Annotated in this window: 182 protein-coding genes, 3 tRNA genes and 4 pseudogenes (2 of these 189 cut by a window edge); 95 read left to right on the top strand and 94 right to left on the bottom strand. The window is 60.4% G+C overall.

What is annotated here, in order from left to right; genetic code table 11:
• Positions 1 to 481 carry the 3' portion of a glutathione S-transferase gene (locus E0D86_RS05160; protein ID WP_131648875.1) on the top strand. Its footprint begins 140 nt before the window's first position, so only the last 481 of its 621 coding nucleotides appear in the window; its start codon lies beyond the left edge, outside the window; it ends in the stop codon at positions 479 to 481.
• A gap of 6 nt (positions 482 to 487) precedes the next feature.
• Here the strand turns inward: E0D86_RS05160 and E0D86_RS21550 are convergent.
• The 5 genes and pseudogenes from E0D86_RS21550 to E0D86_RS05135 all read right to left on the bottom strand — a co-directional run.
• Positions 488 to 585, bottom strand: a pseudogene (locus E0D86_RS21550) (LysR family transcriptional regulator); the annotation flags it as partial.
• Positions 586 to 703: 118 nt separating this feature from the next.
• On the bottom strand, positions 704 to 1471 hold the full coding sequence (locus E0D86_RS05150; RefSeq protein WP_131648874.1) for an NAD-dependent deacylase: 768 nt from the start codon (positions 1469 to 1471) through the stop codon (positions 704 to 706).
• Positions 1472 to 1561: 90 nt separating this feature from the next.
• Entirely contained in the window at positions 1562 to 3058 is a 1497-nt protein-coding gene (locus tag E0D86_RS05145) for a methyl-accepting chemotaxis protein (protein WP_131648873.1), read from the bottom strand.
• 74 nt (positions 3059 to 3132) lie between these two features.
• On the bottom strand, positions 3133 to 4557 hold the full coding sequence (phrB, locus tag E0D86_RS05140; protein ID WP_131648872.1) for a deoxyribodipyrimidine photo-lyase: 1425 nt from the start codon (positions 4555 to 4557) through the stop codon (positions 3133 to 3135).
• Between the two features lie 10 nt (positions 4558 to 4567).
• A complete protein-coding gene (locus E0D86_RS05135) occupies positions 4568 to 5524 on the bottom strand; it encodes a DUF523 and DUF1722 domain-containing protein (RefSeq protein ID WP_131648871.1) in 957 nt (318 codons plus the stop codon).
• Positions 5525 to 5683: 159 nt separating this feature from the next.
• Between E0D86_RS05135 and E0D86_RS05130 the strand changes: the two genes are divergently transcribed.
• Positions 5684 to 5890 (top strand): hypothetical protein, encoded by a 207-nt coding sequence (locus tag E0D86_RS05130; RefSeq protein ID WP_131648870.1) that lies wholly within the window; start codon positions 5684 to 5686, stop codon positions 5888 to 5890.
• 58 nt (positions 5891 to 5948) lie between these two features.
• A complete protein-coding gene (gene hemH / locus E0D86_RS05125; RefSeq protein WP_131648869.1) occupies positions 5949 to 6974 on the top strand; it encodes a ferrochelatase in 1026 nt (341 codons plus the stop codon).
• A 9-nt stretch (positions 6975 to 6983) separates the two neighbouring features.
• Here the strand turns inward: hemH and E0D86_RS05120 are convergent, their stop codons facing one another.
• Positions 6984 to 7430, bottom strand: coding sequence for a PAS domain-containing protein (locus tag E0D86_RS05120; RefSeq protein WP_131648868.1), 447 nt, complete (start codon positions 7428 to 7430; stop codon positions 6984 to 6986).
• A 139-nt stretch (positions 7431 to 7569) separates the two neighbouring features.
• Here E0D86_RS05120 and E0D86_RS05115 point away from each other — a divergent pair, with 139 nt between their 5' ends.
• Both E0D86_RS05115 and pqqF read left to right on the top strand, forming a co-directional pair.
• Positions 7570 to 8514 (top strand): MerR family transcriptional regulator, encoded by a 945-nt coding sequence (locus E0D86_RS05115; RefSeq protein ID WP_371924033.1) that lies wholly within the window; start codon positions 7570 to 7572, stop codon positions 8512 to 8514.
• Between the two features lie 98 nt (positions 8515 to 8612).
• Positions 8613 to 11138: a pyrroloquinoline quinone biosynthesis protein PqqF gene (gene pqqF / locus E0D86_RS05110; protein WP_131648867.1), complete on the top strand. Its 2526-nt coding sequence runs from the start codon at positions 8613 to 8615 to the stop codon at positions 11136 to 11138.
• A 73-nt stretch (positions 11139 to 11211) separates the two neighbouring features.
• Here pqqF and E0D86_RS05105 read toward each other — a convergent pair whose 3' ends face one another.
• Both E0D86_RS05105 and E0D86_RS05100 read right to left on the bottom strand, forming a co-directional pair.
• Complete coding sequence (locus E0D86_RS05105; RefSeq protein WP_131648866.1) at positions 11212 to 11634, bottom strand: VOC family protein; 423 nt, start codon at positions 11632 to 11634, stop codon at positions 11212 to 11214.
• 63 nt (positions 11635 to 11697) lie between these two features.
• Positions 11698 to 12408, bottom strand: coding sequence for a 3'-5' exonuclease domain-containing protein 2 (locus tag E0D86_RS05100; RefSeq protein ID WP_131648865.1), 711 nt, complete (start codon positions 12406 to 12408; stop codon positions 11698 to 11700).
• A gap of 288 nt (positions 12409 to 12696) precedes the next feature.
• Here E0D86_RS05100 and E0D86_RS05095 point away from each other — a divergent pair, with 288 nt between their 5' ends.
• Positions 12697 to 14058 carry a polysaccharide lyase family 1 protein gene (locus E0D86_RS05095; protein WP_218568005.1) on the top strand — a complete coding sequence of 454 codons (1362 nt, stop codon included), beginning with the start codon at positions 12697 to 12699 and terminating at the stop codon, positions 14056 to 14058.
• Between the two features lie 118 nt (positions 14059 to 14176).
• Here the strand turns inward: E0D86_RS05095 and E0D86_RS05090 are convergent, their stop codons facing one another.
• Positions 14177 to 15376 carry an MFS transporter gene (locus tag E0D86_RS05090; protein WP_131648864.1) on the bottom strand — a complete coding sequence of 400 codons (1200 nt, stop codon included), beginning with the start codon at positions 15374 to 15376 and terminating at the stop codon, positions 14177 to 14179.
• Positions 15377 to 15711: 335 nt separating this feature from the next.
• On the opposite strand from E0D86_RS05090, the gene pqqA (E0D86_RS05085) reads away from it, so the two are divergent.
• The 6 genes from pqqA (E0D86_RS05085) to E0D86_RS05060 all read left to right on the top strand — a co-directional run bounded on the left by pqqA (E0D86_RS05085) (position 15712) and on the right by E0D86_RS05060 (position 21083).
• Positions 15712 to 15783: a pyrroloquinoline quinone precursor peptide PqqA gene (gene pqqA / locus E0D86_RS05085; RefSeq protein WP_110660746.1), complete on the top strand. Its 72-nt coding sequence runs from the start codon at positions 15712 to 15714 to the stop codon at positions 15781 to 15783.
• Between the two features lie 45 nt (positions 15784 to 15828).
• Entirely contained in the window at positions 15829 to 16740 is a 912-nt protein-coding gene (gene pqqB / locus E0D86_RS05080; RefSeq protein ID WP_131648863.1) for a pyrroloquinoline quinone biosynthesis protein PqqB, read from the top strand.
• A gap of 77 nt (positions 16741 to 16817) precedes the next feature.
• Positions 16818 to 17570, top strand: coding sequence for a pyrroloquinoline-quinone synthase PqqC (pqqC, locus tag E0D86_RS05075; protein ID WP_131648862.1), 753 nt, complete (start codon positions 16818 to 16820; stop codon positions 17568 to 17570).
• A 136-nt stretch (positions 17571 to 17706) separates the two neighbouring features.
• Complete coding sequence (gene pqqD, locus E0D86_RS05070) at positions 17707 to 17985, top strand: pyrroloquinoline quinone biosynthesis peptide chaperone PqqD (protein ID WP_131648861.1); 279 nt, start codon at positions 17707 to 17709, stop codon at positions 17983 to 17985.
• Entirely contained in the window at positions 17957 to 19111 is a 1155-nt protein-coding gene (gene pqqE, locus E0D86_RS05065) for a pyrroloquinoline quinone biosynthesis protein PqqE (protein ID WP_131648860.1), read from the top strand. Before pqqD (E0D86_RS05070) ends, pqqE (E0D86_RS05065) begins: the two co-directional genes overlap by 29 nt.
• Before the next feature lie 37 nt (positions 19112 to 19148).
• On the top strand, positions 19149 to 21083 hold the full coding sequence (locus tag E0D86_RS05060) for a S9 family peptidase (RefSeq protein ID WP_131648859.1): 1935 nt from the start codon (positions 19149 to 19151) through the stop codon (positions 21081 to 21083).
• A 12-nt stretch (positions 21084 to 21095) separates the two neighbouring features.
• Here the strand turns inward: E0D86_RS05060 and E0D86_RS05055 are convergent, their stop codons facing one another.
• Positions 21096 to 21422, bottom strand: coding sequence for a YnfA family protein (locus E0D86_RS05055; protein WP_131648858.1), 327 nt, complete (start codon positions 21420 to 21422; stop codon positions 21096 to 21098).
• A 153-nt stretch (positions 21423 to 21575) separates the two neighbouring features.
• A complete protein-coding gene (locus tag E0D86_RS05050; RefSeq protein WP_131648989.1) occupies positions 21576 to 22307 on the bottom strand; it encodes a hypothetical protein in 732 nt (243 codons plus the stop codon).
• 218 nt (positions 22308 to 22525) lie between these two features.
• Here E0D86_RS05050 and uvrY point away from each other — a divergent pair, with 218 nt between their 5' ends.
• The 8 genes from uvrY to E0D86_RS05010 all read left to right on the top strand — a co-directional run bounded on the left by uvrY (position 22526) and on the right by E0D86_RS05010 (position 27073).
• Positions 22526 to 23170, top strand: coding sequence for a UvrY/SirA/GacA family response regulator transcription factor (gene uvrY / locus E0D86_RS05045; RefSeq protein WP_131648857.1), 645 nt, complete (start codon positions 22526 to 22528; stop codon positions 23168 to 23170).
• Entirely contained in the window at positions 23170 to 24990 is a 1821-nt protein-coding gene (gene uvrC / locus E0D86_RS05040) for an excinuclease ABC subunit UvrC (RefSeq protein WP_371924032.1), read from the top strand. The genes uvrY and uvrC overlap by 1 nt, the downstream gene beginning before the upstream one ends.
• 34 nt (positions 24991 to 25024) lie before the next feature.
• The gene (gene pgsA / locus E0D86_RS05035; protein ID WP_131648855.1) at positions 25025 to 25582 is read left to right on the top strand and encodes a CDP-diacylglycerol--glycerol-3-phosphate 3-phosphatidyltransferase; all 558 of its coding nucleotides are present in this window, start codon (positions 25025 to 25027) and stop codon (positions 25580 to 25582) included.
• Positions 25583 to 25649: 67 nt separating this feature from the next.
• Positions 25650 to 25725, top strand: a tRNA-Gly gene (locus tag E0D86_RS05030).
• 44 nt (positions 25726 to 25769) lie between these two features.
• Positions 25770 to 25843 (top strand) — tRNA-Cys (locus E0D86_RS05025).
• A gap of 288 nt (positions 25844 to 26131) precedes the next feature.
• Positions 26132 to 26218, top strand: a tRNA-Leu gene (locus E0D86_RS05020).
• Between the two features lie 174 nt (positions 26219 to 26392).
• Entirely contained in the window at positions 26393 to 26665 is a 273-nt protein-coding gene (locus E0D86_RS05015; protein ID WP_131648854.1) for a hypothetical protein, read from the top strand.
• A gap of 144 nt (positions 26666 to 26809) precedes the next feature.
• Complete coding sequence (locus E0D86_RS05010; protein ID WP_131648853.1) at positions 26810 to 27073, top strand: hypothetical protein; 264 nt, start codon at positions 26810 to 26812, stop codon at positions 27071 to 27073.
• Between the two features lie 55 nt (positions 27074 to 27128).
• Here the strand turns inward: E0D86_RS05010 and E0D86_RS05005 are convergent, their stop codons facing one another.
• The gene (locus E0D86_RS05005) at positions 27129 to 27374 is read right to left on the bottom strand and encodes a hypothetical protein (protein WP_131648852.1); all 246 of its coding nucleotides are present in this window, start codon (positions 27372 to 27374) and stop codon (positions 27129 to 27131) included.
• Positions 27375 to 27539: 165 nt separating this feature from the next.
• On the opposite strand from E0D86_RS05005, the gene E0D86_RS05000 reads away from it, so the two are divergent.
• Complete coding sequence (locus E0D86_RS05000; protein WP_131648988.1) at positions 27540 to 28289, top strand: FadR/GntR family transcriptional regulator; 750 nt, start codon at positions 27540 to 27542, stop codon at positions 28287 to 28289.
• A 194-nt stretch (positions 28290 to 28483) separates the two neighbouring features.
• Here the strand turns inward: E0D86_RS05000 and murJ are convergent, their stop codons facing one another.
• Positions 28484 to 29950, bottom strand: coding sequence for a murein biosynthesis integral membrane protein MurJ (murJ, locus tag E0D86_RS04995; RefSeq protein ID WP_131648851.1), 1467 nt, complete (start codon positions 29948 to 29950; stop codon positions 28484 to 28486).
• Positions 29951 to 30223: 273 nt separating this feature from the next.
• On the opposite strand from murJ, the gene E0D86_RS04990 reads away from it, so the two are divergent.
• The 4 genes from E0D86_RS04990 to E0D86_RS04975 all read left to right on the top strand — a co-directional run bounded on the left by E0D86_RS04990 (position 30224) and on the right by E0D86_RS04975 (position 39306).
• A complete protein-coding gene (locus tag E0D86_RS04990) occupies positions 30224 to 31471 on the top strand; it encodes an MdtA/MuxA family multidrug efflux RND transporter periplasmic adaptor subunit (protein ID WP_131648850.1) in 1248 nt (415 codons plus the stop codon).
• A complete protein-coding gene (locus tag E0D86_RS04985; RefSeq protein WP_131648849.1) occupies positions 31468 to 34548 on the top strand; it encodes an MdtB/MuxB family multidrug efflux RND transporter permease subunit in 3081 nt (1026 codons plus the stop codon). Before E0D86_RS04990 ends, E0D86_RS04985 begins: the two co-directional genes overlap by 4 nt.
• Before the next feature lie 181 nt (positions 34549 to 34729).
• Positions 34730 to 37834, top strand: coding sequence for an efflux RND transporter permease subunit (locus E0D86_RS04980; RefSeq protein ID WP_131648848.1), 3105 nt, complete (start codon positions 34730 to 34732; stop codon positions 37832 to 37834).
• Positions 37831 to 39306, top strand: a complete 1476-nt coding sequence (locus E0D86_RS04975; RefSeq protein ID WP_131648847.1) for an efflux transporter outer membrane subunit — start codon at positions 37831 to 37833, stop codon at positions 39304 to 39306. The genes E0D86_RS04980 and E0D86_RS04975 overlap by 4 nt, the downstream gene beginning before the upstream one ends.
• A 146-nt stretch (positions 39307 to 39452) precedes the next feature.
• Here the strand turns inward: E0D86_RS04975 and E0D86_RS04970 are convergent, their stop codons facing one another.
• From E0D86_RS04970 to E0D86_RS04950, 5 genes and pseudogenes are all read right to left on the bottom strand, one after another.
• Positions 39453 to 40445, bottom strand: a complete 993-nt coding sequence (locus E0D86_RS04970) for a TRAP transporter substrate-binding protein (RefSeq protein WP_131648987.1) — start codon at positions 40443 to 40445, stop codon at positions 39453 to 39455.
• Positions 40446 to 40663: 218 nt separating this feature from the next.
• Complete coding sequence (locus E0D86_RS04965) at positions 40664 to 42067, bottom strand: efflux transporter outer membrane subunit (protein ID WP_131648846.1); 1404 nt, start codon at positions 42065 to 42067, stop codon at positions 40664 to 40666.
• Entirely contained in the window at positions 42064 to 45234 is a 3171-nt protein-coding gene (locus E0D86_RS04960; protein ID WP_131648845.1) for an efflux RND transporter permease subunit, read from the bottom strand. The genes E0D86_RS04965 and E0D86_RS04960 overlap by 4 nt, the downstream gene beginning before the upstream one ends.
• Positions 45235 to 45337: 103 nt before the next feature.
• Positions 45338 to 46564, bottom strand: coding sequence for an efflux RND transporter periplasmic adaptor subunit (locus E0D86_RS04955; RefSeq protein WP_131648844.1), 1227 nt, complete (start codon positions 46562 to 46564; stop codon positions 45338 to 45340).
• 257 nt (positions 46565 to 46821) lie between these two features.
• Positions 46822 to 47746: pseudogene (locus tag E0D86_RS04950) on the bottom strand (LysR family transcriptional regulator); the annotation flags it as partial.
• Between the two features lie 258 nt (positions 47747 to 48004).
• Between E0D86_RS04950 and E0D86_RS04945 the strand changes: the two are divergent.
• The 11 genes from E0D86_RS04945 (at position 48005) to glgB (ending at position 65995) form a co-directional block, all read left to right on the top strand.
• The gene (locus E0D86_RS04945; RefSeq protein WP_131648842.1) at positions 48005 to 49021 is read left to right on the top strand and encodes a zinc-dependent alcohol dehydrogenase family protein; all 1017 of its coding nucleotides are present in this window, start codon (positions 48005 to 48007) and stop codon (positions 49019 to 49021) included.
• A 102-nt stretch (positions 49022 to 49123) separates the two neighbouring features.
• On the top strand, positions 49124 to 49981 hold the full coding sequence (locus tag E0D86_RS04940) for an SDR family oxidoreductase (RefSeq protein ID WP_131648841.1): 858 nt from the start codon (positions 49124 to 49126) through the stop codon (positions 49979 to 49981).
• 25 nt (positions 49982 to 50006) lie between these two features.
• Complete coding sequence (locus tag E0D86_RS04935) at positions 50007 to 51002, top strand: Ku protein (RefSeq protein WP_131648840.1); 996 nt, start codon at positions 50007 to 50009, stop codon at positions 51000 to 51002.
• A 219-nt stretch (positions 51003 to 51221) separates the two neighbouring features.
• Positions 51222 to 52145 (top strand): non-homologous end-joining DNA ligase, encoded by a 924-nt coding sequence (gene ligD, locus E0D86_RS04930; protein ID WP_131648839.1) that lies wholly within the window; start codon positions 51222 to 51224, stop codon positions 52143 to 52145.
• A gap of 139 nt (positions 52146 to 52284) precedes the next feature.
• Positions 52285 to 55365 (top strand): formate dehydrogenase-N subunit alpha, encoded by a 3081-nt coding sequence (fdnG, locus tag E0D86_RS04920; RefSeq protein WP_218568004.1) that lies wholly within the window; start codon positions 52285 to 52287, stop codon positions 55363 to 55365.
• Complete coding sequence (fdxH, locus tag E0D86_RS04915) at positions 55365 to 56300, top strand: formate dehydrogenase subunit beta (RefSeq protein ID WP_131648836.1); 936 nt, start codon at positions 55365 to 55367, stop codon at positions 56298 to 56300. Before fdnG ends, fdxH begins: the two co-directional genes overlap by 1 nt.
• A complete protein-coding gene (locus E0D86_RS04910; RefSeq protein WP_131648835.1) occupies positions 56297 to 56986 on the top strand; it encodes a formate dehydrogenase subunit gamma in 690 nt (229 codons plus the stop codon). The genes fdxH and E0D86_RS04910 overlap by 4 nt, the downstream gene beginning before the upstream one ends.
• On the top strand, positions 56983 to 57924 hold the full coding sequence (gene fdhE / locus E0D86_RS04905; protein ID WP_371924031.1) for a formate dehydrogenase accessory protein FdhE: 942 nt from the start codon (positions 56983 to 56985) through the stop codon (positions 57922 to 57924). The genes E0D86_RS04910 and fdhE overlap by 4 nt, the downstream gene beginning before the upstream one ends.
• Before the next feature lie 380 nt (positions 57925 to 58304).
• A complete protein-coding gene (locus tag E0D86_RS04900; protein WP_131648834.1) occupies positions 58305 to 60317 on the top strand; it encodes an alpha-1,4-glucan--maltose-1-phosphate maltosyltransferase in 2013 nt (670 codons plus the stop codon).
• A gap of 141 nt (positions 60318 to 60458) precedes the next feature.
• A complete protein-coding gene (treS, locus tag E0D86_RS04895) occupies positions 60459 to 63782 on the top strand; it encodes a maltose alpha-D-glucosyltransferase (RefSeq protein ID WP_131648833.1) in 3324 nt (1107 codons plus the stop codon).
• The gene (glgB, locus tag E0D86_RS04890) at positions 63779 to 65995 is read left to right on the top strand and encodes a 1,4-alpha-glucan branching protein GlgB (RefSeq protein ID WP_131648832.1); all 2217 of its coding nucleotides are present in this window, start codon (positions 63779 to 63781) and stop codon (positions 65993 to 65995) included. Before treS ends, glgB begins: the two co-directional genes overlap by 4 nt.
• Positions 65996 to 66067: 72 nt before the next feature.
• Here the strand turns inward: glgB and E0D86_RS04885 are convergent, their stop codons facing one another.
• The 6 genes and pseudogenes from E0D86_RS04885 to E0D86_RS04860 all read right to left on the bottom strand — a co-directional run bounded on the left by E0D86_RS04885 (position 66068) and on the right by E0D86_RS04860 (position 72403).
• A complete protein-coding gene (locus E0D86_RS04885) occupies positions 66068 to 67096 on the bottom strand; it encodes a lysylphosphatidylglycerol synthase domain-containing protein (RefSeq protein ID WP_131648831.1) in 1029 nt (342 codons plus the stop codon).
• A pseudogene (clsB, locus tag E0D86_RS04880) lies at positions 67093 to 68327 on the bottom strand (cardiolipin synthase ClsB). Before clsB ends, E0D86_RS04885 begins: the two are co-directional and overlap by 4 nt.
• Positions 68324 to 69127 carry an endonuclease/exonuclease/phosphatase family protein gene (locus tag E0D86_RS04875; RefSeq protein ID WP_131648829.1) on the bottom strand — a complete coding sequence of 268 codons (804 nt, stop codon included), beginning with the start codon at positions 69125 to 69127 and terminating at the stop codon, positions 68324 to 68326. Before E0D86_RS04875 ends, clsB begins: the two are co-directional and overlap by 4 nt.
• Complete coding sequence (locus E0D86_RS04870) at positions 69124 to 70041, bottom strand: DUF72 domain-containing protein (protein WP_131648828.1); 918 nt, start codon at positions 70039 to 70041, stop codon at positions 69124 to 69126. Before E0D86_RS04870 ends, E0D86_RS04875 begins: the two co-directional genes overlap by 4 nt.
• A 15-nt stretch (positions 70042 to 70056) precedes the next feature.
• On the bottom strand, positions 70057 to 71322 hold the full coding sequence (locus tag E0D86_RS04865) for a zinc-dependent alcohol dehydrogenase (protein ID WP_131648827.1): 1266 nt from the start codon (positions 71320 to 71322) through the stop codon (positions 70057 to 70059).
• A gap of 169 nt (positions 71323 to 71491) precedes the next feature.
• Positions 71492 to 72403 carry a LysR family transcriptional regulator gene (locus tag E0D86_RS04860; RefSeq protein WP_131648826.1) on the bottom strand — a complete coding sequence of 304 codons (912 nt, stop codon included), beginning with the start codon at positions 72401 to 72403 and terminating at the stop codon, positions 71492 to 71494.
• 105 nt (positions 72404 to 72508) lie between these two features.
• Here E0D86_RS04860 and E0D86_RS04855 point away from each other — a divergent pair, with 105 nt between their 5' ends.
• From E0D86_RS04855 to E0D86_RS04840, 3 genes are all read left to right on the top strand, one after another.
• Entirely contained in the window at positions 72509 to 73342 is an 834-nt protein-coding gene (locus tag E0D86_RS04855; RefSeq protein WP_256681128.1) for a class III extradiol ring-cleavage dioxygenase, read from the top strand.
• Positions 73343 to 73476: 134 nt separating this feature from the next.
• Positions 73477 to 73767, top strand: a complete 291-nt coding sequence (locus tag E0D86_RS04845; RefSeq protein ID WP_131648825.1) for a DUF2218 domain-containing protein — start codon at positions 73477 to 73479, stop codon at positions 73765 to 73767.
• Positions 73768 to 73796: 29 nt separating this feature from the next.
• Positions 73797 to 74318 (top strand): cytochrome b, encoded by a 522-nt coding sequence (locus E0D86_RS04840; RefSeq protein ID WP_131648824.1) that lies wholly within the window; start codon positions 73797 to 73799, stop codon positions 74316 to 74318.
• A gap of 8 nt (positions 74319 to 74326) precedes the next feature.
• Here E0D86_RS04840 and E0D86_RS04835 read toward each other — a convergent pair whose 3' ends face one another.
• From E0D86_RS04835 to glgA, 7 genes are all read right to left on the bottom strand, one after another.
• A complete protein-coding gene (locus tag E0D86_RS04835) occupies positions 74327 to 75184 on the bottom strand; it encodes a M23 family metallopeptidase (RefSeq protein WP_131648823.1) in 858 nt (285 codons plus the stop codon).
• A 217-nt stretch (positions 75185 to 75401) separates the two neighbouring features.
• On the bottom strand, positions 75402 to 77552 hold the full coding sequence (glgX, locus tag E0D86_RS04830; RefSeq protein WP_131648822.1) for a glycogen debranching protein GlgX: 2151 nt from the start codon (positions 77550 to 77552) through the stop codon (positions 75402 to 75404).
• 102 nt (positions 77553 to 77654) lie between these two features.
• Positions 77655 to 78032: a DUF2934 domain-containing protein gene (locus E0D86_RS04825; protein WP_131648821.1), complete on the bottom strand. Its 378-nt coding sequence runs from the start codon at positions 78030 to 78032 to the stop codon at positions 77655 to 77657.
• Positions 78029 to 80842, bottom strand: a complete 2814-nt coding sequence (locus tag E0D86_RS04820) for a malto-oligosyltrehalose synthase (protein WP_131648820.1) — start codon at positions 80840 to 80842, stop codon at positions 78029 to 78031. The genes E0D86_RS04825 and E0D86_RS04820 overlap by 4 nt, the downstream gene beginning before the upstream one ends.
• Positions 80839 to 82917, bottom strand: coding sequence for a 4-alpha-glucanotransferase (malQ, locus tag E0D86_RS04815; RefSeq protein WP_131648819.1), 2079 nt, complete (start codon positions 82915 to 82917; stop codon positions 80839 to 80841). The genes E0D86_RS04820 and malQ overlap by 4 nt, the downstream gene beginning before the upstream one ends.
• Positions 82907 to 84682, bottom strand: coding sequence for a malto-oligosyltrehalose trehalohydrolase (gene treZ, locus E0D86_RS04810; RefSeq protein WP_131648818.1), 1776 nt, complete (start codon positions 84680 to 84682; stop codon positions 82907 to 82909). The genes malQ and treZ overlap by 11 nt, the downstream gene beginning before the upstream one ends.
• Before the next feature lie 12 nt (positions 84683 to 84694).
• The gene (gene glgA, locus E0D86_RS04805) at positions 84695 to 86245 is read right to left on the bottom strand and encodes a glycogen synthase GlgA (RefSeq protein WP_131648817.1); all 1551 of its coding nucleotides are present in this window, start codon (positions 86243 to 86245) and stop codon (positions 84695 to 84697) included.
• A gap of 300 nt (positions 86246 to 86545) precedes the next feature.
• Here glgA and E0D86_RS04800 point away from each other — a divergent pair, with 300 nt between their 5' ends.
• Positions 86546 to 87046, top strand: coding sequence for a CinA family protein (locus E0D86_RS04800; protein WP_131648816.1), 501 nt, complete (start codon positions 86546 to 86548; stop codon positions 87044 to 87046).
• Between the two features lie 75 nt (positions 87047 to 87121).
• Here the strand turns inward: E0D86_RS04800 and E0D86_RS04795 are convergent, their stop codons facing one another.
• Positions 87122 to 88234, bottom strand: a complete 1113-nt coding sequence (locus E0D86_RS04795; protein WP_131648984.1) for a mechanosensitive ion channel family protein — start codon at positions 88232 to 88234, stop codon at positions 87122 to 87124.
• Positions 88235 to 88415: 181 nt separating this feature from the next.
• Here E0D86_RS04795 and E0D86_RS04790 point away from each other — a divergent pair, with 181 nt between their 5' ends.
• Positions 88416 to 88946 (top strand): ferritin-like domain-containing protein, encoded by a 531-nt coding sequence (locus E0D86_RS04790; RefSeq protein WP_131648815.1) that lies wholly within the window; start codon positions 88416 to 88418, stop codon positions 88944 to 88946.
• A gap of 30 nt (positions 88947 to 88976) precedes the next feature.
• Here E0D86_RS04790 and E0D86_RS04785 read toward each other — a convergent pair whose 3' ends face one another.
• Entirely contained in the window at positions 88977 to 89258 is a 282-nt protein-coding gene (locus E0D86_RS04785) for a DUF1652 domain-containing protein (RefSeq protein WP_131648814.1), read from the bottom strand.
• A gap of 273 nt (positions 89259 to 89531) precedes the next feature.
• On the opposite strand from E0D86_RS04785, the gene E0D86_RS04780 reads away from it, so the two are divergent.
• Together E0D86_RS04780 and ligD (E0D86_RS04775) are read left to right on the top strand one after the other, a co-directional pair.
• On the top strand, positions 89532 to 89849 hold the full coding sequence (locus E0D86_RS04780; RefSeq protein WP_131648813.1) for a hypothetical protein: 318 nt from the start codon (positions 89532 to 89534) through the stop codon (positions 89847 to 89849).
• Between the two features lie 23 nt (positions 89850 to 89872).
• The gene (ligD, locus tag E0D86_RS04775) at positions 89873 to 92425 is read left to right on the top strand and encodes a DNA ligase D (RefSeq protein ID WP_131648812.1); all 2553 of its coding nucleotides are present in this window, start codon (positions 89873 to 89875) and stop codon (positions 92423 to 92425) included.
• A 27-nt stretch (positions 92426 to 92452) separates the two neighbouring features.
• On the opposite strand, the gene E0D86_RS04770 is transcribed toward ligD (E0D86_RS04775), so the two are convergent.
• From E0D86_RS04770 to E0D86_RS04745, 6 genes are all read right to left on the bottom strand, one after another.
• Positions 92453 to 92689 (bottom strand): DUF2790 domain-containing protein, encoded by a 237-nt coding sequence (locus E0D86_RS04770; RefSeq protein ID WP_131648811.1) that lies wholly within the window; start codon positions 92687 to 92689, stop codon positions 92453 to 92455.
• A 248-nt stretch (positions 92690 to 92937) separates the two neighbouring features.
• Complete coding sequence (locus E0D86_RS04765) at positions 92938 to 93873, bottom strand: LysR family transcriptional regulator (protein ID WP_131648810.1); 936 nt, start codon at positions 93871 to 93873, stop codon at positions 92938 to 92940.
• Positions 93874 to 94017: 144 nt separating this feature from the next.
• On the bottom strand, positions 94018 to 95469 hold the full coding sequence (locus tag E0D86_RS04760; RefSeq protein WP_131648809.1) for an efflux transporter outer membrane subunit: 1452 nt from the start codon (positions 95467 to 95469) through the stop codon (positions 94018 to 94020).
• Positions 95466 to 96368 carry an HlyD family secretion protein gene (locus E0D86_RS04755; protein WP_131648808.1) on the bottom strand — a complete coding sequence of 301 codons (903 nt, stop codon included), beginning with the start codon at positions 96366 to 96368 and terminating at the stop codon, positions 95466 to 95468. The genes E0D86_RS04760 and E0D86_RS04755 overlap by 4 nt, the downstream gene beginning before the upstream one ends.
• Positions 96365 to 96574: a DUF1656 domain-containing protein gene (locus E0D86_RS04750; RefSeq protein ID WP_131648807.1), complete on the bottom strand. Its 210-nt coding sequence runs from the start codon at positions 96572 to 96574 to the stop codon at positions 96365 to 96367. The genes E0D86_RS04755 and E0D86_RS04750 overlap by 4 nt, the downstream gene beginning before the upstream one ends.
• Complete coding sequence (locus E0D86_RS04745) at positions 96571 to 98625, bottom strand: FUSC family protein (protein WP_131648806.1); 2055 nt, start codon at positions 98623 to 98625, stop codon at positions 96571 to 96573. The genes E0D86_RS04750 and E0D86_RS04745 overlap by 4 nt, the downstream gene beginning before the upstream one ends.
• Positions 98626 to 98814: 189 nt before the next feature.
• On the opposite strand from E0D86_RS04745, the gene E0D86_RS04740 reads away from it, so the two are divergent.
• The 5 genes from E0D86_RS04740 to E0D86_RS04715 all read left to right on the top strand — a co-directional run bounded on the left by E0D86_RS04740 (position 98815) and on the right by E0D86_RS04715 (position 106114).
• Positions 98815 to 99699 (top strand): helix-turn-helix domain-containing protein, encoded by an 885-nt coding sequence (locus E0D86_RS04740; RefSeq protein ID WP_131648805.1) that lies wholly within the window; start codon positions 98815 to 98817, stop codon positions 99697 to 99699.
• A 230-nt stretch (positions 99700 to 99929) separates the two neighbouring features.
• Entirely contained in the window at positions 99930 to 101183 is a 1254-nt protein-coding gene (locus tag E0D86_RS04735; protein ID WP_131648804.1) for a site-specific integrase, read from the top strand.
• A 10-nt stretch (positions 101184 to 101193) separates the two neighbouring features.
• Positions 101194 to 102717, top strand: a complete 1524-nt coding sequence (locus tag E0D86_RS04730) for a tyrosine-type recombinase/integrase (protein WP_131648803.1) — start codon at positions 101194 to 101196, stop codon at positions 102715 to 102717.
• The gene (locus E0D86_RS04725; protein WP_131648802.1) at positions 102704 to 104818 is read left to right on the top strand and encodes a hypothetical protein; all 2115 of its coding nucleotides are present in this window, start codon (positions 102704 to 102706) and stop codon (positions 104816 to 104818) included. Before E0D86_RS04730 ends, E0D86_RS04725 begins: the two co-directional genes overlap by 14 nt.
• A gap of 1014 nt (positions 104819 to 105832) precedes the next feature.
• Entirely contained in the window at positions 105833 to 106114 is a 282-nt protein-coding gene (locus E0D86_RS04715) for a helix-turn-helix domain-containing protein (protein ID WP_131648801.1), read from the top strand.
• A gap of 270 nt (positions 106115 to 106384) precedes the next feature.
• On the opposite strand, the gene E0D86_RS04710 is transcribed toward E0D86_RS04715, so the two are convergent.
• From E0D86_RS04710 to E0D86_RS04700, 3 genes are all read right to left on the bottom strand, one after another.
• Positions 106385 to 106738 carry a 50S ribosome-binding protein YggL gene (locus tag E0D86_RS04710; RefSeq protein ID WP_165914201.1) on the bottom strand — a complete coding sequence of 118 codons (354 nt, stop codon included), beginning with the start codon at positions 106736 to 106738 and terminating at the stop codon, positions 106385 to 106387.
• A 374-nt stretch (positions 106739 to 107112) separates the two neighbouring features.
• On the bottom strand, positions 107113 to 108369 hold the full coding sequence (umuC, locus tag E0D86_RS04705; protein WP_131648799.1) for a translesion error-prone DNA polymerase V subunit UmuC: 1257 nt from the start codon (positions 108367 to 108369) through the stop codon (positions 107113 to 107115).
• Positions 108357 to 108782, bottom strand: coding sequence for a LexA family transcriptional regulator (locus tag E0D86_RS04700; RefSeq protein ID WP_131648798.1), 426 nt, complete (start codon positions 108780 to 108782; stop codon positions 108357 to 108359). Before E0D86_RS04700 ends, umuC begins: the two co-directional genes overlap by 13 nt.
• 88 nt (positions 108783 to 108870) lie before the next feature.
• Here E0D86_RS04700 and E0D86_RS04695 point away from each other — a divergent pair, with 88 nt between their 5' ends.
• Both E0D86_RS04695 and E0D86_RS04690 read left to right on the top strand, forming a co-directional pair.
• The gene (locus E0D86_RS04695) at positions 108871 to 109578 is read left to right on the top strand and encodes an SOS response-associated peptidase family protein (protein WP_131648797.1); all 708 of its coding nucleotides are present in this window, start codon (positions 108871 to 108873) and stop codon (positions 109576 to 109578) included.
• A gap of 107 nt (positions 109579 to 109685) precedes the next feature.
• Positions 109686 to 110651, top strand: coding sequence for an endonuclease (locus E0D86_RS04690; protein ID WP_131648796.1), 966 nt, complete (start codon positions 109686 to 109688; stop codon positions 110649 to 110651).
• 213 nt (positions 110652 to 110864) lie between these two features.
• Here the strand turns inward: E0D86_RS04690 and E0D86_RS21845 are convergent, their stop codons facing one another.
• Positions 110865 to 111110 (bottom strand): PaaI family thioesterase, encoded by a 246-nt coding sequence (locus E0D86_RS21845; protein WP_218568003.1) that lies wholly within the window; start codon positions 111108 to 111110, stop codon positions 110865 to 110867.
• A gap of 47 nt (positions 111111 to 111157) precedes the next feature.
• On the opposite strand from E0D86_RS21845, the gene E0D86_RS04680 reads away from it, so the two are divergent.
• Together E0D86_RS04680 and E0D86_RS04675 are read left to right on the top strand one after the other, a co-directional pair.
• Positions 111158 to 112888 (top strand): ATP-dependent endonuclease, encoded by a 1731-nt coding sequence (locus tag E0D86_RS04680; protein ID WP_131648981.1) that lies wholly within the window; start codon positions 111158 to 111160, stop codon positions 112886 to 112888.
• Positions 112872 to 114293 carry a UvrD-helicase domain-containing protein gene (locus E0D86_RS04675; protein ID WP_131648795.1) on the top strand — a complete coding sequence of 474 codons (1422 nt, stop codon included), beginning with the start codon at positions 112872 to 112874 and terminating at the stop codon, positions 114291 to 114293. The genes E0D86_RS04680 and E0D86_RS04675 overlap by 17 nt, the downstream gene beginning before the upstream one ends.
• Before the next feature lie 182 nt (positions 114294 to 114475).
• Here the strand turns inward: E0D86_RS04675 and E0D86_RS04670 are convergent, their stop codons facing one another.
• Positions 114476 to 118354: a hypothetical protein gene (locus E0D86_RS04670; protein WP_131648794.1), complete on the bottom strand. Its 3879-nt coding sequence runs from the start codon at positions 118352 to 118354 to the stop codon at positions 114476 to 114478.
• A gap of 539 nt (positions 118355 to 118893) precedes the next feature.
• Between E0D86_RS04670 and E0D86_RS04665 the strand changes: the two genes are divergently transcribed.
• The gene (locus E0D86_RS04665) at positions 118894 to 119700 is read left to right on the top strand and encodes a hypothetical protein (RefSeq protein ID WP_131648793.1); all 807 of its coding nucleotides are present in this window, start codon (positions 118894 to 118896) and stop codon (positions 119698 to 119700) included.
• Between the two features lie 50 nt (positions 119701 to 119750).
• Here the strand turns inward: E0D86_RS04665 and E0D86_RS04660 are convergent, their stop codons facing one another.
• The 6 genes from E0D86_RS04660 to E0D86_RS04645 form a co-directional block, all read right to left on the bottom strand.
• On the bottom strand, positions 119751 to 120710 hold the full coding sequence (locus tag E0D86_RS04660; protein ID WP_131648792.1) for a hypothetical protein: 960 nt from the start codon (positions 120708 to 120710) through the stop codon (positions 119751 to 119753).
• A 1-nt stretch (position 120711) separates the two neighbouring features.
• Entirely contained in the window at positions 120712 to 120879 is a 168-nt protein-coding gene (locus E0D86_RS21345; RefSeq protein WP_165914200.1) for a hypothetical protein, read from the bottom strand.
• 420 nt (positions 120880 to 121299) lie between these two features.
• Entirely contained in the window at positions 121300 to 121428 is a 129-nt protein-coding gene (locus E0D86_RS21545; protein WP_256681125.1) for a hypothetical protein, read from the bottom strand.
• Positions 121429 to 121498: 70 nt separating this feature from the next.
• A complete protein-coding gene (locus E0D86_RS04655) occupies positions 121499 to 122161 on the bottom strand; it encodes a transmembrane anchor protein (protein ID WP_131648791.1) in 663 nt (220 codons plus the stop codon).
• A 12-nt stretch (positions 122162 to 122173) separates the two neighbouring features.
• Positions 122174 to 122911, bottom strand: a complete 738-nt coding sequence (locus tag E0D86_RS04650; RefSeq protein ID WP_131648790.1) for a HupE/UreJ family protein — start codon at positions 122909 to 122911, stop codon at positions 122174 to 122176.
• A gap of 46 nt (positions 122912 to 122957) precedes the next feature.
• The gene (locus E0D86_RS04645) at positions 122958 to 123317 is read right to left on the bottom strand and encodes a hypothetical protein (RefSeq protein ID WP_131648789.1); all 360 of its coding nucleotides are present in this window, start codon (positions 123315 to 123317) and stop codon (positions 122958 to 122960) included.
• Between the two features lie 118 nt (positions 123318 to 123435).
• On the opposite strand from E0D86_RS04645, the gene mreA reads away from it, so the two are divergent.
• The 5 genes from mreA (at position 123436) to E0D86_RS04620 (ending at position 126263) form a co-directional block, all read left to right on the top strand.
• Positions 123436 to 123723, top strand: a complete 288-nt coding sequence (mreA, locus tag E0D86_RS04640) for a metal-sensing transcriptional repressor MreA (RefSeq protein WP_045733414.1) — start codon at positions 123436 to 123438, stop codon at positions 123721 to 123723.
• A 9-nt stretch (positions 123724 to 123732) separates the two neighbouring features.
• Positions 123733 to 124866, top strand: a complete 1134-nt coding sequence (locus tag E0D86_RS04635) for a nickel/cobalt efflux transporter (protein ID WP_131648788.1) — start codon at positions 123733 to 123735, stop codon at positions 124864 to 124866.
• Positions 124867 to 124869: 3 nt separating this feature from the next.
• The gene (locus E0D86_RS04630) at positions 124870 to 125310 is read left to right on the top strand and encodes a YqaA family protein (protein ID WP_131648787.1); all 441 of its coding nucleotides are present in this window, start codon (positions 124870 to 124872) and stop codon (positions 125308 to 125310) included.
• Positions 125307 to 126020: a TraX family protein gene (locus E0D86_RS04625; protein ID WP_256681123.1), complete on the top strand. Its 714-nt coding sequence runs from the start codon at positions 125307 to 125309 to the stop codon at positions 126018 to 126020. The genes E0D86_RS04630 and E0D86_RS04625 overlap by 4 nt, the downstream gene beginning before the upstream one ends.
• A 108-nt stretch (positions 126021 to 126128) precedes the next feature.
• Positions 126129 to 126263, top strand: coding sequence for a YHYH domain-containing protein (locus E0D86_RS04620; RefSeq protein ID WP_131648785.1), 135 nt, complete (start codon positions 126129 to 126131; stop codon positions 126261 to 126263).
• Positions 126264 to 126307: 44 nt separating this feature from the next.
• Here E0D86_RS04620 and E0D86_RS04615 read toward each other — a convergent pair whose 3' ends face one another.
• From E0D86_RS04615 to E0D86_RS04605, 3 genes are read right to left on the bottom strand one after another with little or no spacing between them, the layout of a single operon-like run.
• Positions 126308 to 126634 (bottom strand): rhodanese-like domain-containing protein, encoded by a 327-nt coding sequence (locus tag E0D86_RS04615; RefSeq protein ID WP_131648784.1) that lies wholly within the window; start codon positions 126632 to 126634, stop codon positions 126308 to 126310.
• A 10-nt stretch (positions 126635 to 126644) separates the two neighbouring features.
• The gene (gene chrA, locus E0D86_RS04610) at positions 126645 to 128009 is read right to left on the bottom strand and encodes a chromate efflux transporter (protein ID WP_131648783.1); all 1365 of its coding nucleotides are present in this window, start codon (positions 128007 to 128009) and stop codon (positions 126645 to 126647) included.
• Entirely contained in the window at positions 128002 to 128946 is a 945-nt protein-coding gene (locus tag E0D86_RS04605) for a chromate resistance protein ChrB domain-containing protein (protein ID WP_131648782.1), read from the bottom strand. Before E0D86_RS04605 ends, chrA begins: the two co-directional genes overlap by 8 nt.
• Positions 128947 to 129431: 485 nt before the next feature.
• On the opposite strand from E0D86_RS04605, the gene E0D86_RS04600 reads away from it, so the two are divergent.
• From E0D86_RS04600 to E0D86_RS04590, 3 genes are all read left to right on the top strand, one after another.
• Positions 129432 to 133295, top strand: coding sequence for a DUF4365 domain-containing protein (locus tag E0D86_RS04600; RefSeq protein ID WP_371924030.1), 3864 nt, complete (start codon positions 129432 to 129434; stop codon positions 133293 to 133295).
• Positions 133296 to 133538: 243 nt separating this feature from the next.
• Positions 133539 to 134435 (top strand): hypothetical protein, encoded by an 897-nt coding sequence (locus E0D86_RS04595; protein ID WP_131648780.1) that lies wholly within the window; start codon positions 133539 to 133541, stop codon positions 134433 to 134435.
• A 191-nt stretch (positions 134436 to 134626) separates the two neighbouring features.
• On the top strand, positions 134627 to 135937 hold the full coding sequence (locus E0D86_RS04590; protein WP_131648779.1) for a hypothetical protein: 1311 nt from the start codon (positions 134627 to 134629) through the stop codon (positions 135935 to 135937).
• 454 nt (positions 135938 to 136391) lie between these two features.
• Here the strand turns inward: E0D86_RS04590 and E0D86_RS21840 are convergent, their stop codons facing one another.
• Positions 136392 to 137015 (bottom strand): GntR family transcriptional regulator, encoded by a 624-nt coding sequence (locus E0D86_RS21840; protein ID WP_371924044.1) that lies wholly within the window; start codon positions 137013 to 137015, stop codon positions 136392 to 136394.
• Between the two features lie 238 nt (positions 137016 to 137253).
• On the opposite strand from E0D86_RS21840, the gene E0D86_RS04580 reads away from it, so the two are divergent.
• The gene (locus tag E0D86_RS04580) at positions 137254 to 139011 is read left to right on the top strand and encodes an IlvD/Edd family dehydratase (protein WP_131648777.1); all 1758 of its coding nucleotides are present in this window, start codon (positions 137254 to 137256) and stop codon (positions 139009 to 139011) included.
• A 75-nt stretch (positions 139012 to 139086) separates the two neighbouring features.
• Positions 139087 to 140439 (top strand): gluconate:H+ symporter, encoded by a 1353-nt coding sequence (locus E0D86_RS04575; RefSeq protein WP_131648776.1) that lies wholly within the window; start codon positions 139087 to 139089, stop codon positions 140437 to 140439.
• A 101-nt stretch (positions 140440 to 140540) separates the two neighbouring features.
• On the opposite strand, the gene E0D86_RS04570 is transcribed toward E0D86_RS04575, so the two are convergent.
• The 3 genes from E0D86_RS04570 to E0D86_RS04560 are packed head-to-tail and all read right to left on the bottom strand — an operon-like array spanning position 140541 to position 142356.
• Positions 140541 to 141587 carry a low specificity L-threonine aldolase gene (locus tag E0D86_RS04570; protein WP_131648775.1) on the bottom strand — a complete coding sequence of 349 codons (1047 nt, stop codon included), beginning with the start codon at positions 141585 to 141587 and terminating at the stop codon, positions 140541 to 140543.
• Positions 141588 to 141610: 23 nt separating this feature from the next.
• A complete protein-coding gene (locus E0D86_RS04565) occupies positions 141611 to 141985 on the bottom strand; it encodes a DUF202 domain-containing protein (RefSeq protein WP_131648774.1) in 375 nt (124 codons plus the stop codon).
• 2 nt (positions 141986 to 141987) lie between these two features.
• Entirely contained in the window at positions 141988 to 142356 is a 369-nt protein-coding gene (locus E0D86_RS04560) for a YidH family protein (RefSeq protein WP_131648773.1), read from the bottom strand.
• Positions 142357 to 142516: 160 nt separating this feature from the next.
• Here E0D86_RS04560 and E0D86_RS04555 point away from each other — a divergent pair, with 160 nt between their 5' ends.
• A complete protein-coding gene (locus E0D86_RS04555) occupies positions 142517 to 143005 on the top strand; it encodes a copper chaperone PCu(A)C (protein ID WP_131648772.1) in 489 nt (162 codons plus the stop codon).
• A 136-nt stretch (positions 143006 to 143141) separates the two neighbouring features.
• Here E0D86_RS04555 and gorA read toward each other — a convergent pair whose 3' ends face one another.
• On the bottom strand, positions 143142 to 144500 hold the full coding sequence (gorA, locus tag E0D86_RS04550; protein ID WP_131648771.1) for a glutathione-disulfide reductase: 1359 nt from the start codon (positions 144498 to 144500) through the stop codon (positions 143142 to 143144).
• A 72-nt stretch (positions 144501 to 144572) separates the two neighbouring features.
• On the opposite strand from gorA, the gene E0D86_RS04545 reads away from it, so the two are divergent.
• Positions 144573 to 144995, top strand: a complete 423-nt coding sequence (locus tag E0D86_RS04545; protein WP_131648770.1) for a VOC family protein — start codon at positions 144573 to 144575, stop codon at positions 144993 to 144995.
• 43 nt (positions 144996 to 145038) lie between these two features.
• Here E0D86_RS04545 and galU read toward each other — a convergent pair whose 3' ends face one another.
• Positions 145039 to 145878 carry a UTP--glucose-1-phosphate uridylyltransferase GalU gene (galU, locus tag E0D86_RS04540; protein ID WP_131648769.1) on the bottom strand — a complete coding sequence of 280 codons (840 nt, stop codon included), beginning with the start codon at positions 145876 to 145878 and terminating at the stop codon, positions 145039 to 145041.
• A 489-nt stretch (positions 145879 to 146367) separates the two neighbouring features.
• Here galU and hemN point away from each other — a divergent pair, with 489 nt between their 5' ends.
• The 4 genes from hemN to E0D86_RS04520 all read left to right on the top strand — a co-directional run bounded on the left by hemN (position 146368) and on the right by E0D86_RS04520 (position 153392).
• Entirely contained in the window at positions 146368 to 147756 is a 1389-nt protein-coding gene (gene hemN, locus E0D86_RS04535; RefSeq protein ID WP_131648768.1) for an oxygen-independent coproporphyrinogen III oxidase, read from the top strand.
• A 179-nt stretch (positions 147757 to 147935) separates the two neighbouring features.
• Positions 147936 to 149576, top strand: coding sequence for a VRR-NUC domain-containing protein (locus E0D86_RS04530; RefSeq protein ID WP_131648767.1), 1641 nt, complete (start codon positions 147936 to 147938; stop codon positions 149574 to 149576).
• On the top strand, positions 149573 to 151831 hold the full coding sequence (locus E0D86_RS04525) for an ATP-dependent DNA helicase (RefSeq protein ID WP_131648766.1): 2259 nt from the start codon (positions 149573 to 149575) through the stop codon (positions 151829 to 151831). Before E0D86_RS04530 ends, E0D86_RS04525 begins: the two co-directional genes overlap by 4 nt.
• A 292-nt stretch (positions 151832 to 152123) precedes the next feature.
• Positions 152124 to 153392, top strand: a complete 1269-nt coding sequence (locus E0D86_RS04520) for an OprD family porin (RefSeq protein WP_131648765.1) — start codon at positions 152124 to 152126, stop codon at positions 153390 to 153392.
• A gap of 273 nt (positions 153393 to 153665) precedes the next feature.
• Here the strand turns inward: E0D86_RS04520 and E0D86_RS04515 are convergent, their stop codons facing one another.
• From E0D86_RS04515 to kdgD, 6 genes are all read right to left on the bottom strand, one after another.
• Positions 153666 to 154577, bottom strand: coding sequence for an aldose 1-epimerase (locus tag E0D86_RS04515; RefSeq protein WP_131648764.1), 912 nt, complete (start codon positions 154575 to 154577; stop codon positions 153666 to 153668).
• 190 nt (positions 154578 to 154767) lie between these two features.
• Positions 154768 to 155697 carry a 2-hydroxyacid dehydrogenase gene (locus E0D86_RS04510; protein ID WP_131648763.1) on the bottom strand — a complete coding sequence of 310 codons (930 nt, stop codon included), beginning with the start codon at positions 155695 to 155697 and terminating at the stop codon, positions 154768 to 154770.
• A gap of 80 nt (positions 155698 to 155777) precedes the next feature.
• Complete coding sequence (garD, locus tag E0D86_RS04505; protein ID WP_131648980.1) at positions 155778 to 157331, bottom strand: galactarate dehydratase; 1554 nt, start codon at positions 157329 to 157331, stop codon at positions 155778 to 155780.
• A gap of 175 nt (positions 157332 to 157506) precedes the next feature.
• The gene (gene gudD / locus E0D86_RS04500; RefSeq protein WP_131648762.1) at positions 157507 to 158850 is read right to left on the bottom strand and encodes a glucarate dehydratase; all 1344 of its coding nucleotides are present in this window, start codon (positions 158848 to 158850) and stop codon (positions 157507 to 157509) included.
• Between the two features lie 121 nt (positions 158851 to 158971).
• A complete protein-coding gene (locus E0D86_RS04495) occupies positions 158972 to 160414 on the bottom strand; it encodes an aldehyde dehydrogenase family protein (RefSeq protein WP_131648761.1) in 1443 nt (480 codons plus the stop codon).
• Between the two features lie 96 nt (positions 160415 to 160510).
• Positions 160511 to 161422 (bottom strand): 5-dehydro-4-deoxyglucarate dehydratase, encoded by a 912-nt coding sequence (kdgD, locus tag E0D86_RS04490; protein ID WP_131648760.1) that lies wholly within the window; start codon positions 161420 to 161422, stop codon positions 160511 to 160513.
• Between the two features lie 555 nt (positions 161423 to 161977).
• On the opposite strand from kdgD, the gene E0D86_RS04485 reads away from it, so the two are divergent.
• The 10 genes from E0D86_RS04485 to E0D86_RS04440 all read left to right on the top strand — a co-directional run bounded on the left by E0D86_RS04485 (position 161978) and on the right by E0D86_RS04440 (position 172686).
• Positions 161978 to 163372 carry an enolase C-terminal domain-like protein gene (locus tag E0D86_RS04485; RefSeq protein WP_131648759.1) on the top strand — a complete coding sequence of 465 codons (1395 nt, stop codon included), beginning with the start codon at positions 161978 to 161980 and terminating at the stop codon, positions 163370 to 163372.
• Positions 163373 to 163435: 63 nt separating this feature from the next.
• Positions 163436 to 164404 (top strand): tripartite tricarboxylate transporter substrate binding protein, encoded by a 969-nt coding sequence (locus E0D86_RS04480; RefSeq protein WP_131648758.1) that lies wholly within the window; start codon positions 163436 to 163438, stop codon positions 164402 to 164404.
• A gap of 67 nt (positions 164405 to 164471) precedes the next feature.
• A complete protein-coding gene (locus E0D86_RS04475; protein ID WP_131648757.1) occupies positions 164472 to 164960 on the top strand; it encodes a tripartite tricarboxylate transporter TctB family protein in 489 nt (162 codons plus the stop codon).
• 9 nt (positions 164961 to 164969) lie between these two features.
• Positions 164970 to 166490, top strand: coding sequence for a tripartite tricarboxylate transporter permease (locus E0D86_RS04470; RefSeq protein ID WP_131648756.1), 1521 nt, complete (start codon positions 164970 to 164972; stop codon positions 166488 to 166490).
• A 462-nt stretch (positions 166491 to 166952) separates the two neighbouring features.
• Positions 166953 to 167777 (top strand): NAD(P)-dependent oxidoreductase, encoded by an 825-nt coding sequence (locus E0D86_RS04465; RefSeq protein ID WP_131648755.1) that lies wholly within the window; start codon positions 166953 to 166955, stop codon positions 167775 to 167777.
• A gap of 40 nt (positions 167778 to 167817) precedes the next feature.
• Positions 167818 to 168717 carry an SMP-30/gluconolactonase/LRE family protein gene (locus E0D86_RS04460; protein ID WP_131648754.1) on the top strand — a complete coding sequence of 300 codons (900 nt, stop codon included), beginning with the start codon at positions 167818 to 167820 and terminating at the stop codon, positions 168715 to 168717.
• Positions 168718 to 168805: 88 nt separating this feature from the next.
• On the top strand, positions 168806 to 169780 hold the full coding sequence (locus E0D86_RS04455; protein ID WP_131648753.1) for a TRAP transporter substrate-binding protein: 975 nt from the start codon (positions 168806 to 168808) through the stop codon (positions 169778 to 169780).
• 65 nt (positions 169781 to 169845) lie between these two features.
• Positions 169846 to 170373: a TRAP transporter small permease gene (locus tag E0D86_RS04450; RefSeq protein ID WP_131648752.1), complete on the top strand. Its 528-nt coding sequence runs from the start codon at positions 169846 to 169848 to the stop codon at positions 170371 to 170373.
• Entirely contained in the window at positions 170374 to 171654 is a 1281-nt protein-coding gene (locus tag E0D86_RS04445; protein WP_131648751.1) for a TRAP transporter large permease, read from the top strand.
• Between the two features lie 105 nt (positions 171655 to 171759).
• Positions 171760 to 172686, top strand: a complete 927-nt coding sequence (locus E0D86_RS04440; RefSeq protein WP_131648750.1) for a DMT family transporter — start codon at positions 171760 to 171762, stop codon at positions 172684 to 172686.
• A 70-nt stretch (positions 172687 to 172756) separates the two neighbouring features.
• Here the strand turns inward: E0D86_RS04440 and E0D86_RS04435 are convergent, their stop codons facing one another.
• The 6 genes from E0D86_RS04435 to E0D86_RS04410 all read right to left on the bottom strand — a co-directional run bounded on the left by E0D86_RS04435 (position 172757) and on the right by E0D86_RS04410 (position 182743).
• Positions 172757 to 173932, bottom strand: coding sequence for an NAD(P)-dependent oxidoreductase (locus E0D86_RS04435; protein ID WP_131648979.1), 1176 nt, complete (start codon positions 173930 to 173932; stop codon positions 172757 to 172759).
• Positions 173933 to 174215: 283 nt separating this feature from the next.
• The gene (gene tpx, locus E0D86_RS04430) at positions 174216 to 174716 is read right to left on the bottom strand and encodes a thiol peroxidase (protein WP_131648749.1); all 501 of its coding nucleotides are present in this window, start codon (positions 174714 to 174716) and stop codon (positions 174216 to 174218) included.
• Positions 174717 to 174767: 51 nt separating this feature from the next.
• A complete protein-coding gene (locus tag E0D86_RS04425; RefSeq protein WP_131648748.1) occupies positions 174768 to 176120 on the bottom strand; it encodes a sodium:alanine symporter family protein in 1353 nt (450 codons plus the stop codon).
• 422 nt (positions 176121 to 176542) lie between these two features.
• The gene (locus E0D86_RS04420; RefSeq protein WP_131648978.1) at positions 176543 to 180202 is read right to left on the bottom strand and encodes a translocation/assembly module TamB domain-containing protein; all 3660 of its coding nucleotides are present in this window, start codon (positions 180200 to 180202) and stop codon (positions 176543 to 176545) included.
• 29 nt (positions 180203 to 180231) lie between these two features.
• Positions 180232 to 181908, bottom strand: a complete 1677-nt coding sequence (locus tag E0D86_RS04415) for an autotransporter assembly complex family protein (RefSeq protein WP_256681137.1) — start codon at positions 181906 to 181908, stop codon at positions 180232 to 180234.
• A gap of 196 nt (positions 181909 to 182104) precedes the next feature.
• Positions 182105 to 182743, bottom strand: a complete 639-nt coding sequence (locus E0D86_RS04410; RefSeq protein ID WP_131648746.1) for an N-acetyltransferase — start codon at positions 182741 to 182743, stop codon at positions 182105 to 182107.
• A 146-nt stretch (positions 182744 to 182889) separates the two neighbouring features.
• Here E0D86_RS04410 and xthA point away from each other — a divergent pair, with 146 nt between their 5' ends.
• Positions 182890 to 183702 (top strand): exodeoxyribonuclease III, encoded by an 813-nt coding sequence (gene xthA, locus E0D86_RS04405; RefSeq protein WP_131648745.1) that lies wholly within the window; start codon positions 182890 to 182892, stop codon positions 183700 to 183702.
• Between the two features lie 138 nt (positions 183703 to 183840).
• Complete coding sequence (locus E0D86_RS04400) at positions 183841 to 185214, top strand: substrate-binding domain-containing protein (protein ID WP_131648744.1); 1374 nt, start codon at positions 183841 to 183843, stop codon at positions 185212 to 185214.
• 30 nt (positions 185215 to 185244) lie between these two features.
• Here the strand turns inward: E0D86_RS04400 and E0D86_RS04395 are convergent, their stop codons facing one another.
• The 7 genes from E0D86_RS04395 to pqqA (E0D86_RS04360) all read right to left on the bottom strand — a co-directional run bounded on the left by E0D86_RS04395 (position 185245) and on the right by pqqA (E0D86_RS04360) (position 192185).
• Complete coding sequence (locus E0D86_RS04395; RefSeq protein WP_131648743.1) at positions 185245 to 186939, bottom strand: NahK/ErcS family hybrid sensor histidine kinase/response regulator; 1695 nt, start codon at positions 186937 to 186939, stop codon at positions 185245 to 185247.
• The gene (gene ercA, locus E0D86_RS04390) at positions 186923 to 188086 is read right to left on the bottom strand and encodes an alcohol dehydrogenase-like regulatory protein ErcA (protein WP_014853082.1); all 1164 of its coding nucleotides are present in this window, start codon (positions 188084 to 188086) and stop codon (positions 186923 to 186925) included. Before ercA ends, E0D86_RS04395 begins: the two co-directional genes overlap by 17 nt.
• 687 nt (positions 188087 to 188773) lie before the next feature.
• Entirely contained in the window at positions 188774 to 189928 is a 1155-nt protein-coding gene (gene pqqE / locus E0D86_RS04380) for a pyrroloquinoline quinone biosynthesis protein PqqE (RefSeq protein ID WP_131648742.1), read from the bottom strand.
• Entirely contained in the window at positions 189900 to 190178 is a 279-nt protein-coding gene (gene pqqD / locus E0D86_RS04375; protein ID WP_014853085.1) for a pyrroloquinoline quinone biosynthesis peptide chaperone PqqD, read from the bottom strand. The genes pqqE (E0D86_RS04380) and pqqD (E0D86_RS04375) overlap by 29 nt, the downstream gene beginning before the upstream one ends.
• A gap of 104 nt (positions 190179 to 190282) precedes the next feature.
• The gene (gene pqqC, locus E0D86_RS04370; RefSeq protein ID WP_131648741.1) at positions 190283 to 191035 is read right to left on the bottom strand and encodes a pyrroloquinoline-quinone synthase PqqC; all 753 of its coding nucleotides are present in this window, start codon (positions 191033 to 191035) and stop codon (positions 190283 to 190285) included.
• Between the two features lie 118 nt (positions 191036 to 191153).
• Positions 191154 to 192065: a pyrroloquinoline quinone biosynthesis protein PqqB gene (gene pqqB, locus E0D86_RS04365; protein WP_131648740.1), complete on the bottom strand. Its 912-nt coding sequence runs from the start codon at positions 192063 to 192065 to the stop codon at positions 191154 to 191156.
• Between the two features lie 48 nt (positions 192066 to 192113).
• The gene (pqqA, locus tag E0D86_RS04360) at positions 192114 to 192185 is read right to left on the bottom strand and encodes a pyrroloquinoline quinone precursor peptide PqqA (RefSeq protein WP_115028541.1); all 72 of its coding nucleotides are present in this window, start codon (positions 192183 to 192185) and stop codon (positions 192114 to 192116) included.
• A 404-nt stretch (positions 192186 to 192589) separates the two neighbouring features.
• Between pqqA (E0D86_RS04360) and E0D86_RS04355 the strand changes: the two genes are divergently transcribed.
• Positions 192590 to 194542 (top strand): sigma-54-dependent Fis family transcriptional regulator, encoded by a 1953-nt coding sequence (locus E0D86_RS04355; protein ID WP_131648739.1) that lies wholly within the window; start codon positions 192590 to 192592, stop codon positions 194540 to 194542.
• A 248-nt stretch (positions 194543 to 194790) separates the two neighbouring features.
• Here the strand turns inward: E0D86_RS04355 and aldA are convergent, their stop codons facing one another.
• The 7 genes and pseudogenes from aldA to pedF form a co-directional block, all read right to left on the bottom strand.
• Positions 194791 to 196227 carry an aldehyde dehydrogenase gene (gene aldA, locus E0D86_RS04350; RefSeq protein ID WP_131648738.1) on the bottom strand — a complete coding sequence of 479 codons (1437 nt, stop codon included), beginning with the start codon at positions 196225 to 196227 and terminating at the stop codon, positions 194791 to 194793.
• A gap of 16 nt (positions 196228 to 196243) precedes the next feature.
• Complete coding sequence (locus tag E0D86_RS04345) at positions 196244 to 198430, bottom strand: PQQ-dependent dehydrogenase, methanol/ethanol family (RefSeq protein WP_131648736.1); 2187 nt, start codon at positions 198428 to 198430, stop codon at positions 196244 to 196246.
• Positions 198431 to 198852: 422 nt separating this feature from the next.
• Complete coding sequence (locus tag E0D86_RS04340; protein WP_131648734.1) at positions 198853 to 200373, bottom strand: aldehyde dehydrogenase family protein; 1521 nt, start codon at positions 200371 to 200373, stop codon at positions 198853 to 198855.
• Positions 200374 to 200659: 286 nt separating this feature from the next.
• A pseudogene (locus E0D86_RS04335) lies at positions 200660 to 201189 on the bottom strand (transposase).
• A 140-nt stretch (positions 201190 to 201329) separates the two neighbouring features.
• Positions 201330 to 202259, bottom strand: a complete 930-nt coding sequence (locus E0D86_RS04330; protein WP_131648732.1) for a quinoprotein relay system zinc metallohydrolase 1 — start codon at positions 202257 to 202259, stop codon at positions 201330 to 201332.
• A gap of 58 nt (positions 202260 to 202317) precedes the next feature.
• The gene (locus tag E0D86_RS04325) at positions 202318 to 203067 is read right to left on the bottom strand and encodes a quinoprotein dehydrogenase-associated SoxYZ-like carrier (RefSeq protein ID WP_131648730.1); all 750 of its coding nucleotides are present in this window, start codon (positions 203065 to 203067) and stop codon (positions 202318 to 202320) included.
• A gap of 163 nt (positions 203068 to 203230) precedes the next feature.
• Positions 203231 to 203668, bottom strand: coding sequence for a cytochrome c-550 PedF (gene pedF, locus E0D86_RS04320; RefSeq protein WP_131648727.1), 438 nt, complete (start codon positions 203666 to 203668; stop codon positions 203231 to 203233).
• A 354-nt stretch (positions 203669 to 204022) separates the two neighbouring features.
• Here pedF and exaA point away from each other — a divergent pair, with 354 nt between their 5' ends.
• Together exaA and E0D86_RS04310 are read left to right on the top strand one after the other, a co-directional pair.
• On the top strand, positions 204023 to 205894 hold the full coding sequence (exaA, locus tag E0D86_RS04315) for a quinoprotein ethanol dehydrogenase (RefSeq protein WP_131648725.1): 1872 nt from the start codon (positions 204023 to 204025) through the stop codon (positions 205892 to 205894).
• Between the two features lie 145 nt (positions 205895 to 206039).
• On the top strand, positions 206040 to 206684 hold the full coding sequence (locus E0D86_RS04310) for a pentapeptide repeat-containing protein (RefSeq protein ID WP_131648723.1): 645 nt from the start codon (positions 206040 to 206042) through the stop codon (positions 206682 to 206684).
• A 109-nt stretch (positions 206685 to 206793) separates the two neighbouring features.
• Here the strand turns inward: E0D86_RS04310 and E0D86_RS04305 are convergent, their stop codons facing one another.
• Positions 206794 to 207459 carry a response regulator transcription factor gene (locus E0D86_RS04305; RefSeq protein ID WP_131648722.1) on the bottom strand — a complete coding sequence of 222 codons (666 nt, stop codon included), beginning with the start codon at positions 207457 to 207459 and terminating at the stop codon, positions 206794 to 206796.
• Between the two features lie 391 nt (positions 207460 to 207850).
• Between E0D86_RS04305 and E0D86_RS04300 the strand changes: the two genes are divergently transcribed.
• Entirely contained in the window at positions 207851 to 208408 is a 558-nt protein-coding gene (locus E0D86_RS04300) for a PQQ-dependent catabolism-associated CXXCW motif protein (protein ID WP_131648720.1), read from the top strand.
• Positions 208409 to 208453: 45 nt separating this feature from the next.
• The gene (locus tag E0D86_RS04295) at positions 208454 to 209119 is read left to right on the top strand and encodes a response regulator transcription factor (RefSeq protein WP_131648718.1); all 666 of its coding nucleotides are present in this window, start codon (positions 208454 to 208456) and stop codon (positions 209117 to 209119) included.
• Between the two features lie 145 nt (positions 209120 to 209264).
• Here the strand turns inward: E0D86_RS04295 and nahK are convergent, their stop codons facing one another.
• From nahK to E0D86_RS04280, 3 genes are all read right to left on the bottom strand, one after another.
• Positions 209265 to 211904, bottom strand: a complete 2640-nt coding sequence (nahK, locus tag E0D86_RS04290; protein ID WP_165914198.1) for a hybrid sensor histidine kinase/response regulator NahK/ErcS' — start codon at positions 211902 to 211904, stop codon at positions 209265 to 209267.
• Complete coding sequence (gene nosP / locus E0D86_RS04285; protein ID WP_219853148.1) at positions 211834 to 212961, bottom strand: nitric oxide-sensing protein NosP; 1128 nt, start codon at positions 212959 to 212961, stop codon at positions 211834 to 211836. Before nosP ends, nahK begins: the two co-directional genes overlap by 71 nt.
• A 283-nt stretch (positions 212962 to 213244) precedes the next feature.
• The gene (locus tag E0D86_RS04280; protein WP_131648715.1) at positions 213245 to 214432 is read right to left on the bottom strand and encodes a porin; all 1188 of its coding nucleotides are present in this window, start codon (positions 214430 to 214432) and stop codon (positions 213245 to 213247) included.
• A gap of 341 nt (positions 214433 to 214773) precedes the next feature.
• Between E0D86_RS04280 and E0D86_RS04275 the strand changes: the two genes are divergently transcribed.
• The 8 genes from E0D86_RS04275 (at position 214774) to xylB (ending at position 224501) form a co-directional block, all read left to right on the top strand.
• Positions 214774 to 215733 carry a carbohydrate kinase gene (locus E0D86_RS04275; RefSeq protein ID WP_131648713.1) on the top strand — a complete coding sequence of 320 codons (960 nt, stop codon included), beginning with the start codon at positions 214774 to 214776 and terminating at the stop codon, positions 215731 to 215733.
• Positions 215734 to 215906: 173 nt separating this feature from the next.
• The gene (locus E0D86_RS04270; protein ID WP_131648711.1) at positions 215907 to 216812 is read left to right on the top strand and encodes an AraC family transcriptional regulator; all 906 of its coding nucleotides are present in this window, start codon (positions 215907 to 215909) and stop codon (positions 216810 to 216812) included.
• A gap of 296 nt (positions 216813 to 217108) precedes the next feature.
• The gene (locus tag E0D86_RS04265) at positions 217109 to 218416 is read left to right on the top strand and encodes a sugar ABC transporter substrate-binding protein (protein ID WP_131648710.1); all 1308 of its coding nucleotides are present in this window, start codon (positions 217109 to 217111) and stop codon (positions 218414 to 218416) included.
• 67 nt (positions 218417 to 218483) lie between these two features.
• Positions 218484 to 219428: a carbohydrate ABC transporter permease gene (locus tag E0D86_RS04260; protein ID WP_131648708.1), complete on the top strand. Its 945-nt coding sequence runs from the start codon at positions 218484 to 218486 to the stop codon at positions 219426 to 219428.
• Positions 219429 to 219438: 10 nt separating this feature from the next.
• The gene (locus tag E0D86_RS04255) at positions 219439 to 220272 is read left to right on the top strand and encodes a carbohydrate ABC transporter permease (RefSeq protein WP_131648706.1); all 834 of its coding nucleotides are present in this window, start codon (positions 219439 to 219441) and stop codon (positions 220270 to 220272) included.
• Positions 220273 to 220306: 34 nt separating this feature from the next.
• Positions 220307 to 221410 (top strand): ABC transporter ATP-binding protein, encoded by a 1104-nt coding sequence (locus E0D86_RS04250; RefSeq protein ID WP_131648704.1) that lies wholly within the window; start codon positions 220307 to 220309, stop codon positions 221408 to 221410.
• 110 nt (positions 221411 to 221520) lie between these two features.
• Positions 221521 to 222996 (top strand): mannitol dehydrogenase family protein, encoded by a 1476-nt coding sequence (locus E0D86_RS04245; RefSeq protein WP_131648703.1) that lies wholly within the window; start codon positions 221521 to 221523, stop codon positions 222994 to 222996.
• Positions 222997 to 223004: 8 nt separating this feature from the next.
• Positions 223005 to 224501 (top strand): xylulokinase, encoded by a 1497-nt coding sequence (gene xylB / locus E0D86_RS04240; RefSeq protein ID WP_131648701.1) that lies wholly within the window; start codon positions 223005 to 223007, stop codon positions 224499 to 224501.
• 176 nt (positions 224502 to 224677) lie between these two features.
• On the opposite strand, the gene E0D86_RS04235 is transcribed toward xylB, so the two are convergent.
• A complete protein-coding gene (locus E0D86_RS04235; RefSeq protein WP_131648700.1) occupies positions 224678 to 225904 on the bottom strand; it encodes an acyl-CoA dehydrogenase in 1227 nt (408 codons plus the stop codon).
• Positions 225905 to 226044: 140 nt separating this feature from the next.
• On the opposite strand from E0D86_RS04235, the gene E0D86_RS04230 reads away from it, so the two are divergent.
• Positions 226045 to 226959 carry a LysR family transcriptional regulator gene (locus E0D86_RS04230; protein WP_131648699.1) on the top strand — a complete coding sequence of 305 codons (915 nt, stop codon included), beginning with the start codon at positions 226045 to 226047 and terminating at the stop codon, positions 226957 to 226959.
• Between the two features lie 44 nt (positions 226960 to 227003).
• On the opposite strand, the gene E0D86_RS04225 is transcribed toward E0D86_RS04230, so the two are convergent.
• The 4 genes from E0D86_RS04225 to E0D86_RS04210 all read right to left on the bottom strand — a co-directional run.
• Positions 227004 to 228023, bottom strand: coding sequence for a LacI family DNA-binding transcriptional regulator (locus E0D86_RS04225; RefSeq protein WP_131648697.1), 1020 nt, complete (start codon positions 228021 to 228023; stop codon positions 227004 to 227006).
• Between the two features lie 67 nt (positions 228024 to 228090).
• A complete protein-coding gene (locus tag E0D86_RS04220; RefSeq protein ID WP_131648696.1) occupies positions 228091 to 229107 on the bottom strand; it encodes a TRAP transporter substrate-binding protein in 1017 nt (338 codons plus the stop codon).
• 97 nt (positions 229108 to 229204) lie between these two features.
• Positions 229205 to 230482 (bottom strand): TRAP transporter large permease, encoded by a 1278-nt coding sequence (locus tag E0D86_RS04215; RefSeq protein ID WP_131648695.1) that lies wholly within the window; start codon positions 230480 to 230482, stop codon positions 229205 to 229207.
• Positions 230483 to 230524: 42 nt separating this feature from the next.
• Positions 230525 to 230686: the end of a gluconokinase, GntK/IdnK-type gene (locus tag E0D86_RS04210; RefSeq protein ID WP_131648977.1), read on the bottom strand. Its footprint extends 927 nt past the window's final position; only the last 162 of its 1089 coding nucleotides appear in the window; the start codon falls outside the window, past its right edge — the gene reads right to left on this strand; its stop codon occupies positions 230525 to 230527.

The following is a 230686-nucleotide window of genomic DNA, read 5'->3' as shown; positions in this document are numbered from 1 at the left end:
GAATCCGAATCGCCTGGTGCCATGCCTCGAAGACGGCGAGCTGGTGCTATGGGAATCGAACACCATCGTTCGCTACCTCGCCGCACAGTATGGCGAGGGCACGCTCTGGAGCACCGATCCGCGCCAGCGCGCCGGGGCGGACAAATGGATGGACTGGGCGACCTCATCCCTGGCCACACCCTTCCGCCCGCTGTTCTGGAACATCGTGCGCACCGCCCCGGAGAAGCGCGACATGACCGCCGTGCAAGTAGCGCTGGAGGAGTGCGGCAAGCTGCTCGCCATCGCCGACCGAGCCTTGGCAGAGCAGCCATACCTGTCGGGCGATTCATTCGGCATGGGCGATATCCCCCTAGGTTGCTTCGCCTACGCCTGGTTCGAGATGCCCATCGAACGACCAGACCTGCCGCATCTGCTGCACTGGTATGAGCGGCTGCAACAGCGCCCGGCGTATCAAACCGCGGTGATCACGCCCTTGACCTGACAGGCCTTAGCGACTGACGGCCTCGCTGTTCAGCCAGTCGAAGAAGGCTTTGACCGGTGGGTGCCGGTCACGCCCGGCACGCAGAGCGCCATGTAGGTTGCGCCGGGCATGGTGGCTCCGGCGCGGTCGGACCAGCCTTTGCGACACCTTCACATTGCGGGTTCGTCGGGATGGCGTTCGCCGATTCCTAGGCGGCGCGGCAACGGCTGGCGCAGCCGGCTTTCAATCTCTGGAGCTTCCAAACGCCTGCTGAATGAGTTCAGGCAACTTGTCTCCAGCCGGGCCGGCCAATGCGTATTCACGTTCGCTGTGGCTGGCTCTGGCCTGGGGATTGACGTGGATGACAGTCGCACCGGCGCGCCAGGCCAGCCCGGGCATTTCTGCCCCCGGATAGACCAGGCCGGAGGTGCCGACCGATATCAGCACATCACAGCGCTCCGCCGCCGCGAATGCGGTGTTCATTCGATCGACCGGTAGGCTTTCGCCAAACCAGACCACGCCGGGGCGCAGCGGGCCGGCGCAGGCTGCGCAGCGCGGCGGCTGCACTCGACGGCCGCCTTCCGGTTCGTCGGGCATGCCGAGCGGTCCGTTCGGAGCTTCGCCGCATTCGAAACAGCGTGGCTGATGCAGGCTGCCATGCAGATGGATGACCTCATCGCTGCCGGCACGCTCATGCAGATCGTCGACGTTCTGAGTGATCAGCGTGAGGCGCGGTACATGCCGGCTCAGCTCGGCAATGGCCCGGTGCGCCGGGTTAGGCTGAGCTTGCAGAGCCTTCATGCGGCGCCATTCGTACCAGCCCCAGACCAGTTCCGGGTCCGCGCAGAAGGCCTCGGGTGTGGCCAGCGAGGCGGCGTCGAAGCGTTCCCAGAGCCCGGTTAGCGAATCGCGGAACGTTGGAATACCGCTTTCGGCCGAGACGCCCGCTCCGGTGAACACAACGATGTGCTGGGCGCTGCGCAAGGTTTCGATCAGCGGGGAGGGGGTCATCGGCACGGCTCCTATTGGTTACTGATGCAGAAATGCACAAGCGCCCATCAGACCATTTAAATATCGCCGATTCCAAACCCTGTGATCGCTTCAGTTCAGGGCAAAGCGGCCGCTGAGCGAGCCTAGCCGCGAGGCCAATGCGCTGAGATCGCTGCTGTCCTGATCGAGCCGATTCGCATCTGACGCATTCTGATCGGCGATCTGCTGGACGCTCTGCAAGTGACGGGCAACATCCGCCGATACGGTGGTTTGCTGATGAGTCGCTGCGGCAATCAGTTCGTTCATCTGGCTGATCGCATCGATTTCCTGCGCGACCGCTGCCAGCAGCAAGGTCGTCTGCTGGCTGTCTGCGACGCAGCGGCCGACACTGTTACGGCTTTGCTGCATGGATTCGGCGGCCTTGCGGCTGTCCTGTTGCAGGCGGCTGATGATTTCGTGGATTTCGCCGGTGGACTCGGCCGTCTTGCTCGCCAGGTTACGCACCTCTTCGGCGACCACAGCGAAACCTCGCCCTTGCTCGCCGGCCCGCGCCGCTTCGATCGCGGCGTTGAGCGCGAGCAGGTTGGTCTGATCGGCAATGCTTCGAATCACATCCAGCACGCGGCCGATCTGTTCGGACTGGACGGCCAGGTCCTGCATCGTTGCATCGGTGGCGTCGATGCGCCGGGCGAGTCCGGTGATTTCCTTCAGGCTGGTCGACACGGCGGCTCGCCCCTGTTCGGCCTTCATATTGGCCGAGTGTGCGGCCTGGGCAGCCCGGTCGGCGTGGCTCGCGACGTCATCGATGGCGGTCGACATCTGCTGCATGGCGTTGACCATGTAGGCGGTCTCTGCAAGCTGCCGATCGGCACCCTCGCGCATGTCGCGAGTAGCCTGGTGCAGGTGGCTGGCGGTGTCGTCCAGGCCCCGTGTATCACGGACCGTTGCGCCAACCAGCTCGGCGAGCTGATCGAGAAAGTGGTTGAAGCGCTGGGCGATCGGCCCGCTGGCAACGCTGCGTTGGCGCAGATCGATCTGCACGGGATCGCGCGTGATATCGGCAGCGGCACTTAGCAACGCTTCGCCTTCGCGCGCCTCGGCATTGGCGCGCACGGCCAGATAGATCAGGATTGCGCTCTCCAGCACCACATAGAACGCATGCAGCATCACCACGCCCCAGCTGCCGTCGGGCATCACGAATACGCCAGCCTGCTGCTGTTGCAGAGCAAAGAAGCTCAGGTGATGAATAGCGATGGTGGTGGCCGCCACGACGATTGGCAGCCAGTCTCGGTAGTACACCAGAAAGGCAAGCAGCGCGAAGATGCCGAAGTGCATTTCCAGCATGCCGTGGGCGAGGTTGATGTGCAGCGCGGCCATGACCATGAAGCCTGCACCGATCAGACAGCGCAGCAGACGCTCTCCGGCAATCAGGCCATGCAGCAGCGTCATGGCCAGTGCCGTACCGCCGCCGATAGCAATGGCCTGCGCCCAATTGCCATACAGCGTGGCCAGGCCGAGCGCGTAGGCGGTCAGAAACCACAGCACACCAAGCATGATGCGATCGGCTTTGCGGTAGTGATCCTTAAGCGTGAAGGTGTCGCTGGACATGCTATGTCTCCGAGACGAGTCGCGTGGTGTTTGCAGTACTGAAATAGCGCTTCGGCGTGACATTCGCGGATCAGTCATAAGCGCTTTGCCAAATGTCTGAAGGCAGACAGGGCGCGCTCACGGCTAGTCGCCAACTCGGTGATCGGGTGTGGGTAGCCGTTGAGATGAAGGCCCTGGCGGAAACTCGGGTCATGGATGTCGCGATCGTTCAAGTGCGCCAGCTCAGGCAACCACTGGCGGAGGAAACGGCCTTGCGGATCGAATTTCGCCGACTGGCTGAGCGGATTGAACAGGCGGAAGTAGGGCACCGAGTCGGTGCCGGTCGAAGCGCTCCATTGCCAGCCGCCGTTGTTCGCGGCGAGGTCGCCATCGATCAGGTGCCGCATGAACCAACGCTCGCCTTCGCGCCAGTCGATCAGCAGGTTCTTGCTCAGAAACATGGCGACCAGCATGCGCAGGCGGTTATGCATCCAGCCGGTCGCCAGCAGTTGCCGCATGGCCGCATCGATGATTGGAAAACCGGTGCGCCCCTGCTGCCAGGCAGCCAGCTCATCGGGCGCGTTGCGCCAGGGCAGGGCTTCGGTTTCAGGGCGAAAGGCGCGCCCCATCGATACTCGCGGATAGCCCACCAGCACATGTTTGTAGAATTCGCGCCAGAGCAGTTCGTTGATCCAGGTGACAGCGCCCGGATTACCGCTGTCGAGCTCGCCCCGGTTCGTTGCCAGAGCGGCGTGAAGACATTGCCGGGGCGAAATGACGCCGGCGGCCAGGTAGGGCGACAGCTGACTGGTGCCAGGCTCGGCGGGAAGGTCGCGGCGCTGCTGATAATCGGCCATGTCGTCTTCGACAAAGCAGGCCAGACGTGTACGTGCGAAGTCTTCGCCGGCGGGCCAGAACGAGCGCAGTTGCTCGGTAGGCGGCGCGAAGCCTTCTATCGTCATTGAGAGCGGATCGCGTGACACGGGCAGCCACGCTTGCGGCGCGGGTACCGGCAGGCAGCGCGGCAGCGAATGGCTCAGGCGTGAATAGCAGACCTTGCGGAACGGGCTGAAAACCTTGAAGCCCTGGCCGGCCAAGGATTGCACGCTGCCTGGTGCAAAAAGCAGCTGGTCCAGATGCCGTCGCAGCGACGCGCCCGTGTGGTGGAGTGCTGCGGCCACCGCCTCGTCACGTCGTTGCTCGTTCACGCCATATTCGTCATTGATATGCACGCTGCCGATTTCGTGCTCGCGGCAGAGATCAGCGACAAGCGCGGGCACGGCCTGCCAGTCATCGACGCAGCGGATCAGTAGCGGCACGTTCAGCTCGGCGAGACGTGCCGAGAGAGCGCCCAGGTTGCGCAGCCAAAAATCGACCTTGCAGGCCGCGTCGCCATGGGCGAGCCACTGCACGGGAGTGATCAGGTACAGCGCGATGGTCGGGCCAGCGTTCATCGCGGCGGACAGGGCGGTATTGTCGGTCACGCGCAGATCGCTGCGTAGCCAGATCAGCTGATTCATGTGCAAGTATTCAGATCCCGTTGCGCAAGCTGAGGTCTTCAGGATGCGGCTGCAGATAGGCCTGGCTGGCTACGTAGCGATCCGGATGCCGGCGGAAGTGGTGTTTAAGCAGCGTAAGTGGCACGACGAGGGGCACGATGCCTTCGCGATACTGGGTTATCAGGCGCTGCAGTTCCTGTTTGTCGTCGCCTTCGAGATGCTTCTTTAGATAACCACTCAGGTGCTGCAAAACGTTGCTGTGGTTGCCGCGCGAGGCGTTCTTTTTCAGCGCCGCCATCAGCTGGCTGAAGTAAGCCGGTGCGAATTCCTCCAGCGATATATTGCCGACGCCCCCGACCATCCGACCGAGCGCTTTGTATTGCAGCGGGTCGCTCGCCATGAGCTGGTACTTGTAGCGTGAATGGAAATTCACCAGGGCCTTACGTGTCAGGCCCGTACGCAGCAGGCGCTGCCATTCGGCATGGGCATATATTCGCGTCAGAAAGTTCTCGCGCAGCACCGGGTCATTGAGTCTGCCAGCCTCTTCGATCGGCAGATCTGGCCGCATCCGCATCAGGCCCTGGGCAAACAGGCCGGAGCCGCCGCCTTCGGCCGGATGGCCGCTGGCCTGGTACACCTTCACCCGCTCCATGCCGCAGGAGGGGGATTTCTGCATCAGGATATAGCCACTGACGTCATCCAGCTCGGTGGCGATCCGCTCGCCATAAGCAACTAGCGCATCAGTGACATCCAGCTCCGGATGCACCGTGCCGACCGCGCGCGGGTGCTCAGGGGCGCCAACCAGCCGGATTGGCTCGCGAGGCGTGCCCAGCCCGATGGCCACTTCGGGGCAAATCGACACGAACTGGAAGTGACGAGCCAGCGTTTCGCTGCATAGACGCGACTCCTTGTGCCCGCCATTGAAGCGCACCGGATCGCCAAGTAGACAAGCGCTGATACCGATCTTGATGACAGTTGACGTAGACATCGGGCTGGCCTCGATACGTACCTGTACAAGGCGTTTTGTTTGTACAGTATTTGCCGGCATCTTAAAGTCGGCCTTGTACAAGTCAACCTGATTTGTACAATTCAAGCCGCGCCGGGCATCGCTAGCCGTGACAGCCGTACCACGTAGAAAGGCGTTTCGATGCAACGTGTGCGTAACCAGAGCGAACGAATTGCTCTGATAGATTTTCTGTTGCAGCAGCCCCCTGCGTACGGCCCCTACAATGCCTGCTCGCCGCAACCGGTGCGCAACGCGCTATTGCCAGGGGACGAACGTGCCGACTTCCCGGCGTTGGGGTTTCTGGATGCGGCATTGGCGGACCTGCGCAAGCTGTGGTCGCCTGTGTGAAAATGGCGCGCCGCCCGGCAGGGCTGTGTAGTTGTTCAATCAGTAGTCAGGAATGTGCATGTCTGAGCAGGCGTTGTTATTGGTAAACCTGGGGTCACCGGCTTCCACCGATGTGGCGGACGTGCGTCGCTATCTCGACCAGTTCCTGATGGACCCTTACGTCGTCGATCTGCCATGGCCGGTTCGCCGCTTGCTGGTGTCGCTGATTCTGCTTAAACGCCCCGCGCAGTCCGCTCATGCCTACGCATCAATCTGGTGGCCGGAAGGATCACCGCTGGTGGTGCTCAGCCAACGGCTGGCCGATGCGGTGCGCCCTCACTGGACGGAGGGTCCGGTGGAGTTGGCGATGCGCTATGGCGAGCCCTCGATCGAGCGCGCTTTGGTCGGGCTGGCGAAGCGGGGCATCAAGCAGGTGACTTTTGCGCCGCTGTATCCGCAATTCGCCGATAGCACCACGACGACCGCCATCGAGGAAGCACGCCGGGTCATTCGAGACAATCGCCTGGATATCAGGCTGTCGATCCTGCAGCCCTTCTACGACCAGCCCGAATACCTCGATGCACTGGTCGACAGCGTGAAGCCATACCTGGCGCAAGAATACGATCATCTGCTGCTGAGCTTTCACGGCCTGCCCGAGCGTCATCTGCACAAGACCGATCCAACCGGTTCGCACTGCCTAAAAGGCGCCGATTGCTGCCAGCGGGCCGAGGGCGCCGTACTCGCAGGTTGCTATCGTGCTCAGTGCATGCAAAGCGGCGCTGCGTTTGCCGAGCGCGCCGGATTGCGTGCGGAGCAGTGGTCGGTGTCGTTCCAGTCGCGGCTCGGTCGCGCCAAATGGATTGAGCCTTATACCGAAGCGCAGCTGGAAGAATTAGCGGCCAAAGGCGTCAAGAAGCTGCTGGTGATGTGCCCGGCATTCGTTGCGGATTGCATCGAGACACTGGAAGAGATCGGTGATCGTGGCCGCGAGCAGTTCATCGCTGCGGGTGGGGAAGAGCTGCACCTGATTCCCTGCCTCAATACTCATGAAAGCTGGGTGCAGGCACTGATCGCCCTGTGCCGGCGCGCCCCGCAGGCACTGTGAAAGCCGCAGTCATTGCTTCAGTGTGGCGAGCTGTTCCTTGAGTCGCCGCACTTCGGCTTCCAGTTCGACTACGCGCTGCCTGGCCTCGACCTCACGGCTGACATCCTTCTGGATACCGATGAAATAGGTCAGTTGGTCAGCTTCGTTGAACACTGGAGTAATCGAAAGCTCGTTCCAGAACGCGCTGCCATCCTTGCGGTAATTGCGAAGCGTCTGGCGACACGGCTGGTGGCTTCTGATCGCTTTGCGAATCGCCGCGATCCCGGGCTGGTCGCGGTGGCCGGCCTGTAGAAAACGACAGTCCTGATAGAGAGTATCGTCCACATCGTAGCCGGTCAGCCGCTGAAAGGCGGGGTTAGCGTAGATGAGGATGTTGTCGTCGCCTTCCTGCTCGGCGACCACGATCCCGTCGTTGGAGGCTTCGATTACCAGTTGCAGCAGTTTGGCATTGATCATCGGGATGTCTCTTATCGGTGTTGCGACATTCTAGGGCAGGTTCGGACGGCTCGGCACGAGGCGCTTGGCGCCGGCTCGTGCGGTTCAGGCGTAACCCTAAGCTACAATGCGCCAATCCTTCTACATGAGCTGCCGCGTCATGACTCAACTTGACCGTGCTTGCACGATGCCTGCTTTAGATCCGCTCAAGCGGGACGAACTGTTCCCCATTGGGGAAGTCTCGCGCCTGACAGGCGTCAACGCGGTCACGCTGCGAGCATGGGAGCGCCGCTACGGCCTCATTCAGCCCACTCGCACCGAAAGCGGCCATCGCCTCTATTCCATGGCCGATATCGAAGCGATTCGCAGCATCCTGGCCTGGATTGACCGCGGCGTCGCGGTAAGCAAAGTGGGCAGTATCCTGTCTCGCGACGCTGCAAAGTCTGAGGGGCGGTGGCATGCGGACGCAGCCGAGTGGGGCGATTGGACGGCGCAGGTGCAGCGTGCCGTGGGCAGCTTCGATCACTCCTGGCTTGAACAGATCTACGGGCAGCTCATTTCTACTTATTCGCTGCTGATAGTCCTTCAGGATGTGATGCTGCCGTTGTGGCAGCGGTTGTCGCTGCGTCAGGGCGAATATGGCCAGACCAGCGAATGGCTGTTCCTCGATGCCTTCCTCCGTGCCCGCGTGCTGCAAAGCTTGCAGCTTGATCGCGATCAGGCGAAGAGTCGGGTACTGCTGGCTGCGGTCCCGGGGCAATGTTGTGAGCTGGAACTGCTGGTCACTGGCCTGTTGCTGTCCAGCGATACGGTTGCGGTCAATGTGCTGGCAGTCGGTCAGCCACTGAACGAGTTGCCACTGGTTTGCGAGAAAACTCGCCCGAGAGCGTTGGTGCTGTATTCCAACGTACCGCCGAACGCGGTGCTGCTGCGTCAACTGGCCAAACTCGCGTTGGGGCTCGATTGCCCATTGGCGTTGGCAGGCGAGGCGGCCGAGTTTTCAGAGCAGAGCTTGCGAGGCTCACCGATTGCGCGCCTCGGTAATTCGGGCGAACTTATGCAACGCCGTCTGCGGCAGTTTCTCGATGGACGTCTGGATACCTAACGTTTTGCTGAGCGGAGCATCGGTTCCGCTCCTGAATCATTGTGTCTAATTCCAGTTGGCGCGATGCTCAGTGACTTCAGCCGAAACACGATGCCGTCATGCACCAGTTTGCCGATCTAGCCCAACGCCCGCTGCAACTGACTCTGACCAACGGGTTGCGAGTGCGTCTGGTGCGGCTGCCGCACAGCGCGCAGGCCGCAGCCCTGGTACGGGTGCATGCCGGTTCCCATGACGCGCCCCGAACCTATCCGGGGCTCGCCCATTTTCTCGAACACCTGCTGTTTCTTGGCAGCCGGGATTACCCGGTGGCGCAGAGCCTGATGCCCTTCATCCAGGCCTGCGGCGGGCAACTGAACGCATCGACGCGAGAGCGACACACTGACTTTTTCTTCCAGCTTCCGGCTGGCCAGCTCGAGGAAGGCTTGCGCCGTCTGCTGGATATGCTGGCGTATCCGCTGCTCGATCCAGACGCTCAATTGCGTGAGCGCGAGGTGTTGCACGCCGAGTTCCTTGCCCGCGCTAAGGATCGGGAGACGCTATCCGATGCGGCGTTGGCCCGCGCAATCGACTCCACGCACCCAGCCAGCGGCTTTCATGCCGGCAACCGGGAAACCTTGCCGGTAGATGAACCAGATTTCCAGCAGGCGCTGCACGGCTACCATCAGCGCTTCTATCGGACAGGGCAGATGGAGCTGCTACTGGCCGGGCCGCAGAGTGAAGCTGTATTGCAGCGCCTTGCGGAACAGGCCGACATATCGCTGATCGCAGATGCTGCCGTGCGGCGATCCCCGCCCGTGTTGCACGCTCGCACTGAGGGATGGTCGAGGCTGCAACTGGAGCAAACCCAGCCGCGTTTGCTGCTCGCCTTCATTGTCGACGGTTTGGATGAGCACGCCTTGCCGGCGCTGGATTACCTCGCAACTTGGATCGCCTCCGAAGCGCCGAATGGTTTGCCGCAGCGCTTGCAGGCGGCGGGTCTGTGCCAGGCGCTGTCGCTACGGGTGCCATACTGGTTCGCAGGGCAGGGCGTGTTGGCCATCGAGGCATCGTTGACGAGCAAGGGCCTGGCGCAGCGAACCACTGTGGTCGATGCGCTGACGGATTGGCTGCGCTTCTTCGTTGAACCTTCCTGTTGGCAAGCGTGCTGGGATGAGTACCGACTGATAGCCGAACGCAGCCTGCACGGCGCCGAGCCTTTGAAGCTACTGCGCCATTGGGTGGAGCCGCTGGCCTGGGCCGCCGACTCCAATGAAGTCGGCATAGGTGATGCGCTGCGCACCCTGATAAAGCGAATGACGGACATTGGACCTGTGGTTCTCACCGTCGATACGGCTCCGTGCGGCTCGGTCACTAGCGATGGATTTCCGTTGCGCATGGCTAGCGAGCCGCCATTAACCGCCCTGCGCCGCGACTGGCACTGGCAGATTCCACAAGCCAATCCCTGGTTGAAGACCGCTGTGTCGGATGGCAAGGCTGCCAACCCCGTCGCCGCATTGCGCTGGCTGGGACAGACAGAGGAGAGCGGCAAGGCTGCATTGATGCTGCGTTGGCGCTTCGCTGAACTGCCGGTGTCTGCACTCTGGCATGGGCTGTCGCATGCGTTGCAAGGGTGCGTCTGGGCAGCACGGCAGGCGGGCGTGGAACTGCGCTTCGAGAACATGGGGCATAGCTGGACGCTGAGTCTGCGTGGTTTCGCTGAAGCCGTGCCACCCATTCTTGGCGACATTGCCTACTTGCTCGCCGAGCCTCCCGAGGCGTCGCTTGCCCAGTGCGCGCGGCTGGCAGAACAGCACCGTTCGCTGGGGCAGGATGAAATGCTGCTTCGTCAGTTACTCAACCGTCTGCCACGTCTGGTTGCGGGAATGCACCAGTCAGCCGAGCCGGCCAGATCAGTTAATCGCGAACAGCTTCACGCCGCCTGGAGAGATGCGCGCTGGGATGGGCTGGCGGTTGGTTTCTCGTCGCAGACCTCTACGGCGCTGCTGGCATCGGTCGGCGCGCTGCCTGGTCAACCTGCGCTGGGCAAGGATTGGCTTGAGGCGCCGCCTACGGAAAGTCACTGGCATCAGGTTGGAGACGGGGCGGTCACCAGCGACACGGCATTCATCCTGTTCTGTTCCCTCGCTGATCGCGGCCTTGAAGGCGAGGCGGCGTGGCGTGTGCTGGGGCGTTTGCTGGAGGGCGAATTCTTTCGTCGGATTCGCAGTGAGCTACAGCTGGGTTACGCGGTGCTCAGCCGGTTCTGCCAGTTTGCCGACCAGCCAGGCATGCTCTTCGCGGTGCAGTCGCCGACCGCTTCGGCGACTGAAATCCTCCGCCAAATCGAGGCGTTTCTGGATACCGTCGCGCTGCAGCTGGCAGAGCGCTCGACAGAAGATCTGACAGGGATCGCCCATGCGACAGCCGATCAGCAAGCCGATGCTTCTGCCGATCTCAATGGCCATGCCGAACGAGCCTGGCAGGCGGTACTGGCCGGGCATGAATGCGATCGGATCGGGCAAGTGATCAGAGCGATGCGCGAGCTGCGGCCAGCGGATCTTATGGCGGCCTTGCATGACCTGCGCGGTGGCGCTGGCCGGCTGATCGTAACCAATGCGCCTGCGCCGAGTGGTTGGGGCCGATAGGCAGCGCTGCCATTTTCAACACCGATGCACTTGCTCGGTTCTGAGAGACTCAGAACATCGCTGACCCGTGCGATCAGCCGCCCAGGCTAGGGTCCCTTTCGTTTTCGTACGGTTCATTCGGAAACTGAATCAGGCAAAAGCCGTTGCCGAATGGGTCGCTCAGCGTGACCAGCCTGCCCCAAGCGAACACGCGTATCGGTGTTTCCTGGCGTGCACCGGCCGCTACCGCGCGTGTGGCGGACGCTTCGATATCGTCAACGACGAAGTCGGGATGAATGGGCGTCCAGTGGCGGTCATAGGTACGAATGCCATCGCCGATTGCTGTGGCCGGTTCCGATCCGGCGTGCTCGATCAAGTAGATGCGGCAGCCAGCACCCAGCATTTCCGCTGCCGCCCCGTTGAACAGGGAGCGCGTATGGCGCAAGCCGAGGGCGTCCCGGTAGAAGGGGATCGCCTTGTCCAGATCTGCGACGTCGATGTTCAACAGAAGCTCCATTGTCGTTCGTCTCCGTCATGCTTTTGAACAGCTAAATCTGTACGTCCTGCGGGCTTGGCGTTCTCACGCAGACTGGCTTGCCGACCCGGTGACGATACGGTCCGCCGGCAGCTGCCCGGCGCCATCGCCTAAGGCTAGGTATACCTGTAGCGCGGCGTAGGCGTCGTTTGCGGCGTAATACTGTTGTGCATCGGTCAATGTTCGATTTGCCCAGTTGGACGTAGAGACGCTGCGAGATTTACTCACCCGAGCGCCCAGCACCGCTGCGACCGCGCCTCGCAATCCGACCTGGCCTTTCTTGCTCTGATAGCGCAGCGTCGTGCCAAGGTCGATGTAATGCCGCAACTCGATGCCCAGGCGACTGCGCAATCGGCTTCGATCCGAGCTCAGGCCAAAGCCGACCTTCAGTAATTGGTTCGACTCCAGCACGGCTTTAGCTGCCTCGACGCAACCGTCCACGCCGACCTGAAACAGGTAGGTGGTTTGCGGCGTGGCTAGCTGGATCACGTGAGGTCCGGTGGAAGCCTCGCCTATCTTGAAGGTGGGTTTGGATTCGGTATCGAAGCCGATCTGCGCGACGCTCAGGAGGTCATCGACGGCTTGGGAGAACTCCGCCGATGTCGAAGGCGTGACGATGCGGTCGAGCGTGAGTCCTTCGAAGCGGGGTAGGCCGTCGAGGTCGGCCAGCTGTGGGATGCGGATGATGATAGACCTCCATTTCAGAATGCCGCTGCGATCGAGGGTGAGCGGACGGCTTTCAGTATTAAAGCGCATGGCTTGTCAGCCGCGCAGGCATGACAGTTGTTTTTTCTAACTGGTGGGGCAGACGGCTTCCAGCGGAGCTGGCCCAATTCTTTGGATTTCGCTCACATCGAAACGTGACCTGCCCTCGTTCAGCTCCAGCGAAGCATTTCGTCGGAAAATACTAAGCCAAGGTATGACGTCATACATTTTATTGACGTTGCATCGGGCTTGCCTAGACTCCGACACGCCGTTTTCACATGAAAAGTCGGTGAAAAAGCAAATATCGAAGTATGACAACAGCAAAATAAGGATAAGAAAATGCGAAATGTTGCAGCAGTTATGACGATCTCGTTGGGCATCGGTCTTTCTTCAGCACCGGCCGGTGCGTCGGTGGTCGTCAATGCCGGCATTGGCGGAGGAAGAATTCCGCTGGAGCGGCAGACGCTGCCGATGCGCGATGGATTTGCCTCGATGGGCGGTGGGACCAGCGGTGGTGCTTACGCGGTGCCCGGCCGTGTCTACGATGTCACCACGCGCGCTCAATTGAAGTCGGCGTTCGATGAAGCGGGGGACGAACCCAAGATCGTTCGCGTTCACGGCGCGCTTCTTGGCAACTCGGATGATTCAGGCAATCCGCTGACGTGCGAAGACTATGCGCGGGGGACCGGATATACCCTGGACAGCTACCTGGCTGCATACGATCCAGCGGTCTGGGGATGGGATACGGAGCCCTCCGGTGGTCCGGAGAACGCGCGTCGCCAGTCCGCAGAGAATCAGAAAAACACCATGGTGATCGAGGTGCCGAGCAACACGACGATCATCGGAGCGAACCCCAAGGCGAGCTTGATAGGGTTGTCGTTGCGGATAGACGGCGAACGCAACGTGATCGTGCGTAACCTGAACCACAAAGCCGTCAGCGACTGCTTCCCGCAATGGGACCCGACCGATGGCTCGGACGGAAACTGGAACAGCGAATACGACATGGTTCAGATCATCAACGGCGCGTCCAACATCTGGATCAATCACAACTACTATACGGACGATCCGAACTTCGACGACCAAGCGCCGATGTATTTCGGCAGACCTTTTCAGCAGCATGATGGCTCGGTCGATATCACCTATGGGTCGGACCTTGTCACGGTGTCCTATAACCGCTTCGCGGATCGGGACAAGCTGATGCTGGTCGGTTCCACCGATTCTCCGACGGCGGGAGATCCGGGCAAGCTGCGGGTGACGATTCACCACAACGAGTTCATCAATATCGGTCAGCGCGCCCCGCGCCTCCGCTGGGGGCATGCGGACGTCTACAACAACCATTTCATTCGCAACGACGACGCACGTGTCCCCTTCGGTTACGCCTTCGGCGTTGGCTATGACTCACACATCTGGGCGGAAGCCAACGCCTTCACCTTTAGCCCCTCGGTGGACTCGACGCGAATCATCAAGCATTGGAAAGGGCAGGCGATCACGACCATTGGTAACGTCATCAACCGCCGCAAGGTCGATTTGCTCGCGGCTTATAACGCCAACGCCGCAGCCGAGCTGCAGCTAGTGAGCGATACCTCTTGGCGACCGACGCTACGCACCAGGGTCCATCCGGCGCAGGCTATCCCGGGTCTGCTCAAAAGGAAGGTCGGGCCGGTCTTGACGCTGGATAGGGGGCGCAAGCGGCACCGTTAATACATAGCGCCGGGCTCCAGCCTGAATGGCTTGGCAAACGGAGCGGCAAGCTGACAGGAACGCCACTACCGCGGTGGCGTTCTTGCACGACGGACCGGCAGTCTGAGGGCGCGGCGGTTCAGGCCGACCGCATCCGTGGATGCCGGAAAAACCAGATTGCCAGCGGCGAGGCGATCACGATCACGCATAGTCCCAGCAGCGTGATCGCTGCCGGCAGGCCGTGGTGGTCGGCAATCCAGCCTGCGGCAATCAAGGGCGCGATGCTGCCGACGTAGCCGCAAACCAGGTAGGTCGAAATCAGCCCTGAGCGCTCGGTTGGTGTGGCGATGCGGTTGACCATGCTGATGCCGGCCAGCAGGCACATGCCATGTCCTGCTGCCGCGGCGCAGACACCGACGATGAACACGATGGGCGATCCGAGCTTGAAGTTGAGCACGAGCATGGCGTTGCTGAGCACGACCGCCAGCAAGCCGAGAAATCCGCACCAACGCAGGCTCATCCTGGCGCACGCCAGCTGCATCATGGCCGAAGCCAGCAGGATGACGCCGATGGATGTACCGCTCACCACCGGCCCATGCCAAGGCAGCATCTTCTCCAGAAATAGCGGGGCCATCGACGCGTAGATACCGAACACACCGAAGGCGAAGAACGGGCAGGCACAGGTAAGCGTGAACGCCAGCGAATCGCTGCGGCCCGTCCAGGCCAGGCGCGGCATGAAGGTTCGCCAGCTCGGCGATGCGGTCGCCAATTCATCTGTATGCGGTTTCAGTTGCACGCGCATCAAGGCATACACCGCCAGCACACCCAACAATAGTGAGGGTACGTAGGTCACCATCAGCGGGTTCGGTAGCCACTGACCGGTGATGCCGCCCGTTATCGGACCCAGACCAAAGCCAAAGGCGAGCAGGAAGCTGGTGATCATCGATATCCGTTGCGAAGCCCCGTCGCGCGAGATCTGTACCAGTCCGACCGTGGCGCTGGTGACGATCAGACTGGACGACAGACCCACCGCGAAGCGACCCATGTTCAAGGTCGACAGATCCCACGCGAGCATCGTCAGCAGGGTGCCGCCCCAACCCAGCAGCAGGCCGGCCAGCATCACCTTGCGAAAGCCCAGCGTGTCCGACAGGCGCCCCATGAACAGCAGGCCGAACAGCGCGCCCACCATGTAAACCACGTAAATCAGCGAGACGTCACTGGTACGCAACTGCCAGGCCTGCTGGTACAGCGGATAAAGCGGCGAAATGAGCGCTGTGCCCATCACACCCACGCACATGGCGAAGCAGACCCAGGGGAAGGCCGACCAGTTTTCTTTCATCTACACGCCTGCATAACGAAAAGTGAGTGGAAACAATCTTGGTGGCGTTTCCATGAGCAGCCTAACGGTTTTTCGTCGGTGGAGCGATTGCCGAGGCGAACGTTTACGTGACTGCAATCGCAGCGATTCTTAGAGACAAGGCACCGAAGCTGTCTGATGACGCTGAGCTGGACCGGCACTTCCGCTAGAGGTGTTCCGCCGATGACGAGGCGACGCGCTGGGCACTACCCGGACGCTGCGTTGTCTCCTTCTGTGCCATTCTGCTTTTCAGTGGACTAGGGTGTTCAATAGGCTGTCGGGCCAATCCGCAGCCGTAACATAGAGGGGATCGAACCATGTGGACCAAACCTGCTTTCATCGACCTGCGTATCGGTTTCGAAGTGACCATGTACTTCGCCAACCGCTGATTATTCGCCCCGGCCCAGGCCGGGGCTTCGTTTTAAAGGACTGCAATGTTCATCCAGATTCTCGGTTCTGCTGCGGGCGGCGGCTTTCCTCAGTGGAACTGCAACTGCGTCAATTGCGCCGGGTTGCGTAACGGCACCTTGCGCACACAGGCGCGTACCCAGTCATCCATTGCCATCAGTGATGATGGCGAACATTGGATACTGTGCAACGCTTCGCCGGACATCCGTGCGCAGCTGGAGTCGTTTCCCGCCCTGCAGCCGGCACGTGCGCCGCGCGATACGGCAATCGGCGCGATCATCTTGCTCGACAGCCAGATCGACCACACCACCGGCTTGCTGACGCTGCGTGAAGGCTGCCCCCATGAAGTCTGGTGTACCGAGATGGTTCATCAGGACCTCACGACCGGTTTTCCGCTGTTCAAGATGCTCGAACACTGGAATGGTGGCCTGCGCTGGAACCCCATTGCACTGGGAAGCAGCTTCCGCACTCCGACCTGTCCAGATCTCGAAATTACGCCAATTCCGCTGCGCAGCGCCGCACCGCCATACTCGCCGCATCGCAACGACCCGCATCCGGGCGACAACATCGGCCTGCTGATCGAGGATCACAACACCGGCGGCAAGCTGTTCTACGCACCGGGGCTGGGCAAAGTCAGCCCCGAGCTGCTGGAACTGATGCGCGGCGCCGATTGCCTGTTAGTCGACGGCACGCTCTGGCGCGATGACGAAATGCGTGTGCGTGAAGTGGGGACCAAGCTCGGGTCCGAGATGGGCCATCTCCAGCAGAGCGGCCGCGGCGGCATGATCGAGGTGCTCGATGGGGTGCCGGCGGCTCGCAAGATCCTCATCCACATAAACAATACCAATCCCATCCTCGATGAGGACTCGGCCGAGCGTGCAACCCTCGACGAGCACGGCATCGAAGTAGCCTTCGATGGCATGAGCATCGAGCTGTAGTGCGCAGGGCGCACCCTATGAGAGCAACCCTTCCCGCGTTGTGCATTGCCGCAGCGGGAACAGCAAAGGAAGCCGCGATGACCCTGCCAGCCATGACCCGCGCTGAGTTCGAGCAGGCACTGCGCGCCAAGGGCGACTACTACCACATCCACCACCCGTTCCACCGCGCCATGTACGAAGGCCGCTCGACCCGTGAGCAGATTCAGGGTTGGGTGGCGAACCGCTTCTACTACCAGGTGTGCATACCGGTGAAGGATGCCGCGATCCTGGCCAACTGCTCGGATCGCGAGGCGCGGCGCGAATGGGTACAGCGCATCATCGATCATGATGGTGTGCCCGGCGAGGAGGGCGGCATCGAAGCCTGGCTGCGGTTGGCTGAAGCCGTGGGGCTTGATCGCGAACAGGTGCTGTCGCAGGAGCTGGTGCTACCGGGCGTGCGCTTTGCGGTGGATGCCTATGTCAACTTCGCGCGTCGTGCGGTCTGGCAGGAAGCGGCGAGCAGTTCGCTGACCGAACTCTTCGCGCCGACCATCCATCAGTCGCGCCTGGATGCTTGGCCACAGCATTACAGCTGGATCGATCCGTCCGGTTACGACTATTTCCGCAAGCGCCTGAAAGAAGCGCGCCGCGACGTCGAACACGGCCTACGCATCACGCTCGAGCACTACACCACTCGTGAGAGTCAGGAGCGCATGCTGAACATTCTTCAATTCAAACTCGACGTCTTGTGGAGCATGCTGGACGCCATGAGCATGGCCTACGAACTGGACCGCCCGCCGTACCACACCGTGACCCGCGAGCGCGTCTGGCACAAAGGCATTACGTTTTGACACTTCGGTAGTTCGGGCCGGCGGCGCTTCGCTTCGGTAGTAGGGTGGGCTTCAGCCCACCACGAAGCCCGCTCAAACGATTCGATTCACCAACCAGGCTAAGCCACCGCCTGTCCCACTGGCGAGACAACGGACCATGAGTGACATCCAACTGACCCAGATCCCTGCCTTGCGCCGCGGCTTCCGCTTCCAGTGGGAACCTGTGCAGAAATGCCACGTGCTGCTCTATCCCGAAGGCATGATCAAACTCAACGAGAGCGCCGCCGCGGTACTGGCTGAAGTTGACGGCGCGCGTACCGTCGGCGCCATCGTCGCCGATCTGCAGGTGCGCTATCCCGAGGCGGAAGGGATCGAAGAGGATATCGTCGCATTCTTGGAGGTAGCCGTTGAGCGGTTCTGGATCGAGCTTCGCTAAGCCGGGCTGCGAACCCGGTCCGCCGCTATGGCTGCTTGCCGAGCTGACTTATCGCTGCCCGTTGCAGTGCCCGTATTGCTCGAATCCGCTGGATTTTGCCCGCAGCCGTGACGAGCTGAGCACTGCCGAGTGGATCGAAGTATTCCGCCAGGCGCGCGAAATGGGCGCGGCACAGCTGGGATTCTCGGGAGGTGAACCGCTGGTTCGTCAGGATCTGGCTGAACTGATCAAGGCGGCGCGGGACCTTGGCTACTACACCAACTTGATCACGTCGGGCATCGGCCTGACCGAGGAGAAGATCGCCTCGTTCGCCGACGCTGGCCTCGACCACATCCAGATCAGTTTCCAGGCCGCCGACGAAGAGGTGAACAACCTGCTCGCCGGTTCCAAGAAAGCCTTCGCGCAGAAGCTCGCCATGGCGCGTGCGGTGAAAGCCCACGGCTATCCGATGGTGCTGAACTTCGTCACCCACCGGCACAACATTGACAACATCGAACGCATCATCCAGCTGTGCCTGGAGTTGGAAGCGGACTTCGTTGAACTCGCCACCTGTCAATTCTACGGCTGGGCCGAACTCAATCGCTCCGGGCTCCTCCCCAGCAAGGAGCAGCTGGTTCGTGCCGAGTGCATCACCAACCAGTGGCGCGACAAGTTGGCCGCCGAGAATCACCCCTGCAAGCTGATCTTCGTCACGCCTGATTACTACGAAGAGCGGCCGAAGGGCTGCATGAACGGCTGGGGCAACCTGTTTCTCGACATCACGCCCGACGGCACTGCGTTGCCATGCCACAGCGCGCGTCAGTTGCCGATCAGCTTTCCCTGCGTGCGCGAGCAGAGCATTGAGCAGATCTGGAAGCACTCGTTCGGCTTCAACAAGTTTCGCGGTTTCGACTGGATGCCTGAGCCTTGCCAATCCTGTGACGAGAAGGAAAAGGACTTCGGCGGCTGTCGCTGCCAGGCTTTCATGCTCACTGGCGATGCCGCCAATGCCGACCCGGTGTGCAGCAAATCCGCCCATCACGGCGTAATTCTCACCGCGCGCACCGAGGCCGAGCAGACGCCGCGCGGGCTGGATGAGCTGACCTTCCGCAACGAGAAGGCATCGCGGCTGATCCTCAAGGTTTGAGACCGTCACGTTACCGCCGACCGGAGCCAACCGAACGATGAACAAAATCCCATACGGCTTCTGGCCCAGTGACTGGACTGCCGAGAAAGCCGCCTCGGCGAGCCGAGATTTCGCCGAGATCAGGGCAGGGCACGGCGGGCTGTTCTGGATCGAGTATCAGCCAACGGATGCTCGCTGCACCCTTTGGTACTGGCGAGACGGGCGGACCGTCTGTGTGACGCCGCCAGACGTATCGCTTCGCAGCCGGGTCTATGAATATGGTGGCGGAGCCTTCTGCCTGACGGATCGAGGCGTCGCGTTCGTCAATGAGAAGGATCAGCAGATCCATCTGCAGACCATCGCGGACGACGCGCACGAGCCCCTTGCACTCACGCAGCGGCCCGATTGTCGCTACGGTGATCTGCAGTTCGATTCTCAGCATGCCGCCGTCGTGGCGGTCGAGGAGGACCACGCCGGCGAGCGCGTGGAGCATCGGCTGGTCAGTTTCTCGCTGAGTGCCGGCCAGCGCAGCGTTATCGCCGAAGGTGCAGACTTCTACTCGTCGCCAACGCTCGATGCCGAAGCCTGGCGCATGGCCTGGATCCAGTGGCAGCGCCCCGAGCAACCCTGGACCGCAACCTGCCTCTGGATGGCCGAGCGCGACACCGATGGCACATGGCAGACGCCGCAATGCCTGGCCGGACGCGAAGGTGATGAATCCCTGCAACAACCACGCTTTGCATCGGATGGCACGCTTTACTGCCTGAGCGACAAAGCAGGCTGGTGGCAGCCCTGGCGGGAGCAGGATGGCCGATTGGTCCCGGCGCTCACGTCTGCGAATGGCGAGTCCGGGCCTGATGCGGTTGGCCCGGCGCAGCTGGCATTCGACCATGCGCCCGCCCCGTGGCAGTTGGGCACAAATAGCTATTTGCCGCTTGCCGAAGGCGGCCTGCTACTGACGCGCATGGTCGACGGCTACGGCCTGCTGTTCGAGCGGGACGCCGGGGGCTGCGAGCGCCAACTGGCGATGGCATTCAGCCGGTGCCGGCAGTTGGCTGCCGATAATCGGAACTACTACTGCATCGCCGCAGCCGTCGATCGCGCGCCAGCGGTGCTGACCATAGACCGGCGAACCGGCCAGGCCGACATCATCGTGGGTGGCGAGCAGCCGCTATCGACCGACGCGTTGTCGCATCCGCTGTCGTTCAGTTTCGTCACCGGGCGTGACGAAACTGCTCACGCATTCTTCTATCCACCGCGCAATGCCAACTGCCGGAGCCTGGACGGCGAGCGCCCACCGCTGGTGATCTTCTTGCACGGCGGGCCGACGTCGGCCTGCTATCCGGTATTCGATCCGCGGATTCAATACTGGACCCAGCGAGGATTTGCCGTGGCCGATATCAACTACCGAGGCAGCAGCGGTTTCGGTCGCGCTTACCGGCAGCGGCTGCGCGGGCAATGGGGTGTTGTCGATGTGGAAGACGCACGCGCCGCCGTCAGTGCGCTGGCTGAGGATGGGCAGATCGATCCGGCCCGCACCTTCATTCGCGGTTCGAGCGCCGGCGGCTTTACCGCGCTCTGCGCGCTGGCATCCGATGCCGGCTTCAGTGGTGGCGCCAGTCTTTATGGTGTCAGCGACCCGTTAGCGTTGCGGCGCGTCACGCATAAGTTCGAGGCGGACTATCTGGACTGGCTGATCGGCGATCCGCAGCGTCATGCCGAGCGTTACCGTCAGCGCGCCCCGCTGCACAATGCGGCGCAGATCAAGGTGCCGGTGATCTTCTTTCAGGGCGGGCAGGACTCGGTGGTGCTTCCCGAACAGACCGAATCAATGGTGGCGGCGCTTCGTCAGAGAAACATCCCGGTCGAGTACCGTCTTTATCCGCAAGAACATCATGGTTTCCGGCAGGCAAGCAATCTGGCGGATGCGCTGGAGCGTGAGTGCCGTTTCTATCAGGGGCTGCTTGCTAAGCGTGCGGCGGAGCGGCCATAAGTCGGCTCTAGCTCAGGTCGCTCGCGGTGCGAACATGATGATTGCCATGCCGAGGAAGGCGACTGCACAGCCGAGCAAATCCCAATGAGTTGGCCGAACGCCATCCACCAGCCATAACCAGAGCAGCGCTACGCCCACATAAACGCCGCCGTACGCGGCATAAACCCGGCCCGCGGCGGTCGGGTGCAGTGTCAGCAGCCATGCAAAGAGTGCTAGCGACAACGCGGCGGGCAGCAGGAGCCAGGCGCTTTTGCCGTGCTTGAGCCAGAGATAAGGCAGGTAGCAACCGACGATCTCGGCAACAGCTGTGACGGCAAATAGTGCGAAGGTTTTAAGCATGAAAGTCTCTTGGTGACCCGTTGCGTTGATCGAAGTCCTGGGGGGAGTGCACCGCCCGAATCCGTGCTCAACAGTATCAACCAGCCTGTGCCTTACGTGAGCGGCGTGGTTGTGATGGCTGAATCGAATGTCGAGTAGTCGTGGTGTCACGGATCAGCTGACATTCTGAAATCCGAGCAACAACAGCGAATAACCGACCGAGCCGATGAGAAAGGCGCCGAAGCGGCTGTTGCGCTCTTCCGGCAGCTCCTCTTTGAGCACGTTCAATATGATCGAGCCACCAATAAATGCGGTCAGCGCCGAAACGGCCAGTTCTGAAACATCGGTCATGGCCCCGAAGCCCCACCCAGCCAGTGGCATCATCGCGAGTACCCAGCGGCCCCGGCGTTTGAACAGATCTTTGTGGTCGCTTTGCAGCGCGAAGTCATTGACCAGAAAGTGCATCCCCATCGCGACGCAGTAGAGCAGCAGCGAGTACGGTTTGTCATTCGCGCCATGCGTCAACAGGTAACCAATCAGCCCGTTATAGAGGGCGAAGGCAGCGATGTGCAGCCAGAACAACCCGGCATGGGACTCTTCATGTTCCTCCAGCTCGCTCCGGTGCTTCTTTATCAAGCGCTCCAAGCCATAAAAAGTGGCGAGGCCAAGCAATGACAGCAGATAGGCGTGATGCTCGAGGTAATTGAGTAGCCAGATATCGCTACCGTCTATCACTTCCTGACCTCGGGCCAGTTCCGGCAAGAGGTGAGCGAAGACATATGCCACCGAAACGCCACCGGCCAACGAAAGCCAACGGCTACGAGGCAGATGGCCAAGTGTGCGCAGGCGCCCTGCGAGCAGGTGGACGGCAGCCAGGAGGAGGGCTGCAATGAGACTTTCGAACAAAAAGAGGTACCGGTGACGAGAGCGATATTGACCATAGTTCGGACTGGTACGCCTGCCTATCCGTTCACACAGGGTTCCTGACACTAGGCCAAGGGCGTGATGTCATCTGGCCATTTTGCGATGTATGGTCTGGGTAAGGCGGTGAGTTTTTGTTAAAGTCCGCCGCTTATGAAGCGAGCAGTCAGCCAGCTTTGAATTTGCACTGAAGAGGTGTCTGCTTGATTAGGGTGCTGGTGGTCGATGACCACGATCTAGTACGCACAGGCATTTCCCGAATGCTCGCCGATATCGATGGCCTGCAGGTGATTGGGCAGGCTGAATCGGGCGAGGCGGCGATCAAAAAGTCGCGTGAACTCAAGCCGGATGTGGTCCTGATGGACGTCAAGATGCCGGGCATCGGCGGCCTTGAAGCCACCCGTAAGCTCCTGCGCAGCCATCCTGATATCAAGGTCATCGCTGTCACCATCTGCGAAGAAGATCCCTTCCCGACGCGACTGCTGCAGGCAGGTGCCGCCGGGTATCTAACCAAGGGCGCGGCGCTCGATGAGATGATTCAGGCGATCCGCATGGTATTTGCGGGTCAGCGCTACATCAGCCCGCAGATCGCCCAGCAGCTGGCGCTCAAGTCATTCCAGCCCAAGGTCAACGGATCACCTTTCGATCTTCTCTCCGAGCGAGAAATCCAGATCGCCCTGATGATCGCGAACTGCCAGAAGGTCCAGGCCATCTCTGACAAGCTGTGCCTGTCGCCGAAAACCGTCAACACCTATCGTTACCGTATCTACGAGAAGCTTTCGATTACTAGTGACGTCGAGCTGGCGCTGCTCGCTGTCCGTCACGGCATGGTCGACACCATCAATTGATGAGCGGCTTCGATTCCTCCGCATTTCTGGCTTCGTGCAGTGGGCGTCCCGGCGTCTACCGAATGTTCGATGCTGACGCCAAGCTGCTTTATGTAGGCAAGGCGAAGAATCTGAAGAAGCGCCTGGCGAGCTATTTCCGCAAGACTGGGCAGGCGCCGAAAACAGCCGCGCTGGTGGCCAAAATTGCCCAGATCGAAACCACGATCACGGCGAACGAAACCGAAGCGCTGTTGCTCGAACAGACTCTGATCAAACAGTGGCGCCCGCCGTACAACATCCTGCTGCGCGACGATAAGTCCTACCCCTATGTATTTCTTTCGAGCGGGGACTTCCCCCGTCTCAGCATCCACAGAGGTGCGAAGAAGGAGCCGGGACGTTATTTCGGCCCGTACCCCAGCGCCGGTGCGATTCGCGAAAGTCTGAGCTTGCTGCAGAAGGCGTTCTTTGTGCGTCAATGCGAAGACAGCTATTACCGCAACCGCACCCGACCCTGTCTGCAGTATCAGATCAAGCGCTGCAAGGCGCCCTGCGTGAATCTGGTCGACCCGGAAGAATATGCCGATGACGTCCGGCATTCCGTGATGTTTCTGGAGGGGCGCAGCAATGCGCTGGCCGAGGAACTGTCGAAAAACATGGAAAAAGCGGCGATGGCGCTTGATTTCGAGCGCGCCGCGGAAATCCGCGACCAGATCGGCATCCTGCGTCGCGTGCAGGATCAGCAGAGCATGGAAGGCGGTAGTGGCAACGTCGACATTGTTGCGGCGGTCGTAAGCCCAGGCGGTGCCTGCGTGCACCTGATCAGCGTACGTGGCGGACGAGTACTGGGCAGTAAGAATTTCTTTCCACAGGTCGCCATTGAAGAGAGCGTCAGTGAGGTCCTGCAGGCCTTTCTCGAGCAGTATTACCTTGGCTCCATGGAGCGCGATTTACCGTCGGAGCTGATCGTCAATACGGTCCATGAAGACTTCGATACGCTGATTAACGCGATTTCAGAGCTGCGTGATGTGGAGCTAACCATCAGCCACCGTGTTCGCGGCACGCGCGCACGCTGGCAACAGCTGGCGCTGACCAACGCCGAGCAGGCGCTGGGTGCGCGCTTGGCGAATCGTCAGCATCTGGCTGCACGGTTCCAGGCCCTGGCCGAGGCGTTGGATCTCGAGGAGCCGCCGACACGGCTGGAGTGCTTCGATATCAGCCACTCCAGCGGTGAAGCGACTGTCGCGTCCTGTGTAGTGTTCGGTCCGGAAGGGCCGCTGAAGTCCGATTACCGCCGTTACAACATCGAAGGCGTTACCGCGGGCGATGACTATGCGGCGATGCACCAGGCGCTCTCTCGCCGGTTCAAGAAGGCCGTCGAGGGGGAGGGCAAGCTGCCTGACATATTGCTGGTTGACGGTGGCAAAGGGCAGCTCAACATGGCCCGCGAGGTTCTGCAGGAGCTCGCCGTGCCGGAGCTGATCCTGCTAGGCGTAGCCAAGGGTGTTACCCGGAAGCCGGGTCTGGAAACGCTGTATCTCAACGACGCAGCCCATGAATTCACCTTGCCAGGCGACTCCCCGGCACTGCACTTGATTCAGCAGGTTCGCGACGAGGCCCACCGTTTCGCCATTACAGGCCACCGCGCACGGCGTGGAAAAGCACGAATGACTTCTACGCTTGAAGGTGTGGCAGGGATCGGGCCGAAGCGCCGCCGCGAACTGCTGAAGCACTTTGGAGGTCTTCAGGAACTCAGCCGCGCCAGTCTTGATGAAATCGCCAAGGCGCCCGGTATCAGTAAAAAGCTTGCCGAGTCGATTTATGCCGCTCTGCACAGTGAGTAGAATCACCTTCTAAATCCGCGGATCAGTGGTATCGATGAACATTCCAAATATTCTCACCGTGCTGCGTGTGCTGCTGATACCCATCATCATCCTGCTGTTCTATCTCCCATTTCAGTGGAGCTATCTGGCGTCGAGCGCAGTGTTTGCCATCGCAGCGGTAACCGATTGGCTGGATGGTTATCTCGCTCGCAAGCTCAAGCAGAGCACTCCCTTCGGTGCTTTCCTCGATCCGGTCGCAGACAAGCTGATGGTGGCGGTAGCCCTGGTGCTACTGGTCGAAGAGCATTCCAACCTCTGGCTGACCTTGCCGGCGGCCATCATCATCGGCCGGGAGATCGTGGTATCAGCCCTGCGAGAGTGGATGGCCGAGTTGGGTGCGCGAGCGCAGGTAGCCGTATCCAACCTGGGCAAGTGGAAAACTGCGGCTCAGATGGTTGCGCTCATCATCCTGCTGGCCAACCCGCCACTGGCGACCATCTGGGTCGGGCTTGGCTACGCATTGCTGATCGTGGCCGCCGCTCTGACGTTGTGGTCGATGGTCAATTACCTGATGGCCGCCTGGCCTCATCTCAGCCCTACGGAAAAGAAATAAAACTTTTTAATCAAAGGCTTGACGCGGCGTGCTGAAACTATAAAATGGCGCCCGTCATCAAGACGACGCGGGAATAGCTCAGTTGGTAGAGCACGACCTTGCCAAGGTCGGGGTCGCGAGTTCGAGTCTCGTTTCCCGCTCCAATTTGTTGACGATGGCGCCGCAGTATGCGGCGTCTTCGTTTTGAGGCCGGTTGGCAGAGTGGTTATGCAGCGGATTGCAAATCCGTGTACGCCGGTTCGATTCCGACATCGGCCTCCATTAATAAAGAAACCGTAAGCGCAAGCTTGCGGTTTTTTTATGTCTGCGATTCAGCGCGGACGCTAGGTAACTACTCGCCACCGATAGAACATTGCCTGCTCCACGAGGCTTCGACTAGAGCGACCACGACATACGGATGTCCGAGTCAGGATCAGCAAGGAATATCTGCGCTGAAGAGATACGCCAATCAGTGTCTGGAAACTGGTGTGGTCGAGCGCCGTTCGGGTTGCACCTGGGCGGGGGGCTGGTTATAGTCCTGCGCCGCGATCACGCATCGCGCTCCGTCCCGCCCGGATGGCGAAACTGGTAGACGCAAGGGACTTAAAATCCCTCATCCGAAAGGGTATGCGGGTTCGATTCCCGCTCCGGGCACCATGGACGTGGTTAGCACGATGTGCACGCTGATAGAAACCGGCCTTTGCAGCCGGTTTTTCCGTTTCTGCGGTCCGCTGAATGCTCGCGGGCTGCAGTGACCAACGGCACCTATCTGCTTGAACGCAGAAGCCCATCAATCCTCTTATCTGTACAGAACAACAGCAGAGGTGAGTGATGAGCGTCGATAGTCAAGATCAGCAACCGCTGAACGAACCCCGTACGAATGCCCAGGCCGAGGGCGACGATGGCTTGGTGATTCCTGGTTCTGCGCCACCGTTGAGTCCCGGGCGCACCGATGTGAATCCGGATGACCAGGCGGGCGTCGACGAGCTGCCAGGAAATGAACTGAAAACTCCGCGGGATAGGTCGGATGTCCCCATCGAACGCGAGACACCTGATATCGACGTTGACAATGCCGAGATGGATGACGCACCTGACCCACGCTAGCGTCAGTGCCCGGTGCAACGAAAGCCCGCAAGGATCGCTGTACTTTTGTCCCGAGCCGCGTCTGACAGTAGCAGCCAATGAGGCCCGCCGAGCCGCAGGTGCCGGGCGGCCAGTCTCGCTCAACCACATCGAGCCGAATTATCAATGAATAGCCTAAGCAGGCAATGCGCCGTTATCCTCGCTCCGGCGGTCTTGCTGATCGGCTGCAGCGCCATTGAAACCGTGTCCCCGGCAGACGGCACCGACGAATATGTGTTCACTTGCACCAAGGTTGCGGGACAACCGGGCTGCGCGACGCGTGCCCGCGAGGTCTGCCCGGAGGGCTACGAAACCCTGAGCAGAGAAGAAAACTTCGATCGCAAGGAACTGCGGGTTCGCTGCACCGGCGAGGGCGGCGAGGAGATCTGACAGCCGCACCGAGCAGCCGCCGATGTGGCAGATGCTCGGTGGTAAAGACGGAGGGCTATTCTGCTATGCCGAGCAAATCCTGGGCCTCTCCCAGCACCTCGAGCGATTGTTCATGCTCACCAGCCTTATGCAGCGCCTCTCCTTCGGCGCGCAGCTCTTTGACACGGGTCAGAGTAGCGGGGTCGCTTGGCGGATTTGTTTTCAGGTGCTCGTCGATCTTTGCCATGTCCATCGGGCAATGCATTGCCCAAAGGGGCATGCTGACGACGGCGGCTGCGATGGACAGAATGATGCGGCGCATGGTGTCGATCTCCTTAGAGGGGGCTTCATCAGTATAGGAGCCGCCTGGGGGCGGTGCGGTTTTCAGATATAAGGTTGGGACAGAGAATTAGGGTCGCCGCATAGTTATCGTACAACTACTGGGCTATGATACGGCTTACTTCGCTTCAAAGAGATCGATGTGTCCATGGAAAACCAGAGCATCCAGCCACGCGTTCGCCGAAAGCATCGCAGCCTTGCACAGGAGTTGGTGACCGAATTGTCCCAACAGATACGCGATGGCGTTATCAAGCGTGGAGACAAGCTGCCTACCGAATCTGCAATCATGCAGGCGCAGGGGGTGAGCAGGACGGTGGTGCGGGAAGCGATTTCACGATTGCAGGCGTCCGGACTGGTGGAAACTCGCCATGGCATAGGTACTTTCGTGCTCGACACGCCGAGTACGACTGGGCTGCGTATCGATCCGGCGACCATCGGCACGCTGCGTGACGTGCTTTCGATCTTGGAGCTGCGCATCAGTCTGGAGGTCGAGTCGGCAGGATTGGCGGCGACACGCCGAACACCGGAGCAGTTGGCGGCGATGCGGGCGTTTCTGGATTCGCTGCAGCAGAGTGCAGCGCTTTCCAGCGAAGCCGCCGTGTCGGACTTTCAGTTCCATCTGCAGATTGCCGAGGCGACCGGTAATCGTTATTTCACCGACATCATGAATCACCTGGGTACGGCGATCATCCCACGCAGTCGCCTCAACTCGGCACGCCTGGCTCACGATGACCAGCCGCACTATCAACAGCGCCTCGGTCGCGAGCATGAGCAGATCTACGACGCCATCGCGCGCCAGGATGCTGAATCCGCCCGCGCCGCGATGCGTCTGCACCTGACGAACAGTCGCGAGCGGTTGCGCCAGGCGCACGAGGAAGCTGAGACCGAGCCCAACTGAGAGATTTCGCCGCTGTCTCTGGGTAGCTCCGAACCGGTTCCTACAGGGGCTTCGTTCGAGCGGGCGGGCTCCAAAAATTAACTTCTGGCTTCGCCACTCACCAAAAGCGGGGTGTTGCTCATGAGCAACACCTGATCTTCCCGCTGAAGCTCATTCCTGCCTGGCTACTCCCTGCTGGCGCGAAGCCGATACCGTCAGGCCTTCTTCATCGACCAGTAGCTGGGCCTGAACAGGTCCCGTTCACCGAGCAACACCACGCCCGCCGCGAAGGCACACAGCATCAATGCGATGTACAGGCACAACTGGAGCAAACCGTGCGGCGTCGGTAGCCAGTGCAGTAGAGCCGCAACGGTAACGCCTGTGGTGATCCAACGTAGGAGTACGCTCGGAGCCAGGCCTGTCGGCGATGCACGATAAACATATAGCCCCATGAACAGCGCCTGCAGTGCCGCTCCGCTGGAAAAAGCGAACGCCAGGCCTTCAGCACCGTATGGGCCGTAGAGCAGCGCATCGAGGCTGATGGTGAGCGCAGAGCTGACAAGCGTGATCACCAGAAACAGCCGTGACTGATGCTGAGCAAGCAGGGTGCGGCCCCATAACAGCGCCAGTCCCATCGCCGGCAGGCCAAGTGAATAGAGAACCACCAGCGATGCAGTGGCATCTGTTTGCGCAGCGCCGAATTGGCCTCGCTCCAGTAGCACCGACACCACGGGCTGCGGAAATGAGCAGAGCACCACCGTGGCCGGGACCAGGAAGAGCAGAGTGGCCAACAACCCTTTGCGTATCACTGCGGCGTGGCCAATGTAATCACCGTCATTCCAGCTCGAGACGAAGCGGGGGAACAGCACCGATAGCACTGACAATGCGTAGAGCGTAAGCGGGATGGTGACGATGCGGAATGCAAAAGACAGCATGGTGATGCTGCCTTCGTCGAGATAGGAGGCGAACATCCGTTCGGCAAGAATGCAGCCTTGTTGTGCCCCAGCGGCTAGCAGGACCGGCGCGAAGGCCAGGCCGAAGCTACCGCGGTGCCCCTCCGTTTCAACGCTTTCACTTCCACGCAGATAGACAATCCGCCTGTGCTGCAGCCAGATCAGCGCAAGCTGCGGCAGCAGCATGCCGATGAAGATCACCATCCCGGTGGGCTGGAACAGCAGAATTCCGATGATCGCACCGGCGTTGAGCAACACCGTGCGCGTCATTGGCAGAATGAAGATCTCATCCATGTTGAGGAGTGCGCCCTGGCAATACAGAACGGCCTGAACGGCAATCAGCGCTGCACCTACACAGAACACAATCTGGCCGGTGGCTACCTGAGCATCGGACCAACCGGGCGCCAGAAGATTGAGGATCCAGTAGCTGCCTGCGATGGCGACGACACTTACCGCCGCCCCCATTCCCATCACGCGCCAATAGAGCCAGCGGCTGACGGTCTCGAACAGGGCTTGGGATTGACTGCGCAACTTCTGTAAGTACGGGATCATGGCGTCGCGAAGGGCGAGGCCGAGGAAGTTCTCGAAGAACATCGGCAGGATCAGCGCAACGAAAATCAGGTCGGCTTCCCAGCTCAGGCCGAAGGCCTTGGCGATGAACAGGTCGCGCAGAAAACCGAGAAGAAAGCTGGCGACAGTCAACGCCAAGATTACCAGTGATGCGTTCATTCCTTGATCCTGTGCAGGCCATTATCGGACGGCCTGATGAATAGCGGCATATCGCACCAGATGCGATGAATCGACAGAAGCCAGGTTCGCCAGCTGTCGAGTGAACGGTACATAGACTGGATGGCTTAAACATGGTTCCTGAGGCTGAAACGCACGCTTCGAAAGCCATGTTTGGCATCGACAAGCTCGGTTACGTAAAAATGCCGTAAATCCGCTTTCCCAGCGGGGCTCGACTGCTTATGGTTCACCCTCATTTCCAGGCGAACCCAGTTCATGTCCGAGGCAAACACTTCTCGCGCCGGCGCCTTGCAGCGCTGGCTGATCATTGGCGTCGTGGTCATCGCTATTGCGCTCCTGCTTTGGTGGCTATGGCCTAGCGCAGCGGAACAACCCCAACAGCAGCGAGCCGGTGGTCGTCCGGCATTCGGAGCGTTCGGCGGGCCAACGCCGGTGCGGGTTGCTCCGGTCGAGCAGGGGCGATTCGAGGTGTATTCCAAGGCGCTCGGCACTGTCACACCGTTGAACACGGTAAACGTACGCAGCCGTGTGGCAGGAGAACTCGTTGAGGTGCGCTTCGAGGAGGGCCAGCGCGTCAAGGCTGGCGATCTGCTCGCGATCATCGATCCGCGCCCCTACGAGGTGGCGTTACAGCAGGCGGAAGGCACTTTGCAGCAGAACCGCGCATTGCTGCAAAACGCGCAAGTCGATCTCAAGCGTTATCGGGGACTGTTTGCCGACGACAGCATCGCCAAGCAGACGCTCGATACCCAGCAGGCGCTGGTCAACCAGTACCAGGGAACACTTGCGGCCAACCAGGCAGCGGTCAATGAGGCCAAGCTGAACCTGCAATTCACTCAGATTCGCGCGCCGATCGATGGTCGCGTCGGCTTGCGACAGCTGGATCAGGGCAACCTCGTCGCGGCCAACGACACCACGCCGCTGGTCGTCATCACCCAGACCCAGCCGATGGCCATCAGCTTCACGTTGCCTGAAGGCGAGTTGCCGCCCGTCATCAGCCGTTTCCGTCGCGGTGACGAATTGTCGGTTCAGGCGTGGGACCGCAGCGAACGAGTCCTCTTCGGCGAAGGCGTGCTGGAGAGCGTCGATAACCTGATCGACACGACCACCGGCACCCTGAAGATGAAAGCCCGCTTCGACAACGAAGCCGAGCTGCTGATACCCAACCAGTTCGTCAATATCCGCTTGCGCGTGGAAACGTTGGAGAATGCCGTCCTGATCCCCTCCGCGGCGCTTCAGTTCGGCTCGCGCGGAAACTTCGCCTATGTGGTCGGCGACGATTCGAAGGTCGAGCTGCGTGTCCTCGAAGTAGGGCCGAGCAATGGTGAGCATACCGTCATCACCAAGGGCCTGAGCGTGGGTGAGCGCATCGTCATGGAGGGCACTGACCGCCTGCGTGATGGCAGCGAAGTGGAAGTGGTGGATCGCCAGAAGCTCGCTGAAGAAGCGGCCGAAAATCCCAAGGTCGACCCACAGAATGCCAAGGAGCGCCCGGCGCGATGAACATCTCGCGGCTGTTCATCCTGCGGCCGGTGGCGACCACGCTGACGATGATCGCGATTCTTTTGGCCGGCCTGATCGCCTATCGCATGCTGCCCGTATCGGCGCTGCCACAGGTGGACTATCCAACCATCCGGGTCATGACGCTGTATCCCGGTGCCAGTCCCGAGGTCATGACCAGCGCCGTAACCGCGCCGCTGGAGCGCCAGTTCGGTCAGATGCCGGGACTGACCCAGATGTCCTCGACCAGCTCGGGCGGGGCATCGGTGATCACGCTGCGTTTCTCCCTCGAAGTCGAGCTGGACGTGGCCGAGCAGGAAGTTCAGGCAGCTATCAATGCCGCAAGCAATCTGCTGCCCAACGATCTCCCGGCGCCGCCGGTATACAACAAAGTCAATCCGGCTGACACGCCGGTGATGACCTTGGCGGTGACGTCGGAAAGTCTGGCGCTACCGGAACTGCATGATCTGGTCGATACGCGCATGGCGCAAAAGCTGGCGCAGATCAGCGGCGTGGGCATGGTCAGCATCGCCGGCGGTCAGCGCCCTGCAGTACGCATTCGGGTCAACCCCGAAGCGCTCGCATCGTACGGATTGTCGCTCGCCGACGTTCGTTCGCTGGTGACCAGCTCCAACGTCAACCAGCCCAAAGGCAATTTCGACGGCCCAACCCGGGTATCGATGCTCGACGCCAACGATCAACTGAAAACGCCGGAGGAATACGCCGAACTCATTCTGGCGTACGAAGACGGCGCAACGCTGCGCTTGAAGGATGTCGCCGATATCATCGATGGCGCCGAGAACGAACGCCTCGCCGCGTGGGCCAACGAAACCCAGGCCGTGCTACTGAACATCCAGCGCCAACCCGGCGCTAACGTGATCGATGTGGTCGAACGTATCCAAGCGTTGCTACCTGAAGTCACCGCCAGCATGCCGGCCGGACTCGACGTGGTGGTGCTCACCGACCGTACGCAAACCATCCGTGCCGCCATCACCGACGTGCAGCATGAGCTGCTGATGGCTACGGTCCTCGTGGTCATGGTCACGTTCGTATTTCTCAAGCGACTGTCGGCGACGATCATTCCATCGATTGCCGTGCCGCTGTCGCTGGTGGGCACCTTTGCAATCATGCATCTCGCCGGCTTCTCCCTGAATAACCTGACGCTGATGGCGCTGACCATCGCCACCGGCTTCGTCGTGGACGATGCCATCGTCATGCTCGAAAACATTGCCCGCCATGTGGAGGAGGGCGAGACGCCGCTTCAGGCAGCGCTCAAAGGGGCCAAGCAGATCGGTTTTACCCTGATTTCGCTGACATTGTCCCTGATCGCCGTGCTCATTCCGCTGCTGTTCATGCAAGACGTGGTAGGACGCCTGTTCCGCGAGTTCGCGATCACCCTGGCGGTCGCCATCCTGATCTCGCTCGTGGTGTCCCTGACGTTGACGCCAATGATGTGCGCCAAGCTGCTCAAACCGGCCACCGTGGATGAAGCCAAGCCGGACTGGGTCGAGCGGCTCATCAGCGGCTACTCGCGCTGGCTGACCTGGGTGTTGGGACACCAGACACTGACCCTGCTGGTTGCCGTGTTGACCTTGGGATTGACAGTGGTGCTTTACCTGGCCGTACCGAAAGGCTTCTTTCCGGTGCAGGACACTGGTGTGATTCAGGGCATCAGCGAAGCGCCGCAATCGATTTCCTTCCGTGCCATGAGCGAACGCCAGCAATCGCTTGCGCGAGTGATTCTGGACGATCCGGCGGTGGAGAGCCTGTCGTCCTATATCGGCGTGGACGGTGACAACGTCACCCTCAATAGCGGTCGTTTGCTGATCAACCTCAAACCCCACGGTGAGCGGGACGTCACGGCCAGCCAGGTCATCGATCGGCTACGACCGAAACTGGCGAAGCTGCCGGGTATCGATTTGTACATGCAACCGGTGCAGGATCTGTCGATCGAAGATCGGGTCAGCCGTACGCAGTTCCAGTTCAGCCTCGAGTCGCCGGATGGTGAGCTGCTGCAGGAATGGACGCCGCGACTGGTCGCAGCACTCCGCGAGCGCCCGGAGCTGACCGATATCGCCAGTGATTTGCAGAGCAACGGTCTGCAGATTTATCTGGATATCGACCGCGATGCCGCAGCCCGTCTGGGAATCGAGGTTTCGGACATCACCGACGCACTGTATGACGCCTTCGGTCAGCGGCAGATTTCGACGATCTTCACTCAGGCCAGCCAATACCGCGTGGTATTGGAAGCCGAGTCGGGCAGCCGTCTTGGCGCACAGGCGCTGGAGGAGCTGTTCGTGCAGAGCGAGGGCGGCACGCCGGTGCGGCTGTCGAGCTTGGCGACGCGGGAACAGCGTAATGCGCCGCTGCTGATCAACCATATCGGTCAGTTCCCTGCAGTCACTTTGTCGTTCAACCTGGCCGATGGCGTCTCATTGGGCGAAGCGGTGGAGGTGATCGAAGGCGTCGAGGCCGAAATCGGCCTGCCCGCTGGCATTCAGAGCCGTTTCCAGGGCGCTGCCGAGGCTTTCCAGGCTTCGCTGTCGAGCACGCTGCTGCTGATTCTCGCCGCAGTGGTGACCATGTATATCGTGTTGGGCGTGCTCTATGAGAGCTATATCCACCCGATCACCATTCTCTCGACGTTACCGTCGGCAGCCGTCGGCGCCTTGCTCGCGCTGTTGTTGACTGGCAACGATCTGGGGCTGATCGCGATCATCGGCATCATCCTGCTGATTGGCATCGTCAAGAAGAACGCGATCATGATGATCGACTTCGCGCTGGAGGCCGAACGTCAGCAGGGCATGAGCCCGCAGGATGCAATCTACCGGGCCGCGCTGCTGCGTTTCCGTCCGATCCTGATGACCACACTGGCCGCATTGTTCGGCGCAGTACCACTGATGCTCGCCTCTGGTTCCGGTGCCGAGCTGCGTCAGCCGCTGGGCCTGGTGCTGGTTGGTGGTCTGCTGCTGAGCCAGTTGTTGACGCTGTTCACCACGCCGGTGATCTATCTATTCTTCGATCGGTTGGGTCAGCGGTTTGCTCGTAAGGATGCGGCTGGGCAGGAGGCTCGCGTATGAGCGCTGAGCTGGAAGTTGGAAGTTGGAAAGCAGAGCAATCGGTGCAGCGTGGAGGGCACCTAATATCGGCTGAACTGAGTAATCGTCCCGTTCTGCTAGCAGTAATAGGCATCCCCGCAAACAGAGCCTTCAACTTCCCGCTTCCCGCTTCCCGCTTCCTGCCTGCCACTGGCTTACAGCTATGAACTTGTCCGCCCCCTTCATCGCTCGCCCAGTTGCGACCATGCTTCTGAGCGTGGCGATTCTGCTTTTGGGCGGAGTCAGTTTTGGCTTGTTGCCGGTGTCGCCGCTGCCGAACATGGATTTCCCGGTCATTACCGTACAGGCCAGTTTGCCCGGTGCCAGCCCGGAGATCATGGCCTCCAGCGTGGCGACGCCGCTGGAGCGGTCGCTGGGCAGCATCGCCGGCGTCAACCAGATGAGCAGCCGCAGCAGCCAGGGCTCGACGCGGATCATCATCGAGTTCGATCTCGACCGCGACATCAACGGCGCCGCGCGTGAGGTTCAGGCGGCAATCAACGCCGCGCGCAATCTGCTACCCAGCGGTATGCGCAGCATGCCTACGTATCGGAAGGTCAACCCGTCGCAGGCGCCGATCATGGTGCTGTCGCTGACCTCCGATGTACTCGACAAAGGCCAGCTCTACGACATCGGTTCCACGGTGCTCGCGCAGAAGTTATCGCAGGTGCCCGGCGTGGGTGAGGTGCAGGTCGGTGGCAGTTCGCTGCCGGCGGTACGCGTCGAACTGCAACCGCAACAGCTCGAGCAGTACGGCGTGTCTCTCGACGAGGTTCGTCAGACCATTGCCTCGGCCAACGTACGCCGGCCCAAGGGCATGGTCGAAGACGATCACCGTCATTGGCAGGTACAAGCCAGCGACCAACTGCACGAGGCGGCTGATTACCTGCCGCTGATCATTCGCTACCAGGACGGCGCCGCGTTGCGCCTGAGCGACGTGGCCAAAGTCAGCGATGCGGTCGAGGATCGCTACAACGACGGCTTCTTCAACAACGAACGCGCCGTGCTGCTGATCATCAACCGCCAGGCTGGCGCCAACATCATCGAAACCATCGAAGGCATTCGCAATGAATTGCCGGCCCTGCAGGCAATCGTGCCTGGTAGCGTCAAGATGGCGGTGGCGATGGATCGTTCTCCAGTCATCCGCGCGACGCTGCATGAGGCCGAGCGCACATTGCTGATCGCGGTGGGGCTGGTCATCGTGCTGGTGTTCCTCTTTCTCGGTCGGCTGCGCACGGCGTTGATTCCGGCGCTGGCGGTGCCGGTATCGCTGGTTGGCACCTTCGCCGTGATGTACCTGTTCGGCTTCTCGCTCAATGTGCTGTCGTTGATGGCCTTGATTTTGGCCGCCGGGCTGGTGGTGGACGATGCCATCGTGGTGCTGGAAAACATCGCACGACACATCGATGACGGCGTCCCGCCAATGCGCGCCGCGTACATAGGGACGCGGGAGGTGGGCTTCACGCTGCTGTCGATGAACCTGTCGTTGGTGGTGGTGTTCGTTTCGATCCTGTTCATGGGCGGGATCGTGGAGCGGTTGTTTCGCGAGTTCTCCATCACCCTGGCGGCGGCCATCCTGGTCTCGCTGCTGGTCTCGCTGACGCTGACGCCGATGCTCTGTGCCCGTTGGTTGAAGCCCCACCAAGCGGCGCGGGAAGGGCGGCTGCACCGCTGGAGTCACGACGCCCACCAGTGGCTGCTGCGTCACTACGACCGCTCCCTCGCGTGGGCGCTGCGCCATCACCGGATCACGCTGTTTACGTTGCTGGCGACCATCGGCCTCAACGTTTTCCTCTATATCGAAGTACCCAAAACCTTCCTGCCCCAGCAAGACACAGGTCAGCTGACCGGCTTCATCCGCGGCGACGATGGGCTGTCGTTCCAGGTCATGCAGCCGAAAATGGAGATCTACCGCCAGGCGGTGCTGGCCGATCCTGCGGTGGAGAGCGTGGCCGGTTTCATCGGCGGACAAGGTGGCATCAACAACGCCTTCATGATCGTTCGCCTCAAGCCGCTGGCTGAACGCAAGATTTCCGCGCAGAAAGTCATCGAGCGCATTCGCGCCAATCAGCCGAAAGTCCCAGGCGGGCGCATGTTCCTCATGGCTGATCAGGATCTGCAGTTCGGCGGCGGGCGACAAAGCAGTTCGGCGTACTCCTACAGCTTGCTGGCCAGCGATCTGGCCGATTTGCGCGCCTGGGTGCCGCAGGTGACGCGCGCGCTGATGGCGTTGCCGGAGCTGACCAGCATCGATGCCAACGAAGGCGAGGGCGCGCAGCAGATCAGCCTGCAAGTGGACCGCGACGCGGCCAAGCGCTTGGGTATCGATATGAGCACGGTCACCACCTTGCTCAACAACGCATTCAGCCAGCGGCAAATATCCACTATTTACGAATCGCTCAACCAGTATCAGGTGGTGATGGAGATCGACCCGGCATACGCCCAGCATCCTGAGGTGCTGGAACAGATTCAAGTGATTACCAGCGATGGTCGGCGGGTGCCCCTGGCCGCTTTCGCAAGCTATGAGCGCAGCCTCGAAGAAGACCGCGTCAGCCATGAGGGGCAGTTCGCCGCGGAAAACATCGACTTCGATCTGGCGCCCGGTGTGAGTCTCGATCAGGCGACACGGGCGATCGAGCGTGCGGTTGCCGCCATCGGCATGCCCAGCGAGGTGCAGGGGCGTCTAGGCGGTACCGGGGATGTCTTCAAGGCTACGCAGGAAGGGCAGCCACTGATGATTCTCGGTGCCTTGCTGCTGGTGTACATCGTGCTCGGCATTCTCTACGAGAGTTACATCCATCCGTTGACGATTCTTTCCACGCTGCCTTCAGCGGGTGTCGGCGCGTTGCTCGCAATCATCCTGATGCGCGAACAGTTCAGCCTGATCTCTCTGCTCGGTCTGTTCCTTCTGATCGGCGTGGTCAAGAAGAACGCGATCCTGATGATCGATCTGGCGCTGCAATTCGAGCGCAACGACCACTTGTCTCCGCAAGAGTCGATTCGCCGTTCCTGCCTGTTGCGCTTTCGCCCAATTCTGATGACTACCATGGCCGCGATCCTCGGCGCCTTGCCGTTGCTCATGGGCGGTGCCGAAGGCGCCGAGATGCGCCAACCGCTGGGCCTGACCATCGTCGGCGGGTTGATCCTCAGCCAGATCCTCACGCTCTACACCACGCCGGTCGTCTATCTGTATCTCGACCGCGCGCGTCATCGCTTCAACCGCTGGCGTGGTGTGCGCACCGATGCCGCTCTGGAAAATCCGCTATGAATTCGTCGTATTTGAAATCCCCCTTGCGCCCGCTGGCCCTGATGGTCATGGCGTTTTCGCTCGGCGCTTGCACCTTGGGTCCTGACTACCAGCGGCCGGATCTGCCCGTTGCCACGGAGTTCAAGCAGGCCGAAGGATGGAAGACCGCCGCGCCGGCGGACGTCTTGCAGCGTGGAGACTGGTGGGCGCTCTACGGCGATGCCGAGCTGAATGCGTTGGTTGGTCGGCTGAACGTTTCCAACCAGAACCTGGCGGCAGCCGAAGCGCAGTACCGCCAAGCGCGTGCTTTGGTAAGGGGGGCGCGCTCGCAACTGTTTCCCATCGTGGGGGCCAGTGGCGGTGTGTCGCGCGGGGGGCAGGGTAGCTCTGGAAATAGCTCCTCGCAGTACATCGGTAGCAGTAGCGGTGTAAGCGAGAGCTACGAGATTGGCCTCGACGCCTCTTGGGAGCTCGACATCTGGGGGCGCCTGCGCCGCAATCTGGAGGCCAATCGCGCCAACATGCAAGCGAGTGCGGCGGACTTGGCGGCGGTCCGCCTGAGTCTGCAATCCGAACTGGTCCAGACCTATCTGCAATTGCGCGTAATGGACGAGCAGCAGCGGTTGCTGGACCAGACGGTCGAAGCGTTCGCCCGCTCGCTGCGCCTGACAGAAAACCAGTACGAAGCTGGCATCGTCCCCAAGTCCGACGTCAGTCAGGCGCTGACCCAGCTTAAAAGCACCCAGGCCCAGGCGATCGACCTGGGCTGGCAGCGGGCACAGATGGAGCATGCCATCGCGGTGCTCGTTGGCGTGCCGCCCTCGGAGCTGACCATTGCCGAGCGCCGCGACATCCCACAGTTGCCCGAGGTGCCACTGGCTTTGCCGTCGCAATTGCTGGAGCGCCGACCAGACATCGCCTCGGCCGAGCGCCAAGTCATCGCAGCCAATGCGCAGATAGGCGTGGCCGAAGCGGCCTGGTATCCAGACCTGACTCTGAGCGCCAGTGGCGGCTATCGCAACAGCAGCTTCAGCGATTTGATCAGCGTGCCCAACCGCTTCTGGTCGCTGGGCCCTCAGTTGGCGCTGACGCTGCTCGACTTCGGCGCTCGCCGTGCCGAACTGGAACAGGTGGAAGCCAGCTATGACCAGACCGTGGCCAACTATCGCCAGACGGTGCTCGATAGCTTCCGTGAAGTCGAGGACAACCTCGTGCAACTCCGCGTCCTGGCCGAGGAGGCGGTTGTACAGCGAGAAGCGCTGGAAGCGGCGCAGGAGTCGCTGCGCCTGATCGAAAACCAGTATCGCGCGGGCACTGTCGACTTCCTCAGCGTCGCGACGGTACAGACCACTGCATTGAACAACGAGCGGACCAACCTCTTGTTGCTGGGCGATCGGCTGACGGCCAGCGTACAGCTGATTGCGGCGCTTGGCGGTGGTTGGGACGAGGCTCAACTGGAGCAGGAACCGGTGTTCGAAGGGCCGGAGCGCTGAGTGTTTGGCGCCTGTGGTTACCGGTGATGGATGACGGGGGTTCGTCCAATACCTGACCCGCGATGCAGAGCGTTCGATTAAAAAAACGAAACCCCGCTATCGCGGGGTTTCGTCAGATCAGGCGAGCGCCTGGGTGAACTGGTAGATCAATCGCGCTGCTTGCGATTCACCGTCTGTGCCGCTTTGATGATGTCGGCACCGATCACCGGCTCGAACTCCTTCCATACCGGCCGCATGGCTTCACGCCAGGCTTCGCGCTCGGCAGCTGTGAGCTCGATGATTTGCGACGTGCCGGCCTGGCGGATGCGCTCGCGATGGGCCTGGTTGGCTTCTTCGGCCGCGCGGTTCACCGCGTAAGTCACCTCATCGATGATGCCTTCGAGTTCGGTGCGAATGCTGTGCGGGATGCCGTACCAGAAGCGCGTATTGCTCACTAGCATGTAGTCGAGCACGCCGTGGTTGCTCTCGGTGATGTACGGCTGCACGGTGTGCATGTTCTTGCTGTAGATATTCGACCAGGGATTTTCCGCGCCCTGGACGGTGCCGTTCTGCAACGACGCGAAGACATCGGCGAAGGCGATTTTTTTGGTGGGTGCCCCCACCTGGGCGAACTGTGATTCCAGAACCGCCGACGGCTGGATGCGGAAGGCCAGGCCGTTCGCATCGCTCGGCAAGCGCAGCGCCTTGGTAGCCGACAGCTGTTTCATGCCGTTGTGCCAGTAGGCCAGGCCGGTGATGTTTTCTTTCTCCATCGAGCGCAGCAGCTGACGCCCCTTGGCGCGTTTTTGGAAGCGATTGACGGCGTCCAGATCGTCGAACAGGAACGGCAGATCGAAGACCTGCACCTGCTTGGTGTACTGCTCGAACTTGGCCAGCGAGGGCGCGAGCAGTTGGACTTCGTTCTTGCTCAGGGCCTCCAGTTCGTCGGCATCGCCATACAGCGTGGAGTTGGGGTAGACCTCGACGGTTACCTGACCCGGCAGGCGCTCTTCGACCAGTCGTTTGAACAGCAGGGCGCCCTTGCCCTTGGGGGTTTCTTCGGCGACGACATGGGCGAACTTGATAACGATTGGCTCTGCTTCGACCACTGTCGCGGTCAGTGCCAGCATCAGTCCTGCGAGGGTGATGATCGGCTTGATCATTTGAAAGGCTCTTTATTTTTGGTTGGTTGGCATTACATCCGGGAGCCGAATGCGATTGAGCTTCAACGCGACGTTATGCCAAATAAGCCGAACCACCTAAAGCGCTTTCTCGCAAAATTCATAATTGAAAGAGCGGGAGCGGGAATGCATCACAATTTGCCCCCCCTGCGCCGCTGCTTTACCTTGCAAAGCAGCGGCGCAGAGCTATCCGCGTGTCAGCTGTTGGATAGCTGCCAACCGCCACCCAAGGCTTTGTAGAGCGCGACGACACCCCGGTAAAGCTCGACTTCAGCCTGTGCCTGGGCATCTTCGGCGGCGAGCCGTTCACGCTCGGCGTCCAACAGTACGAGGAAGTCCACCGTGCCCTCGCGGTAGCGAATTTCCGCTTGCTGCGCCGCCGCTCGGCTGGCGCTGGATTGACGCAGCAGTGACAACAACCTTTCCTGAGCACGGGCGTAGTCGCTGAAGGCGTTCTCCGACTCTTCCAGCGCCAGCAACACCTGCTGTTCATAGCTCGCCAGCGCGCCCTCGGCATCGGCCTCGGCACCGCGCAATCTGGCTCGCACGCTGCCCATGTCGAACGCCGCCCAGCTGATGCTCGGTGCGGCTCCCCAGGCCTGCGCGGCGCTGGAGCCAATCTGCGAACCGCGTCCGGCGATGAAACCGAGGAAGCCGGACAGGCTCACCCGCGGAAACAGATCCGCCGTCGCAACGCCAACATTGGCCGTGGCTGTGGCCAGTTGGCGCTCTGCGGCCCGGATGTCTGGACGGCGACGCAGCAGTTCGCCTGGGTCGCCAATCGGCAACGCTTTGGCAATCGCCGGCAGTTCACGTGGCGACAGGTCGATGCTGAGCTGATCGGCGCGCTGGCCGAGCAGGGTAGCGATGCGATTGCGCGCGCGGCTCTGGGCGGCCTGAAATTGTGGCAGGCTGGCCTCGGTGGCGGCCAAACGAGCATCGGCGCGCAGGACATCGAGTTCGCTTCCCATGCCGGCGTCGCGCAGCTGTTCAGTCAACTGATGCGAGTCGCGCTGATTGTCCAGATTCTCTCGAGCGATGCGTTCGCGCAGCTGGGCACCGCGCAGTTGGCCATAAGCGTCCACCAGCTCGGCGATCAGGCTCACTTGCAACTGATAGAGCTCGGCTTCGGCGGCTTCAGTCTGTGCTTCGCTGGCTTCGATACGCCGCTGGATACGCCAGAACAGATCCAGCTCCCAGGCCATGTCCAGGCCCAGGTCGTAGCGCTCGATGTTGCTGCGCTCCTCGCTGAAACCGGGTTGCTGCGCTTTGCCGTATTCTGCACTGGCGCCGGCTGTCACGGTAGGCAAGCGATCATTGGCGGCATCGTCACGGATCGAGCGCGCCGCACGTAGCCTGGAGAAGGCGATGCGCAGCTCTCGGTTTTCGGCCAAGGCCTGACCGACCAACGCGTCCAGCGTGGGGTCTTCAAACTGGCGCCACCAGGCGGATTCGAACCGTGAGCGGTCGAAGTCTTTTGCGGCGGAGCGATCAATCTCTGCCGGCGCCGTTTCTGGCGTACGGTAATCGGGCCCGACCGCACAGGCGCTGAGGGCCAATATTGCGGCTAGCAGGAGCGGGGTGGTGATAACAACCTTCATGCATGGATCTCCTTCAGTACAGCCTTTTTCTCCTCGCGCCGTTCGACGAAAGCGCGAATCACCAGATAGAACACCGGGGTCAGCAGTAGCCCGAAGAAGGTCACGCCGAGCATCCCGCTGAACACCGCGACGCCCATGGCGTGGCGCATCTCAGCACCGGCACCGCTGGACAACACCAGCGGGACCACGCCCATGATGAAGGCGAAGCTGGTCATCAGAATTGGCCGCAGCCGCAGTCGGCAGGCTTCGAGTACCGCAGCCAACCGATCCATGCCTTCTTCCTGCTTATCCTTGGCGAACTCGACGATGAGGATCGCGTTCTTGCACGCCAGGCCTACCAGCACGATCAAGCCGATCTGAGTGAACACGTTGTTATCACCGCCCGAGAGAATTACTCCGACGATGGCCGACAGCAGCGTCATCGGCACGATCAGGATCACGGCCAGCGGCAGGCTCCAGCTCTCGTATTGCGCCGCCAGCACCAGGAACGCCAGCAGCACGCAGAGCGGGAAGACGAACATCGCGGTGTTGCCGGCAAGAATTTGCTGATAGGTCAGCTCGGTCCATTCGTAGCTCATGCCGTTCGGCAGCTCGGCCTGGAGTAGACGCTCCATGGCGTCTTCGGCCTGGCCGGAGCTGTAGCCCGGCGCCGCCGCACCGTTTATTTCAGCAGTGAGGAAGCCGTTGTAGTGCATCACCCGATCCGGACCCGCGCTGTCGCTGACCTTCACGAAAGTCGACAGCGGCACCATCTCGCCACGGTCGTTGCGTACCTTCAGCTGGCCGATCTGGTCAGGCGTCAGGCGAAACTTCTGTTCAGCCTGAACATTGACCTGATAGGTGCGCCCGAAGCGGTTGAAGTCGTTCGCATACAGGGAGCCGAGGTAAACCTGCATGGTGTCGAAAATCTGGTCGATCGGCACGCCATGGGTCTTGGCTTTTTCACGGTCGATGTCGGCATCGATTTGCGGCACGTTGACCTGATAGCTGGTGAACAGCCCGGCCAGCTCCGGATATTCAGCGCTCTTGGCAAGGGCGTTCTGGACCTGCTTGTACAGTTCCTCGTAGCCAAGGTTGCCGCGATCCTGCACCTGAATGCGGAACCCCCCGATGGTGCCCAGCCCCTGGACCGGCGGCGGAGGGAAGATCGCGATAAAAGCGTCCTGAATCTGAGCGAACTGACCATTCAGATCGGCAGCGATAGCGTTGGCCGACAGCGATGGGTCTTTGCGCTCATCGAACGGTTTGAGCGGGGTAAAGACAATGCCGCTGTTGGGACTGTTGGTAAAGCCGTTGATCGACAATCCCGGGAACGCCACGGTGTTTTCCACGCCCGGATGCTCACTGGCGATTTGCGACATGCGCTTGATCACGTCCTCGGTACGGTCGAGCGTGGCGGCGTCCGGCAGCTGAGCAAAGGCCACTAGGTACTGCTTATCCTGCGGCGGCACGAAACCTGTCGGCGTGCTGGCAAAGCCCATGTAACCGAGGCCCACCAGGCCGACGTAAACCACCAGCGCAATGCCGCTGCCGCGCAGGATACGTTTCACCGCTCCCACGTAACCGTGGCTGGCACGTTCGAACACGCGATTGAACGGCGCAAACAGCCAGCCGCCGAAGAGCTTGTCCAGCAAGCGCGAGAAGCCGTCCTTAGGTGCGTCGTGGCTGCGCAGCAGTGCGGCCGCAAGTGCCGGCGACAGGGTTAGCGAGTTGAAGGCCGAGATCACCGTGGAGATAGCGATGGTCAACGCGAACTGCTGGTAGAACTGCCCGGTAAGGCCAGAGATGAATGCAGTCGGAATGAAGACCGCGCAGAGCACCAGGGCGGTGGCGATAATCGGACCGGTCACTTCCTTCATGGCCTGCTTGGTGGCTTCGACCGGCGACTTGCCGAGGCCGATATTACGTTCGACGTTTTCCACCACGACGATTGCGTCATCCACCACGATGCCGATGGCCAGCACCAGGCCGAACAGCGACAGCGCATTGAGCGAGAAGCCGAGCATGTGCATCACGGCGAAGGTACCGATCAGCGACACCGGTACCGCTGCCAGCGGAATGATCGAGGCGCGCCAGGTCTGCAGGAAGAGAATTACCACCAGAACCACCAGCACGATGGCTTCAAGCAGCGTGTGCACTACCGCCTCGATGGAGCCGCGAACGAAGATGGTCGGGTCGTAGACGATTTCGTAATCCACGCCCTCGGGGAAGTCCTGCTTCAGCTCGGCCATGCGAGCCCGGACCGAGTCGGAGATTTCGATGGCATTGGAGCCGGGACGCTGAAATACCGGGATGGCGACGGCGGGCTGGTTGTTCAGCAGCGACCGCAGGGCGTACTGACTGGACCCCAGTTCGATACGTGCAATATCCCTGAGGCGAGTGATCGAACCGTCTTCACCGGCGCGAACGATGATGTTCTCGAATTCTTCCTCGGTGACCAGTCGGCCCTGAGTGTTGATTGAAAGCTGGAAATCAGTCGCCCCCGGTGCTGGCGGCGCGCCAAGAGAGCCGGCTGCGACCTGACGGTTCTGCTCGCGGATCGCGTTGACCACGTCCGTAGCCGTGAGATTGCGAGAGGCGACCTTGTTTGGGTCAAGCCAGACGCGCAGCGAGTAATCGCCCATGCCGAATAGTTGCACATCACCGATTCCGTCCAGCCGCGCCAGCTCATCCTTGACGTTGAGCGCAGCGTAGTTGGACAGGTAGAGCATGTCGTAGCGATCATCCGGCGAGGTCAGGTGCACCACCATGGTCAGGTCCGGCGAGGCCTTGTCTACCGTCACACCGAGGCGCTGCACTTCGGTGGGCAGCGTCGGCATGGTGCGGGTCACACGGTTCTGCACCTGCACTTGGGCGTTGTCCAGATCAGTACCGAGGGCGAAGGTGATAGTCAGCGTGAGCTTGCCGTCGGCGGTCGCCTGAGACGACATGTAAAGCATGCCCTCAACGCCCGTAATGGCCTGCTCCAGCGGCGAGGCGACGGTTTCACCGATCACCTTGGGGTTGGCGCCGGGGAATTCGGCGCGCACCACCACGGTGGGCGGGACGACTTCCGGGTATTCGCTGATCGGCAGCTGGAACAGCGAGATGGCGCCGCCGATGAGGATCACCAGGGACAGCACCGCCGCGAAGATCGGCCGCTGAATGAAGAATTGAGAGAAATTCATGACGCACTCCGGGGGAGAGGGTGCGCATCACGCACCCTGACGGAATCGATTGTTCTTGATGTGCGCCGAGGCGCACTGCCGACTGGCTGCGGTGCTGCTTGGTTCAGCTGCTAGGGCGGCGCGCCACGCTGCGGTCGACCACCTCGGTCTTGAACGCCGCAGTGATGGCGCGGTTCTGCTCCTTCAGCGCAGTCAGCGTGTCGGCGTCGGCCATGGGCACGGTCTCCGGCGTCACCGGGCTACCTGGGCGGACACGCTGCAGGCCGTTTACGACGATGGTCTCGCCTTCGTTGAGACCGCTGCGGACGATGCGCAGCCCTTCGAGTTTCGGTCCGAGCTCGATGGAGCGGTAATTCACCTTGCCGTCCTCGAGCACCAGCACGAATTTCTTGCCCAGATCGGTTCCCACCGCGACGTCCTTGATCAACACCGCATCGTAGGTGGCGCTGCCAACCAGCTTCATCCGCGCATAAAGGCCGGGCGTGAAGCGCCCGTCACGGTTGTCGAACACGGCGCGCCCGCGAATGGTGCCGGTACGCGGATCGACCTGGTTGTCGATGAAGTCCATGCGGCCGAGGTGCGGGTGACCGTCTTCACTGGAAAGCCCGAGGTAGACCGGAGTCGCTTCGCCACGTGTGCCGTTGCGGGCCAGCTCGCGGTACTTCAGGTAGGTACGCTCATCCGCCTCGAAGTAAGCGTAGACCTCGTTGGTGGAAACCAGCGTAGTGAGCAGCGCCTCGCCAGCGCTCACCAGATTGCCTGCGGTGATCATGGCGCGACCCGCGCGGCCATCGATGGGTGCAGTGACGCGGGTAAAGCTGAGGTCCAGCTTGGCTGCGTCCAGTTGTGCCTGTATGGCCGCGACTGCGGATTTCGCTTCGCTGGCGGCGCTGACGCGAGCGTCGGCCAATTCAGCGGAAATCGCGTTATTGGCCCGTAGGCGCTCACCGCGCTGGGCTTCACTGGCGGTTCGTTGCTGCGTGGCGCGCGCCTGTTGCAGTTCGGCCTGCAGACGCTTGACCTGCGCCTCGAACGGGCGCGGGTCGATCTGGAACAGCAGATCGCCTTTCTTGACCAGTGCGCCTTCTTCGAACGCGACCTTGTCGATGAAGCCGGAAACCCGCGGGCGGATATCGACCGACTCCGGCGCTTCCAGACGCCCGGTGAGCTCGTCCCATTCGGTGACCTGTTGCTCGATGACTTCAGCGACGCTGACAGCCAGCGCCGGCATCGCCGCCTCGGTGGCTTCAGGCGCCTGCCCACATGCACTGACAAGCGCAGCTACAACTGCAACCAGTGGGTAACGCAGGGCGTTGAATGAACGTTCCATGCTTGACTCCGCAACTCGGTTTTTTATGTTGGGCGAAGTGTGCGGGGCAGGTTCTCGATGCAGAAATCGAACGAGGCGAATGTGAATATCATTCCCGATGATGTTGCAGACTGTTTCATCAATGGCGGGATGGGCGTTCTCGTGGGCTGAAGCCCACCCTACGGAAGGTTTCGCGCTCTTATAGTGATTGTAGGGTGGGCTTCAGCCCACCACAGCGGGCGAAGCGCCGCTGGCCCACACGACAGAAAACGCGGCGATCAGAGACTATCCGGATCGCCGACGAACATTTGAATCCGCGAGCGCAGCCAGCGTTCGGCGGGGTCGTTGTCCTGGGCGCCGCGCCAGGCCATGGAGAGTTCGAAGTCCTGGCTGGTCTCGAAGGGTAGCGGCTCGGCGCGAACGCCACCGTTGGCGGCCAGGGCAGCAGCGGCGTAATCCGGCACGGTCGCGACCAGATCGGTGCCGGCCAGCAGACTGGCCAGTCCATTGAACTGCGGCACGGCCAGCACCACCTTGCGCTTGCAGCCGTGCAGCGCCAGTTCTTCGTCGATGTAGCCGTTCAGGTCGCCGGCGAAGGACACCATCGCGTGCGGGCGCGAGCAGTAATCGTCCAGGCTCATGCGGCCTGGGATGCTGTCGGCGCGCAGCAACATGGGCTTCGGCCGTCTCAACACCTTGCGCTTGGCATTGGCCGGCAGCTCCACCGTGTAGCAGACGCCCACCGAGATTTCCCCGGATGCCAGCAGGCCCGGCATCAAAAGGTAATTGGCGCGCCGCACCACCAGCACCACCCCCGGAGCCTCGGCGCGTATGCGCCTGAGCAATTGAGGCAGCAAGGCGAACTCCACCTCGTCGGTCAAACCGATGCGGAACACCAGTTCACTGGTCGCCGGATCGAAAGTCGATGCGCGGCTGACCGCGGTGGAAATCGAGTCCAGCGCAGGCGAGAGCAGGCCGGCGATTTCCTGTGCGCGAGCAGTGGGCTCCATGCTGCGGCCCGTGCGCACGAACAGCGGATCGTCGAACAGCGTGCGCAGACGAGCCAAAGCGGCGCTGATCGCTGGCTGGCCGAGAAACAGCTTTTCAGCCGCCCGCGTCACGCTGCGCTCGTGCATCAGCGTTTCGAAGACGATCAGCAGATTCAGATCCAGGCGGCGGAGGTCGTTGCGATTCATGCCATTCATTCACGCGTGTGTGGCCACGCAAGATGCTGCGGGCTTCAGAGGGTGCGTCTGCATTCTAGACAGATCGGGGTGACGCCGGCATGTCCATTTCCGCTTTGCAATGACACAAACCTGCAGGTCGGGATGCGGCTTTACGTACAGCCGAACATCATTGGCGCGCATGGCGACTATCGAACGGAATGCGGGCATCGCGACTGGAGTTGTGCCGACAGTGCAGATAGAGTCGCTAATACAGTAGTAATCGAGGGGTCTTTCAATGTCCCGCATGATCCGTTTCCATCAGTTCGGTCCTGCCGAAGTGCTGCGTTATGAACAGCAGGACGTGCCACGGCCAGGTCCTGGTGAAGTGCTGATCGGCGTGAACGCGATCGGCATCAGCTGGAGCGATGTGCTTTGGCGGCAAGACCTTGCGCCACGCCATGCACAGTTGCCCGCCGGGCTCGGCTGCGAAGTCGCCGGTGAAGTGCTGGCGGTGGGCGATGAGGTGGATGGTTTTGTCGTCGGTGATCGGGTGGCGAGCTTTCTTGCTCATGACCTCAACCGGTATCCGTTGTACGGCGAGCAGGTGCTGCTGCCTCAGTTCTCTCTTGTTCACTATCCGGACATGCTCAGCCCGGTTGAGGCCTGCGTGCATTACATGCCGGCGTTGGTCGCGTACTTCGCATTGGTCGAACTGGCGCAACTCGAACCCGGACAGTATGTCCTGGTGACCGAAGCGAGCCATTGCACCGGACCGATCGCCGTGCAGCTGGCCAAGGCGTTGGGCGCTCGGGTGATAGCCACCTGCGAGACCGCCGAAGATCGGGACTTTCTCCGCACGCTGGGCGCCGAAACGGTGATCGTCACCGAAGAGGAAGACCTGGTTGGCCGCCTGCAGAAAATCACCGCTGGCGCGGGCGTCGAGGTGGTGCTCGACGCGTGTGGCGGTCCTCAGATGAAGCTGCTGGGCGATGTCATCGCACCACGCGGCAAGCTGATCCTCTACGGGCTCAACGGCGGCAACGAGACAGCCTTTCCTGCGTGTGCGGCGTTCAAGAAGAACTTCAAGTTCTTCCTTCACTGCCTGTGCGATTTCACCGGCCAGCCGGAAATGGGTATCGAACAGAATCGTGACGCGGTCCAGCGCGCGCTGTTGCATATCAACCAGCTCACCGCCGACCGGCTGATCACGCCCCAGGTCGACAAGGTATTCGCGTTCGATGAGGTGGTTGCCGCCCACCGGTACGTCGAGAGCGGTATTCCGCGCGGGCGGGTCGTGCTCGGCGTCGAATGATGGAGGCGCTGCGCAGGGGGCCTCTCATCGCTTCATAGAAACTTTCCACTCTCCGTCCAAGTCCTCCGAAGACAGGTAATTCACTCGACGGAGGAAAAGCACATGGGCGAAGAAAACCAGACCTTGCCACCTCAAGAGCAACCGGAGCCCGGCAAGGAAGGCTTGATGAACCCGCGCCCGGAGTTCAAGGGCGAAGACTACAAGGCAGCCGGCAAGCTGCAGGGCAAGGTGGCGATCATCACGGGTGGCGACAGCGGCATTGGTCGCTCGGTGGCCGTGCTGTTTGCCCGAGAAGGCGCCGATGTGGCAATTCTCTATCTCGACCAACACCAGGACGCGGACGAAACCCGCAAAGTGGTCGAAAGCCATGGCCGTCAATGCCTGACCTTTGCCGGCGACGTGGCCGATCGTGAGGTCTGCCGCAAGGTCATCGACGAGACGCGGGCCAAGTTCGGTAAGCTCGACATCCTAGTCAATAACGCCGCCGAACAGCATCCGCAGGAAGGCCTGGAAGACATCAGCGAAGAGCAGTGGGAGAAGACCTTCCGCACCAATATTTTCGGCATGTTCCAGATGACCAAGGCGGCGCTGCCGCACCTCAAGCAGGGTGCGTCCATCATCAATACCACCTCGGTAACGGCCTACAAGGGCAGCCCGCAGCTGCTCGATTACTCGGCCACCAAAGGCGCTATCACCGCGTTTACCCGCTCGCTGTCGATGAACCTGGCCGAGCGCGGCATTCGTGTGAACGGCGTAGCGCCAGGCCCGATCTGGACGCCGCTGATTCCGTCGACCTTCGATGCGGACAAGGTCGCGAAATTCGGCGCCAACGTGCCGATGAAGCGCCCTGGCCAGCCGGACGAAGTGGCGCCGGCCTATGTCTATCTCGCCAGCAGCGATTCGTCCTATGTCAGCGGCCAGGTGATGCACGTGAACGGCGGTACGGTGCTCAACGGCTGAGCACCAGTCGACAGGAGAAAAGCTTATGCCTCGCACGATCTGGAAGGGCGCCGTCAGTTTCGGCTTGGTTCATATTCCCGTCGCGCTGGTGCCGGCCACCACCCGCACGGGAATCGATTTTGATTGGCTGGACAAACGCAGCATGGACCGGGTCGGCTACAAACGCATCAACAAGACCACTGGCGAAGACATCGACAGCGAGAACATCGTCAAGGGCGTCGAGTACGAGAAGGGTCACTACGTCGTAATAAGCGACGATGAGATCAAGGCCGCGCACCCGAAGGCGACGCAGACGGTGGATATCGTCGCCTTCGTCGATGCCAAGGACATCTCGTTCCTCTATATCGACACGCCGTATTACCTGACGCCGGATCGCCGGGGCGAAAAGGTCTACGCACTTTTGCGCGAAACGCTGATCCAGACCGGCAAGGTCGGCATCGCCAACGTTGTGCTGCGCAACAAGCAGCACCTGGCCGTGGTAATGCCGCTGGGCAAGGCGCTGGTGATGAACACGCTGCGCTGGTCCGATGAGGTGCGCGGCGTGGAATACCTCGAAATGAAGGACGAAGCGCTCAACGCCGACCTCAACCCGCGCGAGCTGGACATGGCCAAGCGACTGGTCGAGGACATGAGCGACGAGTGGAACCCCGACCAGTACAAAGATACCTTCCAGGACCAGATCATGGACCTGGTGGAGACCAAGGCACGCGAAGGCAAGCTCGAAGCCGTGGGTGGACCGGAAGAGGCGGTCGATCGTCGCAGCGCCGATGTCATCGACCTCACCGAACTGCTCAAACGCAGCCTGGCTGGGAAACCTGGCAAAAAAACAGCGCAGGCCGAAGAAGTCGACGACGAAGACGACACCGAAGAGCAGGCGCCGCGCAAACGCACGGCGAGCAAAAGCGCCGCCAGCAAGCCCAAGGCACCGGCCAAGTCCACGGCGAGCAAATCCTCCGGCAGCAAGTCGTCCACCACAAGCAAGAGTGCCGCCAGTAAGTCCACCAGGAAGAAAGCCAGCTGATTCAGGCCGTGTGAAAACGTAGCGAGCGAAGGTTAGGCGGGGCCGCCCAGGCAAGAACTGGGCGGCCCCATAAAAACAGGCGAAGAAGCGGACTGGGCTCGCACTCGAGTTTACGAGTTGTAAATGAGCATTCCGACTGGGCTCGCATCCGAGCCTGTTTTTAACGCCGCATTACCGAGCGCAGTAATTTTCACATGGCCTGGATCCACGAGGAGCCTCATGTCAGCAACACCCGGCAAAAGCAAACGCCCCGATGTGGGCGGCATCGGTATCAGCAGTCCGCAACGCGTCATCGATGCGCAAAGCGGCGCCACCAAGTTGCAGCTGGCGGAATACTATCTGTCGGTGGGCAATTGGCTGACGCCGCATCTGGCCGGACGCCCTCTGTCCATCGTCCGCGCGCCGGACGGGGTGGATGGAGATAGTTTCTTCCAGCGCCATTGCGGCCGACTGAAAATGCCGCACATGCGCGTGCTGGACAAATCCCTCGACCCTGAACACGCCCACCTGATCCAGGCCGACAGCATCACGGCAGTGGTCGAGGCGGCGCAGATGGGCACCGTCGAGTTTCATACCTGGAACGCCCGCAGCGACCGTATCGATCGACCGGACCGAGTCGTCTTCGACCTCGATCCTGACCCGGCGCTACCGTGGTCGAGCATGGTCGAGGCGACCTGTATGACACTCGATCTGCTCGACGAGCTGGGTCTCAAGGCCTTTCTCAAAACCAGTGGTGGCCGCGGTATGCACATGGTGGTGCCGATCGATCGCCGTCAGGGTTGGGATTGCATCAACGAGTTCGCTCGTGGCGTGACGATGCGCCTGGCGCGAGAGGCGCCAGATAAATTCGCGGAGAAGATGGGGCCGAAGAATCGAATCGGCAAAATATTCGTCGACTATCTGCGAAATCAGCGCGGCGCCAGCACAGTCGCGGCTTACTCGGCTCGTGCGCGGCCCGGCTTGCCGGTGTCGGTGCCTATCGGTCGCGACGAGCTGGAGCAGATCGCCGGGGCGAACCAGTGGAACATCCTCAACCTGCATCAACGCTTGGCGGAGCAGTCTGGCGATCCTTGGTCTGATTACGCATCGACTCGCCAATCCATATCGGCATCGTTGCTAAAAGCACTCGCGCAAGACGGGTGACCTTTCTTTTGCCGAATCTCCAGCTAGCCTTTGAACTAGCGTAGCGAACATGCACCTAACCCATCAGCAGTCTGCAATAACCGCCGTAGAGCGGTTGCAGATGTGATGGGCAGAACATAACGAGTAACAGGAGATACCGATGACCGTGCGAGTATCCCGGCGACAGTTCCTGAAGTTTGGTGCGACCGCTGTAGGCGCATCGAGCATGGCCATGATGGGGTTTGCGCCTGATGAAGCCGTCGCGTCGATTCGTCACTTCAAACTGACCGGCGCCAAAATTTCTCGCAATATCTGCACCTACTGCTCGGTAGGTTGCGGCATGTTGCTCTACTCACGTGGAGACGGCGCCGCCAACGTGGTCGATCAGATCTACCACGTCGAAGGCGATCCGGACCATCCGGTCAGTCGTGGCTCGCTCTGTCCAAGAGGCGCAGGCGTACTCGACTTCATCAACAGCGAATCCCGGGTCAAATATCCGGAAGTGCGTGAGCCGTTCACCAACGAGTGGAAGCGCATCAGCTGGGATGAAGCCTTCACGCGCATCGCGCGACACATGAAGGACGACCGCGACAAGAATTTCGAAACCCATGACGAGCAGGGGCGGCTGGTCAACCGCTGGTTGACGACCTCCATGGTGGCGGCCTCGGCCTGTACCAACGAGACGGCGTACATCACGCAGAAGATCACCCGGGCGCTCGGCATTCTTCAACTCGACAACCAGGCGCGCGTTTGACACGGACCAACGGTGGCAGGTCTTGCCCCAACATTTGGTCGCGGTGCCATGACGAACCACTGGGTCGACATCGCCAATGCTGACGTCATTCTGTCCATGGGCGGCAACTCGGCCGAAGCGCATCCCGTGGGATTCCGCTGGGTCATGCATGCCAAGGAGCGCAGCAATGCGATCCTGATTTCCATCGATCCACGCTTCAACCGCACCACGGCGGTGGCGGACTATCACGCCTGGCTCCGTACCGGCACGGACATCGTGTTCCTGGGTGGTTTCATCAACTACCTGATCGCATCCGACCGTTACGCCCACGAATACGTGCGCGAATACACCGACGCCAGCTTGATCGTCGCCGAAGGTTTCGGTTTCGATGACGGGTTGTTCGTGGGTTACAACCCTGAAGATAAGACCTACAACCGCGAAACCTGGAATTTCGAGCTGGATGAGCGCGGCTTCGCTCGCTCCGATCCAAGCCTCGAACATCCACGTTGCGTGTTCCAGCTGATGCGCGAGCATTACAGCCGTTACACCATCGAACAGGTGGAAAACGTCTGCGGCATGCCCAAGGCCAAGGTGCAGGAGTTGTGGGATCTGATGGCGCAAACATCCGCGCCAGACAAGACCATGACCATCCTCTACGCGCTGGGCTGGACGCAGCACACCATCGGTTCGCAAATCATCCGTTGCGGTGCGATGGTGCAGCTGCTGCTCGGCAACATGGGTATGCCTGGTGGCGGTGTGAACGCTTTGCGTGGTCACTCCAACATTCAGGGCCTGACCGACATCGGGCTGCTTTCCAACCTGCTGCCCGGCTACCTCAACCTGCCATCGGCAAACCTGCAAACCTACGCCGACTACATGGAGACGCGCATCAAGCCGCCGCTGGTGGAAGGCGAGGTGTCGTACTGGAAATTCTACGAGCGCTTCTTCGTCAGCCTGATGAAAGACTGGTACGGCGACGCCGCCACGGCGGAAAACAACTGGTGCTACGACTGGTTGCCGAAACTCTCCGTGCCGATCTACGACGTGCTCTACGCCATCAACGACATGACGCTGGGCAAGATGACCGGTGCGTTCTGCCAAGGCTTCAACATCCTGGCGGCATTCCCGAACAAGGCCAAGGTCATGGATGGCCTGTCGAAGCTCAAGTACTTCGTGATCATGGACCCGCTCACGGTGGAGACCGGAGAGTTCTGGAAGAACTTCGGCGAATACCACGATGTCGATCCGTCGCAGATCGGTACTGAAGTATTCCGCCTGCCGACCACCTGCTTCGCGGAGGATGACGGCTCCATTACCAACAGTTCGCGCTGGCTGCAATGGCATGAGAAGAGTGCCCCAGGTCCAGGCGAGTCAATGACCGATACCGAAATTCTCGGTGAGGTCATGTTGCGGTTGAAGCACATGTATCAGGAGGAGGGCGGTGCGTTCCCGGACCCGATCCTGAACATGAGCTGGAACTACAAGGATCCGAAATTTCCGAAGCCCGCCGAATTGGCTCAGGAATACAACGGCAGGGCGCTGGTGGATCTCACCGACGAAGCGGGCAATGTAGTCCGCCGCAAAGGCGAGTTGCTGAAGGACTTCAGCGAGCTGCGTGATGACGGTTCGACGGCCTGCGGTTGCTGGATCTATTCCGGTGCTTGGACCGAAGAAGGCAACATGATGGCCCGGCGCGACAACTCCGACCCGTACAACACCGGCAATACGCTGGGGTGGGCCTGGGCTTGGCCAATGAACCGGCGAATCCTCTACAACCGCGCTTCAGCCCGGCCAGACGGCACACCATGGGCACCCAACAAAGCGTTCGTCTGGTGGAATGGCGAACGCTGGACCGGGGCGGATGTGCCTGACTTCCCGCTCACATCGCCGCCGTCCCAGGGCGTCGGCCCCTTCATCATCACCCAGTCTGGAGGCGGGCACTTTTTCGCTTGCGAATGGCTGAACGAAGGGCCATTCCCGGAGCACTACGAGCCGATGGAGAGCCCCATCGATCGCAACCCGATGAGTCCAAATAACCCGTTGGCGATGAACAATCCGATCGCTCGTGTCTTCGAGCAGGATCGAGATTCGTTTGGCTCCAACAAGGACTTCCCCTATGCGGCGACGACTTATCGTCTGACCGAGCATTTCCATTACTGGACAGTCCATGCGCGACTCAATGCCATCGCTCAGCCGGAGAAGTTCATCGAGATGGGTGCGGTGCTGGCTGAGGAACTGGGCATCGCTGCGGGCGACCGGGTGCGGGTGACGTCCAAACGGGGCTATATCACCGCCGTTGCGGTGGTGACCAAACGGTTGGTGCCGTTGCAGATCGACGGACGCACCGTGCATCAGATCGGCATCCCAATTCACTGGGGCTTCAAAGGTGTGGCGAAGAAGGCGCACCTGACCAACACCCTCACCCCATTCGTGGGTGACGGAAACACACAGACACCGGAGTTCAAGTCGTTTCTGGTGAACGTGGAGAAGATTGGAGGAGCCGTCTGATGGTTGGTGACCAGATCAATCTGCAAAACATCATCGCCCGCTCGGCGACCACCACGCCCTCCCCGCAGGTGCGGCACGGGGGCGTGGAAAAGGTCACCAAACTGATCGACGTGTCGGTCTGCATCGGCTGCAAGGCCTGTCAGGTCGCTTGTTCGGAATGGAATGACCTGCGCGACGACGTGGGAACGTGCGATGGCACCTACAACAACCCGCAAGACCTGACCGCCGAATCGTTCGAAGTCATGCGCTTCAGTGAATATGAGAACGAACAGGGCAATTTGGAGTGGCTGATCCGCAAGGACAACTGCATGCATTGCGCCGAGCCGGGCTGCCTAAAGGCCTGCCCATCGCCCGGCGCCATCGTGCAATACGCCAACGGCATCGTCGACTTCAATTCGGAACACTGCATCGGCTGCGGCTACTGCATTGCCGGGTGTCCGTTCGATATCCCGCGGATCTCGAAGAAGGACAACAAGGCATACAAGTGCACGCTGTGTTCCGACCGGGTATTCCATGGCCTCGAGCCGGCTTGCGTGAAGAGCTGCCCGACGTCGGCGATCATGTTCGGCACCAAGGAGGACATGCTCGATTACGGCGCTCATCGGGTTCAGCACCTCCAGGGGCGCGGCTACGAAAACGCCGGTATCTACGACCCATCCGGAGTTGGCGGCACCCACGTGGTCTATGTGCTGCAACACGCCGACAAGCCGGAAATCTACAGTGGCCTGCCGAAAGATCCGCATATCAGCCCGACCGTGGAGCTGTGGAAGGGCGTGACCAAGCCGATCATGTCCGTAGCGCTGGGTGTGTCAGTGCTGGCCGGCTTCTTCCATTACGTCATGAAAGGGCCGAAGGAAGAGCCGGAGGATGATCCGGACCCAGAGCTGGCGGCGGCTGATCGCGAACTTGATCGTCGTGGGGAGGACCGGCTATGAGCCATTCCAACGTCAAATACGGCATTCTGCGTTACGGTTGCTGGGCACGGGTCAACCACTGGCTTATCGCGATCAGCTTCGTATTGCTCACGCTGAGCGGCCTCGCGCTGTTCTATCCGGCCTTCTTCGGGCTCACTGCGCTGTTCGGTGGTCCGGAGCCGACGCGAATCGTGCATCCGTATATTGGCGTGTTCATGTCGCTGTTCTTCATCATCCAGGCGGTGCGCTTCTTCGGCGATAACCTGATACGCCGCCACGATGTGCAGTGGATGAAGCAGATCGGCGACGTGCTCAGCAACCGCGACGAGCGCTTGCCGCCGGTAGGCAAGAACAATGCCGGGCAGAAACTGGTGTACTGGATCTTCCTGGCCACCGTACCGGTGCTCTTGATCACAGGCATCGTGCTCTGGCGCCCTTGGATCGCTGATGACATGCCAATCTGGGCGCTGCGCTGGGCCGTGTTGATTCACGCGATCGCTGCATTCATCGCCATCATCACGCTAGTCATTCACGTCTACTCGGCCATCTGGGTCAAAGGCTCGGTGCGGGCCATGACGCAGGGCCGCGTCAGCCACGCCTGGGCGCGTCACCATCACGGGCTGTGGTACGAAGATGTCGTGCGCAACGAGAAATTCGATGCGCAAGCCGCGTCGCCCACCAGCGAAGTGCAGGATCGCCATAGATGAAAGGAGCTGAAGTGAATCATTCGTATGGAAGCGCGCCGTCCGGAATCATGGATGCGCCCCACGTGGTGCTGCCGGATGCCAAGGTGTTTAGCAAACGCGCGACGCGGCTGAGAGAACTGGTCATGCAGGTGCCGTCGCTGGATGAGTTCCTGGCGTTCATGGCCCGTCTGGTACAGGCCCAGCATCAGGTACTGACCGAGCACGAACCTGCCTGGCGACCGGCGCCGGATGCCTTCGATCAAGCGTTGAAGCATGACATGCCACCGTTGGGGTTCCAGGCATTGCGACGAGACGTGCGTTGGTACGCCGATTTGCTCGCCATTCTCGATGCGGTGGAGCTGCACGTGGGCGAACGCCAGCGGCCGTTGCTCGCCGCGCTGCGAGAGATGCCCGCTGAGCGACTCGATGAGCTGGCCGATGACGTGTTCGAAATGCGTCCCGGCAATGAGGCGACTCGCGCGCTATTGCCATTGGTCGCTGCGGCGCTGCAGGTCACCTGGGCACGCCTGGCCATCGGACTACCCAACGCGCCGGCGCGTCCCATCGGTGAGGCGAAGGCGCTTTGCCCGTGTTGCGGTGCCGCACCCGTGGCCAGCGTGGTGCACAACGAGCGTAATCGCAGTGGCGTGCGCTATTTGCATTGTTCGCTTTGCGCGACCGAATGGCATCTGGAACGTGTGAAATGCAGCGTGTGCGACACCGGCGGCAAGCTGCTCTATTTGACGCTCGATGAAGGGCAGGGCAAAGCATTTCTGCCGGTCCAGGCAGAAGCCTGCAACGAATGCCACAGCTACCTGAAAGTCATGCAGCGCGAGCTCCATGGGCGCGCAGACCCGGTTGCCGACGATCTGGCCAGCCTCGCGTTGGACATGCTGCTGGCCGAGCAGGACGAATACGCACGCAGTGGCTACAACCCGTTGCTGGTGATGGGGGCTTAGGCCTTTCCGCGATTGCGGGACTCGGTAGGAAACGACTCTTATCGGTGTCCCGCCACGAGTCTGCAACAGCCGTAAAGCGCCTCGAAGACTACCCAAGTAGGGCACAAACGCATCGGCAGTGTTCCGATGCGATTTCCTTCTGATTTCTCGACCTTTTCTTGCGCGCTCACCTCGCAACTCAACGTCCGTCAGACAGCCGTACGCAGCGGCTCTCAAGCGGGCTTTCGTGCTGAACTTTTACAGCCTCCTTTGGTTCGGAAGAACAGAGCCCGTGAAACCCGCAGCGGGGTTTCACGACGACAACCCCAACCTTGCCGACGCCGCTCGCGAAGCGGTTGGGTTGCTGTATCGCAATGATTTAGGCCCCAGGAGCCCGTTCGATGAACGACGCACAGCCCCACGCAACCATCCATCCCCGACTTGAACAAGCATTGCAGATGCCGCGTATAGCCATCGAGGCGACCGAGCCGGTGCTCGACGGTGGTCGATTCGCTGCCAAGGCCATCATCGGCCATCCGGTGACCGTGACCACCAAGGTATTCGCCGATGGCCATGATCAGCTGGCCGCCGCGATCTGCTGGCGGACCAACGATGAAAGCGGCTGGCGTCGCGCTCGTCTCAAGCTGCTCGGCAACGACAAGTGGGAAGGTCATTTCACCCCAACGCAGGTGGCAGGCCACGAGTTCATGATCGAGGCCTGGTGGGACGTCTATGAAACCTACCGCTACGAGCTATCGAAAAAACATGCGGCGGGTGTTCCGGTGCAGTTGGAGCTGGAAGAAGGCCGTCTATTGCTGGAGCGCGCCAGCGGGCGGGCCATGGGCGAAACCAAGGCAATCATTGATGATCTCTTGCACCGCCTGAGCATGGCGCATCTGGACGACGAGCGTGTTTCGGTCATGCTGGCCGACGAGACGGCTGCGGCAATGGCTGATGCCGACCCGCGTGAGCATTGCAGCCAGAGCCCGGTATTCCCGCTTGAAGTGGAGCGCCCTCTGGCTCAGTTCGCCAGCTGGTATGAACTCTTCCCGCGCTCGGAGACCGACGACCCTAACCGCCATGGCACCTTTCGCGACGTGCACAAGCGCCTGCCGTCGATCCGTGACATGGGCTTTGACGTGCTCTACTTCACGCCCATTCACCCCATCGGGCGCCAACATCGTAAGGGCCGAAACAACACTCTGAACGCCGGACCCAACGATCCGGGCAGCCCCTATGCCATCGGCAGCGAAGACGGTGGCCACGATGCGGTCCATCCGGAGCTCGGCACGCTTGGCGACTTCCGCGATCTGGTAGCGGCGGCGCGCGACCACGGACTTGAAATTGCGCTGGATTTCGCCATTCAGTGTTCCCAGGACCACCCCTGGCTAAAAGAACATCCGGGCTGGTTCTCCTGGCGCCCTGACGGGACCATCCGCTACGCGGAAAACCCGCCGAAGAAGTACCAGGACATCGTCAATGTCGACTTCTATGCCGAAGACGCCATGCCCGATCTTTGGATCGCCTTGCGCGACGTGGTCTGGCATTGGGTGGAGCAGGGCGTGAAGATCTTCCGCGTCGATAATCCGCACACCAAACCCCTGCCTTTCTGGGAATGGATGATCGCCGATATTCGCGAGCGCGACCCGGACGTGATGTTCCTGTCCGAGGCCTTCACCCGGCCGGCGATGATGGCGCGTCTGGGCAAGGTCGGCTTCAACCAGAGCTACACCTATTTCACCTGGCGCAACAACAAGGCGGAGCTGAGCGAATATTTCACCGAGCTCAACGAGCCGCCGTTGCGCGATTGCTACCGGCCGAACTTCTTCGTCAATACGCCGGATATCAACCCCTTCTTCCTGCATGACTCCGGTCGCGCCGGATTCCTCATCCGTGCGGCGCTGGCGACCATGGGGTCCGGTCTCTGGGGCATGTACTCGGGCTTCGAGCTGTGCGAATCCGCTGCGATTCCCGGCAAAGAGGAATATCTGGACTCGGAGAAGTACGAGATCCGTCCGCGCGACTACCACGCGCCGGGCAACATCATCGCCGAGATCGCTCAACTCAATCGCATTCGGCGCCAGAATCCGGCCCTGCAAACCCACCTCGGTTTCCAGGCCTACACGGCCTACAACGACAACATCTTCTATTTCGGCAAGCGCACGGCGGATCGCTCGAACTTCATTCTGGTCGCGGTGAGCCTTGATCCAAATAACGCCCAGGAAGCGCATTTCGAGTTGCCGCTCTGGGAACTCGGCTTGCCCGATCACGCTGAAACCCGCGGCGAAGACCTTATGAATGGGCATCGCTGGACTTGGTATGGCAAGACCCAATGGATGCGGATCGAGCCCTGGCATCTGCCATTCGGTATCTGGCGTCTGAGCGCTGGGGCCCCAGATCCAGACCTCAAGTGATTTATTAAGAACAAGGCTATAACCCTATTTATCAGTAGGTTAGAAGTAACAGTTGATCTGATTTGTTACGCCTACTGGTGACCTTTGCCGCCTCGGCTGGAATTCCGCGTCCAGTCTTGAGGCAGAAAAAAGGAACGAGACATGGCCAAATCACGCAAGCCAGCCGCCTTCATCACTGACCCGCTCTGGTACAAGGACGCAGTGGTTTATCAAGTCCACTTGAAATCCTTCTTCGACTCGAACAACGACGGGGTAGGTGACTTTCAGGGTTTGATCGAGAAGCTCGATTACATCGCCGACCTGGGTGTGAACACCGTTTGGCTGTTGCCGTTCTATCCCTCGCCGCGGCGTGACGATGGTTACGACATTGCCGAATACCGTGGTGTGCATGCGGACTACGGCACTATGGCCGATGCCAGACGCTTCATCGCCGCAGCGCATAAGCGCGGGTTGCGGGTGATCACCGAACTGGTCATCAACCACACTTCGGACCAGCACCCTTGGTTCCAGCGTGCGCGCAAGGCGAAAAAGGGTTCTGCAGCACGCGACTTCTATGTTTGGTCGGACACGGACGATAAATACGACGGCACGCGGATCATCTTTCTCGATACCGAAGTATCGAACTGGACCTGGGACCCGGTCGCCCAGCAGTACTTCTGGCATCGCTTCTATTCGCACCAACCGGATCTCAATTTCGACAACCCGCAGGTCATGAAGGCCGTGCTCAGCGTCATGCGCTACTGGCTCGACCTTGGCATCGACGGATTGCGGCTCGACGCTATCCCGTACCTGGTGGAGCGCGACGGCACCAACAACGAGAACCTGCCCGAAACCCATGTGGTGCTAAAACAGATACGCGCCGAGATCGACGCCAATTACCCCGACCGCATGCTCCTGGCCGAGGCCAACCAGTGGCCGGAGGATACCCAGCTGTATTTCGGCGGCGAAGACGGTGGCCCGGGCGACGAATGCCATATGGCCTTTCACTTTCCGCTGATGCCGCGCATGTACATGGCCTTGGCGCAGGAAGACCGCTTCCCGATCACCGACATCCTGCGCCAGACGCCCGACATTCCGGAGAACTGCCAATGGGCAATTTTCCTGCGCAATCATGACGAGCTCACGCTGGAAATGGTGACCGACAAGGAGCGCGACTACCTCTGGAACTACTACGCCTCGGACAAGCGCGCTCGGATCAACCTTGGCATTCGCCGCCGGCTGGCACCGCTGCTGGAACGTGACCGTCGCCGCATCGAGCTACTCAACAGCCTGCTGCTATCGATGCCTGGCACCCCGGTGATCTATTACGGCGACGAAATCGGCATGGGCGATAACATCTTTCTCGGTGACCGCGACGGTGTGCGTACGCCGATGCAATGGTCGGTGGATCGCAACGGCGGCTTCTCCCGAGCCGATCCGCCGAGTCTGGTGCTGCCACCAATCATGGACCCGCTGTACGGCTACCAGGCGATCAACGTCGAGGCACAACAGCGCGACCCGCATTCGCTGCTCAACTGGACGCGGCGGCTGCTCTCGATCCGCAAGCAATTCAAAGCCTTCGGGCGGGGCACGCTGAAAATGCTCGCACCGAGCAATCGACGGATTTTGGCGTATTTGCGCGAATACACCGGACCCAACGGTGATACGGAAGTCATCTTTTGCGTCGCCAACGTATCGCGCTCGGCTCAGGCCGCAGAACTGGAACTGTCGCATTACGCCGGCATGGTGCCGGTGGAAATGGTCGGCGGCAGTGCCTTCCCGCCGATCGGCCAATTGCCGTATCTGCTGACGTTGCCACCTTACGGCTTCTACTGGTTCCAGCTGGCAACCAGCCACCAGATGCCCAGTTGGCACCAGGAACCGGTGGAAACCATGCCCGACTTCCAAACCCTCGTGCTCAAGCGCCTGGATACGCTCACCGCAGCGAATAAGCGCATTCTCGAAACCGAGTCGCTACCGGCTTACCTGCCGAAACGGCGCTGGTTCGCCAGCAAGGATGCAGCGATCGACTCGATCAAGATCTGCTACAGCGTGCCGTTCGGCGATCCACAGCGACCGGTACTGCTTAGCGAGATCGCAGTGGCGACGACCGGGCGAACCGACCTCTATCAGCTGCCGCTGGGCTTCCTCGACGAAGGCGACTTCGACATCGCGCTGCCGCAGCAACTGGCCATGGCACGGGTGCGACGTGGCCCGCAGGTGGGTCTGCTGACCGATGCCTTTGCGCTCAAACAGTTCGTCCTCGGCGTGATTCAAGGATTGCGCGACGAGCAAGTACTGCCTTGCGGAGAAGGCGAGATTCGCTTCGAGCCGATCGGCAATCTTGCCGACGTGGAGTTGCCGGCCGACGCCGAGGTGCGTTACCTCACGGCTGAACAATCCAATAGCTCGGCCATCATCGGCAGCAGCATGATGATCAAGGTGCTGCGCCGGGTTTCTGCGGGCGTGCACCCGGAACTGGAAATGGGCCGTTTCCTGACCGAGCAGGGCTTCCAGCACATTTCGGCGATGCTCGGCCAGGTTACGCGCGTCAACAAGCGGGGCGAGCCGCATGCGCTGATGGTTGTGCAGCGCTTCCTCGACAATCAGGGCGACGCCTGGGAATGGACGTTGAACACCCTGGACCGCGCCGTCCGCGATCAGATTGCCGGCGGTGTGTCCGAGCACGAGAACCAGTTCAGTGCCCTCGCTGAAGTCGAGGCATTCAATCGCCTGCTTGGGCAGCGCCTGGGCGAGATGCACATGACGCTGGCGGCGCAGACCAGTGATCAGGCCTTCGCCAGCGAGCCGACCCGTCCGGCTGATAGCAAAGAATGGATCAAGACCATATCCGCACAGGTGGAACGCGCGCTGGAACTGCTGCAAGCCCGTCGCGGCGATCTCGACCGCAAGGCCGCGTCGCTGGTGGATCAGCTGCTCGGGCAACGTGAACAATTGCTGGCCGAAGTCAAACGGCTTGCCGAACGATCCGTTGGCGGTCTGCGCACGCGTGTGCACGGTGACCTCCACCTTGGCCAGGTGTTGGTGGTTCAGGGCGATGCGTTCTTCATCGACTTCGAAGGTGAGCCGGCGCGCTCGCTGGAAGAGCGCAGAGGCAAGCTGAGCCCGTTCAAGGATGTCGCCGGCGTGCTGCGTTCGTTCGAATACGCAACTGCCATGACCCTGCGTAACGCGCAGATCAGCGACAGCTCTGAAGAGGCGAATCTAGCCCGCCGCACTATTTCCGACACCTACCAGCAGAGCGCCCACGATGTGTTTCTCGAGGCCTACCGCGAGGCGACCGCGCAGATGCCGCACGCCTGGAAGGATGCCGCCGGCGCTAACGCTGCGCTGGCGCTGTTCAGCCTGGAAAAAACCGCCTATGAAGTGGCCTATGAGGCAGAGAACCGCCCGGCCTGGCTATCCGTTCCGCTTCAGGGACTGGCGAAGCTGGCACAACAGATTTCCGATGGAGATTCCCGATGAATGATCGTCCGGCCGTGACCATGCCCGGTGAAACACTGCTGCCAAGCGATGCCGACGTCGACGCGCTGGTGCGCGCCGAACATGGCAACCCATTTTCGATACTTGGCCCGCACCCTGACGGCGATGGGCTTGTGGTGCGCGCCTATCTGCCCAACGCGCTGGGCGTCGAAGTGCTCGAACGCTCCAGCGGTCGCCTGCTGGCAGCGATGGAACAGGGCCAGGTGCCCGGCTTCTTCTTCACCCGGCTGACCCACCAGCAGCCTTATCTGCTGAACATTCGCTGGGCGGGGGGAGAGCAGATCACTGAAGACCCTTACAGCTTCGGGCCGCAACTCGGCGAGATGGACATGTATTTGTTCTCCGAAGGCAACCATCGCGAGATCGGCCGCGTATTCGGCGCTCAGCCAATGGAAGTCGATGGGGTCCAGGGCGTGCGTTTCGCCGTGTGGGCACCCAATGCGCGGCGCGTGTCAGTAGTGGGTAGTTTCAATGACTGGGACGGGCGTCGGCATCCCATGCGTTTGCGCATTCCTTCCGGCGTGTGGGAAATCTTCATCCCGCGCTTGCAGCCTGGTGATAAGTATAAATACGAGATTCTGGGGCAGAACGGTGTTCTGCCGCTGAAGGCCGATCCGATTGCGCTGGCGACCGAGCTGCCACCCGGCACCGCTTCGGTGATTTCGCATCCGCTGGACTATGAGTGGAAGGACGAGGCCTGGCTGCAGCATCGCGCGGCGCGCCAGTCTTATACCGCGCCGATGACCATCTATGAGCTGCATGCCGGCTCCTGGCGCAAGGAGGGCGGCGATAACGGGCGGCTCTACGATTGGCACGAACTGGCCGAACGGCTGATCCCGTATGTCGTCGATTTGGGTTTCACCCATATCGAGCTGATGCCGATCATGGAACACCCCTTCGGCGGCTCCTGGGGTTATCAGCTGCTGTCGCAGTTCGCGCCCAGCGCCCGCTACGGCAACGCGCATGACTTCGCCGCCTTCGTCGATGCCTGCCACAACGCCGGCATCGGCGTGATCCTCGACTGGGTACCGGCGCATTTCCCGACCGACGCGCACGGGCTGGGCGAATTCGATGGCACGGCGTTGTACGAATATGCGCACCCCTTCGAAGGCTTCCATCAGGACTGGGATACCTACATCTACAACCTGGGCCGCACCGAAGTGCACGGCTTCATGCTTGCTTCAGCGTTGCACTGGTTGCGTGAATTCCACGTCGACGCACTGCGTGTCGATGCGGTCGCCTCGATGCTCTATCGCGATTATTCGCGCAAGGAAGGCGAGTGGATCCCCAACCGTCACGGCGGTCGAGAGAACCTCGAAGCGATCGACTTCCTGCGTCACCTCAACGACGTGGTAGCCACCGAAACGCCCGGCGCGTTGGTTATCGCCGAAGAGTCCACGGCCTTTCCCGGCGTCAGCAAGCCGACCTCCGAGGGCGGGCTGGGTTTTGCCTACAAATGGAACATGGGTTGGATGCACGACACGCTCAAGTACGTTCAAGAAGACCCGGTCAACCGTCAGTACCACCACGACAAGCTCACCTTCGGCATGGTTTACGCCTATTCGGAGCACTTCGTGCTGCCGATCTCCCACGATGAAGTGGTGCACGGCAAGGGTTCGCTGATCGACAAAATGCCCGGTGATCGCTGGCAGAAGTTCGCCAATTTACGAGCCTACCTGTCCTTCATGTGGACGCATCCAGGGAAGAAGCTCTTGTTCATGGGCAGCGAGTTCGGCCAGTGGCGCGAATGGAGCCACGACCGCGAACTGGACTGGCATCTGCTCGAGGAAACCGATCACCGCGGTGCGCAGAACTTGGTACGGGATATCAACCGTCTGTACGCACATGAGCCTGCCTTGCATGAGCTGGACAGTGATCCGCAGGGTTTCCAGTGGCTGATCGGTGACGACCGCTCCAACAGTGTGTTCGCCTGGCTGCGCAAGAGTTCGACGGGGTATCCCCTGTTGGTTGTGGGCAATTTCACGCCGGTAGTACGTGAGGGCTATCGGGTAGGCGTTCCCGGGGAGGGACGCTGGGAAGAAATCTTCAACAGCGATGCCGGATGCTACGGCGGCTCCAACGTAGGCAACGGCGGCGGCCTGCTGGCCGAACAGGTGCCTTCGCATGGGCAGGACGTATCGCTGATGCTCACGCTTCCGCCGCTTGGGGTGGTGATCTTGAGGCCGCAGGAATAAGGCGTATCCAAAGCGGATCCCAAGCACGACAAAGCCGGAGCGTCGCTCCGGCTTTGTCGTATCCGGCTTCCGCTACCGGCTGACGGCTTTTTCTGCGTTGGGCTCTTCCGGCGATTCTTCGTTGGGTTGCGCCTCGTTGCCGGAGCGCAGCTTCTTCGCCCGCGCTTCCAGCACGACGTAGAGAATAGTGGCGAAGAACAGCGGTACCAAGAAATACACGACGCGATAACCGATCAGTCCAGCCACGATTGCACCTTTACTGAGTTCGCCACCCAGCATGGCCACGAACACCGCTTCGATCACACCCAGCCCTGCCGGAATATGAGCAACTACACCAGCGATGCTGCTGATCATGAGGATGCCCAAAACCTCGGGGTAGGGTGCTTTCTGCGACAGCATGAAATAGACCACCAGCGCCATCAGCGACCAGTTGGCGGCGCCCAGCAGCATCTGCACGACGGCCAGCCGCAGCGAGGGCAGATGGATTTCATGCTTGCGTATGGTCCAGTGACGGCGCTTGGAGAAACCACAGGCCCATAGATACACCGCCGCTGCCACCAGCAGACCAACGCCGAGCACACGCAATGCGGTGTGGCCTATTTCCCAGGAATCCGGTGGGGTGATCCAGCCCATGGCGAAGATCAGACCGGCCAGCCAGATGTAGCCAAGCCAGTTGGTCAGCACGCTCATGGTGAACACACGGGTGATTTGGGACGCGCGCAATCCAAGCCGGGAATATAGGCGATAGCGCAACGCGATGCCTCCGACCCAGGCGCTCAGGTTCAGGTTGAACGCGTAGCACACGAAGGTCACCGGGATAATTTGCCGAACCGGCAGGTTGTGCTGCGCATACCGCTTGCCGAGCACGTCGAAGAAGCAATAGACGACGTAACTGGCGAAGGCCGCAGCGCCGGCCATCCACAGCGTCTTGGCGCTGTAGTTGCGCAAGGTGGTGTAGACCTCGTTCCAGTCGACGTTGCGGGCAAGGCCGATCAGCAAGCCGGCAACCAGAATGAAGAAGATGTAGGTCAGGATCTTCTTGATCTGCGGCCAGCGACGTCGCCAGCCACTGCGTGGCTCAGCGTGGTTGGACTCGGTCATTGCTGATCTCGCTGCAAGGGGGCTGAACGGGCTCCAGCGGCTCGGCATCGAGAAGCTGCAGCTTGGGTCGGTGTGCGGGGAACAGGCCCACCATTTGTGGGAAATGACGCAGGAAATGGAAGATGAAGAAGGCCAGCGGCGCACGCCACCAGTAACCACGAACCATGCGCTCCAGCGGAATACGCCGGCAGTCGTCCTGGAGTAGCTGGTCAAGCTTCTCGTGCAGCTGCCGGTTGAAATTGTGATCGCGAATGATCAGGTTCGCCTCGAGGTTCAACGAGAGGCTGAGCGGGTCGAGGTTGCTCGAACCCACCGTGGACCACTCGTAGTCCGCCAATGCGACCTTACCGTGCAGCGGCCGACGGCAGTACTCATGGATCTCCACGCCGTCGCTCATCAGGTAGTTGTAGAGAATGCGCGCGCCGAACTTGGCGATCGGCATGTCCGGCTGGCCCTGAAGGATCAGCCGCACCCGCACACCGCGGCGGGCTGCGTTACGGATTTCGCGCAACACCCGATAACCGGGGAAGAAGTAGGCATTGGCGATCACCAGCCGCGAGCGTGCATCACGTATCGCTTGCAGGTAATGCTGCTCGATATCGGTGCGGTGTTCGTTGTTGTCACGGGTCACGAACAGCGCACGCGCCTCGCCCCGGCTGACACCGACGTACCCATTGCTTTGCGTGCGCACCCGACGCTGCCACCAACGCCGGTTCGCCTGCTCTGGCGCGATGGTGCTGAGGGCGAAACGATGGATGTCGTGAATGATCGGACCTTCGACCCGCAGAGCGTAGTCCTGCTTGGCGCCTGGCCCGTAGTCGCCGAGGTGATCGGCGGAAAAGTTGATTCCGCCGATGAAGGCGAGGTCGCCATCCACCACGACGATTTTGCGGTGCATGCGACGGAATACGTTGAGGCGCCAGCCCATCAGTCGTTTGCCGGGATCGAACACATGAATGCGCACCCCGGCGTGGGTCATCGCCGCGGCAAAATCACCGTCCAAGTCCGCCGAGCCATAGCCATCGACAGTAACGTCGACGCTGACACCGCGCTCGGCGGCGGCGATCAGCACTTTCTGCAGCTCCTGACCGACCTTGTCCTTGAAGAAGATGAAGGTTTCCAGCAGGACTTCTTTTTTTGCGGCCGCGATGGCCTCGAACACGGCGGGAAAGAATTCCTCGCCGTTTTCCAGCAACTGAAGGCGGTTACCGTCTCTCCAGTGAAAATTCATAGATGTATCTCCACCGCCAAGGGCAGATGATCGGACAAGTGCGTCCAGGGTTTGTTACCAAGTATTTGCGGTTTATGGCTGGTGGCATTACGCACGTAAATGCGATCCAGACGCAGCATGGGCCAGCGGGCCGGGAAGGTTTTGGCGACCTTGCCCTGGGAAACCGCGAACACTTCGTGCATACCGGCGCAGCGATCCAGCACCTGAGCGCCTTTGAGCCGCCAATCATTGAAGTCTCCGGCCACGACCACGGGCGCATCGTCGGGCAAGGAGTCGAGCAGGTCGCACAGCAGGCGAAGTTGCTGCTGGCGATGGGACTCACGCAAGCCTAGATGCACGCAAATCGCGTGGAACTGGTCATGCCCCGGCACCTGTAGCACGCTGTGTAACAAGCCACGGCGCTCCGGTCCGGCGATGGAGATGTCGAGATTCTCGTACTTGGTGATGGGGAATTTCGACAGCAGCGCATTGCCGTGATCGCCGTCGGGGTAGACGGCGTTGCGGCCATAGGCGAAATCGGTCCAGATGCTGTCAGCGAGAAACTCGTACTGCGACATTTTTGGCCAGTCATGAAAGCGCAGGGCATGCTTCTCATGAGTGCCCAACACTTCCTGCAGGAACACGATATCGGCGGAAACGGCCCTGACCGCTTCGCGCAGCTCCGGGAGGATGAATCGCCGATTCAGGGCGGTGAAGCCTTTGTGGGTGTTGACGGTCAGCAGGCGGACGGAACTGACCGCCGTGGACATGTGCGCGTCCAGGTCACTGCTGTCGAGTGGATGATTCTTGTCCAGGTTCACACCAGTACTCCTTCCAGATGGCCCGGAGTGGTTTCCAGGTCTTCCTCCAGCCCGAGCCGGCGCAACAACTGTCTCGCGTCGTATGGCGCCCGGACCTTCACGTCGTTATCGAAATAGCAATAAACCGCTCGCGCCTTGCGTGGCCGGGGTTTGGTGGCGGAGATGAGTTGCGCGTCGTCGGGTTGCCGTCCCTCGCTCCAGCGCGTGATGCGTCGGCACCAGTTATCCAGCGCCTCGTCGCTGTAACCGCTGGTGTAAAGCTCCTCGGCGCCGTGCAGGCGGATATAGACGAAATCGCTGGTCAGATCCTCGCGATAAGGCCATTTGCCGGCGGTATCCGCCACCACTAGCGCGACCTTGTACTTGCGCAGCAGCGCAACGAACGCGGGGTCGACAAAGCTTTCGTTGCGGATCTCCACGGCGTGTCGCAACTGGCGCTTTCGATCGATCTGCAGATAACTGCGACCTTCCATGCGCGCCTCGCAGCCCTTGGCCATTTCCAGCGCCGCTTCGGTGTCGTGAGGTAGCAGTTTGAGAAAGGTCTCGAACAGCTCGGGGTCGAACTTGAACGACGGCGGAAACTGCCAAAGCATCGGTCCGAGCTTGTCCTTGAGTGCCAGTACGCCGGAGGCGAGGAAGTTGGCGATGGGCTTTTCCACGTCGCGCAACCGCAGAATGTGCGTGATGTAACGCGGCGCCTTGACGCTGAAGACGAAGCCCTTCGGGGTTTCGTCATACCAGCCGGCATACAGCTCTGGCCGTTGCAACGAATAGAAAGACCCGTTGATCTCGATACTGCTTACGGCACGTGACGCGAACTTCAATTCGTTCTTCTGGGTGAGGCCCTTGGGATAGAAATCTCCGCGCCAAGGTGCGTAGCGCCAGCCTGAAATTCCGATATGGATGGCTGCCATCGCCTGCTCCTTTGATTATCGCGGGTTCTGCATGCTGGTCGGATCGCTGGCCGGGAAGGTATCGGCAACCGCCTTGTCGATCACTGTTTCTTCCGACCCGGCGCCGGAGGGGTTGCTGCGCTGTGGCTGCAACTCAACCTTGATCCAGCCGCGCTCGCGCCGATCGAAGGCCTCGAACGCAGCGATGACGTCGGTCATCGGCTTTATTTGAGTCAGTATCTTCGCCGGGTCGATGCGCCGCGCCTGGATCATTTCGATCAGCCGAGGAATGTATTTGCGATGGTGGCAGTTGCCCATGTTCATGGTGATGTTCTTGTTCATCGCCATGCCGATGGGAAAGGTCATGGCATCTGGAGGATAGACACCGATGATCGACAGCGTGCCGGCCTTCGCCAGGCTCTGGACCGCCCATTCCAGCGCTTGCGAAGGAGCGTCGCCCGGCTGCCATTGGCCGCCTTGATCCGCCTTCGCGCCGTCGGCCGGCTTGCCCCCGCAACAGCCATGTTCGGCATCGATGCCCACGGCATCAATGACTCGATCCACACCGATGCCCGACGTGAGGCGCTTGAGTGTCTCGACCGGCTCTTCCCGGTTGAAATCGATGATTTCCGCGCCCTGATGCTGGGCCATGCGTAGCCGATCCTCGAACTGGTCGATGGCAAATACCCGACCGGCGCCCAGCAGCTTGGCGCTGGCGATAGCGAACTGACCGACCGGGCCGCAGCCGAACACCGCGACCGTATCGCCGGGTTTGATCTCGGCCATTTCGGCACCGAAATAACCGGTCGGGAAGATGTCGGAGAGCAGGATCGCCTGGTCATCGCTGACCTCGGGTGGCAGCTTGACCAGACCGATGTTGGCAAACGGGATGCGCGCCTTTTCCGCCTGCAACCCGTGGAACGGGCCGGTAGCGGATGGGCCGCCATAGAAAGCCGTGCCGGCCTCCTTGCCGTTGGGGTTGGCCACGTCGCATTGAGCGAAATAACCCGAGCGGCAGTAGGAGCAATTACCGCAGGAGATGGTCGACGGGATCACCACCCGGTCGCCGATCTGCAGGTTGCGCACGTCCGCACCGAGCTCTTCGACGATGCCCACGGCTTCGTGCCCCAGGATGGTGCCGGGCTTCATGCCGCTGAACGTGCCCCGCACGAAGTGCAGATCGGTTCCGCAGATGGCCGAGGCGGTAATGCGCACAATGGCGTCGGTTGGGGCTTCGATGCGCGGGTCGGCTACGTCTTCGAGACGGATGTCGCCCACACCGTGATAAACAACAGCTTTCATAGCGTCTCCGGGGCGGCGGCGCGATGCCGCAGAGGTGAATCCGGCCTTGCGCGCGGTCCGCGCCAAGGTCAGGTGATGCGGAGCCAACCAGGCCCCTCGCATCTATTCCGACTGGCGTCGCCAGCGGCAGTTCACCTTTTGTCGTCTGCGCCCGGTAGGAGATTTGGCGCTATAGCGCCCAAGGCTGAGCGCCAGAGAAGGCTTCGACGAGATAGTCGATCATCACCCGGACCTTGGCCGGCGGGCGCCGATCGGGCGGGTAAAGGATGTAAATGCCGTCGATGATCAGCGCTGGATGATCCAATTCCAGTACGACCAGTTCGCCACGGCGCACCGCATCTGCGGCGATGAATTGCGGGCCGTAGAGCAGCCCTTGCCCACGCACGGCCGCTGCGAGCAACGCCTCGCCATTGTTGGCCAGCAGGTCGCCATCGACCTTGGCCCGTATGTCGCCGTTGCGTCCGAATACCCATTCATGCGCGCTAGTGGATGTCGACAGGCTGTAGGTCAGGCAATTGTGTTGCGCCAGATCGGCGACTCGGCGCGGCACGCCACGGGCGTCCAGATAAGCGGGCGCAGCGCACAACACCAGCGGGACGTCACCGAGCTTTCTGGCCTGAAGCGAACTGTCGCCGAGCCGGCCGATGCGTACCGCCATGTCCCAGCCGCCATCGATGAGATCGACCTGGCTATCGGACAGCCCCAGTTCCACCTTCACCGCCGGATGCCGGTGGCTGAACTCGAACAGTAGCGGGGCGATGTAATGAGTGCCGAACACCAGCGGCACGTTGAGCCGCAGCAGTCCGGTCGCCTCGACGCGTTGCGACGCGATGCCGGCCTCGGTTTCGTCAATGTCGAGCAGAATTCGCTGGCAGGCGTCGAGGTAGCGATTACCGGCTTCGGTGAGCGTCAGCCGCCGCGTGCTGCGGTGAAACAGCTTGACCCCCAGGCGTGCCTCCAGCGCATCGACATGCTTGGTCGCCATGGCCGGTGACATGCCCAGATGACGTGCCGCGGCGGACAGGCTGCCGGCACTGGTCGTACGCACGAATACGCGCATGCCGGTGATACGGTCGAGCATATTGGCTCCTACTCCTGGTAATAAGTGCTAGCCGTTTATGACAGGTTCTAAGATTACTGATGGTAATCCATACTGCTCGCACATTCATTCAAGAGGGCATGTCCCATGCAGACGTCCAGCGTTTTAGCGAACGGCAAGCGCATGCCGACCCTGTTCGTACCGCACGGCGCGGGGCCGTGTTTCTTCATGGACTGGAATCCGTCCCACGCCTGGGACGCCACGGCAAAATTTCTCAAGAGCGTCGCCGCGAGTCTGCCGGCGAAGCCGAAGGCGATCGTGGTGATTTCGGGGCATTGGCTGGAAGACGATTTCCGTGTTACCGGCGCCGCACATCCGGGCTTGATCTACGACTACAACGGCTTTCCGGCGCACACCTATGAATTGCGCTATCCGGCGCCGGGCGATCCCGCCCTGGCTGCACGAATCGTCGAGATGCTGGGCGCAGCGGGAATGGCCGCGAGCCGGGACGACGAGCGCGGCTACGATCACGGCGTGTTCATTCCGCTGAAGCTGATGTTCCCAGAGGCGCAGATCCCGGTCGTGCAGTTGTCGCTGCGCAACGATCTCGATCCGCAGGCGCTGCTCGATGCAGGCCAGGCGCTGGCTGGATTGCGTGACGAAGGCGTTTTGATCGTCGGCAGCGGCATGAGTTTTCACAACATGCGCGGCTATGGCGATGCCCGTTTCGGGCCGATTTCCGATGAGTTCGACGCTTGGCTGAGTTCAACGGTCGAATCGGAGCCGACACACCGCAACGCAGCACTTTTACATTGGGAACAAGCGCCTTCGGCGCGCCTGTGCCACCCGCCGCGTGGCGAGGAGCACCTGTTGCCGCTGTTGGTTGCGGCCGGAGCGGGCGGTGATTCCACCGGACACAAGCTGTTCAGTGACCGCGTCATGGAAACCACGCTCTCGGCGTTCGGTTTTGGTGTTGAATAGCGCCAGCCTCTACGATGCCAGACCGTAACTAGAAATCGGCTACGAGAACCGGACCCCTAATATCTGCCTGTATGCTCCTTTGCAACAGGCCAGCGCAACCACGGACGCGGCATTGCGCGTCGAAGGAGGAATAGTTGAAAGCATTACCTGAAACGGCGACCGCCACGGTCACGACCGAGAAGCCATCTCGACTGATCAACCGGCTCTGCAAGCACTGGGGCCACAAGTTTCCCGTACAGCACGATGAGCAGCAGGGGGAGATCGAGCTGCCTATCGGCAATTGCCGGCTACAGGTCGCAGAAGGCGGGCTGCAGGTCGTGGTCGAAGCCGAAGACTCAGAGCAGCTGCAGAAGCTGCAACAGGTGGTTGCTGATCATCTGGAACGCATGGCGACCGGCGAAGCTCTGAGCTTTACCTGGCAGTGATTCAAACGAACGACGTTGGAGCAGAAGCGATGATTCACGACTCGAGAGAGCGTTACGGAAAGGTCAGTAAATGGTTTCACTGGCTGATGGGCGGGCTGATCATCTGGCAGCTGCTCAAGCTCGGCGACCGCATCAGCGAAGGCGAGCATTGGATTGGCCAGACGCTCGTACCCTGGCATGTCTCCATCGGCTCGCTGCTCCTGGTGCTGATCGTTCTGCGCATTTTCTGGGCATCAAGCCAGCTCAAGCAGCGGCCGCTGCATGATCCGGCGACGGCGTTCGTGGTCAAGGCGGGGCATTTCGCGTTGTACCTCGGCATGCTGTTGATGCCGATTACCGGCGTGCTGACCATGCTGGGTAACGGTTATGGACTGAAAGTGTTCGGCGTGCAGTTGGTCGCCAAAGGCCCGGAAATCGCTTGGGCAGCGAGCATCGGCAGCCTCCACTCACCGCTGGCCTGGATAGTGGTGCTGCTGGTGGTCGGGCATATCGGCATGGCCTTGCTCCACCATTTCGTCAAGCGCGACGACATCATGCGGCGGATGCTGTAACTCCAACTTCAACGCTCGCTGAGGGCGAAGTTAGGCAGCGACTCCACTGGCTGGGTAAAACGGAAGGGGACAGATATCAGGCTGTCCTCGATTTTTTTCTGCACCACGAAATGCAAATGCGGCCCTGTGCTGCGTCCGGTGTTGCCGGATTGGCCCAACAGGCTACCGATCTTTACCCGCTGACCCGCCTTCACCTGCACCGAACCACGCTTCAAATGCAGGTACGCGCTGTGCGTACCGTCATCGTGGAGAATTCGCACGTAGTTCCCCGCCGGGTCCGGCCGACGTCCGTGCTGGTCATTGCGTACCTTCACTACCGTACCCGCACGTGCTGCAACGATCGGCGTACCTACCGGCATGGCGATATCCACGGCAAAGCGGCCTTTGGGCGAGTTGTGGCTGAAATCGCCACCGGCCCCCTGTGATATACGGAACGGACCGCCTTTCCAGGGCAGCGCATAGGCGTAGCCGCCCACCGAACCTTTCTTGCCCGGCTCCGGCGAGTAGATCAGCGAATAGCTGAACGACTGCTGATACATCAACGGATAACCCGACTGGCGCTTGCGCAAGGTGGCGATGCGCATGCGGGTGCGAGCGGGAACCGTCTTGCGCACCACACCCTTGCCAACGCCCGCGACATTGACCATTCGCGTCAGGCGCAGCACCACCTCGACCGGCACGTCCGTATCGTTGCGCACGTCCATCGCCTTGCCGGAGCCGACGCGGTTCACGAACAGCCGGACGGTACCGGCTTTGCCCGCCGGGAGCGTCGCATTGGTGATGGCACCACCGGCCAGAACGGGCAGGGCGCTGATGGAAATGAAGATCAGCAGAGCAAGTGAAACGATCAGCCGAGTCGAAGCCATAAGGTGTGATCCGTCACGGAAGGGACAACCCGCCTGCGGCTGGCAGAACAAATCCGTCGAGTTTCGTGAGTGCCGCGCTGGGGGTTGGGACTGGAGACATTCGCGAGGGTTCATACCGCACGTCGAGAACCATCGAAGGGTTGAGTAGCTGCCGGCGTGGCCTTTAGATAAGTCGAAGCCCCGATGTCGGGGCTCCGCGTTTGGCGATGGCTCGGCGTTATTCCTCTTCCTTGATCAACTCGAACAGCAGCAGCGAGCGGCCGGTCAGTCCGTATTCATCGCTGAATTCGAAACGCTCGGCGCGTGCGACGGGGTTGTTGGTGTCGATCAAGCGGTTCCAGTAAATGCCTTGCGGTACTTCCGGCAGGGTGAAATTCACGATGTCGTGATGTGAGTTGACGATCAGTAGCAAGGTTGCGTCCGAACCGGCCTTGCGAATGCCGGTCGCCTGCGCGCGGCCATCGAGCAGCATGCCCATGCAGCGGTTATTGCCGTCTTCCCAGTGCTCGACGGTCATCTCTTCAGCATGCGGCGCGAGCCAGGTGACGTCCTTGACGCCCAGTTCCTCGTTGTAGGCGCCGACCAGGAAACGTCCACGACGCAGCATCGGGTAGCGCTGGCGCAGGCGAATCAGTTTGCGAACGAAGGCCTGCAAGGTCCGGCTATCTTCGGGGATATCCCAGTTCACCCAACCGATTTCGCTGTCCTGGCAGTAGGCGTTGTTGTTGCCGTGCTGGGTCCGCGCGAACTCATCGCCAGCAACGATCATCGGCGTGCCTTGCGAGAACAGCAGCGTGGCGAAGAAGTTACGCATCTGACGGAAGCGCAGTTCGTTGATTTCCGCATCATCGGTCGGGCCTTCGACGCCGTGATTCCAGGAAATGTTGTTATCGCTGCCGTCGCGGTTGTCTTCGTCGTTGTCCTCGTTGTGCTTGTGGTTGTAAGACACCAAGTCCTTGAGCGTGAAACCGTCGTGTGCCGTCACGAAATTGACCGAACTGAACGGCCGGCGGCCGCGCTGGTTGAACAGATCACCCGAGCCGGTAAGACGGCTGGCGAAATCGGCCAGCTGGCCGTCATCACCTCTCCAGAACGCTCGCACGGTGTCGCGATATTGATCGTTCCACTCGGCCCATCCGGGTGGGAAACCACCGACCTGATAGCCGCCAGGCCCGCAGTCCCAAGGCTCGGCGATGAGCTTGGTCTTGGCCAGGACCGGGTCCTGACGACAGGCGACGAGGAAGCCATGGCGTTCGTCATAACCATCGTGCTCACGACCCAGAATGGTCGCCAGATCGAAGCGGAACCCATCGACGTGCATTTCTTCAGCCCAGTAGCGCAGGGAGTCGGTGACCATCTGCACCACGCAGGGATGGCTCATGTCCAGCGTGTTGCCAGTGCCGGAGTCGTTGATGTAGTAGCGCTTTTCGTCCGGCATCAACCGGTAGTAGGAGACGTTATCGATGCCGCGCATGGACAGGGTCGGGCCCAGCTCGTTGCCTTCGGCGGTGTGGTTGTAGACCACATCGAGAATGACCTCGAGGTCGGCATTGTGCAGGTGCGCGACCATTTCCTTGAACTCGCTGATCTTGCCGCTGGCCAGGTATTTCGGATGCGGCGCGAAGAAGGCGATGCTGTTGTAGCCCCAGTAGTTGCTCATGCCTTTCTCCAGCAGATGCTGGTCCTGGACGAAGGCATGAATGGGCAGAAACTCGATAGACGACACGCCGAGTTTGCCCAGGTAGTCGATCACTTCTGGCGTCTTGAAGCCGCCAAAAGTGCCGCGCATGTCTTCGGCTACCGACGGATGCCGCATGGTGAAGCCACGCACGTGGGTTTCATAAATGATGGTGCGATCCCAGGGGACCTGTACCGGGCGGTCGTGGCCCCAGGTGAACGCCGGATCGATGATCTTGCACTTTGGGACGAAGGGCGCGCTGTCTCGCTCGTCAAAGCTGAGGTCGGCGTCGGGATGGCCGATGGTGTACCCGAACAGCGCCTCGGACCATTTCAGCTCGCCCACCAATTGCTTGGCATACGGGTCGATCAGCAATTTGTTGGGATTGAAACGGTGACCGGATTCGGGCTCGTAGGGGCCGTGCACGCGATAGCCATAGATCTGCCCCGGATGGGCGTCTGGCAGGTAGCCATGCCAGATCTCGTCGGTGTATTCGGGCAGTTCGATGCGCTCGAGTTCGGTTTCGCCATCGGCATCGAACAGGCACAGCTCAACCTTGGTGGCGTTCGCGGAAAAGATCGCGAAGTTGACCCCAAGCCCGTCCCAGGTGGCGCCAAGCGGGAAGGGGAGGCCTTCGCGAATACGCGAAGAGGTCAGAATCTGAGGCGCCGCAGGCTTTTTTCTACTCATGAAATCTCCGATGGCAGCTCGTGCGTGTTCGAGGCCGTGCAGGCGGTTTCCCGCGGTTGTTCGATGCGCCAATGCAGCTGGAGCCTTGGCGCATCTGGTCGTTCAGGTTTCTTTTCGGGTGCGGGGTGCGCGGGTTTTCTTAACGCCCGCTGGCGTGCCTTCAGCGGCATCGGTGCCGGCCTTGGCTTTCGGACTTGCCGTGCCCTTGGCGGCAGCGGCGGCCTTGGCGGGTTTGACGTCTTTCGGATCGTGGGCATCCTTCGCCGTTTTCGCCTTCGAGGTTTTGGCGGCTGGGGTTGCGTCGGTCGGTTTGGTGGCGGTCTTGCGGGCGCGGCTTGCGGGTTTATCACCCGGCTTGGCCTCTGCCTCGGCGAGCTTGCGGGCCATTTCCCAATGACGTTCGTCCTCACCGTGCGGGCGGCCCTCCGATACCCAGATGTCGTACGCGAGTTCGCGGATGCGCTGCTCGTTCTTGTTCATCGTTCTGATTCTCCTGTTGAACTGATCGTTACCTGTAAAACCGCCACCGGCAGTTGCTGCAAAACCTCTGTCGCACTCAGAGCCGCTTGTTTGGGTGTGACTGTCTTTCCGTCAAAAAGTCGCTCCAGGGCATGACCGCTCAGCGCATCGGGTAATCGCACCCGCGTGTCGCCCCAGCGCTCCGCAGGAATCTGTGGTGTCTGACTGCCAGCGAGCAGACTGCTGGCCAGTCGCGCCGCCACCACGATGAGCCAGTTGCCGTCGAGCTCACGGGCGAAGGCGATCAACTGATCGGCGTGCTCGCCCTCGACGTGCAACGGCAGGTGGCGTCCCTCGTTGAACAGCCGTGGCTGTGAACGCCGCAATCCAAGGGTCCGACCGATCAGCCATTGTTTGATGCGACCGTCCTGCCAACTCGCTAGCAACCCGGCCGGTTGCGCCTGCAGGTCGAAGGTGGCGCGACGACGGTCGAAATCGACGGGGCGACGGTTGTCCGGATCGACCAGACTGAAATCCCAGTAATCGGCACCTTGATACAAATCCGGCACGCCGGGCGTGGTCATGCGCAGCAGCGCTTGAGTCAAGCTATTCAAGGCCCCGGCCGGGGCCAGTTCGAGGGCTGCCTCGGCAATCTCGTTGCGTAGCGTCCTGCATTCCTCGCCGAGCAGCAGAGCCCGTAGATAGTTCTGGCAGGCGCTTTCGTAATCGCTGTTGGGATCGGTCCAGGTGCTGCGCAACTTGGCTTCGCGCACGGCCTTTTCCTGCCACTTGATGATCCGCTCGCAAAACGCTTCCATGGCTGGCTTGTCATCGGCGTTCAGGTCCAGCGGCCAGCAGCCAAGGAGTATCTGGAACAGCAGCATCTCGTCGCCCGCCGAAGGCGCCGGCCCGTCGGCCAACTCTTGACGCTGGCCGTAAGCGAGTTGTCGCCAGTGGCGCACCTTGGCGGCGAACCATTCGGCGCGTTCGCTGATCACCGTCATACGAGCGCGGGTGTCTTCGCCGCGCTTATGGTCGTGGGTCGCGGTGGTCAGCAGGTTGCGCGGAAAGTGTTCGGCACGCTCCAGACAAGCAGCGTGAAAAGCCTGCACCGGTGCGCTGAAGGTCTGCGGATCGAAGCCCACGTCGTTGCGTGACAGCAATGCACCGGAGCGATAGCAGGCGGTGTCTTCCACGGCCTTGGCAGCCGCAGGCGAGGTGAGCTGCTGAAAGCGCGTGCAGGCATAGCGACGGATTCGCCGGGCCGGGCCTGGCGGCAATGCGCGCAGGCTTTCGCCGCCGAGCCAGCGATCGAGCAGATCCAGCAAAGGCCAGTCCGCCTCGCCAAGCGTTGTGCGTGCGCCGGCCAGCGCCTGCTGGAAGAACGGCTCGTCAGCCTCGCGCCGGCCACGGGCACCGACATAGGTTCGGTACACCGGGAAGTGCACGATCAGCTCCAGCAGCGCGCGGCGGATCGCGCCAAGCGTGATGTCCCGCGTCATCACGTCGTAGCGCGCTACTTGCAGGAGTGCCTGGGCGACGGCCTCGAAGTCGCCGGCCAATGGCCCGGTTAGCACCAACTGCCGCGCCTGCCGCACTTCCTCCATGAAATCCGCAGGGCGTTCGGCGGTTTCGCTCCATAGCCCGCAGAGCACGGCCTTGCCGGCGGGATCGTGCTGCAGCAGCGAAATCTGATTCATGAATTCGTAGCCAGTGGTGCCATCCACGCCCCAGTCGTCGTGCAGGCGTTCGCCCTCGGCGAGAATTTTTTCGACGTAGATGGGTACGTGATCCTGTGCCGCTTCCACAGGCCGAGCAGCGTTCAGGCGGTCCACCCGGCGTCGCAGCCGGCGGCAATAGCCACGCGGATTGGCCAGGCCGTCGATGTGATCGATGCGCAAACCATCGACCAACCCTTCGGCGAGCAATTCGAAGATCTTTGCGTGGGTTTCCTCGAACACTACCGGCCGCTCGACACGCAGGCCGCCCAGCTCGTTGATATCGAAGAAACGCCGCCAGTTGATGTCGTCGCCTGCGGTACGCCAGCTGGCGAGGCGGTAGTTCTGCCGTTCGAGCAGTCCGTGAAGACGTTTGAAGCCTTCTTCGGTGGTCGAGTCGTAGTGTTCGAGCGCGTCTTCGAGGGTTTGCCGGAGTGCGCTGTCTTTCAGTAGCTGCGCCAAATCGGCGCGCAGTTGGCGTGCGGTCTGATAAGGCGCCGGTTCGGTCTTCAGCGCATCGAAATGTTGCGCCAGGGCGCGCAGCTCCGGGTTATCGGTCAGCCGCAGGATCTCACCGTAGCTGGGTGGCGTAATAGGGAAGCGGTGCTCGTAGTGCTCGGCATGGAAGGCGCCGTTTTCCACATCCAGCCGCAGCGGAATCTTGCCGTCCTGCAGGGCCTCGCCATAGTCGCAGCCCAGGAAGGGGACCAGCAGTTGGCCTTCGAGCAAGGGATCGGGCGAATTCCATTGGATATCGAAGAACTGTGCATAAGGGCTGCGGCGGCCCCATTCGAGCACGTCCAACCACCAAGGATTGCCCGCGCCGCCAACGGCCATGTGGTTGGAGACGATATCGAGGATCAGCCCCATGCCTTTGGCGCGTAGCGCGTCGACCAGACGGCGCAGGGCCGGCTCGCCGCCAAGTTCAGGATTGATGCGGGTCGGGTCGATGACATCGTAGCCGTGCATCGAGCCGGGCCGCGCCGTCAACAGGGGCGATGCGTAGAGGTGGCTGATACCGAGGTCGGCGAAGTAATCGACCAGAGCGGTCGCATCGTCCAAGGTGAAGTCCCGATGAAATTGCAATCGCAGGGTGGCGCTCAGGTCTTTCATCGATGATCGCTTCCAATGTTCTGCTTACGGGCTTCAGCAAGGATGTTCAGGCGACGCGTGCATGCCGGCTCGTCGAGCAGCGTGGCGCTGTCGCCGGGGTAGCGGCGACGCCAGTTGGGGTGGGCGTCGGTGGTGCCTGGCATGTTCGGCTGTTCCAGCAGGCACAGCGCATCCTCGACCGGAAACAACACCAGCGGCGCTGGCGTGCGCCCGAGAAAGGCCGCGCAAGCGTCGGCCAGCACTTGCGGGTCGCTAAGATCGCCTTCGACATTCGGCGCGTACTCGCGCAACAGACGAAGCAGGCCGGCCCGTTCGCGCTCGCGTTCTTCCAGTTGCGCCGGACGTTCATGCTCTTGGTGCTGGCCAACCTGGATGCGCCAATCGATGTCGTGGCCTTGCCACCAGCCGTTGATGGTTGGCAGGTCATGGGTGGTGGAGGTGGCCAGCGCACTGCGCGGCCACTGCATCGGTGGTTTGAAGTTGCCGTTATGGTCGCGCTCGAAGAACAGCACGCGCATGGCCAGCAGGTTGCGCGCCGCCAGTTTCTCGCGCAGCCCCTCCGGTACGGTGCCCAAGTCCTCGCCGAGGATCACCGCATTGCGCCGCCAGGCTTCCAGCGAGAGCAGCCGCAGCAAGTCGTCGAACGGGTAATTCAGATAGGCGCCTTCAGCAGGCCCTGCGCCGGAGGGCATCACCCACAGGCGCATCAGGCCCATCACGTGATCGATGCGCATGCCGCCGGCGTGCGCCAGGTTGGCGCGCACCATCTCGATGAAGGCGCGATAACCGTGGGCCTTCAGACCCCAGGGCGAAAATGCGGAAATGCCCCAGCTCTGACCCTGGCGATTGATGATGTCCGGCGGCGCGCCGACGCTCAGTGCGGCCAGTACTTCGTCCTGCCGGCTCCAGGCCTGACTGCCGCCGCCATCGGCGCCGACGGCCAGATCGCTGATCAGGCCGATCTTCATCCCAGCGCTCTGTGCTGCGGTCTGCGCACGCTCCAGCCCGCGCGCGATCAGCCACTGGCAGAAGGCGTAATAGCTCACCTCGTTGGCGTGTTCCTGGGCGAATCGCTCGACGCCAGCGCTTTGCGGCGTGCGGTATTCCTCTGGCCAGTCGCGCCAGTGTTGCGGATGTCCGTCGGGACTGAGCAGCGTTGCATGCAGGGCCTCGAATCGACAATGGTTCTCCAGCGCCTCGCCGCCTGCTTCGCGGAAACTATCGAAGTCGGCCTGCTGAGCATTTCCACCCGTGCAGAAATCGTCGTAAAGCGCACGGAGCAGGCACTGACGAGTTTTGGACACAGCGTTCCAGTCGATCAGCTCGAGTTGTTCCAGACGCTGCAGTTCTTCGCCCAGGCCGCAGGACTCGATGGCGATCCGTACGGGCTTCTCACCGAGCACCGCTTCCGGTGCGCTATGCAGAATGTTGTAGAACAGCCGGCTGGAGGGTGAATACGGGCTGTACTGACCACTATGGCCCGGGAACATCGCATGGATCGGGCTGATGCCCAGCGCTGAAGCGCCATGCGCGGCGGCGTTACGCACCAGGGTTTCCAGCGCCAGGGTATCGCCCAGTCCACCATCGCCGGGGCGGCGTAGGCCGTACAGCTGAGCAGTAAGCCCCCAAGCGTTGGGGCCGGCGACGTCTTCGACACTGGGGCAGGCATGCGGCGCCACCGCGATAGTCAGTCGTTGGCCGGCGATTTCCAGTTGGTGGTAGCCAGGCGTGTCGATCGCGGCCAGGCGGGCCTGACCATCCAGCGTTCCGTCATGCAGGCTGCCGTCTTCCAATTCCAGGCGGTAGGGCGTGGACGGTTTGCAGTATTGGCCCAGCTCCAGTGCGGTCCCCTGATCCAGGGTGAGCAAGGGCGGCAAGTTGGCGCCGCCATTGATAGCGTCGAGCTTTTTCAGGCTGCTCTCGATTTCTTCATCGCTGCCGGCCGCTAGCCCTAATCCGTTGAGCACGGCACTCAGCACTTCGGGGCTTACCCGCTGGTCGCGGCCATCGGCGTCTACCCAATCGATGGACAGGCCCGCTGCCTCGGCCAGGCGGTTCAGTCGTTCATCGCTCATCTGCAGTCTCCAAATACATCCTGGCGGAGCGCGCGGGCAGCGTGCCTGGATTGGAAGTGTCGGTGTTTCGGCTGGTGTGCAGCAGGCGCGCCGTCGCAGCGGGAGTCACCTCAACGTCGCGGTCGCCGAGATTCAATTCCAGGCGCAGCTCGCTGCCATCGCCGAGACGCCAGCGGGCGAGGGCGGCGACATCTGCAAGCGCCTGCGCGCCGAGGAACCGCGAGCCTTCGAGGCGCGGCATGATTTCGCGATGGCGGATTTGCAACAGTTGGCGATACAGCGCCAGCCACTCGGCATGTTCCGGCTGATCTCGCTTGCTGAAGTCAGGTTTGGACGCCTCGAACGTCTCCACTGCGTTCGGGTCCGGGATGCGCGCGCGGGTCTGCTCGTCGGCAAATTCGGAAAACTCGGCGAATTCGCCGCGGCGGCCTTCCCGAACGGCATCAGCCAGTTCGCCGTGGTGGCTGGTGAAAAACAGGAAAGGTTCGCGCGCCCCCCATTCCTCGCCCATGAACAGCAGCGGGATCATAGGCGAGAGCAGCAGGATGGTGGTCGCCGCCTTCAGGGAATCGGGATCGGTAAGGCTGATCAGCCGGTCGCCGAACGCGCGGTTGCCGGTCTGGTCATGGTTCTGCAGAAACAGCACGAACGACGTCGGGGAAAGATGGCCACTGGGCTCGCCACGGGATTCACCGCGACGGTTCTGCTGGCCCTGATAGATAAAGCCTTCGCCGAGGAAACGCACCAGTTTGTCGGTCGCGTCCTGATGGTATTCCGCGTAGTAACCCTGGCTTTCCCCGGTCAGCAGCGTATGCAGCACGTTGTGCCCGTCATCGTCCCATTGGGCGGTAAACCCTTGGGTAAGCAGGCTGGCGCGGTTGTCTTCGTTTTCCAGTACCAGATGCACATGACGGCCCGGCTCCGTTTCGGCGCGCACCCGCTCGGCGAGTTCGGTGAGGAAGGTTCGATCCGGAATGGCATGAACGGCATCCATGCGCAGGCCATCGAAGCGGTATTCCATCAGCCACATCAGCGCGTTATCGATGAAGAAGTCGCGCACTTCACGGCGGCGGAAATCGATGGCGTCTCCCCAAGGCGTCTGCTGATCGTGGCGGAAGAAATGTTTGGCGTAGCGGTGCAGGTAATTGCCGTCCGGCCCGAAGTGGTTGTAGACCACATCGATAAAAACCATCAGCCCCACACCGTGGGCCGTGTCGATCAGGTGCTTGAGCTGCTCGGGCGTGCCGTAGGACGCCTCGGGTGCATAGAGCAGAACGCCGTCGTAGCCCCAGTTGCGATCACCGGGAAATTCGGCGAGCGGCATCAGTTCGATGGCGGTGACGCCCAGTTCGGCAAGGGCAGGAAGGCGCTGCTCGATCTGCGTGTAGCCGCCGTATGCGGACACGTGCAATTCATAGAGCACGGTTTCGTGCCACGGCCGACCCTGCCAGTCACGGTTGCACCACTGATAGGCATCGGGATCGACCACGACGCTGGGGTCGTGCACGTCGATAGATTGCGCACGCGAGGCGGGGTCGGGCACCGTCAGTTCGTCATCGATGAGAAAGCTGTATTGCGAGCCGGCGGTTGCATTCGCCTCGATGCTGTACCAACCGTCTTCGCCTTCCTGCATGGGCAGCGTATCGCCGCCGACCATCACCAGGCTGACGCGTTGCGCGTCGGGTGCCCAGAGCCTGAACCGGATACGCGAAGCGTCGAGTAGCACCGGTCCGTGTCGCCCGTCACGGGCTGGCCTGTTTTGCATTGATTGACCTCGTTAAAAGATGGCCTGGGCTTCGCGCCGCTCACCTAGCAACTGTCGATACAGCCGGTCATACGGTTCGATTGCGTGGCGCCAGAAGAAACCGCCGCTCATGGCCCGGCAACGCATCGCGTTGAGTAAGTGCGGGTTCTCATGCACTGCCAGTGCCCGTTCCACAGCCTGGCGGTAGCTTGGCGTCGTGGCTTCGCTGAACAGAAACCCGGTGACGCCGTCGTCGATGCTGTCCGCCAGCCCGCCGGTGCGGTGGGCGATGGGCAGCGCCGCGAAGCGCTGGGCGTACATCTGGCTCAGGCCGCAGGGCTCGTAGCGCGAGGGCATGAGCAGGAAGTCACTGCCGGCGAACAGCCGTCGGGCATCGGTCTCGTTGAAGCCGATGTGCGCGCCGACCCGACCGGGAAAGCGCTCCGTGAGCCGGCGCACCTGGTCTTCGATATGCGGCTCACCACGACCGAGAATGGCCAGCTGGCCGCCGTGCTGGACGATGGTTTCGGCCACCTCGATGGTCAGGTCGATGCCTTTCTGGTGTACGAGCCGGGACACCACGGCGAATAGCGGGCCCTCGCCCGGCTCCAGACCGAACAGGTCACGCACATGGGCCGCATTGGCCTGCTTGCCGGCCCACTCATGCGGACCGAACTGGCTGATCAGGTGCGTGCAGGTCTGTGGCTCCCAGCTCTCGTCGATGCCGTTCAGCAGTCCGCTTAGCAGGCCCTGGCGCGCTTTCATCGCAAGAAAACCCTCCATACCGCAGCCGAACTCGGGCGTCGTGATTTCTTCGGCGTAGGTCGCGCTGACGGTCGTGACCCGGTTGGCGTAGGCAATCCCTGCCTTGAGGAACGACAGCGCGCCGTAGAATTCCATTCGCTCGGGGCTGCAGGCTTCCTGGGGAATGCCCAGTTTGCGCCGCAGGCTCATGTCGATGTTGCCCTGATACGCCAGGTTGTGAATGGTGAAGATGCTGGGCGTGCTCAAGCCGCGCCACTTCATGTACGCAGGCGTCAGGCCGGTCGGCCAGTCGTGCGCATGGACCAGATCAGGTGCCCAGCGAATGCAGGCGGTGCCCGCGGCGATGTCCGCTGCCGCCAGGCACAAGCGGGCGAAACGCACCGGGTTATCCGGCCAGTCATTGCCATGTTCGTCGCCATACGGCAGACCGTCGCGCTCGTACAGTTCCGGGCAGATCAGCACGTAGATGATCAGGCCGTCCGGCATGTCGAGGCGGCCGACTTTGCAGGGCGGCAGGTCGCTGTAGGCGTGCACGCTGCCAACGATGCGGATCGGTTCGCCGCATTCCATGACCTGTGTGTAACCGGGGATCAGCACGCGGACATCGTGCATATCGCCCAGCGCGCGGGGCAGGGCGGCAGAAACGTCGGCGAGCCCGCCCGTCTTGACCAGATCGGTCAGCTCCGAAGTTACGAAAAGGATCTTTTTCTTATCGATCTGCGTGCTGCGAAGTTGCAGCACTGGTCGCTCGACGAGCACGCCCGGACGTTGGATTGTTTTTGGTCGGGCAGATTGGCCATTTACCGCAGCAATACTCATAAGCACTTTCCCCAGGTGATCGGTGTTGGCGTGAGGCCGATCACAAGCACGTTTGTTTTCCAAGCAGCATCCCTCTGGAGCTGCAGATCATGAGCACGGCAAGAGTGGTTTCTTCTTTTTTTGGAGTCGCTTGTTACGCGGCGTAGACGCGCGAAGGCCCTACCTTGAAAAAGACTCCAGCGCTATGAATTCGTTCTCAGTTTTCGACCAAAACCGCCAGGTGGAACTTTGCCCTCGAAGGCCGGCTCGGAAAACTGACGCGACACCGTTGTTTTACCGCTGCCAGTCGGAGCCAAGACCATGCAAGACCTTGCTGAAATCGTGCGGTTTTTTAGCGACAAAGAGATGAAATTGACCACGGCGGAATCCTGCACCTGTGGCCTGATGGCCTCGCTGCTAGGCGACGTTCCTGGGTGCGGCCAAGTGCTCGACAGCGGCTTCGTCGTTTACTCGCCAAAAGCGAAGAACCGTCTACTTCATGTCAGTTTCGAAACCATCGAAACCTTTGGCCTGACCAGCGAAGAGGTTGCCACCGAGATGGCGATCGGCGCGCTGAATGCCAGCGTCGCCAATGTCGCCGTCGCCAACACCGGCGTTGCCGATGACAGTGAAGAAGATGCCGGCGGCACTCAGTGCTACGCCTTTGCGTTGATGCAAGGCGAACGCCAGGTCAGCATCAGCGAGACCGTGCGGTTCGCCGGAGACCGAGTGGACATACGCAAGCAGGCCGCGCGCTACGGATTGGAGCAGTTGCCGATCAAATACGAGCAGCTGCTCGACAAACTACGCGAGCAGGACTGATCGACATAAGCGCTGCACCGAAGTGGTAACCAGGCGCCCGCACTCGGGGCGAGCCGAGGGTCTCATCCGCCGCGTTCAAACCGGCGGCTGACGCTCCGGTTCCATGTGCTCCGGAACGGACTTGTCGATGTTCGGCTTGTGCCCAACGCTAAGGTCTGCCCGCAGTTGCGGCAGGCATTGTGGGTATTGACGCTGAACGAAGCCGATCAAGCCCTCACGTAAATGGCAGCGCAGATCCCAATTGCGCGACGAATCCGGGGAGCTCACCAGCACCCGCAGCTGAATGGATTTCTCACTGGTATCTGTCACCTGCAGCACGATGACGCGGCCGTCCCACAGCTGCGGAACGTCTTGGCAGAGCCGTCGCAGTTCTTCGCGCAACGGCTCCAGTGGCAGTGAATAGTCGACCCAGAGAAACACCGAGCCGATGATGCTGGAGTTGCGCCGCGTCCAGTTCTGGAACGGTTTCTCGATGAAGTACTGCAGAGGCACTACCAACCGGCGGTCATCCCAAATGCGAACGATGACGTACGTCCCGGTGATTTCCTCGATCCGGCCCCACTCGTTTTCAACGATCACCACGTCATCCAGACGAATCGGCTGAGTGATCGCAATCTGTATGCCTGCGATCAGGTTGGCGAGCACCGGACGCGCAGCGAAGCCCACGGCAAGGCCAGCGAGACCTGCCGAAGCGAGCAGGCTGGCACCGAGCTGGCGCGCCGCCGGGAAGGTCATCAGCATGCTGGCAGCGCCGATCAGCAGGACGAAAAAACCCAGTGTCCGTAGCAGCACGCGCGACTGCGTCTGGATTTGCCGTGCGCGCAGGTTATCGCTGACATCCACGGGGTTCTTCATTCGCACGGCTTGCTCAAGGCCGCGCAAAAGCCGTAGAGCGAGCCAGGTGAAGCAACCGATGATCAACAGGGCCGTTATGCGCCGAGCCGCATCCAGCAAGGCGAATTCATCCCCGGAAGCCGTTAAGACTGCCTGCAGGCCAAGCAATGGAAGCAACAGCCGAATGGGCTTTTCCAACTGCTCGGACACTGCCTTGGTAAAAAGAAACCTGCGCCCCAATCGCAGCATCACCGCGGTCAGTACACGGCCAAACACGCTTAATACGACCACCACGAAGGAGGCCGCCAGCAGTACCCGCAATGCGGGCTCGTCTATGTAGTTCTCCCAGGGCATGGGCAAGGCGAGGGGTTCGATAAGCCAGCTCCGTACGAATGACTGCTTCAGATGACTGATGGCGGTTTTCCAAAGTTCATCAACGTGCATTCAGTCGGATGCGTGGAACTCCCTGTGGCGGCTCCTTTCACACTTACAAGGGTGTAGACCCAATCGGTATCCAACCCATGGGAGAAGCGACATGCAAAGTGCACAAACCGGAAACGACGTCCGCGTCGAACGTTTGATCGAATGGTTGCGCGATGCTCACGCGATGGAGGCTCAGGCCGAGTCTATGCTGAGCAAGCAGGCCAGCCGCATCGAGCACTATCCCCAGTTGAAAGCGAGGATCGAGCAACACATTACCGAGACTCAGAACCAGGCCAAGCTGATCGAAAGCTGTCTACAGCGCTACGACAAGTCCTATTCGGGCCTCAAGGATCTGGGCGGCAAGATGATGGCCATGGGGCAAGCCATGGGCGGCATGATGGTCAATGACGAAATCGTCAAAGGCGCTCAGATGGGCTACGTCTTCGAGAATCTGGAAATCGCGTCCTATGAGATTCTGATCGCGGCGGCCGAGACCATCGGCGATACCCAGACTGCCGAGATCTGCACACGCATTCTGGCTGAAGAAGTGGCGATGGCCGAGTGGATGCGCAGCCACCTTGCCGAGCTTACCCAGGCCTATCTGACCCGCGCGCAGACCCCCAACGTTGAGGCGAAACGCTGACAAGGCGCTGAGTAGCCGCGCGACATTCGGCTACTGCTCGGCGACTTTGTCGGAAAGCGAGGCGGTCATCAGGCCGCCTCGTGTGGCGTACAGCTCGAAGCGCAGTTCTTGAGCCAGCCGCACCAGATTCGCAGCGTCGCGGCACTGATCATCGGTAATGCCGAAAACGGTGAGCTCTTCGCCGTCCACGTGCTCTTCATAGAGCCGGACGGTGACACGGCTGTCTTCCTGAGCATGGCAGTCACAGCGGAAGGGATACAGGTAGTTGCGGAGGATGTTCTCAATCGTCAGCAGAGGTAGACGTGAAGCCATGATCCTTCCTCCTTTCGAGTCTCCAGAGTCGGCGAGCGTGCTCGCGGTCGGATGCTACGGTTTTGCGTCAGCGGCATCTAACAACGCTAGCAGGCCCTGTCCCGTTGTAAACATCACTTTGCCGCCGCTCGGCAGACCAGAAGCAAGCGGCGAAACCCGCGCCGTTGCGCTTGCCGACGGCTTCCGTCCCTCGAAATTCGGCGCTACCAACCAGTCACGGAACTCGCGAGCCCACTTGCAGCGAGCGCCAATACCTGACGACGAGGAATCACCATGAAATCCATATTCGCATTGGTATTCGCAAGCCTCATGGCTTCATCCGCATTCGCCCAGTGGCCCGCCGGCACGCCTGAAGACGAACGCGGTGCCCGTCCCAGTCCGATGGGCAACCCGACGCCTCAGGAAACGCTTGATACGCACAAGGACAGCCAGGGCCGTACCGTGACCGAAGACGGTGATCTTGTTAGCGAGCCTCCGGCGACTGAGGGTGAGGCCGATCGGGACGCCGATGACGCGTCAGTCAATCCGGGGCGCCATTCCAGCCATGGCGGGCCGACCGATTCGGCGTCCGATCCCGGCACGCTCGAATAAACCGGCGTCACGGAGCCGGCACCATGGCCCTCGACGAATACAACCGTAAGCGGGATTTCGCCGCGACGCCCGAGCCGGGCGGCGACACCCGAACGCGTCGCAAGCAAGACAAAAGCGGAGCGCTTCAGTACTGCATCCAGAAGCACGATGCGTCCCGGCTGCATTACGACTTCCGCCTCGAACTGGACGGCACGCTCAAGAGCTGGGCGGTACCCAAAGGTCCGTCACTGGATCCCAAGTCGCGCCGGCTGGCGGTGCACGTCGAGGACCATCCGCTGGACTACGCCACCTTCGAAGGCACTATTCCGGCCGGCCATTACGGCGCGGGTGATGTGATCGTCTGGGACCGGGGCATCTGGATTCCGGAAGGCGATCCGCACGAGGGGTATCGCAAAGGCAAACTCAAGTTCACGCTGGAAGGGGAAAAGCTTGCCGGCGTCTGGAACCTGGTGCGCACGCGCATGGACGGCGGCAAGGAGCAGTGGTTTCTGATCAAGTCGAACGACGACGCAGCGCGACCCGAGCAGGACTACGACATCGTCAAGGAACAGCCCAACAGCGTGCTCAGCGACCGCACGTTGATCCCGCGCAAACGCGGCAAGGCGAAGCTCGAGATAGACGCCAAGCCGGTCAAGACACCTGCAGCGCGCACTCGCAAGAAAGCCGCGCACACCACGCTGTCCGGCGCCAAGCCCGCGCCGCTCCCGGACAGCCTCAAACCGCAACTCGCGACGCTGGTCGAGTCCGTGCCCGACGGGGACTGGCGCTACGAGATCAAATTCGATGGCTATCGAATCATGGCGCGCATCGAGTCGGGCAAGGTTCAGCTGTTCACTCGCAACGGGCACGATTGGACGGCTAAGATGCCACAACAAGCCGAAGCGCTAGCTGCGCTCGGGCTTGAGTCGGCTTGGCTCGACGGCGAAGTGGTGGTGCCGAACGAGGAGGGCACTCCGGACTTCCAGGCGCTACAGAACGCCTTCGAAATCGGGCGTAGCGGCACCATCATTTATTACCTGTTCGATTTGCCTTTTTTGAACGGCATGGACCTGCGCGAAGTCCCGCTGGAAGAGCGCCGGGCGGCTTTGAGTCAGCTGCTGGAAGCCAATGACAACGAGCTGCTGCGGTTTTCCGCGGACTTCACTGAACAGCCTGAAAGCGTGTTGGACAGCGCCTGCCAGATGAAGCTCGAAGGATTGATTGGCAAGCGCGCTGGCAGCACCTATGTCTCCAAACGCAGCAATAGCTGGGTGAAGATCAAGTGCAAGAATCGCCAGGAATTCATCATTGTCGGTTTTACCGATCCAAAGGGCACACGCGCCGGCTTCGGTGCCTTGCTGCTGGGTCTGCATAACGATGAGGGCGAGTTGCATTATGCGGGCAAGGTGGGTACGGGTTTTAACCAGGCAACGCTCAAGAGCCTACACGCCAAGCTGAAGACGCTGAAAATCGACAAGAGCCCGCTGGCGAAGGCGCCGCCAGCCGCGGATGTGCGAGGCGCGCATTGGCTCAAGCCGGAATTGATGTGCGAAGTCGCCTTCGCCGAAATGACCCGTCAGGGCGTGATTCGTCACTCGGTCTTCCACGGGTTGCGCTCGGACAAGCCCGCACAGGCCATTACCCATGAGCGCCCGGCGAAAGCGCCCAAGACCAAGAGTAAAGCCGCTGATAAATCAGCAAGCAGCGCGGGCGGCAAGATTAAGATCTCCAACCCCGAGCGCATCATCGACAAATCCATTGGCGCAACCAAGATGGAACTGGCGCGCTTCTACGCCGAGGTGGCGCCTTGGGCATTGCCGCATCTTCGCCAGAGGCCGCTGGCACTGGTCCGCGCCCCGGAAGGCATCGAAGGCGAGCTGTTCTTTCAGAAACACACCGAGAAGCTGAGCATTCCGCATATTACCCAGCTGAATACGGCGTTGTTTCCCAAACACGCCGCACTGATGACCATCGACAGCGTCGAAGCCCTGGTCAGCGCCGCGCAGATGGGCACCATCGAGCTGCACACTTGGAACGCCGTCGCTCCGGTACTCGATCATCCGGACCGCTTCGTGCTGGATCTCGACCCCGACCCAGCGCTGCCTTGGAAGCGCATGGTCGAGGCGACCCAACTGACCCAGACGCTGCTGGATGAAATCGGCCTGCAATCCTTCCTCAAGACCAGCGGAGGCAAGGGGCTACACATTCTGGTACCTCTAAAGCCAACTCAGAGCTGGAAGGAAGTAAAGGCGTTCAGCCAGGCGATCGCGCAGTACATGGCGAAGTTGCTGCCGCAGCATTTCTCTGCGGTCAGCGGGCCGAAGAACCGCGTCGGACGGATCTTCATCGACTATTTGCGCAACAGTCAGGGCGCCAGCACCGTCGCCGCCTATTCGGTGCGGGCGCGTGAAGGGCTTTCGGTGTCGGTGCCGATTCACCGCGACGAGCTCGCCGAGCTCAAGGGCGCCAATCTCTGGACCATCCGCAACCTCATGTCACGGCTGGAAGAGCAGGGCGACGACGACCCCTGGGCCGAAATCGACGAGACGGATCAAACGATTACAGCGGATATGCGCGAGCGGCTAGGGATGAAATGACCGATTGAGGGGATGGCGGACAGTCGATCAGTGATCGTTGCAGTCAGCGCCCTGGCGCAGATAGCTCATCACCTGAGTTTCGCCCTTGGAGTCAAGATAGGTCATCTTGGCTTCGACCACTTCACAGCCGCCGTTCGGCACTTCCATCGAGATGATCTCGGCGATGTCCAGCTTGTCGCCGTATTGATAAGGAGCGGGCTGCGGAGCAGCGATAGCCAGTTGAGCGAACACGGACAAGCCGGCAATCCAGAGCAGATTTTTCATAACGACCTCTTTGCGTTTTTGACGCCCGCCAGATGCGGCGAGCGCTTGGGGAATTAAAACTGGCTGCCAACGAGGAAAGGCAGCCAAAGATGACAGGGCATCGGTCGACCGAAAGGAGCGATCGTGCAACCGATGCAGCGCGGGATCGAAATCAACCGCGTACTGCCACGAGGCAAAGAATAAAGAATGCCGAACCGCGGAAAAATGGCGTTTCCGGAGAGGGATCGTTACCGCTGCGGTAACAATCTTCAGGCCCAGTATTTGGGGTTCTGGATGAGCTGGTGATAGCTGGCGAAGGCTTGCGGCAATTCCGCTTTAAGGAACTCGACCCAGGTCTTGACCTTGGCATCGAGGAACCGTCGCGACGGGTAGAGCGCGTAGATGGTTTTTTCCTGCAGACGGAACTGCGGCAACAGCCGCACCAGCGTACCGCGCTGCAGCGCCGGGACCGCCACGTAATCGGGCAACAAACACACGCCCATGCCCGCTTCGGCGGCCGAACTCATGGCTTCGGCCACGTTCACCTTGAAGGTTTCGCTGGGTTGAATCGTCTGCTCGATGCCATCGCCGATGAAGCTCCAGCTGTCGGCGAACACCGGATCGGCAAGCCGCAGGCAGCGATGCTGTTGGAGATCGGCCGGCACCTTCGGCGCACCGTGCTGTTCGATGTAACTCGGCGAGGCGCAGACGACGTGAAATACCGTACCCAGTCGCTGGGCAATCAACTCGGAATCCGGCAGCTCGCGCGACAGCGTGATGATCACGTCGAGGTTGTCTTCCAGCAAATCGGGTTGGCGCTGGGAGAGGATCAGGTCCAGATAGACATCCGGATAGATCTCGTCGTAGCGGCCGGCGAGCGTCGCCAGCAGCTGGATGCCCAGGCCGATGGTGGAATGCACCCGCAACCGCCCTCTGGGCACCAGATGCGCGCCGCTGGCTTCGACCCTCGCCAGCTCGACCTGATCGAGGATCGCGCGGCTTTGCTCAAGAAAACGCTGGCCCGCCTCGGTCAGTGACAGACGCCGCGTTGTGCGGTGCAGCAGACGCGCTTGCAGATGATTTTCCAGCTCCGACACCAGCCGGGAAACCTGAGCGGTGGAGGTATCGGACTGCAGCGCCGCCGCCGTGAAGCTGCCGGCGTCGGCTACCCGTACGAATACTCGCATCGCATGAAGTAAATCCATGGCTACCTATCCCTTATGTCACGTGCCAAGTCCCGCTTGCTAACGCCGAGCGCGACGAATGAACCGGTTCTTTCTGTCATCTCACTCTGAGTCTGGAAGGCGTCATTTGTCCTGGCATCGCGCGATCAGCGTTGTGCAGATAGCTCAATGGGCAAGCTGGGTCGACGGCGTACGCTCAGCGTCTTCCCATCCGCCACCCAACGCCAGGAACAGGTTGACCTGATCCAGCGAAAGCTGTGCTTCGGATTCCGCCAAGGCGGCTTCGGCAAAGGCCAGGGTGCGCTCGGTGTCGAGGCTGTCGAGATAGGCCAAACGGCCTTCCTGGTAGAGCCGACGGGTGTGATCGGCAGCGCGGCTGGCGGCGTCGCGGGAATCGCGCAGGGCACGGTTGCGCTGCAAATCGTCGGCATACCGCGCCAACAGCGTTTGGGTTTCGCGCAGGGCGTTGAGTACCGCGCCGTCGAAACGCGCAAGGGCCGCGTCGGCGCCGGCTTCCATGGCACGGACCCGCGCGCGGTCGACTTTCGTCGGGATGTGCCAGGAAATGGACGGCCCGAATTCCCAACGACGGGTAATAGGATCGGCGATGTGTTCGAGCATGCCGGTATAGCCGGCCGAGGCGCCGAGGCTGATTTCCGGGTACATCATTGCGGTGGCGACCCCGATATCTGCGGTGGCAGCAGCCAGGCTGCGTTCCGCCGCGCGGACGTCCGGACGACGCTTGAGCAACGCCGCGCCATCGCCAACCGGAATCGGCTGGCTCAGCTGCGGCGCGTGGCTGCAGGTAATGACTGGTTCTGGCAAGTCACCGGGCGTGCGGCCGAGCAGGGCGGCGACTTGATAAAGCGCTGCGGATTTTTTCGTCTCGAACGGAGGAACCTCGGCACGCAGCGCCTCGACCTGAGCGCGTGCGCGAGCCACGTCTACTTCGTTGCCGCGACCGCCGCTGAACAGCCGCGTGGCCACATCCAGCTGGCGTTGTTGAATATCCAATGAATGCTTGGCGATTTTCAGTTCTTCGCCCGCGTGGCAGGCCTCGACATAATTGCGCACGACCTGAGCCACGACGGTGATACGGGCGGCATCGAGGGCCGCGGCGCTGGCATCAGCACTGGCTCCGGCTGATTCGGCGGCGCGCTTGAGCTTGCCGAACAGATCGAGCTGATAGCCGACCGAAAGCCCGGCATCGGCGAGGTTCATCACCGGGATTTTTTCCTGCAGTGCCAGTGACTCACTGGATAGCTGACCACGCGCGAGCGAGCCGGCACCACCAATCTCGATTTCCTGCGCGTGATGGGCCATCTGGAAGCCCTCGTAGGCGCGTCGCAGGTTGTGATAGGCCAGGCGCACGTCGGTATTGCGTTCCAGCGCCTCGCTCACCAGCCGGTCGAGGAGGGGATCGTCATAGAGTTTCCACCAGTCGGCGGACAACTCGGCTTGTTCCACCTTCGCATTGCCGGCCAGATCGAACGGTGCCTGGGCTTCGGTACGCTGAATCACGGCATCGTCCGGCAGGCGATAGTCGGGCCCGACCATGGTGCAGGCACTGAGGGTGCCGACCAGAGCCAGCAGGGCGGTCAGGTTATGGCGTCTCATGGCGTTGCAGGCTCCACCTTGCCGACTTGTGGCCAGGGCAGCACCGAGAGGGTCGCGGTTCGGCCGATAATCAGCCGGATATTGGTTTCCTGGCCGTCCTCCAGCACCACGCGCACCGGTATCCGCTGGGCCAGTCGCACCCAGTTGAAGCTCGGATTGATGTTGGGCAGCAGCGAGTTTCCGCGTGCGCGGTCGCGGTCCTCGATACCGGCGGCAATGCTCTGGACATGGCCACGCAGGTGCTGCGATTCACCCATCAGCCGGATGTCCACCGGCTGGCCGATCTCGATGGCGTGCAGTTTGGTTTCTTCGAAGTAGCCCTCGACGCGCAACGAACGGGTATCGACGATCGACAGCACCGGTTTGCCGGTGTGGACGTAATCGCCGACGCGCATGGTCTGATCGCTGAGATAGCCATCGACAGGGCTGAGCACACGGGTGCGCTCCAGGTCGAGCCGCGCCACGCCGAGGGCGGCTTCGGCGGTCTTCAGTGCGGCTTCGGCGCGCTTGACCTGGGTGTCGCCGATTTCGATGGTTTCCGCGGCGATCAGGTCTTTCAACACACGGTTGCGCTTGGCTTCCCGGCCCGCCTGAGCGAGCAGCGCACGGCGCTCCAGCACGGTCGCTTCGGCTTCTTCGAGGGCGAGTTCGAAGCGTGCCTGATCGATGACGAACAGCACCTGTCCACGGCTAACCTTCTGGTTGTCCCGCACGCGCAGCTCGGTGACCAGCCCGGACACGTCAGGCGCCACCTGAATGATGTCGGCATGCACATGGCCGTCGCGGGTCCAGGGCGCTTCCATGTAGTAGTCCCACAGATACACGCTCACCACGACGGCGATGGCGACGGCCAACAGGGTCAGCATCACCGAGCCGGCGGCAGGTATCCATTTCTTCACGATTCGACTCCCGGTATGAAGGTGGACAGGGCGCCCAGCACCATGACGTAGAGGGCGAGGTTGAACAGCGGCGGATGCCAGACCCAGCGGTACAGGCCCAGCCGGGCGAGGGCGATGCCCAGCAGGCTGTTGAGCAGATAGGCAGCAAGCATCAACACCAGCAGTACCGGCACGTAGACGCCATAGATATTCAAATGTCCGGTCATGCGGAGGCTCCGAGAGGGTCGTACCCGGTTGTGGTCGGTAGCGGCGCGGTGGCATGCGAAACCGCAGGGAACAGCGCGAGACGCAGGCCATGCAGCGCCAGGCAGGCGTCGTGCGCGGCCTGGCCGTCACGGCTCCATAGGTACTGCACGCCTTCATCCAGTTGCTCGCGCAGGCCATCTGTCGCGGACTGCGGATGACGGGCGCGAGCGCACACCTGGAAGTAATCGTGCAGCGCCAGAATGACCGGTTGCAGCCGTTGCTCGGCGTCTGCCGGCAGCGGCACTCGCTTGAGTTCCAGCAAGCGGAAGCACAGTCTCAAACCTCGGGTCGCGTCGTGCAGCGCCAGGCCCTGGTCGGCCAATTGGGCGAGGCGCGGCAGTAATTGAGCGGTACGGTCGATGACCTTGGAGGCGACGTCGTCGTGATCCTGTTTCGGCTTGGCCAGCGCAAGCCGCGAAAGACTGATCCAGCCGCTGCGAGCAAGACGCCGCGCCGCCCACTGCGTGCCGAATGGTCGGGTCAGGCGGGCCCAGATCAGCGCGAAGGTCACGCCCATGGCCGAGGACAGGGCGACATCGGCAAACCGCGAGAAATCGGCGGCGTAACGATCCTGAATGGTGAGGGTGGAAATGGTCTGAACCGCCAACAGAATCGCCGTCCCGGCATATTGAGGACGACCGGAAAAGGTACCCAACAGCAGCAACGGTGCGGCTAGGAGAATGGCCAGGCTGCCAAAGTCATGCACGTTGGGCATCAGTGCAAAGAGGTAGATGGCGGCGGCTACGGTGGAGATCAGCGTCGCCACCAGCATCGATTTGATGAAAGGCGCCGGGTTGTCCTGGCTGGCGAAGAAACAGCTGGCGACGGCCGCAAGGAACACTCCGGTGTAGCCGTGCGCCCAGCCCGACCAGTACCACAGCAGACTGACCAGCAGTACGAGGATTCCAGCGGACAAGGCGCTGAACGCCAGCAACGGATAGTCGTAATGACGGGGGGCGCCGATCAACTGGCGCACTCGATAGCGCAGCATCGGCGCCTGCTCGGGATGGCCCAGGGCAAAGCACCGGCGCAGCTCCAGGGCGTCCTGCCAGAGATCGATCAGTGCACGGATCTGCCCGAGCGCACCGGCCAGCGCCAAGTGCTGTTCCGGATAGCTATCGCTCAGCCATGTTTGCAGCTGCCAGCTGCGCTCGACGAGGCGATCAGCATCGAGCTGCGCATCCTCGCCCTGCAACCATTGGCCGACGCGCTGCAGATATTCTTCGAACTCCGGCAGCGGCTCCGACAGTTCCTGGCGTAGCTGACGCAGCGCGTCGCCCATGGAGATCAGCTGCGGCGCGAGCATCGCCATGCGTGCGCGGAATTCCCGGGCATGGCGGGTCGGAAGATGGCTGTCGGCGTCGTACTCAAGGTGCACGATCATGCCGTCGAGCCCCATCACGTCGATCATCAATTGGTGCAACGCACGCTGATCGAGGGCAGTCGATCCTGTTGCGCCGAGCATCTGCAATGCCCCGACGCGGGCGTCGGCGAGCAGCACCGTCATACGCGCATTCAGCACCGGTGCGATGCGGCTGGGAAAGAGCAGCGCATTGACCAGGCTGGCACAGACGATGCCCAGCAGAATTTCCTCGGACCGGGCCAGCGCTACATCGAAGATATGCTGCGGATTGTTGACTTCGGTGAGGCTGATCAACGGCACGGTGTAGGCCGCAAGCATGAAGATGTAGCTGCGCGGTGAGCGGTCGATCAGCGAAAGGTAGAGCAGGGTGGTGAGCCACAACGATATGACCAGGCTCAGCATCACCGGCTGCTGGCCGAACAGCGGCAATATCGCAACCGATGCCGCTGCACCGAGTACGGTTCCCAGCGCCCGGTAGATCGCCTTCGAGCGCGTGGCGCCCGACAGCGGGTGCGAAACGACGTAAACCGAGGCCATCGCCCAATAGGGATTGTCCAGCGGAATGGCGAGCGCGATGTAAAGCGACAGCAACGCAGCGGTCAGCGCTTTGGCTGAAAACAGCCATTCGCGCCAGGTAGGCATATTCATGGTTTTAGTTTTTTCACGAGGCCGCATCGCGGGGAGCAGAGCGGCATGTTGCACAATTTGTTACATTTAACGGCGTTTCGATGTGACAATTTGAACAACCAACAGGACAATTCGAATCTTCAAAACATAGGCCCGTGATCGTTGAGCATCCTGGGCGCGCAAAGCAGGCGGTCCGCCTGTCGAGGCACGATGAAGCGAATTCCCAACTATGGCCTATATGGCGAGACCGCCCAGCCCGCCTGGCGCGACATGCTGCACTGCGAATGGATCAACGAACGCAGCGAGCAATTTCAGTGGGAAATCAAACCGCATCAGCACGATGCGCTGCTGCAGTTGTTCTACATCCGCAGCGGTGGCGGCGAGGTTTCGCTGGAAAACCAGCGCCTGCCGTTCACCGGCCCCTGCATCCTGGTCCTGCCGAACCGCACCGTGCATGCGTTCAGCTACCAACGCGACACCGACGGACCGGTCATCACCGCGGCACAACGGCCGCTGGAATCGATGGCGCGCATCGTGGCGCCGGGGCTGTTGGGCTTCCTGCAGCGCCCGAGCGTCGTGCCGTTACCCTGGCAGGCGGACGGCAGCGAACCCATCTGGCCACTGATCGAACTGATCCAGGCGGAAGCGCGAAGCGAGGCCCGCGGGAACCTCGCAGCGGGCCATTCACTGCTGCTGACGTTGCTGATTCATGCCGCGCGGCTGGACGTCTCCATCAACACCGCACCACGGCCTGGCAAAAGCCGGCGTGCCGCCGTGCTAAGGCAATTCCGCGAATTGGTCGATAAGCACTTCCGCAACCACTGGACGCTGAGCCGCTACAGCGAAACCCTGGGAATGACAACAGCCACGCTCGGTCGCGTTTGCCGCGAAGAGGCCGGCGTTGCGCCCAGCGCGATCATCAACGAACGCATCGTCCGCGAGGCACAGCGGCAACTGGCCTATACGAGCCTGCATATCCAGCAAATCGCGCGTGACCTGGGTTTCGCCGACACCGCTTATTTCAGTCGATTCTTCCGCAAGCAGGCCGGACTCAAGCCCAGTGAATTTCGTGGTGCGTTCAAACGAGATGGTTGAGCACAAGCAGGTAGTAATGTATGTGCGTTTTGTAATCCGTTACGGAGTTCATGCATAGAGGGTTATGTTTATAGTTCGCATAATCTATATTATGTTAAACCAGATGCTATGTCAGAGATGTTCATGAGTCTCGCAAGCCACTGATTCGACAACCCCGCTTCTAGCGTCCAACCTCTCAAAGGGCCATGTCCTCAGTGTTCATGGTGTGTCATTGAATGAGGTGGCTGCCAATGAGGCTGGTTCAGTGTCATTTCTCGTCTGGTCAACGCGTGCCACTGCTAGTGCTAGATGGTCTAGCGGCGCCATTGCCCAAGCTAGTTCCATTCATCTATGTCCAGCTCAAGCTCAGGCATCGTGCATACAACACTGCCGCAGCTCACCTGCGCGCGATCCAAGCTTTCTACACCTATGCCGAAAGCCGGAAGCTGGATATCGATGAGGCCATCTTGGCCTGCCACTTTGAAGCGATTCTGGCGCTACTGGACGGTTACGCCCTCTGGCTCCAAAGCGGCCGTCAGGCCGATAATCTGGTCGCCCGAATCGGCACAGTTGCAATGGCTGCTTTTCCACAGATCGATCCGCGCACCCGTGACCAGTACCTGCGGCTGCTGAAGCAGTACCTGTCCTGGTGCGTCACCCGATACATCCCGCGCGCTCGTCAGAACTCAGCCACTCTGGCTAACATCGAGGTGGCATTTGCAGATGTCGCCGACGTCATTGAACGACGCTTTGAGAGCCATATCGTCAATGTTCGCCCTGACCATATTCGTTACCGCAGCCTGACAGATTCCCAACTCCAGATCATCCGCACACTGATCCGCCCGGGCGCTGCGGAGAATCCGTTTCCTGAACGATTGCAGTTGCGCAATTGGCTAATGATTGAACTGTTGCTGGAAACCGGTATCCGTCGCGGAGAGCTTCTGAAGCTCTACACCACGGATATCAACTTAGGTACTCAGCATGCCTATGTCAGCATAAATGACCGCGAACATGACCCAGGCGACCCGCGTGCCGAAGAGCCTGCGCTGAAAACACACGGACGAACTGTAGGTATCTCCGCACAGTTGTATGAGGTCTACGAGCACTATATCCAGGGCGAACGGCGCCCCCTACGTGACGGCAAACGGATGAAATTGCGGTACCGCTATCTGTTCATCTCTGACAGAGGTCGCCCGCTGTCGATTCGCGCATTGTCTAATGTCCTTGATCGACTGTTTCTGACCATTGAACTGGCGCATCCGGGTTTGTTGCCTACTCTTTCTGCGCATGACTTTCGCCACACCTTCGCCGACCGTTTTCTGGCTTACCTGATCGAGCAGCGTGGACATGACCTCGAGCGCGCCACGGACGAACTCCGACGAGTCTGCGGTTGGTCTGAAACTTCGGCGATGCCACGTCGTTATGCAAGTCGTTATCTAGCCGAGTCGGCCAACCGCCATAACGCACAGCGTGCCTCGGCAGCCTGGGGCCGACTTGACAGTTAAGAGGTTCGCCGTGACTAAATCAGCCGACCACGAACAGGCATCACCCTCCTTCTCTCTTCCGGCCTACGTGTTCGAGGGGCCGGCTCAGGTTGCGATTCGAACCCGCACTAATGACCAGCCAAGGTACGTCGATACTCGATTGAGCGTCTGGACGTGGTACGACGGCGGAAAGGCTATGAAAATAGATTGGGCTGCACTCCACCTGAATCCTAATCTGATGCAAATTGCCAAAGCGTTCGTAGCTTATGCACTGGAAAAGTATGCACCTGTAACGGCATTCAAAGCATCCGGGGTTTTCGGACGACTCTCTGAGAGCGATATTTCAGCTAAGTTTCCTTGGACGCGACAAGAGGTGATCACGACCATAAGTACTTGGGCAAACTTTCGCGAGAGCACTATTTTTTTTAGAACATTTTATCGTTGGGCCCTGAACAGAGGGATATCGGGCTTTGACAAAGGAACTTATATAGCGCTTAAAGAAATCAAGACGATCCGCCTTGATCCCTACGAGCGTATATTTCTATCTCAGTCCGGTTTAGCCCTTGATGAGGAGATCCGATTACTGAAGAGAATTGAAGGCGGCATTCCGGAAAAAGACTGGAGTGAAGCTCAGCTCAACATGCTGCTCCATTTAAGCTTCGAATTAGGCCCGCGTTCGATTCAGCTCCACTCACTTGACATTGCGGATTTTGAGTTCGTTGAAAGCGCTGACCATCAGAAGTATTACACCCTGTGGTTACCCATGGCCAAAAAAGTCGGCCAGCGCAGGCCTGAGCGACGCCCCCGTAAAATAACCACCCGCTTGGGTGAGAAAATCTCACAGCACGTTTCAGAAATTCAACGACGCTTTGGTGGTGACGACTGCTTGCCATTATTTGTAAACCGCCGTGGAAAGCGACTTTCAGTGCAAGAAATCGGTCTGGGCCTCAAACATGAGCTAAATGAAGCAGGGATAGATAAGGCCAACCAGGTAACCATGTTGTTGCGTCATCACCTCGGACAAGGTTTGGCTGACCAGGGCACTCCAGCAGACATGATTGCCGAGCTGCTCGGTCACAACAGTACAGTTGCGGCGCGCGCTTACGTAACTGCAACTCCCAACATTGCTCGGATTAAAGAGAAAGCACTCGGTAAGAGCCCTTCCTATAAGCGCATTATGCGCAGTTTATTAACCGGAGAAATTGTCCAACGTCGAAATACAGTCTCAGAAAGAGCAGTTCGCGGTGTCATTGACACGCAATACATAGGGGACATAGGTGCCTGTGCCCTCCCAGTCCATACCCACTGTCCGTACAACCCTGTCTACGCCTGCTACACCTGCAAGAAGTTTCACCCCTTCGCCGACGGCCGCCATGAGCAGGTGAGGGAGGCGCTTCAACGAGAGGCCCAGCGGTTCATTGATATCGCAGAACAAGCCGGTGATCTCATTCACAACCGCCCCCTCGCCCAGCATCAGACCACCATCCTGGCAGTAAGCGCTACGATCGAGCGCTGCCGGCAGCACACGGAGGATGCCGCAGATGGAACTGTCTAAGGCAAGGCAAAGCCTCGAAAGCTTTATTACACAGGAACAGGCGATTTTTCGTTCCTTACCGATTTCAACACCGTGGTCGGAACCATTGTGGGGTATCGGAAATTGGCTACCGCAAAGGGATCCTGCCAAACATTCACTTACCTTCGAGACCCACCGACAATCTCTTGAGAAGACAGGTTATCCTGCCCCGAACAAGGGGCCACTCCCCTTCGCATTCCAAGACTTTAGCAAGGCCCTGATTGTGTACCTGCAACGCACCCGAAATCTTAAGTTTTCTATGGTGGTTGCATACAATATTGCCGTCCGCCGACTCTATAATCCCTTGTTTGAGCGCGGCGTATGTGACCCCGCACTATTGACGCGGGGCGATTTCGACCGTGTCGTAGATTTTCTCCGCGAGAGTGGCTACAAGAATCTTTATGACGCAATTTCTCATCTACAAGTAATCGCAGATACGATTGATAATCTGCAGTTAACCGAGATAGCTATCCATTTTGAGCATGATGCGAGACCAGAGAAACGCCGCCACGATTATATTTCATTGCATGATCCAGACCGTGCGGTAAAACAGCGAAAATCTAATGACCGGTTACCTTCTCGGGAGGCGATGGAAGCGTATGCCCTATGCTCGAATAACCCCGTCAGTGAGGGCGAGGAAATTTTGCTGCGTGTGATCGACTTATTGATCGCAACAGGGCAGCGGGGCAATGAGGTTGCTGTCATTCCTTTTGACTGCTGGGTCGAACGGAATATCAAAGATACTGAAGGCAATATTGTAGTTGACGCTCACAGCAACCCTATTCTTGAGTGCGGGATACGGTACTTTGCGGAGAAGCAGTTTCAGTCACGAGTCCATTGGTTAGCCGAAAGCGATGTCTCGTTAGCTCGACGCGCAGTTGAACGATTAAAAGAGCTGACTATAGAGCAGCGGAAAATTGCTAGCTGGCAAGAGGCCAATCAAGGCCACGTATGGAGTTATCCGCCACAATCTATTTTAGATGAAGAGAGAGTATTGGAGTGGCTAGGGTTTGGTAACAAACGCAGTGCCCGGAGACACCTGTATCTGTATTTGTCCAGAAATGGCATTTTTCCTTACGATGACGAGCCAGAAGAAAGACGAGGAAGGCTTATAAAAAGAAGATATGTCGCAGGTGAGATTGAGCGCTTGATTTCGCCTAAGCTGAATGGCCATATCGTGCTTATCGAGAGCACCCCAAATGGACCTAACGTAATCCTTAGAACTAGTGAAACACTTGCGATCTGTTTTGACGGTCAGTTTCGGTTTGGCGGCCGTGATGAGAATGTATTTCGAGCTATCCCGCGGCGTGTCGCTCTCGTTGATATTAATCGGGCGCTGGGAGCAGATCCCAAGTACCCGTCTATCTTTGCTCGACGCTCATTGGTTGAAGCAGACGGTTCGCCAATTTGTTTGACCAGTCACCAACCGCGCCACTGGCGCAATACCATCTATCACTTGACGGGCATGAGCGACGTCCAGCAGGCTTTAGCACTAGGTCGTAAGCGTCTGGAGCAAAATAAATATTATCAGCATACAACTGTTGAAGAAGACACCGCGGCTCATCAGGAATTCTTAACGTTTAACAGTTATCGTGAGCGCATTGACTTTCTTCATACAGAAATTAGAAAGGGGACGATCCAAGGGGCTTTAACCGAAAGTTACCATGCAATCTTGCAGAGCAAGGGTATGAGTACCGCTGAAACCTTTTTGACTGTTCACGCTACGGCGTTACATATCACTCCGTTTGGCGGCTGTGTCCATGATTTTTCACAGGCCCCCTGCCCTAAGCATCTGCAATGCTGGAATGACTGTTCGCATTTACACATGCTGGGAACACCATCAGAGAAAAAGAATCTCCAAGAGCAAGCGGATAGGCTGGCGAAATCCATCATCATTATGCGCGAGGCCGGCGATGGTGAGGCTGGCAGTGATGTGTGGCTGGCAGATCAAGAACACAAACTCAACAATCTCCAGGCTGCCCTGTCGCGGGATAGCGCCGGTGTCCAGCAGGTGTTCCCTATGGGGCGGCCGATAACGACTTCTGATGCAGATAGACGCCACAGCTCGGTTTCGGATGAGTAGCGATAATATGGTGCAACGACATCCCTTGAGAGGTGCCGCCTTAGATGAGGCAATTGATGCCCTCCTCGCTCAAATGATCAGCTTAGGGTTCGACCACGCGCCCATTTCACGCTCGGAAGTGCAGCGACGTCTTGGATTAACGAGTAGAGCGACCTTGGTGGGTGAGCGTGGGAGGCGAATCGAGTCAGCCCGCGTCGCGCAGCTGAAGGAAAGCGGGAGAGACGCAGATGGAGCCCGCCGGCGAAGAAGCCTTGAGGATCGTATTGCTATTCTGCAGGCGGAGAAGGCCGAGTTGATAAGGCAGCGGGATAACCTTTACGAGGCGCTGTCTACAATTACGCATAACTGTCTACTGAACGGATTGGACGTTGAAAGCATTCTAACCCCGCTACGAAAGCGTTAAACAGTAACGCTAATCTCGCCATGAATCACACAGCGGGCACGCCGAAGGCATCTTTAAGCGTCTCGAGTGTATTGGTCTCTAACCTAGCGAGGTTCTGTTGGCTGAAAATATGATAGGCGACTTTTGCACATTGGATCTGCAGGTGCCTAACTCTTCAGTGTAGATGTGCCCTCCCTCCAAGCTATACACGTAGATCGCTTCCTTATTGGTTTCATCGACCGCCTCTCGTATCTCTAATAGCTTCTCCATCTTCCACCCATCACTTCCGTTCAGATAAGCTGGGGAAACCAGCTGCACGTCTAACAGCCATATATCTGTCCCCTCCTCACTGATTAACTGCTCCAGTGCTGAAACACTGGGAATCAAAATCATGCTTGTCAGGGTTTCACAATCATGGCGTCGGCCGACTGTGACGTAGAACCAGGGGCAATGAGTGGTTTGCTCAATGTACTGCCAGCACTGGACGGAGCTATCGCCCAGGTATGCTCCAAGAGAAATCTCCGCATGCTTGTGAGTAATAAACATAGCGCCACCAAATGATATGAACACTATAGATTGTAGCTCTATAGGGCTCGAAAAGGCCTCATTGTTCCTTTTGCGAGGTTGGCAATGTGGAACTGAAACGGGCATTTGGCTTAGCTCTGAAGCAGCTAAGGTCGGAAAGGAACCTTTCGCAAGAGGATTTTTCTGACATCAGCAGTCGTACCTATCTCAGTACCCTTGAGCGCGGTCTGAAGAGCCCAACGCTCGATAAGGTAGACGAACTGGCATCTGTGCTGGAGGTTCATCCATTAACCTTACTGGTAGGAGGTTATCTGCTGAAGGATAGCCCAATCGCCCTCGACGAGTTGTTTCGCCGAATTCGAGCGGAGCTGCCAAGTCAGATGAAATAGGCACCTGTGCGTTACGCCTAATAAGCAAAATTTATCAACAATGTGGCTCAGAAAGGCCGTACCACGTTCTATTGGCTAGAGCTTGCGGCCTTGGCACGATGCCTAGAGCGTATTCGGGTCTATCTCACCTAGGATTGGACGGTAGTTTCAATCCCTTTACCCATTTGCCTCGTGTTACCCCTTCTGCTACGAGATATTGCTTTCAACAACTAACCCTTATGACCGCTGCGATTCGACCATCTGGCTGGAGAAAAATAGGTTGCCTTATGGTTAGTTTGAGTGCCATGCATCTTGCAGATTCTGCGTTACACATGTTATCCAATTCTGCTCTTTGGACCACGCTTGTATTGCTAGAAGATCTGGCTCAGCCAGTGTGCCTCGTCCAGGGTGGCAAATAAAACCAGAAAAAGATTCGCCGCCTTCGTTACCACCGCCACCGAATGCCCAACCTTTAGAATCAACAAAATCAATCCATAGATCTAGTGCCGTATCAAACGAGATGCTTTCCCTGCGAAAGAAAATTTGGATATCAATTCCATATTCTCTAAACTCAGCAGTACGTAGTTTTTTGCGAAGCCTGCGATTGCGAGGCTTATTAATCTCATGCGCGCTTAGCGATTTCAACTGGGTCACCTAATATGGTTGATGGATGAGTGCAAGCAAGTCGAAGTCGGCAGCAGCGTCCCCGATACTTTCCCAAAAGCTATGACAACTCATTGAGACATCTTCCTTGGGCTGAAGTCGTCGTCACGTCAGCCGCAGGCCCCTTGTTCTCAATATTTTCACGAGCTAATGCCTCTTCGAAGATTTTAGCTTGGCTTTTCGGGTTTAATATCTCGCACTCACCGCCCTACACTCAGCGCGAATAGAAAAAAGGAATTCGCGTCGACACTGATTCTATCAAATGTCGCTTATTATTGATCGAATCTTAGTTAATATCTACTAGACCGACCTTATGAAGCTCAGTCGTCGCTCAGAACCTCTATCCCAGGCAACGCTCATCTCACCACCATCAGCTCATCCCACCGGGTCGTATACCGCTGCGACATCATCTCCCGCTTCATCGCCCACTTCGGTGCAGCCGGTATCCGGCCCAGGCGGACGGTCCCCCTGCCCTCACGCGCGTTGATCCGGTCGACCACGGCCATTAGCCGATCAGCGCCCGGCCGGGGTGTGGCGGCGAACAAGTCGCTGGTGAATTCGCCCCGCTGGCGCAGGTCCATCAGCAGCACCTCGGCTTTGCTGTAGGCGTAGCCGGGCTGGTAGATGGCATCCAGGCCATGCATGGCCGCCGCGGCGAGCACGCGGGTGTCGTCGGTGGGGTACGGCAGCGGGCAGTTGATGGCGTTGGCGTAGCGCGGCTGGTCGGGGTTGTGCATGCCGGTGCGGATGGCCACCTGCAGGGCGCCGGCGAGGCTGCCCTGGGCGCGCAATTTTTCTGCCGCCTTGGACACGTAGGCGGCAACCGCCTCGCGGATCGGCGGCAGCTCCCGCACCCGGGCGCCGAACATCTTGCTGCTGCAGATCATCTGCCGCGGCGGCTCGGCCTCCTCCAGGTGCAGGCACGAGATGCCGCGCAGCTCGCGGGCGGTTTTCTCGAGCACCACCGAGAACTGCTTGCGAAGCGATGCCGGGTCGTACCGCGCCAGGTCCCAGGCGGTCTTGATGCCCAGCGGCTGGAGCCGAGCGGTCAGCCGGCGGCCGACGCCCCACACCTCGCTCACCTCGGTCATCTGCAGCAGGCGATCGCGCCGCGCAGGGTCGCGCAGATCGATCACCCCGCCGGACTTGCTCCAGGTCTTGGCCGCCCAGTTGGCTAGCTTGGCGAGCGTCTTGGTGGGCCCAATGCCGACCCCGACCGGGATGCCGGTCCACAGCAGTACGCGCGCCCTCGCCTCGCGCCCCAGCTTGACCAGGTCCCCCGGGAGGCCCGTTAGGTCGGCGAACGCCTCGTCGATGCTGTACACCTCGACTCGGGGGAACATTCCCTCGAGCGTGGTCATCACGCGCGCGCTCATCTGGCCGTAGAGCTCATAGTTGGAGCTGAAGCAGACCACACCCCATTCTCGCAGCTGGTCGCGCCACTGGAAGTATGGCGCGCCCATCGGGATGCCCAGGCGCTTGGCCTCGCGGGTGCGCGCGATCACGCAGCCGTCGTTGTTGCTCAGCACAACAACCGGCAAACCGTCGAGCCAGGGCCTGTAGACCCGCTCGCAGCTGGCATAGAAGCTGTTGCAGTCGATCAGCGCGAACATAGGCTGTGCAAGTTGTGCGTGGCCACGCCCCACACGTGCAGCGACTCGGTCACTGCGACCGTGCGGTAGTTGGGGTTCTCGGGCTGCAGCCAAACTCCTGCCGCGGTGACCTGCAGACGCTTGACCGTCATCCCGCCATCCACGTACGCGACCACCACGTCACCCGACCGTGCCTCGAGAGCCCGGTTGACCACCAGCACGTCCCCGTCATAGATGCCGGCGCCGGTCATGCTCGGCCCGCTCACCCGCACCAAGTAGACATTGGGGGCCCGCAGGTCGACCAAGTCGTCGATCGACAGGGTAACTTCCTCATAATCTGCAGCGGGCGACGGGAAACCCGCCGGCACCCGGCTGTCCACGTACTGAGAGAATGTTTTTGCGGGGCCGAGGCGCCCCAGGATAGTGACTCGCATTGTTGTACTGCTCAACGATAACTGTATAAATATACAGTTATCAGAGACACACCGCGCGGGTCAATTCACGGCGATGACCGGAGGGTCCATGTGCGGACGTTTCTCGCAGTACCGAACAGCGATCGAATACCTCGAGGCGCTGCGCTACGACAAGTCCATCGAGAGCGGCATCGACCCTGCGCCCATTGGCCGCTACAACGTGCCGCCCCGCTCCCGGGTGCTGGTGTTCTTCGAGGCGGCCAACGGCCTGCGCATGGCGAAATTACCGTGGGGCTACCAGCCGTGGTGGGCCAAGGGCAAACGGCCGCCGGCGATCAACGCGCGCGTGGAAACGGCGGCCACCAGCAAGTTTTTCCGGGACGTCTGGCGAACCGGCCGCACGCTGGTCGGCGCCGACGGCTGGTATGAGTGGGTGAAGGACCCGGTTGACCCGAAGAAGAAACGGCCCTACTACATCCGGCTCAGGTCAGGCGAGCCGATGTGGTTCGCGGCGCTGGGGCAGTTCGGGCGAGGGGACTGCACCGAGGAGCAGGAGGGCGACGGGTTCGTCATCATCACGGCGGACAGCGACGAGGGGATGCTTGACATCCATGATCGCCGACCGGTCGTGCTGCCACCGGATCTGGCGCGCGAGTGGATGGAGCCCGGCACATCGCCCGAGCGGGCCGAGGAGATCGTGCGGGACCTGGCGTTGCCTGTAGAGGCGTTCAAGTGGTACCCGGTGGACAGGGCGGTTGGGAATGTGAGGAACGAAGGTGCGCACCTGATAGAGGAAGTTGACGACCCCGCGCTGTAGGCGCAGTGGAGGCGGCATATAGATGTTTCACTGCCAAGTCGTCGGGGCGGTGGGCGCGGCTGGCTTAATCCATACAATGCCGCTTCGTTTTGCCCTGAGTAGTTCGCATGAAGTACCTGACGGTGGCGAGCCTTGCCACCCTGTTCATCACCTCCCTCGCCCTCGCCGATCCACCTTCGACCTTTACCGCTGCTAAGGCCGTCGCCAGAAACAAGGTGTTCTTTGACCAGGCATTTACCGGGCTCGGCGACCTCTATTGCGGCTGCGAATGGAAGTGGGTGGGCAAGTCGGGTGGCCGGATCGATGCCGCCTCATGCGGCTACGAGACGCGCGCTCAGCAGACGCGCGCGGAGCGGATCGAATGGGAGCACATCGTGCCGGCCTGGATCTTCGGCCACCAGCGGCAGTGCTGGCAGGACGGCGGGCGTAAGCACTGCGTGGCGGACGACCCGGTGTTCCGGGCGATGGAGGCCGACCTCTTTAACGTCTACCCATCCGTCGGCGAGGTCAACGGCGACCGCAGCAACTACCAGTACGGAATGGTGGCCGGCGGCGCTCCCCAGTATGGGGCATGCACCACTAAAGTAGACTTCAAGGAACGCGCCGCCGAGCCGCGCGACGAGGTGAAAGGCCTTGTCGCCAGGTCGACCTTCTACATGTATGACCGTTACGGCCTGTCCATGTCGCGCCAGCAACAGCAGTTGCTGATGGCCTGGGATCGTCAGTACCCGGTTTCAGCCTGGGAGCGGGAGTGGGACAGCCGTACGGCAAAGGTCATGGGGCACCACAACCCCTTCATTACCGGCGAGCGCACGTGGACGCTGGGACACAAACCATCGCGTGAGGGGCTGGCGAGCCAAATTCCTACCCGCGTCGCTGCCGTCCCTTCCGCTAAAACCGTGGCCGGCGATGTGATCATCGGCAACCGGAACAGCAAGGTTTACCACCTGCAGGGCTGCCCGAGCTACGCCAGCGTGGCGCCGAAGAACCGGGTGGCCTTCTCTAGTGAGGCTGCTGCCATAGGCGCTGGCTACCGAATAGCAGCGAACTGTCGCCAGCCGGGCCAGGACTGATTCCAGGAAGGCAGAAAGTGTAGGCGGTCGCCTGTGGGCAGAGGTCACGCGAGTTTGGGATGGTTGCTTCTTACGGGCAGCTGTCTGCTTCCGGCGCAATTGCGGTCAATGATCTTCGTATCAGACGGGCTGTACGGCTGCCTGGACTCTCCCAGCGGGACGAGAATCGCATCGCCGCTTGCGCATAGCGTAGGCTCCGAGGATTCCGGACTCTCATAATGAAGCTCCGCTGTTGGCTAAAACCTGCCGCCTCCCTGACTTCACAATTCGCCCTCGGACAATAAAGGACTGCCCCTCGGCAGGTGCGATACACCTGGCCGAGAACTGGGATGTCAATATTGACCCAGATACCGTACTTGCAGCAAAACGACAGGCGGTGTCGACCAGAGCGCCAATCAGCCCAGCGTGAAGATAGCCGTGGTACTGAACCGTCTGCCGTAGTGACTGGATGTTTTGCACAACGCGTTGGATACTCAAGCCAAACAGGGATGATGAAGGCGGCCTTCATGGTTCGAGTCAGGCACTTGAGTATTCGAAACTTCCGAGCTATCAGGGCCATGGATTGGGCTCCCTCCGCTGGCATCAACTGCCTGATAGGTCCAGGCGACAGCGGTAAATCCAGCGTTCTTGAGGCCATTGATCTCTGCCTGGGCGCTCGACGCAGCGCCCGCTTCAGCGATACCGACTTTCATTTGCTGAACGTCGCTCACCCCATCCAAATCACGGTCACCGTCGGGGCCTTGCCCGATGAGCTGTTGAATCTCGACACCTACGGCGAGTTTCTACGCGGATTCGATACGAACACCAAGCTTGTGGAAGATGAGCCGCATGCTGACATCGAAACAGTCCTGAGCGTGCAGTTACAGGTGGGGGCTGACCTGGAGCCTGTCTGGTCACTCTTCTCCAATAGGGCCGTTGCTCAGGGGATAGAGCGTGGGCTGGCCTGGAAGCATCGTGCACTGTTGGCTCCGGCTCGTATCGGCCAATACGCCAGCACACACTTGAGCTGGAACCGCAGCTCGGTGCTCAACCGCTTAACTGAGGAACGTCCGGACTTGGGTGCAGAGCTCGCTCGCGCTGCCCGAGATGCCCGTGCAGGGTTTGGCAATCAGGCGAGCGCCCAGCTCGCGCAGACCCTCCAAACGGTGGCACTGACCGCGGCTAATTTGGGGGTGCACGTCGGACAGCCCCAGGCGCTACTTGATGCACATGCGGTCTCCATCGGCGATGGTGCGATCGCGCTACATGACCAGGCAGGCGTGCCACTGCATGCATTGGGGACAGGTTCAGCACGGCTGCTCACCGCCGGCCTGCAAAGAGCTGCGGCGCAAGCGTCGACAATCGCGCTCGTAGACGAGGTCGAATACGGTCTGGAACCGCACCGCCTCAAACGCTTGCTGGACTCGCTGGGAGCCAAAGAGGCCAATGCACCTCTGCAGGTATTCCTGACGACGCACTCACCGGTTGCGCTACGAGAGCTCAGCAGCAGCCAGCTGTTCATCGTCCGCAAACAAACAGACTTCCACGAGGTGCGCGCTCCTGGGCTGTCGGATCACGTGCAGAGCACCTTACGTACGGATCCAGAGGCGTTTCTAGCCAGGTCACTGCTGGTATGTGAGGGAGCGAGCGAAATTGGATTAGCCAGGGGCTTGGACCAATATTGGACGGAGCACAATCACCCTTCCTTCTTTGCACTAGGGGGCTCCTACGTCAACGCTGGTGGCAGTACGCCAGACCTGTGCTTGCAGCGCAGCCTTGCCCTTCGACGGCTTGGCTACCGGGTTATGGTATTCATCGATGCCGACAAGCCACACACTCAGACATTGCTGGATGAAGTAGTCCGAGAAGGGATCGACGTACTCACATGGCAACAAGGCCAGGCATTGGAGGACGCGATTTTCTTCGGCCTTCCAGATCAAGCGATCGATGCACTGTTGGCCTTCGCGGAGGAAGAGAAAGGAACCGAGACTGTGGCGGAACATATCCGCTCCAGGTCAAGCGGAACGCTTACGCTAGACCAAATTAAAGCCTCACGCGCTCAGGGTGTGCCATACGCTCCACCGACCCGCCAGATGCTTGGCCAAGCGGCTCGCACTAGAAATGGATGGTTCAAGAACGTAACCGCCTTCCAGCACGTTGGGCGCCGGATCGTGGGCCCGTACGCCCTGCAGAGTGCTCATGAATTCCTGAATCTGGTAAATCAGCTGAGGGGGTGGACTCGTGCCGCCGGAGATTGACCTGCTGGCGGTGGGTCGCGGCTCGGTCACCGCGCCGGCGGGATGCGGCAAAACTCAGCAGATAGCGGAAGCCTTGTGTGCTCACACAGGGAGGAAGCCCATTCTCGTGCTCACCCACACCAATGCCGGCGTGGCCGCTCTACGGGCCCGCCTGACCCAAGCCTCGGTACCCAGCTCGGCATACAGGGTTGCGACGATCGATGGATTCGCGATGCGCCTGGTGGCCAGGTTCCCGCAGCGCAGCGGATTGCCGCCGGCAGTACTCGAGCTGGCCAACCCTGGGCAGGATTATCCCGCTATCCGCGCTGCGGCCGGCCGCTTGCTGCAGGCAGGCCACATCACACAATCCCTCCGAGCTACCTACGCTCGATTGCTGGTAGACGAGTACCAGGACTGCAACATCCCGCAGCACACCATTATCACGTGGGCAGCTCAGGTGCTTCCCACCTGCGTGCTGGGTGATCCAATGCAGGCAATTTTTGGCTTCGGGGGTAATGCCTTAGTGAATTGGCAGGCCGATGTGGAGACACACTTCCCCTCGGTCGGCACTCTCCAAACGCCTTGGCGCTGGCAGCGAGCCGGAACACCCGCATTGGGGCAGTGGCTATTGCGCGTCCGTGCACAGCTCCAAGCCGGGCACTCAGTTGACCTGCTAACAGCACCACCCCAAGTGCAGTGGGTTCAGTTGCAAGCCGGCTCAGCCGACGCCCAGCGACGGCAGGCCGCAATGGCCCGCGGCAGTGGCGACCAAGAAAGCGTGCTTATCATCGGGGACTCCAGGCGACCCGCTAGCCGTAACGGCTTTGCCAGTCAGACACCCGGAGCCACCGTGGTGGAGCGCGTGGACCTTCCTGAGCTCATTCAATTTGCTCGGTCCTTTGATCCGATGGCCGCTGACGCGCTAACCCCTCTCGTAGGATTCGCCGCGAGCGTGATGACAGGCGTGGGTACCACTGCGCTGCTGGACCGCGTACGGATCCTACGGTCTGGCCGCGCACAAGTACCGGCGTCCCCTATTGAATCGGCTGCGATTGCATTCGCTGATAACCCTAGCTTTGTCGAGGCACAACGCTTTCTGGCAAACCTCAGCCGCTCGCCCCAAACACGCGTTTACCGACCGGAGCTTCTGCAAAGCTGCCAAACCGCACTACAAGCAGCCCAAGGCAGCACTGCTGGGCTTTATGCCGCCGCGCTTCAGGTCCGCGAGCGGCAGCGTCATAACGTAAGGCCTCAATTGCGCCGACGTGTAGGCAGCACACTTCTGCTCAAAGGGCTTGAGGCCGACATAGCGGTGATCCTGGAACCCCAGGAGATGACGGCCCAGCATTTGTACGTGGCTATGACCCGCGGAGCCCGGCAGCTGATCGTATGCTCCCCCACTAACGTGCTGACACCGCCCCCCTGACTTGAACCTGTTGGTCTAAATAAGGGGTAGAGCAGCTATCTGTCACGCTGACTCATAGAAGGCTGCCAGCGCCGATGTTCAACGTCCGCATTTGGCCGGAAGCTATCACTGGGAGCGAGGTTCATCTGGACAAGATGGATGTAGGTACCAGGCTGCTTTCGGCCAAGGGGCGTCGGGCTAGCCTATTCGAAGCTCCCAGTACGCTCGCGCTCCTCTTCGTCCTCTCGAAGCTCTTCCGCTGCGATTCTTCGTTCGAGGCTCGCTCTAGCTGTTGCCAATATTGGCATCAGCTGTTCCTCGTTACCGAGACTCAGAGCATCGAGCAGCGGAATCCGTTTCTTCAGGATTTCGGCCAAGGACCCGGACCAGCCTGAAGGCGTAAATCGCTTTAAATAGACTTCGATTACAGCCTTCTTATCAGGAGCATTAGCGAGCACAGCGAGCGCGGCATCCGAAATAACCAACTCAGAATCGTCCACAGAGTGGATATTAGTATGCTCTTCATTCGCTCGACTTCGGATGTCGAATAGCTTGCAGCTCCGTGCCGCAAACACATAACGATCAGGCGGCGAGGCATTACACCAATCGACTAATACGTCCACCGGGACTACGTTTAGTGTTGCCTCCTTTCGATCACTGTAAGGGCGCCCGATCACCGGCGACATTTGACGGTAGTAGGCTTCTTCGCCGGGAACATAGATCGCGTCGAGCGCTTGTTGTGGCATGTGCCTAAGGAACGGCGAGATGGCGTTTTTGATGACGTCCCTGTCGGAGTAACTACGTTCCTTCGTGCGCGCAAAGGCAACTAGACCGTTCAATACCTCCAGCGCTGCTTCGGAAGAAGCTAATCGCGTCAGTGAAAACTCCAATATGCTCTCAATGCGGTAACCGCTATTGGCGCGATCCCCAAGAACCTGTCCCCAGTCGGCTGAGCGCAAAAGATTTAGGCAGGTTTTCGCCAGAGACGCCTTGTACGCATCATCGTGATCTGACGCACAGTGGACGACCATAGAAAGGACGTCGAGAAACACTCCCCCACCACTAGGCAGCAGTGCTATCGCAGCAAGCAACTCACCAATCTCTGCAACAGAGAATGCGTCGGTTTGTCTCCCCATCCCGAGATAGGAGTATTGCCAGGCAGGAGTAGCCCCAGCCTTGATTGATTGGAGGATACGAGCGTAAGCCGCTTGGTTCAGCGGTATGCAATGAAGGTCCATGATCCACTTGCCCCAAATTGCATCAGTCACCGCGCTGTCGAGGAAATCCTCGGCAGAAGCGGGAGATGCTTGATACCAGCCGTTGATCAAGCCACGTAGGAACAAGACACCTACTGCTCCGGGAGTGGCAGTGGCGATGTGTTCCTTAGCTGCACCCAAAATCCATCTCGGGTCCGCAATCTGCTTTCCAACACCAACCCCCAAAGGAAATGCACTGGCTCCTGACTTGGTTGAGATCAATTGCGGAAGTAACTCCAAGATTAGGCCGTCAATGATGGCAGCGGCCTTCCCTAGCTCCTCCAAGGCCTGGTTTGATTTGCGGATTCGCTCACTAGTCGTTTCATCGAGCTGATCTGCATCATCGCCATCAAGATCCAAGTCGAAATTGTTCGAGTCTAGAAGTCGAGCTCGAATCATGTCTGGTATAGCCTTCGGTTTGAGAACCTCCTCCATCTCACGAAGCTCGCTCTGAATCGCCTCATCGCATTTGCCCGAGTCATAGCGAAGGATGCTTTTGACTCCAAACCAACCTTGAGGCCAGCTCACGACTGAAGCCAGTTCTTTTACGGCTGCACACACTTCTGGTCTCAAACTCGTGCCACGCCAAAGCCCTCTTAAGCGGCGACCAAAAATAGATCTGCAACTTTCAGCAAGGTCGGACTTCTGCTTACCTATGTCGATTGCAATGCGAAGGAATGGCATAAACCACACCTGAACGTCGGATTGGGATTCCGGAGCCCATCCCTCGCTCCGCTTACGAGCTCCGAAATCGAATTTGCTCACAGAGGTAAAGTGCACTGCCTCAAGCGCCGCATCAAGCAGCAACAGCCCCAACTGCTCTCGCTTGGGATCGCCGGATTCAAGTAATTTTCTGACGAACTCTGACCTGTGATTGGGAGGGGCATTCGTCCCGGATAGCACGCAGAAAAACAGAGACTTCAGGATTTCTACAGTAGATTCATGCCGCCCCTTTTCCTGGAGGTCTGCCAAGGCGAATCTGACAAGAATATCGGCGGCCATCTCAAAGTCTTCTTCTTCGAACGCGATGGCTTTCAACGTGTGCGCATACTGGGTACGTTGTCTGTTTTCGTCAGAAAGAAAGCTAGGGATATTGGCAGCCCGTCCAATTGCCGCTAGGGCGACCTTTGGAGATACAGGCGCAATGTTGTGAAAGATCTCATGGCCAATGTCATTGAGAGCCGTTAGATCGCCCAAGCGGCCGGATGGCGAGAGCCAGTCCCGTACAAGCTCGGCGGCTTTTTCGCTTTCATGTAGGTAACCAAGTCGCCGCGAGAACGACCGGGCAACACGGTCGGTCGCGGTATCGACAAAGATACTCACGATCTGCGATTTGGGTATCGCGTCCAGTGCCTGGGCTGCAAGTCGATTAGCAATCGCGTGTGGCAAAACAGCACGCCATTTACCACGCGCCTGTACGAGGCCTCTTCGCTGTAGATCAACCACTTTTCTCTGTAGGGTGATCAATGAAACGTCAGCAACAGCGGCAATTTTGTTGAGCTCTGAACCAGGGCCATCGTCCTCTCCGTCGAACGAGTACAAGATACTGGCCGCTTCCGCGCAGCTGAGAAGATCTTCATTCTCGGCGTTCTTCTGATGAAACAGGCGCTTGAACAAGTCAGAGTCGCGCAACCGCGCCAGCTCACCAGTCATCGTAACCGTCGCTGCCAACGCAAACGCGACGCGAGCATTACCGTCTGAGAATGCGGTGATCGTATCGACATCACTGAGCGATAGGACTGGATAACGCCGCTGAAGAAGCTGCTTGATTACGTCATCGGAGGAGCCTTCGAGACGGTAGCACTTCGTGGCGTCTGGTAAGTCGTCTCGAACGTCGTACTCGACAGTAACCAAGCCTATTTTGCTGCCAGACTTTTTCAGCAGCTCGGTGAGCCTCTGATGAGTGTCAGCTCCGCAGTTGTCCACGACGAGAACACACTGACTTCCGTCTTCAATCAGCGCTTCGAGCATCGCTGAAGGTTGAGGCGAAGGCCCATCTGATAGGTCCGTGTACAGCACGTCATCAGCACTCAGCGCAGCTTGGTTCGTCTGTACACGCGGATCGAAAAGTGCCTGTACCAATCTCGTTTTGCCGACACCAGATAAGCCGACAATGCGTACGCTTGCCCCCTTCGACAGGTCGAGACGCAGGAGATCAATGGTGGCCGAGACATCAATGCCCTTCTCCGCGTCAGGCGTGAACACTTTGACTCGATCATCAAGCAGATATTCTGAGTCCGCGGTCGTCTCCTGGTACGCCCAGCCCAAGTATGGGCGCCAACCCACAAGTGGCTTGCCTAGCTGGTGTTTCACCCAAGCTACGATCGCAGGGTGTTGCTCGACCCAGTCTGCGATCTTTCTTGCGTCATAGAAGGCAACATGCGGCGAAGAGCCGAGGCCGTTGGCCGACAAGCAAGCTCTCATTGCATTGAGTCGAAGATCGAGAGCGGATTCGGAGGTATCGTCTCGCGTCGCGGCGATGACGTAACTTCCTTTGGTCGTAGCGAGGTCGCGTATTGCTTGTCTTAGCCCCGTCTTGGGCGCCATTTCCCCAGAAATCTTGCTGGAGGGGAACACCTCGGCCTTTACCTGAAAGGCTGTGTTGTCATTGGGTAGATAGCCAGATATCCCCAGTGGCGGATTTATCTCTACCCTGACGTCCACCCCTCCATCTTTTGCTCTTTGATCGCCACCCCAGGTGACGGCCGACTCGGAGCCCCCGTGCTTGCGAATCTCAGCCCGACACAATCTTGCGATCAGTGCGCGCGCTTGCTCGTCGTTCAGGGCTTTTATGTCCGCTGTATTTACGTGAAATAGTGTGTGCATTTGAGGACCGACAGGCTGACTGAAGCCTTAGCTTATAGCCTGATGGCGCTTTTGATTCAGAAAGGACTGGCGAGACGAAATAGTCGAGGGTCGGGTTCCATCCGGGTAATATGACTGCAATCCAAACCGGGAAATCGAAAGTCCTCCGGGTACTCACTTCTTGCCGGCAGAACCCTCCTCGTAGTGAGACTTGGCGTCTTCGGTGCCACTGCTTGGCAGCATGGATGACTGCAATTGGCCGATAGCAGCTAGTTTAATCGGCAGCTACCGGCCAAACGAGCCAGTCAGATGCGTCCAGAAATCAGGGGGCGGATTTGAGTGCACTCAGCTGATCTTACCTACGACGGCGAAGGCGCTACGCTAAAGGCGCCTTACGCCGCTTCCTGGAATCCACTTTCGAGCACGGTGTTTTGGCTATTAGTCAGTCACAGCTCTACGTTGCTCTTCGCTGCATCAGAGCGCAATTGCCCTACCCTCGGCGCCCTGGATCGCCTGTAACGCGCTCCCCCAAAGCTCCGGCCTTACTCAAAGGAAAGCAGATGAAACAACGGACACTTGACTGGCGTAATCGCCGCAGTTGGCTCGGCTCGATTCGTTTCTACGCAGGTGAGCTGTTAGATCCAGCTATGCGCCGACACCTTGAGCGCAAACGACCGAAATGCTGGTCAGATGATCTGTCTTGGCTACCGAACCACGAAGAACTCGTACCCGCCTTCTGTGAGCTGCTGGCGAGCTATTACAGCTATGCGAAAGCGTTTCATGGCTGCCGCCCTGAGAACCTCCGCTCCTACTACGAGCATGGCCTTCAAGGACACCAGCCAGACCGAATCCAGGCTCGATTTCGAGAGCTGTTCCACGACGTCGATCCCAATCAACTCCAGAAAGCAATCGATGAGCTGGGCAGCCGGAGCATCAGTGAGAAAGGGAAAATCTGGCTGACCGGGGACGATCGCAAAATGCTTGATGACTTCGGACACTACTCCATCAATGGCAGCGAATACCTAATGTCGCTGGCTGCCAGGCTGACCCGCCTTGACGGATACGGAGAGGATTATCGCTGGAGGCTACGCGAGATTGGCGTGCCTACCGTTTTTGAAGTGGACATCCCCTTTGCCCTTATCCGCCCAAGGCAGAGAACTGAAGTCGCGAACATGATTTTGTCCGCGTGGGGGCAGAATGTGACAGGTAAGCACCTCGGCATGGACTCCCCGCCCTGCTATGTAATCCATGGGGATATTCCGGCTGGCTGCATCAAGGATCACTACCACCCTGAGCGCATCAGGGACGTCCACTGTGAACCAAGCATGTACGTAAGCAATATAACTCGGTGTGAAATGTGTGCGTAGCGTCCTCGCCCCCTGCTCTAGTCGAAATGCCCACAGTTCAAAGCTGGGGATCAAGGAATAGTGGGAGGCATTATTATTGTGAGGGCCATTCGTTTACCGAGGCGCCTTGCTCGCCTGATGCGATTCCACACCTTTGGGATGTCTTGAATTGGCGCCATGATCAGCCGCGCCATCCAGTACAGCGTCGAGCTTGTCCTGCTCAGTAACAGGCGCTCTCCTCGATCATCAAGCTCCAAGATTTCTGATATGAACCGATAGAAAGCCGTATCACTCAGGTACTGGTCGTTCAGCCCCTCAACCAGGGACTCGCCCAGGTTCTTGATTGCCGAGACAATAGCAGTCCCGGGCAACACGCAGAGCGCGATAGGCCAGGCGATGGATAGCCACAACAGCCAGATCAGTTTCCAAGCGTCCTTGACAAGCTGTTCGAGAGATCCGAATACCGTTTCCGCCGACATCGTCGCGATGACAATGCCCGCGAAGACGGCCAGCAGGCCGGTCAGGTAGGCGGCGAAATTGGCGGCCGATGGAAGGCCGAAGAAGCTGACCGCTCGCCTCCACAACGGCTCTTGAGTACGGTTGCGGATTTCACGCCGCCACTCCCACTCATCCACTAGCGCCCTGGCCAGTTCACGCAGATTGCCCTTATGGGAAAACGTCGCACTGAGATAGGCGCGCTTCTCGCCGACCAGATACACATAGGGGGTCCGCAAGGTCACTCGTCCCGCGCCAGGATGCAGCTGCCGGTATCGCCGCTCGGCCCCCATGAAGTACACCTGGAGCATCCCGAACAACATTGGAATCTCAAACAGCAGCAGGATGAGTTGGTCTCGCCCGTCTAACAGCTCCACAGCATGGAATAACCGAAGGTACAGGTCCGAGAGGATCAAACCCACGATCAACAAAGCCAATAGAACGGTCAGCCGGAACGCTAACGATCCGAGCGCATAGAAAACAGGGGGACGAAACGTCTTGCGATAATGACGGACCTTGTCGCTGATGGCTCGCATCTCAGGCCCTCCCCCGTGCCTGCGGGAAGGCGATTGCAATTTCGTCGAGCCGAAGCGCTACGCCGGGGCGAAGGGCGCCGACCATGGAGATGCGATTGAGTTGTTCGGCTTTGCCGGGGGCGACTTCCAGATCGAAGATCAGGCTTTTAGGTTGAGACGGTGGAGCCATCCGGACGGCGATCCTTGCGACAGACTACGGGGCTGCCTGCACTGTAGCGGCAAATGCCCGGTGTAGGTAGGTGCGTGAGGTCGCGGTGGGGTGTGGTTGCGGGGGGTTCCGACGAGTGTGAGGTAGAGCAACGTCCGGAGCAAAGGAGCAAAGGAGCAAAGGAGCAAAGGAGCAAAGGATTGGGCGTCACCCGGTTGGGCCGGGTCGCGCTGGCGTGCTGCGCATCGAGACGGCAGAGCCGTCTCGACCCAGGGACGCTCATCGCTGACGCGGGGGCGGTGGGGATGGCTGGTTTCGGCCAAAAGCAGCCATTTAACACTTCAGCTGCATGATGTAGCGGTAGCCGAGAAGAAAAGGGAACTTGCTGATTGTCACGCGCAAGTAGCTCTCCTCGCGCGTGACATCACAGCGTTTAAGTTCTTAGTCGTGAGCGTGACCATGGCTTTCGACTTCGGACTGGGTTTCCGGCTCGCCACTGCCACATGCCGACAGTAGGCCAAGCAGGCAAACCAGTAGCAGGGAGCGAGTCAGGGTAGTTGTGGTTTTCATCATGTAATCCTTTCAATTTCGATCAGGTGTGTAGAAGCCCCAGCGCCTGATGACGCTGGGGCGCTTTGCCTTAGATAACTCGTTTGACGCTCAGGTACTCGCCCTTGGTCTTCAGCGTGATGGTCACGTCTTTGTTGCTGCGGTTGCGCCAGAACCAGCCGTGTGTGCCGTCGAAGATGGCGGTGAATTCACCCTTGTCGCCCTTGATCTGCTTACCCTTGCTGTAGCTGTGGTAGTAGCCCTTGGGGCCGTTGTAGGGCTCGCCGTGGGTGTCGTGGTTGACCGGAATACCATTGGTCGTCCACTCGTAGCTGACCGTGGCCTTGTCCAGCATCTCCAGTTTGATTTCACTGGCCTCGCCCGGCTTCAGCGTGACGGTCACTTCATCCGACTTCAGGGCAGGCTGAGGCTCAACTACGGGTTCGGCCACAGGTGCTGCTGCAACAGGTTCTTGAACTACAGGCTGAACAGGCACGGGAGCTTGAGCGACTGGAGCCGCAGCTGGCTGAACCGCTGCATCCGCTACCGCTTCTTCGGCCAGGGTTATCTTCATTTCGCCCATCTGGGTCAGGCCGAGTACGCGACCAGCGCCCGTCGGGTCGATGGCGTACTCCGAAGGCATCACCACGGTGACCAGCAAGGCGGCGGCAACGCCCACGGCAATTAGGGTGGAGCGCAGCAGTTGGCGGCTGGTCGGCAATTCGCTTTGGGTCGGAAGCTGGGTATTGAACATGCTGAAAATTCCTTACTGAGAGACGATCAGGCCAGTGAGCTGGTAACCCATCAAGAGGAAACCGGCGCTCATCATGGCGACGTTGGCGGTGTAGGCATGGCGCCAGAAGCTGGCGGTGCGCCGCCAGTAGCCCATGACAATCAGGATGGCGCTCAAGGCCAGGAGCTGGCCGATTTCGACGCCGACGTTGAAGGCGATCAGGTTGGTGATCAGGCCGTCTGCCGAGATCTCGTACTCCTGGATCTTGGTCGCCAGACCAAAGCCATGCAGCAGGCCGAAAATCAGCGTGGCCGCTTTGGTGTTCGGCTGGTGGCCGAACCAGCGCTGGAATGCGCCCAGGTTATCCAGCGCCTTGTACACCACCGAGAAACCGATGATGGCGTCGATCACATAAGAGCTGATGTTGATTTCCGCCAGTACGCCCAACAACAGCGTCACGGTGTGACCCACGGCGAACAGCGTGACGTAGAGCCCCACGTCCTTCAGGCGGTAGAGAAAGAAGATCACCCCGAAGAGGAACAGCAGATGGTCGTAGCCGGTGATCATGTGCTTAGCGCCCATGTAGATAAACGGCAGCACCATCACCCCGGAGCTTTCCTGGATAAAGCCCTTGTCGCCCTCGGCGACAGCGTGGGCCAGAGCGTCAGGCATGCCGAGAAACAGCAATGCCGTGAACAGCAGCAACAGTAGTAACGAGCGATTCGGGCGCACGACAGATGCGTCCATTGCGCCCATAGGTAGCGAATGCATGGTTGAGTCCTAAATTAAGGGGGCTTGGGCCGCACAGCGGCCTGTGTCAGAGCACGAATGTGGCGCGCGGTGGCCGCTCGATTAGGAAGATCGGGCTTGGAGGAATGGAGTAGCGAGGGGCTTCAATCGGCTGCGCACGCTCTGGCAGCGTGCTGATGCTCAGTCGCGCGGTCAGATGCGGTGTTTCATGCAGATGGTCGGCGGTCAGCGGCGAGTGGCAGTGATCCCCGTACGCAGCACAGGCCAGCGTCTCGTCACCATGCGCATGCGAATGAGCACCGTCATTGCCACTCAAGGAAGGCTGGCTCGATCCCATAAACAGCGCAGAGGTATGCCCAGCCCAAGCCATCAATATGGCGAGAGCAAGGGCAAAAATCACCTTGGTGCTGATGGGATTGCTGAGCATGTTGTGGTTCTTTCGATGCCTAAGCGGGTGGCTTTTCTGGAGGGCTGGTCGGTTTGACCATATCCCCCCCAGGGGGATAGCATACGAGCGTAATTCATCGACGCACGAGACTCAAGGCATGAGCGATCACGAACACGGCCACCAGCACCAAAGTCATGGCGACATCATCAAAAGGTTGAAGCGTGCGGAGGGCCACCTGCGCAGCATCGTCACCATGATCGAAGACAGCCGGGCCTGCGTCGACATCGCTCAGCAGCTGCATGCCGTGGAAAAAGCCGTCTGCCAGGCCAAGCGTGTCCTAATCCAAGACCACATCGACCACTGCCTGGAGCATACGGTCGAAGCACTTGCGATAGGCGAGCGCGCATCACTCGAAGACTTCAAGCAAATTACCAAGTACCTCTAGGCCCCTCCCATGTCGAGTTTCGCCGAACTGCTGCAACAGGGGGCCTCGCAGGCCTGGCTGTACTTCCCCAGCGCCATCCTGCTGGGTGCCTTGCACGGCCTGGAGCCTGGGCACTCGAAGACCATGATGGCGGCGTTTATCGTGGCCATTCGTGGCACGGTGAAGCAGGCCATTCTGCTAGGCCTTGCCGCAACGCTTTCGCACACCGCCGTAGTTTGGCTGGTGGCCATGGGCGGCATGTACCTGGGGCAGAATTTGGATGCCGAAACTACCGAGCCATATTTCCAGCTCGCCTCCGCCGCCATCATTATCACCATCGCCCTGTGGATGCTCTGGCGCACCTGGCGTGGCGAGCAGATGTGGCGTTTCGAGGAGGGTGATGAGCATCAACACGACCATCACCACCACGATGAAACGCAGCGCATCGACACCGGGCACGGGCGTATCGAGCTGTCGATCTTCGAAGAAGGCGTCCCACCGCGCTGGCGTCTGAAAACCTTGAGTGGCCATGCCTGGCCGGCTGCTGAAGTAAGCTTGCTGACGACTCGCCACGATGGATTGGCCCAGCAGTTTCGCTTCGTCGACCGGGGTGACTACCTGGAGTCACTGGACGAGATCCCTGAACCCCACGAATTCACCGCGCGCCTGAGCCTCGGCCATGCTGATCACTCCCACGACTATGACCTGGAGTTCCGCGAGCACAGCCACGGTCATGACCATGATCATTCCGAGCTGGAGGGACTGGAACTGTCGCCGGAGGGCTACCAGGATGCCCATGAACGGGCGCATGCCAACGACATCCGCAAGCGCTTCAGCAACCGCAATGTCACCACCGGCCAGATCATCCTGTTCGGTTTGACGGGCGGACTGATTCCCTGCCCGGCAGCGATCACCGTGCTGCTGCTCTGCCTGCAAGTGAAAGAAGTCGCCCTGGGTGCCGTTCTGGTGCTGTGTTTCAGCATCGGTCTGGCCATAACTCTGGTTACCGTTGGTGCTGCCGCTGCTATCGGCGCACGCCAGGCGTCCAATCGTTGGCCCTGGCTGGGTGCTGTGGCGCGTCGCGCCCCTTACCTATCCAGCGTACTGATCATCAGCGTGGGGATTTACGTCGGCTTCCACGGCTGGGTCGGCCTGAACACCTAGCCGATGTGGGAGTTCTCCGGTTATTTCGGCCTATTCCTCGCCGCCTTCGGTGCCGCCACGCTGTTGCCTATGCAGTCGGAGGCGGTACTGGTTGGGTTGCTGCTGACTGGCCGCTATGCGGCCTGGGCGCTGCTGGCGGTGGCCACCACGGGTAATGTGCTGGGCTCGGTGCTGAACTGGCTGCTGGGTCGCTCTATCGAGCACTACCGGCACAAGCGCTGGTTTCCCGTCAGCGACGGCAAACTGGAAAAGGCCCAGCAGGCTTATCACCGCTTCGGTCGCTGGTCGCTGCTGCTCAGCTGGGTGCCGATCATTGGTGATCCGCTTACCGTGATAGCCGGTGTTATGCGCGAACCGTTCTGGAGCTTTCTGTTGATCGTGACGCTGGCCAAGGCCACTCGCTATCTGGTGCTGGCTGCCTTGACGCTTGGGTGGTTCGGGTGAGCCTGCATACACGCGACACCAACCTGGATCTGATCAAGTGGCTGGCGATGCTGACCATGCTGCTGGATCACCTGCGCTACGTCTGGCCTGACACCGAATGGTTGTTCATCGTCGGGCGCTTAGCCTTTCCACTGTTCTGTCTGGGGATCGCCGCCAATGTCGCGCGCTCGCAAACCGGTGAGCTGTACACCGATGACAACGTTCGCTACCTGGGCTGGATGGCGGCGTTTGCAGTGATCTCGGAGTTGCCCTATCGCCTGCTTTCTAGCGACAGCAGCACGCTCAATGTGATGCCCTCACTGCTGCTGGGCCTGCTTATCGCCTGGGGCGCGCATAACCGTGGGCGCGGTTTTGTTCTGGCTCTGACTGGCGTGGCTGTAGCTGTGTTAATCCAAGAGCGCCTGATGTACGGCGTTTTCGGCGCGCTGCTGCCAGCAGCACTGCTCCTGGCCATGCAACGTCCTGGGATTGCGTGGCTATTACCTGCCGCACTGTGTGTACTGGCCAACAGTCGCAACCGCTGGCTCTCGGAGTGGGAGTTGCAGCCCTTTACCCTGCTGATAGTAGCCGTCGCCTTCGCCGCTCCACTGCTTGGGCTATGGTTCCTGCGCCGACCGGGCCATTTCAAGATGTGGCCGGTCAAGCGCTGGGGCTATTGGTTCTACCCTGGCCATCTGGCCACACTGCACCTGATTCGCTCGCTCGGCTAGATAGAATTTTTCCTCTTCAGAAGCCTTCTTGCTCAATGCAGGCATTTTGCCATACCTTGTAAGTGTGACTTGAGTCACACACAACAAGAAGCTGAAAAGGAGTTCCTCATGAAGAAGTTTTTTGCTGTCCTGATTGCTGCTGTTCTCGCTCTAACCTCCGTGGCAGCCCTTGCCCACAGCGGCGGTACGGACTCGAAAGGCTGTCACCGCAACCACAAAACGGGCGATTACCACTGCCACTGAGCATTCCCAGTAACGGCTGGCCGCCTCACATTTGTGGCGGCCAGCTATCTGGATAGGCTCCGGGTGGGCCGGCCAGCGCCGCTCCAGCCAGCAAAGCCATCGATCAAGTAGCGCGCATCCAGGCCCATAGCCTCCAATGTGGCGGCGATGCCCTGGCTGATTTCATGGCCCTTGGCGCAATAGACAATCACTGGCCGGTCCCGTGAAACCTGATCCTTCCAAGTGAAGACATCCTCGGGATCACGCCAGTGTGCGCCGGGAATTTCTTCGGCATCGGCAAGCCGCACGCTCGTACGGCGCACATCCAGCAAAGTGAACGTCCGATCTGCTGCCTGCCATTCCGCCAGTTCGCATATCGAGATTCTGCTCATCCTCCACCTCTCAGTTTTGCAGCAGGTGTACCACCAGTCCGGCCAAGGCACAGGCCATCAGCACTTGGATGACACCGCGTTTGAAGCGGAACAAGGCGACGGCAGCAGCCAACGCGATCAGTGCAGACGGCCAGTCGAAAGCACCCTCGAAGCCTTGCGGCCAGAGCACGTGATAACCGAAGAACAACGCCAGATTGAGGATTACCCCGACCACGGCGGCGGTGATGGCCGTCAGCGGCGCGGTGAACTTCAGTTCGTTGTGGGTTGATTCCACCAGCGGGCCGCCCGCGAGAATGAACAGGAATGACGGCAGGAAGGTGAACCAGGTGACCAGGCTGGCGGCCACGGCACCGGCTAGGAAGGCCTGGTCGGCACCAAACACCTGCTGCACGTAGCCACCGACAAAACCGACGAAGGCCACCACCATGATCAGTGGCCCTGGCGTAGTTTCACCCAGAGCCAGACCGTCGATCATCTGTGTCGGGGTCAGCCAGCCGTAGTGGCCGACTGCACCCTGGTAGACATAGGGTAGTACCGCATAGGCACCGCCGAAGGTCAGCAGTGCGGCCTTGGTGAAGAACCAGCCCATCTGCGTCAGCGTGCCTTCCCAGCCGAATAGAGCGGTCAACAGCCCCATGGGCAACGCCCACAGCGTTGCACCTATCGCTGCCAGCAAGAGCAGACGTGGCCAGCGGAAGCGCGCATGTTCCGGTGTCGGGGTTTCATCATCAATCAGCGCCGGGCCGTAAGACTGCTTGGCAGCGCCATGACCACCGCCGATGCTGAACTTCTCTGGAGCGAAACGCCCACCGAAATAACCGATCACGGCGGCACCCAGTACGATCAGAGGGAACGGCAGGTTAAGGGCGAATATCGCCACGAACGATGCAGCAGCTATCGCCCACAGCAAGTTATTCTTCAATGCACGGGAGCCGATGCGGTGAGCGGCCTGCACCACGATGGCGGTCACGGCGGGCTTGATCCCATAAAACAGTCCGGCCACCACCGGCACGTCGCCGAAGGCGATATAGACCCACGACAGCGCGATCAGGATAAACAGCGAGGGCAGCACGAATAGCACCCCGGCAATCACACCGCCCCAGCTACGGTGCATCAGCCAGCCGATATAGGTGGCCAACTGCTGGGCCTCCGGGCCGGGCAGCAGCATGCAGTAGTTAAGGGCATGCAGAAAACGCCGCTCAGAGATCCAGCGCCGACGCTCCACCAGCTCCTGGTGCATGATCGAAATCTGCCCGGCCGGGCCACCGAAGCTGATGAAACCGAGCTTGAGCCAGAACAGAAAAGCCTGAAGCAAACTGACAGGCTCGGTACGTGGCAAATCCTGCTCTACAGGTGGCAGTGTGGTCTCAATCATCAGAGGTCTCTTCTTTCACGAATGCCGCCAGCAACCCATCGAAGATGGCGCAAGCAGCCGTTAGCAACTGGTCGTCATTGAGGATGGTTTCGCGCAGCCCAGCCAATACACGCTCGATGCCAACAGCCTCGGCGGGTTGAACGCCACCGACATCCAGGTAATGCACCAGAGCCGCGATGCGGCTTAGGCCTGGCTCGACCAGTGCAAAGCTGGCTTGCAGGGTTTCGAAGGTGACGCGACTGCCGACATGGCTGAAGGTCGCACCGTCGAAATCGAAACCCAGCGCCTCCGTAGGGCAATCACTTGGCGTGTCCAGCCAGAGAATGCGGGCGCTCGGGTCAATGCAGCGCCGGATCAGCCAGGCGCTAGCCAAGCGGTCAACCCAGGGCCGCTTGCGCGTAGCCCAAAGGCGACCCTGGTAGTCGCGACGATCAAGCTGTTCGATAGGCTGATCGTGACTGCTCGGTTCATCCTGCGAAAGTGCCCGACTGATGGCCGTTTCAAGTGTTTTGAGAGCCATGTCGGTCTGTTGCCGAGCCACCGCAGGGAAGAAATCGATGGCCGCCACCTGCGCAAACGCCTTGCGCAGCTTGCGTACCTGCTTGGTGCTGGTGAGGGCGTAATCCGAAGTCAGTTGAGCCTGGCACGCCTCGATATCGACGCGCAGCTTGGCGTAGTCCTCACTACGGTCGAACAGTTCGATAAAGCGCTCGCCTTGCGGATCATTGATGGGCAACAGAAAGGCCGTGCCATTACTACCCAGGATGTCGCGCTCAACAGCCTCCAATGCTTCTCGGCAGGCGGGAGTGCCGGGCAGCAAATAGACCCCATCGCGCAGTACCGCTGCGCCACTGCTCTTGAGGGCACGCCAGGCGCGCATACGCTCTGTGGCATTAGCTGTCGGCAAGGCGATGATCAGAGATAGCCAATTATTCATGTAGAGTAAAATACCTATTAGGTAATAAGCTCTACTCTATTCTTGCTCTGAGTGATTGTGAAGCACTAAATAGTTGGCCGATGATTGCCCGTTACGACTGGCCGCTTTTGGCCGATAGCGGCAGTCGACGAGAGGCCATTTGGAACTGCAAGGCAGTGACTGGCTGTCTCCGGGTGTCGGCAAAGCGAACTGTCGGCGTGGGCGTGGTGCGAATAGGTGTCGGAGGCATGCGAATTGGTGTCGGAACCAATGTGAATACTTTGAAACAACAGAGCGGCTAGGCTAAGGCGGGATGGGTTGACCGCTACAGTACTCCTGAAAAAAATTGCACCGAGAAACGCCTCTTTACGCCAACAGCGCCCTTTTGATTATGCCGAGGAAGCACCATGCCAGTTGACGGGCCTTTACCTGGGACGGGTGATCAGCACGACATCAATGCCGATGCAACACGTTGCCTGATGGCTCGTCATCCCAAGGATTGGCGATTGCAAAGCCTGGAAGGGACTGACGACTATGGCTATGACTTCCAAGTGCAGACCACGCCAAATCAACGCGCGACGGATATTTTCCGAATTCAACTTAAAGGCACCCGCTCTCCGAGCCTGACGGCGGATGGCGAATATATTTCGGTCGCTCTGAAAGCGACCACTGTCCGCTATTACGCCCGAGCCGTAGAGCCGGTGCTCTTGGTGATCTGCGACCTTTCGGTAAACGAAGACCCTGTTGACTGCCCCCTTTACTACGTCTGGCTCAGGGATGAGCTGATCCGCATCACCGTCGATGATCTGTCTACCGAACAAAAATACGTCACCCTTCGCGCGCCAACAAAGAACATTCTGAAAAGGAATACAGACCTCTCTGAGGGCATTCGCCACCAGAACGAACTGTCTCGCGTGGGGCACGTCCTTAGCCAACGCGCGGAGCAAACCCACCCCGGAATGCGTGCAGACGACCGCTTAACCTTGGTTCAGGGGGTGGTAAAAGGCGTGGCTGCGAGAGGATCTGCACTCATGAACGCTTTGGCAGGCTCAACGGAAGACTACTGGGTCAACCCAGCTCGGGACACGCTTGCCTGGAATCTGACTCAGGCCAAAGCGGATCTACGGGTAACTGCGCTGGATCGAGCAAAGATAATGCTCGACGAGGCAGAGCCAAAGCTAGAAGAATCGACCACCCTTGAGCGCGCGGAATATTGGCGTCTACGTGGCAACTGGCAGGTTCAAACGGGGGATAACCAAGCGGCAGTCACTTCATATCAGAACGCGTATGAGGCAACGCCTTTGCCTAAGTACCGAGCTGCTAGGGTGGAAGCAGAGATCCGCATCAGATTCGAAAAGGATAGCGACTCGCTTGCTGAGCTGCATGATCTACTAGAGGGTGAAGACCCGATAGTCATCGCCGTCCGTTCCCGGCTACATGCGGTCCAAGGGCATTACCAGCTGGCCGTTGAGCTCGCTGATTTGCTTCCAGTACCTCAACGGTCTTTCGCCAGAGCGTTCGCATATTGGTTGTCTGAGGACCCTGCAAATGCCCTGGCGGACTGCGAGGCAGGCCTTGCATCGTGCGAGGCATCCGATGACATACGTGAACTGTTGCTTTTACTTAGGGCCCGAGCCAAATTTGCCCTCGCGTTGGCGACCGCCGGTACGCAGCGGCGTGAATATATCCCACCAGCAGGGCTTCCGGGTGTAGACCTTCAAAAGCTTGAGGAGGCTTGGGCTGCGATTTACGACGCTGTCTTGTCCATAAAGGCATCAGGCTGGAATTCCAACATAGAGCAGCTCGTCGACATTTGGGGGGCTACAGCGTCGGCACTCGGCAAGGCAGAGTCCATACTTGCAGACCTGAAGGATGCTGCGCAGAAACGCCCGGACTTGCCCCATATCCATGAGGTCTTACGAGGTATTGCAGGTCAGTTATCGGACTTCAACCTCGCTTTGTCGGCAAATGATCAGTTGCCTGATTCAGCGGACAAGCAGCTCTGGAACACGCTCCTGCTATATGAAACGCGGAAGTTCCGGGCATGCTACCAAAGCTTCAGCGTATACATCGGTAGCGTGGATCGCAGCCATCCCTTATTTGGGTCGGCTATCACTGCAGCCTCTATTTCTGCTCACAAATCAGTTCAGCCTGGCCTCGTAAAACAGTGGATGGAGCTGCTCGAATCAAATCCTGATCTGGCCCCCCAAGCCGCCCTTGCCCATTTTTATCTCCAGTTGGAGATCAGCAGGTTGGCCAGAAATGAGGCTTTGAGTTCGCTCCAGGCCAGGTATGGGGAACTGGATCGGCCCGTGAGCATTGCACTCACCCTCATCCACGAGCTTGATCCTACCGATTCGGAAAGTGCAATGGAGTGTGTTCGACTCGCCGAAAGGATAACTGAGCACTACGTACTTTCGCCTGCGATTGCTGCGCGCCTCGGGATGGCGTTGGTAACCTTGAAAAATTGGCAGGGCCTCGTAGAACTGTGTCAAAGCAATAGAGTGCGCGCTGAGCCAGGTGATCGAATGGGGGCCTTTGAGGCATTGGCGCTTGATCATCTAGGCGAAACGGAAAAAGCCCGCGATCGGTTGTTGAATATTGTAGCTACGGGATCCGACGACCCACTGGCTCTGAACACCTATGTCACGATCGCCACTCGTTGCGGCTACGTCGATGACGCCGTGGAGGCGGCAGAAAGGGCTCTCGAAACTGCGAAGTCCAAAGGGGAACAGTTGCAATTTGTGAAGCTACTGTTCTTCCTCATACAGTTTTCCGACCCAACGAGCGACAGGCTATTGGAGTTGGCCCTGCGAGCAGGCGAGCTAGTGGATCAGAGCGTAGAGAGCCAGGAAGGCACCTACTTGATGATGCATCTGAGCAGCACCCTGAGTGGGCGCAGTGACATCGACCTTGCCAGAGATAGAGGGCAATTCAGAACACGAGCTGATGCATTCTTTAGAAATTTCCCGAATTCCCGGATGCTATGGAGGGGCGAGGTTCGAGAGGGCGCCACTGGTACGGAGTTGGTTGAAAGCCTGAAAGCACTGACTGGATTGACTCCCGACAGAGAAGCGTTCCAGAAACGGCTGGAGCGCTCCCTACAGCAGGGATTAAAGACCATCCCTTTCTCATGGCGTCCCCGACTGGTTCTGTCCTGTATTTCCGATATCGTGCATCTGTGGGAAGTCGCCAAGGTTTCCAGTCGGGATGATCGCCAGTATCACTTGGCAATGGTCAACGATATTGGTTGGCAACCAACCGGTGCCGATGCCCTGCGCAAGCGAGTGCCTTTGCTGGATTGGACAGCGCTGCTGGTGCTCAATGATTTGGGGCTCATCGACGATGTCATCACTTTCTTCGGTCAAATTGCAGTGGCCAGAGCCACTATGGAGGAGCTTGCCGAGTTCACGAATCCGCTATTCGGAAGCCCAATGCGAAGCAAGTGCTTGGGCCTACAGAACGCCTTGAAACCCCATCTTGCTTCGATCCTCCAACTCTCCTCTCCAGAGGAAGCAAACGAAGCATCGTCCTCAACAGTCATTGGGCGAAGCAACAGCGAAATGGTGGAGATATGCGCCAAAGAGCCTGAACGGTACAGCCTCTATTCTGATGACGAAGCACTGCGCACTTTTTGTGTCGCAGGTTCCGAAGTCGATGGCTTCTGCACGCTTGACGTCCTGGCCGCCCTAGCAGAAGTTGGGCAGCTCTCACCACTTGAAAAAGCAGGCAAAGTTGCCCTGCTGTGTGAATGGCGGGTCGGGATAATCGTACAGCTATCCGAAATTGTGCAGTTACTCCCTCCGGCTGTCTTTACTGCACGAACCGTACGCCAAGGCGTGGAAATCCTCGACGCAGAACCTGGGTTCATTTCAGTGATCTCTGCGCTCTGGGATTATCGCGCGCCCTTTGATAAAACGCTGGGTCATGCAGCATCGGTGCTACGTACACTCGTGAATCAGGCTCTACTGCCTGAGATCGGGATAGCTGCGTTAATGCGACACTGGCATGTCAAAGCAGCCATGAAAAATGATGCCCCTGATCAGGCCCTTGACACCATCGTCATGTTGATCATCACCGCCGCACTCATGGGTCATTTGCCGAAGGCTTTCGCCAAACAACTCTGGGCTATTTACAGGCTGTTGGTGGAGTCTCACCATGGCGATCAAATGGATGAACGCCTTGAGACGGTGGCTATCCGAATGTTAGGTACAAGATGTGCTCAGTTGGAATCCGTAACTGGCGAAGGGCTGCGAATCTTCACCGCGCTCAATGAGAGCCTAACGAGGGGGACGAGTGACCAGTCCGAGTTCGCCAACGCTTACACCACGGCACGAATAGCGGTACAAAGCCCCAAATTCGGACTATGAGTGCGTGGCCAGCATACGCTGGACACTGCGCGCGGTTCCTCATTGGCGTGCCCCACTCGCCCGGATTCGTACATTTGAAAGCTCGCCCAACCGGAGTAACTAGAGAGGCATGAGCGTGACTGAAGACACCCAAGGTGTAGAGACGCCGCTAAACACCTCTCCCTACCCACAATAATCCGGGTATTCTTCAGCCCAAAGTTGGCAAGTTATAATGGTATCTCCTTATATGAATGTGTGTGTGCCATGCCTCTGATCGTAACCAATGACCTGAAGTTTTCCTTTGGCGATCAAAAATTACCCTACAGTGTCGATGATTTCTGGAACTGGGCTTTCTCTAATATTACAACCCCCGTGATCCGTGGTGTGATGCTTGAGTTCATCCTGGCTCGCTACCTCATGGATCGTGTTGACGACATCGTGCTTGAGCGTGTGCTGGATCTCACTTGCCAAAAGCCACATCGTGGACAACTGACGAAAAGCCTAGAGCCTGTTTATGCCTGCCAACCTCACGGTGACGTGTTCGATTTGCAGTTGACATGGGGCGTGACGATCGAAATCAAAAGCACGAGCAATCGGGCAAACTGGAGACTCTACAAAACCTGCCGATGGAACTCGGTTCAAAACAAAAACAAAGCCGAAAAAATTTTCCCTGCCCAGTACTACATCCTCGCGGTTATAGAGAAAGACCCGAACGTAAGTGTTATCGATGTGAACCTCAAAGATGTTGAGTTTTATCTGTGTAGCGGCCGGACGCTGGATAGGCATGTGAGCCCTTCACGGAAATCGGTTGGTTATAAGAAGTTTTCTAATTTATCAATTCGATGCACATTCAGCGACCTAGTCAATACTCTCTACCATTTGCAACGACAAGAACACGAACGGGTCCGGCTCTTGTTGGCGCCGGGATGGAAGCTGCCGCTGCCCGCTTCATTCGAACTCAAGCCTTTGGCCGTGGAGGCAAGTGACACCGTAACTGCCATTTGGCATCAGGATGGCGATGACACATTGCTCAATGCGACGCCTATCGATGTACCGTGGGTCGAGGGCGTAACTCCTGACTGGCGTGATTGGGAGGCCGCAGGATTCAAGTACGACCCGCAAGTCGAGGTAAGTCCCTGCATAGCAGGGCAGCCGACATAGCTTGCCGGTTAAAGCGCTCCGTCAGTGAAATGCCCAGAATTTCCTTCCTAGCATAAGTCTATTGCAGCAAGGAGTCGCGCGTTGATTCAAGCAGGCCAAACGCCGCCCGCCCCTACTTTTGCGGGTCCAGAGTTTGCAGCAACCCCATTAAGAAAGCAGTGTCCGCGCTGCACGACTATCGAGATAATAATGTGAAACTTAGCATTGATGGCCTCAGATTAAGTGCCTACGAGACAAGGCTCGTCAGAAGCTGCTCCGAATGCAATAAAGACTATAGCATATATGACTATATGGAGTTAAATGAGCACCATTTCTACAGGCCAATAAATTACAAAAACGGCTGCGAGCGAAACTGTCTAGAGTGCTGGCTTGGTGTTTCTGTCCCTTTCGATGCCCCTCGAGAAGAAACTAAGTCTATAGAAATAGTATCGCCCTCTCCAGAAATTCATCTACACTGGTACGATATTGCAAGTTACGAAAAAATTGATCAAGGCGACCTCAGGGCAGCATACAATCATTATTTTCAAGAAGGCTGCCATCTAGCCATACTTCCACTGGCTCGCCTTATCACTGATCGTTCAATATTTCTGCCGCATGGGATTATGATCTACCCACAAGGAAGATTGAATTTGGCGAGCTTGCACATCGACAATAAACAGCTAGCCAGGCCTGCATCTTCTCAAATAAAAGCTTCCGGAGTGCGGATAGATAAGCTGGCGAAACACCCTTTACTTGTAATGCCAGTGAAATTTTCATGGGACGCACTTAAATGTTGCAACCACAATGCGCATCTGGAAATGATTGTCAGAATTTCCGAGATAGTCGACGGTCTATGCTTTGACGTAATCAACTACCTAAACTGCAAACTTGAACATCTTTCATGTGAAACGAAGCCTGCATATCCAGGGCAATTGATGTCTAACTCTTTGATGTCCTCCGCGCTACTAGTGAAATCAGATGCATTGGACTCCGTTCTGTTAGCTGGCACGGCATTTACGCATGCAATCACGAAAGGCCTTGGCCTCGACTTACGTCAACCAGAATGGGATCGCTTTCCACAGCACGGGGAGGTCGGCAAGATCGCAGCTCATGGGCTTTCGCTCTACTCTCAAATGCTTCAGACCCAATCAGCCACGTCGAAATTCGTACAGGCGCTAAGCCTAATTGAGTTCCTAGCATGCCCTGACGGCTACATGAAATTTCAGGACATCAAAAAAGTGGTTTCAAAGTATGTGGCTAACTGCCCTGGGGAGCACGAACGGTTGATGGAAAGATTTCGAGAACTGACTGGAAAGAAGGATGAGATCACTAAGCAAGAGATCGGACTCCGAACCAGTATCGTTCACATGGGGGCACGGCTTGAGCAACTAGTAAAAAGCCGAAGTGAACGAGAGGATCTTTTCAGAGAGCTTGACGGTTACATTCGCGCGATTATGGATCACATGATAGATCACGACCACATGCCAAGATCTGAGTATAAAAAGCTTATAAGCAGTATGTAGATCAGACCTGCCAGGGGCGCAGTCAACAGATCCGCCTGCCAAATTCCGGGGCTCACAGCCCCTCCAACGACCTTCTTATGAACATGAAGCCATGAACATCCGTGTTTCTAGCTAAGGCTAGTGCCTGTCTGGAGCTGGTGTTAGGACGTTCATGAACAATATACATCGCCCATAAGTTAAATTAGCAATATGGACTGGCTATTGATTAGCCGTATGTATCTCTTTTCTTCGCACCCAATTTGGCGCTGCATTGCAAGGCGACGCCGTGGCCGGCAACGGCACTACCACATCGTAATTCGCCGTCCCAATCGGGCCCCGTCGGCCCTGTTCAATAGCCAGTGTGCCCCGCGTTCCCAATCAAATCTTGCCGAACACTCGAAGCGGCTGATACTTCCACGCGTGTTCCTGCACACCGTCTGGGCAGCCTTGCCCTCGAGTGCTCCGCTTGAGCCGATTATCTGGCGGCAGACAGCTTGTCGACTGGGCCAGCACGTAACTTTTGCGCTTGGATATACGCTTCCTTAGATGGAGACAGGTGCCCGCGGCACAGCGAAACCAAAGCCTCTACGTCGCCACCTCGCAGTGCATTTATCAATTCCCAATGGTCTTGGCGTGAACGTTCGAGCTGGGACGGCATGGCGATGGTTGACGAGCGCATCGAATGGGCTCGCTGGGCATGGTTGCTGATGGCCTCGACGAGTACCGGGTTCTTCGCCAGGCTGAACAGCTCGCGGTGAAAGCGCACGTTCAGGCGAAAGAGCTGGCGCAGATCGCTACGTTCCACCGCATCATCATGGGCGTGTTGGATCGACAGCAGAGTCTGCAAGCGCTCTTCAGGGACCGGAAGCTGAATGAGGCGGACACAATAGGTTTCGAGCAGCTCGCGAACCTCGTAGAGATGCTCGACCTCTTCGATCGTATAGGCCTTTACCAACGCGCCAATATTGCGTTTGCGTTCGACAAGCCCCATTTGCTCAAGCTCCGCAAGAGCGTTCCGTACCGCATGGCGCTTGAGTCCGAAGCGCGCCATCAGATCGTCTTCGACCAGGCGCTCGCGCGGGTGCAGCGTACCGAGCACAATTTCTTCTTCCAGCGTCTCGATTACTGACTGCGGACTGTTAGCCGCATCTGAAACCGGCGTTATCTGCGATTCATCCAAGGGCGTTTCCAGGTGCTATCGAACTTATCAGCAGGACTATAGAGGGATTCTGGTACTGCCTCAACGGGACGCGCCGCATGGGTTGCCACGATATTCATATCATGGCTAAATGCGTTCATCAGATTATTGATAATAATATCGACAAAGGTGAAATCCGATGGTGGACAAGAAAACAGACGACGCCGTGGTCGTACCGACGGGCCTGCGCAAGGGGCTTACGAATTATGGGGATACCGGCTTCTCGCTCTTTTTGCGTAAGGCGTTCATCAAGGGCGCCGGCTATACGGACGACGCGCTGGACCGCACCATCGTCGGCATCATAAACACCGGTAGCGGTTACAACCCCTGTCACGGCAATGCACCGCAACTGATCGAGGCGGTTAAGCGCGGCGTGATGCTGGCCGGCGGACTCGCAATCGACTTCCCCACCATTTCCATCGGTGAAAGCTTTTCCACGCCGACCAGCATGTACTTGCGCAACCTGATGTCGATGGACACGGAAGAAATGATCCGTGCACAGCCCATGGACGCCGTGGTGCTCATTGGTGGATGCGACAAAACCGTACCCGCACAGCTGATGGGCGCCGCCTCGGCAAACATCCCCACCGTGCAACTGATCACCGGCTCCATGCTGACGGGCGGCCATCGTGGGGTACGCGTCGGTGCCTGTACCGATTGTCGACGTTACTGGGGACAGTACCGTGGCGAGGAGATCGACGAGGCTGAAATCGTCGAGGTCAATTCGAAGCTGGTTGCCAGCGTTGGAACTTGCTCGGTAATGGGGACCGCCAGCACCATGGCCTGTATCAGTGAGGCGCTGGGTATCGTGTTGCCCGGCGGAGCGACGCCACCGGCCGTTACCTCCGATCGCATGCGCATTGCCGAACTCACCGGCAAGCAGGCCGTCGAAATGGCCTGCAGCCAACTCACGCCCGACAAGATCCTCACGCCCAAGGCTTTCGAGAACGCCCTGCGCGTGCTGCTGGCCATCGGTGGCTCCACCAATGGCATCGTGCACCTGACCGCCATTGCCGGACGCATGGGCTATGACATCGACCTGGAGGCCTTCGATCGTATGAGCCGGGACACTCCGGTACTAGTCGACCTCAAACCGTCCGGCCAGCATTACATGGAAGACCTTCATCGCGCAGGCGGGCTGCAGACGGTGCTGCGCGAACTGCGTCCGTTGCTCCATCTCGACGCGCTCACCGTTACCGGTCGCACGTTAGGCGAAGAGCTCGATCAAGTGCCGGTCTTCAAGCAGGACGTGGTGCGCAGCGTGAAGGACCCGATCTATCCGGTCGGTGGCATCGCGTTTTTGCGCGGCAGCCTTGCGCCCGAAGGCGCCATCATCAAGCAGTCCGCCGCCGACGCGACGCTGATGGAGCACGAAGGCCGTGCAGTCGTGTTCGAAAACTCGGAGGATCTAGCCCGGCGCCTGGATGATCCCGACCTCGACGTAAACGCCGACGATGTGCTGGTACTCAAGAATATCGGCCCAATTGGCGCACCCGGCATGCCTGAAGCTGGCTACCTGCCCATTCCGAAAAAACTCGCGCGCGCTGGCGTCAAGGACATGGTGCGGATATCCGACGGTCGCATGAGTGGCACCGCTGCCGGAACCATCGTGCTGCATGTGACGCCGGAGGCTGCATTGGGCGGACCGCTGGCTCTGGTGCAGAGTGGCGATCGGATTCGCTTGAGCGTCTCCAAGCGCAGCATCGACTTGCTGGTAGCCGAGGATGAACTCGAGCGTCGGCGCGCAGCCCTTGTGCTGCCCAAACCCCAGAACGCCGAGCGCGGCTACCGCAAGCTCTTCTTCGAACAGATCACCCAGGCCGACAAAGGCTGCGATTTCGACTTCCTGCGTCCACCGACCATGCACGGTCGGGTCCCCAGTGGTTCCAGCGACTGATTTCACTCAGCGCTTGCGCATGCGCCGGATGACCGGCGCGCTTTTACGCTCCTCACAATAACAATCGGAGTCCGAATGGAAAGTAATGCCCTGATACTGACGGTCACAGCGACGTCGATCGTCGCCCTGCTCTTTCTGATCGTCAAACTTAAATTCCAACCCTTCCTTGCGCTGATTCTGGTCAGTCTCGGCGCGGGACTCGCCATTGGCATGGCGCCGCAAGACCTCCTCGCTTTCATCGTCAAGTCGATGGGCGGCACGCTGGGCTTCGTCGCGTTGATTATCGGACTCGGATCGATGTTCGGCGAGATGCTGCGCGTCTCGGGCGGCTCGGAGCGCTTAGCGCTGACCCTGATCGACAAATGCGGGGATCGCAGCGTTCCCTGGGCGTTGGGACTGGTCGGATTCCTCGTCTCCATCGCCGTGTTCATCGATGTGGCCATCGTCATCCTGGTGCCCCTGATCTACGGCATCGCACGCCGTACCGGCAAGTCCCTGCTCTATTACGGCATCCCGCTGTGCGCAGGGCTGAGCGTGACCCACACTTTTCTGCCGCCAACCCCCGGCCCGATCGCGACCGCCAGCATTCTGGGCGCCGACCTCGGTTGGGTCATCATCTGGGGCGTGATCGCCGGATTGCCAGCGATGGCCGTCGCGGGTCCCATGTTCGGCAAGTTCATTTCGAGCCGTATCTTCGTTCCGGTGCCTGAATACATGGTGACCGGGGAGAGCAAGTTCGATGACCCGAGCAAATTGCCGGCATTCAAAGGCGTGGTCCTCACCCTTCTGCTGCCGCTGGTGCTGATCCTCGGAAACACCTCGGCCGAGATGCTGCTGTCCGAAGGAAATCCGCTACGTGACATCTTGATGTTTATCGGCAACCCGATCATCGCCCTGCTGCTGACGACGCTGCTGACCTTTTGGATATTCGGACATAATCGCGGCTTTACGGCGGACCAGTTGCAGAAGATCGCTACCAAGGCGCTGGAGCCAGCCGGGATCATCATCCTGATCACCGGAGCGGGTGGTGTGTTCGGCAAGGTGCTGGTCGAATCAGGCGTCGGCAAGATCCTCGCCGATGCGATGCAGGACATGAACATGCCGCTCGTGCTGTTCGGCTTTGCAACGGCGGCGATCATGCGGATTTCCCAAGGGTCGGGTACCGTAGCGATGATCACCGGCGCAAGCCTGACGGCACCGGTGGCTCAGTTGCTTGGCGCAAGCCCGCAAATGTTGGCGCTGTGCACCATCGCCATTGCCTGTGGTGGTGCCGCCTTCTCGCACGTCAATGATTCAGGCTTCTGGATGGCCAACCGGTACTTCGGCATGAGCGTCTCCGACACGCTGAAATCCTGGACGGTGATGAAAACGATCGTCGGCCTGACCGGTCTCGCTATCTGCCTGCTGATCAGCCTGTTCATAACCTGACCCGCATCGGGCCTGGTCAACGGACCACAGGGAGCCCCGCCGCATGCGGGGCTTTCTTTTTTCGCGGCTCCGGAGGCTCGACGCACAAGCCCCTCCCCTGACTATCGGTGCTGCAGCACCACACTACGGATATCGTCGGCCAGCTGGCGTACCCGCTCTTCGCTGGTGTCCCAAGAGCACATGAAGCGTGCGCCGCCGACACCGATGAATGTGTAGAACATCCAGCCGCGGTTCCTCAACGCTTCTAGCGCCAACGGCGGAATGCTCACGAAGACACCATTTGCTTCGACGGGAAACATCAGCTCTACGCCCGGCACGTCGCTGATCAGTTTTGCGAGCAATTGGGCGCAGTGATTTGCGTGCTCGCCATATTTGATCCAGGCGTTGCTCTCCAATAATCCAACCCATGGTGCGGACAGAAAGCGCATCTTGGATGCCAGCTGACCAGCTTGCTTGCAACGGTATTCGAAGTCTTCGGCCAGTTCCCGGTTGAAAAACAGGATCGCTTCGCCCACGGCCATGCCGTTTTTGGTACCACCGAAACAAAGCACGTCCACGCCCGATTTCCAGCTCAGCTCGGCGGGCGTCAGGCCGAGAAATGCACAGGCATTGGAAAAGCGCGCGCCATCCATATGCAGATGCAGCCCAAGCTCCTTACAGGTATCGCTGATCGCACGGAGTTCGTCGGGCCGGTAGACGGTACCGATTTCAGTGGCTTGCGTAATGCTGACGACACGCGGCTTGGGGTAATGGATGTCCTTGCGCTTGAGCGCGACTTCGCGAATCGCCGCCGGGGTCAGCTTGCCCTCCTCGGTCCGCGCCACCAGCAATTTGGAGCCGTTGGAGAAGAATTCCGGCGCGCCGCATTCATCGGTTTCGATATGCGCGATATCTCCGCAGATGACGCTGTGATAGCTCTGGCACAAGGAAGACAGCGCCAGGGAGTTGGCCGCCGTGCCATTGAATGCGAAGAACACTTCGCAATCGGTTTCGAACAACTGGCGGAAATGGTCAGCGGCGCGCGCAGTCCACTGGTCATCACCGTAGGCCCGGTCGTGCCCCTGATTCGCTCTGGCCATGGCATCCCAGGCCTCAGGGCAGATGCCTGAATAATTGTCGCTGGCGAATTGCTGATTAGCGGTGGTCATTTAAGCCTCTTTTGGTTGCTGCCTCAGCGAGTGATCGGCAAGAAGATAACGGTGTAAAGCCCCAAAACCCCAAGCATGAAAACCGAAGCGCCCAGCCACAGGATCGAGGACGCATCGGCATGGATGCGTCCACTCTTCAGTCCGCTGGCGCTACGTGTATAGCGGCGTTGCTGCGTGGCCCAGATGTATAGCGCCGTGATCAGCGAAACCGCTAACAGCATGCCGACGAAGGCCCCGTGATAGGGCATCCAGCGCAGGAAAAGCGCGCTGACGGCGATCATGGTGAGCAAGGTCCGCCCCCATGCCAACGATGTACGTTCCGGCTGCAGGCCTGGGTCTTCGTGCAGCGGCGGACGTGGCGGTTTGGGTTTCAGGCTTCGACGAACGGATATGTGCATGGTCAACCACGAAGCGCGATGAAACTGATCAGGATCAACGTGACGAGCGTGCCGCCGATCGACAGGATCGGAATCAGCAGCGGAAACGGCAGCGGCCTGTTGTGGCGCATGGCACGCTCGATGTTCAGCCAGCGGATACAAGCCGTCGAGCTGATGAACATGGCCAGCAACAGCAGTGAAATCGACAGGAGCTTGCGTAGCTCCAGCGCAAATATGCTGCCGGCAAAGGCTTCGACTGCTACGCCGCCAGCCAGTAGCGCCAGCGAGGTGCGGATCCAGGCAAGAAAGGTTCGCTCGTTGGCCAGGGTGAACCGGGGGTCGGGCTCCCTTCCGCCGGATAGTAACCGGTGACTCCAGCGACTTCGTTCCATCAAGTGATGCGTCTCCGATGGGGGTTGGACCAGACTCATTCAAACAGAAACGTTACCGCCCTGCAGGTTCATTTGTGGCGATTTCACCGATGCGTCGGCACAGCGAAGGCGCGAGCTCTCATGCTACTGTGCGCCATCGAAAACCGCCCTGGAGAGACTCATGCTGCTTCGTCTGGTCACCGCTTTCGTTCTCGGCACCGCCACCCTGACGGCCATGGCAAACGACCCTGCTCACGCCCATCATGCAATGGCCGGCGCGCCTGCCGTTACGCAAGCATGGTCCCGCGCCATGCCGCCGAGCGCGCCAACCGGCGCCGTGTATTTCACGTTGCGTAATCCGGCCGATAAGCCGGATCGGCTGATCGGCGTGCAGACCCCCCGCGCGGAGAAAGCCGAACTGCATACTCATTTCCATGAAGGCGAGGTCATGCGTATGGAACGAATCGACGCGGTAGACCTACCTGCCGGTGGCGAAGTTGAGTTCAAGCCGGGCGGCAATCACGTCATGTTGTTCAAGCTGAGCGAACCGCTGGTAGCCGGCGAGGAGTTTCCTCTCACGCTGATATTCGAAAACGCTGGAGAGGTGGCCGTCGAGGTTAGCATTCAGCACCAGGCCCCGGAGTCGAGCAACGGGCATATGCATCACTAAAGCCTCGGCGAGTCGGCGCGGCGGGTTTCGGTCCTGCCGCGTCCGTCGATAGAGTCACCCTCCTCTTTATCCGTTAGAAATCGGCTGCAGTTGATTTGCTGCGCAATCCAACCATGCGGACGACGCAGCATCCCGATCAGAAACCCGTTGGCGTGCGCATGGTGACGAACTCTTCGGCTGCCGTCGGGTGGATGCCGACGGTATCGTCGAAGATGCGCTTGGTCGCGCCCGCCTTCAGTGCCACAGCCATGCCTTGCATGATTTCGCCCGCGTCCGGCCCGGCCATGTGGCAGCCCAGTACCTTGTCGGTGTCGGCATCGACCACCAGCTTCATCAAGCTGCGCTCGAGGCTGCCGGTCATGGTCAGTTTCATCGGCCGGAAGCGACTCTCGAACAACGTCACCTTGTGGCCTTGCTCGCGGGCTTCTTCTTCGGTCAGCCCAACGGTCGCCATGTTCGGCAGGCTGAATACCGCCGTGGCGATGGTGTTGTAGTCGACCGGCCGGTATTCATCGGGCTTGAACAGTTGACGCGCCACCGCCATGCCTTCGGCAAGCGCGACGGGCGTCAGTTGGATTCGCCCGATCACGTCACCGATCGCCAGGATTGAGGGCGCTGAGGTCCTGAACTGCTCGTCAACCGCGATGAAACCCCGATCATCGAGCGCGACGTCGACGTTCTCCAATCCCAGTCCTTCGAGCATCGGCCGCCGCCCCGTGGCGTACAGGATGCAGTCCGCTTCAAGGGTACGCCCATCTTTCAGCGTGGCGAGCAGGCTGCCATCAGTCTGTTTGTCAATGCGCGCGATGTCGGCGTTGAACTGTAGGTCGATGTCCTTCTTGATCATCTCGTCCTTCAGGTGATCACGCAGCGAGCCATCGAAACCACGCAGGAACAGCTCGCCCCGGTACAGCAACTTGGTATCGGCGCCACAGCCATGGAAGATCGAGGCGAACTCGACGGCAATGTAGCCGCCCCCAACCACCAGCACGCGGCGCGGCAGTTCGTCGAGGTAGAAGGCTTCGTTGGAGGTGATGGCGTGCTCGCGGCCTGGAATCTCCGGCACGAAGGGCCAGCCGCCAGTCGCGACGAGGATATGTTCGGCGCGGTAGTGCCGGCCTTCGACTTCAACCGTATGGGCGTCAATCAGGCGTGCGTGCGCTTGCAGCAAGGTGACGCCACTGTCGGTCAGCAGGTTCTTGTAGATGCCATTGAGTCGCTGGATTTCACGGTCCTTGTTGGCGATCAGGGTTTTCCAGTCGAAGGTCGCACCATCGATCGTCCAGCCATAGCCTTGGGCCTGGCCGATGTCTTCGGCATAGTGGGCTCCGTAGACCAGCAGTTTCTTCGGTACGCAGCCGACGTTTACGCAGGTGCCGCCCAGATAACGGCTCTCGGCGACCGCGACGCGGGCACCGTAGCTGGCAGCGAAACGTGCCGCGCGGACGCCGCCGGACCCTGCGCCGATGACGAAAAGATCGAAGTCGTAAGCCATGAACTGTTGTCTCCCTTGTAGAACGGACAGCATAACCCAGGCTGTTGGCCTGATTCACCGGAGGTCTGCCGCATGCGCCCTACCCTGACCCATCTCGCACTGCATGTTCCCGATCTGGATGCCTGCATCGCGTTCTATGCGCAGTTCTGCGGTATGCACGTGTTCCACGAACGCGCCGGAAAAGGGTCGCGCATCGTTTGGATGGCTGAGCCTGGAAAAGAGCGCGAATTCATCTTCGTGATCATGCCGGGAGGCCAGAACCGTAAGCTGGCTGAAGATGATTACAGCCATTTCGGCTTCGCGCTGGCGAGTCGCGCAGACGTCGATACGATTGCGGAGCGCGCCAGACAGGCCGGATGCCTGATCTGGGAGCCGCGTGACGAGCCCTATCCGGTCGGTTATTACTGCGGTGTTCGTGATCCGGCTGGCAACTATGTCGAATTCAGCTATGGCCAGCCATTGGGTCCGGGCGCCGAGGATATGCCGGCGCCGTGAAACACAAAGGCCACCCGAAGGTGGCCTTGTTGCATGGCGTAGGTCAGAACGCCTTGCCGGTGAGGTAGAAGTTCTCGTAGCAGAAGTTGGTCGCCGCGATATAACCCTCGGCACTACCGCAATCAAAACGCTGACCCTTGAACTTGTATGCCAGCACGCAGCCATCCTGAGCCTGACGCATCAGGGCGTCGGTGATCTGGATTTCGCCGCCCTTGCCCGGCTCGGTCTGCTCGATCAGGTTGAAGATGTCCGGGGTCAGGATGTAACGGCCGATGATCGCCAGGTTGGACGGCGCGTCTTCCGGCTTGGGTTTCTCGACCATGTGGCTAACACGGAAGATGTCGTCGCGGATCATCTCGCCGGCGATGACGCCATATTTGCTGGTTTCTTCCGGCGGCACTTCCTGGATGGCAACGATCGAGCAGCGGAACTGGTTGTACAGCTTGACCATCTGCGCCAACACCGGATCGCCATCGAGGTTGATGCACAGGTCGTCCGCGAGGACCACTGCGAAGGGCTCGTCGCCGATGAGCGGACGGCCGCTGAGAATGGCGTGGCCAAGCCCCTTCATTTCCACCTGACGGGTGTATGAAAAGCTGCATTCGTCGATCAGTTTACGAATGCCGACCAGGTATTTTTCCTTGTCGGTGTTGCGGATCTGGTGCTCCAGCTCGTAGCTGATGTCGAAGTGGTCTTCCAGGGAACGTTTGCCACGGCCGGTAACGATCGCGATCTGGCTGAGCCCGGCTGCCAGTGCCTCTTCTACCCCGTACTGAATCAGGGGTTTGTTCACTACCGGCAACATCTCCTTGGGCATGGCCTTGGTCGCAGGAAGGAAGCGCGTGCCATATCCGGCCGCAGGAAAAAGGCATTTCTTGATCATGTGAGTCCTTGAGAAGATTGTTCCGGTTGATGCACTGCGCCTGGATCGGTCAACAGCCATACCCTGCACGTCCTGCCGCCAGCGGCTGACTAGAGGCTACGACCACCGAAACGGCGAGGGGTTCGCACATTTTCTGAGCCAATTCGAGGCCACGTTGGCAATCAAGCGACCGGCGGTTATTGACCTACGCACCGACATAGCTTGATCGGTGCTGAGCCGCTTGCCAAGTGGGCGTGCGAGATCGGCATGAGCGGACCCTCGCGTCCGAGTTGTTGCACAGCGTGATGACATCGATGCGACGCTGGCAGAGAAAAATCGACCGCAACATCACAATGTTGAAGCCGGACTTCAGCCCCGCTTGTGCCGCCTTCTTGATCTGGGACAGCCGACTCGTGAACTAGAATCGGGATAATCGTCGCCATGAAGTCGCGGGCCGTCGACAGCGACCCGTCCGACCACTCCCCTATCAACCGCAAGGTGAGAGCAGACATGGACCAAACGCCGAGCTTTAACCGCGCCCTGGTCGAGAAGTATGACCGTCCGGGGCCTCGCTATACCTCCTACCCCACCGCGCCGCAGTTCCATCAGGCTTTCGCCATGGACGACTACCGCAGCGCCGCGACGGAAACCAACGAGGCCGTGACGCCCAAGCCGCTGTCGGTGTATATCCATATTCCGTTCTGCAAGAGCCTTTGCTACTACTGCGCCTGCAACAAGATCATCACTCACAAGACCGATCGGGCCGTCGAGTACCTGGACTACCTCAAGCGTGAAATAAAGATGCAGGCCGCGCTGTTCGATCGCTCGCGCAAGTTGACCCAGTTGCATCTGGGCGGTGGCACGCCGACCTACCTCACCAGCGAACAGCTGGCGGACCTGATGGCCGCGCTGCACGATGCTTTCAACATGGACGACAGCGACGATCACGAGTTTTCGCTGGAAGTCGATCCGCGCACCGTCACCCCAGCGCAGATTCATCAACTGCGCGCGCTGGGCTTCAACCGCCTGAGCTTCGGCGTGCAGGACTTCGACGAGCAGGTGCAGATCGCCGTCAACCGTATCCAGACCGAAGAGCAGACCCGCGAGTTGGTCCAGGCTGCCCGAGACGCGAACTTCAAATCGATCAGCGTTGACCTGATCTACGGTCTGCCATTGCAGACGGTGGACAGCTTCAACACCACGCTGAACAAGATCATCGACATCCGCCCCGACCGGATCGCCGCTTACAGCTACGCGCATTTGCCTGACCTGGTTCGCGCGCAGAAGCTGATTCGCCCTGGAGATATGCCGCCGCCGGAACGCAAGCTGGAGTTGCTGGAACTGACCATTAAGCGTCTGACCGATGCCGGGTACGTCTACATCGGTATGGATCACTTCTCCCTGCCAGACGACGAGCTGACCCTCGCCCGTGCCAACGGCACGCTGCAGCGCAACTTCCAGGGCTACTCGACCCATGCCGATTGCGATCTGATTGGCCTCGGCATTTCCTCCATCGGCAAGGTCGGCGACAGCTACAGCCAGAACGTGAAAGAACTGTCGCAGTACTACGCGCGTTTGAACGAAGGGATACTGCCGGTGCACCGCGGCTACAAACTGAGCGAGGACGATCGCCTGCGCCGCGACGTGATCATCTCGTTGATGTGCCACGGCCGCATCGACTTCGCCGAGATGGAGAAGCGCTACGGCATCGTCTTCCGCGATTATTTCACCGACTCGCTGGTCAAGCTCGATGAGCATGTCGCCGACGGCCTGGTCGAAATCCGTGACGACGCCGTGGTGCTGTTGCCTCAGGGCCATCTAATGATGCGAAATGTGGCCATGGCCTTCGATGCCTACCTGGGCGGTGAACAGCGGGGACGCTTCTCGCGTACCGTCTGACGCTTGGCTCCCGCCTCCTGCATCAAACACAGGAGGCGCACCTTCGCAATACCCCCGCGCTATCCATGCACGCCATGATCGAACCACTGATCGTCCCGGCGTTGCCAAACCCAATGACAACTGTATAAATACCCAGCTCGACGGGCGATGTTGCCCGCGCCTACCGAACCGGACGTTCGATGCGCCAGGCCCTGGAAAACCCCTTCTATTACCTCGACAATTTCTGCCAGGTACTCGCCTGGGTCGGCGAGCGCCACGGTGATTTGCTGGACGACGACGAACGCGCGTTCCTTGATCGCTTCCCACAGATTCCTCAAGCCTCGCAGGCCCTACTGGTGCGCATGGTGATGCGTAAAGGCACGCTGTTTCGCGCCAGCAAATTGCGCTACGAGGAGATCGGTTGTCCGTTGCAGGCTTCGGCTATGCTGATCGAGCACGGCTGGATCGAGGCTAACCCGGTGCTGGATCTCGTCCAGCTGTTCGGCCTGCTGAAGAAAGATGAATTGCTGCGCGTGTTCGGCGGCGCCGCCAACGGCCAGCGCAAGGGCGATCTGCTCCAGACCTTGCTGGCTGAACATGAGCAGGCAAAATCCTTCGCCAGCTGGTGCGAAATGCTCGGTGAAGCGGCGTTCGGCCTGACCATCGGCGACCTGTGCGACCGGCTGCGGCTGATGTTCTTCGGCAATATTCATCAGGACTGGTCCGAATTCGTGCTTGCCGATCTGGGCATCTTCCGTTACGAGCAGGTCGCCTTCTCCCCGGCTTCCCGTGCCTTCCACGCGCGCTCCGAGGTGGATGCCTACTTGCATCTGCATCGCTGCCGCGAACGTTTCGATGCTGGTGAGGCGGTCGAAACCGTGCTGCTGGATATCCCGGCGACGCCATACGCCAACGACTGGCTGGAAAACCGCCGCGGCAAGCTGCTGCTGAGCCTGGCCCGACAATGCGAGCGCAACGGTGATCTGTCCCTGGCGTTGCAGCTGCACGCCGCCAACCGCTACCCAGGTGCACGCGAGCGCGCAATCCGCGTACTGGAGCGTTGTGACCAGCCGCAAGCCGCGTTGCAACTGGCTCTGGTCGCCCAGGCCGCGCCTGAAAGCGAGCACGAAGCCCAGCAGCTGCAACGCATCCTGCCGCGTCTGCGGCGCACCCTGGGTAAACCCGCCGCGCGCCGCGCCAGCATTGCCCAGCCGGAACGAATCAACCTGATCTTGCCCAGGCCGAACGGAATGAGTGTCGAGCACGCGGTGCGCGAACACCTGACACGCGACGATGCGCCCGTCTACTACGTGGAAAACGCGCTGATCAATTCGCTGTTGGGCCTGCTCTGCTGGGAAGCGATTTTCGCGCCCTTGCCTGGGGCATTCTTTCACCCCTTTCACGCCGGGCCGGCAGACCTCGCGCGGCCCGACTTTCATACCCGTCGCGCCGATCTGTTCAGCGAATGCCTGAGCAAGCTCGGCACGGACGAATACCGCGACTGCATACGCCGGATGTATCAGCAGAAGTTCGGCCTGCAGTCGCAATTCGTCAGCTGGGGGCTGTTCGACGACACGCTGCTGGACGTGGCGCTCGACTGCATCCCGGCCGAGCATCTGCGCGCCTTTTTCCAGCGCATCCTGCAGGACGTGCCCAGCCACCGCAGCGGGCTACCGGATCTCGTTCAGTTTTGGCCCGGCGAACGGCGCTACCGGCTGATAGAAGTAAAAGGCCCCGGCGACCGCCTGCAGGACAACCAGAAACGCTGGATCGATTTTGCGTTGCGTCACGCCGTGCCGATTGCCGTCTGCTATGTGCAATGGGCCGAGGGCGACCGTTGAGCTATCGAGTCGCGGTCCGCGCGTTGTGTGAATTTACCGCCAAGACGGGTGATCTGGACCTTCGTTTCACGCCCTCTCCCACCGCGCTGGAAGGGATCGCCGGGCATGCCACGGTGACCGCTCGCCGAGCAGAGGGATACGAGCGCGAAGTGGCGTTGGAGGGGACATACGTGGATTTGCTGGTTCGTGGTCGCGCCGATGGTTACGACCCGGCGAAGAATCAGCTCGAGGAAATCAAGACCTACCGCGGCGACCTCTCGCGCCAGCCCGCCAACCATCGCCAGTTGCATTGGGCGCAGGCCAAGATCTACGGCTGGCTGTTGTGTGCGTCACGGGAGTTGATCTCGCTGAATGTAGCGCTGGTGTACTTCGATGTGGTGAGCCAGAAGGAAACGCTGCTGGTCGAAACCTACAGCGCGACGCAGCTGCAGGCGTTTTTCGAAACCCAGTGTCAGCGTTTCATCGCTTGGGCCGAGCAGGAACTGGCTCATCGACGTGAACGGGACCAGGCACTGGCCGAACTGAAGTTCCCCTATGTCGAGTTCCGCCATGGTCAGCGGCAACTGGCCGAAGCAGTGTACAAGGCGGCCTGCACCGGCACGCATCTCATGGCGCAGGCGCCGACGGGCATCGGCAAGACGCTCGCCACGCTGTTTCCGCAGCTAAAGGCGTTCCCCGGTCAGCAGTTGGACAAGCTGTTCTTTCTTGCGGCCAAGACTTCTGGACGGCAATTGGCGCTGGATGCGCTGAACAGCCTGACGACCGACGCGGGGCCCTTGCGGATATTGGAACTGACTGCGCGCGACAAGGCCTGCGAGCACCCGGACAAGGCTTGTCACGGCGAGTCCTGCCCGCTTGCTCGTGGATTCTATGATCGCCTCCCGGCGGCGCGTGCCGAGGCGATGACGTATCCGATGCTCGACCAGAAAGCATTGCGCGAGACAGCGCTGCGCCATCAGATATGTCCTTATTACCTCAGCCAGGAATTGGCCCGATGGGCCGATGTGGTGGTGGGCGATTACAACTATTACTTCGACATGAGCGCCCTGCTCCACAGCCTGACGCTGGTCAATCAATGGCACATCAGCGTGCTGGTGGACGAGGCTCACAATCTGTTGGAACGCGGCCGGAGTATGTACACCGCAGAGCTGGATATCAGGCACTTCAAGGGTTTACGAAAAACAGCTCCCGCACCGCTGAAGAAGCCGATCGAGCGAATCCTACGCAGCTGGGGCGACGTGCACCGTCCGCAAATCGATACTTATGAGGTGCAGCCGGAACTGCCGCAAAAACTCATCGGCGCGCTGCAACAGGCTATCAGTGCGATCACCGATTACCTCGGCGAACAACCGGCTGGCATCGATCCCGCCTTGCAGAGTGCGTATTTCGACGCGATGCACTTCTGTCGCCTGGCCGAGTCGTTCGGGCCACATTCGCTTTTCGACTGCACGCTGCTGCCACAACGCAGCGTTCATGGTGGCCGAAGCTCGATTCTCTGCATCCGCAACCTATTACCGGCGCCTTTTCTCGGCCCGCGTTTTCGAGAGGCACGTTCCTGCGTGCTGTTTTCGGCCACGCTCAACCCGAGGCCGTTCTATTCCGACACCTTGGGGTTGCCGCCGAATCATGTCTGGATCGATGTCGAATCGCCCTTTCGAGCCGAGCAGCTGGAAGTGCGCCTGGCGCGCCATATCTCCACCCGCTATCAGGACCGCGCCGCCTCGCTGCAGGCCATCGTCGATCTGCTCGCGCAGCAGTATCACCAGCGCCCCGGCAACTACCTGGCGTTCTTCAGCAGTTTCGATTACCTGCAACAAGTGACCAGGCTGCTGGCGGCGCAGCATCCGAATCTGCCGTTCTGGGAACAGACGCGCGGCATGCCTGAAACGGCTCGCAGCGCCTTTCTTGGGCGCTTCACCGAGGAGAGTTGCGGCATCGGTTTTGCGGTTCTGGGCGGTGCCTTCGCCGAGGGCATCGATTTGCCTGGGAACAGGTTGATTGGCGCCTTCATCGCGACGCTAGGCCTGCCGCAGGTCAACCCGGTGAATGAGCAGATGAAGGCTCGAATGGATGAACTGTTTGGCGCCGGCTACGACTACACCTACCTCTACCCCGGCTTGCAGAAGGTCGTACAAGCTGCGGGCCGAGTCATCCGTACCACCGACGACCAAGGCGTCGTCCATCTAATTGATGACCGCTTTGCACGTCCAAACGTCAGACAACTTCTGCCCGGTTGGTGGAACGCTATTTCTTGATGTCCTTTAGATTTAGATCCCTTCACGGCGCGTCCAGACCGCAAGGACAGCGCTGCGCCTACCCCTGCAGCTTAATAGCCTCGCTTAGACAAAAGTCTCACGCCTTACATTTCTTTACAGATTGCATTGACAAGCATTCGGCTGTCGCCATAATTCGACATGTCATATGACGACTGATAACAGATATGCGTCAAGACATGCGCCGCCTGCGTGCGGTCGCGCTACACCCCGTCTCGCCTATCGCCGTACGGCTAAGCGGGACGGATACATCAAAAAAGGGAGCACAACAACAATGACCCCACGCAATCCATTGTCCGCCGCCGTTTTCGCGGGCACGCTGTCGCTGGCGCTTGGCATACCCGCTGCTGCTCACGCAGCGGAAGGCTTTGTCGAAGGCAGCAAAGTCACCTTGAACGCACGTAACTTCTACATCAACCGCAACTTCGTCGATCCAGCCTATAACGGTGGTCAGAACAAGGCCGAAGAATGGACGCAGAGCTTCATTCTCAACGTTCAGTCCGGCTATACGCCCGGTCCGATCGGCTTTGGCGTCGATGCGCTGGCCATGCTGTCGGTCAAGCTGGATGGCGGCGGCGGCACTTACGGAACGGCCCTGCTGCCGACGCACGGCACGGGCGATGATCGTCACCCCGCCGATGATTTCGGCCGCATCGCCGTAGCTGCGAAAGCCAAAATCTCGGAAACCGAAATCCGCGTCGGTGAATGGCAGGTAGTCGTACCGGTACTGCGCGCGGATGACGGGCGTTCGCTGCCGCAGACATTCGAGGGCGGCATGATCACTTCCAAGGAGATCAGCAACCTGACGCTGTACGGCGGCCAGATGCGCCAGAACAGCACCCGTGACGACGCCAGCATGGAAGACATGGTCTTCGGCGGCGCGAGTTCGGATCGCTTCAACTTCGCCGGTGGCGAATACGCCTTCACCGACCAGACCAAGGTCGGCCTGTGGCATGCCCGCCTCGAAGACATCTACCAGCAGAGCTACGTCCAGTTGCTGCACACCCAGCCTATCAGTGACAACCTCGCCTTCACGGCAAATCTCGGCTACTTCACCGGCAAGGATGAAGGTAGCGCGCTGGCCGGCGACCTGGACAACAAGACCTATTCCGGTCTGTTCGGCCTGCAAACCGGTGCCCATACCTTCTACGTCGGTTTGCAGAAAGTCAGCGGTGATCAGTGGATGCGCGTCAACGGTACCAGCGGCGCTTCGCTGGCCAACGACAGCTTCAACTCCGCCTACGACGCCGCCGATGAGCGTTCCTGGCAGCTGCGTCATGACTACAACTTCGCAGGTGTTGGCGTTCCTGGGCTAACCCTGATGAACCGCTACATCAGCGGTGACAACATCACAACCGCAAGCGGTGACGAAGGCAAGGAATGGGGCCGCGAGTCCGAACTGGCTTACACCGTGCAAAGTGGTGCGTTCAAGAACCTGAACATCAAGTGGCGTAACTCCAGCATGCGTCGGGACAACTCGTTCAGCAACAACGAGTTCGACGAGAATCGTCTGATCTTCAACTATCCGATTTCGATCCTGTAAGCATCATTCACCACGCTGGACGCAACACTCCTCGCTCCTGTTGCGGAAACTTTGCCCGTCCTTGTGACGGGCTTTTTTCGTCCCGCGAACGAGCATGTGCGGGCGGCTGTGCGAGGCGGAGACAGTGATGGGTTGCACCCATCCTACGAAGCGGTGATGCTTTTTCGCATGAGGCGTGGCGCTGGATGATATGCAGGCGGGATACCCGTCGATAGACGTTGCGGCCGACACAATGCGCAGGCCCGCGCTGAAGAATGGCTGGTCGGGACTCTTCTACGATCCCGCGCGGACCACCCGCTCGATGCTGAGCCGGCAACTGACCCGCATGACATCGCCGGGCTCCAGGGTGCGCATTCCGTTCGCCATCGGATCGCTCATGCCGAGCGCGTTGTTGGCGTGGGACACCGGTTCCACCGCGAAAAAACCCATCTCCGCGGGCGGCGTGAACACCACCAGATGCCTCACCTCACTCGTCATTGTCAGCTCGATACCTTTGCCCGGCCAACCGATCTGCGCCGGCCCATTCCAACCGACGAAGCAGTTGTCCAGGTTCGGGGACTCCAGGCGCCGTGGCTGCCGAAAATCCCACTGGGTCGGCACTTCCTTTAACTCAGCCGGCAAGTTTCGCTCATCGCTCAGCCAAACCGACTGCGCGGAGAATTGCAGGATGCACGCGTCATGACGGGCGAAATACGGGTGCCAGCCGAGGCCGGCGGGCATCGATCGCGTATCGATGTTGCGCAGGCTCAGGCGTAGATCAACGCCCTGCTCGTCCAGACGCAGCTCATGTTCGAGATCGAAGGCGAACGGCCAGTCCAGCGCCGCTTCGCCCTCGGGTCGATGGGTGAAATGCAGGCTCAGGTTGGCGGCGCCCTGTTCAGTCACGCTCCAGGCCCGCTTCCAGGCAACGCCATGAATCGGCAATGGGTGTTCGGCAGACAGGCTGCGCAGTGAATAGCGTTGGCCTTCGTGCTCGAAGGCAGCGTCACCGACCCGGTTGGAAAACGGTGCCAGCACGAAGCAGCCGGTGCGGCGTACGCTGTCGGAGCCGTCCCATGGTCGCAACAGGTCGATATCATCGACGCTCAGCCGTGTGATCGCCCCGCCCAACGCCGGGCAGACCGACAGTCGCAATGCGTCATGTCGCAGTTCGATCTCGGTCAGATCCGCTTGGAAGCCGGGCATTGAGGTGTTTCTCCTTGGCGAGCGCAGGCCCGCGAGAATTGAAATGTAAACGGCGCTCCACGCCAGCGCGCTTGTGGCTTGCGGCATGGCAGCGCCATGAGGACAACTCTAAAGGTGTCGGCCCCGAGCTTTTGGCCAAGCGCCGTGGCGACTAGCATCGCCTCAGTCTGCAGCGTACCGGTGAGTGCGCTCAGACTGCTGTCAGCACCTCTCCACGTTCGAGAAACGCACGTAGATTGGCGAACAACAGCTCCTCCATTGCCAGCCGCGTTTCCGCGGTGGCGCTGCCGATATGCGGCAGCAGGACGACATTGGGTAGCTCGAACAAAGCCGGCGGCACCTTGGGCTCTTCAGCGTAGACGTCGAGCCCCGCGCCGCCCAGCCGTCCTTCGAGCAGCGCCTCGACCAGTGCTGGCTCATCCACGACCGAACCGCGCGACACGTTGATCAGGATGCCGTTCGGGCCAAGCGCGTCCAATACGCTCCGATTGATCAGGTTGCGAGTGCTCGCCCCGCCCGGGCAAGTCAGCACGAGAAAATCGCTCCAGCGCGCCAGCTCGATCAGACTCGGCTCATAACCGTAAGCGCTGCCATCAACCGGTCGACGGTTGTGGTAACGCACCTGCATGTCGAAACCACTCGAGCGCTTGGCTACCGCCTCGCCGATGCGGCCAAGGCCGACGATACCGAGCCGTTTGCCGCTGACACTGGTCGCCAGCGGTAAACCGCCGGAAAGCCATTCGCCCGTGCGGACAAAGCGGTCGGCACGCGACATCTGCCGTGCACAGTCGATGATCAGCCCGAACGCCAGATCCGCCACGCAATCGTTGAGCACGTCCGGCGTGTTGCTCACAGGAATGCCGCGCGCCCGCGCCGCCGCCACGTCGATGGAGTCATAGCCGACACCGAAGCTGATGATCGCGCGCAAGTTGGGCAAGCGTTCGATCAGAGCCGCCGAGCACCCGAAACGCGCGGAAGTCACCACGACCTCGATACGGTGAGCCTGACCATCAAACAACGCATCGGCATCCTGCTCCCAGATGCGCAGCACCTCATGATCCGCAGCTAGGCTGCGGTTGAAACGTTCGGTAAGGGGGCCAAGCTGGAGAATGCAGGTCACGGGACTACCTCGAAAAGAATGGCGATTCGGTTCCAGCGCAGGGTACAGGGATGTGCTATTGGCTCAACCTGACGGGGCAATCAGGTGATGGGTGCTGGGTTGAACAAAGTGATGTCGTTGTGAATTTTGTGTTGCTCGGCCCAGGTCTTCTTCCGGCCGCTGGCGACATCCAGGTAGTAGTGGAACAGCTCCCAGCCCAACTCCTCAATGCTGGAACGCCCTGTGGCGATGCGCCCGGCGTCCACGTCGATCAGGTCTGGCCAGCGCTCGGCCAGTTCGGTGCGGGTCGAGACCTTGACTACCGGAGCCATGGCCAAGCCATAAGGCGTACCACGTCCGGTGGTGAACACGTGCAGGTTCATCCCCGCAGCCAACTGAAGCGTGCCGCAGACGAAATCGCTGGCCGGTGTCGCGCAATAGATCAGGCCCTTGCCGCTGAAGCGTTCGCCTGGGCCGAGTACGTCATTGATGGCGCTGCTGCCGGACTTGACGATGGAGCCCAAGGATTTCTCGACGATATTGGACAGGCCACCCTTCTTGTTGCCAGGCGTGGTGTTGGCGCTGCGATCCGCCGCGCCGCGCTCCAAGTATTGGTCGTACCAGTCCATTTCACGCACCAGCGCTTCGGCCACTTCTGGCGTTTCGGCGCGTGAGGTGAGCATGTAGATGGCGTCGCGCACTTCGGTCACTTCGGAAAACATCACCGTAGCGCCCGCGCGGATCAGAAGATCCGAGGCGTAGCCCAGCGCTGGATTGGCGGTGATACCGGAAAAGGCGTCGCTGCCACCGCATTGCATGCCAAGGATCAGTTCGGATGCTGGAACGGTTTCGCGCTGGCGACGATTCAGCTTTTGCAACCGCGTTTCGGCCAGCGCCATGATCTGTTCGATCATTTCCCCAAAGCCGGTGGTGGACTCTTGCAGGCGGTAGAGCCAGGGCTCGCTGAGATCGACCGAGGCGTCGCCCTCGTGCATCACCTGCTCGGCCTGCAGCTTCTCGCAGCCGAGGCTGATAACCAGGGCTTCGCCGCCAAGATTCGGATTGCGCGCAAGATTGCGCACGGTGCGGATCGGAATGTAGGCGTCCTTGGCGCTGATCGCCACGCCACAACCATAGCTATGCGTCAGCGCGACGACATCGTCGACGTTGGGGTACTTGGGCAGCAGCTCCTTGCGAATGCGCGCGACCGCATGATCGAGCACGCCGGTCACGCATTGCACGGTGGTGGTAATGCCGAGCACGTTGCGCGTGCCGACGGTGCCATCGGCGTTACGGTAGCCTTCGAAGGTGAAGCCTTCGAGCGGCTCGAGCCGCTGCGGTACGGCGTCGGCCATGGGCAGACTGTCGAGCGGCGGCGCTGAGGGCATGCGCAGCTGGGTTTCCTTGACCCATGAACCGCGGGCGATAGGTTCGAGCGCGTAACCGATGATCTGGCCGTAACGACGTACCGGCTGGTCAGGGGCGATGTCAACCAAAGCGACCTTGTGACTCTGCGGCACCGATTCGACCGTGACCAACCCATCTTCGAAGCGAGCTCCTGTCGGTACGCCACCATCGTTGACCACCACGGCCACGTTATCCGCTTCGTTCAGGCGGATATAACGAGGCGAGTCTTGATGCTGAATCAATTGCACGGTTTCGTTCATTTACGTCTCCGGAGCAGGCCGGTTGGAATTGTTGTTCGTATCGGTGAGCTGTGCGTTGGGATTTGGTGGGCTAAAGCCCACCCTACAGATGCCATGAGTGAGCGTGTCAGCCGTAGGGTGGGCTTCAGCCCACCGAAACTCACAAGCCGCCCCACCCTACTGGTCAACGCACCATGCAGGGCCGCTTGTTGTTGAACGTCCAATCCGGGATCAGGAACTGCATGGCGATGGCGTCATCGCGCGCGCCAAGCCCTTTCTCCAGATACAGCTCATGGGCGTTGTGCAGCGCATCCTGATCCAGCTCTACACCAAGACCCGCCTTGGCCGGCACGGCGACCTTGCCGCCAACGATCTGCAACGGTTCACGGGTCAGATATTGGCCGTCCTGCCAGATCCAATGGGTGTCGATCGCGGTGATCTTGCCCGGCGCCGCCGCGGCCACGTGGGTGAACATCGCCAGCGAAATGTCGAAATGATTGTTGGAATGCGAGCCCCAGGTCAGGCCCCAGTCATGGCACATCTGCGCAACGCGCACCGAACCGCTCATGGTCCAGAAATGCGGATCGGCCAGCGGAATATCCACCGACTGCAGTTGAACGGTATGGCCCATCTGCCGCCAATCGGTGGCGATCATATTGGTTGCAGTCGGCAGGCCAGTGGCGCGGCGGAATTCGGCCATGACTTCACGACCGGAGTACCCGTTCTCGGCACCGCACGGGTCTTCGGCATAGGCCAGGACACCGTGCAGGTCTCTGCACAGCTCGATGGCTTCGGCCAGTGACCAGGCCCCGTTGGGGTCCAGAGTGATGCGTGCATCGGGGAAACGCTCGGCCAGCGCGCGGATCGCCTTGACCTCTTCGCGGCCCGGCAACACGCCACCCTTGAGTTTGAAATCCTTGAAGCCGTAACGCTCGTAGGCCGCTTCGGCCTGGCGAACGACCGTCTCGGGGGTCAGCGCTTCTTCATTGCGTACGCGAAACCAGGCATCGCTGGCATCCGACTCGTCTCGGTAACCGAGGTCAGTCTTGTTGCGATCGGCAATGAAGAACAGATAGCCGAGCATCTCGACTTCGTCGCGCTGCTGGCCGTCTCCGAGTAGGGCCGCAACCGGCACGCCGAGGTGTTGGCCGAGCAAATCGAGCAGTGCCGACTCCAGCGCAGTGATGGCATGGATGGCGATACGCAGATCGAAGGTCTGCAGGCCGCGACCGCCAACATCGCGGTCGGCAAAAGCCTTGCGCGCCTGATTCAGAAGAGCGTTGTAATTGCCGACCGACTGACCGACAAGGATGGAGCGTGCATCTTCCAGGGTCTGGCGAATCGCCTCGCCACCGGGGACTTCACCGACTCCGGTATTGCCGGCGCTGTCTTTGAGAATGAGGATGTTGCGGGTGAAATACGGACCATGTGCGCCGCTCAGATTGAGCAGCATGCTGTCCTGACCGGCGACCGGAACCACCTGAAGTTCGGTGACGACCGGAGCGCCTCGATTCGCAGAATTGTTCATACGCTTCTCTCTATTGTTCTTATGGTCCGCTGCGCGAAAACGAATCTGCCGCCATGGATTGCAACTCGCCGAGTTGCTCGAGCGACTCGGCGAGTTGCGTCACATGAAGCGGCACGGCTGATCAGCCGATGTAAGTGGTCTTCACCGTCGTGTAGAACTCCTGGGCATAACGCCCTTGCTCACGCGGGCCGTAGGACGAGCCTTTGCGGCCACCGAACGGCACGTGGTAATCCACGCCGGCGGTCGGCAGGTTGACCATCACCATCCCCGCCTGGGAATGACGCTTGAAGTGATTGGCGTACTTCAGCGAGGTCGTGCAGATGCCGGCGGACAGCCCGAACTCGGTGTCGTTGGCCATCGCCAGGGCTTCGTCGTAATCCTTCACGCGGACCACGTTGGCCACCGGTCCGAAGATTTCTTCACGGCTGATGCGCATGTCGGCGGTGCTGTCGACGAACAGTGTCGGCGCGAGGAAGTAACCGTCGGTGCCGCACTTGACGCGCTCACCGCCACAGGCCAGGCGCGCGCCCTCTTCCTTGCCGATTTCGATGTATCGCAGGTCCTGTTCCAGCTGGGCTTCGGAAACCACCGGACCGACGTCCACGCCCTGCTCCAGGGCCGAGCCGACCTTGATCTTCTTGATGCGCTCGATCATGGCTTCGACGAAACGGTCATAGATACCTTCGGTGACGATAATGCGGCTGGACGCGGTGCAGCGTTGGCCAGTCGAATAGAAGGCGCTCTGGGTAGCCAGTTCGACGGCCGTGTTGAGGTCGGCGTCATCGAGGATGATCTGCGGATTCTTGCCGCCCATCTCCAGCTGAACCTTGGCATGACGGCCGACACAGGTCGCAGCGATGCCACGTCCGACACCGACCGAGCCGGTGAAGCTGACGCCATCGACGCGTTTGTCGTTGACGATGGCTTCGCCGACTTCACGGCCCTTGCCCATCACCAGATTGAACACGCCTGCCGGGAAGCCAGCGCGGGAAATGATTTCGGCGATGGCCCAGGCGCAGCCAGGGACCAGATCAGCCGGCTTGATGACCACGCAGTTGCCGTAAGCCAGCGCCGGAGCGATCTTCCAGGCTGGAATGGCGATGGGGAAGTTCCAGGGGGTGATCAGACCGATCACGCCCAGTGGCTCACGGGTTACCTCGACGCTCACGCCCGGACGGACCGACTGCAGGGTTTCGCCGGCCTGACGCAGGCATTCGCCAGCGAAGAACTTGAAGATGTTGCCGGCGCGAGCCACTTCGCCGATGGCTTCGGGCAATGTCTTGCCCTCTTCGCGGGCCAGAAGCGCGCCTAGCTCTTCGCGGCGGGCAAGGATTTCCAGACCGACTTTCTCAAGCGCATCGGCGCGTACCTGGATGCCCGACGTAGACCACGCCGGGAATGCCTTGCGTGCTGCTGTGACGGCGGCCTCGACCTGTGCAGCGTCCGCCTGGGCGTATTCGCCGATGACGTCCGCAAGATCGGATGGGTTGATGTTGGCCTGATAGTTCTTGCCGGTTACCCATTGGCCATCGATGTAGTTGTCGTAACGTTTTACGTCTGCCACGGAGCTCTCTCCTGCGTGAGGTCCGCCGACCGCGCCATGCCAATGGATGGCGGGCGCGGACGGCGGGTGGGGCGAGTGATAGATCGGGCTGGACCGTTATTGAGCGCCCTGCTTTTCGACCAAAGCGGCGAGCGCTTCGTATTCTTCGGGTCGCAGCTCGGTCAAGGGTGCGCGAACCGGGCCGGCATCGTAACCAGCGATACGTGCGCCAGCCTTGACGATGCTGACCGCGTAGCCCTTGCAACGGTTGCGAATGTCGAGATACGGCAGGAAGAAATCATCGATCAGCTTACCGACGGTTTCGTGATCCTCGCGGGCGACGGCATGGTAGAACTCCATCGCCATCTTCGGAACGAAGTTGAACACCGCCGATGAATAGACCGGAACGCCGAGTGCCTTGTATGCCGCGGCATAGACTTCGGCAGTCGGCAGGCCACCCAGATAGGTCAGACGCTCGCCGAGACGACGACGGATGGACACCATCAGCTCGATATCGCCCAGGCCGTCCTTGTAACCGATCAGGTTTGGGCAGCGTTCGGCCAGTTGCTCGAGCAGAGGCGCAGTCAGGCGGCATACGTTGCGGTTGTAGACCACCACACCGATATTGACCGACTTGCACACCTCCTCGACGTGTTTGGCGACACCTTCCTGGCTGGCTTCGGTCAGGTAATGAGGCAGCAACAGCAGACCTTTCGCCCCCAGACGCTCCGCTTCTTGGGCATAGGCGATGGCCTGACGAGTCGGGCCACCGACACCGGCGAGAATCGGCACCTGCCCGGCGCAGGTATCGACCGCTGTCTTGATGATTTCAGGATATTCCTGAGAGGTCAGCGAGAAGAATTCGCCAGTGCCACCCGCAGCGAAAAGTGCCGTCGCACCATAAGGTGCCAGCCATTCCAGGCGCTTGATATAACCGGCACGGTTGAAGTCGCCCTGCTGGTCGAAATCGGTGAGCGGGAAGGACAGCAGACCAGAAGAGAGGATGGCCTTCAGTTCTTGTGGATTCATTGTTCGAGCATCCTAATGAAACTAATCGGTATGAGTGGGGCCGCAGCCTTGGAGATACGTTATCGTACAACTATTATGAATGCTAGCCGTTTGTAGAAGTTTCTCGAACGGCTCATTGACGGCACCTTTGAATGGCATAGAACGAGCGATAGATGTCCGATGGTTCGCAATAGCAAAGCAGTACCAAATGCAACATAAGATGCTTAACCGATGAATTACAAAGATGCAGTTTGGGACGTTTCAATTGTTTGACATCCACTCAGTGCACTGCTAAAAAACCAGTCAAGTCATACGACAACGTATAACAAAAACAGAGCTTAGAGCCATGTATCTCTCCCGCCCTCCTCTAGCGATCCGGCTGTCTCTTGCGCGTCGAGTTCCATTTGCGGCATCGATGAGCTCTGCACTGTTCGATTTTCACGTTACAGATCAAATCGACCTCACCGTCAGTCCGGGCTGCCCCGCTGCTGCAAAGCTGGCAGGAGACGCTCGGCCGTCGCGATACACAACTGATCAACCCTCGCTCACAACAACAATCAAGGAGCTATGCAGCAGATGCTAGACGCAAAGACGGCGACCCCGGCGGTAACTGAAATGCAGGTGATTCCGGTGGCAGGTTACGACAGCATGCTGCTCAACCTCTGCGGCGCGCACTCTTCGTATTTCACCCGCAATCTGGTGATCCTCAAAGACAGCGCTGGCCGCACCGGTATCGGTGAAGTGCCGGGAGGCGAAGGCATCCGTCAGGCGCTCGAACGTACCAAGGGGCTGGTGATAGGCCAGCAGATCGGTCGCTACAACCGGGTATTGAATACGTTGCGCCATGCCATCGCAGGCGGCGCGGCTGGTGGTCCACAGACTACTCAGCATCAGGTCACCTCGGAGGCGGAAGCCGCCGTATTGAAGCAGCCGCACGAGATCAATCTGCGGCTGGACAACGTCATCACTGCGGTCGAAGCCGCCCTCCTCGACCTGCTCGGCCAGCATCTCGACGTGCCTGTGGCGGAGTTGCTCGGCAGCGGGCAGCAACGTGACAGCGTGCCGATGCTGGCGTACCTCTTCTATATAGGGGATCGCAATCGCACCGACCTGCCCTATCTCTCCGGTACCGGTTCAGCCGACGACTGGTACCACATCCGTCATCAAGAGGCAGTCACTCCCGAATCAATCGTTCGGCTGGCGGAGGCCGCCTCGGCGCGCTACGGCTTCAAGGATTTCAAACTCAAGGGCGGCGTGATGCGCGGCAGCGAGGAAATGCAGGCGATCGCCGGCATCAAGATGCGCTTCCCCGACGCGCGCGTCACGCTGGATCCCAATGGCGCATGGTCACTGGCCGAGGCCATCGAACTGTGCAAGGGCCAGGGCCATATCCTCGCGTATGCCGAAGACCCTTGCGGTCCGGAAAACGGTTACTCCGGTCGCGAAATCATGGCCGAATTCAAGCGTGCAACCGGTATCCCGACCGCTACCAACATGGTGGCGACCGACTGGCGGCAGATGGGACATTCGTTCCGCCTGGACGCCGTCGATATTCCGCTGGCCGATCCGCACTTCTGGACCATGCAAGGCTCGGTGCGCCTCGCTCAGCTATGCGAGCAGTTCGGCCTGACTTGGGGTTCGCACTCCAACAATCACTTCGATGTATCGCTGGCGATGTTCACCCACGCCGCCGCAGCCGCGCCCGGAAAGATCACCGCGATCGACACCCATTGGATCTGGCAGGAAGGCCAGGAGCGCCTGACCCGCGAGCCCCTGCAAATCGTTGGTGGCGAAGTACAGGTGCCCGACAAACCGGGCCTTGGTATCGAGCCGGACATGGACCGGATCATGGCCGCGCACGAGCTTTACAACAAAGTCGCCACTGGCGCCCGTGACGACGCCATGGCCATGCAGTACCTGGCGCCAGGCTGGAAATACGATCCCAAGCGACCCAGCCTGGGCCGTTCATGACCCCCAACGCGAGCCAAGCAGAACGATAAGACGAGCCGCACCCCCAACCGGAGAGACTTGACAATGAAAAAAGCAATTAGCGCCTCCCTTGTGTCCGCCGTACTGGCAACTGCCGTCAGCGGCGCGTTTGCCGCCGAGACCGAATGGCCCACGCGTCCGGTTCAGGTCGTCGTCATCGCCAATGCCGGCGGTGATACCGACTTCAATGCCCGCACCATGGCCAAGTACTTCACCAAGATCACCGGTGAAGCGATGGTTATAACCAACGTCGCCGGTGGCGGCGGCACCCTCGCCGCCGAACAGGTCAAGCAGGCCGATCCGGATGGCAACACCATTCTGTTCACCCACACCGGGCAAATGATCGTCAACGAAGTGGCGGGATTGAGCGAAGACAGCCTCGATGCCTTCGACATCTGTTGCATCGCCGGCGTCGACAAGGGGGCTATTTTCGTCGCTTCGAAAAGCTCCGGTCTGACCTCGCTGGAAGATCTGATCTCCAAATCCAAGGCCGAGCCAAGCAGCGTGACCTATGGCACCGAGATGGGCAGCTATTCGCACTTGCAAGGCCTGAAGTTCGAAGGCCTGACCGACACCACGCTGAAGATGGTCGACGCCGGTACGGTTTCCGAGAAGGTCGTCGCGCTACTGGGTAGCCGTATCGACCTCGCCGCAATCAGCTACGGGTCCGTTCAGGACTACATTGCCAGCGGCGAGATGGTGGCTCTCGGTCAACCCAACGACGAGCGCAACCCATTGCTCGGAGACGTCAAGACATTCAAAGAGCAAGGCGTCGACTTCGTCATGGATAAGCCCTACATCGTTGCCTTCCCGGACGGCACCGATCCGGCCATCGTGGACAAAATGGCAGGCATCGTGAAACAGATCACCGAAATGCCCGAGTACGCCGATGAGCTGCGCAAATCCTTCAAGCAGCCAGTCAGCTATTTCGGCAAGGAGGAGTCCATAGAGCGTCTGAAGAACACTCGCGAAGACTTCATGAAATACAAGGACGAGTTGCGCCAAAGCAAGTAAGCACCGCGACACGATGCCGGGCGCGCGCCCTGCGCCCGGCAATTCTCCCTCCGATACGAGAATCGCCATGCACACCTATAAGAGAAAGGAGTTGCTGGTCGGAGCGCTGATGCTGGGCGCTGGCCTGTTCTACCTGTTCCTGACCATGAACCTTCCGCGCAAAGGCGCCATTGACGCTTCCACCGTTCCCTACGTTCTGTCGATCGGGCTATGCCTGCTCGGTGTGCTGCAACTGCTGACCGCGACCAAGGCCACACAGCCACCGGCAGACCCAGATGCCGATGCAGAACTCCCCGACAGCACGCCGCCGGACTACCCCACCGTGTTCAAGACACTGGGATTGATCGCCGTGTACGTTGCGTTGCTGCAGAAAGTCGGCTTTCCGATCATGACTGTGCTGTATCTGTATGCGCAGTTCATCGTGATCACTCCGCGCGAGCGGAAGATCAACCATGTCGCTTATATCGTCATTGCGTTGGTGTCATCGGCCGTCATTTTCGTCACCTTCCGCCAGGGCTTCGATCTGATGCTCCCGGCCGGCTTTTTGAAATTCTAGGAGACGGCCATGATCGAACTCTTCCAGACCGGCTTCGCCGCGGTCTTCTCTCCCTACATTTTCATCCTGATCACGCTTGGCGTAGCCGTCGGCATCGTCTTTGGCGCGGTCCCCGGATTGTCGGCGACGATGGCGATTGCGCTCTGTCTGCCGCTCACCTATGCCATGGGTCCTGCCGCCGGGCTGTCGCTGCTGGTCGCGTTGTTCGTTGGCGCCACCTCGGGAGGCTTGATTTCGGCGATTCTGTTGAAGATTCCCGGAACGCCCGCCTCCATCGCCACCACCTTCGATGGCGGGCCGATGATGGAAAAAGGTGAAGGGTTGAAGGCGCTTGGTGTCGGCGTGGTGTTCTCCTTTCTCGGCACCATCTTCAGCATCGTCGCCCTGCTTTCGATCGCTCCTTCACTGGCCAAAATCGCCTTGCGCTTCGGGCCGCATGAATACTTTGCCATTGCGATCTTCTCGCTAACGCTGATTGCGACACTCTCCACCGGCTCGCTGCTTAAAGGCATCTATGCCGGCGTCCTGGGTTTTGCGTTCTCCACCGTAGGCATCGCGCCAGTCGACGCCATTCGCCGCTTCACCTTCGACTCGCCCAACCTGAACGGCGGCTTCGCCATGTTGACGGTCATGATCGGTATGTTCGCGGTGGCGGAGGTGATCAAGATCGCTGAGACCGGCCGGGCAGCGCACAAAACCAAAGTCGCCTCTGTAAGCATGAAAAACGTCAAGGGCTTCGGCTTTTCACTCAGGGAGTTTTTCGGGCAGATTCCAAACGCGTTCCGCTCGGGATTGATCGGCATCGGTATCGGCATCCTGCCGGGTATCGGCGCTGGTACTTCGAACATCGTCTCCTACATCATTGCCAAGAAACGCTCCAAACATCCCGAGCAGTTCGGCAAGGGCGCCGTCGAAGGCGTGGTCGCCAGTGAAACCGCGAACAACGCAGGCATCGGCAGCGCCATGATTCCGCTGATGACGCTCGGTATTCCAGGGGACACCGTCACCGCGATCCTGCTCGGTGGCTTCATGATCCACGGTATACAGCCCGGACCGCTGCTGTTCATCAGCCAGGGCGAGCTGGTCTACACCATCTTCGCGGCCCTGATCCTGGCCTCGGTTTTGATGTTGGTGCTGGAGTTCTATGGGCTACGGATCTTCATCAAACTGCTGGCCGTGCCCAAGCATATTCTGCTGCCGATCATCCTGGTTCTATGCGTGGTAGGTGCTTTCGGCTTGAGCAGTCGCGTGTTCGATGTCTGGACCATTCTGCTGTTCGGTCTGATTGGATACGGTTTCGTCAAAGGCGGGATGCCCGCAGCGCCATTCATCATTGGCTTCATCCTGGGTCCGATGGCCGAGACCAACCTGCGTCGCGGCCTGATGTTGTCGGATGGCGACTTCATGGGCTTTTTAACGAATCCGATCTCGGCCAGTTTTCTGTTGCTGGCGCTTGCGTCGGTGCTATGGCATCTCGTGACCGCGCTGCGCCACCAAAGGAGTGCCGTAACCAAGTTGCAGGGCGCCTGAAAACAAACTCCCCAGTTGCAGCAGAGACTGGGAGCTGTGCTAGATCGCCGACCGCGCCCTTTGGCGCGGTCTTTCGTTTGGTGACGCTGCCGACAATGATTTGCCGATGCGCTCGGACAGAGATACTCACGCGACTCCGTCATCATACAACTTAAGCGGAATATCGGAGTTTTTCCGCTACATGCTGGTGTGCGGGCCATCACGACTTTAGTGGGATGTGAAAACGCCGTACGGGTAGTTAGCGTGGTGGTCGATGCTACTGGCGGAGTGCTCGCAAGTCCGCACTGGATGGTTATTCCGTGCCCTCCAGTACCTCGCCTTTGGAAGGATTTTTCATAGATCGTTTGATGAAGCGTTATTCGCTCAGCGGGTTGACAAACACCTACTGCGACGCAAATAATCGAGCACAAGTCATCTGACAACCGATGACATCAAAAACAATAAGCGACAGGCAGACCCTCCATGACAAGTAAGACAACCACTGCCACACCCTTCAATCGCCTCCTGCTAACGGGAGCGGCAGGAGGTTTGGGCAAGGTGCTACGCGAAACGCTTCGCCCTTACGCCAATATCATTCGCCTCTCCGATATCGCCTCGATGGAGCCCGCTGCTGGCCCTCACGAAGAGGTCGTGACCTGTAACCTCGCCGACAAAGCCGCCGTACATGCCCTCTGCGAAGGCGTCGATGCCATCGCCCATTTTGGTGGGGTATCGGTCGAGCGGCCTTTCGAGGAAATTCTCGAAGGCAACATTCGCGGCGTGTTTCATGTCTACGAAGCCGCACGCAAGCACGGTATCAAGCGCGTTGTCTTCGCCAGCTCCAACCATGTGATCGGCTTCTACAAGCAGACCGAAAAAATCGACGCCAGCGTCGCACGCCGTCCGGACAGTTACTACGGCCTGTCCAAGTCCTACGGCGAGGACATGGCAAGCTTCTATTTCGATCGTTACGGCATCGAGACCGTCAGCATCCGCATTGGCTCTTCGTTCCCCGAACCGCTCAACCGTCGCATGATGGCCAGCTGGCTCAGCTATCGCGACCTGACCGACCTGATCGGCCGTTCGTTGTTCACGCCTGACGTTGGCCACACCGTGGTGTACGGCGCATCGGCGAACCGTGACGTCTGGTGGGACAATCGCATGGCGGCCCATCTGGGCTTCGAACCCAAGGACACATCCGAGGTGTTCCGCGAAAAGGTCGAAGCGCAACCGCCCTACGCTGCCAATGATCCTGCCTTGATCTACCAGGGCGGCGCGTTCTGCGAAGCAGGTCCATTCGACGATTGACTCTTCCCGCCACGCCGAGAACAACGACAAGAGAATCGCCATGGCAAACCAAGCAGAACTGATAGTCGATGCGCAGAACGCCACCGGAGAAAGCCCGGTCTGGGTCGCGCATGAACAAGCGCTCTACTGGGTCGACATTCCCAACCGCCACCTGCTGCGCTGGCAGGCGGCGGACGCCAAGGTAACCCGTTGGACAGCCGATCAGATGATCGCCTGTATCGCTCGCCGTGAGGGTGAAGGCAATCGCTGGGTCGCCGGCATGGAAGACGGCTACTTCGATCTTACTCCGCAGGACGACGGCTCCCTTCACGCCACGCGCCTGGCCGGTGTGCAGCATGGCCACGGCAACATGCGTTTCAATGATGGCCGCTGCGACCGCCAGGGGCGCTTCTGGGCGGGAACCATGGTCATGGATATGGCCGCCGGCATTTCCGCAGGCGCGCTGTATCGGCTCGACGGTGCCGTCGACAGTGATCCGCTCAGTGCGCGCCTGAACGATTTCATCGTACCCAACGGACTCGGCTTCAGTCCGGATGGCCGCACCATGTATCTGTCGGATTCTCACCCCAGCGTCCAGAGCATCTGGGCCTTCGATTACGACATCGAAAGCGGTACACCGAGCAATCGTCGGCTGTTCGTGGACATGAATCAGTACCCCGGTCGCCCAGATGGTACAGCCGTCGACATCGACGGCTGCTACTGGATCTGCGGTAACGACGCAGGCCTGATTCATCGCTTCACACCGGACGGTCGTCTCGACCGCTCGCTCGAAGTGCCGGTGAAGAAACCCGCCATGTGCGCCTTTGGCGGTCCTGGCCTGGACACTCTGTTCGTTACATCCATTCGCCCAGGCGGTGACCTCTCCGACCAGCCACTGGCTGGCGGCGTATTCGCGCTGCAACCCGGCGTCGCCGGACTGGAGGAACCCCGCTTCCGCTAATGCTTCACCCACCAAGGACAGGCCCGCAGTCGCCCGACCTTGTCGCTCGCAACGCTGCAACATCAACAACAACAAGATGGAGATTCACATGAACTTCAAACGCAAGTTGCTCATCGCCGCGCTTCCCTTCGCCCTGTGTCTGCCGGGCCTCGCACAAGCCGCCACCACCTTGAAAATGGCCGAGGTCCATCCAGCCGGTTATCCGACCGTGGTGGCCATGGAGAATCTGGGCAAGAAACTCGAAGACGCCACCGATGGCGAACTGAAATACCGGATGTTCTCCGGCGGCGTGCTGGGCTCGGAAAAAGAAGTGGTCGAACAGCTCCAGATCGGCGCCGTCCAGATGACCCGCGTCAGCCTCGGCACGCTCGGTCCGGTGGTTTCGGACGTAAATGCCTTCAACATGCCGTTCGTGTTCCGCGATCACGAACACATGCGCAAGGTCATCGACGGCGAAATCGGCCAGGAGCTTCTCGACAAGATCACTGACTCCGAATTCAACATGGTCGGTCTGGCGTGGATGGATGGCGGCGTCCGTAATCTCTACACCAAGGAGCCGGTACGCAGCATCGAAGACCTCAAGGGTATGAAGATTCGGGTGATCGGCAACCCGCTGTTCATCGATACGCTGAATGCCATGGGCGCTCAGGGCGTGGCGATGGATACTGCTGAAATCTTCAGCGCATTGCAGACCGGTGTCGTGGACGGTGCCGAAAACAACCCGCCGACGCTGCTCGAGCACAACCATTACCGCACAGCCAAGCATTACACCCTGACTGGTCACCTGATTCTTCCCGAGCCTATCGTCATGTCCAAGACGGCCTGGAACAAGCTCACCCCGGAGCAACAGGAGCTGGTGAAGACGTACGCCAAGGAAGCGCAGCAGGAAGAGCGCACGCTCTGGGATGAAAAATCCGCCAGCAGCGAAGAAAAGCTCAAAGCCGCAGGCGTGGAGTTCATCGAAGTCGATAAGAAGCCCTTCTACGATGCCACCGCCCCGGTACGCGAAAAGTACGGCGCCGCCTACACCGATCTGATCAAGCGTATCGAAGCCGTCCAGTAACAGGTCGTTCAGAAGAACCTCGCGACGCCGGCCCGCAGCCGGCGTCGTGCTCGCGGTGAAGCCTCATGAAAAATTCCTTACTACGCGTCAATGACGTGATCTACCTCAGCTGTATCTGGGTTGCCGGTTTGTCCATTACGGCCATGGCCCTGATCATTCCATGGGGCATTTTTGCCCGCTATGTACTGCGCACCGGCGCCGGCTGGCCCGAACCAGTGGCGATACTGCTGATGGCCATCTTTACCTTCGTCGGCGCGGCGGCCAGCTATCGTGCCGGTGCGCACATGGCGGTCACCACTTTGACGGATCGCATGCCCGCTTCCTGGCAGCGTTACATTGACCTTCTGGTCCAGTTCCTGATGGCCGCAATCTGCCTGTTCATGCTGATCTGGGGCATCAAACTGTGCATCGCCACCTGGAATCAATATATGAGCACCCTGCCAACGCTACGCGTGGGCATCGCTTACTCACCCATTGCCATCGGCGGCTTCCTGAGTCTGATCTTCATCGTTGAGAAGCTCTGCTTCGGCGATCAACGCCATCGTCGCTCGGTCAATTTCGAGCTTTTCGAAGACAGCAAGGAAACACTCTAAATGGATGCGCTCATACTGGTAGGCAGCTTCATCGTCTTGATTTTCCTGCGCGTCCCCGTCGCTTATTCGCTGGGCCTGGCTGCGCTGGCTGGCGCCTGGTACATCGACATTCCGTTTCATGCGGTGATGATTCAGATTGCCGGAAGCATCAGCAAGTTCTCCTTGCTGGCCATTCCCTTCTTCGTGCTGGCTGGGGCCATCATGGCCGAGGGCGGCATGTCCCGGCGCTTGGTGGCCTTCGCCAGCGTGCTGGTCGGCTTTGTCCGAGGCGGGTTGTCGCTGGTCAACATCATGGCCTCGACCTTCTTCGGAGCGATCTCCGGCTCTTCCCTGGCCGATACGGCCTCGGTCGGCTCGGTCCTCATTCCGGAAATGGAACGCAAGGGCTATCCCCGCGAGTTTTCCACCGCCGTGACCGTGAGCGGCTCGGTCCAGGCACTGTTGACGCCACCAAGTCACAACTCGGTGCTCTACTCGCTGGCCGCTGGCGGCACCGTTTCCATCGCCTCACTGTTCATCGCCGGTATCGGCCCAGGCCTGCTGCTCAGCGCGGTGATGATGGGGCTTTGCCTGATATTCGCCAAAAAGCGTAACTACCCCAAGGGCGAAGTCATTCCACTACGCCAGGCACTGAAAATCTGCGTCGATGCGCTCTGGGGGCTGTTCACCATGGTGATCATCCTGGGTGGCATTCTCAGCGGTGTGTTCACCGCGACCGAGTCCGCGGCGATTGCAGTGCTCTGGGCATTCTTCGTGACCATGTTCATCTACCGCGATTACAAATGGCGCGAACTGCCCAAGCTGTTGCATCGCACAGTGCGGACCTTGTCGATCGTGATGATCCTGATCGCCTTCGCAGGTGCCTTCGGTTACATCATGACGTTGATGCAGATCCCCTCGAAAATCACCTCGATGTTCCTGACCCTGTCGGACAACCGCTACGTGATCCTCATGTGCATCAACTTCATGCTGCTGGCACTCGGTACGCTGATGGATATGGCTCCGCTTATTCTCATCCTTACACCGATCCTGATGCCCGTGATCACCGATATCGGGGTCGATCCGGTGCATTTCGGCATGATCATGCTGGTCAACCTCGGTATCGGCCTGATCACCCCGCCGGTGGGAGCGGTGCTGTTCGTCGGTGCCGCCATTGGCAAGGTCACCATCGAAAACACCATCAAGGCGCTGTTACCCTTCTATGCCGCGCTGTTCCTGGTGCTGATGGCCGTCACCTACATTCCGGCAATCTCCCTGTGGCTGCCGAGTGTAGTGCTGTAACGCGACGCCGCCCGCCCTGTTCGCAGGGCGGGCGGTCTCACCGTTCAATGTTCACCTACGCCAGCCTATAGGGCTGGCGTTTGATTATTAGGATCGGAACTCGACATGACTGCTATAGCTACTCCCGACGTACCCGTAACTTTTCCGCGCCATATCGCAGTGTTGATACTCGTCTGCCTCGGCTGCGGGTTCGCCGGTAACCATGTCGCGGCGCGGGTAGCCTTCGATGATGGCGCGGGCGTGTTGTTGGCAATCCTGTTGCGTTCGGGCGGTACGCTCATTGTTCTGGCCGGGCTGGTTTTCTGGCAGCGGCAGAGCATCCGCCTGGCGCCCGGTGCCTGGCGCTGGCAGTTGCTGTTGGGCTTGTTGATCGCCACTCAAAGCATCTGTCTGTACTCAGCCGTGGCGCGGGTTCCGGTGGCATTGGCGCTACTGGTGGCCAACGTGTTTCCAATCTTGCTGGCCTTGCTGACATGGGCCTTGGGAGGGGCGCGCCCCACAGCGCGCACAGCGTTGCTGATGGGCTTGATACTGGTCGGCTTGATATTCGTCCTGGAAGTGCCGGCACGCCTCTCTTCCAGCGAAGACGCAGGACCGGAATGGATTCTCGGGGTCGCGCTCGCATTCTGTGCCGCCAGCGTTTTCGCCCTAGCGCTCTGGATCACCGACCACAAGCTGTCGCAGGTACGCGGATCGGTGCGCAGCCTGTTGACCATGCTGATCGTATTCAGCAGCGCCAACCTTGCCGGGGCCAGCGGCCTGCTGCCTGGCGGGCTGTCGTTGCCGCAGAGTGGTACCGGCTGGACAGCACTGGCAGTGCTGGTCGGGCTCTATGGCGCGGCATTCATTACGCTGTTCGTTTCCGTGCCAAGACTCAACATGTCGCGCAACGCACCGGTGATGAATATCGAGCCCCTGGCGACCTTGATCATGGGCTGGTTGGTGCTCGATCAGATGCTCGCTGCGGGTCAGATTCTCGGGGGCGCCATCGTCATCTTCGGCATCGTCATGCTGACTTACCGCAAGGATTGATCCAGCAGTAATCCCTTTTCTTTTATATAAAGAAGGCCGCATTCGCGGCCTTCTCTTCTTACAGCAGCGTTCAGCTGCCTGTCGCTATCATCCCGCCTGGTTCCCGGCTCGCTCCTGATGTTTGCTTGCTCCTGGCGATGCGTTCCGCACGCTGCTGCATGACGATATCCAGCGCACGGCTCGGCAGGATGTCGACATCATCGAACGTGATCAACTGCCCCGGCTCAACCGCACGCTTGAGTACCGTCTTGCGCAGCAGTCCAATCGGCACGTGATCGGGATTCTCGTCGAGCTTCACCGCCTCGCCACGGAACTGGAAACCGCCAATGCCGCGCTCGATCAGCTCACCCGGGCGCATCGTGCGCTTGGCAATCGCAGCCACACCGAGCGTCGGTGTAGTTGAATTGTTCAGCAGCACGCCGCCGCCATTGAACACACGGCGTACGGTTTTGCCGACCTCGAGTGAACACAGGTGGAACGGGCGCACCAAGGTGTAATAGGGACCTGGCCCGAGCTTGAAGTATTCGAGGGCAGCCTGTTGGTTATCGTCATGCCGGCAGACCAGAAACACGCCTCCGGCCGAGTAGCCGGACGGGATCACGTAGTCAACGAAGGGTTGGCAGAGACGATCAGCCATCATGCCCAGCACGTTGCCGGTTTCGGTCAGGTTGGTCGAAGCCATCCCGCCCAGGCCCTGCTTGGTAATGCTTGCGCTCAAGCCGTTCCCTACGATCACCTGCTCGATCTGTACCTTGGTGCCATCGGTAAAAGACGTCGTCTGGTCGATGCTGATGCCCTGGCGCTTCGACCAGAACATCATGTCTTCCAGTGTCGGATCGTGATTCAGATAGCCCTTCATGTTGCCGTATACCAGCGGCTTGAAACCCATCATCAAGGCTTCTTCATGCAACGCCGCCAGCGAGCCCGGCTGGTCGCCTTCCGCCTCTGTGAGCAAGCCCTTCCCAGCCAGATAAGAACCTGTCGTCACCTGTAGCTCGGCGTTTACCGTAACGACTGGCAACCCTGCCTCGAAGGCACGCTCGATAACCTCCGTACCGTGGAAAACATCACCGCTGCATTCGATGATCAGGTCAGCCTCGTCGATAAGCTGATCGATGGAATTGGTGAGCCGCTCAGTAAGCGGAAAGTCGGTGAACGAATTCAACGGCCGACGCGTCAGCACCCGGGAAACTTGTATGTCCTGAAAATGCTGTTCGAATAGGCGAATGAGGCAGTGGGCGATCATCCCTGTGCCCGAAACACCGATCTTCTTGGGGGGCGAGAGTGGCATAAGCGAATCCATTCAGTTTGGCAATGAAAGGTAGGACCGCAGTCACGCGAAAAGATTTTGTAGCAAATTAAAAAATCTGGCCTATCGCCATCGCAGTGAACCAACGCAGAACAAAGGCCACATGAAAAACTGACTGGAGGAAGGTTATCGGCCCATCGACGCGGGCTCGCGTAAAGGTGGCGCCAGGCTATCGAGTCGGGAGTAGAAGGCGGCGTTGCGCCGCCTTTCTACCGATCACTTACTTGAGTGCGTCAATAGCCGCGTCGTAATTCGGCTCGCTACCGATCTCCGGCACCAATTCGCTGTAGAGCACCTGATCCTGCTCGTCCAGAATCACAACCGCGCGTGCGGAGACGCCCGCGAGCGGACCGCTGGCGATCAACACGCCGTAATCTTCGAGGAACTCGCGGCCACGCATGGTCGATAGATTCACCACATTTTCCAAACCTTCAGCACCGCAGAAACGCTTCTGCGCGAATGGCAAGTCCGCGGAGATGCATAGCACCACGGTGTTGGCCAGTTCGTTGGCTTGAGCATTGAACTTGCGCACCGAAGTGGCGCAAGTCGGCGTATCGATACTCGGGAAAATGTTCAAAACCTTGCGCTTACCGGCAAAGCTCTCCAGCGTGGTATCTGACAGATCACCGCCTACCAGGCTAAATGGCCTCGCTTTCTGGCCGCCCTGTGGGAACGTGCCAGCGACCTGGATCGGGGCGCCTTTCAGGGTTACTTCAGTCATGTGAACTCCTCTCAGTCATGGGCCGCAAGACTGCCCTGCGGCCCAGTTTGCTTAAATTGCCTGCTTGCGGGCGAAGTATTCCTTGGTCAACTTGACCACGACAGGGCTAAGCAGAATCAGCGAGATAAGGTTGGGAATCGCCATCAAACCGTTAAGGGTATCTGCCAGCAGCCAGGCGAAGTCGAGCTGTGCGATCGCGCCGAAGGGCACTGCCAATACCCAGATGACGCGGAATGGCCAGATCGCTTTGGTGCCCATCATGAACTCCCAGCATTTCTCACCGAAGTAGCTCCAGCCCAGAATGGTGGTAAAGGCGAAGACCACCAGGGCGATGGTCAGTACGGCGCCACCAAATCCAGGCATAGCCGATTCAAAGGCTGCAGCAGACAATGCCGCGCCGCTTTCGCCACTGGTCCAGACGCCGGAACAAACGATCGCGAGACCGGTAATGGAGCAGATGATGATGGTATCGATGAAGGTACCCATCATGCCGATCATTCCGGAGCGCACGGAGCTTTTAGTGGTGCCGGCCGCCTGTGCAATACCCGCCGTACCCAGACCTGCTTCGTTGGAGAAAATACCGCGCGCCACACCGAAGCGAATAGCGGCCATGACCGCCGCACCGGCGAACCCGCCAGTGGCCGCAATGGGCGTGAAGGCGTGAGTGAAGATCAGATCGAAGGCCGCCGGGATCTCGGAGGCATGGACCACCAACACGACGATACCGGCAATGATGTAGGCAACGCACATGAAAGGCACCAGTGCAGCGGCCACGGCACCAATGCGCTTGATGCCACCGAGAATCACCAGACCGACAACCACCATCGTGACCAGACCGGTGAGCCACAGCGGCACCGAGAAGGTGGTTTCGAGCGCAAGCGCCATGCTGTTCACCTGCACCATGTTGCCGATGCCGAAGCCAGCTAGCCCACCAAAGATCGCGAATGCCCCGCCGAGCCACAGCCACTTCTTGCCCAGACCATTCTTGATGGCATACATCGGGCCGCCGACATGCTCGCCGCGGTCATCCTTCTCGCGGTAATGCACGGCCAGTACCACTTCGCAGTACTTGGTCGCCATGCCTACCAGCGCCGTACACCACATCCAGAACAGCGCACCCGGCCCACCAAGGAAGATGGCGGTGGCGACACCGGCAATGTTACCGGTACCGACGGTGGCCGCCAGACAGGTCATGAGTGCCTGGAACGGGCTGATCTCGCCCGTGTCTTCATCGCCCTTGACGCGTCCGCGCCAGATCAGCGCGAAACCGGTGCCGATACGCACCAGCGGCATGAACTTGAGCATGACCATGAGGAAGAAACCGGTGCCTAGAATCAGCACCAGCATGGGCGGTCCCCAGACGAGACCATTGACGCTATTGACCAGGTTTTGCAGAAATTCCATTCAAAGCACCCTTATTGATTATGTTAGACATCCTTGCCCGAGCGGCCCGCATTGGAGCGCAGCAGAAGCACAACGCCAGCAGGCATCACTGCCGTCTTCCGCCACTAACCGAAACGACCCGGTAATTACCCTGAACTTCATGTCCTGGGTGACTACCGACAACTTGCAGGGCCCATGCCAAGGCCTCTGTAATAGCTGCGACACAAGGAGCGACCGAGCGATCCTACCACCACCACAAGCGCTTGGCGCGACGTCGATTGCACGCGATTCGCGCAGCATCGGAAAGACGCTGGAGGGCTTGTAGATCGACCGTTGAGTCACGCCGACTTGCTGGTTACATAAGCCCACCAGAGTAGCCTAAGGCGGCACCGCCGCCAGTCCACTCAATATATTTTTCAAGAAGCGGATGCCGCACCGTGACTTTAGAAATTACGTCGGTAGAAAACGTCAAGGGAGCTGGCCAAACCGCTTGCGGCTTCGAGAAAAATGCGTTTGGTCAGCTGATAGCGCAGGGCAACGGTGTTGGCCGACTCGAATACGCCCACGCCGTAGCGAAGCGTCAGGCGATCGGTCAAGCGCCCGCTGGCGACCACGCTGGTCTCCGTGCCGCTTCCTTCGGTGTCGAGCTGGAAATCCTGAATACCCAGACGCTGCGCAACATTGCCAGTAATCGATGCACTGCCAGCCAGGCCAAGCCCAAGAGCAGCCTGCGCCAACATGTTGTTCTCACCGGAATCGGTTCCCAGCGGCCGTCCCAGCACTAAATAGGACAACGCCTGTTCCTGACTCATCGCCGGTTCGGCGAACACATCGACCCGTGGCTGCTCGGCGCTGCCGGTGATGCGTAGACCGGCGATGACGTTGTCCGAGTCGATCCGCCGTATCGCCTCGATATTGAGGAATGGCTGGGACAGCACGCCGGTGAACAGCAGCTGTGCGCGGCGAATGGTCAGACGCTGGCCATAGGCTCGATAACGCCCATTGTTGAGATTGAGCTCGCCACGCGCGTCGAGGTTGTCGCCGATGTGCAGGTAACCCGCCAGATCCGCGGTGAGGCCAAAGCCAGAGAAACGCAGGCGGTCCTGGCCCACCTCGACATCGATATCCATGCGAATGGCCAACGGCGTCTGCGCGTCCTCGGCTTCCGTGCCGACGATTACCGCGTCCTCGGACACCCTGACTGTCGAAGGAGGCAGGTCACGAACCTGGATATCTCCACGTGGCACCCGGACCTTTCCACTTACCGCCAACTGGTCGCCGGCTAGCTCCAGCCGTAGATCCGGCTCGACTTCCAGCTCGGCATAGGGTTCGACGATAACCGGGAGCCGGCTGCCGCTTATGCGCATGTCCAGATCCAGCGCATCGGTCCAATTCAAGGTTCCGGCGATTTCCCCTCGTCCTTGCTCGCCGCTGCGCCAGTCACCGTCGACTCGCACGCGCTCGCCCTCGATGAGCGCCCGAACCTGCAGCTGCTCGAAACTGACTGGCAACTCACTGCCGGCAATCTCGGCGTCGCTCAATCGCAGCTCGCCGTTAACCTGCGGCGCCTGCAAGCTGCCGGATAACTCGCCACGCCCGTTCAGTTGCCCATTCAACCGCTCGACCTGGGCGACGAAGGGCCTGGCCACGGACAGATCGAAATCGCTCAGAAAGAAGGAGCCAGAGATGGCCTTCGCCTCGGTACTCGGGTCGACTTGCAGGCGCACATCGAGCTCGCCGAGTTCGCCGCCCTCGAAGCGCAAGTGGCTATCGACACGTTTGGGCGTCAGTTCGCTGTTCAAAGCCAAGGTTGCGTAGGGGAAATCCAGCCATTGGTCGCCGTCACGCATACGCAACGTGCCTGGGCCGGCGTCGATGCGAATGGTGCCGCTAGGACCGGCAGCGGGCAGGTCGAGCGACAGGTCGGCGTTGACCTCGCCCTGCCAGTTCAGGTTGTCCGGCATGTGCTCGGCAAGCGATTCGAGCGGAAAGTCGCGTAGCCGGTAGCGCAGTTGCGGATCAGGCAGAAGCCGCTGATTTTCAGCACACAGCGTGGCGGGGCCTGAACCGAAGCAATGAGCACCGAATGTGATCCGACCGTTGGCCAGTCGCTCCAGCGATGCTGGCCGCTGAAGGGCCCACTGCTGGCCTTGAGCATCCAGTTCGGCCCGCAGCAAGCGCCCTCGCCAATCCTCGCCGCGTAGACTGCCATCCAACGCCAGAGACAGATCCAGCAGCGGCCCTTGCAGACTCAGATCGGCCTGATGAGCCTGTTGGGAGCCGTCGCCCGTCACCTGTAGCCGGCCCAGCTCGGTATCACCTGCCCGCAGCCCATCGGCAACCAGTCGCAGCTGTCCACGCTCGCCCTGTTCGAGGCTGGCGGCCAGCTCCAGATGCTCGATGCGATTTTGCTGGAACGCCACCTGACTGCCTTCGAGGGCCAGCGTGCCTTCCGGCGTTTGCGGCGTACCGGCCAGCTTGAGGTCGCCGGCCAACTGGCCCTGCAGATCAGGCCAGAGCTGCGCCAGTCGCGACAGGTTGAGCTCAAGATTCGCCTGCAGCGTTTCGGCCCAGCGCCCGCTGCCCTGGATTCGGTTGTCCCCGAGATGCAGGTCGACGAGCGGAACATCCCAGGCGGCGCCCTGTCCACTCGCCTCCAGCTGTAGTTTCAACGGTTGCTGACGCAACGTTCCAGTGAGATCCAGACGCGCTTCGGCCTGCAGTTGCTCATCGCGCATAGTGCCACGGCTGCTCAACGTGCCGGCCAGCTGGCCCGGCAACTCGGCGACCCAGAAGGACGGATCGAGTTCGCTCATGTCCAGGCGAGTGTTCCACTCGATGCCATCCGCGAAGCCCACGCTGAGATTGCCGGCAGCTCTGCCCTGCCCGGCCTGCAATTCCAGCTGCGGTAGATGCACGACTTCGAGGTCGCCGCTGACAGGGCTTCGCAGCGTGAATTCACCGGATGGCCCGGTCAGCGCGGCATCAAAATTACCCAGGTAGTTGCCGTCGTCGTACTGGATTTGCGCATCGAGCGTGCGCAACGCCACCGGCGGCTCATCCACGTCGGGGTAAAGCCTGCGCCAAGGAAAATCGCGCCACGCCAGCTCGGCCTCACCCGTCAGACCCTCCTGCCAATCGGCCTGCCCGTTCAAGCTGATCCGTTGCCCTTCGCCGGCATCCAGCTGCAGCGCTTCGACCTCCGCATGTTTGGCGTCGACCAGCGCGTTCAGCGCAATGCCGACCGCGCCGCCCTCGCCTTGCAAGCGCCCGTCACCAACCAGCCGATAGCCTTGTTCCAGATCACCCTCGGCGCTGAGCTCAAGGGTATCCAGCCGCAGTCCATCGGGCAGTTCCGGAGTCGCCTTGAAGCGCTCCACCACCACCCGAAGCTGCGCCGGCAGCTCCGATGCCAGCGGGCTTAGCTGGCCGCTGAGCCTGGCATCGAGGTAACCCTGGCTTTCGACATTCAAATGCAACTGGTCGCGCAGCTCGCCGTTCACCGCAAGCATCAGCGCCCAGGGTTGCGCGTCGGGTGAACGGATTGCAGCCGTGCCGCTCAATTCCAGCGGCCAGTCGCCGTTCGGTTGCAAGCGGCCGGTCAGATCCAGCGAAAGATCATCACGGCGGACCTGAAGGGCGCTGATCTCCAGCCCTTCCTTTCGCCAATCGGCGCGCAGCTGCAGGCTTCGCAGCTGCTGGACATCATTCAGCCGAAGCTCGCCGATTTCGATGCGCTCGATTCGCAGCTCCAGCGGCAGTTTGACGTCCGGCAGGCTGAACGGCTCACTCGGTGCATCATCCTCGGCTGTCGGCGGAAACTGCAGATCGATGTCGCCGACCACCAGCTCCTCGATGCACAGCGTCATGCGCAACAGGCACATCGGTGACCAGGCCATTCGCGGCGCATCCACTACCGCCCTGTTGGCGCCCTGTTGCCATGTCAGCCGCTCCGCCTGCCATTCGCCACCCAGACGTCCATGGAATTGCTCCACTTCCACCCCAGGCACCTTGTTCAGGACCCAACGACTCCCCGTGTGCGTGCCCAGTACCGCACCTACGGCCAGCAGAATCAGTAGCAGTAACGTCACCAGGCCGAGCATTACCCAGCCGACAATTTTCGCGGTACGCCTCAAAGCTCCGGCCCCATGGAGAAATGCAGCCGCACGCCGCCGTTACTGTCCAACGGATGGGCCAGATCGACACGAATCGGCCCGACCGGCGAAACCCAACGAACGCCCAGACCAACGCTGCTTTTGAGCGACGGAAGCTCCAGCGAGTTGAACGCATTTCCCTGATCGATGAAGGTCGCCACGCGCCACTTGTCGGTGAGCGAATATTGATACTCAGCGCTGACTGCCAGCTGGTAACGGCCGCCGATGCGGTCGCCGTCCGAGTTGGTCGGCGATAGGCTCTGATAGTCGTAACCGCGCACGCTTTGATCGCCACCAGCGAAATAGCGCAGTGATGGCGGCACGTTGGTGTATTCGTTGGTCCAGTTGCCGCCGACCTGCACCCGACCAAGGAAGCGATGACGGTCCGCGAGCGTGATCAAGCCTTTCACCGTGGTGTTTGCATGGATCAGATCCGCGTCGGACAGCAGACCGTCCTTCGCTGCGGCCAGCTCGAACTCCAGGCGGTAGCCACGGCTTGGGTCGATACGGTTGTCGCTGCGCAGATAGCTATAGGAGACGCCGGGCATCAACAGCGTGCTGACGCCCGTATCATCGCCCAGCTCATATTGTTCATGGCGCCATTTGAGCGACCAGACCCGCTGCCAGCCACTGGGCAGCTTCCGATGCCACTCGGGGCCGACTGTCAGCAGTTCGCTGAGGCTATCGTTGTCACCCAGCTCCTCGTATTGGTAACCGGCCGCATAGCGCAGCTTGTCGGTCAGCGGCGGGTCCAGCGGCACGTCGTACCAGAGTCCGACATTCTGACGAGGGGCCGAGAGTTCGGTCTCGACGCCGTAACTGTGGCCCTGGGGGTTGACCCAGTGACGGAGGAAATCCAGACGCATGCGCGGCCCCACGTCGGTGGAAAATCCCAACCCCAGCCCTAGGGTTCTTGGATCGCGCGTGGTCAGCTGCACCGCGACAGGAATGCGCTGCTGTTGGGCATTGGCCGGGTTGGCGTCGACCCGTACCCCTTCGAAATAGCCACTGGACTGCATCGCCTGGTTGAGCTCGGCCACCAGTTCCGAGTCATAAGGCGTGCCCGCCTCGAACGGCACCATCCGCGCCAGCAGATCCGGGTCGAAGGGTGAATCGCCTTCGAAGCTGACATTCCCCAGCACATAACGCGGGCCGCTTTCGAACACCAGCTCGATGTCCGCGGCGTTGATCGAAGGGTCGATGGTCAAGCGCTGACTCGTGAAGCGACCTTCGAAGAATCCATAGCGCGAGGCCTGATTGAGGATTTGCTGCTTTACCTCTTCATACAGGCCGTGATTGAGCACCTCGCCGGTCCTGAGCGTGTTACGGGGCACATGGAAGGTACGCAACTCGCTGGCCGGCCCATCCACTCGCAGGGTGATATCGCGCAGTCGAACCGGCTCGCCGGGCTCGATACGCAGAATGAGCTGCGGATTCTCGCCACCGCTGACTTCGGATTCGATCTCGCCGTTGTAATGACCCAAGGCCTGCAGCGCCTTTTCCGCCTGTTCCTGGGCGATACGGCTGTAGCGCAGCAGTTCACGCTCGTTACGGTCGCCGAGGTCACCGATGTAGTTCTCAACGTTTTCGCGCAAGGCACGGTTGGACGGCTCGATCCTGACATCGAGCTCCGCTGAATGAACGCCAGTGGACATAAACGAGGCTAGGCCGACGGCAACGAGCCGGCCAACGGAGGACATACGCATGGCGAGCGATGCTAGCACGATAAACACCGAAGCTCGGATCGGCGTGGATGCGTGTAGCACGGTACATACAGCGTTAGGTAGAACATCGAAAAGCTTCGTCGGAAAACCACCGGTTGGACTATGCGCAACGCGCAAAAATTCGCCGCTATCCTCGACTGGCTTCGACCTGGCGCGGCGCGGGATGGAAGAACACGTGTTCGACCACAGGCCCGATCGCGACCTGACCGATTTCCTCATAGCCCTGCCGCTCATAGAAGTTCAGGTAGCGTGGATTGCCCGTGTCGAGCACCAATCCCTGCGAGGTCGTGTCCACAGCACACCAGTTATGCAGCGCCTCGAGCAACTGTTCACCGTAGTGCTGCCCTTGAAACTGCGGATGGACGGCCATCAATGGCAGCACATGAAAAGCGCCCGGCGGCAGGCAGCCGAGCACTGCCGCGTGGTAATCAAGATATCGCCGGGTGCAGCGAAAGCCCGTGGTCATCAGCATGCGCATGCGCCAGACCCAACTCTCGGTGACATCCAGACGACGCTGCGGCGGCGCGATCAACGCCACGGCGATCAGCCGATCATCCGCCAGCAACCCCAGCGCGGGCTGATCCTGCAGAAAATGCTGATTGACCAGCTCACGCACGGTGGCGCGTACACGCTGGTCGTACCCGGGCCGATCGGATTCGAACAGGTAGGCATAGGTGGGTTCGTGACGGTAAGCGTTGTACAGAAGCGAGCGCGCCTCCCTGGCGTAACCACTGTCCAGCATTCGTACTTCAGCAGGCATCGGCATGGCAGTTCTCTTTCTTATGTTGTAGAGCGCTGAATTCACGTTAGCACCCGTACCGTGCTCGTGCCGCTTATTGGCGACCGGCTGATACGACTCGCACCGCAAAGGCCGAAACGATTAGAATCGCGGTTTTTCCGGAGCCCTCATCCATGAAGCTCGTTTCCTTCAATATCAACGGCTTACGCGCACGACCTCATCAACTTGCTGCGCTTATCGAAAAACACCAGCCGGACGTCATCGGTCTGCAGGAAACCAAAGTAGCGGACGAACAGTTCCCGCAGGCCGAGATCGAAGCGCTCGGCTATCACGTACATTTCCATGGTCAGAAAGGCCATTACGGTGTCGCCCTGCTATCGCGGCAGGCGCCGCTGGAAATCCACAAAGGCTTTCCCGGCGATGGCGAGGAATCGCAGAAGCGCTTCATCTGGGGCCGCTTCGCCGATGCCAACGGCCAGCCGGTGACCGTCATGAATGGCTATTTCCCACAGGGCGAAAGCCGTATCCATCCGACCAAGTTTCCCGCCAAAACCAAGTTCTACGCTGATCTGCAAGCCCTGCTGGAAGAGCGCTTCACGCCCGATCAATCGGTGGCGATCATGGGCGACTTCAACATCTCGCCTGAGGATTGCGACATTGGCATCGGCGACGTGAACGCCAAGCGCTGGCTGCGTACGGGCAAGTGCAGCTTTCTGCCGGAAGAACGCGAATGGCTGGCGCGGCTGAAGAGCTGGGGTTTGCAGGACAGCTTCCGTACGCTCAACCCGGAAGTCGTCGATCGCTTCAGCTGGTTCGACTACCGCAGCCGTGGTTTCGAAGATGACCCACGTCGAGGGCTGCGCATCGACCTGATCCTGACCACCACCGGCCTGCATCAGCGCGTCATCAACAGTGGTGTCGACTACGACATCCGCAGCATGGAGAAGCCTTCCGACCACTGCCCGGTCTGGATCGAGCTGAACTGAGCCGCCGGTTCGACTCCACCCGCCGCGTTGCGCGGCGGGGTACTAATGCACAGATCGACATCCATCCAGGTCGGCGGTCACATAACGGTAAACAAAGCGTCTTAATCTCCCCGCTTCTTTGAAAGGGAGATTCGCTGCATGGCACTTTTTACGTCCGCACGCACCATTGGGAAACGGGTGCTATGCCTGGCGTTTCTCGCCCTGTTCTGTGCATCTCCCCTCTCGGTAAACGGAGCCGTGCCGGCGTTACCTGCAAAGGATCAGCCGGTACTGAGCATCCATGGGTCGAACACCGTCGGCGCCAAATTAGCGCCCATGTTGATCGCCGGTCTGTTCGAAGCACAGGGACTGCAATCGATAAAGATCGCTTCCACCAAGGAAAACGAGCAGCGGATAAGCGCAATCGACAGCAAAACCGGCCGCACGCTGTACGCCCTGGTTGCCGCTCACGGCACAGGCACTGGCTTTGCTGGGCTCGGAAACGGTTCCGCCGATCTTGCCGCCGCATCGCGCCCCATCAAGGACAGCGAATACGACAGCCTGGCCAGCCTCGGTAACCTGCGCAGCGCACAGTCCGAGCAGATCATCGCCATCGACGGTTTGGCGATCATCGTCCATCCGAACAACCGAATCGCCTCGCTCAGCGTCGCGCAAGTCGCCGGCCTGTTCGCTGGCGAGATTCGCAACTGGCGCGAGCTGGGCGGCGATGATCTGACCGTTGAACTGCATGCGCGCGACGATCAGTCCGGCACCTATGACACCTTCAAGGAACTGGTACTCGGCACTCAGAACAAGACGCTCGCCGGCAGTGCCTTGCGTTATGAATCCAATGACCAGCTTTCCCAAACGGTCATCAGCCGCCCTGGTGCTATCGGCTTCGTGGGCCTCGCCTCGGTGGGAAGCGCCAAGGCGCTGGCGATTGCCGACGGCGACTCGGAGCCCATGCTTCCGTCCACCGCATTGGTCGCGACCGAAGACTATCCGCTGTCGCGTCGTCTGTTCCTCTACGCCAAGCCTACTGCCCAGTCGGACTGGACACGGGCCTATCTCGACTTTGCCCATAGCGCCGCCGGGCAGGCCATCGTCGAAAAGGCCGGCTACGTCGCGCAGGCAATCACTGCGATAAAGCTGCCGGCCCAACCCGACATGCCACAGCTTTACCAAGACCTGGCCAACGATGCCCGGCGGCTGACCGTCAACTTTCGTTTCGACGAGGGCAGCGCACGGCTGGATAACAAGGCTCAACGTGATATCGGACGCTTGATCGATTATCTCCAGCGTGCTGACAAACAGATGAACGCCGCGGTGCTGGTGGGCTTCGGCGATGCGCGAGGGGACTCGGCGCGTACCGAGCTGCTGTCCAAACTCCGCGCGATGGCGGTGCGTCGCGAGTTAGCGCGTGGTGGAATTCTGGTTAAAGATATCAATGGGTTGGGTGATCAACTTCCAGTGGCTTCTAATACCCCGTCAGGCCGGGTCAAGAACAGGCGCGTAGAGGTCTGGCTTTACTGAAATGCCTAGATCGCGGCTTGTTTTCTACCACTACTCCACAGCCGATTTGGATGTATCGCCAGCAAGCAGATGGCTGAGCACCGAGCGCATCTTGCCGGCCTTGACCGGCTTGTTCAGCACCGGCACGCCGAGGCCCTGCAACTGCTTGCGGCACTGGTCGCTGCGATCAGCGGTGATCATCACCACCGGAATCGCCTCGCCGAAGCGCTCACGCAATGCCTGCGCCACCTCCCAGCCAGTGACGCCTTGGTCGAGATGGAAGTCGGCCAGGATCAGCTCCGGCGCCTGCCCGCCCAGCACGGCAATCGCTTGCGCCTGATCGGTCGCCGTGAGGACGTCGCAGCCCCACTGGCCAAGGAGCGCGGACATGCTGTGCAGAATGCTCAGCTCGTTATCCAGCACCAGCAGTCGCCGCCCCGGCAAGGGATCACCCAGTTGCGGCACGCTGACCAGCGTCTCGAGATTGCGCCTGGGCATCGATTCGCTCAGCGGCACCTCGATGCTGAAAACCGAGCCGCGACCCGGTTGCGACCTGACCTGGATGCGGTAGTCGAGCATCTTGGCAATGCGCTCGACGATGGCCAGCCCCAGGCCGACGCCGCGCCGCTCGGCCGCGCGCTCGACCCCGAGCTGATTGAACTCGAGGAAGATCGACTGCAGCTGATCCTCGGCGATGCCGCGCCCGCTGTCCCAGACCTCGATGCGCAGCGAACCGCCGCGTTTGCGCGCACCGAGCAATACCCGGCCGCGTTCGGTGTAACGGCAGGCATTGCTGAGGAAGTTGCGCAGGATGCGGCTCAGCAGCCGGAAATCGGTCTGGATCGCATAGCGAGGAATGAAGTGGACGAGCTGCAGCCCCGCCGCCTCGGCGACCGGCTGGAACTCCGAAACCAGCGGCAACAGCACTTCGTCTAGGCCATAGCTGTCGATGTCCGGCTTGATCGCGCTCTGGTCCAGCTTGGAGATATCCAGCAGGTCGGTAAGCAGGTCCTCGGCGCCTTCTAGCGCCTGGTGCGCCCGCAGCACCAGGTTGCGCTCGGCGCTCGGCAGGTCCCGTTCGCAAAGGGTGGAGATCAGCAGCCGCGCCGCATTCAACGGTTGCAGCAGATCGTGGCTGGCGGCGGCCAGGTACTTGTCCTTGCTGAGGTTGGCCGCTTCGGCGGCGTCGCGGGCCTCTCGCAACTCGCAGGTGCGTTCGGCCACGCGCTGTTCCAGCTGCTCGTTAAGCTGCAGCAAGCGCTGTTGCGCCTGCTTGCGCTCGGTGATATCGGCTACGAAGCCTTCCACCAGGCCATCTTCGTCCGGCTTGAGCAGCAGGTTCATCATCACGTCGATGAAGCTGCCGTCCTGGCGCCGCAGTCGGGTTTCGTAGCCGAACAGCCCCTGTTGAATGGTCAGCGTATGGCGAATCTGCAACAGCTCCTCTTCGCCGCCGATGAACAGGTGATGCGACAGATCGGTCAGCGCCCACAGCGCAGCCTCGGGACTTTCATAGCCGAGCATGCGCGCCAAGGCCGGGTTGGCGGCACGAATGCCCTCCTGCAGGCTGGCCTGGAAGATGCCATGCACCGCATGCTCGAACAGCCATTTGTAGCGATTGCGCTCGGCTTCCAGCTCCTCCAGGCGGCTCAGCAGTTCGGGGTAATGGCTCTTGCGCGCCGAATGGCTACCGAAGCCGAGCAGCTGGGTCAGGGCCTGCTGTTGATCGTCAGAGGGCTTCGGCATAGACGACCTCGACATCGCGCTGGGTCGAAGAACGTGGATTGGTAAGGATGCAGGGGTCCTGCATCGCATGCTGCGAAAGGAAGGGGATATCCGACAGGTCGACGCCATGCAGGCCGAGGCTTTCCTTGAAGCCGATCGACTGCTTGAGGCTGATCAGATGTTGCACCAGGCGCTCGCGAATCTGCCGGTGGTTCAGGCCGCGCGTATCAATACCCAGCGTCTGGGCGACGATTTTGAAGCGATCCGGCGCGGCGTCGTAGTTGAATGCCACCACGTGCTCGACCAGCACCGCGTTGCACAGTCCGTGAGGCAAGTCGAGATAGCCGCCGAGGCTGTGGGACATGGCATGCACGGCGCCCAGAATCGCGTTGGAGAACGCCAGCCCGGCCTGCATGCTGCCGAGCATGATCTGCTCGCGCAGGGCGATATCCGTCGGATTGGCGATCATCTGCACCAGATTGCCGTTGATCAGCCGCATGGCCTCCAGCGCGTGGGGATCGGTCAGCGGGCCGTTACCGGTGGAGACGAACGCCTCGATGGCGTGCACCAGCGCGTCGATGCCGGTACAGGCGGACAGGAACGGATCCATGCTCGCCGTGGTTTCCGGGTCGATCAGCGAAACGTCCGGCACCGCCGCCTTGCTGACAATGGAGAACTTCATCCGCTCGTCCTGGTTGGAGATGATCACGAACTGCGAAACGTCGGCCGAGGTGCCGGCCGTGGTGGGAATCAGGATCAGCGGCGGGCTGGGCACGCGCAGGGTATCCACCCCTTCGAACTCGACGATATGGCGACCGTGGGCGACCACGATGCCGATGCCCTTGGCGCAGTCCATCGGGCTGCCGCCGCCCACCGCGACGATCACGTTGCAACCTTCGTTGCGATAGACCTCGGCGCCGAGCATCACCTCTTCGCAACGCGGGTTGGGCGATACATCGGTGAACAGGTGGTGTTCGATGTTCTGCCGCTCGAGGCTGGCCTGCACGTCGGCTACCCAGCCAGCAGCCACCACACCGGGGTCGGAAACCACCAGCACCTTGCGCGCGCCGAAGTTGCTGGCACAGGTGCCGACGCTGTGGCGGCAACCAGCGCCGAAGATGATTTCAGGGGAAACGAATTTACGCTGGAGGCTGATATTCGGGCTCATCACCGTGGCCTTTATTATTTTTGTAACAACCGCGCAAGCCTACTGGATTGGTCGGGTAAAGCAATGCACTCAAGGAATAGCGTGCGCAGGTCCGTCCCGTTTCGTTGCACAACCCGACGCGGCTTCGGCGAAACGGGATCAGAGCTAGGGTTGGCTTTCCAGACGAGCGTCGTTCAAAGCAGCGCTTGGTAGAAGCGTCACTCACGCTGAAGCGCATCAGCCGGATTGGCGGCGTTGCGAAAGCCGTGGCGTTCCACCGGATGCAGCTGATAGGCGGCGGTGGGTCAACAACAGACCGCCACCGGCCAGGGACTGATAGCTGGCAGTACCTAACTGCCATGGGGCCGGGGCACGGTCGAAATCACCGGTGCGCGGAGCGCACCCTACGGCTGACTCAGGCATGTTTCCGTAGGGTACGCTCGGCGCACCGCCAAACTCACGCACCACAAGCCGCCCTCCGCTCTCGCGCCAAACCATCATGATCGCTCAGGCAATAAAGAATCCCGTCCTCGGCAAAACGCGGCTGTTGCAACCCGCCAGTACCTGAGCGTGCAACGCGCATCCGTTGGGTCGTACTCGATCCAGAACAGCCCGCTCGGCGCTCCATTCGCTGGGCCAGGAACCATAGGGGACAGCGGTTTTGCTCATGCATGCATCTATCGTTCAGCGGCCCGGCCAGCGCCGGGCTCAGACCTTAAGGATGAGCCTCGAGGCCTTCTCGTTGCGGTAGCGCAGTTGATCGAGGCCTGGCGCATCCTCCTCGGCCTGCTTGCGCGCGGCGAGGATGACGCCGTGCTGCGCCGACTTGCTGCACACCGGATCGGCATTCGCGGCGTCGCCGGTGAGCATGAACGCCTGGCAACGGCAGCCACCGAAGTCCTGTTCCTTCTCGTCGCAACTGCGGCAGGGTTCGGGCATCCAGTCGTAGCCGCGAAACTTGTTGAAGCCGAAGGAATGCCGCCAGATGTATTCGATGCTGTGCTCGCGCACGTTGGGAAACTCCACCGGCAGCTGGCGCGCGCTGTGGCACGGCAATGCGGTGCCGTCGGGAGTGACGTCGAGAAACAGGTTCCCCCAGCCGCTCATGCAGGCCTTGGGGCGCTCTTCGTAATAGTCGGGCGTCACGAAGATCAGCTTGCAGGGATGATTCTCGGCGGCGAGCCGCTCGCGCCACTGGTTGGTGATGCGTTCGGCCCGCTCCAGTTGCGCCTTGCTCGGCAACAGGCCGGCGCGGTTCAGCTCGGCCCAGCCGTAGAACTGGCAGGTGGCCAGCTCGACGAAATCCGCTTCCAGCTCCAAGCACAGCTCGATGATGCGCTCGATGTTGTCGATGTTATGCCGATGGGTGACGAAGTTGAGCACCATCGGGTAGCCATGCCGCTTCACCGCGCGGGCCATTTCCAGCTTCTGCGCAAAGGCCTTCTTCGAGCCGGCCAGCAGGTTGTTCACCTCTTCGTCGGCGGCCTGGAAGCTGATCTGGATATGGTCCAGCCCGGCTTCGGCGAAGCGGGCGATCTTCTCTTCGGTCAGGCCGATGCCCGAAGTGATCAGGTTGGTGTAGTAACCCAGCCCGCGGGCCGCCTCGATCAGCTCGGCCAGGTCCTGGCGCACCAGCGGCTCGCCACCGGAAAAACCCAGCTGCGCCGCGCCCATCTCCCGCGCCTGGCGGAACACCTCGATCCACTCGGCGGTACTCAGCTCCTCATGGCTGCGGGCGAAATCCAGCGGGTTAGAGCAGTACGGGCATTGCAGCGGGCAGCGGTAGGTCAGCTCGGCGAGCAGCCACAGCGGCGGACCGGGCTCGTAGCCGGGCTTAACGAAGCTCGATCCAGAACCGTTCAACGGCCACCTCCACGAACGCCAGGATGTCTTCTTCGATGCCCTCCGCGCCGGGAAAGCTTGCCTGAAGCTCGGCAACGATGCCGCCCACCGAGCGCGCGCCATCGACCCGCTTGAGGATCTCGGCGGCGCTGTCGTTGAGCTTGATCATGCCCTCCGGATAGAGCAGCACGTGGCAGCCTTGCGCCGGCTCGAACTGAAAGCGGTAGCCGCGGCGCAAGGTCGGGACTTTCGGCAGGATGTTCTCGGTCATGTCGGGTCACTCGCCAAAGGTCGAAATGGGAAGCCCGCGTGGCGCTCTCCCACATGGAATGTTTATCCACCCTACGCCGTTTTCCGGCGAGGTGATATCCGCCGTCACAGCTCGATACCTTTGTGCCAGATTCGCTCGCGGGTGACAGTGTGGTACGGCGGGCGGTCCAGCTCGTAGGCCATGCTCATGGCATCGAGCATGCTCCACAACACGTCCAGCTTGAACTGCAGGATGTTCAGCATCCGCTCCTGCGCATCGCGCGTGCGGTAATGCCCGAGGGTGATGCGCAAGCCGTGCTCGACGTCGCGCCGCGCTTCCTTCAGGCGCTTGCGGAAATAGTCGTAACCGGACGCCTCGATCCAGGGGTAATGCTGCGGCCAGGCATCCAGGCGCGACTGGTGGATGGTCGGTGCGAAGAGCTCGGTCAACGAGCTGCTGGCCGCCTCCTGCCAGGAGGCGCGGCGCGCGAAGTGAACATAGGCATCCACCGCGAAACGCACGCCGGGCAGCACCAGCTCCTGCGACAGCACCTGCTCGCGGTCGAGCCCCACCGCTTCGGCCAACCGCAGCCAGGCTTCGATGCCGCCCTCCTCGCCGGGTGCGCCGTCGTGATCGAGGATGCGCTGGACCCACTCGCGGCGCGCGTCGCGATCCGGACAGTTGGCCATGATCGCCGCATCCTTCAGCGGAATGCAGACTTGGTAGTAGAAACGGTTGGCCACCCAGCCCTGGATCTGCTCACGGTTGGCCTGCCCGGTGTACATCGCTCGATGAAAGGGGTGATGAATATGGTAGTAATCGCCCTTGGCACGCAGCGCCTGCTCGAATTCGGCGGGGGTCATGGCTGGCAGGGTCATCGCGGCTTCCTTATGCAGGTCCAGCGCTCAACGCGGGAAGGTTTGTCTCGTAGGGTGCGCTCTGCGCACCGGCTCTAATTACTCGGTGCGCAAAGCGCACCCTACGTCCGGAGCGCAGCTACAACTCGATGCTCATGCCATCGAAGGCTACTTCGATGCCGTGCTCGTCGAGAATGGCGCGCTCGGGCGAGTCCTGGTCGAGAATCGGGTTTGTGTTGTTGATATGAATGAGGATCTTGCGCGCCGCCGACAGGCCGTCGAGCACCTCGATCATGCCGCCCGGGCCGCTCTGGGGCAGATGGCCCATTTCGCTGCCCAGCTTGTCGCCGACCTCACGCACACGCATTTCGTCGTCGCGCCAGAGCGTACCGTCCACCAGCAGGCAATCAGCGCCACGCATGGTGCTCAGCAGCGCCTCGCTCACCTGGCCCAGGCCAGGTGCGTAGAACAGCTTGCCGCCGGTACGGCGGTCTTCGATGAATAGGCCGATGTTGTCGCCCGGATGCGGATCGTTGCGGTGCGGCGAATATGGCGGCGCGGAGCTGCGCAGCGGGATCGGCGTGATGACGAGATTCGGGCAGGCCGGAATGACGAAGCTGTCGTCCAGCGCGATGGGGTTCCACTTCAGGCCACCGTTCCAATGCTCGAGTATGTTGAACAATGGAAAGCCGGTGGTCAGGTCCTGCTGGACCATCTCGCTGCACCAGACCTCATGCGGGCAGCCTTCGCGCAGCGTCAGCAAGCCGGTGGTGTGATCGATCTGACTGTCGAGCAGGATGATCGCGCCGATCGCCGTATCGCGCGGCTTGCGCGCCGGCTGCAAGGCGGGAAAGGCCTCCAGTTGCGCACGGATATCCGGCGAGGCGTTGCAGAGAATCCAGTCCACGCCGTTATCGCTGATGGCGATGGACGACTGGGTACGTGCCAGTCCGCGCAACGTACCGGCGCGCAGGCCGGCACAGTTGGAGCAATTGCAATTCCACTGAGGGAAACCACCGCCTGCAGCAGAACCGAGAATCTGGATGAACATGCACTTCCCCCGATTGATAGAACCCCGGCCGAAGCCGGGGCGGAACAGTCAACGATTGGCGAAGTACATGGTCACTTCGAAACCAATGCGCAGATCGCTGTACTCGGGTTTAGTCCACATGGGTCGTTCCTCTTCTTATGAAGCCGGAGAATTCCGGCAGATTTGAGTTAACCATCAGGCCCGACACCCCCGAATGCTACTTTCGAACGAGTTTCGGTCCTGATTTGGTAGCGTGTCAGCGACACCTGTACGCCTGTCTGCTCCACATGTCGCATTCTTGCGACGGCTGTGCCGACGTCCGCACTCAGCGGCCTACCTCTGACCGCCCAAGCTCGGGGCTTGCGGTGACGCCGAGTGCTCCCGGCATATCACTTGCTGTATCCGTGCCATCTCCGACGGATGGATGACAGAAGGTGCCGCCGAAGAAGTCTATGGTTGAAGCGTTCGGTCAGCCGCTGGTTCGACAAAAAACAACAAGACGTCGAGACGTGCCCCAGGTCCGTCATCGGCCAATGAGGATCACAATGAATTTGCATGCTTCGGATAATGCCAGCGAACTCGCAGCCTTCGTGGCTGATCACTTTCCCGAACGTGGCATTCAACCGGACGGCTTGATTGCTCAGTCCTGGTACCGAAGCGTTACCCAGCACCGCCTCAACCCGCGCGGACGCTGCGAGAAGAACATTCTCACCGCTGCCGAGATCCGCCAGCACCAGGCTCAGCATCAGGAGTATCTGGCTGTCGCCAGCCAGGGCGTCACCGGCCTGGCCAAGCGCGTCGTGCAAGCCGGCTTCTCCGTGCTGCTCAGCGACGAGGGCGGCGTCACGCTGGATGCGCGCCTGCCCGCACAGCGCGACCTCTACACTCAGTCTGGGCTAATCATCGGTGCGCGCTGGGACGAATCGGTCGCCGGTACCAACGGCATCGGTACTGCCCTTGCCGCGACCCAGGCGCTGACCATCCACCGTGAGGAGCACTTCCTCGCCACGAACTTCCGCCTGAGCTGCTCGGTATCGCCAATCTTCGACGCCCAGGGCCAGCTGCGCGGCTGCCTCAACGCCACATGCCTGAACAGCGATGGCCCCAAGGAAGCGCAGTACCTGACCCTGCAATTGGTGATCATGTACGCGCGGCTGATCGAGAACGCCCACTTCCATCAGAGCTACCGCGATCGCCTGACCTTGGCCATCAAGCCACGCGACGACATCACCGATCTTGCCAATGAACAGTTGTTGGCCCTGGACGAACAAGGACGGGTGATCGGTGCCAACCGCGCCGCCTTCGTCGCCTACGAGCAAGGCCATGGAAGCGCCCTGCTCGGCCGGCCCATCGATAGCCTACTGCCGGCCAACGTCAATGAACTGCTCAGCATGACCAACGGCGGAGCCCGTGGCGTGCGACTGCGTTCCCTGCAGGGCGAGGCGCTGATGGATGTTGGCTTGCGCATTCCCGCGAACCATCTGCGCTCCGCGCGTCCGACGTCAGATGCGTGCGCACGCACCCCGGCAAGCGAGCATCCCGACCTTGAACATCTCGGCGGCAGCGACCCGCAGTTGCAACTGGGCGTGCGGCGAATCCGCAAGGTGATCGATAAAGGTATCCCTATCCTCATTACTGGCGAGACAGGCACCGGCAAGGAAGCCTTCGCGCGGGCCGTCCATCAGGCCAGCGCCCGGCGAGGCGGTCCTTTCATCGCCCTCAATTGTGCCGCCATCCCGGAAACTCTGATCGAGAGCGAACTCTTCGGCTACCGTAGCGGCAGCTTCACAGGTGCCAGCAAGAAAGGCATGAAGGGCAAGCTGGAGCTGGCCAACGGCGGCACGCTGTTTCTCGATGAGATCGGCGATATGCCGGCGCACTTGCAAACCCGTCTACTGCGGGTGCTGGCAGAGCGAGAGATCTTTCCCTTGGGTGCCGAGACGCCGGTGCCGCTGGATGTGCAGGTGGTGTCCGCCACGCATCAGGATCTGCACGGGATGATCCAGGCCAGGCTGTTCCGCGAGGATCTGTTCTATCGACTCAGCGGCATGACCCTGGCGTTGCCGGCGTTGCGCGAGCGCAGCGACCGCGCCGAGCTGATTCACAACCTGCTCAGCGCTCAGGCCGACGCTGATGGATTACGCCTGGACGAAGCGGCACGCCAGCGCCTTCTCAACCATCCCTGGCCTGGCAATATCCGCCAGTTGCTCAATGCGCTGCGTTACGCCGTGGCCCTGGCCGAAGACGGTGTGATCGATTGCGATTGCCTACCTGTCGAGCTGCATCAACCATCCCTTCCCGCTCCGGCCACGCCGCCGGCGCCAGCGGCCACCCTGGCCGACCAGTTGGGCGACGACGAAGCGCGCCATCTGCTGGCAGTCCTGCGGCAATACCGTTGGAACATCAGCGCGGCAGCCGAAGCCAGCTCCGTTTCCCGCTCGACGCTGTACCGCAAGATGAAAAAGCACGGCATCGTCCAGCCCAATGAGATGTTCTAGCTCTGAGTTGCAGGAGAGACTCAGCACGCCATGGAGCGAGCTGACCGCAGATGGCGAATGGCGAATGGCGAATGGCGAAACCTAGGAAGGCCTTCCGTGCCTCGCCATCCTGGCGCCGTGCCTCACTGAAATAGTGCTCGGCAGTTCGAGGTCCGAGCTTTCCGCGGCTCTCCAGGGCGAGTCCTGATTCGCTGGTCTTACCCTGGGAAGGAAGATGGGTATGAGGCCGCCCAAGGCGGCCCTTACCTTTACTGCTGGATATAAACCACATGCGTACGGGTGTACTCATAGAGCCCGTGCTTGCCGTCCGCCCCGCCGATCCCCGACTTTCGAGTGCCAGCATGAAAGCCCTGCATCGCTTCGAAGTTCTCGCGGTTGATGTAGGTTTCGCCGAAATCCAGCCCAGCGGCCGCTTTCATCGCGGTGGACAGGTCGCGGGTGTAGATCGACGAAGTCAGGCCGTACTCGCAGTCGTTGGCCAGTGCAATGGCTTCCTCCAGGTCGTCGATGATCTGGATTGGCAGCACCGGGCCGAATATCTCCTGACGCATGATTTCCATGTCCTGCGAGCAGTTGGCAAGGATCGTCGGCTGGTAGTGGAAGCCCTGGCCGAGGTCAGCGACCTGGCCGCCAGTGATCAGCTGGGCGCCCTGATTCTGGGCGGTTCTGACCATTTGCTCGACCTTGCGTAGTCCGGCCTCGTTGATAAGTGGGCCCATCTCTACATCCGCCTGCGCGATCGGGTCGCCGTAACGGGTTTCAGCCATCGCGCCGGCGATGCGTTCGATGAACTGGTCGGCCACGCCTCGCTGCACGTAGACGCGCTCGGCGCAGTTGCACACCTGGCCGGTGTTGATGATTCGCGAGGCGCGGATAGCGTTGACCGCCAGTTCCAGATCGGCATCGTTCATAACGATCGCAGGTGCCTTGCCGCCAAGCTCGAGGTTGAGTTTGGTGACGTTGGGCGCCGCAGCGGCCATGATCCGCGAGCCGGTGCCGACGCTGCCGGTGAAGCTGATCATGTCGATCCCGCTGCTCGTGGTCAGCGCGCTACCGACACCGGCGCCGCTGCCACAGACCACATTGAAGACGCCCCTCGGCAAGTCGGTCTCGGCCACCAGTTTGGCGAATTCGAAACAGTTGTTCGGGGTTTCTTCGCTGGGCTTGATCACGATGGTATTGCCAGTGACCAGCGCCGGCGCCATCTTGCGCGCGATCAGGAAGAACGGGAAATTCCACGGCAGGATGCCGGCTACCACGCCCAGCGGTTTACGGAATAGGAAAATGTTCTCACCTGGACGGTCGCTGGTGATGATTTCACCTTCGATACGCCGCGCCCACTCGGCCATGTAATCCATGTAGTCGGCCGTGAAGTTGACCTCCACCAGTGCCAAGCTCTGGATCTTGCCCTGTTCTTCGGTAATCACGCGAGCCAGACGCTCGGCGTTCTGGCGAATCTTGCTGGCGATGGCACGCAGATAGCTGGCGCGCTCGATGGCCGGTTTGTTGGACCACTCCTTTTGCGCGGTGCGCGCAGCCGCGATGGCGCGCTCTGTGGTGGCCGCGTCCGATTCTGGCACGCGGGAAAGCACGGCGCCGTTGGCCGGGTTGCGCACTTCGACGAGGTTGTCGCAGGCGACGAATTCGCCGTCGATGTAGTTCTGATAGGTGATTGCGTCGGTCATATCGCTCTCCGTGGCTTCAGTTGCTTGCGGTTTTCTGAGTCGGCTGCGGCAGGTCGTCCGGGCCGTGCTCGACGCGGTCGTGGGCGCGCTTGATCAGGTATTGATGGATCTGCTTCATCTGTTCCATGTCGAAGGCTTCGGCGAACGACGGCATGCCGTCGGGTATCCGAGCGCCGTGGAGGATGCCGAGGAACTGCTCGTGCTTTTCCGCGGTAAGCATGCGCAGATCCGGCAGCACACCGCCGCTGACCGCGTGGATACCGTGGCACTGTGAGCAATAACCGTCGTAGAGCTTGGCGCCGGCTTCGACCGTGGCGGCGTCGGCGGTCAGCGGTGGCGGCTCGGGTGCGTCTGCCCGTGGTGCTGGTTCCTGCAATTCGCCCGTACCGCCGAGCTTGTAAGTCAGCACTTGCGCATAAGGCTGCACGCCGGCCCGCAGCGACAAGGCCCCGGCGAAGGTGGAAAAAGCGCCGCCCCAGCCAGCCATGAAGGTCACGTACTGCTCGCCGTCGACGCTGTAGGTCACAGGTGCTGCCATCACGCCACTGGCGGCGGGCTGTTCCCATAGCTTCTTGCCGGTGTCGGCGGCGTAGGCGATGACGCGACCATCGGCGCTGCCCTCGAACACCAGGTTGCCGGCGGTTGTCAGGGTGCCACCATTGAAGATGGTGACGTAGGGCACTTCCCAGGCCTGCTCCTGCTTCACCGGGTCCCAGGCGATCAGCTTGCCGGACCAGGTGTCGGCGTACTTGCCAAGGCCTTCGGGGTCCTCAGGCATCATCCCGGTCTTCAGGCCTAGCTGATACATGCTCTTGAATTTGTTGCGCGCCGGCGCGTCCGGCACGTGTTCGTACCAAGCGGACATGATGTGCGCAGGGATGTAGACGAGGCCCGTGTCCGGGTTGTAAGACATTGGGTGCCAGTCATGCGCGCCCCAGAAGCCGGGCTGGACCAGCTTGGCCTTCTTCTCGCCCTTCCAGTAGGCCGCGGCTTCGTCGTCGACGATGGGGCGGCCAGTCTTCAGATCGACACCCTTGGCCCAGTTGATCGGCACAATGTTCTCGGCCGACAGCAGTTCGCCAGTGGCGCGGTCGATGACGTAGAAGAAGCCGTTCTTCGGCGCCTGCATCAACACTTTGCGCTTTTTCCCCTCGATTTCGAGGTCAGCGAGAATCATGTGCTGGGTAGCGGTGTAGTCCCAGGCATCGCCAGGCGTGGTCTGGTAATGCCAGACGTATTCGCCGGTATCGGCATTGACCGCGACGATGGAGGACAGAAACAGGTTGTCGCCCTTGCCTTCGCTGCGCCAAATCGGGTCCCACAGCGAGCCGTTGCCGACGCCTATGTAAAGCAGGTTCAGCTCGGGGTCGTAGGCGAAGGAGTCCCAAGCGGTGCCGCCGCCGCCCTGTTCGACGAAGGCGCGGCCGTGCCAGGTCTTCTTGGCGATCTCCATACCTTTGCCTTCGGCAGGCTTGTCCGGGTCGCCGGGCACGGTGAAGAAGCGCCAGGCCTGCTCGCCGGTCTCGGCATCGTAGGCGGTCACGTAACCGCGTACACCGAACTCGGCGCCACCATTGCCGATCACGACCTTGCCATTGACCACTCGCGGCGCGCCGGTGATGGAGTAGCTGCGCGCTTTGTCGTTGCGGGTATCGACGGACCAGACGCGTTCGCCGGTCTTGGCGTCGATGGCTTCCAGGCGACCATCGAGCACGCCGACGTAGACCTTGCCTTTCCACACGGCAACGCCGCGGTTGATCGCATCACAACAGGCTTCGCCAGCGCGGGAGCGGTCGGACTGCGGATCGTACTTCCAGATCAGCTCCCCGCTGCGGGCGTCCAGCGCGTAGACGATGGAGAACGGGCCAGTGGTGTACATCACACCATCGACCACGATAGGCGTGGCTTCCACGCCGCGGTCGATGTCGAGCTTGTAACTCCAGGCCAGCCCCAGCTCGTCGACGTTCTCGGCTGTGATGTTCGTCAGCGGGCTGTAACGCTGCTCACCATAGTCACGACCGTGGCTCATCCAGTTGCCGGGCTCGGCGTCGGCATTGGAGATGCGTTTGCCGTCGACATCGGCCGCTAGCGCTACCGAAGAACAGGCAGCGCTCAACGCCAGCACGGTGAACAGGCTTTTCACGAACGAGGCGGCTGGCGGCGGCTCTGCGCCTCCACACCTTTGCAGGCCAGTACGATTCATCAATGCGTCTCCAGTTCTTATTAGGGGCCGCAGCATCGCGCCACGGTCCCTGAGATATCGCAATGGCTGTGCCAGCGTTACGCTTTATCGCTGGAGGGCGCGTGGATACTGGATCTGATGACTGGATGAAAGCGGAAATGACTGCGCTGGCAGGCGGGCAGCTGTGCCAGGGAAGGAACAGGCGAAGCGAGGGATGGAACAATTGTGTCAGGAATGAAAACAGTGCTCTGCCGAAAGCACTCTAGTGCAGAACCAGAGCCCGCACGTTCTTACAGCGTTCTTCTAAAAAAAACGCGGCCAAAAGGCCGCGCTGCGAAACGAGCCGTACGGCCGTCACGGGGATGACGGCCCGGAAAGGCTCGGCACACTCGGTGCCTGCCAAGTAACCGGCGCATTCGGGAGCGCACGCCGGAGCCCATCCATCAGAAGAAGCCGAGCGGATTGACGTCGTAGCTGACCAGCAGATTCTTGGTCTGCTGATAGTGGTCGAGCATCATCTTGTGGGTCTCGCGGCCCACACCGGATTTCTTGTAGCCGCCGAACGCCGCATGCGCCGGGTACAGGTGGTAGCAGTTGGTCCAGACACGCCCAGCCTTGATGCCGCGGCCCATGCGGTAGGCGCGGTTGATGTCGCGGGTCCAGACGCCTGCGCCCAGCCCGAACTCGGAATCGTTGGCAATCGCCAGAGCTTCGGCCTCGTCCTTGAAGGTGGTTACGGCCACCACCGGCCCGAAGATCTCTTCCTGGAACACGCGCATCTTGTTGTGCCCCTTGATCAGGGTCGGTTGCACGTAGTAACCGGTCGCCAGACTCCCTTCGAGCTTCTCGGCAGCGCCGCCAGTGAGGATCTGACCGCCTTCCTGGCGGGCGATCTCCATGTACGAGAGGATCTTGTCGAACTGCTGTTCGGACGCCTGGGCGCCGACCATGGTCTCGGTGTCCAGCGGGTTGCCGCGCTTGATCTGCTGGATCTTTTTCATCACCACCTCCATGAAGGGTTCGAAGATCGACTCCTGGATCACCGCACGCGATGGGCAGGTGCAGACCTCGCCCTGGTTGAAGAACGCCAGCACCAGGCCTTCGGCGGCTTTCTCGATGAAGGCCGGCTCGGCCTGCATGATGTCTTCGAAGAAGATGTTCGGGCTCTTTCCGCCCAGCTCCACGGTGCTCGGAATGATGTTCTCAGCAGCGCAACGCATGATGTGCGAACCCACCGGCGTCGAGCCGGTGAAGGCGATCTTGGCGATACGGGTGCTGGTGGCCAGCGCCTGGCCGGCTTCACGACCAAAGCCCTGGACGATGTTCAGCACGCCCGGCGGCAACAGGCCGTCGATGATTTCGGCGAAGACCATAATCGACAGCGGGGTTTGCTCGGCGGGCTTCAACACCACGCAGTTGCCGGCGGCCAGCGCTGGCGCCAGCTTCCAGGCCGCCATCAGCAGCGGAAAGTTCCACGGAATGATCTGCCCGACCACACCCAGTGGCTCATGGAAATGATAAGCGGCGGTGTGCTCGTTGATCTCGGCGGCGCTGCCTTCCTGGGCGCGGATGCAGCCGGCGAAGTAGCGGAAGTGGTCGGCAGCCAGCGGCACGTCGGCGTTCAGCGTTTCTCGCACGGCCTTGCCGTTGTCCCAGGTCTCGGCAATAGCGAGCTTTTCCAGGTTGGCCTCGATGCGGTCGGCGATCTTAAGCAGCATCAGCGCACGGTCCTGTACCGAGGTCTTGCCCCAGGCATCGGCGGCGGCGTGGGCGGCATCCAGAGCCCTCTCCACGTCTTCGGCGCCGGAGCGCGGGAACTCGGCGATCACTTCACCATTCACCGGCGAGGTGTTGACGAAATACTCACCCTTGACCGGTGACGTGAATTCGCCACCGATGTAGTTGCCGTATCGCGGCTTGAAGGAAACGACGGCGCCTGCGGTACCAGGTTGGGCGTAAATCATGATGGGCCTCTCTTTCTTCTGCGTGTCAGAGCCTGCGCCAGAACGGACGCAGGGCATGGACCGATCTTAGGCAGCGCCCCACCACCCCCGGTATGCGCCCATGGCAGCGAGGCGCTCCTCATTTGGTAGTAGATGCCAAGGGCTCTGCGGAGCTGCGATGCAATGTCCGGCGCGCGGAGCGCACCCTACAAGTCGGTACCTGAGAGCTGGCGGAGCGCACAAACACGGTGCATGAAACTATCGAAACTCGTAGGGTGCGCTCCGCGCACCGTGACCCCATCTGGACCTATTCACCAAAGGCTCCCTCGATATCCCCCGCGACGCCCCAATCGGCAGGGTAAACACCTTTTGGCACTAGGCGGTGAAACGATGATTAACGCCAATCGCTCACGCGCGTAACCAGTCCATGCTTCACTGGATTTCAATGCAGGTAATCCATATACCTGCGGTAATCCTCTTCGTTGCGGATGCGATGTTCCCAGAAACGGCGTTGCCAAAAGCCCCGCTCGCGACGGAGTGCCTGGCTGTGGTTCACGGTGGGTAAAGTCTGAATATTTTGCTGACGCCGGCCTTGATCAACGCCCAACGTTTGCCGAACGCCGCATCGTCCTCTGGCAACTCCCAAATGCAATGGAGGTGATCGGGCAGTAATATCCAGGCGTGAATTCGGAAGGGATAGCACCGCCTGACTTCGATGATCGCTTGGCGCAACATCTGACGGGTTTGCGGCTGGATCAGCAGAGGCCGACGGTGCTGGGTGACCACCGTAAAGAAATACAGCCCGCCGTCACTCTGTGGGCGGCGGTAGTTGGACATTCCTTGTCTCCTTCGCCAGTTGGAGTGCGAGGGTAGAGTCTGTTTTCGACCGATGCCATGCCGACTATGCATGGTTGTAATTTCTTTTCTGCTTTCGAGTCACGGCGCGCGGAGCGCACCCTACAATCGAGCTCCCGCCTCTACTCATCCACCCGCTGCAGCTGCCGAGCTTCGTATTTCGGATAGAGATGGCTGACGCTACGGATCAGTTCGTAGCGTGTCAGGCTGATGCCGGCGAAGCGCGTGGGCACCGGGCTCTGGATGACTTCGTTCATGTCGGCACCGGTGGCCGCAGTGTCGCGCAACAGACCGTCGAGCCAGCCCAGGTAATCGCGCATCTGCTCGAACGGCGCGCTGTCACGGCTCAGCGGGCCGTGGCCGGGCACCAGCAGTTTCCAGGGCGTGGCTTCGAGACGATCGAGATCCGCCAGCCATACATCCAGCCCGGGGCTATTGGGTGTGGTCAGGGCACGTTGGTAGAAGAGGATGTCACCGGCGAAGAGCACGCCACTGATTTCATCAAGAACTGCCAGGTCAGCGCCGGTATGCCCGCGCAATTGCAGTAGGCGCAGCCTGTGTTCACCGACTTCCAGCAGCCCAGGCTCCAACTTGTCGTTTGGCAGCACCACCTCGGTTCCGCGCATCCAGTCGCCGACCATCCGGTACATGTTCTCGGCCATGGCATCGCCCTGCTCGCGCAGCAGATCGGCCGTCCCGGCAAGCGCGGCGATGGGCACGTCAGCGAACGCTTGGTTGCCCAGCACATGGTCGGGATGGTGATGGGTGAGCAGCACCTTGATGACGGGACGATCGGTAACCTCGGCGATAGCGGCGCGCATAGCCTCGCCGTAGCGTCTGGAAGGACCACTGTCTATAACCACGACACCGGCCGAGGTCACGATGAAGCCGGTGTTGACGATATTGCCGCCGTTGCGTGGGTCGAAGTTGTCCGTCAAGCCTTCCAGCAGCCAGACGTTTTCGGCGATCTGGCGCGGTTGCAGCCGATATTGCAGCTCGGCCTGTACAGGCAGCGCCAGGCAGAACGCGAGGGTCAGAATCAGCAAGCGCATGTCGTTTCCTTGGCGGGAAAGCCGGTGCGCGGAGCGCACCCTACAAAAGCAGCGGGTCTTACAATGCCGCCTCGAACTCGTTGCCGTTGTTGTCGCGCAACCACAGGCGGGTGCCTTGCTGGCCTTTCACTTCCAGACTCAGCGTCGGGTTCTCGCTGACGGCCGGATACAGCTCCAGCGTCGCCAGTACGTTGCCCTCGGTATCGCGCAGCTCGGCCTGGTTTAGGAAGAACTCGGGGATGCCGCTAATCAGGCCGTTGTCCATCGGGTGTGATACCTGCAATCGCAGGCGGTTGCTGGTACTACGCTCGAAGCGACCGCCCACTACCCTTCCCAGCCGCTTTTCCCATCCGGGCTGGGTGCGCACTACGCTTGGCGCCGAACAGCCCCCGCCAGCGGCATCCACCCGGGCCGAGCCCACGTGCCAGACGCCATCTCGGGTCAGAACCGCCGCGCGAATGGGCGTGGCCTGCTCCACGCGGAAGCGAATCGCCACCAACGGCAGTACCTGTTCGCCGGGGCTGAAGCTGAACACGCGTGGAATGGGGTTGAGTTCGGCCCAGGCCTCGATACGCACCACTTCATCGCCCAGGGCGCGGGCATCGATGTGCATCGGCACCTGGCGCGCATCCTCGGCGAAGGGCGGCACAAGCACCTGTACGCGGTCGTCGAACACGTAAGGCTCGCCGTTCAGCACGCGCTCGTGGTGGTGCTCCCACATGACCGATTGCAGCGGGTCGGTGTCGGCCGCGAACAGGCTGCCGGTTCGAAAGGTCAGCACGAGTGCCAGCAGGATTCGCATGTTCATGTCGTATCTCCGGCGGCGGATCGGCATGGCCAGCCCCAGTGATCTTTCGGATGAGCTGTCCGCCTGCACGAAGCAGCACGGGTTTTTCGTAGGGTGCGCTTGGTGCACCGCCAGACCTCGGTGCGTGCGGTGCGCGGAGCGCACCCTACATTTTTCACCCGCATCACTGCTTGGTCGCTTCGCTCTCTATATAGGTACGGATGGCCCACAGCGCTTCCTGGCTGAGCGTATCGGCCATGCGCGGCATGTACACCGCGCCGTCGCGTACGGCGCCGTTGATCACGCGTTCCTTATACCACTCGTCACCGCTTATATCGGCTTCCAGCTCGCGCAGATCCGGCGCGATGCCGCCTGAGATCGCTTCCAGACCATGGCAGCGGGCGCAGTTCTGGTTGTAGGCGGAAGAGCCAATTTCTACAGCAAGGTCGTGGTGCTCGCCCGCTTCGCGATAGGGGTTTTCATCCACCCACTCTTCACCAAGAGCGGGCAGGCCCTTGGTCTCTACGGCATGGGGAACGACATCACCATGAGCCAGAGCCAGACCGGTTACAACGATAAAGCCTGCAGCCACAAGTGCGCGCATAGGGTTCTTATTGTTCATGACTAACCACCTCGTTTCGTGAATCCGTGCAAGGCAGCCCCCTTCCGGGAGCGCATGGCGACCATGTTGGCGGTGGTGTCGGGTTGACTGAATCCTGCTTTGGAAGCCGGCGGCTCCTCCCTTGGTAGCAAGCTTTCCCACCACCTTTGGCAGTGGGTCGAACAGCACTTGTGGAGCAAGGCCAAAACACCGGACGTTTGGGAAATATTCCCGGCGTTCGCGGGAATATTTCCGTATCGGCGCCTGCGCCGCGCTTCCAATATCGATTCGCCAAGCCGCTATCGGCAGTGTCAGACCCGCGTCTACACAGACCGAGCAGCGGCCTTGTCCGAACCGACCAAGGGAATCGCAACCATGACAACAAGATCGCACCCCGGCAGCAAACGTCCCCTCGCCCTAGCCGTGCAATGCCTGGCACTGGCTGGCAGCCTTGCAATGATCGGTGCCGCCCAGGCCACGCCGGTAAGCTGGGAAGACATCGCCAACGACCACATTTCGACCAACAACGTCCTGCAATATGGCTTGGGCACCCACGCCCAGCGCTTCAGCCCGCTGGCTCAGGTCAACGACAAGAACGTCTTCAAGCTGACACCCGCCTGGTCGTTCTCCTTCGGCGACGAGAAGCAGCGCGGACAGGAATCCCAGGCCGTGGTGCACGACGGCATCATTTACGTCACCGGCTCCTACTCGCGGGTATTCGCGCTGGATGCCAAGACCGGTAAGCGCCTCTGGAGCTACGCCCATCGTCTGCCCGACGACATCCGTCCCTGCTGCGATGTGGTCAACCGCGGCGTCGCCATTTATGGCGACAAGGTCTACTTCGGCACGCTCGATGCTCGCGTCGTGGCGCTGAACAAAGACACCGGCAAGGTCGTCTGGAACAAGAAATTCGGCGATCACGGCGCGGGCTACACCATGACCGGCGCACCGACCCTCGTGAAAGACGGCGAGACCGGCAAGGTGCTGCTGATTCACGGCAGTTCGGGGGACGAATTTGGCGTGGTCGGCAAGCTGTTCGCCCGCGATCCGGATACCGGTGAAGAAATCTGGATGCGTCCCTTCGTCGAAGGCCATGTGGGTCGCCTGAACGGCAAGGACAGCACCCCCACCGGCGACATCAAGGCGCCCTCCTGGCCGGACGATCCGAACTCCCCCACCGGCAAGGTCGAGGCCTGGAGCCAGGGCGGCGGCGCACCGTGGCAGAGCGCGAGCTTCGATGCCGAAACCAACACCATCATTGTCGGCGCCGGCAACCCGGCCCCGTGGAACGGCTGGGCACGCACCTCCAAGGATGGCAAGCCCCAGGACTACGACAGCCTCTACACGTCCGGCCAGGTTGGCGTCGACCCGAGCACCGGTGAAGTGAAATGGTTCTACCAGCACACGCCGAACGATGCCTGGGACTTCTCCGGCAACAACGAGCTAGTGCTCTTCGACTACAAGGACAAAGACGGCAAGACGATCAAGGCCACCGCCCACGCTGACCGCAACGGCTTTTTCTACGTGGTCGACCGTAACGACGGCAAGCTGCAGAACGCCTTCCCCTTCGTCGACAACATCACCTGGGCCAAAGGTATCGACCTCGAGACCGGACGCCCGATTGAAAACGAAGGCCAGCGTCCACCCAAGCCCGAGCCGGGCGAGAAGCACGGCAAAGCCGTCGAGGTCTCCCCGCCCTTCCTCGGCGGCAAGAACTGGAACCCCATGGCCTACAGCCAGGACACCGGCCTGTTCTACGTTCCAGCCAACCACTGGAAGGAGGACTACTGGACCGAGGAAGTCAGCTACAAGAAGGGTTCGGCCTACCTTGGCCAGGGCTTCCGCATCAAGCGCATGTATGACGACCACGTTGGCATCCTGCGCGCCATGAACCCCACCACCGGCAAGGTGGAGTGGGAACACAAGGAGAAGCTGCCGCTGTGGGCCGGTGTGCTGGCCACCAAGGGCAACCTGGTGTTCACCGGCACCAGCGATGGCTACTTCAAGGCCTTTGACGCCAAGACCGGCGACGAGCTTTGGAAATTCCAGACTGGCAGCGGAATCATCTCCCCGCCCGTGACCTGGGAGCAGGACGGCGAGCAGTACATCGGCGTGACCGTCGGTTACGGCGGCGCAGTGCCGCTGTGGGGCGGCGACATGGCCGAGCTGACCAAGCCGGTCGCACAGGGCGGTTCGTTCTGGGTGTTCAAATTACCTGAGTGGGAAAACAAGACCGCCCAGCGCTGATGTCCCGGCCGTGCCCGCCTCATCGCGGACACGGCCTTTTCGCTAGATGCGAGCGTTCTCGTCGCCCGTAGGGTGCGCTTCGCGCACCAGCTTTTCATTCTGAATCCGGTGCGCAGAGCGCACCCTACAAATGCATGGGCCTCATATGAAACCGTCCAGCCTGATCGTTCCCTTGTTATTCGTTGCTGCCCCGGCTTTCGCCGACGACCAACCCCTGATCATCAACGGCTGCACACTCGAACCGGAAAGCCAGTGCGCCAACGCCGACCTGCGCGGTGCCGACCTCAGCAATCAGGACCTGCGCAAGATCAACCTGGCCGGCGCCAATCTGTCCGGCGCCAACCTGCGGCACACTATTCTGGACCTGGCCAACCTTGAGAAGGCCAACCTGAGCGGCGCAACGCTCAACCGCGCCAGCCTCCAACAGTCCAACCTGCGCCTGGCCAATTTCACTGATGCCCAACTGGTAGCCATCCAGGGATGGGGACTGTTCGCCCAGGCCGCACAGTTCAAGGGGGCCAACCTCACCGGCGCCTATCTCGAATTCGCCCGCATGAGCGGCGCCAAGCTGCACGACAGCAACCTGAGCGCCGCCGACCTGGAGATGACCTGGCTCAGCAAGGCCGACCTCAAAGGCGCCAACCTGACCGACGCCAACCTGCAAGAAGCAAAATTCAACGACGCCAACCTCGAAAGCGCCACCCTCACGGGCGCGCGTCGGCATTACGCAACCTTTCAGGGCACCAACATGGAAGGCTGCACGGATTGCCCGATGGATTGGGAAAAATAATTTTGAAATAGGGTGCGCTCCGCGCACCGCATGTATTAAGGCTCGGTGGGGTGCGGAGCGCACCCTACGCAGCCCCGTACCTCACAAACACTCCACCCGGCGGGTCGCCTCAGGAAACTTCGAATACCATTTTCTGCTCGCCGACGCGCAGCACGCCGGTATCGATGGCCAGGTGTACCAGTTCAGCATGAGAGCCGACCTGCAGTTTGCTCTTGAGCATGGTCAGATAGTTGGAAACGGTCTTGCCGCTGATGCACAACTGATCGGCGATCTGCCGGGCGGGCGTGCCCTTGGCGAGCATCACGAAAACTTCGAACTCACGCTGAGTCATGCCTTGCAGACGCGGGTCCGGCGAGCCGTGGTGGCCGGGATTGCGCGCCAGTTCGGTAGCCAGCGGCTGTTCGATATAAGCATGACCGGAGATAACGCGCCGCACGGCCTCGATCAGCACCTGTGGCGAAGCCTTTTTGGTGATATATCCCGCCGCTCCGGTATCAAGCGCCTGGCGAACCAGTGAAAGCTCATCGTGCATGCTGAAAAACAGCACGCGTAGATGCGGCAGCCGCTGGCGCAGCCGTCGGGTGGTTTCGATACCGCTGATACCCGGCAGGCCGATATCCATAATCACTAGGCTTGGGATGTCCCGCTGGCACTCGTCCAACGCCTGCTCGCCGTCGCAGGCTTCGCTCAGCTGTACCTCGGGCAGCACTGCACGCAGCAACGCGGCGCAACCCTGACGCACCATCGCATGGTCATCTACCAGCAGAATTTTCACAGGCTAGTCGCCTTCTCATAAGGGACGTTCAGGCAACTGTCGGCATGCCGTCAGGTCCGTGGTGCGCGGAGCGCACCCTACAAGGGTCTTGTACATCCGTGGGGTGCGCTGTGTGCACCGGCAAGTACTTCACTGGTTTCCGGCGCCAGTTCGTGCTTCGGACAACCATATCCTAGAGCCTGGGAAAACTTACCTGCCTACTACCTTGGTGCCGTCGAAGCCGTACTTTCTATGCAGTCCCGCTTGCGCCGCCGACGTCTCTCACCCTGATCGCGCGATGGACGCGTGGCGATCTACTACTTTGGTACCGGTTTTCGCCTCCATCGTAGGATTTCAAAGGCAGCACCATTGGTCTGTAATCCACCAATCGGAGCACACAGGAGCCCAGACGATGCCGCGTCTACCGTTATTGATCGTCATACTGGCTTGCCTGGGCATCAGCCAGGCAGCATCGGCGCAAGCGGATGACGAGCTGTTCTCTGCCGAGGGTTACCGCCAGGCCCATTACCGCAGCCCGACGCCAGCTGCTGTCGAGGGTGCGCAAACACTGGATACCGCGTCGCTACAGTCATTGCTAGCTGAACAACCTAATGTGGTGCTGGTAGATGTGTACCGGCGCCAGTGGCTGGCTGGCCGCTTCATCGACACCGAGGCGCACACCAATCTGCCCGGCAGCGTCTGGCTGCCCAATACCGGAGATGGAGCCCTCGCAACCGAATGGGCGGACTATTTCGCCAGGAACCTTGCCCGTATCAGCCGGGGGCGTTTCGACCAGCCGCTGGTATTCTACTGCCGCTCCGATTGCTGGCTCGGCTGGAACGCCACCCGACGGGCTCAAGCACTGGGCTACACGAACCTCTATTGGTATCGCGACGGTGTGGATGGCTGGGAACAGGCCAACCTGCCCCTGAACCCCGCAACGCCTGAGGCTCTGAGCGGTCCGGAATGATCCACCAAGCGTGCCGACCATAATCACAAAAAGAGGTGACCAGCCTTGTACAAGATATTGATTGCCGACGACCATCCGCTGTTTCGCGAAGCCATCCACAACGTCATACGCGACGGCTTTCCTGACAGTCATATCCTGGAAACCGCCGATCTCGACAGCGCGCTAGCCCTGACGCTCGAACACGACGACCTCGACCTGGTCCTGCTCGACCTCAATATGCCCGGCATGCATGGCCTGAACGGGCTGATCAACCTGCGCAACGAGGCGCCGACGATTCCGGTGGTGATCGTTTCCGCCGAGCAGGACAAGCAAATCGTGTTGCAGGCGATCACCTACGGCGCGGTCGGTTTCATCACCAAGTCTTCGCCTCGCGCACAGATGACCGAAGCCATCGAGCAGATTCTCAACGGCAACGTCTACCTGCCTTCGGACATCATCCGCAGCCAGAAAAGCGGCCGGCGCCAGACCAGCTACAACGAACCTTCGATTCCGCCTGAGCTGCTGCAGGCGCTGACCCGTAAGCAACTACTGGTGCTGGAGCGCATGACCAAGGGCGAATCCAACAAGCAGATCGCCTACAACCTCGACATCGCCGAAACCACGGTCAAAGCCCACGTCTCGGCGATCCTGCGCAAGCTCAACGTGCACAACCGCGTGCAGGCGATCCTCTCAGCCGGAGATATCGACTTCACCGCCTATCTGCGGCGCTGATTCCCATCGGTGCGCGGAGCGCACCCTACAGACTGACCCGACGTGGCAACGGTGCGCGCAAGAGCGTTACGGGTGCCCGTAGGGTGCGCTCCGCGCACCTAAAAACGCCAACACCGAGCTTTCCGCATCAGCGAAACATGCCCGCTCACCCCGCCTGCCCATGCTCCAGCAAGTGGCACATGGCGGTCTTAAGCTTCATCGGCCGTACCGGCTTATGCATCAACATGTGCCCCAACTCTCGTACCTGCTGCTTGAGATCGTTGCTGTAGTTGGCGGTGATCATCAGCGACGGCAGCGGACTGGCGCGACGGGCGTTGACCTTGGCGACCACGTCGATGCCGGTGTGACCGTTGTCCAGGTGGTAGTCGGCGATCAGCAGATCGGCCTCGGCATGGAAGTCGTCCACCTGACGCGCCAGATCCTCTTCCGACAGCGCCGTGGTCACCGCGCAACCCCAACCTTCGAGCAGGGTGCGCATGCCGGCGCAGATCGCCGTGTCGTTATCCAGCACCCAGACGCGTGCGCCTTGCAGGCGTCGAAGCACCAGTTCGGTGGTCGTCGGCTCGGCACGTGTCATGGGGGCGCGCTTGGCCAGCGGCACCTCGATGGCGAACCGGGACCCTCGCCCCGGCTGCGAGCTGACCTGAATGCGATGGCCGAGCATGCGCGCGATCTTCTCGACGATCGCCAGGCCGAGGCCCAGCCCGCGGTCCTGGTTCGGCCGCACGCCCTCCCCGCGTTTGAACTCCTGGAAGATTTCCTCGAGCTTGTCCTCGGCGATGCCGACGCCGGTGTCCCACACCTCGATCGACAGCCGCTGCCGACGCCGCCGGCAGCCCAGCAGCACGCGCCCCTGCGGCGTATAGCGGATGGCATTGGTCATCAGGTTGCGCAGGATGCGCGCCAGCAGTTGGATATCGCTGCGCACCAGTGCCGAGCTGGGGATGAAATCCAGCTGCAGGCGCTCGGCCCCGGCGATCTGGCGGAACTCCATGGCCAGGTTCTCCAGCAGTTCACTGACGGCGAACGGGGCAATATCCGGCTTGATCACGCCGGCGTCGAGCTTGGAAATATCCACCAGGGTGCCGAGCAGGTTCTCCACGTCCTCCAGCGAGTTGCTGATGTTGCGCACCAACCCGCCGCTGGGCTCTGCCGGTTGTTCCAGCAACGCGCTGGTGAACAGCCGCGCGGCATTCAGCGGCTGCAACAAGTCATGGCTGACGGCTGCGAGAAACTTGGTCTTGGACAGGTTGGCCAGCTCCGACTCGCGCTTGGCCTCGCGCAACCGTGCTTCAACCAGGCTGCGCTCATCGATCTCGCGCAACAGCTGGTCATTGAGGCTGGTCAGTTCGGCGGTGCGCTCGCGCACTCGCTGCTCCAGGTTCTGATAGGCCTGGTGCAGCGCCTCGGCGGTGCGCCGGCGGTCGGTGATGTCCTGGATCAGCACGAAGATGCCGGCGACCTCGCCGCTGGAAAGCCGGTTCGGTACGTAGGAACGCAGCATGTAGCGCTGTTGGCCGGCATGGTTGCACTCGGACATCTCGAAGCTGACGTTTTCGCCGGACAAGGCGCGGTCGATATAAGGCGCCAGCTGCCGCCAATGCTCGCCGCTGTGCACTTCGGGCAGGCTCTGCCCGAGCATGCCGTCGCTGGGCCAGCGGTACCATTGCTCGTAGACCTTGTTGGTGAACTCGTAGGTCAGATCGGAAGACACGTAGGCAATCAGCGCCGGTACGTGGTCGGTGATCAGGCGGATCCAACGTTCGCTCTCACGCAGCGCCTCGGCGTGGCGGTAGCGATCGGTGATGTCGGTGAAGGTGTTGACGAAGCCGCCGGTGGGCAGCGCATGGGTGCGGATCTCCAGCATGCGGCCGTCGAACAGGCGCTGCTCCAGCTCACGGATAGGTCGCCCATTACCATCTCGACTGTTGGGCGTCAGGAGCTTCAGCTCGCTCTCTGCCATCACCTCATCGAACGGCCGATGCGCCTCGATCGGCGCAAGCCCGCAGAGTTCGAGAAAACGCCGGTTCCACAGTTCCAGCGTGCCCTCGGCGCCCACCATGGCCACTCCTTGGGACAGGTTGTCGACCGCGCGCTGCAGCAAGCGCGACTTCTGCGCCAGTGCCTGTTCGCGGCGCATGGTTTCGCTGACCTTCACCTCGGTGATGTCGGTGTAGAGGATGACCAACCCGCCTTCGCGAGTGGGCCGCTCGCTGACCTGAACCCAACGGCCGTTGTTCAGTCGATAGACCATCGGATCATCACCCTTGCCGCGATGTTCCTCGACGATCATCCCGGTGCTCTCGGCCAGCTGGCGCACGTCGCTCAGTCGCGTGCCGGCATTGATGCGCGCGCGGGTGCGGCTCCACAGCGACTTGAAACGGCGATTGAACAGAACGATGCGCTGTTCACGGTCGAACAGCACGAAGGCATCGGAAATGCTCTCGATGGCATCGACCAGATGCTGGTGGGCGGTTTCCGCACGCAGGCGTGCGTCGCTGAGCAGCTGGTTGCTGCCCTTCAGCTCTGCCATCGCCTGGTTCAGCGCATCGGTACGCTCGCGCACCTGCTCGGCCAGTTCTACCGAATGCTGGAAGGCTGCATAGGGCGCATCACGTCCGGCACCGCTGGACTCGACCCGTTCGATCAGCGCGGCGTTGATGCGCGCGAGCTTGCGGTTCTCGCGTTCCAGTTCGGCCTGGCGCGCCAGCAGGTCAACGACCGCCCCGCCCTCCTGGTCGGCCAATGGCGACACCGGTGAAGGTCTGGTTGATGTGCATGCCATTGAACTGCTCTCCGTAGGTGTTGAAGCCGATCACCTGCTGGCGCTTGAGAAAAGCCGAAACCTGCTCGCTGGCGCCGTTGGCCTCGATTTCCAGGCGGCGCAGGAAGCAGTCGCAGCCAATGGTGAGCAGCGGCGGCCCGAGGCGCTGTTCGAGCCGCCGGAACAACGCTTCGAGATTGGGCATCAACGGACCGGGCTGCATGGCCGTCAGCACGATGCCGTTCTCCACGGCGCAGTAGAACGTCAGGCTCAGGTCGTCGTTGACCTTCTGGATGGCGCGCACGTAATACTGCTCATTGATGCGCACCGCTAGCGGATGCGCGGCGAACAGCCGGTGGTCGAGGGCGGCGACTGGCACGCCAATCAGCTGCGCGTATTCTTCGGCGGCCGGCTCGGCATTCAGCTCGAAGACGCGGCGACTATTGCTGTCGGCCCGGGTAACCACCAGTTTCTCGTCATTGGGCAGGATGTGGTGGGTGGTGAACACTTCGAAATCCAGCCAGGTATTGATCAGCACCACGATGGCCGCACCGCTGTGGAAACGGCCGTCGTAGTAGACGTGGGTGTCGGCCAGGTGGTTGTCGTCGCCCGCCGAGCCACCGAAATGCGGAATGCTGCCGAAGGCGGCACTGAGCGCGGCGAGCACCTGTTCCTCACGGTTAGAGAGCCCATCGAGCAGCGTCAGGGCGAAGCTGTGGTTTTTGATCGGTGCCAGGGAATTACTGCGACAGACGCTGCCCAATCGCTCCACCAGTTGCTGGGCATCGACCAGGCTGAAGCATTCCATCTCGTCGATCAGCTCGCAGGCGACCGAGAAGCTGCGGTGATCGAAGCCAATGGCACTGACGCAGCTGCGGCTGTAGCCCTGGGCGGTAATCTCGCCCGCCGAGGTACAGCCCACCAGACGCACGCCACCGAAGTACTGCTGCAACGCATCGGCCAATGCCGGCAGGTCGTACTCGGCGGAGCAGAAGAACAGCACGAAACCCAGGTGCGGATGGATCAACTGGCGCGCCAGGTCCTGGGCCACCGTTTCAGCCAGCCGCGCTTCGGACATTGCCGTACGTATCGTTTCCGTCTGTTGCTCGCTCACGCATTGCCTCCCGCACCGCTATCGGATTGCCCACATTCTTGGTCAGGGCATTGGGCACGAAAATGCTACTTGAGTACCGGAATACACCTGCCTAGGTAGCGGGGCCTCGCCTCCCAATCGGTGCGCGGAGCGCACCCTACGCATGCGTCAAACATTCGTAGGGTGCGCTCCGCGCACCGCCTGCGTTGGAATAACAAAAAAGGCTGGCCCTCCTCACGGGGCCAGCCCTCTGTCCTTCACCCTTGGCTCAGAAGCTCAGCGCAGCGCCTATAGCAAAAGTCCGGGTGTCTTCGTCGACGGCACCGGTATCGCGTCCAGCGATCTCGAACTCGTTGAGTTCGGCGACCAACTTGAGGTTGTCATTGATATCGTGGAACAGCGCGATGCCGCGGGTTTCATAATCAGCGGCGGTGCCCAAACCGTTGCCGTCATCCTTGGTCTTACCGTACGACAGCGCAATACGGTTCTTGCCGAAACGATAGGAGCCCTGTAGCAGGTAGCCATCGCTGTCCACCTCGCGCAGCAAGGCTTCGCCGGCGTTATTGGTGAAGAACGGGTTGATGCCTTCGGCCTGGAAGCCCGAGGCGGTCAGCGAGAAGTTGCCCATCTTCGCCTGCACGCCGTAGCCGAGGCCCTTGGAGGTCACGTCATCGATGCTGTCGTCGGTGTTGTCCGAGCTCTGCTGCATGGCGTTGATCCAGGTATAGAGCTGGGTGCCGCCCAGCTCGAACTGGTAGGTCACCTCGGCTTCCAGGCGCGGTTCTTCCTGGTAGGCCTTGTCGAGGGTGGAGCTGGTGTCCTCGGTGGTGTCCACCGGGTCCATGATGCCGACCGCCACGCGCACACCGCTCATGACCGGGGAGCGGTAAGTAACCTGCGATGTCGGGAACGGGTACGGATAGCCGGTGCCGATGTTGCCGAAGGACACGCCGCCACCGTCCACCAGCCCCAGGGTGTCGCTGACATGGCCATAGCCGGTGAGCATTTCGTCGAGCAGGATGTTGGAACGGGCGAACAGGCCGAAATCCTTGCCGAACAGCACCTCGCCCCAGGCATCGTTAGACACCGTGGCGTAGAACTGGCGAACGTCGATACCGGTTTCGGTGCCATTGGTGTCGCTGTCGTTGATGGTCACCCAGAAAGAGGAGCGACCGCCGAGCTTGAGGTCATTGACCTGCTTGCTGAAGTTGAAGCCGATGTAATTGGGCAGGAAACCCATCTTGACCCGCGACTGCTTGCGGTCAAATTGCTCGCCGGCACGATCGACATCGCTATGGACGTAGAAGGTATTGAAGTAACCGTCGGTGGAAAAACGGGTGTCGTCCTGGTCGTAAAGCACGATCTCAGCCGATGCCAATTGGCTCACCGACATGGCAACGGCACTGACCAGGGCCAGAGGCAGCAGGGTTGAAACGGCTTTCTTGTTGTTGTGCATGGCGCTCTCCGCTGTATTTGACGACAGGCAGTCGTGACGGGAGCGATTATCGAAAGGCCACCGGGGCGCACATACGCTGCGATGGCGGCGAATGGCTAGTGCTTTGGCCCTGTCATCCGTATTGCCTCCCGAGCACAGGCAGCACCGATCGGCAGCACTGGCGCTTTGGTATTACGCCGTAGCGCTTGTGGCCAAGTGGCTGCTGCATGGCTTAGGGAGTGGGTCCATCAGACGAACCCAACATCAAGGACAAGAACGTATCAGTCTGGTGGACGCTTCGTACTGTCCGAAGAACCGAGCGGGTACTAAGCTCGGCTCAAACAACAACAGCAGCGATTGTCATGTACCTGATCTGTGGCGAAGCCTTGTTCGATGTATTCACTGCGACCGGGGACGGCCCGAGCAACCGACTGACACTGGAGGCGGTTGCGGGCGGCTCACCCTTCAACGTCGCCGTCGGCCTTTCACGGCTTGGCGTGCCGGCAGCCTTGCTCGGCGGGATTTCCAGCGACAGCTTCGGCGAACGCCTGCGCCAGATCCTGAGTGAGGAAGGCGTGGTCGATAGCTACCTGGTGCCGTTCGAAGCACCCACCACGCTGGCGATGGTCGCGCTTGGCGCAGACGGCTCGCCGCGTTACAGCTTTCGTGGCGAAGGCTGCGCCGACCGTCTGCTCGAGGAAGCGCACCTCAAGCCGCTGAGTGACGATATCTGCGCCATTCATGTCGGCTCTTACAGCCTGGTTGTGCCGCCGATCGCCGATACCCTGCAGACGCTGGTCGCGCGTGAGAGCCACCGGCGCCTGATCTCCATGGATCCCAACGTACGCCTCAACGTCGAGCCCAGCCTGCCACGCTGGCGCGAACGCGTCGAGGCATTCGCCAAACATGCGCACCTGATCAAGGTCAGCGACGAGGATCTCGCGTTGCTCTATCCCGGCGAGGCACCCGAGCGCATTGCCCAAGGCTGGTTGAAGGATCGCTGTGAACTGGTATTGCTGACACGTGGCCGCGAAGGCGCGCAGCTGTTCAGCCGTAAGCATGGTCAGCTCTACGCAGCCGCAAAGCCTACGGTAGTTCGCGACACCGTTGGAGCGGGCGATACCTTCCAGGCCGCGCTGTTGAGTTATCTGCATGAGCAGCGTGTCCAGACCGCGGCGGGGCTTGCCGAACTGGATCGCGAACAACTCGAGGCGATGCTCGGATTCGCTGTGCAAGCAGCGGCCATCACCTGTTCACGCACCGGGCCGGACCTGCCCTACCGATACGAAATTGACTGGCCGAATTTGGTTCCAGGTCTATAAACCATAGGTCCTGTTCCGTTTCGCCGGTCGGCCATCGTAGGGTGTGCTCCGCGCAACGGCGACGGGGGCGCAGCTCATTCCCGGCATCCGCCGTTCGGTGCGCATAGCGCACCCTACAATCGATTACGTAACGTCCAGCCCCTGACAATAATTACCCTACGGCGCAGCGTGCAATGAAAGGACTGAAGATCTCCGATCCCTCCTACGAGCTGATGGACGACCACCACGGCAACTCGCTGATCTACCGGGAGCACGGCTTCCCCTGCCCTCTGGTGCGTTGGCATAACCACAAGGAGTACGAGCTGCACCTGATCGTCGCCAGTACCGGCAAGGTCTTCGTTGGCGATTACGTGGGCAACTTCGGTCCGGACAGCCTGTTTCTCACCGGCCCGCATCTACCGCACAACTGGATCAGCCAGGTCGATGACGGCGAAGTCGTCGCCAAGCGAGACATGCTGGTCAATTTCACCGACGAGTTGTTCGAAGCGGGCCACAGCGTATTTTCCGAGCTGCGCAGCCTGACGCCGATGCTCGAACGCTCGCGTTATGGCATCGAGTTCCGCTGCCGCCGCACGATCACCGAGGCCGGTCGATTGATGCAGCGAGTGGCTGACAGCCGCGGCGCCACCCGTCTCGGCTATTTCCTGATCATGCTCGAACTGCTCGCCAGTTGTGACGACTATCAACTGCTGTCCGGCACTACCTCAGCGCAGCTGGGAGATGACAACCACGCCGACCGCACCAACATGGCGGTCAACTACATCTTCGAGAACTACATGCGCGAACTGCCGCTCGAAGAAGTCGCCGGCCATCTGGGCATGAAGCCCACCTACTTCTCGCGCTTTTTCAAGCGTGCCACCGGGCGTTGCTATGTCGAGTTCGTGAACAGCCTGCGCATCAGCAAATCCTGCGAGCTTTTGCTGGACAACGAAAAGCCGGTCACCGACGTCTGTTTCGAGTCCGGTTTCAACAACCTCTCCAATTTCAACCGCCGCTTCCAGCAGCTCAAAGGCATGACGCCCTCGTGTTACCGCCGCCTGGTCGAGCAGCGGCTGACGGCGCAGAACCTGGCCGGCTGATACGCATCGTCATTGCTTCGCGGTGTCGCTTCCCGACTACCGAGGCGCCGTTTGCGCTGCCTCTCTGTATAGGTAACCCCGCTGCGCCGTGCTCTTCACCGTTGTCGAGCCGCGTATCACTGCACCCAGCACGATCAGACGAAAGTGCAAAAAAGTATCTAACGAAGTGCGGTCAGGGCTTTGTAACCACCTCGATGCGAGCGTTGTAATGCTCGCGAGACGCTCGTACGCAGTACACGAGCAACAACAAAAACAATAAGCGCTTCCACCGCCCTGGCGTGGAAGAGGAGTCCAGGATGAAAATCGTCAAACTGCTGCTCGGCACCACCTGTATTGCGATGATCGGCGCGACTCACGCGGCCGAAACCCTCACGGTCGCCACCGTCAACAATGCGGACATGATCCGCATGCAGCGCCTCTCCCAGACCTTCGAACAACAGAATCCCGAGATTGATCTCAACTGGGTCGTACTTGAAGAAAACGTACTGCGCCAGCGCTTGACCACTGACATCGCCACCCAGGGCGGGCAGTTCGACGTACTGACCATCGGCATGTACGAAGCCTCGCTGTGGGGTGACAAGGGCTGGCTAGCACCGATGACCGACCTGCCCGCCGATTACGATCTCGACGATGTATTCCCTTCGGTACGCGAAGGCCTATCGGTCGACGGCACCCTCTATGCGCTGCCCTTCTACGCCGAAAGCTCGATGACCTACTACCGCACCGACCTGTTCGAGCAGGCCGGTTTGCAGATGCCGGAACGCCCGACCTGGACGCAGATGGCTGAGTTCGCCGAGAAGTTGCACAAGCCCGATCAGGACCAGTACGGCATGTGCCTGCGCGGCAAGGCCGGCTGGGGCGAGAACATGGCATTGGTCACCACCGTCGCCAACGCCTTTGGCGCGCGCTGGTTCGATGAGCAATGGCAGCCTGAATTCAACAGTCCCGAATGGACCAAGGCGGCTACCTTCTATGTCGATCTGCTGAGCAAATACGGTCCACCGGGCGCCTCCAGCAACGGCTTCAACGAAAACCTGGCGCTGTTCAACACGGGCAAGTGCGCCATGTGGGTCGATGCCACCGTGGCTGGCTCCTTCGTCACCGACAGCTCGCAGAGCAAGGTGGCTGACAAGGTCGGCTTCGCCTTCGCGCCGCATCAGGACACCGACAAGGGATCGGCCTGGCTTTACTCCTGGGCGCTGGCGATTCCTACCAGCTCGCAGCAGAAGGAGGCCGCCAAGACCTTCGCCGCCTGGGCGACCTCCAAGGACTACGCCAAGCTGGTCGCCGAGACTGATGGCGTGGCCAACGTACCGCCGGGCACCCGCGAATCGACCTACAGCGAGGAGTACATGGCCGCGGCACCGTTTGCCGAGGTTACCCTGCAATCGCTGAAGCAGGCCGATCCCGCCTCGCCCTCGGCCAAGCCGGTGCCTTATGTCGGCATCCAGCTGGTGACCATTCCCGAGTTTCAGGCCATCGGCACCCAGGTCGGCAAGATGTTTGCCGCCGCCCTCACCGGGCAGATGCCGGTGGAGCAGATGCTAACCGCCGTGCAGCAGTCGACCACGCGCGAGATGAAGCGCGCGGGCTATCCCAAGTAGGCAGCCGTTACCTCCCATTGAGGGCTCGCTGAGCCCTCATCGGCCCTCCTTCATCTGGAGCACGACCATGGCTACCACAACCACTGCCTTGCCCAAGGCTCCCGACACTCGCATGGACAGCGAACCGACCGAGCGTCCTCGCCGGCGCCTCAGACCCAGCTGGTTTCTCGTCAGCCCATCCGTGGCATTACTACTGCTGTGGATGCTGGTACCGCTGTCGATGACCGTCTATTTCTCGGTCATCCGCTACAACCTGCTCTACCCGGGCGAAAACGATTTCGTCGGACTGGAGAACTTCCATTACTTCCTGACCGACGCCGGCTTCATGCCGGGCATGACCAACACCCTGATCCTGGTCGGCAGCGTATTGCTGATCAGCGTAGTGCTGGGTGTGTTGATCTCGGCACTGCTGGAAGCGGCCGATTTCGCCGGTCGTGGGATCGTTCGCGTGCTGTTAATTTCACCGTTTTTCATCATGCCGACGGTCAGCGCGCTGGTCTGGAAGAACCTGATCTATCACCCGGTCTCGGGCATCCTCGCAGCCGTCTGGAAGTTCTTCGGCGCGCAGCCGGTGGACTGGCTGGCGCAGCATCCGCTGGCATCCATCGTGATCATCGTCTCCTGGCAATGGCTGCCCTTCGCCATCCTGATCCTGATGACCGCCATGCAGTCACTGGACCAGGAGCAGAAGGAGGCGGCGCGCCTCGACGGTGCCGGCCCCATCGCCATCTTCTGGCACCTGACGCTGCCGCACCTGGCCCGCCCGATAGCAGTCGTGGTGATGATCGAAACCATCTTCCTGCTCTCGATATTCGCTGAAATCTTCACCACCACCAGCGGCGGCCCCGGTTACGCCTCCACCAACCTCGCCTACCTGATCTACAACCAGGCGCTGTTGCAGTTCGATGTCGGCATGGCGTCGGCAGGCGGGCTGATCGCGGTGGTCATCGCCAATATCGCGGCGATCATCCTGGTGCGGATGCTCGGCAAGAATCTCACCGAGAAATACTGAGGACAGACCGATGCTGACGCTGAAACAAAGCCGCCGCCTCAACACCCTGCTGGTTGGCGTACTCGCCTGGGCGGTGGCGCTGCTGCTGTTCTTCCCGATCTTCTGGATGCTGATGACCAGCTTCAAGACCGAGATCGACGCCTTCGCCACGCCGCCGCAATTCATCTTCACACCGACGCTGGACAACTACATGCACATCCAGGAGCGCAGCGGCTACTTCAAGTACGCCTGGAACTCGGTGACCATCTCCTTCGGTGCCACCGTCTTGGGCATGCTGATCGCCATTCCGGCGGCCTACTCGATGGCCTTCTTCGAGACCAAGCGAACCAAGGGCACCCTGCTGTGGATGCTCTCCACCAAGATGCTGCCGGCGGTCGGCGTGCTGGTGCCGATCTACCTGCTGGCCAAGCAGTTCGGCCTGCTCGACAGCCGCACGGTGCTGATCGTCATCTACACGCTGATCAACCTGCCGATCCTGGTCTGGATGACCTACACCTACTTCAAGGACATCCCGCGCGACATCCTCGAAGCGGCGCGCATGGACGGTGCCACCCTGTCGCAGGAAATGCTCCGCGTGCTGCTGCCCATCAGCAAGGGCGGGCTGGCTTCCACCATGCTGCTGTCGCTGATCCTGTGCTGGAACGAGGCTTTCTGGTCGCTCAACCTGACCTCAGCCAATGCCGCGCCGCTGACGGCGCTGATCGCCTCCTACTCCAGCCCCGAGGGTCTGTTCTGGGCCAAGCTTTCGGCCGTCTCCACCCTGGCCTGCGCACCCATTCTGATATTCGGCTGGATCAGCCAGAAACAGCTGGTCCGCGGCCTGTCGTTCGGCGCCGTGAAATAACGCCGAACCGAGAAGAACAACAGAGGATTCGAAGATGGCAAATCTGAAAATTCACAGCCTGAAAAAAGGCTTCGACGGCAACGAGATCATCAAGGGTGTCGACCTGGAAATCCGCGATGGTGAGTTCGTGGTGTTCGTCGGCCCATCCGGTTGCGGCAAATCCACCCTGCTGCGGCTGATCGCCGGCCTGGAAGAAGTCAGCAGCGGCCATATCGAGCTGGACGGCCGCGACATCACCCAGGTCAGCCCGGCCAAACGCGACCTGGCCATGGTGTTCCAGACCTACGCGCTCTATCCGCATATGACGGTGCGCAAGAACATGTCATTTGCCCTGGACCTGGCCGGGGTCGACAAGCAGGAAGTCGACCACAAGATCACCAATGCAGCGCGCATTCTCGGCCTGGAGCCGCTGCTGGAACGCAAGCCGAAACAGCTCTCTGGCGGTCAGCGTCAGCGGGTCGCGATCGGCCGCGCCATCGTGCGCAATCCCAAGGTATTTCTCTTCGACGAGCCGCTGTCCAACCTCGACGCCGCGCTACGGGTACAGATGCGGCTGGAGCTGTCGCGTCTGCATCAGGAACTGCAGGCGACGATGATCTACGTCACCCACGATCAGGTCGAAGCGATGACCCTCGCCGACAAGGTGGTGGTGCTCAACGCCGGCCGTGTCGAGCAGGTCGGCTCGCCGATGGAGCTCTATCACAGCCCGGCCAACCTCTTCGTCGCAGGCTTTCTCGGTACGCCGAAGATGGGCTTTCTCCAAGGCACAGTCGTCGGTGTACATGCCGAGGGTTGCGAGGTGGAACTGGACGCCAGGTGTCGCCTGCAACTGCCGCTGGGCGGCACGGCATTGTCCATTGGCGACCCGGTGACGCTGGGTATTCGCCCCGAACACCTCAACCGCAGCACCGACGGCAGCTGCCAGCTGGAGGTCAAGGCCGATGTCAGCGAACGTCTGGGCAGCGACACCTATTGCCACGTGCTCACTCAGGCGGGCGAGCCCCTGACCATGCGCATCCGTGGCGATTTCACACCGCGCTATGGCGAGTCACTGAAACTGACGCTCGATGCCGCCCACTGCCACTTGTTCGACAGCAAGGGACTGGCGGTCGGCCAGCCCCTGCGTCAGGTGGCCTGAATCAGCTTGGGCAGGCCGCCCAAACGGCAGCCTGCCATCCGCTCCCGTGTCGCCAACCGCTATGGCAGATCCCGTAGTTCGGACGCACACGCCTATCCGTGAGACATCCAATGAAGTTGAACGAACAAAATCTGCAACGCCTGCCGGCCAACATCAAGCGCCCCGGCTATGCCCTGGAAACGGTCAGCACCGGCATCGCCCATATCGGCGTTGGCGGTTTTCATCGGGCCCATCAGGCGGCTTATACCGATGCCCTGATGAATACCGGTGAAGGGCTGGACTGGGGCATCTGCGGCATCGGCACCCGCCCCGAGGAAAGGACCATGCGCGATGCCCTGGCGGCGCAGGATTATCTGTTCACCCTGGTGGAGCTGGATGACCGACCGGATACCGAGGTGCGGGTAATCGGCAGCATTCGCGACATGCTGCTGGTCGAGGATGGATCGGAAGCCGTAGTGGCCCGGCTGGCCGATCCGGCGATCCGTATCGTCTCGCTGACCATCACCGAAGGCGGCTACTGCATGGACGAAAGCACCGGCCAGTTCGACGCCTCGCTGCCGCAGATCCAGCACGACCTGGCCACCCCACGCGCGCCAATCAGCGTGTTCGGCCTGCTCTGTGCGGCGTTGGCCCGGCGGCGTGGCGCAGGTGTTGCGCCCTTCACGGTGATGTCCTGCGATAACCTACCGCACAACGGCGATGTCACCCGTAAGGCGCTGCTGGCCTTCGCGACGCTGGTCGATGCCGAGCTCGCCGGTTGGATCGAGCGCCACGTCAGTTTCCCAAACGCCATGGTCGATCGCATCACGCCGATGACCAGCGCCGCGCATCGTCAGGCGCTGCAGGAACAGCATGGCATTGAAGACGCCTGGCCGGTGGTCTGCGAACCCTTCGTGCAATGGGTGCTGGAAGACAAGTTCGTCAATGGCCGCCCCGCCTGGGAGATGGTCGGCGTGCAGTTCACCGACGACGTCGCACCCTATGAGGAAATGAAACTCAAGCTGCTCAACAGTAGCCATCTGGCGCTGACCTACCTGGGCGCTCTGCGCGGCTATCGCTACGTACACGAAACCATGGAAGACCCGTTGATCAGGCGCTACGTGCAGCGCTACATGGATGACGACGTGACGCCACAACTGGCACCAGTGCCCGGCATCGACCTCGCCCAGTACAAGCGCACACTGATCGAGCGTTTCTCCAATCGCGCCATCGCCGACCAGCTGGAGCGGGTCTGTTCGGATGGTTCCTCGAAGTTTTCCAAGTTCAGCGTACCGACCATCAACCGGCTAATCACCGACGACGCCGAGCTGGATCGCGCCGCGCTGGTGATCGCAGCCTGGGCGCTGTATCTGCGGGGCGTCGATGAGAATGGCGAGCGCTACCGGATTCTCGATCCACGGCTGGAGTTCTGCCAGGCCCTGGTCGCCGAGGACGAAGGACTGGCCGAGCGTCTGCTCGGCCGCGAGGATATCTTCGGTACGCAGATCCCGCGTTCGGCTGCATTTCGGGAGGCCTTCGAGCGCAACTTGACGCGGCTGCGTTCGCTGGGGGTGAAAGGCACGCTCGATCAGTTGCTCGCGAGCTAGGAGGCCCTATGTTTCTAGGCATCGACTGCGGTACCCAAGGCACCAAGGCGCTGCTGCTCGACGCCGCGACCGGAACCGTGCTGGGTGAAGGTTCGGCCAGTCATGAACTGAACAGCGGCCCTAACGGTCGCCGCGAGCAGGCGACCGAGCAATGGATCGAGGCGTTCGAGAAGGCTACGGCGGCTGCGCTGGCCCAGGCAGGGATCAAGGGAACAGCCGTGCTTGGCATTGGTGTTTCCGGCCAGCAGCATGGGTTGGTCACGCTGGACGCAGATGGCCAGGTTCTACGGCCAGCCAAGCTCTGGTGCGACACCGAATCGGCCACCGAAAACCAGCGCCTGCTGGACTGGCTGGGTGGCGAGACCGGCTCGTTGCAGCGCCTGGGTGTCGCCATCGCACCGGGTTACACGGTGTCCAAGCTGCTTTGGATGAAGGAGCAGCATCCCGCGCTGTTCGAGCGCATCGCGCACATCCTGCTACCCCATGACTACCTCAACTACTGGCTCACCGGGCGTTGTCGCAGCGAGTTCGGCGATGCCTCGGGCACCGGCTACTTCAACGTGCGTACCCGCTGCTGGGATCTGGAACTGCTACACCATATCGACCCGAGCGGTCGGCTGGCAGCGGCACTGCCGGAGCTGATCGAAGCCCACCAACCGATCGGATCGCTGCGTCCAGAACTGGCCGTGCGTCTGAGGCTCAATCCCCAGGCCCTGGTGGCCAGCGGTGGCGGCGACAACATGATGGGCGCCATCGGCACCGGCAATATCGCACCGGGCGCAATCACCATGAGCCTGGGCACCTCCGGCACGCTTTACGGATATGGCAATGAGCCCCACGTCAGTTCGCAGCCATCGGTCGCGACCTTCTGCTCCTCCAGCGGTGGCTGGCTGCCGCTGATCTGCACCATGAACCTGACCAACGCCAATGGCGCCATCCGCGAGTTGCTGCAGCTCGATCTCGAACAATTCAACGCACTGGTGGCACAAGCGCCCATCGGCGCGGCTGGCGTAAGCATGCTGCCGTTTCTCAACGGCGAACGCGTACCCGCCCTGCCCCAGGCCAGCGCCAGCCTGCACGGCTTGACCAGCGACAACCTCACTCGCGCCAATCTCTGCCGCGCCGTGCTCGAAGGCGTGACCTTCGGCCTGCGTTATGGCCTGGACCTGCTGCGGGACAGCGGCATCCGCAGCGAGCGGATTCGTTTGATCGGTGGCGGTGCAAAGAACCCACTGTGGCGGCAGATCATCGCCGACGTCATGGATGCACCAGTCATCTGCGCCACGCACAGCGAGGCCCCAGCGCTGGGCGCGGCTATCCAGGCGGCGTGGTGCCATGCGCGGCAGAGCGATGCGCAGGCCAGTCTTGCCGATATTTGCGAGCGTTGTGTCAGTCTGGACGAGACGACCTCAGTCGAGCCGGAGGCCGGTGCCGTCGCAGCTTACGAGCAGGCCTATCGGCGTTATCGCGGGCTGGTGACCGGCCTCCATAATCAGCAGGCGTGACACGTTCGCGAGCAAGCTCACTCCTACACGGGCCGAGAGACGCACGATCCAGTAGGAACGAGCTTGCGCGCGAACGCTTTGTCCAATCGCCAGCGCGCCACACCAGCAGATAACCCACGCATAAAAAAGGCAAAGCCAGGGTTCATGGCTTTGCCTTTCGGTACAACCAGAGCGCGTCAACGGCTACGCAGCGCCTCGCGCGGTACGTATTTGCCCAGCTCGTGCTTGGCGATCGAGGCGCGATGTACTTCATCCGGGCCGTCGGCCAGGCGCAGGGTGCGCTGCATGGCGTACCAGTGGGCCAGCGGGAAATCTTCGGAGACGCCGGCGCCACCGTGGATCTGAATGGCACGGTCGATAACCTTCAACGCCACGTTGGGAGCGACCACCTTGATTTGGGCGATTTCGCTGGCGGCGATCTTGTTGCCCACCGTATCCATCATGTAGGCCGCGTTGAGCGTCAGCAGGCGCGCCATATTGATCTCGATCCGGCACTCGGCGATGTGATCGAAGTTGGCCCCCAGGCGCGCCAGCGGCTTGCCGAACGCCGTGCGGCTGACCGAACGCTCGCACATCAGCTTCAGCGCCCGCTCGGCGACACCCACCGAACGCATGCAATGGTGAATGCGGCCCGGGCCAAGGCGACCCTGGGCAATCTCGAAGCCACGGCCTTCGCCGAGCAGGACGTTTTCGTAAGGCACACGCACGTTCTCCAGCAACACCTCGGCGTGGCCGTGCGGCGCGTCGTCATAGCCGAACACCGGTAGCGGGCGCAGTACCTTGAGACCGGGCGCATCCATCGGCACGAGAATCATCGAATGCTGCTGGTGGCGCGGCGCATCCGGATTGGTCAGGCCCATGAAAATCATCACCTTGCAACGCGGGTCGCAGGCGCCCGACGTCCACCACTTGCGGCCGTTGATCACCCACTCATCACCTTCACGCATGGCGCGGGCTTCCATGTTGGTGGCATCCGAGGACGCTACGCCCGGTTCGGTCATGCCGAAGGCCGAGCGGATCTCACCGCGCAGCAAGGGCTCCAGCCACTGCTTCTTTTGCGCTTCGCTGCCGTAGCGCACCAGCACTTCCATGTTGCCGGTATCGGGCGCCGAACAGTTGAAGGCTTCCGGGCCAAGGCCCGAGCTACCCATGATTTCCGCCAGCGGCGCGTATTCTGTATTGGTCAATCCGGCGCCCAATTCTGATTCCGGCAGGAACAGGTTCCACAGCCCTTCGGCCTTGGCCTTGGCCTTCAGCTCCTCGACGATGGCGGTGGGCTGCCAGCGATCACCCTCGTTGACTTGCTGATAGAAGATCTTCTCGGCGGGATAGACATGCGCATCCATGAACGCCTGCACGCGCTCACGCAGCTCTTGAACCTTGGGGGAATAGGCGAAATCCATGGGCAACCTTCTTCGGATTGGACGATGTAACGAAATGCTAGTGCAGGGCTGAAGATTTACCTACGCTATTTTCCTCGTGTATAAACATTCATCACCGATATATGATCGGCGCGAATGACCCAGCCGGAGAGCTTGCGGAAATGAACCTGAACAAGGTCGATCTCAACCTGTTTATCGTCTTCGATGCCATCTATACCGAGGCGAATCTGACCCGCGCCGGGCAGATCGTCGGTATCACTCAGCCCGCCGTTTCCAATGCCTTGGCGCGCCTGCGCGAGACCTTCAACGACCCGCTGTTCGTGCGCACCGCGCAAGGCATGGTGCCGACGCCGATGGCACAGAACATCATCGGCCCGGTACGCAACGCATTGCAGTTGCTGCGCGTGTCGGTGCAGGAAAGCCGTACCTTCAATCCGCTGCAGGCAAACAAGACCTTCCGCATTAGCATGACCGACCTCACCGAGGCCGTGGTGTTGCCGCCGCTGTTTCAACGCCTGCGCCGCATGGCACCGAACGTGAAGATCGAGAGCATGCTGGCCAAGCGCCGCGAGACCACCAAGGAGCTGGCGGCTGGGCGCCTGGACTTCGCCATGGACGCGCCACTAAATACCGACCCGCAGGTGCGTCACGTCAAGCTGCTCGAGGACAGCTATGTCTGCGCGATGCGCCGCGGTCATCCATTGGCGAAAGACAAACTGAGCGTCGAGGAATACTTATCGCTGTCGCACATTCATATCTCAAGCCGGCGCAGCGGTTTGGGCATGGTCGATCTGGCTCTGGGCAAGATGGGGCTGCAGCGCAAGATCGCCCTGCGCTCGCAGCATTACATGATGGCTACTCAGGTCATTCAGCACACCGATATGGCGGTGACCGTGCCGGAGCGTTTCGCCCGCCGCCACGACCTGCATCAGGTACCGCTGCCGGTGGATATTCCACCGCTGGAAACGCACATCTACTGGCACGAAAGCACGGATCAAGACCCGGCCAACCGCTGGATGCGCGAACAGATGATCGAGATCGCCCAGCAGGTCACGGCGGCGCAGCAGGCCGACTGATCTGTTGATGATGCCGGCAAGCGCAATGCCTGCCGGTTCAGTTTTCAGGCGCTTTCGCGCATTACCACTTCGAACCCCACATCGATCCGGCGTTGCGGTGGCGTTTCGCCGCGCATCAGGCTGAGCAGCATCTGCCCGGCCAGCGTGCCGATCTCGCCACGGATGGTGCGTACAGTCGTCAGCGCCGGGTGCATCCAAGCGGCGGCTGGTAGGTCGTTGAAACCGGCAATGGCCAAGCGCCCAGGAACGGCCAGCTGCAACTGGCGGGCACGGAATAGTGCCCCCAGCGCCAGGTCGTCGTTATTGAAGAAGATCGCATCGATGCCTGGCTGCTGGGCCAGTAGCCTGTCCAGCAGTTCGGCGCCAAGGCCGATGGAGGATACCTCCGGCGTCAGCAGCTCCAGCGCGGGGTCGTAGCGGGTGGCCTCGCGCATCGCCTGCCGATAACCTTCGGCACGCTGCAGGGTACGCGGATCGAGCTGCGCAGCGGCGAAGGCGATAGTGCGGTAACCACGCTCGAGCAGCTTGCGGGTCATTGCTGCGCCTGCTTCGTACTGGGAAAAACCGACGCAATAGTCCTCGTCCGCATCGCTCAGCTCCATCAGCGTAACGATGGGGCTGGTGTAGCTGCCCAGCACTTCGCGCGCGGCATCGCTGCGCTGGAAGCCGGTGACCAGAAGTCCCGCCGGCTGATGGGCCAGATACGCACGCAACAGGCGCTCGTCTTCCTCCGGACGGTAGTGACTAACGCCGATCATCAGCTCATACCCGGCCGGCATCAGGACTCGCTGAACCGCCTCGACGGTATCGACGAACACGGCGTTCGACAGTGAAGGGATGATCACAGCTACTAGATTCGAGCGCGCGCTGGCGAGGCTTCGCGCCGCGGTATGCGGCACGTAACCCAGCGCCTTGACCGCAGCCACGACGCGCTCGCGCAGCGCATCGGACACTCGCTCCGGTTGCGACAGCGCACGCGAAGCGGACATCAATGAACAACCAGCACTGCGAGCCACATCAGACAAAGTGACCCGCTCCAACGAGCGACGGCGACGAGAACTCATAGCGGGATCCAGCGACGAGAGGCGTGAATTCTACCTCGGCACGATGCCCCCGAAGGGGCGCGCAGGATCACTTCGGCGCCTTCGCGATTTCTGCCTGGACTTCATTGAACAATGGCTCGCCGACCGTATCGATCACGGTCTGAATCGCCGGCTTGGCCTGCTCGCGCATACGTTGGATTTCTTCAGGGCTGACCTTGTTGATCTCCATGCCGTGCTCTTCGATTTGCGCCAAGGCTTCGCGAGCTTCGGCACGGGTGTCCTCGCGCTCCGAATCACGCGACTTCTTCGCCGCGTCCATGATGATGTTCTGCTCGGTCTCGGACAGGCCATCCCACCAGCGCTTGGACGCTGTGACGATCCAAGGGCTGTAGACGTGATTGGTGACGCTCAGGTACTTCTGCACCTCATAGAATTTCGAGGAGAGGATGGTGTTGTAGGGGTTTTCCTGACCGTCGACCGCCTTGGTTTCCAGCGCGGTGAACAGCTCGGAGAACGGAAGCGGAACCGCGTTTGCGCCCATCTGCTTGAAGGTGTCGATGAATACCGGGTTGGGCATCACGCGCAGCTTGATACCGTTGAAGTCCTCCATCTCCTCGACCGGGCGCACGTTGTTGGTGAGATTGCGGAAGCCATTCTCCCAGTAGACCAGGCCAACCAGCCCTTTCTCTTCCAGCGCATCCATGACCTTCTGCCCTACCGGACCGTCGAGCACGTAATCCGCCTGCTTTTCGCTTTCAAAGAGGAACGGCGTATCCCAAACCGCCATTTCCTCGGCGATGCCAACCAGCGTTGCCGTCGAGCCAACCATCATTTCCTGCGCTCCACCCATCAGCGCGTTCTGCATCTGATCGTCCGAACCCAGGCTAGCGGAGGCGAAGGTCCGCATCTTGAGCTTGCCGTCGGACGCCTTGGCGATTTCTTCGGCAAGCAGCTTCGCCGCCCTGCCCTGGTTGCTGTCTTCGTTGAGGCCATAACCAAAGCGGATCATGCGCGAACGGACGTCGTCAGCCGCTTGTGCGCTGACCGCCGTGATGGCGCTACCGAGCGTGGTGGCCGCCAGGGCCGCTATGAGAAATCGTTTCATGCTGTCTTACCTTTTGTTGTTGTGGATGAAATGAAGGTGAAGCTTTTCTCGCCAAGGCGAAACTTGAATGCCGCTGCGAAGCGAGTACCTGCCCCGATCAGCGCAACCATTGCAGCGGCACGGTGATGATCGCCGGCACGGCTACCAGCAGTGCGACGATCAGCAAATAAATAACGAAGAATGGAATCACTCCGCGCACCAGTGTCTCCATGCGCAACCTGCCGATACCTCCGACAACGTTCAGCACAGTGCCCACCGGCGGCGTAATCAAACCGATGGAGCCGATCAATACGAACATCACGCCGAAGTACACCGGATCGATACCGGCCTTGACCGCGATAGGCGCCAGCACTGGTCCAAGAATAAGGATGGTCGGTGTCAGATCGAGCACCATGCCAATCGCAATCATCAGCACCATGATGGCAACCATCAGCAGCTTCGGATCTTGCGCCAGCGGGCCGAGCATCACGGCGATCTCGTCCGGCAGCTGCGCCAGCGTGATCATGTAGCCGGAAACAATTGCCGCGGCGCAGAGGAACATGACTGACGCCGTAGTACGGCTCGCGCGGGTCAGCACTTCTATTACGCCGCGCCAGTTGAGTTCGCGATACAGCAAGGTCGAAACGGCAAGCGCATAAACCGCTGCCACTACTGCTGCCTCGGTTGGCGTGAACAACCCGCCGCGTAAGCCGCCGACGATAATCACCGGGAGCATCAAAGCGGCTGCTCCGTCGACCAGCGCCTTGCGGCGCTCGGCACGGGTGGCTTTTTCCTGAGGGGGCTCTTCGATCTTGCGTGCGATCAACGTCCAGGCCACCACCAGACCCGCGCCCATAATCAAACCGGGCACCATACCGGCGAGGAACAGTTGACTGATCGACGTGTTGGTGACTACGCCATAAATCACGAAAGGCATCGAAGGCGGAATGATCGGGGCGATGATTCCGCCGGCCGCAACCAGGCCCGATGACGAACTCAACGGATAACCACGCTCACGCATCATCGGCAGCAACAGCGTGGCCAGCGCGGCAGTGTCCGCCAGTGCCGAGCCGGACATGCTCGCTAGAAGCACCGAGGCCGCAATCGCGACATACCCGAGCCCACCACGCTTGTGGCCGAAATAGGCCTGCGCCATGTTGATGATGCGGCGAGAAATGCCGCCGGCATTCATCAATTCACCGGCAAGAATGAAGAACGGCACGGCCAACAGTGGAAAGCTGTCGGCTCCGGCTTGAAGGTTCTGGGCCAGCAGTTGCACATCCCAGAAATCCAGATACCACATCAGCACCGCACCAGTGAGAATCAGCGCGAATGCGATCGGCATGCCGAAGGCCATGAAGCCAAACAGTGAAGAAAGGAAGACGACGACAGTCATGTACGGTCCTCAGGCGGGCATTGCCCTGTTGTTATCGATAAATCAGTCAGCCGTTACATTGGCGTCGGCGGCATGCGGCTGGGGCTGCCCGCGCCATACGTTCACGAGTTGCAAAAGCGCCAGGACCGTCAATGCGATCATGCTGGCCATCACTGGTAGCATCGCTACTGCCAGCGGATAGCCCACCACCGGGCTATTGATGTT

It is taken from the genome of Pseudomonas sp. IC_126 (assembly GCF_004331835.1).
In the GTDB taxonomy this organism is placed as follows: Bacteria; Pseudomonadota; Gammaproteobacteria; order Pseudomonadales; family Pseudomonadaceae; genus Stutzerimonas.
This window is presented reverse-complemented; position numbering and strand designations above follow the sequence as displayed.

Bases quoted from the DNA above. Each gene is read 5' to 3' on its own strand.
- E0D86_RS05150 (WP_131648874.1), bottom strand. From the start codon at position 1,471: ATGACCCCCTCCCCGCTGATCGAAACCTTGCGCAGCGCCCAGCACATC.
- E0D86_RS05145 (WP_131648873.1), bottom strand. From the start codon at position 3,058: ATGTCCAGCGACACCTTCACGCTTAAGGATCACTACCGCAAAGCCGAT.
- phrB (WP_131648872.1), bottom strand. From the start codon at position 4,557: ATGAATCAGCTGATCTGGCTACGCAGCGATCTGCGCGTGACCGACAAT.
- E0D86_RS05135 (WP_131648871.1), bottom strand. From the start codon at position 5,524: ATGTCTACGTCAACTGTCATCAAGATCGGTATCAGCGCTTGTCTACTT.
- E0D86_RS05130 (WP_131648870.1), top strand. From the start codon at position 5,684: ATGCAACGTGTGCGTAACCAGAGCGAACGAATTGCTCTGATAGATTTT.
- hemH (WP_131648869.1), top strand. From the start codon at position 5,949: ATGTCTGAGCAGGCGTTGTTATTGGTAAACCTGGGGTCACCGGCTTCC.
- E0D86_RS05120 (WP_131648868.1), bottom strand. From the start codon at position 7,430: ATGATCAATGCCAAACTGCTGCAACTGGTAATCGAAGCCTCCAACGAC.
- E0D86_RS05115 (WP_371924033.1), top strand. From the start codon at position 7,570: ATGACTCAACTTGACCGTGCTTGCACGATGCCTGCTTTAGATCCGCTC.
- pqqF (WP_131648867.1), top strand. From the start codon at position 8,613: ATGCACCAGTTTGCCGATCTAGCCCAACGCCCGCTGCAACTGACTCTG.
- E0D86_RS05105 (WP_131648866.1), bottom strand. From the start codon at position 11,634: ATGGAGCTTCTGTTGAACATCGACGTCGCAGATCTGGACAAGGCGATC.
- E0D86_RS05100 (WP_131648865.1), bottom strand. From the start codon at position 12,408: ATGCGCTTTAATACTGAAAGCCGTCCGCTCACCCTCGATCGCAGCGGC.
- E0D86_RS05095 (WP_218568005.1), top strand. From the start codon at position 12,697: ATGCGAAATGTTGCAGCAGTTATGACGATCTCGTTGGGCATCGGTCTT.
- E0D86_RS05090 (WP_131648864.1), bottom strand. From the start codon at position 15,376: ATGAAAGAAAACTGGTCGGCCTTCCCCTGGGTCTGCTTCGCCATGTGC.
- pqqB (WP_131648863.1), top strand. From the start codon at position 15,829: ATGTTCATCCAGATTCTCGGTTCTGCTGCGGGCGGCGGCTTTCCTCAG.
- pqqC (WP_131648862.1), top strand. From the start codon at position 16,818: ATGACCCTGCCAGCCATGACCCGCGCTGAGTTCGAGCAGGCACTGCGC.
- pqqD (WP_131648861.1), top strand. From the start codon at position 17,707: ATGAGTGACATCCAACTGACCCAGATCCCTGCCTTGCGCCGCGGCTTC.
- E0D86_RS05060 (WP_131648859.1), top strand. From the start codon at position 19,149: ATGAACAAAATCCCATACGGCTTCTGGCCCAGTGACTGGACTGCCGAG.
- E0D86_RS05055 (WP_131648858.1), bottom strand. From the start codon at position 21,422: ATGCTTAAAACCTTCGCACTATTTGCCGTCACAGCTGTTGCCGAGATC.
- uvrC (WP_371924032.1), top strand. From the start codon at position 23,170: ATGAGCGGCTTCGATTCCTCCGCATTTCTGGCTTCGTGCAGTGGGCGT.
- pgsA (WP_131648855.1), top strand. From the start codon at position 25,025: ATGAACATTCCAAATATTCTCACCGTGCTGCGTGTGCTGCTGATACCC.
- E0D86_RS05015 (WP_131648854.1), top strand. From the start codon at position 26,393: ATGAGCGTCGATAGTCAAGATCAGCAACCGCTGAACGAACCCCGTACG.
- E0D86_RS05010 (WP_131648853.1), top strand. From the start codon at position 26,810: ATGAATAGCCTAAGCAGGCAATGCGCCGTTATCCTCGCTCCGGCGGTC.
- E0D86_RS05005 (WP_131648852.1), bottom strand. From the start codon at position 27,374: ATGCGCCGCATCATTCTGTCCATCGCAGCCGCCGTCGTCAGCATGCCC.
- E0D86_RS05000 (WP_131648988.1), top strand. From the start codon at position 27,540: ATGGAAAACCAGAGCATCCAGCCACGCGTTCGCCGAAAGCATCGCAGC.
- murJ (WP_131648851.1), bottom strand. From the start codon at position 29,950: ATGAACGCATCACTGGTAATCTTGGCGTTGACTGTCGCCAGCTTTCTT.
- E0D86_RS04990 (WP_131648850.1), top strand. From the start codon at position 30,224: ATGTCCGAGGCAAACACTTCTCGCGCCGGCGCCTTGCAGCGCTGGCTG.
- E0D86_RS04985 (WP_131648849.1), top strand. From the start codon at position 31,468: ATGAACATCTCGCGGCTGTTCATCCTGCGGCCGGTGGCGACCACGCTG.
- E0D86_RS04980 (WP_131648848.1), top strand. From the start codon at position 34,730: ATGAACTTGTCCGCCCCCTTCATCGCTCGCCCAGTTGCGACCATGCTT.
- E0D86_RS04975 (WP_131648847.1), top strand. From the start codon at position 37,831: ATGAATTCGTCGTATTTGAAATCCCCCTTGCGCCCGCTGGCCCTGATG.
- E0D86_RS04965 (WP_131648846.1), bottom strand. From the start codon at position 42,067: ATGAAGGTTGTTATCACCACCCCGCTCCTGCTAGCCGCAATATTGGCC.
- E0D86_RS04960 (WP_131648845.1), bottom strand. From the start codon at position 45,234: ATGAATTTCTCTCAATTCTTCATTCAGCGGCCGATCTTCGCGGCGGTG.
- E0D86_RS04955 (WP_131648844.1), bottom strand. From the start codon at position 46,564: ATGGAACGTTCATTCAACGCCCTGCGTTACCCACTGGTTGCAGTTGTA.
- E0D86_RS04945 (WP_131648842.1), top strand. From the start codon at position 48,005: ATGTCCCGCATGATCCGTTTCCATCAGTTCGGTCCTGCCGAAGTGCTG.
- E0D86_RS04940 (WP_131648841.1), top strand. From the start codon at position 49,124: ATGGGCGAAGAAAACCAGACCTTGCCACCTCAAGAGCAACCGGAGCCC.
- E0D86_RS04935 (WP_131648840.1), top strand. From the start codon at position 50,007: ATGCCTCGCACGATCTGGAAGGGCGCCGTCAGTTTCGGCTTGGTTCAT.
- ligD (WP_131648839.1), top strand. From the start codon at position 51,222: ATGTCAGCAACACCCGGCAAAAGCAAACGCCCCGATGTGGGCGGCATC.
- fdxH (WP_131648836.1), top strand. From the start codon at position 55,365: ATGGTTGGTGACCAGATCAATCTGCAAAACATCATCGCCCGCTCGGCG.
- E0D86_RS04910 (WP_131648835.1), top strand. From the start codon at position 56,297: ATGAGCCATTCCAACGTCAAATACGGCATTCTGCGTTACGGTTGCTGG.
- fdhE (WP_371924031.1), top strand. From the start codon at position 56,983: ATGAAAGGAGCTGAAGTGAATCATTCGTATGGAAGCGCGCCGTCCGGA.
- E0D86_RS04900 (WP_131648834.1), top strand. From the start codon at position 58,305: ATGAACGACGCACAGCCCCACGCAACCATCCATCCCCGACTTGAACAA.
- treS (WP_131648833.1), top strand. From the start codon at position 60,459: ATGGCCAAATCACGCAAGCCAGCCGCCTTCATCACTGACCCGCTCTGG.
- glgB (WP_131648832.1), top strand. From the start codon at position 63,779: ATGAATGATCGTCCGGCCGTGACCATGCCCGGTGAAACACTGCTGCCA.
- E0D86_RS04885 (WP_131648831.1), bottom strand. From the start codon at position 67,096: ATGACCGAGTCCAACCACGCTGAGCCACGCAGTGGCTGGCGACGTCGC.
- E0D86_RS04870 (WP_131648828.1), bottom strand. From the start codon at position 70,041: ATGGCAGCCATCCATATCGGAATTTCAGGCTGGCGCTACGCACCTTGG.
- E0D86_RS04865 (WP_131648827.1), bottom strand. From the start codon at position 71,322: ATGAAAGCTGTTGTTTATCACGGTGTGGGCGACATCCGTCTCGAAGAC.
- E0D86_RS04860 (WP_131648826.1), bottom strand. From the start codon at position 72,403: ATGCTCGACCGTATCACCGGCATGCGCGTATTCGTGCGTACGACCAGT.
- E0D86_RS04855 (WP_256681128.1), top strand. From the start codon at position 72,509: ATGCAGACGTCCAGCGTTTTAGCGAACGGCAAGCGCATGCCGACCCTG.
- E0D86_RS04840 (WP_131648824.1), top strand. From the start codon at position 73,797: ATGATTCACGACTCGAGAGAGCGTTACGGAAAGGTCAGTAAATGGTTT.
- E0D86_RS04835 (WP_131648823.1), bottom strand. From the start codon at position 75,184: ATGGCTTCGACTCGGCTGATCGTTTCACTTGCTCTGCTGATCTTCATT.
- glgX (WP_131648822.1), bottom strand. From the start codon at position 77,552: ATGAGTAGAAAAAAGCCTGCGGCGCCTCAGATTCTGACCTCTTCGCGT.
- E0D86_RS04825 (WP_131648821.1), bottom strand. From the start codon at position 78,032: ATGAACAAGAACGAGCAGCGCATCCGCGAACTCGCGTACGACATCTGG.
- E0D86_RS04820 (WP_131648820.1), bottom strand. From the start codon at position 80,842: ATGAAAGACCTGAGCGCCACCCTGCGATTGCAATTTCATCGGGACTTC.
- malQ (WP_131648819.1), bottom strand. From the start codon at position 82,917: ATGAGCGATGAACGACTGAACCGCCTGGCCGAGGCAGCGGGCCTGTCC.
- treZ (WP_131648818.1), bottom strand. From the start codon at position 84,682: ATGCAAAACAGGCCAGCCCGTGACGGGCGACACGGACCGGTGCTACTC.
- glgA (WP_131648817.1), bottom strand. From the start codon at position 86,245: ATGAGTATTGCTGCGGTAAATGGCCAATCTGCCCGACCAAAAACAATC.
- E0D86_RS04800 (WP_131648816.1), top strand. From the start codon at position 86,546: ATGCAAGACCTTGCTGAAATCGTGCGGTTTTTTAGCGACAAAGAGATG.
- E0D86_RS04795 (WP_131648984.1), bottom strand. From the start codon at position 88,234: ATGCCCTGGGAGAACTACATAGACGAGCCCGCATTGCGGGTACTGCTG.
- E0D86_RS04790 (WP_131648815.1), top strand. From the start codon at position 88,416: ATGCAAAGTGCACAAACCGGAAACGACGTCCGCGTCGAACGTTTGATC.
- E0D86_RS04785 (WP_131648814.1), bottom strand. From the start codon at position 89,258: ATGGCTTCACGTCTACCTCTGCTGACGATTGAGAACATCCTCCGCAAC.
- E0D86_RS04780 (WP_131648813.1), top strand. From the start codon at position 89,532: ATGAAATCCATATTCGCATTGGTATTCGCAAGCCTCATGGCTTCATCC.
- ligD (WP_131648812.1), top strand. From the start codon at position 89,873: ATGGCCCTCGACGAATACAACCGTAAGCGGGATTTCGCCGCGACGCCC.
- E0D86_RS04770 (WP_131648811.1), bottom strand. From the start codon at position 92,689: ATGAAAAATCTGCTCTGGATTGCCGGCTTGTCCGTGTTCGCTCAACTG.
- E0D86_RS04765 (WP_131648810.1), bottom strand. From the start codon at position 93,873: ATGGATTTACTTCATGCGATGCGAGTATTCGTACGGGTAGCCGACGCC.
- E0D86_RS04760 (WP_131648809.1), bottom strand. From the start codon at position 95,469: ATGAGACGCCATAACCTGACCGCCCTGCTGGCTCTGGTCGGCACCCTC.
- E0D86_RS04750 (WP_131648807.1), bottom strand. From the start codon at position 96,574: ATGACCGGACATTTGAATATCTATGGCGTCTACGTGCCGGTACTGCTG.
- E0D86_RS04745 (WP_131648806.1), bottom strand. From the start codon at position 98,625: ATGAATATGCCTACCTGGCGCGAATGGCTGTTTTCAGCCAAAGCGCTG.
- E0D86_RS04740 (WP_131648805.1), top strand. From the start codon at position 98,815: ATGAAGCGAATTCCCAACTATGGCCTATATGGCGAGACCGCCCAGCCC.
- E0D86_RS04735 (WP_131648804.1), top strand. From the start codon at position 99,930: ATGAGGCTGGTTCAGTGTCATTTCTCGTCTGGTCAACGCGTGCCACTG.
- E0D86_RS04725 (WP_131648802.1), top strand. From the start codon at position 102,704: ATGGAACTGTCTAAGGCAAGGCAAAGCCTCGAAAGCTTTATTACACAG.
- umuC (WP_131648799.1), bottom strand. From the start codon at position 108,369: ATGTTCGCGCTGATCGACTGCAACAGCTTCTATGCCAGCTGCGAGCGG.
- E0D86_RS04700 (WP_131648798.1), bottom strand. From the start codon at position 108,782: ATGCGAGTCACTATCCTGGGGCGCCTCGGCCCCGCAAAAACATTCTCT.
- E0D86_RS04695 (WP_131648797.1), top strand. From the start codon at position 108,871: ATGTGCGGACGTTTCTCGCAGTACCGAACAGCGATCGAATACCTCGAG.
- E0D86_RS04690 (WP_131648796.1), top strand. From the start codon at position 109,686: ATGAAGTACCTGACGGTGGCGAGCCTTGCCACCCTGTTCATCACCTCC.
- E0D86_RS04680 (WP_131648981.1), top strand. From the start codon at position 111,158: ATGGTTCGAGTCAGGCACTTGAGTATTCGAAACTTCCGAGCTATCAGG.
- E0D86_RS04670 (WP_131648794.1), bottom strand. From the start codon at position 118,354: ATGCACACACTATTTCACGTAAATACAGCGGACATAAAAGCCCTGAAC.
- E0D86_RS04665 (WP_131648793.1), top strand. From the start codon at position 118,894: ATGAAACAACGGACACTTGACTGGCGTAATCGCCGCAGTTGGCTCGGC.
- E0D86_RS04660 (WP_131648792.1), bottom strand. From the start codon at position 120,710: ATGCGAGCCATCAGCGACAAGGTCCGTCATTATCGCAAGACGTTTCGT.
- E0D86_RS21345 (WP_165914200.1), bottom strand. From the start codon at position 120,879: ATGGCTCCACCGTCTCAACCTAAAAGCCTGATCTTCGATCTGGAAGTC.
- E0D86_RS21545 (WP_256681125.1), bottom strand. From the start codon at position 121,428: ATGAAAACCACAACTACCCTGACTCGCTCCCTGCTACTGGTTTGCCTG.
- E0D86_RS04655 (WP_131648791.1), bottom strand. From the start codon at position 122,161: ATGTTCAATACCCAGCTTCCGACCCAAAGCGAATTGCCGACCAGCCGC.
- E0D86_RS04650 (WP_131648790.1), bottom strand. From the start codon at position 122,911: ATGCATTCGCTACCTATGGGCGCAATGGACGCATCTGTCGTGCGCCCG.
- E0D86_RS04645 (WP_131648789.1), bottom strand. From the start codon at position 123,317: ATGCTCAGCAATCCCATCAGCACCAAGGTGATTTTTGCCCTTGCTCTC.
- mreA (WP_045733414.1), top strand. From the start codon at position 123,436: ATGAGCGATCACGAACACGGCCACCAGCACCAAAGTCATGGCGACATC.
- E0D86_RS04635 (WP_131648788.1), top strand. From the start codon at position 123,733: ATGTCGAGTTTCGCCGAACTGCTGCAACAGGGGGCCTCGCAGGCCTGG.
- E0D86_RS04630 (WP_131648787.1), top strand. From the start codon at position 124,870: ATGTGGGAGTTCTCCGGTTATTTCGGCCTATTCCTCGCCGCCTTCGGT.
- E0D86_RS04620 (WP_131648785.1), top strand. From the start codon at position 126,129: ATGAAGAAGTTTTTTGCTGTCCTGATTGCTGCTGTTCTCGCTCTAACC.
- E0D86_RS04615 (WP_131648784.1), bottom strand. From the start codon at position 126,634: ATGAGCAGAATCTCGATATGCGAACTGGCGGAATGGCAGGCAGCAGAT.
- chrA (WP_131648783.1), bottom strand. From the start codon at position 128,009: ATGATTGAGACCACACTGCCACCTGTAGAGCAGGATTTGCCACGTACC.
- E0D86_RS04605 (WP_131648782.1), bottom strand. From the start codon at position 128,946: ATGAATAATTGGCTATCTCTGATCATCGCCTTGCCGACAGCTAATGCC.
- E0D86_RS04595 (WP_131648780.1), top strand. From the start codon at position 133,539: ATGCCTCTGATCGTAACCAATGACCTGAAGTTTTCCTTTGGCGATCAA.
- E0D86_RS04580 (WP_131648777.1), top strand. From the start codon at position 137,254: ATGGTGGACAAGAAAACAGACGACGCCGTGGTCGTACCGACGGGCCTG.
- E0D86_RS04575 (WP_131648776.1), top strand. From the start codon at position 139,087: ATGGAAAGTAATGCCCTGATACTGACGGTCACAGCGACGTCGATCGTC.
- E0D86_RS04570 (WP_131648775.1), bottom strand. From the start codon at position 141,587: ATGACCACCGCTAATCAGCAATTCGCCAGCGACAATTATTCAGGCATC.
- E0D86_RS04565 (WP_131648774.1), bottom strand. From the start codon at position 141,985: ATGCACATATCCGTTCGTCGAAGCCTGAAACCCAAACCGCCACGTCCG.
- E0D86_RS04560 (WP_131648773.1), bottom strand. From the start codon at position 142,356: ATGGAACGAAGTCGCTGGAGTCACCGGTTACTATCCGGCGGAAGGGAG.
- E0D86_RS04555 (WP_131648772.1), top strand. From the start codon at position 142,517: ATGCTGCTTCGTCTGGTCACCGCTTTCGTTCTCGGCACCGCCACCCTG.
- gorA (WP_131648771.1), bottom strand. From the start codon at position 144,500: ATGGCTTACGACTTCGATCTTTTCGTCATCGGCGCAGGGTCCGGCGGC.
- E0D86_RS04545 (WP_131648770.1), top strand. From the start codon at position 144,573: ATGCGCCCTACCCTGACCCATCTCGCACTGCATGTTCCCGATCTGGAT.
- galU (WP_131648769.1), bottom strand. From the start codon at position 145,878: ATGATCAAGAAATGCCTTTTTCCTGCGGCCGGATATGGCACGCGCTTC.
- hemN (WP_131648768.1), top strand. From the start codon at position 146,368: ATGGACCAAACGCCGAGCTTTAACCGCGCCCTGGTCGAGAAGTATGAC.
- E0D86_RS04530 (WP_131648767.1), top strand. From the start codon at position 147,936: ATGCGCCAGGCCCTGGAAAACCCCTTCTATTACCTCGACAATTTCTGC.
- E0D86_RS04520 (WP_131648765.1), top strand. From the start codon at position 152,124: ATGACCCCACGCAATCCATTGTCCGCCGCCGTTTTCGCGGGCACGCTG.
- E0D86_RS04515 (WP_131648764.1), bottom strand. From the start codon at position 154,577: ATGCCCGGCTTCCAAGCGGATCTGACCGAGATCGAACTGCGACATGAC.
- gudD (WP_131648762.1), bottom strand. From the start codon at position 158,850: ATGAACAATTCTGCGAATCGAGGCGCTCCGGTCGTCACCGAACTTCAG.
- kdgD (WP_131648760.1), bottom strand. From the start codon at position 161,422: ATGAATCCACAAGAACTGAAGGCCATCCTCTCTTCTGGTCTGCTGTCC.
- E0D86_RS04485 (WP_131648759.1), top strand. From the start codon at position 161,978: ATGCTAGACGCAAAGACGGCGACCCCGGCGGTAACTGAAATGCAGGTG.
- E0D86_RS04480 (WP_131648758.1), top strand. From the start codon at position 163,436: ATGAAAAAAGCAATTAGCGCCTCCCTTGTGTCCGCCGTACTGGCAACT.
- E0D86_RS04475 (WP_131648757.1), top strand. From the start codon at position 164,472: ATGCACACCTATAAGAGAAAGGAGTTGCTGGTCGGAGCGCTGATGCTG.
- E0D86_RS04470 (WP_131648756.1), top strand. From the start codon at position 164,970: ATGATCGAACTCTTCCAGACCGGCTTCGCCGCGGTCTTCTCTCCCTAC.
- E0D86_RS04465 (WP_131648755.1), top strand. From the start codon at position 166,953: ATGACAAGTAAGACAACCACTGCCACACCCTTCAATCGCCTCCTGCTA.
- E0D86_RS04460 (WP_131648754.1), top strand. From the start codon at position 167,818: ATGGCAAACCAAGCAGAACTGATAGTCGATGCGCAGAACGCCACCGGA.
- E0D86_RS04455 (WP_131648753.1), top strand. From the start codon at position 168,806: ATGAACTTCAAACGCAAGTTGCTCATCGCCGCGCTTCCCTTCGCCCTG.
- E0D86_RS04450 (WP_131648752.1), top strand. From the start codon at position 169,846: ATGAAAAATTCCTTACTACGCGTCAATGACGTGATCTACCTCAGCTGT.
- E0D86_RS04445 (WP_131648751.1), top strand. From the start codon at position 170,374: ATGGATGCGCTCATACTGGTAGGCAGCTTCATCGTCTTGATTTTCCTG.
- E0D86_RS04440 (WP_131648750.1), top strand. From the start codon at position 171,760: ATGACTGCTATAGCTACTCCCGACGTACCCGTAACTTTTCCGCGCCAT.
- E0D86_RS04435 (WP_131648979.1), bottom strand. From the start codon at position 173,932: ATGATCGCCCACTGCCTCATTCGCCTATTCGAACAGCATTTTCAGGAC.
- tpx (WP_131648749.1), bottom strand. From the start codon at position 174,716: ATGACTGAAGTAACCCTGAAAGGCGCCCCGATCCAGGTCGCTGGCACG.
- E0D86_RS04425 (WP_131648748.1), bottom strand. From the start codon at position 176,120: ATGGAATTTCTGCAAAACCTGGTCAATAGCGTCAATGGTCTCGTCTGG.
- E0D86_RS04420 (WP_131648978.1), bottom strand. From the start codon at position 180,202: ATGCTCGGCCTGGTGACGTTACTGCTACTGATTCTGCTGGCCGTAGGT.
- E0D86_RS04415 (WP_256681137.1), bottom strand. From the start codon at position 181,908: ATGTCCACTGGCGTTCATTCAGCGGAGCTCGATGTCAGGATCGAGCCG.
- E0D86_RS04410 (WP_131648746.1), bottom strand. From the start codon at position 182,743: ATGCCGATGCCTGCTGAAGTACGAATGCTGGACAGTGGTTACGCCAGG.
- xthA (WP_131648745.1), top strand. From the start codon at position 182,890: ATGAAGCTCGTTTCCTTCAATATCAACGGCTTACGCGCACGACCTCAT.
- E0D86_RS04400 (WP_131648744.1), top strand. From the start codon at position 183,841: ATGGCACTTTTTACGTCCGCACGCACCATTGGGAAACGGGTGCTATGC.
- E0D86_RS04395 (WP_131648743.1), bottom strand. From the start codon at position 186,939: ATGCCGAAGCCCTCTGACGATCAACAGCAGGCCCTGACCCAGCTGCTC.
- ercA (WP_014853082.1), bottom strand. From the start codon at position 188,086: ATGAGCCCGAATATCAGCCTCCAGCGTAAATTCGTTTCCCCTGAAATC.
- pqqD (WP_014853085.1), bottom strand. From the start codon at position 190,178: ATGACCGAGAACATCCTGCCGAAAGTCCCGACCTTGCGCCGCGGCTAC.
- pqqC (WP_131648741.1), bottom strand. From the start codon at position 191,035: ATGACCCTGCCAGCCATGACCCCCGCCGAATTCGAGCAGGCGCTGCGT.
- pqqB (WP_131648740.1), bottom strand. From the start codon at position 192,065: ATGTTCATCCAGATTCTCGGTTCTGCTGCAGGCGGTGGTTTCCCTCAG.
- E0D86_RS04355 (WP_131648739.1), top strand. From the start codon at position 192,590: ATGAATTTGCATGCTTCGGATAATGCCAGCGAACTCGCAGCCTTCGTG.
- aldA (WP_131648738.1), bottom strand. From the start codon at position 196,227: ATGACCGACGCAATCACCTATCAGAACTACATCGACGGCGAATTCGTC.
- E0D86_RS04345 (WP_131648736.1), bottom strand. From the start codon at position 198,430: ATGAATCGTACTGGCCTGCAAAGGTGTGGAGGCGCAGAGCCGCCGCCA.
- E0D86_RS04340 (WP_131648734.1), bottom strand. From the start codon at position 200,373: ATGATTTACGCCCAACCTGGTACCGCAGGCGCCGTCGTTTCCTTCAAG.
- E0D86_RS04330 (WP_131648732.1), bottom strand. From the start codon at position 202,259: ATGCGCTTGCTGATTCTGACCCTCGCGTTCTGCCTGGCGCTGCCTGTA.
- E0D86_RS04325 (WP_131648730.1), bottom strand. From the start codon at position 203,067: ATGAACATGCGAATCCTGCTGGCACTCGTGCTGACCTTTCGAACCGGC.
- pedF (WP_131648727.1), bottom strand. From the start codon at position 203,668: ATGAACAATAAGAACCCTATGCGCGCACTTGTGGCTGCAGGCTTTATC.
- exaA (WP_131648725.1), top strand. From the start codon at position 204,023: ATGACAACAAGATCGCACCCCGGCAGCAAACGTCCCCTCGCCCTAGCC.
- E0D86_RS04310 (WP_131648723.1), top strand. From the start codon at position 206,040: ATGAAACCGTCCAGCCTGATCGTTCCCTTGTTATTCGTTGCTGCCCCG.
- E0D86_RS04300 (WP_131648720.1), top strand. From the start codon at position 207,851: ATGCCGCGTCTACCGTTATTGATCGTCATACTGGCTTGCCTGGGCATC.
- nahK (WP_165914198.1), bottom strand. From the start codon at position 211,904: ATGGCATGCACATCAACCAGACCTTCACCGGTGTCGCCATTGGCCGAC.
- nosP (WP_219853148.1), bottom strand. From the start codon at position 212,961: ATGTCCGAAGCGCGGCTGGCTGAAACGGTGGCCCAGGACCTGGCGCGC.
- E0D86_RS04280 (WP_131648715.1), bottom strand. From the start codon at position 214,432: ATGCACAACAACAAGAAAGCCGTTTCAACCCTGCTGCCTCTGGCCCTG.
- E0D86_RS04275 (WP_131648713.1), top strand. From the start codon at position 214,774: ATGTACCTGATCTGTGGCGAAGCCTTGTTCGATGTATTCACTGCGACC.
- E0D86_RS04270 (WP_131648711.1), top strand. From the start codon at position 215,907: ATGAAAGGACTGAAGATCTCCGATCCCTCCTACGAGCTGATGGACGAC.
- E0D86_RS04265 (WP_131648710.1), top strand. From the start codon at position 217,109: ATGAAAATCGTCAAACTGCTGCTCGGCACCACCTGTATTGCGATGATC.
- E0D86_RS04260 (WP_131648708.1), top strand. From the start codon at position 218,484: ATGGCTACCACAACCACTGCCTTGCCCAAGGCTCCCGACACTCGCATG.
- E0D86_RS04255 (WP_131648706.1), top strand. From the start codon at position 219,439: ATGCTGACGCTGAAACAAAGCCGCCGCCTCAACACCCTGCTGGTTGGC.
- E0D86_RS04250 (WP_131648704.1), top strand. From the start codon at position 220,307: ATGGCAAATCTGAAAATTCACAGCCTGAAAAAAGGCTTCGACGGCAAC.
- E0D86_RS04245 (WP_131648703.1), top strand. From the start codon at position 221,521: ATGAAGTTGAACGAACAAAATCTGCAACGCCTGCCGGCCAACATCAAG.
- xylB (WP_131648701.1), top strand. From the start codon at position 223,005: ATGTTTCTAGGCATCGACTGCGGTACCCAAGGCACCAAGGCGCTGCTG.
- E0D86_RS04235 (WP_131648700.1), bottom strand. From the start codon at position 225,904: ATGGATTTCGCCTATTCCCCCAAGGTTCAAGAGCTGCGTGAGCGCGTG.
- E0D86_RS04230 (WP_131648699.1), top strand. From the start codon at position 226,045: ATGAACCTGAACAAGGTCGATCTCAACCTGTTTATCGTCTTCGATGCC.
- E0D86_RS04225 (WP_131648697.1), bottom strand. From the start codon at position 228,023: ATGAGTTCTCGTCGCCGTCGCTCGTTGGAGCGGGTCACTTTGTCTGAT.
- E0D86_RS04220 (WP_131648696.1), bottom strand. From the start codon at position 229,107: ATGAAACGATTTCTCATAGCGGCCCTGGCGGCCACCACGCTCGGTAGC.
- E0D86_RS04215 (WP_131648695.1), bottom strand. From the start codon at position 230,482: ATGACTGTCGTCGTCTTCCTTTCTTCACTGTTTGGCTTCATGGCCTTC.